General features: G+C 69.8%; 197 protein-coding genes and 1 tRNA gene (1 of these 198 only partly in view). 132 read left to right on the plus strand and 66 right to left on the minus strand.

Features of this window, described 5'->3' with window-relative positions; all coding sequences use genetic code 11:
- From MPE_RS04245 to MPE_RS23880, 6 genes are all read left to right on the plus strand, one after another.
- A protein-coding gene (locus tag MPE_RS04245) for a cytochrome c1 (protein WP_011828451.1) crosses the window boundary here: on the plus strand, positions 1-160 show its 3' end. Its footprint begins 608 nt before the window's first position; only the last 160 of its 768 coding nucleotides appear in the window; its start codon lies off the left edge, out of view; its stop codon occupies positions 158-160.
- A gap of 127 nt (positions 161-287) precedes the next feature.
- On the plus strand, positions 288-902 hold the full coding sequence (locus MPE_RS04250) for a glutathione S-transferase N-terminal domain-containing protein (RefSeq protein WP_011828452.1): 615 nt from the start codon (positions 288-290) through the stop codon (positions 900-902).
- 26 nt (positions 903-928) lie between these two features.
- On the plus strand, positions 929-1,465 hold the full coding sequence (locus MPE_RS04255) for a ClpXP protease specificity-enhancing factor (RefSeq protein ID WP_011828453.1): 537 nt from the start codon (positions 929-931) through the stop codon (positions 1,463-1,465).
- A 71-nt stretch (positions 1,466-1,536) separates the two neighbouring features.
- Positions 1,537-1,612 (plus strand) — tRNA-Thr (locus tag MPE_RS04260).
- Positions 1,613-1,741: 129 nt separating this feature from the next.
- Positions 1,742-2,755 (plus strand): IS5 family transposase, encoded by a 1,014-nt coding sequence (locus MPE_RS04265; protein ID WP_011830032.1) that lies wholly within the window; start codon positions 1,742-1,744, stop codon positions 2,753-2,755.
- 166 nt (positions 2,756-2,921) lie between these two features.
- Positions 2,922-3,563, plus strand: coding sequence for a hypothetical protein (locus MPE_RS23880; RefSeq protein WP_148210887.1), 642 nt, complete (start codon positions 2,922-2,924; stop codon positions 3,561-3,563).
- Positions 3,564-3,727: 164 nt separating this feature from the next.
- On the opposite strand, the gene styC is transcribed toward MPE_RS23880, so the two are convergent.
- Positions 3,728-4,213, minus strand: coding sequence for a styrene-oxide isomerase StyC (gene styC / locus MPE_RS04270; RefSeq protein ID WP_011828456.1), 486 nt, complete (start codon positions 4,211-4,213; stop codon positions 3,728-3,730).
- Positions 4,214-4,365: 152 nt separating this feature from the next.
- Here styC and MPE_RS04275 point away from each other — a divergent pair, with 152 nt between their 5' ends.
- Positions 4,366-4,683 carry a muconolactone Delta-isomerase gene (locus tag MPE_RS04275; protein ID WP_011828457.1) on the plus strand — a complete coding sequence of 106 codons (318 nt, stop codon included), beginning with the start codon at positions 4,366-4,368 and terminating at the stop codon, positions 4,681-4,683.
- Between the two features lie 7 nt (positions 4,684-4,690).
- Here the strand turns inward: MPE_RS04275 and MPE_RS04280 are convergent, their stop codons facing one another.
- Genes MPE_RS04280 through MPE_RS04290 form a run of 3 tightly spaced genes read right to left on the minus strand, consistent with a single transcriptional unit; the run spans position 4,691 to position 9,367 of the window.
- The gene (locus MPE_RS04280; RefSeq protein WP_011828458.1) at positions 4,691-5,623 is read right to left on the minus strand and encodes a dimethyl sulfoxide reductase anchor subunit family protein; all 933 of its coding nucleotides are present in this window, start codon (positions 5,621-5,623) and stop codon (positions 4,691-4,693) included.
- A 13-nt stretch (positions 5,624-5,636) separates the two neighbouring features.
- Complete coding sequence (locus tag MPE_RS04285; RefSeq protein WP_011828459.1) at positions 5,637-6,425, minus strand: 4Fe-4S dicluster domain-containing protein; 789 nt, start codon at positions 6,423-6,425, stop codon at positions 5,637-5,639.
- Positions 6,422-9,367: a molybdopterin oxidoreductase family protein gene (locus MPE_RS04290; RefSeq protein WP_011828460.1), complete on the minus strand. Its 2,946-nt coding sequence runs from the start codon at positions 9,365-9,367 to the stop codon at positions 6,422-6,424. Before MPE_RS04290 ends, MPE_RS04285 begins: the two co-directional genes overlap by 4 nt.
- Before the next feature lie 82 nt (positions 9,368-9,449).
- Between MPE_RS04290 and MPE_RS04295 the strand changes: the two genes are divergently transcribed.
- Positions 9,450-10,427 carry a LysR family transcriptional regulator gene (locus MPE_RS04295; RefSeq protein WP_011828461.1) on the plus strand — a complete coding sequence of 326 codons (978 nt, stop codon included), beginning with the start codon at positions 9,450-9,452 and terminating at the stop codon, positions 10,425-10,427.
- Between the two features lie 14 nt (positions 10,428-10,441).
- Here MPE_RS04295 and MPE_RS04300 read toward each other — a convergent pair whose 3' ends face one another.
- Complete coding sequence (locus tag MPE_RS04300; protein ID WP_011828462.1) at positions 10,442-11,008, minus strand: cysteine dioxygenase family protein; 567 nt, start codon at positions 11,006-11,008, stop codon at positions 10,442-10,444.
- A gap of 121 nt (positions 11,009-11,129) precedes the next feature.
- Between MPE_RS04300 and MPE_RS04305 the strand changes: the two genes are divergently transcribed.
- The 4 genes from MPE_RS04305 (at position 11,130) to MPE_RS04320 (ending at position 14,230) form a co-directional block, all read left to right on the plus strand.
- On the plus strand, positions 11,130-11,429 hold the full coding sequence (locus MPE_RS04305; RefSeq protein WP_011828463.1) for a YciI family protein: 300 nt from the start codon (positions 11,130-11,132) through the stop codon (positions 11,427-11,429).
- 78 nt (positions 11,430-11,507) lie between these two features.
- On the plus strand, positions 11,508-11,804 hold the full coding sequence (locus MPE_RS04310; RefSeq protein WP_011828464.1) for a cupin domain-containing protein: 297 nt from the start codon (positions 11,508-11,510) through the stop codon (positions 11,802-11,804).
- A gap of 37 nt (positions 11,805-11,841) precedes the next feature.
- Complete coding sequence (locus MPE_RS04315; protein WP_011828465.1) at positions 11,842-12,138, plus strand: DUF4212 domain-containing protein; 297 nt, start codon at positions 11,842-11,844, stop codon at positions 12,136-12,138.
- The gene (locus MPE_RS04320; RefSeq protein WP_011828466.1) at positions 12,131-14,230 is read left to right on the plus strand and encodes a sodium:solute symporter family protein; all 2,100 of its coding nucleotides are present in this window, start codon (positions 12,131-12,133) and stop codon (positions 14,228-14,230) included. The genes MPE_RS04315 and MPE_RS04320 overlap by 8 nt, the downstream gene beginning before the upstream one ends.
- Before the next feature lie 25 nt (positions 14,231-14,255).
- On the opposite strand, the gene MPE_RS04325 is transcribed toward MPE_RS04320, so the two are convergent.
- From MPE_RS04325 to MPE_RS04340, 4 genes are all read right to left on the minus strand, one after another.
- Positions 14,256-15,746 carry an efflux transporter outer membrane subunit gene (locus tag MPE_RS04325; RefSeq protein WP_083767936.1) on the minus strand — a complete coding sequence of 497 codons (1,491 nt, stop codon included), beginning with the start codon at positions 15,744-15,746 and terminating at the stop codon, positions 14,256-14,258.
- Between the two features lie 40 nt (positions 15,747-15,786).
- Positions 15,787-19,029 (minus strand): efflux RND transporter permease subunit, encoded by a 3,243-nt coding sequence (locus MPE_RS04330; protein ID WP_011828468.1) that lies wholly within the window; start codon positions 19,027-19,029, stop codon positions 15,787-15,789.
- Positions 19,030-19,092: 63 nt separating this feature from the next.
- Positions 19,093-20,322 (minus strand): efflux RND transporter periplasmic adaptor subunit, encoded by a 1,230-nt coding sequence (locus tag MPE_RS04335; RefSeq protein ID WP_011828469.1) that lies wholly within the window; start codon positions 20,320-20,322, stop codon positions 19,093-19,095.
- Positions 20,319-21,233 (minus strand): alpha/beta hydrolase, encoded by a 915-nt coding sequence (locus MPE_RS04340; protein ID WP_011828470.1) that lies wholly within the window; start codon positions 21,231-21,233, stop codon positions 20,319-20,321. The genes MPE_RS04335 and MPE_RS04340 overlap by 4 nt, the downstream gene beginning before the upstream one ends.
- 166 nt (positions 21,234-21,399) lie before the next feature.
- Between MPE_RS04340 and MPE_RS04345 the strand changes: the two genes are divergently transcribed.
- Complete coding sequence (locus tag MPE_RS04345; protein ID WP_011828471.1) at positions 21,400-22,341, plus strand: LysR family transcriptional regulator; 942 nt, start codon at positions 21,400-21,402, stop codon at positions 22,339-22,341.
- Positions 22,342-22,605: 264 nt separating this feature from the next.
- On the plus strand, positions 22,606-23,883 hold the full coding sequence (locus tag MPE_RS04350; RefSeq protein ID WP_011828472.1) for an MFS transporter: 1,278 nt from the start codon (positions 22,606-22,608) through the stop codon (positions 23,881-23,883).
- On the opposite strand, the gene MPE_RS04355 is transcribed toward MPE_RS04350, so the two are convergent.
- Entirely contained in the window at positions 23,847-24,317 is a 471-nt protein-coding gene (locus tag MPE_RS04355; RefSeq protein ID WP_011828473.1) for an Lrp/AsnC family transcriptional regulator, read from the minus strand. The genes MPE_RS04350 and MPE_RS04355 overlap by 37 nt on opposite strands.
- Positions 24,318-24,438: 121 nt before the next feature.
- On the opposite strand from MPE_RS04355, the gene mdeB reads away from it, so the two are divergent.
- On the plus strand, positions 24,439-27,114 hold the full coding sequence (gene mdeB / locus MPE_RS04360; protein WP_011828474.1) for an alpha-ketoglutarate dehydrogenase: 2,676 nt from the start codon (positions 24,439-24,441) through the stop codon (positions 27,112-27,114).
- 30 nt (positions 27,115-27,144) lie between these two features.
- Here the strand turns inward: mdeB and MPE_RS22675 are convergent, their stop codons facing one another.
- Complete coding sequence (locus MPE_RS22675; RefSeq protein WP_011828475.1) at positions 27,145-27,408, minus strand: SRPBCC domain-containing protein; 264 nt, start codon at positions 27,406-27,408, stop codon at positions 27,145-27,147.
- 86 nt (positions 27,409-27,494) lie between these two features.
- On the opposite strand from MPE_RS22675, the gene hmgA reads away from it, so the two are divergent.
- Positions 27,495-28,802 (plus strand): homogentisate 1,2-dioxygenase, encoded by a 1,308-nt coding sequence (hmgA, locus tag MPE_RS04370; protein WP_041929920.1) that lies wholly within the window; start codon positions 27,495-27,497, stop codon positions 28,800-28,802.
- Between the two features lie 22 nt (positions 28,803-28,824).
- Here the strand turns inward: hmgA and MPE_RS04375 are convergent, their stop codons facing one another.
- Positions 28,825-30,987: a PQQ-dependent dehydrogenase, methanol/ethanol family gene (locus MPE_RS04375; RefSeq protein WP_011828477.1), complete on the minus strand. Its 2,163-nt coding sequence runs from the start codon at positions 30,985-30,987 to the stop codon at positions 28,825-28,827.
- A 258-nt stretch (positions 30,988-31,245) separates the two neighbouring features.
- Here MPE_RS04375 and MPE_RS04380 point away from each other — a divergent pair, with 258 nt between their 5' ends.
- Positions 31,246-31,509, plus strand: coding sequence for a ferredoxin reductase domain-containing protein (locus tag MPE_RS04380; protein WP_011828478.1), 264 nt, complete (start codon positions 31,246-31,248; stop codon positions 31,507-31,509).
- Between the two features lie 18 nt (positions 31,510-31,527).
- On the opposite strand, the gene pcaF is transcribed toward MPE_RS04380, so the two are convergent.
- From pcaF to MPE_RS04395, 3 genes are read right to left on the minus strand one after another with little or no spacing between them, the layout of a single operon-like run.
- Positions 31,528-32,733: a 3-oxoadipyl-CoA thiolase gene (pcaF, locus tag MPE_RS04385; protein ID WP_011828479.1), complete on the minus strand. Its 1,206-nt coding sequence runs from the start codon at positions 32,731-32,733 to the stop codon at positions 31,528-31,530.
- Between the two features lie 37 nt (positions 32,734-32,770).
- A complete protein-coding gene (locus tag MPE_RS04390) occupies positions 32,771-34,315 on the minus strand; it encodes a 3-hydroxyacyl-CoA dehydrogenase (protein WP_011828480.1) in 1,545 nt (514 codons plus the stop codon).
- A complete protein-coding gene (locus tag MPE_RS04395; protein ID WP_011828481.1) occupies positions 34,312-35,103 on the minus strand; it encodes an enoyl-CoA hydratase-related protein in 792 nt (263 codons plus the stop codon). Before MPE_RS04395 ends, MPE_RS04390 begins: the two co-directional genes overlap by 4 nt.
- A gap of 196 nt (positions 35,104-35,299) precedes the next feature.
- On the opposite strand from MPE_RS04395, the gene MPE_RS04400 reads away from it, so the two are divergent.
- From MPE_RS04400 to MPE_RS04445, 10 genes are all read left to right on the plus strand, one after another.
- Positions 35,300-36,130, plus strand: coding sequence for an alpha/beta fold hydrolase (locus MPE_RS04400; RefSeq protein ID WP_011828482.1), 831 nt, complete (start codon positions 35,300-35,302; stop codon positions 36,128-36,130).
- Positions 36,131-36,357: 227 nt separating this feature from the next.
- A complete protein-coding gene (locus tag MPE_RS04405; RefSeq protein ID WP_011828483.1) occupies positions 36,358-37,206 on the plus strand; it encodes a glucose 1-dehydrogenase in 849 nt (282 codons plus the stop codon).
- 41 nt (positions 37,207-37,247) lie between these two features.
- Entirely contained in the window at positions 37,248-38,021 is a 774-nt protein-coding gene (locus MPE_RS04410; protein WP_011828484.1) for a glucose 1-dehydrogenase, read from the plus strand.
- A gap of 193 nt (positions 38,022-38,214) precedes the next feature.
- Positions 38,215-40,632, plus strand: coding sequence for an efflux RND transporter permease subunit (locus tag MPE_RS04415; RefSeq protein ID WP_011828485.1), 2,418 nt, complete (start codon positions 38,215-38,217; stop codon positions 40,630-40,632).
- A 62-nt stretch (positions 40,633-40,694) separates the two neighbouring features.
- Positions 40,695-42,062 carry a DUF1329 domain-containing protein gene (locus MPE_RS04420; RefSeq protein WP_011828486.1) on the plus strand — a complete coding sequence of 456 codons (1,368 nt, stop codon included), beginning with the start codon at positions 40,695-40,697 and terminating at the stop codon, positions 42,060-42,062.
- 158 nt (positions 42,063-42,220) lie between these two features.
- Entirely contained in the window at positions 42,221-43,117 is an 897-nt protein-coding gene (locus tag MPE_RS04425; RefSeq protein ID WP_237706368.1) for a WD40/YVTN/BNR-like repeat-containing protein, read from the plus strand.
- 23 nt (positions 43,118-43,140) lie between these two features.
- Positions 43,141-44,994, plus strand: coding sequence for a DUF1302 family protein (locus MPE_RS04430; RefSeq protein WP_011828488.1), 1,854 nt, complete (start codon positions 43,141-43,143; stop codon positions 44,992-44,994).
- A 140-nt stretch (positions 44,995-45,134) separates the two neighbouring features.
- Entirely contained in the window at positions 45,135-46,514 is a 1,380-nt protein-coding gene (locus MPE_RS04435; protein WP_011828489.1) for a DUF1329 domain-containing protein, read from the plus strand.
- Between the two features lie 43 nt (positions 46,515-46,557).
- Positions 46,558-47,490 carry a LipP1 family hormone-sensitive lipase gene (lipP1, locus tag MPE_RS04440; RefSeq protein WP_011828490.1) on the plus strand — a complete coding sequence of 311 codons (933 nt, stop codon included), beginning with the start codon at positions 46,558-46,560 and terminating at the stop codon, positions 47,488-47,490.
- A gap of 38 nt (positions 47,491-47,528) precedes the next feature.
- Positions 47,529-48,695: a CaiB/BaiF CoA transferase family protein gene (locus MPE_RS04445; RefSeq protein WP_011828491.1), complete on the plus strand. Its 1,167-nt coding sequence runs from the start codon at positions 47,529-47,531 to the stop codon at positions 48,693-48,695.
- A gap of 21 nt (positions 48,696-48,716) precedes the next feature.
- Here MPE_RS04445 and MPE_RS04450 read toward each other — a convergent pair whose 3' ends face one another.
- Complete coding sequence (locus tag MPE_RS04450) at positions 48,717-51,530, minus strand: winged helix-turn-helix domain-containing protein (protein WP_237706369.1); 2,814 nt, start codon at positions 51,528-51,530, stop codon at positions 48,717-48,719.
- 349 nt (positions 51,531-51,879) lie between these two features.
- Here MPE_RS04450 and MPE_RS04455 point away from each other — a divergent pair, with 349 nt between their 5' ends.
- The 4 genes from MPE_RS04455 (at position 51,880) to MPE_RS04470 (ending at position 56,931) form a co-directional block, all read left to right on the plus strand.
- Positions 51,880-52,653: an enoyl-CoA hydratase/isomerase family protein gene (locus MPE_RS04455; RefSeq protein ID WP_041929530.1), complete on the plus strand. Its 774-nt coding sequence runs from the start codon at positions 51,880-51,882 to the stop codon at positions 52,651-52,653.
- A 32-nt stretch (positions 52,654-52,685) separates the two neighbouring features.
- Entirely contained in the window at positions 52,686-54,248 is a 1,563-nt protein-coding gene (locus tag MPE_RS04460; protein ID WP_011828494.1) for an acyl-CoA synthetase, read from the plus strand.
- A 104-nt stretch (positions 54,249-54,352) separates the two neighbouring features.
- On the plus strand, positions 54,353-55,828 hold the full coding sequence (locus tag MPE_RS04465) for a flavin-containing monooxygenase (RefSeq protein WP_011828495.1): 1,476 nt from the start codon (positions 54,353-54,355) through the stop codon (positions 55,826-55,828).
- 50 nt (positions 55,829-55,878) lie between these two features.
- Positions 55,879-56,931 carry an alpha/beta fold hydrolase gene (locus tag MPE_RS04470; protein WP_011828496.1) on the plus strand — a complete coding sequence of 351 codons (1,053 nt, stop codon included), beginning with the start codon at positions 55,879-55,881 and terminating at the stop codon, positions 56,929-56,931.
- 343 nt (positions 56,932-57,274) lie between these two features.
- On the opposite strand, the gene MPE_RS04475 is transcribed toward MPE_RS04470, so the two are convergent.
- A complete protein-coding gene (locus tag MPE_RS04475; protein WP_011828497.1) occupies positions 57,275-60,076 on the minus strand; it encodes a winged helix-turn-helix domain-containing protein in 2,802 nt (933 codons plus the stop codon).
- Between the two features lie 176 nt (positions 60,077-60,252).
- Here MPE_RS04475 and MPE_RS04480 point away from each other — a divergent pair, with 176 nt between their 5' ends.
- Entirely contained in the window at positions 60,253-61,872 is a 1,620-nt protein-coding gene (locus MPE_RS04480; RefSeq protein ID WP_011828498.1) for a flavin-containing monooxygenase, read from the plus strand.
- Positions 61,873-61,903: 31 nt separating this feature from the next.
- Here MPE_RS04480 and MPE_RS04485 read toward each other — a convergent pair whose 3' ends face one another.
- Positions 61,904-62,890, minus strand: coding sequence for an NADPH:quinone reductase (locus tag MPE_RS04485; protein ID WP_011828499.1), 987 nt, complete (start codon positions 62,888-62,890; stop codon positions 61,904-61,906).
- A 152-nt stretch (positions 62,891-63,042) separates the two neighbouring features.
- On the opposite strand from MPE_RS04485, the gene MPE_RS04490 reads away from it, so the two are divergent.
- Positions 63,043-63,894 (plus strand): 3-hydroxybutyryl-CoA dehydrogenase, encoded by an 852-nt coding sequence (locus MPE_RS04490; protein ID WP_011828500.1) that lies wholly within the window; start codon positions 63,043-63,045, stop codon positions 63,892-63,894.
- A 10-nt stretch (positions 63,895-63,904) separates the two neighbouring features.
- Positions 63,905-64,888 (plus strand): acrylyl-CoA reductase (NADPH), encoded by a 984-nt coding sequence (gene acuI, locus MPE_RS04495; RefSeq protein WP_011828501.1) that lies wholly within the window; start codon positions 63,905-63,907, stop codon positions 64,886-64,888.
- Here acuI and MPE_RS04500 read toward each other — a convergent pair.
- Entirely contained in the window at positions 64,878-65,954 is a 1,077-nt protein-coding gene (locus MPE_RS04500; RefSeq protein WP_011828502.1) for an AraC family transcriptional regulator, read from the minus strand. The two genes, acuI and MPE_RS04500, sit on opposite strands and share 11 nt — an antisense overlap.
- Positions 65,955-66,112: 158 nt before the next feature.
- On the opposite strand from MPE_RS04500, the gene icmF reads away from it, so the two are divergent.
- From icmF to MPE_RS04520, 4 genes are all read left to right on the plus strand, one after another.
- Positions 66,113-69,403 (plus strand): fused isobutyryl-CoA mutase/GTPase IcmF, encoded by a 3,291-nt coding sequence (icmF, locus tag MPE_RS04505; RefSeq protein WP_011828503.1) that lies wholly within the window; start codon positions 66,113-66,115, stop codon positions 69,401-69,403.
- A 34-nt stretch (positions 69,404-69,437) separates the two neighbouring features.
- Positions 69,438-70,247, plus strand: coding sequence for an ABC transporter substrate-binding protein (locus tag MPE_RS04510; protein ID WP_011828504.1), 810 nt, complete (start codon positions 69,438-69,440; stop codon positions 70,245-70,247).
- 137 nt (positions 70,248-70,384) lie between these two features.
- A complete protein-coding gene (locus MPE_RS04515; RefSeq protein ID WP_011828505.1) occupies positions 70,385-72,520 on the plus strand; it encodes a PQQ-dependent dehydrogenase, methanol/ethanol family in 2,136 nt (711 codons plus the stop codon).
- Positions 72,521-72,539: 19 nt separating this feature from the next.
- Complete coding sequence (locus MPE_RS04520) at positions 72,540-73,226, plus strand: glutathione S-transferase family protein (protein ID WP_011828506.1); 687 nt, start codon at positions 72,540-72,542, stop codon at positions 73,224-73,226.
- Positions 73,227-73,273: 47 nt separating this feature from the next.
- Here MPE_RS04520 and MPE_RS04525 read toward each other — a convergent pair whose 3' ends face one another.
- The 4 genes from MPE_RS04525 to MPE_RS04540 form a co-directional block, all read right to left on the minus strand.
- Positions 73,274-73,924, minus strand: a complete 651-nt coding sequence (locus MPE_RS04525) for a glutathione S-transferase family protein (protein WP_011828507.1) — start codon at positions 73,922-73,924, stop codon at positions 73,274-73,276.
- 63 nt (positions 73,925-73,987) lie between these two features.
- Positions 73,988-74,728 carry an SDR family NAD(P)-dependent oxidoreductase gene (locus tag MPE_RS04530; RefSeq protein WP_011828508.1) on the minus strand — a complete coding sequence of 247 codons (741 nt, stop codon included), beginning with the start codon at positions 74,726-74,728 and terminating at the stop codon, positions 73,988-73,990.
- A 141-nt stretch (positions 74,729-74,869) separates the two neighbouring features.
- On the minus strand, positions 74,870-77,191 hold the full coding sequence (locus MPE_RS04535; RefSeq protein WP_011828509.1) for an ATP-dependent DNA helicase: 2,322 nt from the start codon (positions 77,189-77,191) through the stop codon (positions 74,870-74,872).
- Positions 77,188-78,000, minus strand: a complete 813-nt coding sequence (locus MPE_RS04540) for a hypothetical protein (RefSeq protein ID WP_011828510.1) — start codon at positions 77,998-78,000, stop codon at positions 77,188-77,190. Before MPE_RS04540 ends, MPE_RS04535 begins: the two co-directional genes overlap by 4 nt.
- A gap of 215 nt (positions 78,001-78,215) precedes the next feature.
- On the opposite strand from MPE_RS04540, the gene soxC reads away from it, so the two are divergent.
- Positions 78,216-79,529 carry a sulfite dehydrogenase gene (gene soxC / locus MPE_RS04545; protein ID WP_011828511.1) on the plus strand — a complete coding sequence of 438 codons (1,314 nt, stop codon included), beginning with the start codon at positions 78,216-78,218 and terminating at the stop codon, positions 79,527-79,529.
- Entirely contained in the window at positions 79,516-80,124 is a 609-nt protein-coding gene (locus MPE_RS04550; protein ID WP_011828512.1) for a c-type cytochrome, read from the plus strand. Before soxC ends, MPE_RS04550 begins: the two co-directional genes overlap by 14 nt.
- A gap of 33 nt (positions 80,125-80,157) precedes the next feature.
- Here MPE_RS04550 and MPE_RS04555 read toward each other — a convergent pair whose 3' ends face one another.
- A complete protein-coding gene (locus MPE_RS04555) occupies positions 80,158-80,745 on the minus strand; it encodes a TetR/AcrR family transcriptional regulator (protein ID WP_011828513.1) in 588 nt (195 codons plus the stop codon).
- A gap of 224 nt (positions 80,746-80,969) precedes the next feature.
- Here MPE_RS04555 and MPE_RS04560 point away from each other — a divergent pair, with 224 nt between their 5' ends.
- Genes MPE_RS04560 through MPE_RS04570 form a run of 3 tightly spaced genes read left to right on the plus strand, consistent with a single transcriptional unit; the run spans position 80,970 to position 83,887 of the window.
- Positions 80,970-81,965, plus strand: a complete 996-nt coding sequence (locus MPE_RS04560) for a sensor histidine kinase (protein WP_041929531.1) — start codon at positions 80,970-80,972, stop codon at positions 81,963-81,965.
- Positions 81,962-83,410: a sigma-54-dependent transcriptional regulator gene (locus MPE_RS04565; protein WP_011828515.1), complete on the plus strand. Its 1,449-nt coding sequence runs from the start codon at positions 81,962-81,964 to the stop codon at positions 83,408-83,410. The genes MPE_RS04560 and MPE_RS04565 overlap by 4 nt, the downstream gene beginning before the upstream one ends.
- An 18-nt stretch (positions 83,411-83,428) precedes the next feature.
- Complete coding sequence (locus MPE_RS04570) at positions 83,429-83,887, plus strand: cyclic nucleotide-binding domain-containing protein (RefSeq protein ID WP_011828516.1); 459 nt, start codon at positions 83,429-83,431, stop codon at positions 83,885-83,887.
- A gap of 25 nt (positions 83,888-83,912) precedes the next feature.
- On the opposite strand, the gene MPE_RS04575 is transcribed toward MPE_RS04570, so the two are convergent.
- Positions 83,913-84,656, minus strand: a complete 744-nt coding sequence (locus MPE_RS04575) for a sulfite exporter TauE/SafE family protein (RefSeq protein ID WP_011828517.1) — start codon at positions 84,654-84,656, stop codon at positions 83,913-83,915.
- The gene (locus tag MPE_RS04580) at positions 84,653-86,443 is read right to left on the minus strand and encodes a SulP family inorganic anion transporter (protein WP_049820762.1); all 1,791 of its coding nucleotides are present in this window, start codon (positions 86,441-86,443) and stop codon (positions 84,653-84,655) included. Before MPE_RS04580 ends, MPE_RS04575 begins: the two co-directional genes overlap by 4 nt.
- 374 nt (positions 86,444-86,817) lie before the next feature.
- Between MPE_RS04580 and MPE_RS04585 the strand changes: the two genes are divergently transcribed.
- From MPE_RS04585 to MPE_RS04675, 19 genes are all read left to right on the plus strand, one after another.
- Entirely contained in the window at positions 86,818-88,029 is a 1,212-nt protein-coding gene (locus MPE_RS04585; protein ID WP_036230297.1) for an aromatic ring-hydroxylating oxygenase subunit alpha, read from the plus strand.
- Between the two features lie 27 nt (positions 88,030-88,056).
- Positions 88,057-88,518, plus strand: a complete 462-nt coding sequence (locus MPE_RS04590) for an aromatic-ring-hydroxylating dioxygenase subunit beta (protein ID WP_011828520.1) — start codon at positions 88,057-88,059, stop codon at positions 88,516-88,518.
- Between the two features lie 22 nt (positions 88,519-88,540).
- A complete protein-coding gene (locus tag MPE_RS04595) occupies positions 88,541-89,578 on the plus strand; it encodes a 2Fe-2S iron-sulfur cluster-binding protein (protein ID WP_011828521.1) in 1,038 nt (345 codons plus the stop codon).
- A 13-nt stretch (positions 89,579-89,591) separates the two neighbouring features.
- The gene (locus tag MPE_RS04600; protein WP_011828522.1) at positions 89,592-90,320 is read left to right on the plus strand and encodes a cyclic nucleotide-binding domain-containing protein; all 729 of its coding nucleotides are present in this window, start codon (positions 89,592-89,594) and stop codon (positions 90,318-90,320) included.
- A gap of 127 nt (positions 90,321-90,447) precedes the next feature.
- Entirely contained in the window at positions 90,448-91,593 is a 1,146-nt protein-coding gene (locus tag MPE_RS04605) for an NrtA/SsuA/CpmA family ABC transporter substrate-binding protein (RefSeq protein ID WP_011828523.1), read from the plus strand.
- 96 nt (positions 91,594-91,689) lie between these two features.
- Positions 91,690-93,024 carry an ABC transporter permease subunit gene (locus MPE_RS04610; RefSeq protein WP_041929532.1) on the plus strand — a complete coding sequence of 445 codons (1,335 nt, stop codon included), beginning with the start codon at positions 91,690-91,692 and terminating at the stop codon, positions 93,022-93,024.
- A gap of 1 nt (position 93,025) precedes the next feature.
- The gene (locus tag MPE_RS04615) at positions 93,026-93,892 is read left to right on the plus strand and encodes an ABC transporter ATP-binding protein (RefSeq protein WP_011828525.1); all 867 of its coding nucleotides are present in this window, start codon (positions 93,026-93,028) and stop codon (positions 93,890-93,892) included.
- A 3-nt stretch (positions 93,893-93,895) separates the two neighbouring features.
- On the plus strand, positions 93,896-94,720 hold the full coding sequence (locus tag MPE_RS04620; protein ID WP_011828526.1) for an ABC transporter permease: 825 nt from the start codon (positions 93,896-93,898) through the stop codon (positions 94,718-94,720).
- Between the two features lie 10 nt (positions 94,721-94,730).
- Positions 94,731-95,621, plus strand: coding sequence for an ABC transporter ATP-binding protein (locus MPE_RS04625; protein ID WP_011828527.1), 891 nt, complete (start codon positions 94,731-94,733; stop codon positions 95,619-95,621).
- Between the two features lie 58 nt (positions 95,622-95,679).
- The gene (locus MPE_RS04630; protein ID WP_011828528.1) at positions 95,680-96,537 is read left to right on the plus strand and encodes an amidohydrolase family protein; all 858 of its coding nucleotides are present in this window, start codon (positions 95,680-95,682) and stop codon (positions 96,535-96,537) included.
- A gap of 22 nt (positions 96,538-96,559) precedes the next feature.
- Positions 96,560-97,036 carry a GNAT family N-acetyltransferase gene (locus MPE_RS04635; protein ID WP_011828529.1) on the plus strand — a complete coding sequence of 159 codons (477 nt, stop codon included), beginning with the start codon at positions 96,560-96,562 and terminating at the stop codon, positions 97,034-97,036.
- Between the two features lie 20 nt (positions 97,037-97,056).
- A complete protein-coding gene (locus tag MPE_RS04640; RefSeq protein WP_011828530.1) occupies positions 97,057-97,422 on the plus strand; it encodes a hypothetical protein in 366 nt (121 codons plus the stop codon).
- 101 nt (positions 97,423-97,523) lie between these two features.
- Complete coding sequence (locus MPE_RS04645) at positions 97,524-98,081, plus strand: nitroreductase family protein (RefSeq protein WP_049820871.1); 558 nt, start codon at positions 97,524-97,526, stop codon at positions 98,079-98,081.
- Between the two features lie 57 nt (positions 98,082-98,138).
- The gene (locus MPE_RS04650; RefSeq protein ID WP_011828532.1) at positions 98,139-98,792 is read left to right on the plus strand and encodes a class I SAM-dependent methyltransferase; all 654 of its coding nucleotides are present in this window, start codon (positions 98,139-98,141) and stop codon (positions 98,790-98,792) included.
- A 97-nt stretch (positions 98,793-98,889) separates the two neighbouring features.
- A complete protein-coding gene (locus MPE_RS04655; protein ID WP_041929533.1) occupies positions 98,890-99,108 on the plus strand; it encodes a hypothetical protein in 219 nt (72 codons plus the stop codon).
- A 227-nt stretch (positions 99,109-99,335) separates the two neighbouring features.
- Positions 99,336-99,731, plus strand: a complete 396-nt coding sequence (locus MPE_RS04660) for a VOC family protein (RefSeq protein WP_041929534.1) — start codon at positions 99,336-99,338, stop codon at positions 99,729-99,731.
- A 110-nt stretch (positions 99,732-99,841) separates the two neighbouring features.
- On the plus strand, positions 99,842-100,621 hold the full coding sequence (gene gloB, locus MPE_RS04665) for a hydroxyacylglutathione hydrolase (protein ID WP_011828534.1): 780 nt from the start codon (positions 99,842-99,844) through the stop codon (positions 100,619-100,621).
- A 16-nt stretch (positions 100,622-100,637) separates the two neighbouring features.
- A complete protein-coding gene (locus tag MPE_RS24900) occupies positions 100,638-101,855 on the plus strand; it encodes a methyl-accepting chemotaxis protein (RefSeq protein WP_202796706.1) in 1,218 nt (405 codons plus the stop codon).
- A gap of 30 nt (positions 101,856-101,885) precedes the next feature.
- On the plus strand, positions 101,886-102,929 hold the full coding sequence (locus MPE_RS04675) for an NAD(P)-dependent alcohol dehydrogenase (RefSeq protein WP_011828536.1): 1,044 nt from the start codon (positions 101,886-101,888) through the stop codon (positions 102,927-102,929).
- Between the two features lie 32 nt (positions 102,930-102,961).
- Here the strand turns inward: MPE_RS04675 and MPE_RS04680 are convergent, their stop codons facing one another.
- From MPE_RS04680 to MPE_RS04725, 10 genes are all read right to left on the minus strand, one after another.
- Positions 102,962-103,201, minus strand: a complete 240-nt coding sequence (locus MPE_RS04680; RefSeq protein ID WP_011828537.1) for a hypothetical protein — start codon at positions 103,199-103,201, stop codon at positions 102,962-102,964.
- 221 nt (positions 103,202-103,422) lie between these two features.
- Positions 103,423-103,929 (minus strand): SRPBCC family protein, encoded by a 507-nt coding sequence (locus MPE_RS04685; protein WP_011828538.1) that lies wholly within the window; start codon positions 103,927-103,929, stop codon positions 103,423-103,425.
- A gap of 16 nt (positions 103,930-103,945) precedes the next feature.
- Positions 103,946-104,446, minus strand: coding sequence for an SRPBCC family protein (locus MPE_RS04690; protein ID WP_011828539.1), 501 nt, complete (start codon positions 104,444-104,446; stop codon positions 103,946-103,948).
- 19 nt (positions 104,447-104,465) lie between these two features.
- Positions 104,466-105,257 (minus strand): transporter, encoded by a 792-nt coding sequence (locus MPE_RS04695; protein ID WP_041929535.1) that lies wholly within the window; start codon positions 105,255-105,257, stop codon positions 104,466-104,468.
- A gap of 139 nt (positions 105,258-105,396) precedes the next feature.
- A complete protein-coding gene (locus MPE_RS04700) occupies positions 105,397-106,722 on the minus strand; it encodes a DUF1329 domain-containing protein (protein WP_011828541.1) in 1,326 nt (441 codons plus the stop codon).
- 21 nt (positions 106,723-106,743) lie between these two features.
- A complete protein-coding gene (locus tag MPE_RS04705; protein ID WP_011828542.1) occupies positions 106,744-108,330 on the minus strand; it encodes a DUF1302 family protein in 1,587 nt (528 codons plus the stop codon).
- A gap of 98 nt (positions 108,331-108,428) precedes the next feature.
- The gene (locus MPE_RS04710; RefSeq protein ID WP_011828543.1) at positions 108,429-110,804 is read right to left on the minus strand and encodes an efflux RND transporter permease subunit; all 2,376 of its coding nucleotides are present in this window, start codon (positions 110,802-110,804) and stop codon (positions 108,429-108,431) included.
- A gap of 25 nt (positions 110,805-110,829) precedes the next feature.
- Entirely contained in the window at positions 110,830-111,840 is a 1,011-nt protein-coding gene (locus MPE_RS04715; protein ID WP_011828544.1) for a WD40/YVTN/BNR-like repeat-containing protein, read from the minus strand.
- Between the two features lie 137 nt (positions 111,841-111,977).
- Positions 111,978-113,546, minus strand: a complete 1,569-nt coding sequence (locus tag MPE_RS04720; RefSeq protein WP_011828545.1) for a GMC family oxidoreductase — start codon at positions 113,544-113,546, stop codon at positions 111,978-111,980.
- A gap of 48 nt (positions 113,547-113,594) precedes the next feature.
- A complete protein-coding gene (locus MPE_RS04725; protein WP_011828546.1) occupies positions 113,595-114,221 on the minus strand; it encodes a twin-arginine translocation signal domain-containing protein in 627 nt (208 codons plus the stop codon).
- 380 nt (positions 114,222-114,601) lie between these two features.
- On the opposite strand from MPE_RS04725, the gene MPE_RS04730 reads away from it, so the two are divergent.
- From MPE_RS04730 to glcF, 15 genes are all read left to right on the plus strand, one after another.
- On the plus strand, positions 114,602-115,615 hold the full coding sequence (locus tag MPE_RS04730) for a CobW family GTP-binding protein (protein WP_011828547.1): 1,014 nt from the start codon (positions 114,602-114,604) through the stop codon (positions 115,613-115,615).
- Between the two features lie 31 nt (positions 115,616-115,646).
- On the plus strand, positions 115,647-116,771 hold the full coding sequence (locus tag MPE_RS04735; RefSeq protein ID WP_049820763.1) for a WD40 repeat domain-containing protein: 1,125 nt from the start codon (positions 115,647-115,649) through the stop codon (positions 116,769-116,771).
- Positions 116,768-116,968: a hypothetical protein gene (locus tag MPE_RS04740; RefSeq protein WP_041929536.1), complete on the plus strand. Its 201-nt coding sequence runs from the start codon at positions 116,768-116,770 to the stop codon at positions 116,966-116,968. The genes MPE_RS04735 and MPE_RS04740 overlap by 4 nt, the downstream gene beginning before the upstream one ends.
- Before the next feature lie 311 nt (positions 116,969-117,279).
- On the plus strand, positions 117,280-118,947 hold the full coding sequence (locus tag MPE_RS04745; protein WP_011828550.1) for an aromatic/alkene/methane monooxygenase hydroxylase/oxygenase subunit alpha: 1,668 nt from the start codon (positions 117,280-117,282) through the stop codon (positions 118,945-118,947).
- A gap of 65 nt (positions 118,948-119,012) precedes the next feature.
- Positions 119,013-120,074, plus strand: coding sequence for an NADH:ubiquinone reductase (Na(+)-transporting) subunit F (locus MPE_RS04750; RefSeq protein ID WP_011828551.1), 1,062 nt, complete (start codon positions 119,013-119,015; stop codon positions 120,072-120,074).
- Positions 120,075-120,087: 13 nt separating this feature from the next.
- Positions 120,088-121,185 (plus strand): aromatic/alkene monooxygenase hydroxylase subunit beta, encoded by a 1,098-nt coding sequence (locus MPE_RS04755; protein ID WP_011828552.1) that lies wholly within the window; start codon positions 120,088-120,090, stop codon positions 121,183-121,185.
- Positions 121,186-121,219: 34 nt separating this feature from the next.
- Complete coding sequence (locus tag MPE_RS04760) at positions 121,220-121,579, plus strand: MmoB/DmpM family protein (protein WP_011828553.1); 360 nt, start codon at positions 121,220-121,222, stop codon at positions 121,577-121,579.
- Between the two features lie 84 nt (positions 121,580-121,663).
- Positions 121,664-123,301, plus strand: a complete 1,638-nt coding sequence (locus MPE_RS04765) for a molecular chaperone GroEL (RefSeq protein ID WP_011828554.1) — start codon at positions 121,664-121,666, stop codon at positions 123,299-123,301.
- 141 nt (positions 123,302-123,442) lie between these two features.
- The gene (locus MPE_RS04770) at positions 123,443-124,834 is read left to right on the plus strand and encodes an Nramp family divalent metal transporter (RefSeq protein ID WP_011828555.1); all 1,392 of its coding nucleotides are present in this window, start codon (positions 123,443-123,445) and stop codon (positions 124,832-124,834) included.
- Between the two features lie 108 nt (positions 124,835-124,942).
- Positions 124,943-126,979 carry a sigma-54-dependent Fis family transcriptional regulator gene (locus tag MPE_RS04775; RefSeq protein WP_011828556.1) on the plus strand — a complete coding sequence of 679 codons (2,037 nt, stop codon included), beginning with the start codon at positions 124,943-124,945 and terminating at the stop codon, positions 126,977-126,979.
- Positions 126,980-127,165: 186 nt separating this feature from the next.
- On the plus strand, positions 127,166-127,516 hold the full coding sequence (locus MPE_RS04780; protein ID WP_011828557.1) for a ribbon-helix-helix domain-containing protein: 351 nt from the start codon (positions 127,166-127,168) through the stop codon (positions 127,514-127,516).
- Between the two features lie 68 nt (positions 127,517-127,584).
- Positions 127,585-128,025: a hypothetical protein gene (locus tag MPE_RS04785; RefSeq protein WP_041929537.1), complete on the plus strand. Its 441-nt coding sequence runs from the start codon at positions 127,585-127,587 to the stop codon at positions 128,023-128,025.
- A gap of 6 nt (positions 128,026-128,031) precedes the next feature.
- Positions 128,032-129,537 carry an FAD-linked oxidase C-terminal domain-containing protein gene (locus MPE_RS04790; protein ID WP_011828559.1) on the plus strand — a complete coding sequence of 502 codons (1,506 nt, stop codon included), beginning with the start codon at positions 128,032-128,034 and terminating at the stop codon, positions 129,535-129,537.
- Positions 129,538-129,539: 2 nt separating this feature from the next.
- Complete coding sequence (gene glcE, locus MPE_RS04795; RefSeq protein WP_011828560.1) at positions 129,540-130,646, plus strand: glycolate oxidase subunit GlcE; 1,107 nt, start codon at positions 129,540-129,542, stop codon at positions 130,644-130,646.
- Between the two features lie 7 nt (positions 130,647-130,653).
- Positions 130,654-131,889 (plus strand): glycolate oxidase subunit GlcF, encoded by a 1,236-nt coding sequence (gene glcF / locus MPE_RS04800; RefSeq protein WP_011828561.1) that lies wholly within the window; start codon positions 130,654-130,656, stop codon positions 131,887-131,889.
- On the opposite strand, the gene MPE_RS04805 is transcribed toward glcF, so the two are convergent.
- Positions 131,874-133,703, minus strand: a complete 1,830-nt coding sequence (locus tag MPE_RS04805; RefSeq protein WP_148210890.1) for a sigma-54-dependent Fis family transcriptional regulator — start codon at positions 133,701-133,703, stop codon at positions 131,874-131,876. The two genes, glcF and MPE_RS04805, sit on opposite strands and share 16 nt — an antisense overlap.
- 316 nt (positions 133,704-134,019) lie before the next feature.
- On the opposite strand from MPE_RS04805, the gene MPE_RS04810 reads away from it, so the two are divergent.
- From MPE_RS04810 to MPE_RS04875, 14 genes are all read left to right on the plus strand, one after another.
- Positions 134,020-135,072, plus strand: a complete 1,053-nt coding sequence (locus MPE_RS04810; RefSeq protein WP_011828563.1) for a Rieske 2Fe-2S domain-containing protein — start codon at positions 134,020-134,022, stop codon at positions 135,070-135,072.
- A gap of 250 nt (positions 135,073-135,322) precedes the next feature.
- Positions 135,323-137,032: a DUF1302 domain-containing protein gene (locus tag MPE_RS04815; RefSeq protein ID WP_011828564.1), complete on the plus strand. Its 1,710-nt coding sequence runs from the start codon at positions 135,323-135,325 to the stop codon at positions 137,030-137,032.
- A gap of 11 nt (positions 137,033-137,043) precedes the next feature.
- Positions 137,044-138,423, plus strand: a complete 1,380-nt coding sequence (locus tag MPE_RS04820; RefSeq protein ID WP_041929538.1) for a DUF1329 domain-containing protein — start codon at positions 137,044-137,046, stop codon at positions 138,421-138,423.
- Positions 138,424-138,502: 79 nt separating this feature from the next.
- On the plus strand, positions 138,503-139,612 hold the full coding sequence (locus MPE_RS04825; RefSeq protein WP_041929539.1) for a WD40/YVTN/BNR-like repeat-containing protein: 1,110 nt from the start codon (positions 138,503-138,505) through the stop codon (positions 139,610-139,612).
- A gap of 33 nt (positions 139,613-139,645) precedes the next feature.
- The gene (locus MPE_RS04830) at positions 139,646-142,087 is read left to right on the plus strand and encodes an efflux RND transporter permease subunit (RefSeq protein ID WP_011828567.1); all 2,442 of its coding nucleotides are present in this window, start codon (positions 139,646-139,648) and stop codon (positions 142,085-142,087) included.
- 82 nt (positions 142,088-142,169) lie between these two features.
- Positions 142,170-143,213, plus strand: a complete 1,044-nt coding sequence (locus MPE_RS04835) for a LacI family DNA-binding transcriptional regulator (RefSeq protein WP_011828568.1) — start codon at positions 142,170-142,172, stop codon at positions 143,211-143,213.
- A 110-nt stretch (positions 143,214-143,323) separates the two neighbouring features.
- Positions 143,324-144,292 carry a Bug family tripartite tricarboxylate transporter substrate binding protein gene (locus MPE_RS04840; protein WP_011828569.1) on the plus strand — a complete coding sequence of 323 codons (969 nt, stop codon included), beginning with the start codon at positions 143,324-143,326 and terminating at the stop codon, positions 144,290-144,292.
- A 118-nt stretch (positions 144,293-144,410) separates the two neighbouring features.
- Positions 144,411-145,763, plus strand: a complete 1,353-nt coding sequence (gene gudD / locus MPE_RS04845) for a glucarate dehydratase (protein ID WP_011828570.1) — start codon at positions 144,411-144,413, stop codon at positions 145,761-145,763.
- A 119-nt stretch (positions 145,764-145,882) separates the two neighbouring features.
- Positions 145,883-146,629 carry a FadR/GntR family transcriptional regulator gene (locus tag MPE_RS04850; RefSeq protein ID WP_011828571.1) on the plus strand — a complete coding sequence of 249 codons (747 nt, stop codon included), beginning with the start codon at positions 145,883-145,885 and terminating at the stop codon, positions 146,627-146,629.
- Between the two features lie 142 nt (positions 146,630-146,771).
- Positions 146,772-147,734 carry a Bug family tripartite tricarboxylate transporter substrate binding protein gene (locus MPE_RS04855; RefSeq protein ID WP_011828572.1) on the plus strand — a complete coding sequence of 321 codons (963 nt, stop codon included), beginning with the start codon at positions 146,772-146,774 and terminating at the stop codon, positions 147,732-147,734.
- Complete coding sequence (locus MPE_RS04860; RefSeq protein WP_011828573.1) at positions 147,731-148,696, plus strand: 2-hydroxyacid dehydrogenase; 966 nt, start codon at positions 147,731-147,733, stop codon at positions 148,694-148,696. The genes MPE_RS04855 and MPE_RS04860 overlap by 4 nt, the downstream gene beginning before the upstream one ends.
- A gap of 40 nt (positions 148,697-148,736) precedes the next feature.
- Positions 148,737-149,525 (plus strand): HpcH/HpaI aldolase family protein, encoded by a 789-nt coding sequence (locus MPE_RS04865; protein WP_011828574.1) that lies wholly within the window; start codon positions 148,737-148,739, stop codon positions 149,523-149,525.
- A gap of 25 nt (positions 149,526-149,550) precedes the next feature.
- The gene (locus MPE_RS04870; protein WP_011828575.1) at positions 149,551-150,450 is read left to right on the plus strand and encodes a 2-hydroxy-3-oxopropionate reductase; all 900 of its coding nucleotides are present in this window, start codon (positions 149,551-149,553) and stop codon (positions 150,448-150,450) included.
- 6 nt (positions 150,451-150,456) lie between these two features.
- Positions 150,457-151,746, plus strand: coding sequence for a glycerate kinase type-2 family protein (locus MPE_RS04875; RefSeq protein WP_011828576.1), 1,290 nt, complete (start codon positions 150,457-150,459; stop codon positions 151,744-151,746).
- A 7-nt stretch (positions 151,747-151,753) separates the two neighbouring features.
- Here MPE_RS04875 and MPE_RS04880 read toward each other — a convergent pair whose 3' ends face one another.
- Both MPE_RS04880 and MPE_RS04885 read right to left on the minus strand, forming a co-directional pair.
- On the minus strand, positions 151,754-152,515 hold the full coding sequence (locus MPE_RS04880) for an ABC transporter permease (protein ID WP_036235073.1): 762 nt from the start codon (positions 152,513-152,515) through the stop codon (positions 151,754-151,756).
- A 2-nt stretch (positions 152,516-152,517) separates the two neighbouring features.
- On the minus strand, positions 152,518-153,447 hold the full coding sequence (locus tag MPE_RS04885; protein ID WP_011828578.1) for an ABC transporter ATP-binding protein: 930 nt from the start codon (positions 153,445-153,447) through the stop codon (positions 152,518-152,520).
- Between the two features lie 130 nt (positions 153,448-153,577).
- Here MPE_RS04885 and MPE_RS04890 point away from each other — a divergent pair, with 130 nt between their 5' ends.
- Genes MPE_RS04890 through MPE_RS04900 form a run of 3 tightly spaced genes read left to right on the plus strand, consistent with a single transcriptional unit; the run spans position 153,578 to position 156,147 of the window.
- Positions 153,578-154,654: a phosphotransferase gene (locus MPE_RS04890; RefSeq protein WP_011828579.1), complete on the plus strand. Its 1,077-nt coding sequence runs from the start codon at positions 153,578-153,580 to the stop codon at positions 154,652-154,654.
- Between the two features lie 10 nt (positions 154,655-154,664).
- Positions 154,665-155,351, plus strand: coding sequence for a VOC family protein (locus MPE_RS04895; RefSeq protein ID WP_011828580.1), 687 nt, complete (start codon positions 154,665-154,667; stop codon positions 155,349-155,351).
- 19 nt (positions 155,352-155,370) lie between these two features.
- Positions 155,371-156,147: a hypothetical protein gene (locus tag MPE_RS04900; protein WP_011828581.1), complete on the plus strand. Its 777-nt coding sequence runs from the start codon at positions 155,371-155,373 to the stop codon at positions 156,145-156,147.
- 3 nt (positions 156,148-156,150) lie between these two features.
- Here the strand turns inward: MPE_RS04900 and MPE_RS04905 are convergent, their stop codons facing one another.
- Together MPE_RS04905 and MPE_RS04910 are read right to left on the minus strand one after the other, a co-directional pair.
- Entirely contained in the window at positions 156,151-157,563 is a 1,413-nt protein-coding gene (locus tag MPE_RS04905) for an amidase (RefSeq protein WP_011828582.1), read from the minus strand.
- An 87-nt stretch (positions 157,564-157,650) separates the two neighbouring features.
- Positions 157,651-158,253, minus strand: a complete 603-nt coding sequence (locus MPE_RS04910) for an acyltransferase (protein ID WP_011828583.1) — start codon at positions 158,251-158,253, stop codon at positions 157,651-157,653.
- Positions 158,254-158,394: 141 nt separating this feature from the next.
- On the opposite strand from MPE_RS04910, the gene MPE_RS04915 reads away from it, so the two are divergent.
- The 9 genes from MPE_RS04915 to MPE_RS04955 are packed head-to-tail and all read left to right on the plus strand — an operon-like array spanning position 158,395 to position 165,382.
- Positions 158,395-159,195 carry an enoyl-CoA hydratase-related protein gene (locus MPE_RS04915; RefSeq protein WP_011828584.1) on the plus strand — a complete coding sequence of 267 codons (801 nt, stop codon included), beginning with the start codon at positions 158,395-158,397 and terminating at the stop codon, positions 159,193-159,195.
- Positions 159,196-159,236: 41 nt separating this feature from the next.
- Complete coding sequence (paaI, locus tag MPE_RS04920; RefSeq protein ID WP_011828585.1) at positions 159,237-159,689, plus strand: hydroxyphenylacetyl-CoA thioesterase PaaI; 453 nt, start codon at positions 159,237-159,239, stop codon at positions 159,687-159,689.
- 14 nt (positions 159,690-159,703) lie between these two features.
- A complete protein-coding gene (paaK, locus tag MPE_RS04925) occupies positions 159,704-161,011 on the plus strand; it encodes a phenylacetate--CoA ligase PaaK (RefSeq protein ID WP_011828586.1) in 1,308 nt (435 codons plus the stop codon).
- A gap of 12 nt (positions 161,012-161,023) precedes the next feature.
- On the plus strand, positions 161,024-162,025 hold the full coding sequence (gene paaA / locus MPE_RS04930; RefSeq protein ID WP_011828587.1) for a 1,2-phenylacetyl-CoA epoxidase subunit PaaA: 1,002 nt from the start codon (positions 161,024-161,026) through the stop codon (positions 162,023-162,025).
- The gene (gene paaB, locus MPE_RS04935) at positions 162,022-162,312 is read left to right on the plus strand and encodes a 1,2-phenylacetyl-CoA epoxidase subunit PaaB (RefSeq protein ID WP_011828588.1); all 291 of its coding nucleotides are present in this window, start codon (positions 162,022-162,024) and stop codon (positions 162,310-162,312) included. The genes paaA and paaB overlap by 4 nt, the downstream gene beginning before the upstream one ends.
- 12 nt (positions 162,313-162,324) lie before the next feature.
- Positions 162,325-163,098 carry a 1,2-phenylacetyl-CoA epoxidase subunit PaaC gene (gene paaC / locus MPE_RS04940; RefSeq protein WP_011828589.1) on the plus strand — a complete coding sequence of 258 codons (774 nt, stop codon included), beginning with the start codon at positions 162,325-162,327 and terminating at the stop codon, positions 163,096-163,098.
- A complete protein-coding gene (gene paaD / locus MPE_RS04945) occupies positions 163,095-163,643 on the plus strand; it encodes a 1,2-phenylacetyl-CoA epoxidase subunit PaaD (RefSeq protein WP_011828590.1) in 549 nt (182 codons plus the stop codon). The genes paaC and paaD overlap by 4 nt, the downstream gene beginning before the upstream one ends.
- Before the next feature lie 12 nt (positions 163,644-163,655).
- Entirely contained in the window at positions 163,656-164,741 is a 1,086-nt protein-coding gene (gene paaE, locus MPE_RS04950; protein ID WP_011828591.1) for a 1,2-phenylacetyl-CoA epoxidase subunit PaaE, read from the plus strand.
- Between the two features lie 14 nt (positions 164,742-164,755).
- Complete coding sequence (locus MPE_RS04955) at positions 164,756-165,382, plus strand: TetR/AcrR family transcriptional regulator (RefSeq protein ID WP_011828592.1); 627 nt, start codon at positions 164,756-164,758, stop codon at positions 165,380-165,382.
- A 43-nt stretch (positions 165,383-165,425) separates the two neighbouring features.
- On the opposite strand, the gene MPE_RS04960 is transcribed toward MPE_RS04955, so the two are convergent.
- Positions 165,426-166,499, minus strand: coding sequence for a carbon-nitrogen hydrolase family protein (locus tag MPE_RS04960; protein ID WP_011828593.1), 1,074 nt, complete (start codon positions 166,497-166,499; stop codon positions 165,426-165,428).
- Positions 166,500-166,648: 149 nt separating this feature from the next.
- Here MPE_RS04960 and MPE_RS04965 point away from each other — a divergent pair, with 149 nt between their 5' ends.
- The 3 genes from MPE_RS04965 (at position 166,649) to MPE_RS04975 (ending at position 169,612) form a co-directional block, all read left to right on the plus strand.
- On the plus strand, positions 166,649-167,605 hold the full coding sequence (locus tag MPE_RS04965) for an AraC-like ligand-binding domain-containing protein (RefSeq protein WP_011828594.1): 957 nt from the start codon (positions 166,649-166,651) through the stop codon (positions 167,603-167,605).
- A gap of 134 nt (positions 167,606-167,739) precedes the next feature.
- Complete coding sequence (locus MPE_RS04970; RefSeq protein ID WP_011828595.1) at positions 167,740-168,990, plus strand: MFS transporter; 1,251 nt, start codon at positions 167,740-167,742, stop codon at positions 168,988-168,990.
- Positions 168,991-169,102: 112 nt separating this feature from the next.
- A complete protein-coding gene (locus MPE_RS04975; RefSeq protein ID WP_011828596.1) occupies positions 169,103-169,612 on the plus strand; it encodes a hemerythrin domain-containing protein in 510 nt (169 codons plus the stop codon).
- A 13-nt stretch (positions 169,613-169,625) separates the two neighbouring features.
- Here MPE_RS04975 and MPE_RS04980 read toward each other — a convergent pair whose 3' ends face one another.
- The 4 genes from MPE_RS04980 to MPE_RS04995 form a co-directional block, all read right to left on the minus strand.
- The gene (locus tag MPE_RS04980) at positions 169,626-170,693 is read right to left on the minus strand and encodes a calcium:cation antiporter (protein WP_011828597.1); all 1,068 of its coding nucleotides are present in this window, start codon (positions 170,691-170,693) and stop codon (positions 169,626-169,628) included.
- 121 nt (positions 170,694-170,814) lie between these two features.
- Positions 170,815-172,302 carry a sensor domain-containing diguanylate cyclase gene (locus tag MPE_RS04985; RefSeq protein ID WP_041929942.1) on the minus strand — a complete coding sequence of 496 codons (1,488 nt, stop codon included), beginning with the start codon at positions 172,300-172,302 and terminating at the stop codon, positions 170,815-170,817.
- A 132-nt stretch (positions 172,303-172,434) separates the two neighbouring features.
- Positions 172,435-174,210 (minus strand): ATP-binding cassette domain-containing protein, encoded by a 1,776-nt coding sequence (locus MPE_RS04990; RefSeq protein WP_011828599.1) that lies wholly within the window; start codon positions 174,208-174,210, stop codon positions 172,435-172,437.
- 28 nt (positions 174,211-174,238) lie between these two features.
- Complete coding sequence (locus MPE_RS04995; RefSeq protein ID WP_011828600.1) at positions 174,239-174,451, minus strand: hypothetical protein; 213 nt, start codon at positions 174,449-174,451, stop codon at positions 174,239-174,241.
- A 318-nt stretch (positions 174,452-174,769) separates the two neighbouring features.
- On the opposite strand from MPE_RS04995, the gene MPE_RS05000 reads away from it, so the two are divergent.
- On the plus strand, positions 174,770-175,819 hold the full coding sequence (locus MPE_RS05000) for a Rieske 2Fe-2S domain-containing protein (RefSeq protein WP_011828601.1): 1,050 nt from the start codon (positions 174,770-174,772) through the stop codon (positions 175,817-175,819).
- A 21-nt stretch (positions 175,820-175,840) separates the two neighbouring features.
- Here the strand turns inward: MPE_RS05000 and MPE_RS24850 are convergent, their stop codons facing one another.
- Positions 175,841-177,553 carry a sigma-54-dependent Fis family transcriptional regulator gene (locus MPE_RS24850; protein WP_011828602.1) on the minus strand — a complete coding sequence of 571 codons (1,713 nt, stop codon included), beginning with the start codon at positions 177,551-177,553 and terminating at the stop codon, positions 175,841-175,843.
- 237 nt (positions 177,554-177,790) lie between these two features.
- Between MPE_RS24850 and MPE_RS05010 the strand changes: the two genes are divergently transcribed.
- Both MPE_RS05010 and MPE_RS05015 read left to right on the plus strand, forming a co-directional pair.
- Positions 177,791-178,756, plus strand: a complete 966-nt coding sequence (locus MPE_RS05010) for a PDR/VanB family oxidoreductase (RefSeq protein WP_237706371.1) — start codon at positions 177,791-177,793, stop codon at positions 178,754-178,756.
- Between the two features lie 31 nt (positions 178,757-178,787).
- Positions 178,788-179,849, plus strand: coding sequence for a Rieske 2Fe-2S domain-containing protein (locus tag MPE_RS05015; protein WP_011828604.1), 1,062 nt, complete (start codon positions 178,788-178,790; stop codon positions 179,847-179,849).
- Positions 179,850-179,868: 19 nt separating this feature from the next.
- Here MPE_RS05015 and MPE_RS05020 read toward each other — a convergent pair whose 3' ends face one another.
- Positions 179,869-180,882, minus strand: a complete 1,014-nt coding sequence (locus MPE_RS05020; protein WP_011828605.1) for an AraC family transcriptional regulator — start codon at positions 180,880-180,882, stop codon at positions 179,869-179,871.
- 61 nt (positions 180,883-180,943) lie between these two features.
- On the opposite strand from MPE_RS05020, the gene MPE_RS05025 reads away from it, so the two are divergent.
- The gene (locus MPE_RS05025; protein ID WP_011828606.1) at positions 180,944-181,312 is read left to right on the plus strand and encodes a DsrE family protein; all 369 of its coding nucleotides are present in this window, start codon (positions 180,944-180,946) and stop codon (positions 181,310-181,312) included.
- Between the two features lie 10 nt (positions 181,313-181,322).
- A complete protein-coding gene (locus MPE_RS05030; protein ID WP_202796707.1) occupies positions 181,323-181,763 on the plus strand; it encodes a hypothetical protein in 441 nt (146 codons plus the stop codon).
- A gap of 3 nt (positions 181,764-181,766) precedes the next feature.
- Here MPE_RS05030 and MPE_RS05035 read toward each other — a convergent pair whose 3' ends face one another.
- Positions 181,767-182,855 carry an SDR family oxidoreductase gene (locus MPE_RS05035; protein WP_011828608.1) on the minus strand — a complete coding sequence of 363 codons (1,089 nt, stop codon included), beginning with the start codon at positions 182,853-182,855 and terminating at the stop codon, positions 181,767-181,769.
- Between the two features lie 303 nt (positions 182,856-183,158).
- Positions 183,159-183,473 (minus strand): hypothetical protein, encoded by a 315-nt coding sequence (locus MPE_RS05040; RefSeq protein WP_148210892.1) that lies wholly within the window; start codon positions 183,471-183,473, stop codon positions 183,159-183,161.
- Positions 183,474-183,648: 175 nt separating this feature from the next.
- Between MPE_RS05040 and MPE_RS05045 the strand changes: the two genes are divergently transcribed.
- The 3 genes from MPE_RS05045 to MPE_RS05055 all read left to right on the plus strand — a co-directional run bounded on the left by MPE_RS05045 (position 183,649) and on the right by MPE_RS05055 (position 187,934).
- The gene (locus MPE_RS05045) at positions 183,649-184,131 is read left to right on the plus strand and encodes a DUF456 domain-containing protein (RefSeq protein WP_011828610.1); all 483 of its coding nucleotides are present in this window, start codon (positions 183,649-183,651) and stop codon (positions 184,129-184,131) included.
- A gap of 137 nt (positions 184,132-184,268) precedes the next feature.
- The gene (locus tag MPE_RS05050; protein WP_041929541.1) at positions 184,269-186,959 is read left to right on the plus strand and encodes a bifunctional acetate--CoA ligase family protein/GNAT family N-acetyltransferase; all 2,691 of its coding nucleotides are present in this window, start codon (positions 184,269-184,271) and stop codon (positions 186,957-186,959) included.
- 114 nt (positions 186,960-187,073) lie between these two features.
- Entirely contained in the window at positions 187,074-187,934 is an 861-nt protein-coding gene (locus MPE_RS05055) for a DUF3014 domain-containing protein (RefSeq protein WP_011828612.1), read from the plus strand.
- 320 nt (positions 187,935-188,254) lie between these two features.
- On the opposite strand, the gene MPE_RS05060 is transcribed toward MPE_RS05055, so the two are convergent.
- Positions 188,255-188,953, minus strand: coding sequence for a GntR family transcriptional regulator (locus MPE_RS05060; RefSeq protein WP_011828613.1), 699 nt, complete (start codon positions 188,951-188,953; stop codon positions 188,255-188,257).
- A 180-nt stretch (positions 188,954-189,133) separates the two neighbouring features.
- Here MPE_RS05060 and scpA point away from each other — a divergent pair, with 180 nt between their 5' ends.
- The 6 genes from scpA (at position 189,134) to MPE_RS05090 (ending at position 197,864) form a co-directional block, all read left to right on the plus strand.
- Positions 189,134-191,293 (plus strand): methylmalonyl-CoA mutase, encoded by a 2,160-nt coding sequence (scpA, locus tag MPE_RS05065; protein ID WP_011828614.1) that lies wholly within the window; start codon positions 189,134-189,136, stop codon positions 191,291-191,293.
- Positions 191,294-191,297: 4 nt separating this feature from the next.
- Positions 191,298-192,311 (plus strand): methylmalonyl Co-A mutase-associated GTPase MeaB, encoded by a 1,014-nt coding sequence (gene meaB / locus MPE_RS05070; protein ID WP_011828615.1) that lies wholly within the window; start codon positions 191,298-191,300, stop codon positions 192,309-192,311.
- Positions 192,312-192,380: 69 nt separating this feature from the next.
- The gene (locus tag MPE_RS05075) at positions 192,381-193,913 is read left to right on the plus strand and encodes an acyl-CoA carboxylase subunit beta (protein ID WP_011828616.1); all 1,533 of its coding nucleotides are present in this window, start codon (positions 192,381-192,383) and stop codon (positions 193,911-193,913) included.
- Positions 193,914-194,050: 137 nt separating this feature from the next.
- Positions 194,051-196,078: an acetyl-CoA carboxylase biotin carboxylase subunit gene (locus tag MPE_RS05080; protein WP_011828617.1), complete on the plus strand. Its 2,028-nt coding sequence runs from the start codon at positions 194,051-194,053 to the stop codon at positions 196,076-196,078.
- A gap of 13 nt (positions 196,079-196,091) precedes the next feature.
- Positions 196,092-196,556 carry a VOC family protein gene (locus MPE_RS05085; protein ID WP_011828618.1) on the plus strand — a complete coding sequence of 155 codons (465 nt, stop codon included), beginning with the start codon at positions 196,092-196,094 and terminating at the stop codon, positions 196,554-196,556.
- Positions 196,557-196,877: 321 nt separating this feature from the next.
- Entirely contained in the window at positions 196,878-197,864 is a 987-nt protein-coding gene (locus MPE_RS05090) for a GGDEF domain-containing protein (RefSeq protein WP_148210893.1), read from the plus strand.
- Here MPE_RS05090 and MPE_RS05095 read toward each other — a convergent pair.
- Both MPE_RS05095 and MPE_RS05100 read right to left on the minus strand, forming a co-directional pair.
- Positions 197,861-198,352, minus strand: coding sequence for a cyanophycin metabolism-associated DUF1854 family protein (locus tag MPE_RS05095; RefSeq protein WP_049820765.1), 492 nt, complete (start codon positions 198,350-198,352; stop codon positions 197,861-197,863). The two genes, MPE_RS05090 and MPE_RS05095, sit on opposite strands and share 4 nt — an antisense overlap.
- A complete protein-coding gene (locus tag MPE_RS05100; RefSeq protein WP_041929542.1) occupies positions 198,349-200,661 on the minus strand; it encodes a cyanophycin metabolism-associated ABC transporter in 2,313 nt (770 codons plus the stop codon). Before MPE_RS05100 ends, MPE_RS05095 begins: the two co-directional genes overlap by 4 nt.
- 182 nt (positions 200,662-200,843) lie before the next feature.
- Here MPE_RS05100 and MPE_RS05105 point away from each other — a divergent pair, with 182 nt between their 5' ends.
- Complete coding sequence (locus MPE_RS05105) at positions 200,844-203,009, plus strand: cyanophycin synthetase (protein WP_041929543.1); 2,166 nt, start codon at positions 200,844-200,846, stop codon at positions 203,007-203,009.
- A gap of 67 nt (positions 203,010-203,076) precedes the next feature.
- The gene (cphA, locus tag MPE_RS05110; RefSeq protein ID WP_011828623.1) at positions 203,077-205,644 is read left to right on the plus strand and encodes a cyanophycin synthetase; all 2,568 of its coding nucleotides are present in this window, start codon (positions 203,077-203,079) and stop codon (positions 205,642-205,644) included.
- A 121-nt stretch (positions 205,645-205,765) separates the two neighbouring features.
- Here cphA and MPE_RS05115 read toward each other — a convergent pair whose 3' ends face one another.
- The 4 genes from MPE_RS05115 to MPE_RS05130 form a co-directional block, all read right to left on the minus strand.
- Positions 205,766-205,984 (minus strand): YbdD/YjiX family protein, encoded by a 219-nt coding sequence (locus tag MPE_RS05115; protein WP_011828624.1) that lies wholly within the window; start codon positions 205,982-205,984, stop codon positions 205,766-205,768.
- 31 nt (positions 205,985-206,015) lie between these two features.
- On the minus strand, positions 206,016-208,082 hold the full coding sequence (locus MPE_RS05120) for a carbon starvation CstA family protein (RefSeq protein ID WP_011828625.1): 2,067 nt from the start codon (positions 208,080-208,082) through the stop codon (positions 206,016-206,018).
- Between the two features lie 163 nt (positions 208,083-208,245).
- Positions 208,246-208,899 (minus strand): response regulator transcription factor, encoded by a 654-nt coding sequence (locus MPE_RS05125; RefSeq protein WP_011828626.1) that lies wholly within the window; start codon positions 208,897-208,899, stop codon positions 208,246-208,248.
- Complete coding sequence (locus tag MPE_RS05130) at positions 208,899-210,269, minus strand: cache domain-containing protein (RefSeq protein ID WP_011828627.1); 1,371 nt, start codon at positions 210,267-210,269, stop codon at positions 208,899-208,901. The genes MPE_RS05125 and MPE_RS05130 overlap by 1 nt, the downstream gene beginning before the upstream one ends.
- A gap of 152 nt (positions 210,270-210,421) precedes the next feature.
- Between MPE_RS05130 and MPE_RS05135 the strand changes: the two genes are divergently transcribed.
- The 6 genes from MPE_RS05135 (at position 210,422) to MPE_RS05160 (ending at position 216,349) form a co-directional block, all read left to right on the plus strand.
- A complete protein-coding gene (locus tag MPE_RS05135) occupies positions 210,422-210,982 on the plus strand; it encodes a hypothetical protein (protein ID WP_011828628.1) in 561 nt (186 codons plus the stop codon).
- Between the two features lie 132 nt (positions 210,983-211,114).
- Positions 211,115-211,624 (plus strand): polyhydroxyalkanoate granule-associated phasin, encoded by a 510-nt coding sequence (locus MPE_RS05140; protein WP_011828629.1) that lies wholly within the window; start codon positions 211,115-211,117, stop codon positions 211,622-211,624.
- A gap of 72 nt (positions 211,625-211,696) precedes the next feature.
- Positions 211,697-212,818, plus strand: a complete 1,122-nt coding sequence (locus MPE_RS05145) for an NAD(P)/FAD-dependent oxidoreductase (RefSeq protein WP_011828630.1) — start codon at positions 211,697-211,699, stop codon at positions 212,816-212,818.
- Positions 212,819-212,882: 64 nt separating this feature from the next.
- Complete coding sequence (locus MPE_RS05150; protein WP_011828631.1) at positions 212,883-214,574, plus strand: ExeA family protein; 1,692 nt, start codon at positions 212,883-212,885, stop codon at positions 214,572-214,574.
- Positions 214,575-214,581: 7 nt separating this feature from the next.
- On the plus strand, positions 214,582-215,340 hold the full coding sequence (locus tag MPE_RS05155) for a general secretion pathway protein GspB (protein ID WP_011828632.1): 759 nt from the start codon (positions 214,582-214,584) through the stop codon (positions 215,338-215,340).
- A gap of 7 nt (positions 215,341-215,347) precedes the next feature.
- On the plus strand, positions 215,348-216,349 hold the full coding sequence (locus tag MPE_RS05160; RefSeq protein ID WP_041929544.1) for a TFIIB-type zinc ribbon-containing protein: 1,002 nt from the start codon (positions 215,348-215,350) through the stop codon (positions 216,347-216,349).
- Positions 216,350-216,376: 27 nt separating this feature from the next.
- Here MPE_RS05160 and MPE_RS05165 read toward each other — a convergent pair whose 3' ends face one another.
- Both MPE_RS05165 and MPE_RS05170 read right to left on the minus strand, forming a co-directional pair.
- A complete protein-coding gene (locus MPE_RS05165) occupies positions 216,377-217,225 on the minus strand; it encodes a PA4780 family RIO1-like protein kinase (RefSeq protein ID WP_011828634.1) in 849 nt (282 codons plus the stop codon).
- A 39-nt stretch (positions 217,226-217,264) separates the two neighbouring features.
- On the minus strand, positions 217,265-218,212 hold the full coding sequence (locus tag MPE_RS05170) for a GAF domain-containing protein (RefSeq protein WP_011828635.1): 948 nt from the start codon (positions 218,210-218,212) through the stop codon (positions 217,265-217,267).
- A 93-nt stretch (positions 218,213-218,305) separates the two neighbouring features.
- Here MPE_RS05170 and MPE_RS05175 point away from each other — a divergent pair, with 93 nt between their 5' ends.
- The 3 genes from MPE_RS05175 (at position 218,306) to MPE_RS05185 (ending at position 221,192) form a co-directional block, all read left to right on the plus strand.
- Positions 218,306-219,046, plus strand: a complete 741-nt coding sequence (locus MPE_RS05175; RefSeq protein ID WP_011828636.1) for an aldolase — start codon at positions 218,306-218,308, stop codon at positions 219,044-219,046.
- A gap of 188 nt (positions 219,047-219,234) precedes the next feature.
- Positions 219,235-219,519: a helix-turn-helix domain-containing protein gene (locus tag MPE_RS05180; RefSeq protein ID WP_041929545.1), complete on the plus strand. Its 285-nt coding sequence runs from the start codon at positions 219,235-219,237 to the stop codon at positions 219,517-219,519.
- A gap of 50 nt (positions 219,520-219,569) precedes the next feature.
- A complete protein-coding gene (locus MPE_RS05185; protein WP_011828637.1) occupies positions 219,570-221,192 on the plus strand; it encodes a flavin-containing monooxygenase in 1,623 nt (540 codons plus the stop codon).
- Here MPE_RS05185 and MPE_RS05190 read toward each other — a convergent pair.
- The 7 genes from MPE_RS05190 to MPE_RS05220 all read right to left on the minus strand — a co-directional run bounded on the left by MPE_RS05190 (position 221,189) and on the right by MPE_RS05220 (position 229,561).
- Positions 221,189-221,728 (minus strand): M48 metallopeptidase family protein, encoded by a 540-nt coding sequence (locus tag MPE_RS05190; RefSeq protein WP_011828638.1) that lies wholly within the window; start codon positions 221,726-221,728, stop codon positions 221,189-221,191. The two genes, MPE_RS05185 and MPE_RS05190, sit on opposite strands and share 4 nt — an antisense overlap.
- Positions 221,700-222,305, minus strand: a complete 606-nt coding sequence (locus tag MPE_RS05195) for a DUF1415 domain-containing protein (RefSeq protein WP_011828639.1) — start codon at positions 222,303-222,305, stop codon at positions 221,700-221,702. Before MPE_RS05195 ends, MPE_RS05190 begins: the two co-directional genes overlap by 29 nt.
- 55 nt (positions 222,306-222,360) lie before the next feature.
- Positions 222,361-223,716, minus strand: coding sequence for a TolC family outer membrane protein (locus MPE_RS05200; protein WP_011828640.1), 1,356 nt, complete (start codon positions 223,714-223,716; stop codon positions 222,361-222,363).
- A gap of 33 nt (positions 223,717-223,749) precedes the next feature.
- Positions 223,750-224,403, minus strand: a complete 654-nt coding sequence (locus MPE_RS05205) for a protein-L-isoaspartate O-methyltransferase family protein (RefSeq protein ID WP_011828641.1) — start codon at positions 224,401-224,403, stop codon at positions 223,750-223,752.
- Positions 224,404-224,464: 61 nt separating this feature from the next.
- Complete coding sequence (locus MPE_RS05210; protein ID WP_011828642.1) at positions 224,465-227,674, minus strand: efflux RND transporter permease subunit; 3,210 nt, start codon at positions 227,672-227,674, stop codon at positions 224,465-224,467.
- Positions 227,675-227,696: 22 nt separating this feature from the next.
- Positions 227,697-228,884 carry an efflux RND transporter periplasmic adaptor subunit gene (locus MPE_RS05215; RefSeq protein ID WP_011828643.1) on the minus strand — a complete coding sequence of 396 codons (1,188 nt, stop codon included), beginning with the start codon at positions 228,882-228,884 and terminating at the stop codon, positions 227,697-227,699.
- A complete protein-coding gene (locus MPE_RS05220; RefSeq protein WP_011828644.1) occupies positions 228,881-229,561 on the minus strand; it encodes a TetR/AcrR family transcriptional regulator in 681 nt (226 codons plus the stop codon). Before MPE_RS05220 ends, MPE_RS05215 begins: the two co-directional genes overlap by 4 nt.
- Before the next feature lie 255 nt (positions 229,562-229,816).
- On the opposite strand from MPE_RS05220, the gene MPE_RS05225 reads away from it, so the two are divergent.
- On the plus strand, positions 229,817-230,674 hold the full coding sequence (locus MPE_RS05225; RefSeq protein ID WP_011828645.1) for an undecaprenyl-diphosphate phosphatase: 858 nt from the start codon (positions 229,817-229,819) through the stop codon (positions 230,672-230,674).
- Positions 230,675-230,686: the final 12 nt, after the last annotated feature.

The following is a 230,686-nucleotide window of genomic DNA, read 5'->3' on the forward strand; positions in this document are numbered from 1 at the left end:
CGACGACGCCGTCGGCGACCTGGTGGCCTACCTGCAATGGATGGGTGAGCCGGCGCAGAACCAGCGCAAGCGACTCGGCGTGTGGGTGCTGCTGTTCCTCGGCGTGTTCACCATCATCGCCTGGCGGCTGAATGCGGCCTACTGGAAAGATGTGAAGTAAGTGACCCGCAGGCCGGGGCGCAGCAGGCGCCCACCGGTCTGAGACGGCGTGAGCGGAGCGGGATGCATGCATCCGCTCCGCTTGCGTTTTTTCTGATGGCCCCCGAAGAACCTAGGAGCCCGCCGCCATGATGGTGCTTTACTCCGGAACGACCGACCCCTACTCGCACCGCTGCCGTTTCGTGCTGTTCGAGAAGGGCATGGATTTCGAGATCCGCGATGTCGACCTGTTCGCGAAACCCGAAGACATCGCGCTGATGAACCCGTACAACGAGGTGCCCATCCTCGTCGAACGCGACCTCATCCTGTACGAGTCGCACATCATCAACGAGTACATCGACGAGCGCTTCCCGCACCCGCAGCTGATGCCGGGCGACCCGGTGGCGCGTGCGCGCGTGCGGCTGTTCCTGTTCAATTTCGAGAAGGAACTGTTCGCGCACGTGAACCTGCTCGAAGGCCGCAGCGGCGTGAAGGCCACCGACAAGCAGCTCGAGAAGGCGCGCAGCCAGATCCGCGATCGCCTCACGCAGCTCGCGCCGATCTTCCTGAAGAACAAGTACATGCTCGGCGACGACTTCTCGATGCTCGACGTCGCGATCGCGCCGCTGCTGTGGCGCCTGGACTACTACGCGATCGACCTGTCGAAGAACGCGCTGCCGCTGCTGAAGTACGCCGAGCGCATCTTCTCGCGCCCGGCCTACATCGAGGCGCTGACGCCGTCCGAGAAGGTGATGCGCAAGTAGGTCGCGCGGCAGGCAGGAGCGCCACGATGACGATCCCCGTCACGCCGGACACGCAGGGCGCCTCGACGCGCCCCTACCTGATCCGCGCGCTGCACGACTGGTGCACCGACAACGGCTTCACGCCCTATCTCGCGGTGTACGTGGACGGCTCGGTGCAGGTACCGGCCGAGTACGTCAAGAACAACGAGATCGTGCTGAACGCCAGCTTCGAGGCCACCAGCAGCCTGCAGCTCGGCAACGACTTCATCAGCTTCAAGGCGCGCTTCGGCGGCACCGCCCGCGAGATCGTCGTGCCGATCGACCACGTGATCGCCATCTACGCGCGCGAGAACGGGCAGGGCATGGCCTTTCCCGCGCCGCCGGTTGGCGCAGAGCCCCCGCCCGCCGAGGGCAACAGCAGTGCTGCGGAGGCCGCGGCCGCGCCCCGCGGCCTCCGGCTGGCCGAGACGCCGGCCGCCGATCCGTCGCCCGGGGACGAGGGCGCACGCGCGGCCGACGAAGACGAGCCCACGCCGCCCGAGCCGCCCGGTAGCGGCCGTCCCTCGCTCAAGCGCGTCAAGTAAACGTAGCGCCGGCCGCCGACGGCGGCGCAGTGCGCGCCGCCCGGGCACCCCTCCTACAATCCCCACGGCACGCCGGCTTAGCTCAGTTGGTAGAGCACCCGCCTTGTAAGCGGAAGGTCTTCGGTTCGATTCCGAAAGCCGGCACCATTTGAATCGATGTTCGCGCACAAGCGGCAAATTGTGTTTGTGCGATCTCGGGTTGAGCACTAGGGAAGCACTGATTTATCCGTGCAGGCCACGATGGCGTGCGGCGAATTCAGCGGCGATGATGCTGCCATGAAGCAGACGAGTTTTGCCACTGCCGAGTACGCCGGCAAGAAGCGCCAGACGCGCCGGGAGCGCTTCCTGGCCGAGATGAACGTGGTGGTTCCGTGGGCGCGGCTTGAGGCGCTGATCGAGCCGCACTACCCGAAGAGCGGCAAGGTGGGCCGACCGCCGATTGGCGTGCCGCGGATGCTGCGCATGTACTTCCTGCAGCAGTGGTACACGCTGGCCGACGAGGCACTGGAAGACGCGCTGTACGACAGCCAGGCCATGCGCGAGTTCATCGGCATCGACCTTGGGCGGGAGAACGTACCCGACGCCACAACGCTGCTGAAGTTCCGCCGCCTGCTCGAGCAGCACGACTTGACGTCGGCCATCCTGGCCGAGGTCAACGCGCACCTCACCGAGCGTGGGCTGCTGATGCGCCAGGGCACGGTGGTGGACGCCACCATCATTGCCGCGCCAAGTTCGACGAAGAACGAGGACGGCAAGCGCGACCCCGAGATGCACCAGACCAAGAAGGGGAACCAGTGGCACTTCGGGATGAAGATGCACTCGGGCGTGGATGCCGAGTCGGGTCTGATCCACAGCGTGGTCTGCACCGCGGCCAACGAGGCTGACGTGGCGCACGCGCACGAACTGCTGCATGGCCAGGAGAGCCAAGTTCACGGCGACAGCGGCTACACCGGCATCCAGAGGCGAGACGAGATCACGACGGCGCAGGAAGAGGGCAGGCTGCGCCAGGACATGGATTGGCGTATCGCCATGAAGCGCGGCCAACTCAAGGCCATGCCCGAAGGGCCGGCCAAGGCGATGCACGAGTGGTTCGAACGGCGCAAGGCTCAGGTGCGGGCCATCGTCGAACACCCGTTCCACGTCATCAAGAACCTGTTCGGCTACCGCAAGGTCAGCTACCGCGGGATCTCCAAGAACGAAGCTCGCGCGAAGGCGCACGCTGCGCTGGCCAACTTGTACATCGCCCGGCGCCGATTGCTGGCCCAAGGCCTCAGTGCGTCTGCTGCATGAACGGGGGCCTGAGAGCGGCCTCGAAGTGCCGCAGAAGGGGCTCATCGGTGCCACTTCTGAGTTCACGAGTCGCCATCAACGCCCGCTGTCGGCCGAGTCGCGGTCACGAAGCGGGTTGATCAGCGCTTCCCTAGTCCTCAGCGGGCTAGGGAAGTATCGAGTCACGATGCGAACGAATGGCTCAAAGGCGACATTTTTCTGGCATCCACTCATCTTCGCGATGATGTGTATGTCCGTTGTCGTGGTCATTTTTTTTGTCGTGTACTTTGAGCGCACGAAGAATTTTCCAGACTCGGCGTGGGTTCAGGCGGGGGCGGCAGCAATCAGTCTATTCATTGTGATTGGTCTTGCGTTTTGGCAGGACCATCAACTTCGAGTGCGTGATTTCGACGAACGGAAAAGGATCGTGGATGCTGCGTTCGCACCAACGATTGCCTTGGCGGAAGTTTTGATCTACGAAGTTGCTTGCGGGGCTACCTATCTTGAGGATCCCAGTGCAGCACGTGAACGCTTTGGAGAAACCGGCCAACCGCCGGTGTTGGATGAGCTACTGAAAGACTTGAATAGTCAGTCAATTGGTGCGCTTGGTTCTATTGATGCATTCAGGGCTGCACTGTTAGTGCGCCAGAACTGCTTGTCGATGGTCAGGTGGTATCAGGTTATCGCTGGCGAATTCATGGCTAGCAGAGCTCGAGGTGATGAGAACATGTACCCCGGCCGCGCAAGATTGGAGGCGCAGCAGGGCTGCGCCGAGGCTCGAGGAGCGATTGACAAGCTAATAATTGAGCGCGATCGACTAGTTGTTTGAATCGGGGTATTGATCGGCCTGGAATTTTTGCTGATCACCTATCTGACGCGAGGAGTTCGTTTGTGCTTTTGTGAGAGCCGTTGCGTCAATCGCGGATGAAATCCAAATGTGGTACGGATTGGGTGCATTTGGATTCCGAAAGTTGGCATCACGCGACCTCTCTCTCACGCAGCGGAACGTCCGGACCGCACGCCCTCCCAGCCGATGATCGCCAGCACCACCACGGCGATCGCGCCGAACAGGTAGGCGGGCGCCAGCGCGATGACGCTGTAGACATTGCCCTCGCCGAAGACATTGGGGCCGAAGCTCAGGCCGCGATTCGGCGACAGGTTGCTGAAGAAATAGAACACCACATTGGCCCAGCCATCCGCGACCACCAGCCAGCCCAACCACACCGCCTTGCGCTCGGGGAAGTTCAGCGCCGGCAGCACCAGCGCCACCGCGATGACCATCAGGCCGTTCAGGGCCGGCCCGCCGTGCGCCCGGCGCCAGCCCTCGGCCGACCCCGGCAACTGGAAGTGGACGATATGGCCCGGCACCAGCTCGAAGCCGCCGACGAGGAACATCCAGAGGCCGATCCCGCCGAGCAGTGTGGCCAGGATCATCAGCACGCCGTGCCCGAACCATTGCTTCTGCACCGAACTCAGCATCGTCGCCTCCGGGGGTGGTCGCGGTGTGTCCGCGCGGCGATGGTGCCAGGGTGCGGGGGGGCTTGTCGACGGCGCGCTGGCAGGGTAATCCGCGGGCACGGGCAGGCGGCGACGCCCCTAAAGTGGCCACTTCATCGTTCCGGAGGAGACCCATGCAAGTGCTGCTTCACGCCCATCTACGCAAGCCCGACCGCATGTCGAACCAGGAGTTCTTCGGCGCCTGGAAGCAGGAGTCCGCGGCGGTGGCGGCCGGCGTCGCGGCCGGTGTGATCCAGAAGGTCTGGAAGGTGCCGGGGCGCTACGAGGTGGTGGCGATCGTGGAGGTGGAGTCGGTCGAACAGATCGACGCGCTGACGCACAACCTGCCGCTGTTCAAGCTCGGCTACGACTTCATGTGCGACTTCCAGTGGACGCTGCTCGGCTCCTACGAGGAATGGTCGCAGCGCCTGGAAGTGCTGGCCGCCGGGTAGCCGCGGCTCACGACACCTGCTGGTAGTACAGGTTCTGCGGGTGGCGGGCCTGGGCGAAGAAGAACCAGCGCTCGGCCACCAGCCCCGGCGCCTGCACCAGCAGCGCCAGCCACCACACGGCGGCCGGGCCACCGAGCAGGCCCCAGGCCAGCAGCAGCGACGGCAGCGCGAAGCCGAGCACCAGGAAGGCGAGCTTGGTCTGCCGCATCGCGGCCAGCCCCATGCCATGGAAGAACTCGCGGGTGTTGAACGAGCCCGCCGACATGCCCATCGACTTCTGCACCAGTTGCGGCGCGCGGATGCCGGTGGCCGACTGCAGCGTCGACTTCGGCTTCAGCGCGGCATTGCGGCGCAACGCCAGCGTGCGCGTGAACCAGGCGGCCAGCGTCGCGATCAGCGCCCAGGGCGCCACGGCGCGCAGCAGTGCGGCCTCGCCGTAGCCGGCCGCCAGCGCGCAGGCCAGCACCAGCCCCGACGACAGGCCGATCAGCGTGTAGTTCACCAGCGTCAGCGGGTGGGCCCACTCCTGGATGAAGCGCACGCAGGCGTAGATCATCGCCGTGCAGTACCAGAGCACGGCCGCGCCGACCAGCGCCGCCACCGGCAGCAGCGTCGCCCACGGCGTGACAACGCCCCATCGAAGCGCCAGCCACCACACCGCCACGATGCCGATGAAGGCAGGCAGCACGATCACCTCGCGCGACATCCACGAGGTGCGCCACATCAGCACCGCGCGCCAGGCCCGTTCGGGCCGGCCCAGGTGCAGGAAGGAGGCGCCCAGGCCGAGCAGCAGCAGCACGCCGGCCAGCAGCAGCGCCGCGCTCAGGAAGCCGACGGACGGTGCCGGGCCGAGCAGCACCGCCAAGGCGAGCGCCACCACCAGGCCCTGCGCGACGCCGGCCAGCGTGGTGAAGAAGACGATCGAGAACGCGGGGTGCATGCGTCGCCCCCGCTCAATGCGCCGTGCCGGCGGGTCCGGGCGCGCCGTCGGGCCGCTGCCCGGCCACCTCGGTGATGCGGCGCGGCAGGTACTGGTTGGCCGGCTGCGTTTCCCACTCCGGCATCAGCGCGTAGCCACCGCGTTCGCGGATCGCCCTGGACACATCGGAGTCCGGGTCCTTCACGTCACCGAACAGGCGCGCACCGGTCGGGCAGGCCATCACGCACGCCGGCCGGCGATCGGCCTTCGGCAACCGCTCGTCGTAGATGCGGTCCACGCACAGCGTGCACTTGGTCATCACCTGCCGTTCCTCGTCGAGCTCGCGTGCGCCGTAGGGGCAGGCCCAGGAGCAGTACTTGCACCCGATGCACTTGTCGTAGTCGACCAGCACGATGCCGTCTTCCTTGCGCTTGTAGCTCGCGCCGGTGGGACACACCGGAACGCAGGGCGGGTCCTCGCAGTGCAGGCAGCTCTTGGGGAAGTGCACGGTGTCGGTGCCGGGGAAGACGCCGGCCTCGTAGGTCTGCACGCGGTTGAAGAAGGTGCCGGTCGGGCTGGCCGCGTAGGCATTCTCGTCGGCCAGCGGACCGGCCGAGCCGGACGTGTTCCATTGCTTGCAGGCGGTGACGCAGGCGTGGCAGCCGACGCAGACGTTGAGATCGATCACCAGCGCCAGTTGCTTGGCCAGCGTCTCCGGCGGTTCGTCGCCGTCACCGCGGCGCGCCGAGGGCGTGTCGCTCCGCCGGGCCGGGGCCTCGGCGACGAGCTCGGACTTCATCAGGTCTTTCAGCCACTGGATCATGATGTCTTGCGCCCCGCGAAATAGGTCAGCACCCGCGACGTCGTGCCGCGCACCCCGGGGGGTGCCGGCGTCGCCTTCACCTGCGGGAAGGTCTCCGCGGGCTCCTCGGGCGCCGCCGGGCGGATGCGCACCCGCACGTCGTACCAGCCGGCCTGCCCGGTGATCGGATCGGAGTTGCTGATCGTTCCCGCGGCACCGCCCGGGCCGCGCAGCGGCAACTCCTCGGAGATCAGGTGATTGAGCAGGAAGCCCTTGCGCGACTCGTCGGCGCCGGGCGCGAGCTGCCAGGCGCCGTCGGCCTTGCCGATCGCGTTCCAGGTCCACACGGTGCCGGGCTCCACCGCCTCGCTGTAGCGCAGCATGCAGCGCAGCTTGCCCCACTGGCTCTCGACCCAGCACCAGCCGCCGTCGGCGATGCCCGCGGCCTGCGCGGTGAGCGGGTTGACCTGCAGGTAGTTGTGGCTGTGGATCTGGCGCAGCCAGGCGTTCTGCGAATCCCAGGAGTGGTACATCGCCATCGGCCGCTGCGTGATCGCGTTGAGCGGGTAGGCGGCCTCGTCGGTGGCGGCGTACTCGAGCGGCGGATACCAGAACGGCAGCGGATCGAAATAGGTCGCGATGCGTTCGCGCAGGTGCTCGGGCGGCTGGCGGCCCGGGGTCTTGCCCTGCGCCGCGAGCCGGAAGCTCTGCAGCGTGTCGGAGTACAGCGCCAGCTGCACCGGGTCGTTGCGCTGGCGCCAGCCGTGCTCCTTCGCGAAGTCGAGGTAGCCGCGGTTCCAGTTGCGCATGTACTGCATGTCCTTGGGCAGGTGGTACTGGAAGACGCAGTTGTTCTTCTCGTACATCTCCCACTGCTTCGGATTGGGTGCGCCGCGCAGGTGCTTGTCGCCGTGCTCGCCGCGCCATCCCATCAGGAAGCCGATGCCGGGCTGCGGCTCGAACTTCACCACGAAGTCCGGGTAGCCGGTGAACTTGCGCCCGCCCTCGGCGGTGGTGAAGGCCGGGAACTTGAGTCGCGAGGCCAGTTCGATCAGCACCTCCTGGAACGGCTTGCACTGGCCGGTCGGCGGCAGCACCGGCACGCGCACCGAGTCGACCGGGCCGTCGAACTCCGAGATCGGCCGGTCGAGCATGCTCATCACGTCGTGGCGCTCGAGGTAGGTGGTGTCGGGCAGCACCAGGTCGGCGAACGCCACCATCTCGCTCTGGAAGGCGTCGCACACCACGAGGAACGGGATCTTGAACTCGCCGTCGTCGGCCTTCGCATTGAGCATCTCGCGCACGGCCATGGTGTTCATGGTCGAGTTCCAGGCCATGTTGGCCATGAAGATCAGCAGCGTGTCGATGCGGTAGGGATCGCCCTTGGTGGCGTTGGTGATCACGTTGTGCATCAGGCCGTGCGCCGAGAGCGGGTGCTCCCACGAGAACGCGTGGTCGATGCGGATCGGCGAGCCGTCGGGGTTGATCGCCAGCTCGTCGGGGCTGGCCGGGAAACCCAGCGGCGCCGCGTTGAGCGGCGTGTTGGGCTTGATCATCTCCGGCGAGTTGAACGCGCGGTAGTTGGGAACGATGTGGCGCGGGTAGGGCGCCTTGTGGCGAAAACCCCCGGGCGCGTCGATCGTTCCCAGCACGCTCATCAGCACCGCCAGCGCACGCACCGTCTGGAAGCCGTTGGAGTGCGCTGCCAGGCCGCGCATCGCATGGAAGGCGACCGGGCGTGCGCTCGTGGTCGGGTGCTGCTTGCCCCAGGCGTCGGTCCAGGGAATCGGCAGCTCGAAGGCCTGCTTCAGCGCTGTCTCTCCCAGCTCGCGCGCCAGCTTGCGGATGCGCTCGGCCGGGATGCCGGTGATCTGCGACGCCCACTCCGGCGTGCAGGTGGCCACGCGCTCGCGCAGCAGCTCGAACGACGGCGCGACGCGCGTGCCGTCGGCCAGCCGGTAATGACCTTCCAGCGCCGGCTCGCAGCCCTCGGCGATGCCCTCGGGGTAGGCCGCCTTCACGCTGCCGCTGGCGAGGTCCCACACCAGCTTGTTGTGCGGGTTGCGGCCGTCGCCCGGCGGGCCCGCTGCCGGATCGAAGGCGAACAGGCCCTCGCGCTCGCCGTCCTCCAGCACCACCAGCTGCGGCGCGTTGGTGTAGCGCTGCAGGAAGGGCCGGTCGATCAGATCGGACGCGATCAGCTCGTGCAGCAGCGCCATGAACAGGGCGCCGTCGGTGCCCGGCTTGATCGGGATCCACTCGTCGGCGATCGCCGAGTAGCCGGTGCGCACCGGGTTGATCGAGATGAAGCGACCGCCCGCGCGCTTGAACTTGCTCAGCGCGATCTTCATCGGGTTGCTGTGGTGGTCCTCGGCGGTGCCGATCATCACGAACAGCCTGGCGTGGTCGAGGTCGGGGCCGCCGAACTCCCAGAACGAGCCGCCGATCGTGTAGATCATGCCGGCGGCCATGTTCACCGAGCAGAAGCCACCGTGTGCCGCGTAGTTGGGCGTACCGAACTGACGCGCGAACAGGCCGGTGAGCGCCTGCATCTGGTCGCGGCCGGTGAACAGCGCGAACTTCTTCGGGTCGGTGGAGCGGATCTTCTGCAGCCGCTCGGTGAGCATCTCGAACGCGAGGTCCCAGCTGATGGGCTCGAACTCGCCGGCGCCGCGTTCGCTGCCTTTCTTGCGCAGCAGCGGCTGCGTGAGCCGTGCCGGCGAGACCTGCTTCATGATCCCCGACGAGCCCTTGGCGCAGATCACGCCCTGGTTGATCGGGTGTGCGGGGTTGCCGTCGATGTAGCGCACCTCCGGGCCGTTCTCGCCCTGCCGCAGGTGCACGCGGATGCCGCAGCGGCACGCGCACATGTAGCAGGTGGTGCACTTGACCTCGGTGGGCGCGGCCGGCAGCGGCGGCGCGAGCGGGTCGTGGATCGGATCGCTGGAGAGGAACTTGAACACCGTCCGGTCCCGGGTTGGCTGAGGGCTGCGATCGATGGTAGTGACGTGAACTCAAAGGAAAAAGCGGAGAATATTGCTCACGATGATCGATAAATCAGATCAAAAGAAAAGGCGCCCGGCGCGCGCCGCCGTGGCGGTCGACGGCTCGCCGCCGCTGCTGCCCGCGCGGCTGCGCCTGGGGCTGCGCCAGCTCGAGGTGTTCGTGGCCACCGCACGCGAGGGCAGCACGCGCGCCGCGGCCGACCGCGTGGCGCGCTCGCAGTCGGCGGCCAGCACCGCGCTGGCCGAGCTGGAGGCGGTGGTCGGCGTGCAGCTGTTCGACCGCGTGGGCCGCCGCGTGCTGCTCAACGAGAACGGCCGTGCGCTGCTGCCGCGGGCGCAGAGCCTGCTCGACGATGCCGCCGAGCTGGAGGGGCTGTTCAGCGGCGCGCATGAGGCGCCGCTGCGCGTGGCCGCGAGCTTCACGATCGGCGAGTACCTGCTGCCCGAGCGGGTGTCGCGCTGGATGCTCACCCACCCGGCCAGTCCGGTGCAGCTGCGCATCGGCAACACCCGCGAGGTGGTGGAAGCGGTGGCGGCGTTCGACGCCGACGTCGGCTTCATCGAGGGGCCGCAGACCCACCCCGATCTGGTCGTGCACCCGTGGCTGAGCGACGAGCTCGTGATCGTCGCCGCGCCCGATCACCCGCTCGCGGGGCGGGTGGCCACGCAGCGCCAGCTCGCGCAGGCCACCTGGGTGCTGCGAGAACAGGGCTCCGGGACGCGCCAGGTCGCCGATGCCTGGCTGGTGCAGTACCTGCCGCAGGTGAAGGTGGGCATCGAACTCGGCAGCACCGAGGCCATCAAGCATGTGGTGGCGGCCGGTGGCTGGCTCGGCTGCCTGTCTCGCCACGCGGTCGCGCAGTCGCTGGCCGACGGGCAGCTGGTGGCGCTGGACACGCGCCTGCCGCTGCCGACGCGCCGCCTGTCGATGGTGCTGCGCCGCGACAAGCGGCCCGGCCGCACCACGGCCGACTTCATACGCCACTGCGGCGGCCAGGCCGGTACGGGCCGCCGCTGACAGCGGCCCGCAACTCAGCCGCGCACCGGGCTGGAGTAGCCGGAGACGAAATCCTTGGCCGCGCCGCCCTCGGGCGGGAACACGTGGCGGCGGATCTTCCCGATGTTGCCGCCGTAGGCGTGGATGCTGATCGATACCCGGTCGTCGTGGCCGTTGCGCACGCGGTGCACGTCGCCGATGCGCGGCGACACGCAGGCCACGTCGCCCGGCCGCAGGTGCTCCTCGGGGCCGCTCGGGCGCGGCGTGCCGTCGTCGGCCAGCACGTAGGCCTGGGCGCGCTCGGCGCCGCGCAGCATGCCGATCACGCCCCACACCGTGTGGTCGTGGATCGGTGTCTGCTGGCCCGGGCCCCAGACGAAACTCACCACCGAGTAGCGGTCCTGCGGGTCGGCATGCAGCAGGTACTGCTGGTAGTACTGTGGGTGCGGCTGGGCCATCGCGGGGTCGAGCCAGTCGTCGTGCGCCACCAGCGTGCGCATCAGCGCCTCGACGCGTGGCAGCAGCGCGGCCTCCGCGCCGGCGGTCTCGGTCCAGCAGGTGTCCAGGTCCTGGACGAATCGATCCAGCGGGCCGGTGCTCATGGGGTCTCCTGTCGCAAGTGGAGGCCGCGGCGGCCGATCGCCGGCCGCAGCCTGCGGCGCATTGTGGCGCCGCGACGCCGCAGAATCGAGCCTTCCCTCACCCAGACCTTCCGGAGTCCGCATGCTCTTCGCCCTGCACATGATCGACAAGCCCGCCAGCCTCGAGCTGCGCCAGCGGCTGCGCCCGGCGCACCGGGCGCACCTCGATCTGATCGCCGACCGCCTGGCGATCGCCGGTCCGCTGCTCGACGAGGGCGGCGCGATGGCCGGCAGCCTGATCGTCGCCGAGTTCGCCGACCGCGCCGCGGTCGAGGACTGGCTGGCGAACGAGCCCTTCACGGTCGGAGGGCTCTACGCGCGGGTCGACATCCGGCCGTTCCGCAACGTGTACCCGCAGCGCGCGGGGTTCGCCGAGGTCTGAAGGGCCGCCGTCGCCCGCACAGCGCCGATTCGCCGCAGGCAGAATCCGCATCCACAGCAACCGACAGCGGAGTCACCCATGAGCGCCGTCACGTTCCCGGAATTCAAGGCCGCCGCGCTGGCGCGAGGCTACGACGAGGTGATCGAGCGCAGCTGGCAGCCGCTCGTCGCGCTGGACACGCATACGCACCCGTTCTCGGTCGAGGCCCTGGTGGTCCAGGGCGAGATGTGGCTGACGGTGGACACGCAGACCCGCCACCTGCGCCCCGGTGACCGCTTCGACCTGGCGCACGACGTGCCGCACGCCGAGCGCTATGGCAGCGAGGGCGCGACCTACTGGGTGGCCCGACGCAACGCCGCTGCGGCCGCATCCTGAGCGGCGCTGCAGACGCGCCGCAACGCAGGAGCAGGGCATGGAGGGACCGGCGGACCCCGAGCGCCCGAGGCAGGCGCGCCACTGGCGGCGCGTGCTGCGCCTGACGGCCGCGCTGGTGGCGCTGTGGGCCGGCGTCACCGTGCTCTTCCCCGGTCTGGCGCAGGTCCTGCCGGACAGCGTGGCCGGCTTTCCGCTCGGCTACTGGATCGTGGCCCAGGGCGCGCTGCTGGTCTACCTGGCCATCGTCGTGGGCTATGCGCTGACGATGGAACGGCTGGACGCGCGCTTCCACGCCGACGAGCCGGCGCCGCCCGGGGAGCGCGGGCTTGGCTGATCCGGCCCGCGGCTTCGAGCGCCGGCTGCACCGCATCTACGGTCTGTTCGCGCTGGGCGTGCTGGCCTTCGTCGCGCTGGTCGGCATGGTCGATCGCGGCGGCGGCCGGCACGGCTGGGTGGGCGCCACCTTCCTGATCGCGACGATCGGCGTCTATGCCGTCATCGGCCTGCTGTGCCGCACCACCGACGAGACCGAGTACTTCGTCGCCGGCCGGCGCGTGCCGGCGATGTACAACGGCATGGCCACCGCGGCCGACTGGATGTCGGCCGCCTCCTTCATCGGAACCGCCGGCGTGCTCTACCTGCAGGGCTTCGCCGGCCTCGCCTACATCCTGGGCTGGACCGGCGGCTACTGCCTGGTCGCGGTGCTGCTGGCCCCCTACCTGCGCCGTTTCGGGCAGTTCACCATCCCCGATTTCCTCGGCGCCCGCTACGGCGGCTCGCTGCCGCGCCTGGTCGGCGCGGCAGCGGCGGTGCTGGTGTCCTTCGTCTACCTGGTGGTGCAGATCTACGGCGTGGGCCTGGTCACCTCGCACCTGGCCGGCTTCAGCTTCGAGATCGGCGTGTTCGTCGGCCTCGGGGGCGTGCTGGTGTGCTCCTTCCTCGGCGGCATGCGGGCGGTCACCTGGACCCAGGTCGCGCAGTACATCGTGCTGATCGTGGCCTACCTGGTGCCGACGGTGTGGCTGTCGGTCAAGCAGACCGGCAACCCGGTCGCGCCGTTCGCCTACGGGGCGCAGTTGCAGCAGGTGAGCGAGCGCGAGCGCCAGCTCGTCGCCGACCCGCGCGAGCGCGAGGTGATGGCGCGCTATGCGCAGCGCGCCGCCCAGGCCGACGCCAAGCTCGGCAATGTGCGGGCCAGCATGGAAGAAGACGACCGCCAGCTGTCGGCGCAGATCGCGCAGTTGCGCGCCGAGGCCGCGCCGCTGGCCCAGATCCAGCAGCTGCGGCGGATGCAGGCCACGCTGCCGCGCAACGAGGAAGACGCTCGCGAGAGCTATGTGAAGGCACGCGACGAGGCCGCTGCCCGGGCCCGGCCGCTGGGCGGGCTGCCGCCGCATGCCGGGCCGGTGCGCACCGTGGCCGACGGCACGGATGCGCCGCCCGGCAGCGCCGATGCGACGGAGAGCTCGGCCCGGCGCAACTTCCTCGCGCTGGTGCTGTGCCTGATGGTCGGCACCGCCGCGATGCCGCACGTGCTGATGCGCTGCTACACCACGCCGTCGGTGCGCGCCGCGCGGCGCTCGGTGGGCTGGGCGCTGTTCTTCATCCTGCTGCTCTACCTGATGGCACCCGCGCTCGCGGTGTTCGTGAAGCACGAGGTGCTGACGCACGTGGTGGGCCTTCGGTTCAGCGAGCTGCCGGGCTGGCTGCTGCGCTGGTCGCGGTTGAGCGGCTCGCTGGTGTCCGTGGAGGACGTCAACGGCGACGGACTGCTGCAGTTCGGCGAGCTCAAGTTGAGCAGCGACATGATCGTGCTGGCCGCCCCGGAGATCGGCGGGCTGCCGAGCGTCGTGACCTACCTCGTCGCGGCCGGCGGCCTGGCCGCGGCGCTGTCCACCGCCGATGGCCTGCTGCTCACGATCTCCAACTCGCTGTCGCGCGACGTGTACTACCAGTCGGTCAACCCGCAGATCAGCCCGGCGCGCCGCGTGCTGATGGCGAAGATGGTGGTGCTGCTGGTCGCGCTGCTGGCGGCCTATGTCGCGTCGCTGCACATCGCCCAGGTGGTGCCACTGGTCGCGGCGGCGTTCTCGCTGGCGGCCGCGGCCTTCTTCCCGGCGCTGGCGCTGGGCATCTTCTGGCCGCGCGCCAACGGCATCGGCGCCTCGTCCGGCATGCTGGCCGGCCTGGGCCTGTGCGTCTACTACATGGCGGTCAACTTCGAGATGGGGCGCGCGCTGTTCGGGCTGGGCCCGCCCTCGGTCGCGACCCGCTGGTTCGACATCCATCCGGTCGCGGCGGCCGTGTTCGCGGTGCCGTTCGGGCTGGCGGTGGCGGTGGTCGTGAGCCTGCTGACGAAACCGCCCGACGCCGAGCGGATGCGCTGGCTCAGGAACCTGCACACGCCCCAGCCCGGCGAGCGCTGAGGCCGCGACCGACCCGCCTCGCCGCTCAGCTGCCGACCGCGGCCTGCCCAGGCGCGACCGTGCCCACCACCCCGGCCGGCGCGTCCCACGCGCCGCCCAGGGCGCGCACCAGGCCCACCGTCGCCTGGTACTGCGCCGAACGCACCTGCAGCGCCTGCCGGCGGTTGGCGAGTTCGCTGCGCTGCGCGTCCAGCAGGTCGAGCTGGCTCACCAGGCCGTTGCGGTAGCGCGAGCTCGACAGCACCGTCGCACGGCTCGCGGCCGCGACCGCGCGGGCCTGCGCGCTGTCCTGATCGGCCAGGTAGCGCAGCGCCGACAGCTGGTCCTCGACATCGCGGAACGCCACCAGCACCTGCTCGCGGTAGCCGGCCAGCGCAGCGTCGAGCTCGGCGCTCGCGTTCTGCACGCCGGCCTCGCGCCGGCCGCCGTCGAACAGCGGCAGCGACAGCAGCGCGCCGATGCCCCAGGAGCGCGCCGACCACTGGAACAGGTCGCCCAGCTCCGGCGATGCGACGCCGCCCGAGGCGGTGAGCGAGAGGTTCGGGAACCAGGCCGCCTTCGCGACACCGACGCGCGCCTGCGCGGCCAGCATCGCCTGCTGCGCGGCCGACACGTCGGGACGCCGTGCCAGCAGCGTGCTCGGCACGCCGGCCGGGATGACCGGCAGCGCGCTGCGCCAGTCCGCGATGTCCACGTGGAAGTCGGATGCCGCTGCGCCCACCAGCACTGCCAGCGCGTGCTCCAGTTCCGCGCGGCGGCGGTCGAGCGCCAGCGCCTCCGACTCGGTCGACGCCACCTGGGTGCGCACCCGTGCCACGTCGAGCTCGGCGATGTCGCCGGCGTTGAAACGACGCTCGATCAGGCTCAGCGTGTCGCGGTAGGCGGTGACGGTGTCGCGCACCAGTGCGCTTTCCTCGTCGAGGGCGCGCAGCGCGAGGTAGGTCTGCGCCACGTCGGCCTGCACCAGCAGGCGGGTGCTCTGCAGCAGCGCCTCGCGCGACCGCGCGTCCAGCGCGGCGGCACGGCTGGCGCCAGCGAGGCGGCCGAACAGGTCGACCTCGTAGCCGAGGGTGGCGCCAGTGCTGATCAGCGTGCCCGGCCGTGGGCCGGCGCCGGCCTCGGTACCGCGCGTGACGCCGGCACCGACACCGACCTGCGGCGCACGGTCGGCGTCGGCCGCGCGCACCAGCGCGCGCGCCTGGGCGAGCCGCGCCGCAGCGGTCTGGATGCTGTTGTTGGCCTGGCCGGCGCGCTCCACCAGCTCGTCGAGCGTGGGGTCGGCGAAGGCCTTCCACCACGTGCCGCGCGGCTGCGCGTCAGCCGGGGCGGCCGTGGTCCAGCGGCCGTCGCCTTCCTTGAAGGCCACCGGTGCGACCGGCAGCGCCGCGGGGTCGATGGCGGGGGCGGTGGCGCAGCCCGCCAGCACCAGCGCTGCGAACAGCGGGGCCAGCACGGCCCGAGGCAGCCGCGGCAGGCGGCCGGCGAGGGAGGGCAAAGGAGGAGAAGGAAGCTTCATGACGTTCTCTGCTCGGAAGGAAGTGCAGCGGTCCGCTGCTTCAGTCGTGGTGGGCCACCGGCGCGGCCGGCAGCGGCTTCAGGCTCGCGCCACCGGTGCCGGGGGTGCCGGCAAAGGCCTCGGCGTGCGGCACCTCGCCGTGCTGCGTCAGCGGGCGGTTGCCGGCCAGGCGGCGCAGCAGCACATAGAACACCGGCGTGAGGAAGAGGCCGAAGGCGGTCACCCCGATCATCCCGGCGAACACCGCGACGCCCATCGCCTGGCGCATCTCGGCACCGGCACCGCTCGACAGCACCAGCGGCAGCACACCCATCACGAAGGCCAGCGACGTCATCAGGATCGGGCGCAGCCGCAACCGGCTGGCCTCGATCGCCGCCTGCACCGGCGTGCGGCCGGCGAACTCCAGCTCGCGCGCGAACTCCACGATCAGGATCGCGTTCTTCGCGCTCAGCCCCACCAGCACGATCAGCCCGATCTGCGTGAACACGTTGTTGTCGCCGCCGTCGAGCCACACGCCGGTCATCGCCGCGAGCAGACCCATCGGCACGATCAGGATGATGGACAGCGGCAGCGTCAGGCTCTCGTACTGCGCGGCGAGCACCAGGAACACCAGCAGGATCGCGAGCGGGAACACCCACATCGCCGAGTTGCCGGCCAGGATCTCCTGGTAGGTCAGCTCGGTCCATTCGTAGCTGATGCCCGGCGGCAGTGTCTCGGCGGCGATGCGGTTCACGGCATCCTGCGCCTGACCCGACGAGTAGCCCGGGGCCGGGCCGCCGTTGATGTCGGCCGACAGGTAGCCGTTGTAGCGCATCGCGCGCTCCGGGCCGAAGCTCGGCTGCACCGTCATCAGCGCCGACAGCGGCACCATCTCGCCCGAGGCCGAGCGCACCTTCAGCAGGCCCACGTCCTCGGCGCGCGCGCGGTGCGTGGCATCGGCCTGCACGCGCACGGTGTAGGTGCGGCCGAACTTGTTGAAGTCGTTGACGTACAGCGAGCCGAGGTAGATCTGCATCGTGTCGAACACGTCGGTCACCGCGACGCCGAGCTGGCGCGCCTTGGTGCGGTCGATGTCGGCATAGAGCTGCGGCACGTTGACCTGGTAGCTCGAGAACAGCCCGGCCAGCTCGGGCGCCTGCTGGGCCTTCGCCATGAAGGCCTTGACCGCGCCGTCCATCGCCGCGTAGCCGAGCGAGCCGCGGTCCTCGAGCTGCAGCTTGAAGCCGCCCGTGGTGCCCAGGCCCTGCACCGGCGGGGGTGGGAACATCACGATGAAGGCGTCCTCGATCTGCGAGAACTGGCGGTTCAGGTCGGCCGCGATCGCCGCGCCGCTCAGGCTCGGGTCGCGCCGCTCGTCGAAGGGCTTCAGCGGCGTGAACACGATGCCGGAGTTGGAGCTGTTGGTGAAGCCGTTGATCGACAGGCCGGGGAAGGCCACCGCGTGCTCGACGCCCGGCGTCTTCAGCGCGATGTCGCCCATGCGGCGGATCACGTCCTCGGTGCGGTCGAGCGTGGCGCCGTCGGGGAGCTGCGCGAAGCCGATCAGGTACTGCTTGTCCTGCGCCGGCACGAAGCCGCTGGGCACGGCCTTGAACAGGCCCACCGTCACCGCCAGGAACACCAGGTACACGCCGATCATCACGGCCTTGCGCGAGATGGCGCGCGTGACGCCGCCGCTGTAGCCCTCGGCGCCGCGCTTGAAGGCGCGGTTGAACAGCGAGAAGAAGCGGCCGAACACGCGGTCCATGCCGCGCGTCAGCGCATCCTTCGGCGCGCCGTGACCCTTCAGCAACATCGCGGCGAGCGCCGGCGACAGCGTGAGCGAGTTGATCGCCGAGATCACCGTGGAGATCGCGATCGTCAGCGCGAACTGGCGGTAGAACTGCCCGGTGAGCCCGCTGATGAAGGCCAGCGGCACGAACACCGCGATCAGCACCAGCGCGATCGCGATGATCGGTCCCGAGACCTCGCGCATCGCGCGGTAGGTGGCGTCTCGCGGCGACAGGCCGGCCTCGATGTTGCGTTCCACGTTCTCGACCACCACGATCGCGTCGTCCACCACGATGCCGATCGCCAGCACCAGGCCGAACAGGCTCAACGCGTTGATCGAGAAGCCGAACAGGTGCATCACCGCGAAGGTGCCGATCACCGACACCGGCACCGCCAGCAGCGGGATGATCGACGCTCGCCAGGTCTGCAGGAACAGGATCACCACCAGCACCACCAGCGCCACCGCCTCGAGCAGCGTGTGGATCACCGATTCGATGGAGGCGCGCACGAACTGCGTGGGGTCGTAGACGATCTCGTAGTCCACGCCCTCGGGCATGTACTTCTTGAGCTCGGCCATGGTGGCGCGCACCTGGTTCGAGATCTCGATGGCGTTGGAGCCCGGCGCCTGGAAGATCGGCACCGCGACGGCCGACTTGTTGTCGAGCAGCGAGCGCAGCGCGTACTCGGCCGCGCCGAGCTCGATGCGGCCCAGGTCGCGCAGCCGCGTCACCGCGCCGTCGGCGCCGGTCTTGACGATGATGTCGCCGAACTCCTCCTCGTTCTGCAGCCGTCCCTGCGCATTGATCGACAGCTGCAGGTCCACGCCCGGCAGGCCCGGCGAGGCGCCCACCACGCCGGCGGCGGCCTGCACGTTCTGCTGGCGGATCGCCGCCACCACGTCGCTGGCCGACAGGCCGCGCTCGGCCACCTTCTGCGGGTCGAGCCAGACGCGCATCGCGTAGTCGCCCGAGCCGAACAGCTGCACCTGGCCCACGCCGTCGATGCGCGCCAGCCGGTCCTTGACGTTGAGCACCGCGTAGTTGCGCAGGTAGGTCATGTCGTAGCGGTCGTTCGGCGACAGCAGGTGCACCACCATCGTCAGGTCCGGCGAACTCTTCACGGTGGTGATGCCGAGGCGGCGCACCTCCTCCGGCAGCCGCGGCTCGGCCTGCGAGACGCGGTTCTGCACCAGCTGCTGGGCCTTGTCGGGGTCGGTGCCGAGGCGGAAGGTGACGGTCAGCGTCATCAGGCCGTCAGTCGTGGCCTGGCTGCCCATGTAGAGCATGCCTTCCACGCCGTTGATGGCCTCCTCGAGCGGCGTGGCGACCGTCTCGGCGATCACCTTGGGGTTGGCGCCCGGGTACTGCGCACGCACCACCACCGAGGGCGGCACGACCTCGGGGTACTCGGAGATCGGCAGGCCGCGCAGCGCGATCAGGCCGGCGATCAGCATCAGCAGCGACAGCACGCCGGCGAAGATCGGCCGATCGATGAAAAACTTGGACAGGTTCATGGCTCCCTCCCTCGGGGATACGGCGGAGACGCCGGGGGTCGGGACCCCGGTCGGTTCAGGTCATCAGGATTGCGGGGCCGCGTCGCTGCGCGCCTGCAGCTCGGGCTTGGCGTCCATCGCCACCGGCTTGGGCGCGACCAGCGCGCCCGGACGGATGCGCTGCAGGCCGTTGACGACGATGCGCTCGTCGGCCTTCAGGCCGTCGGTCACGACGCGCAGTCCGTCGACGTGGGCACCGAGCCGCACCTCGCGGTACTCGGCGCGGTTGTCGGCGCCGATCACCATCACGAACTTCTTGCTCTGGTCGGTGCCGACCGCGCGCTCGTTGACCAACAGCGCGCTGCCGTTGCGGGCCTGGCCCATGCGCAGCCGCGCGAACTGGCCGGGCATCAGACTGCCGTCGGCGTTGTCGAACACGGCGCGCACGCGCACCGTGCCGCTCTTCGCGTCGACCTGGTTGTCCACCAGCTGCAGCTTGCCGAGCCGCGGCGTGTCGCTGTTCGCGGCGGTGCCCATCTGCACCGGGATGCGCTCGAGCTGGCTGCGCGCGCTTGCGCCGCTCGGCAGATCCTTCAGCGCGCGCGCCACCACCTGCTCGTCGGCGTCGAAGCTCGCGTAGATCGGGCTCACCGACACCAGCGTGGTCAGCACCGGCGCGCCGGGGCCGGCCGCCACCAGGTTGCCGACGGTGATCTCGAGCCGGCCCACGCGGCCGGCCACCGGCGCACGCACCTGCGTGTAGCCGAGGTTCAGGCGCGCCGACTGCAGTGCGGCCTGCGCGGCGCGCAGGCTGGCATCGGCCTCGAGCTGGCCGCTCACGCGCTCGTCGTACTCGCGCTGCGCGATGGCGCGCTCGTCCCACAGGCGCTGGGCGCGGTCACGCTCGCTGCGCGTGTACGCCACGCGCGCCTGGGCGGCGACCACCTGCGCCTCGGCGCGCTCCACGTCGGCCGCATAGGGCGCCGGGTCGATGGTGATCAGCAGCTCGCCCTGCTTGACCAGCGCGCCCTCGCGGAAGTGCACCGACTGCACCGCGCCGGCCACGCGCGAGCGCACGTCGACCCGTTCCACCGCTTCGAGGCGGCCGGAGAACTCGTCCCACGCCGCGACCTGGCTCTGCACGACGGTGGCCACCGAGACCGGCGTCGCCGCGGGGGCGGTCGGTGCCGGGTTGGCCTCGGCGTTGGGGCTGTTGAGTCCGAAGAAGGCGGCCGACACCGCGATCAGCGCGGTGAGGGCGGTGCCGGCGGCCCACAGGCGGCGCGGGCTGGGAGAGGAAGAGGGCTGGTTCATGAGAGGCTCCCGGGGCGGCGGTTCTGGATGGAGGAAGACGCGGAAACTGGAACGGCGGCCGGCGCATGAGCGCGCTGCAGAAAGGCCTGGAACTGCCCGCGGACCACGGGCGCCCAGGCGGCCTGCGCGCCGGCGGGCTGCTTGCAGGCGCAGGGCCAGCCGGTGGGTTGGTCGAGAAACGCCTCATCGACCTCGACGCCGGCGTCGCGCAGCCGCCGTGCATAGGCCCGCGCCTCGTCGCGCAACGGGTCGTCCTGCGCGGTGATCAGCAGCGTGCGCGGCACGCCGGTCAGCCGCATCGCCGAAGCGGGCGCCGCATACGGGTGGTCGGCGTCGGCGGCGCCGGGCAGGTACTGGTGCCAGCCGTCGGCCCACAGGCAACCGACGGGGCCGGCATCGGCATCGCGCAGCGAGGCGGTGGCCACGCAGGGATCGAGCATCGGCGACATCAGGATCTGGCCGGCCAGCGGCGGGCTGCGCCGGTCGCGCGCCATCAGTGCCACGGCCGCGGCCAGGTTGCCACCCGCCTCTTCGCCGGCGACCCAGACCGTCGCGCTCTGGCCGGCCAGCCGGCTGCGGTGGCGGTGCATCCAGGTGAGCGCGGCGTGGCCGGCCTCGATGGCGGCGGGGAAGGGGTGGGCGGGCGCCAGCGGGTAGTCGAGCGACACGACCACCGCGCCGGCCTCGGCCAGCAGGCCGGCGACCGTGGCGCCGCTGTCCAGCCCGCCAGCCACGAAGGCCCCGCCGTGGAAGTGCAGCACCAGCGGCGCCGAGCGGCCGCGCGGGCGGCTGCCGTAGACGCGCGCCTTCAGCGGTTCGCCGGCGCCGACTGGAATCCACTGGTCTGCCCAGGCCAACGCGCCGCCAAGGGGCGGAGCGAGCGGGGCGGGCAGGGAAGGGGGGGTGGACATGTGGACCTCGGGCCGCCGGAGCGGCATGAAGCGTGTTGCGATGCAGCAGAAGATAGTGGCGGTCGTTGAAACAATAAATAGCCGCATTGCTCATGCTTTGTTTCACCAACGCAATAATCCGGCCGCCGCATCGGTGCGGCATCACCAGCGCGGGGAGGCGGCGCCCATGGACAAGTTCTCTGCGATGCAGGCCTTCGTGCGCGTGGTCGAGGCCGGCAACTTCACGAAGGCGGCCGACTCGCTGCAGCTGCCCAAGCCCACGGTGACGAGGCTGGTGCAGATGCTCGAGGCGCAGCTGCAGACCAAGCTGCTGAACCGCACGACGCGGCGCGTCACGGTCACACCCGACGGCGCGGCCTACTACGACCGCGCGATCCGGCTGCTGGGCGACATCGACGAACTCGAGTCGAGCATGTCGCACGCGAAGACCAGCCCGCGCGGGCGGCTGCGCATCGACGTCGGCTCGTCGGTCGGCACGCTGGTGCTGATCCCGGCGCTGCCGCAGTTCCATGCGCTCTATCCCGACATCCAGATCGACCTCGGCGTCAGCGACCGCCCGGTCGACCTGCTGAGCGAGAACGTCGACTGCGTGCTGCGCGGTGGCGAGCTGATCGACCAGTCGTTGGTGGCGCGTCGCGTCGGCGAACTGCAGTTCCTGGCCGCCGCGTCGCCCGATTACCTGAAGCGCCACGGCATGCCGCGCCATCCGCGCGAGCTCGAGTCGGGCGCGCACGCGGTGATCGGCTTCTTCTCGGCGCGCACCGGCCGGCAGTACCCGTTCGACTTCCACAAGGACGGCGAACGCATCGAGGTGGCCGGCCGCTACGTGCTGTCGGTCAACGACTCCAACGCCTACGTGGCGGCCGGCCTAGCCGGACTCGGCGTCGTGCAGGCCGCGACCTTCATGCTGCAGACCCACATCAGCCGCGGCGAGCTCGAGCCCGTGCTGGCCGACTGGTGCTCGGAGCCGGTGCCGATCCACGTGGTCTACCCACCCAACCGCCACCTCAGCGCCAAGCTGCGTGTGTTCGTCGACTGGGTCGCGGAGCTGTTCGCGCGCGACGACCTGATGCAGCGCAGGAGCAGCCTGCCGCGCGTGCGTCGGTAGCACTGCAGACTGCGGCGCGTGCCACATGCTGGCACGCGGAGGTCGACATGGCTGAGCAGATGACGCACAGCGCACGCTGACGCTGCAGCGCAGACGCGCGCATTGCAGAGGAGGACTCTGCGTCGCGTTCACAACGCATTCGGGCCGCGGAGCTCAGCGCATCAGAAGATGGCTCGCGTTGCAGCCGGTCCGTCCTCCGGTTAGCACGCTCTGCAAAGGCCTGCGGCGACCGGGACTTGCTGCGACGCAACACAATGCGTCGCGATGAATCCTTCGCCCACCGATCTCCTCTCCGCCGCCGGCGCGTCGGCGCCGGTGGCCCGCAGCGATCCGCCGTTCTGGACGGCCATCGTCGCGCTCGGCGTCGGCGGCTTCGCCATCGGCACCGGCGAGTTCGTGATCATGGGCCTGCTGCCCGAGGTGGCCCGTGACCTCGGCGTGAGCATCCCGCAGGCCGGCCACGTGATCAGCGCCTACGCGCTGGGCGTGGTGGTCGGTGCGCCGGTGCTCGCGGTGCTGGCCGCCGGCTGGCCGCGGCGTCGGCTGCTGATGGCCCTGATGGCGCTGTTCGCGCTGGGCAACTTCGCCAGCGCGCTGGCGCCGGGCTATCTGTTGCTGAACGCGCTGCGCTTCATCGCCGGCCTGCCGCACGGCACCTACTTCGGTGTGGCCGCACTGGTGGCCGCCTCGCTGGCGCCACCCGACCGCCGCGCCGGCGCGGTGGGTCTGGTGATGCTGGGCCTGACCAGCGCCACGCTGGTCGGCGTGCCGATCGCGGCCTGGATGGGCCAGCACTGGGGCTGGCGGTCCGCATTCGTGCTGGTCGGTGCGATCGCCGCGCTGGCCTGCGTGCTGGTGCGCCGCGGCGTGCCCGACCTGCCGGCGGCGCAGGGCGCGAGCCCGCTGCGCGAGCTGGGCGCGCTGGCGCGGCCCCAGGTGTGGCTCACGCTGGGCATCGGCGCCATCGGCTTCGGCGGCATGTTCGCGGTGTTCAGCTACATCAAGCCCACGCTGACCGAGGTATCCGGCCTGCCGCTGGGCGCGGTGCCGGCGGTGCTGTCGCTGTTCGGCCTGGGCATGGTGGCCGGCAACCTGGTGGGCTCGCGGCTCGCCGACCGCGCGCTGATGCGCACGGTGGCCGGCCTGCTGCTGTGGAGCGCGCTGGTGCTGGGCTCCTTCGTGTTCACCGCCCACCACCCGGTCAGCGCCGCGGCCAGCGTGTTCCTGGTCGGCACCGTGGTGGCGCTGGCGCCGGCGCTGCAGATCCGCCTGATGGACGTGGCCGGCGACGCGCAGACGCTGGCCGCCGCGCTGAACCACTCGGCCTTCAACATGGCCAACGCGCTCGGCGCCTGGCTGGGCGGCGTGGCCATCGCCGCCGGCCTGGGCTGGGCCTCGACCGGCTGGGTCGGCGCGCTGCTCGCGCTGGGCGGGCTGGTGGTGTTCGGCCTCGCGCTGCGGCAGGACCGGCGCGCGCGCCGCGCGGCGGCCGTGCCCGGCGGCGCTCAGCTGCCGGCGGCCAGCGGCAGCGCGGTCTTGTAGCGCACCTGCTTCAGCGCGAAGCTGGAGCGGATCTTCTCCACCTGCGCGATCGGCGACAGCTGTTCGAGGATGAAGCGCTCCAGCGCCGCCATGTCGGCCACGGCCACGCGCAGCAGGTAGTCGGCGTCGCCGGTCATCAGGTAGCACTCCATCACCTCGTCGCGCGCGCACACGCTGGCCTCGAAGGCCTCCAGCGCGGCGCGGTTCTGCTGCTTCAGGCTGATGGAGATGAAGACGTTGAGGTGCAGCCCCAGCGGCGCCGGGTCGAGCAGCGCGACGTAGTGGCGGATCACGCCGGCCGCCTCCAGCGCGCGCACCCGCGCCAGGCAGGGCGAGGGCGACAGGTGCACGCGGCGCGCCAGCTCCACGTTCGACAGGCTGCTGTCGCGCTGCAATTCGGCCAGGATGCGCAGGTCGAGGGTGTCGGGTTTCATCGTCGTGCCGTCAAATCAAGGAGTCGCAGCACTTTATGCGGTAAATCGGGCCGCCGGCACCGTCTTTCGGTGGCATCTGCGGCCTCCGCAGGCGCACAGTGCAGGGCAGAGGAGCCTTGCCATGACCCAAGTGTTCGAACCCCTGCTGTTCCAGGCCGCCGCCGCCGACACCGATCCCGCCGAGACCGCCGAGTGGCGCGATGCCCTGGCCGCGGTGCTGGCCGCCGCCGGGCCGGAGCGCGCGCGTTTCCTGCTGGACCAGCTGGCCGCGCAGGCCAGCGAGCCCGCCATCGCCTGGCAGCCGCGCGGCGGCGGCTCGCCCTACGTCAACACCATCCCGGTCGAGCGCCAGCCGCGCTTCCCCGGCGATCTGGCGATCGAGGAGCGCCTGGCCTCCCTGATGCGCTGGAACGCGCTGGCGATGGTGGTGCGCGCCAATCAGGCCTACGGCGAACTCGGCGGCCACATCGCCAGCTACGCGAGCGCGGCCGATCTGTTCGAGGTCGGCTTCAACCACTTCTTCCGCGCGCGCAACGCGCAGCAGGGTGGCGACCTGGTGTTCTACCAGCCGCACTCGGCGCCCGGCGTCTACGCGCGTGCCTTCCTCGAAGGCCGCCTGAGCGAGGCCGACCTGGCCCACTACCGGCAGGAGCTCGCCGCGCCGGCGGCCGGCGCGCAGGGCCTGTCGAGCTATCCGCATCCGTGGCTGATGCCCGAGTTCTGGCAGTTCCCCACCGGCTCGATGGGCATCGGCCCCATCAGCTCGATCTACCAGGCGCGCTTCATGCGCTACCTGCAGCACCGCGGGCTGCTGCAGACCGAGGGCCGCCGCGTCTGGGGCGTGTTCGGCGACGGCGAGATGGACGAGCCCGAGAGCATGAGCGCGCTCACGCTCGCCGCGCGCGAAAAGCTCGACAACCTCACATGGGTGATCAACTGCAACCTGCAGCGCCTGGACGGCCCGGTGCGCGGCAACGGCCGCATCATCGACGAGCTGGAGGCGCTGTTCGCCGGCGCCGGCTGGCAGGTCATCAAGCTGGTGTGGGGCTCCGACTGGGACGGCCTGTTCGCGCGCGACACCCACGGTGCGCTGCGCAAGGCCTTCGCCGGCACCGTGGACGGCCAGTTCCAGACCTTCGCCGCCAAGGACGGCCGCTACAACCGCGAGCACTTCTTCGGCCAGACCCCCGAGCTCGCCGCGCTGGCCCAGGGCCTGACCGACGAGCAGATCGACCGGCTGCGCCGCGGCGGCCACGACATGGTGAAGATCCACGCCGCCTACCACGCGGCGATGCAGTGCCGCGGCCGGCCGGTGGTGATCCTGGCGCAGACCAAGAAGGGCTACGGCATGGGCGAGGCCGGGCAGGGCCGCATGACCACGCACCAGCAGAAGAAGCTCGACCGCGACGACCTGATCGCCTTCCGCAACCGCTTCGCGCTGCCGCTCAGCGACGAGCAGGCCGCGAGCCTGGCGTTCTACAAGCCGGCCGACGACAGCCCCGAGATGCGTTACCTGCACGCGCGCCGCGCCGCGCTGGGCGGCCAGATCCCGGCGCGGGTGGCGCAGGCGCCGCAGCTGGCGGTGCCGCCGGTGGCGCGCTGGGGTGACTTCGCGCTGAACGCCGACGGCAAGGAGATGAGCACCACCATGGCCTTCGTGCGCATGCTCACCGCGCTGCTGAAGGACGCGCAGCTCGGCCCGCGCATCGTGCCCATCGTCGCCGACGAGGCGCGCACCTTCGGCATGGCCAACCTGTTCAAGCAGATCGGCATCTACTCCAACCTCGGCCAGAACTACGAGCCCGAGGACATCGGCTCGGTGCTCAGCTACCGCGAGGCCACCGACGGCCAGATCCTGGAGGAGGGCATCAGCGAGGCCGGTGCGCTGAGCTCCTGGGTGGCCGCGGCCACCAGCTACAGCGTGCACGGCGTGCCGATGCTGCCGTTCTACATCTACTACTCGATGTTCGGCTTCCAGCGCGTGGGCGACCTGATCTGGGCCGCGGCCGACCAGCGCGCGCGCGGCTTCCTGCTCGGCGCCACCGCGGGCCGCACCACGCTGGGCGGCGAGGGCCTGCAGCACCAGGACGGCTCCAGCCCACTGCAGGCGTCGACCGTGCCCAACTGCCGCACCTGGGACCCGGCCTTCGCGGGCGAGGTGGCGGTGATCGTGGAGCACGGCATGCGCCGCATGCTCGAGGAGCAGGCCGACGAGTTCTTCTACCTGCTGCTGATGAACGAGAACTACGCCAACCCCTCGCTGCCCGAGGGTGCGGCGGCCGGCGTGCTGAAAGGCCTGTACCGCTTCCGGCCGGCGCAGGGCAGGAAGGCCGCGCAGGTGCGCCTGCTCGGCTCCGGCGCGATCCTGCGCGAGGTGCTGGCCGCGGCCGAGCTGCTGCGCAACGACTACGGCGTGGAGGCCGAGGTGTGGAGCGCCACCAGCTACAGCGAGCTGCAGCGCGAGGCCATCGAGGTGGAGCGCCACAACCGCCTGCAGCCGCAGGCGCCGCGCCGCCGCAGCCACGTGGCGCAGTGCCTGGCCGGCAAGGCGCCGGTGGTGGCCGCGAGCGACTACGTGCGCGCCTGGCCGCAGCTGATCGCACCCTACGCCGAAGCCTCGCGCTTCGTGGCGCTGGGCACCGACGGCTTCGGCCGCAGCGACACGCGCGAGCAGCTGCGCCGCCACTTCGAGGTGGACCGCGCGCACATCGCGCTGGCGGCGCTGGATGCGCTGGCGGACGCGGGGAGCGTGCCGCGGGAGGTGGCGGTGAAGGCAGCGGGGCGGTTGGCGGGCTGAAGCGCGTCCCGCGGCGGCGCGGGATTCATCTCAACCGAGCAAGCGCCTGAGCCACGCCACCAAGCGCGCCCAGACCCCCTGGGCCGGCGCCTCGGTCGCTGGTGCGGCCACCTCGGCCGCCGCCGGATAGCGCGCCGCCAGCTGTGGCTCGAAGGCGGTGAAGAACTCGCCCGCCATCTTCTGCGTCGCCATGTCGATCAGCCGCGAGCCGAGCTGCGCGATCTTGCCGCCCACCTGGGCGTTGGCGGTGTCGTGCAGCAGCGTGGTGTGGGGCCCGGTGGACTCCAGCCGCACCGTGGCCCGGCCCTTGCCGTGGCCGGCGGTCCACCCGCAGCGGCCGCAGGGCCGCAGGCAGAATGCTCGGCGAGGACGGGACTTCGATGCACCACGCTCCCCTGCGCTACCAGAGCGGCTTCGCCAACCACTTCGAGAGCGAGGCGCTGCCCGGTGCGCTGCCGGTGGGCCGCAACTCGCCGCAGCGCTGCCCCTACGGTCTGTACGCCGAGCAGTTCAGCGCCACCGCCTTCACCGCGCCGCGCGCCGACAACCGCCGCAGCTGGCTCTACCGCATCCGCCCGGCCGCGATGCACGCACCGTTCGAGCCGTACGACGACGGCGGCCGGTTGGTCAGCGACTTCTCCACGCTCGCCACGCCGCCCGATCCGCTGCGCTGGAACCCGTTGCCGCTGCCGGCGGCGCCGACCGACTTCGTCGACGGCCTCGTGACCTGGGCCGGCCACGGCGATGCGGGCGTGCAGGCCGGCGCCGCGGTCCATCTCTATGCCGCCGACCGCTCGATGGAGCAGCGCAGCTTCTGCAGTGCCGACGGCGAGCTGCTGATCGTGCCCCAGCTCGGCCGCCACCGCTTCGTCACCGAGCTCGGCGTGCTGGAGGTCGAGCCGCAGGAGATCGTCGTCATCCCGCGCGGCCTGCGCTTTCGCGTCGAGCTGCCCGACGGCGCGGGCCGCGGCTACGTGTGCGAGAACCACGGCGCGCCGTTTCGCCTGCCCGACCTGGGGCCGATCGGCGCCAACGGCCTGGCGCATGCGCGCGACTTCCTCGCGCCGGTGGCGGCCTACGAGGACATCGACGGGCCGCACCAGCTGGTCACCAAGTTCATGGGCCGGCTGTGGTCGGCGGCGATGGATCACTCGCCGCTCGACGTGGTGGCCTGGCACGGCAACTGCGCACCGTACAAGTACGACCTGCGGCGCTTCAATGCCATCGGCTCGATCAGCCACGACCACCCCGATCCGTCGATCTTCCTGGTGCTGCATGCGGCCTCCGACACGCCGGGCACCAGCGCCATCGACTTCGTGGTCTTCCCGCCGCGCATCCTGGCGATGCAGGACACCTTCCGGCCGCCCTGGTTCCACCGCAACGTCGCCAGCGAGTTCATGGGCCTGATCCACGGCGTGTACGACGCCAAGGCCGAAGGCTTCCTGCCCGGCGGCGCGAGCCTGCACAACTGCATGACCGGCCACGGCCCCGACGCCGAGACCTTCGAGAAGGCGAGCCGTGCCGACCTGTCGCAGCCCGACGTGATCCGCGACACCATGGCCTTCATGTTCGAGGCGCGCCACGTCTGGCGCCCGACACCCCGGGCGCTGGCCTCGCCGCTGCGGCAGGCCGACTACGCGCGCTGCTGGCAGGGCCTGCGCCGGCACTTCGATCCCGCACGGCGCTGAGCGCGCCGCGCGGGCCGCAGCTTCATCGGTCCCGGGCCTTCGCAGCGGCCTGCGCGGCCGCCTCGTCGTCTCTCAGCTGACGCGCGCGATCGACCACATAGGCCCGGATCGCCTCGACGTCCTCGGCGGCGATGCGTCCCGTCCAGTTCGGCATGCCCTTGTCGGCCAGCGCGCCGCCCAGGACCACCGCATCCCAGGCGGACTTGACCGACAGCATCGGCGAGCGGCGCAGATCGGGGATCACGTTGGCGGCGTAGGTGCCGAAGCCGTGGCAGGCCGCGCAGTGTCCGTACAGTGCGGCGCCGCGCGACACGGTCTCGGCCGGCCACGTCTGCTCGGGCACATTGGGAGGCAGGAGCGGTCTGGTGTTGTCGGGCAGCACCGCCCGGCCATCGAGCTTGAAGGCCAGGATCCGTCCGTGCAGACCGACCTTGGGCGCGACGGCGAACGGCGCGTGCAGGGCGTTCGAGCCACCGAAGCCGGCCACGACCGCGACATACTGCTCGCCCCCGACCGCATACGTCATGGCGCCGGCGATGATGCCGTCGAAGCCCTGCCAGCTCCATACCTGCCGGCCGGTGTCGGCCGTGTAGGCCACCAGCCGGCCATCGGGCGTGCCCTGGAACACCAGGTTGCCGCCGGTCGCCAGCACGCCCGCCGACGCCAGGTTGCCGTGCTGGACCCGCCAGGCCTCCTTCTGCCGGACGGCGTCCCAGGCCACCAGCGCGCCGCGCGTCTGCATGGCCAGCAGGCGCCGATGCGACTCGCTGCCGGGGCCGGCGAAGGTGGTGGCCTCGATGCCGGTGTTCCAGGTGCCGCGCTGCGGCGAGTACTTGAAGTCGGGCGAGTAGTTGTAGTCGAGCGGCACGTCCTGCACCGGGATATAGGTGAGGCCGGTCTTCGGGCTGAAGGCCATGGGGTGCCAGTTGTGGGAGCCGAACGGCCCCGGCATGGCCCAGAACGACTTCTTCGTGCGCTCGTAGCGGGCGCCGGGCGCCTCGATCGGGCGGCCGGTCTTCAGGTCGATGCCGGTCGCCCAGTTGACCGTGGTGAAGGGCTCGGCCGAGATCAGCGCGCCGTCCTTGCGGTCTACCACGTAGAAGAAGCCGTTCTTCGGCGCATGGAGCAGCGCCTTGCGCTGGCGGCCCTGCAGCGTCAGCTCGGTCAGGATGATCGGCTGCGTGGAGGTGAAGTCCCAGTTCTCGCTCGGGGTCTCCTGGTAGTGCCACTTGTAGGCGCCCGTCTCCGCATCCAGTGCGAGGAGCGAACCCAGGAACAGGTTGTCGCCCTTGCTGCCCGAGCGGTGCTCCCAGCTCCAGGGGTTGCCGTTGCCGGTGCCGATGATCACCTGATCGAAGTCGGTGTCGTAGACGATGGCATCCCACGGCGTGCCGCCACCGCCGGTCTGCTTCCAGGCCCCGTCGTGCCACGTGCCGTAGGCCTTGCTCATCAGGATCGCGTCCGAGGCCGCGCCGTCGGGCTTGTTCTCGGGATTCGGCGTCATGTAGAAGCGCCAGGCCAGCGCGCCGGTCTCGGCGTCGTAGGCGCTGACGTAGCCGCGCACGCCGTACTCCGCGCCGCCGTTGCCGATCAGGACCTTGCCCTTGACCACCCGGGGCGCGCCGGTGATCGTGTACGGCCGGGTCTGGTCCACCGTGACGGTGGACCACACGAGCTTGCCCGTCTTCGCGTCCAGCGCCTCGAGCCGGCCGTCCAGGGTGCCGACGTAGACCTTGCCGTTCCACGCGGCGACGCCACGGTTGACCACGTCGCAGCAGGCGTCCGCGCCGCGGTCGCCAGGCACCTTCGGGTCATGGCGCCACAGCAGCTTGCCGGTGGCGGCGTCGTAGGCGTAGACCTTCGACCAGCTCGAGGTCGTGTACATCACGCCGTCGATCACCAAGGGCGTGGACTCCTGGCCTCGCGAGGTGTCGAAGTCGCCGTACCAGGCCAGCTTCAGCCGCGCGATGCTGCGCGTGTTGATCTGGTCCAGCGGGCTGTAGCGCGCCTCCTGGTAGGTGCCGCCGTGCGTCATCCAGTTGGCGGGCTCCTGGGCCGCGGCGGCCAGTCGCGCGGCGTTCACGGGGGTCGCCGGCGTGGCCGACGCGCAGGGACTGCCGGCCAGGGTCGCCGCGAGGATCAGAGGGGTCGCGCCATGGCGCAGGACGGCCTTCCATGAGTGCATGTCGAGGAGCTCCGTTGTGTTCGATGGGATGGGACCCGCCGACGCGGCAAGGCCGCATTGCGCCGCGGTGCGATGCATCGCGCCGGCGTCGTCGAGTCCGCCGGCCCTGCCGTTCCGCGGCGATGCGCGTGACCGGGGCTGGCGGCAGCGAAAGCGGGCTGCACGGTCGTCACCGTGCGCCTGCGTTGTGGAAATGATCCCTCAGGCTCGCGGCGTGGCGCCCACCCGTCGGGGTAGTTTGCGAAGCCGGGCTTCAATGTGGGAAGAATTCACCTGCATCGGCGTCGGCCTGGTGGTGAAGGGGCGCGGCGCTTCTTCGATCCGGCGTCGGCGTTGCAGGGCCTGCCGCCGCAGGCGCAGGTGTACTGCTGCGGCCCGACGGCGCTGATGGAGGCGGTGCGCGCATCGGTGCATGCGCCGGCCGACCGCAGCCTGCTGTCCGAGGCGCAGCGGCGGTCCGGGCGATCCATCATGGTCTGCGTATCGAGGGCACGCTCATCGGTCCTCGAGCTCGATCTCTGACCGGTGCTCACGCCCGGCTCACACCCGCTCCAGCACCACCGCGATGCCCTGGCCGACGCCGATGCACATGGTGCACAGCGCATAGCGTCCGCCGCCGGCGTGCAGTTGGTGCATCGCGGTGGCGATCAGCCGCGCGCCGCTGGCGCCCAGCGGATGGCCGAGCGCGATGGCGCCGCCGTTCGGGTTGACGCGCGCGTCGTCGTCGGCCAGTCCGAGCTGGCGCAGTACCGCCAGGCCCTGAGCCGCGAACGCCTCGTTCAGCTCGATCACGTCCATCTGCGCCAGCGTCAGGCCGGTGAGCTGCAGCACGCGCCGCGTGGCCGGCACCGGGCCGATGCCCATGAGGCGCGGCGCGACGCCGGCGGTGGCCATGCCCACCACGCGTGCGCGCGGCGTGAGGCCGTGCCGGGCCGCGCCTTCCTCGTCGGCCAGCAGCAGCGCGCAGGCGCCGTCGTTGAGGCCCGAGGCATTGCCCGCCGTCACCGTGCCGTCGGGACGCACCACGCCCTTCAGGCGGGCCAGCGCCTCGAGGCGGGTCTCGCGCGGGTGCTCGTCCTTCGCGACGACAAGGGGCTCGCCCTTGCGCTGCGGCACCGTCACCGGCGTGATCTCGGCGTCGAAGAAGCCGCGCTGCTGTGCCGCCACCGCCTTGCGCTGCGAGGCCAGCGCCATGCGGTCCTGCGCCTCGCGCTCGATGCCGAACTCGGCGGCCACGTTCTCGGCCGTCTCCTGCATCGAGTCGGTGCCGTGCAGCGCCTGCATGCACGGATTGACGAACCGCCAGCCCAACGTGGTGTCGTGGATCGCGGCGCTGCGCGACCAGGCGTTGTCGGCCTTGGGCATCACGAACGGCGCACGGCTCATGCTCTCCACGCCACCGGCCAGCATCAGGCGCGCCTCGCCGCTCCGGATGGCGCGTGCGGCGGTGCCCACCGCGTCCATGCCGGAGCCGCACAGGCGGTTGACGGTGCTGCCCGGCACCTCGACCGGCAGCCCGGCCAGCAGCCCGGCCATGCGCGCCACGTTGCGGTTGTCCTCGCCGGCCTGGTTGGCGCAGCCCAGCACCACGTCGTCGACGGCCTGCCAGTCGACGCGCGGGTTGCGGGCCATCAGGGCCGCGAGCGGCACTGCGGCCAGGTCGTCGGCACGCACGCCGGACAGGGCGCCGCCGTAGCGGCCGAACGGAGTGCGCAGTGCATCGCAGAGGTAGGCGTCACGGATCATGATGAGAGGCAGGGGAGGGTTCGTCGATGCCGGGCGCTCAGGGCGCGGTCGCTGCCTGCAGCCAGGCCCGTTCCCGCAGCGCGGGGCTCGCGCGGTAGCGTTCGCCGCGGTAGTGGGTGTCCAGGCGGTCGAGCAGCGCGACCACCTGGCGCGCTTCCCAGTCCGCCAGCCATTCGAACGGGCCGGCCGGGTAGTTGACGCCGAGCTTCATCGCCATGTCGGCGTCCGCCGCGCTGCACACACCCTGCAGCACGGCGTCGGACGCCTCGTTGATCAGCATCGCCAGCGTGCGCGCGACCACCAGGCCCGGCACGTCGCGCAGCCGCTGCGGCTGCCGGCCGGCAGCCTGCAGGCACTGCGCAGCGCTCGCCTGCCAGTCCTCGCTCGCGCCGCCGCTGGCGCTCCAGGCCAGCGCGGTGTCGCCGCCGGCGGACGGCGGGCCGACCGTGCGGTCGAACAGCGCGAGGTCGCGCACCGCGTGCTCGGCGGCCACCTGCGCGGCCAGCCGGCCGTCGGTCTGGCGCAGCTGGGCGCCGTCGAGTTCGAGGCCGTTCCAGGGGCTCTCGGCCACCCGCTCGAAGGCCCGGCCCTCGCGCGCCAGGCCGTCGAGCCATCGCTCGACCAGCGCACCGTGGCCGTGCACCCGACAGCGCGCCGCCTGCGGCAGCGCGGGCGCCGGCGCGGCGGGGTGCGCGGCCGGGTCCGGCGCCGCGCGCTCTGCGTGGTCGTAGAAGCCGCGCCCCGACTTGCGGCCGAGCAGGCCGCCGTCCACCAGCTCGCGCTGCACCAGCGAAGGCCCGTAGCGCCGGTCGCCGAAGTTGGCGTCGTGGACCGAGGCGGTCACCGCGAAGTTGGTGTCGTGACCGATCAGGTCCATCAGCTCGCAGGGCCCCATGCGGAACCCTGCGCCGCGCAGGCAGGCGTCGAGCACAGCCGGCTCGGCCGCACGCTCCTGCAGCAGCGCCAGCGTCTCGGCGTAGTAGGGCCGGGCGATGCGGTTGACGATGAAGCCCGGCGTCGAGCGGGCGTGCACCGGCGTCTTGCGCCAGCGCTCGCTGAGCGCGAACACGGCCTGCGCCACGCTCGGCTCGGTGCGCAGGCCGGAGACCACCTCCACCAGCTTCATCACGGGCACCGGGTTGAAGAAGTGCAGACCGACGCAGCGCCCCGGGTGCCGCAGGTCGCGCGCCAGCGCGGTGATCGAGATCGACGAGGTGTTGGACGCCAGCACGCAGTCGGCGTCGACGATCGCCTCGAGTTGCGCGAACAGCGTGCGCTTGGCCTCGGCCTGCTCGACGATGGCCTCGACCACCAGCCGGGCGCCGGCTGCCGCGTCGATCGACGTGGCCGGGGTGATGCGCGCCAGCGTGGCCTGCGCCGCCTCCGCGCTCAGGCGACCCTTCGCCACGAGCGCGTCCAGGCCGGTGGCGAGCCGGCGCAATGCGGCGAGCGCCGCGCCGTCGCGGGCGTCATGCAGCTGCACCGGGTGCCCGGCCTGCGCCGCCACCTGCGCGATGCCCGCGCCCATGATGCCGGCGCCGATCACGCACACCGGCGATTGCGTGTCGAGTGCGTGCCTCATGCCGGCCCCTTCGCCCACGGCGGCGGGCGCTTCGCGAAGAAGGCGGCAAAGCCTTCGCGCGCCTCGTCGCCCAGGCGCACGCGGCTGATGGTCTGCGCCGTCAGCTCGCGGACCTCGGCCGTGATGGCGCCGACCTCGAGGCGGCCGAACAGCGCCTTGATCTCCGCCTGCGCGCACGGACCGTTCTGCAGCAGCTCGGCCGCGAGCGCGTCGACCGCCGCATCCAGCGCGTCGGGCGCCACCACCTGCTGCACCAGGCCCAGCTCGCGGGCCTCGGCGGCGCCGATCCGTGTGGCCGTCAGCGCCAGCCGCTTCGCCTGGCGCTTGCCGACCGCGTTGGTGAGGTAGGGCCCGATCACCGACGGCAGGATGCCGAAGCGGGCCTCGCTGACGGCGAACTTCGCGTCCTCGCTGGCCACCGCGAGGTCACAGGCGCACACCAGCCCGACGCCGCCGCCCAGCGCCACGCCGTGCACGCGTGCGATGGTGGGTTGCGGACAGGCGGCAACGCGGTCGAGCATCGCCGCGAAGCGGCGCGCGTCGTCCAGGTTCCACTCCGGCGTGGCGGCGCTGGCACGCTGCATCCAGGCCAGGTCGGCGCCGGCCGAGAAGGCCTTGCCCTGGCCGGCCAGCACGATCACGCGCACCTGCGGATCGGCCGCAAGCCGGGCATAGGCGGCGTCCAGCTCGCCGATCATCGCCTCGTCGAAGGCGTTGAACACCTGCGGTCGGGCCATCTCCACGCGCGCCACCCCGGAGGACGTCACGTCGATGCTCAATGTGTTCACGGCGGGTTCCTTTTCGGGTCGCTCGGTCGGTCTCGAAGTGCGGGCGTCCTTCGCGGCGCAGTGTCGCCGCGATCGCCTTCCCGCGTTGGCCGGCCGTGCCGGCGCGGTAGCATGCCTTTCGGTCAGGCGTTGCCGGCGGCATTGTCGAGCGGCCCTGCGCCGGCCGTCGATCCGCGGCCTGACCGGACCCCACGCCGTGAACTCTCCGCCGCCGCCCGCCCATCCCGATGCCGTCCGCGACGGATTCGTGTCGATCGCGTGGCGCGACCGCGAAGTGCGCATCGAGTACCGATGGATCGGGGGTGAACAACGCGCCGCGCCGCTGCTGGTGTTCCTGCACGAAGGCCTGGGCTCGGTGTCGATGTGGCGCGAGTTCCCGCAGCAGCTGTGCCAGGCCATCGGCGTGCGCGGCCTGGTGTACTCGCGGCCCGGCTACGGCCGCTCCACGCCGCGCGCGGCCGACGAGGCCTGGGACGTGGACTTCCTGCACCGCCAGGCCCACGAGGTGCTGCCGGCGCTGTTCGCCGCGCTGGCGATCGACGAGCCGGTGTGGCTGTTCGGGCACAGCGATGGCGGCTCGATCGCGCTGCTGCATGCCGCGCGTTTTCCGGCGTCGGTGGCGGGGCTGGCGGTGCTGGCGCCGCACATCCTCGTCGAGGACATCACGGTCGCGGGCATCGAGCAGACGCGTCGCAGTTTCATGACGACCGAGCTGCCGCAGAAGCTGGCCCGCCACCACGACGACGTCGACTCGGCCTTCTGGGGCTGGAACCGCATCTGGCTGCATCCTTCGTTCCGGTCATGGCGCATCGAGGCCGAGATCGCGGCGATCCGCTGCCCGCTGCTCGCGGTGCAGGGGCAGGACGACGAGTACGGCACGCTGGAGCAGATCCGCGGCATCGCGCGGCGCGTGCCGCAGACGCGCCTGCTGGAGCTGCCGAGGTGCGGCCATTCGCCGCACCGCGACCGGCCCGAGGCGGTGATCGCCGCGGTGGCCGCACTGATGGAGTGCACGCCGGGCGACTGACGCAGCGTGCGCTGTGGGCGCCGGCGGTCGGCGGGTGTCGCGTCCGCGACGCGCGACCCTGGGTTTCCCCGCGGGAGCGGCGCGCGCGAACTACCCCGCCGGGTAGTGACGGTGGGGGAGGGCGCCGCAATCATCCGGCCTCGCCATGTGCTCGCGCTGCGCCGCGAGTCGCGCCCATGCCTCCGGTCGGGCCGATGCCCGCACCGACAAGAACCAGGAGACCCCCCATGACCGACAGCCGCGCCAGCACCCCGGCTCCCATCGACTACGGCAAGGCCTACCGCGTGGACGGCAAGGTCGCGCTGATCAGCGGCGCGGCGCGCGGCCTCGGCGCCGAGATGGCAAGGGCGCTGGCGGGTGCCGGTGCGCGCGTGATGGTCACCGACGTGCTCGAGTCGCAGGGTCGCGAGACGGTGGCCGAGATCCGCGCCGCCGGCGGCCAGGCCGACTTCTTCCGGCTCGACACCACCGACGAGGCGCAGTGGGAGGCCGCGATCGCCGTCACGATCGAGCGGCTCGGCGGCCTGCATGTCCTCGTCAACAACGCGGGTATCGAGCGCCTGCAGTTCATCACCGAGACCACGGTCGAGGAGTTCCGCAAGGTGCAGGACGTCAACGTGACCGGCGTGTTCCTCGGCTGCAAGCACGCGATCCGCGCGATGCGGCCGGGCGGTGCGGCCGGGCAGGGCGGCTCGATCATCAACCTGTCGTCGGTCGCCGGCCTGGTGGGCTGCATCGGACTGAGCAACTACTGCGCGTCCAAGGGCGCGGTGCGGCTGCTGACGAAGTCGGTCGCCGTCGAGTGCGGGCAACTCAAGCTCGGCATCCGCTGCAACTCCATCCACCCCGGCGTGGTGTGGACCGCGATGGGGCGCGATCTGTTCCAGCACTTCGTCGACCTGAAGATCATGCCCGACCTGGCGGCGGCGCAGACCGCCTTCGAGACGGCGATCCCGATGGGCCGCTGCGGCGCGCCCGAGGACGTGGCCTCGGCTGCGCTCTACCTCGCCTCCGATGCCGCGAAGTGGGTGACCGGCGCCGAGTTCGTGGTCGACGGCGGCTACACCGCGGTCTGACGGCGGCGCAGCGCACACGACAACGGACAGGAGATCAGGACATGGGACGTGTGGACAACAAGGTGGCGCTGGTGACCGGTGGTGCCAAGGGCATCGGCCGGGCCAGCGCACTGATGCTGGCGCGCGAAGGTGCCCGCGTGGTGCTGACCGACGTGGAAGAGGCGCAGGGCAGCGCGGTGGCGAAGGAGATCGAGCGCGCCGGCGGCAAGGCGCTGTTCCTCACGCAGGACGTGACCGACGAGAGCCGCTGGGTCGAGGTGGTCGAGAAGGCCCGCGCGCAGTTCGGCGGCCTGAACATCGTCGTCAACAACGCCGGCATCGGCACCGCTGGCAGCGCCGAGGACGAGACGCTGGAGGCCTGGCGCCGCCTGATGTCCGTCAACCTCGACGGCGTCTTCCTCGGCACCAAGCACGCGATCCGGGCGATGAAGAACGGGCCCGGCACGGGCTCGATCATCAACATCTCGTCGATCGAGGGCATCGTCGCCGACCCCAAGCTCGCGTCCTACAACGCCAGCAAGGGCGGCGTGCGCATCTTCTCGAAGTCGGCGGCACTGCATTGCGCGCAGGCGGGCTACCGCATCCGGGTTAACACCATCCATCCGGGCTACATCTGGACGCCGATGGTCGAAGGCTATCTGACCAGCCTCGGCGATGTCGAGGGTGGGCGCCAGGTCATCTCGAAGATGCACCCGATCGGGCGGATGGGTGAGCCCGACGACATCGCCTACGGTGTGCTCTACCTGGGCTCCGACGAGTCCTCGTTCATGACGGGCAGCGAGCTGGTCATCGACGGCGGCTACACCGCGCAATAGCCGCACACCCCCGTGAAAACGCTTGTGGGATGAACGCCGAGACGCTGCAGAAACTACCCGCTCGGGTGGGTCGCCGCGCCCCCCACTGCCTCTCTAATTGCTCGATCGAAAAGCGGGCGGTGGAGGCCCGCATGCATGGTCGGTTCGTAGCGGTTCGACATAAACAACTGAAATCAAGAGACCTGGGTGCCTGATGGAAAAGATTGACCTGCGACGCAAGCTGGCGCGATTTGCACTGGGGAACCGGTGGGCGATCCTGGTGGTGATGGGGCTGATCACGGCGTTCTTTGCGGTGGGCCTGGTGCGCGTGGACGTGAAGACCATCTTCTCGGACCTGTTCCCGAAGAACCACCCCTTCGTGCAGGTCTACAAGGACCACCCCAACTTCGGCAATCCGCTGACCGTCACGCTGATGATCAAGCGTGTCGATGGCAAGGACGTGTTCCAGGCCGACACGCTCGAGAAGATCTGGCGCATCTCGCGCGACATCGACCTCACGCCCGGGGTCGACCACGACCAGATCCTCTCCATCGCCACCTCCAAGGCGCGCTACACCGTCATCACCCCCGACGGCATCTTCTCGCAGCCCATCATGGACGACGAGCTGCCCAAGACGGCAGAGCAGCTCGCCGAGATCCGCCGCCGCGTCGACGAATCCCCCGGAGCCAACACCTTCCTCGTGTCCTCCGACGGCACCGCCACCATCGTCAACGCCACCTTCATCGAACAATCCGTCGACTACGGCAAGGTCTTCGACGCCGTCCAGGCCATCGTCAAGAACGAGACCGACGCTGCGCACGAGATCCACGCGGCCGGCTTCCCCGTCATGACCGGGTGGATCTACGCCTTCGGCGACAACACCCTCGAGATCTTCGCGATCACCCTGATCCTGATGTTCGGCGTGCTCGCCTTCCACATGCGCAACGTCGCCGGCATCCTCGTGCCCGTGCTCGTCAGCGCCGTCTCGGCCATCTGGGGCTTCGGCCTCGTCGGCTGGCTCGGCCTGCCCGTCGAGCCCCTGCTCATGGTCGTGCCGCTGCTGCTCATCGCCCGCTGCTTCAGCCACTGCGTGCAAGCCACCGAGCGCTACTTCGAACTCCTGCACGACGGCCACCCCAAGGACAAGGCCGCCGAACTCTCCCTCGTCTCCCTCGTCTACCCCGGCACCCTGGGCATCTTCACCGACGTGTGCGGCCTGCTCCTCGTCGCCCTCGCGCCCATCCCGGCCATGGAGCGCTTCGCCCTCTTCACCGGCCTGTGGGCGCTCAACCTCGTCCCCTGCAGCGTCTTCCTCACCCCCATCCTGCTCAGCCTCATGCCGAGGCCGAACAACATCGAGCACCTGCTCGGCAACGACCAGCACAGCGGCCCCGTCCAGCGCGGCATCCAGGGCACGCTCGGCGGCTTCGCTGCCCTCTCCACCGGACGCAACGCCCGCTACACCGGCATCGTCTTCATCGTCCTCGGCATCGTCGCCGTCTTCCTCATGCTGCGCGTGCAGGTCGGCAACCCCGTCGAAGGCACCAACCTGCTGCGCTACGACTCCAAGTTCAACCTCGCCGTGCGCGAGATCAACCAGCACTTCCCCGGCTCCATGACCATGGAAGTCGTGTTCGAAGGCAAGGGCAACGCCCGCATCGTGCGCCAGAGCGACACCCTCACCACGATGCGCGACCTCCAGCACTGCCTGGAGAGCAGCCCCAACCCGCCCACGGCCACCCTGTCCTTCGCCGACCTCGCGCCCGAAGCCAACCGCGTCTTCAGCGGCGGCAACCCCAAGTGGTCGCCGCTCGACAACGACGACGCCTCCGCCTCGGCCGCCGTCACCGGCCTCATGGCCGGCACCAACGCCAAGGCCTTCCTGCACGTCACCGACTTCGAACAGAAGAACGGCACCGTCTCGCTCTGGTACTCCAACAACAAGCAAGAGACGGTGGACACCGCGCTGGCCCAGGCCCGTGCCTGCGTCGAGAAAGTCGGCCCCGAGCACCCCACCTTCACCATCCGGCTGGCCTCCGGGGCGATCGCGCTGCAGCAATCCATCAACGACACCGTGGTGCGCTACGAAAGCCGCATCCTGCTGGCCTTGAACCTCGTCATCCTGATCGGCTGCTCGCTCGCCTACCGCTCCATCGTCGCGGGCCTGCTGCTGCTCATCCCGGTGAACCTGGCCAACGCCATGCTCACCGCCTCCATGTCGCTCGCTGGCGTCGGCCTGGACGTCAACTCGCTGCCCATCCTGGCCATCGGCATCGGGGTCGGCATCGACTACGGCATCTACCTCATGACGCGCATCTGCGAGGAATACCAGGTCGCCAACAAGGACCTGGGCGTGGCGATCCGGGTGGCGCTCAAGACCTGCGGCAAGGCCATCTTCTTCACCGCCTCGCTGATGACGATCGGGCTGGCGCCGTGGTACTTCCTGTCGGAGCTCAAGTTCCTCTCCGACACCGGGCTGCTGCTGGTGATCCTGATGCTCATCAACATGGTGCTGGCGCTGGTGCTGCTGCCGCTGCTCATCTACCTGATCAAGCCCAAGTTCCTCGACAGCGACATGTCGGCCCTGTCCGAATCCCTGGAGAAGAAGCCTCAGACGGCGGTGCCTGCCTGAGCCCTGTGAGTGCGCCCCCTGCTGGGGTCTGCGAATTGTCGACAACGAAGTAGGAGACAGCCATGCATATCAGAAAGTACGACCACGACTACAGCCGCCGCTTCTTCATGGAGCAGGCCGCCAAGGGCATTGCCACGGCGGGTGTGCTGGGGCCGCTGTGGCCGATGATCGCGAACTCCGCGGACATCACCAAGGCCTACCCGGACGAGCTGATGTCGATCGACGCCTGGTCCAAGGGCAAGATCAAGACCGGTGACTTCATCACCGCCGAGAACGTCGAGATCGTCAAGGAATTGCTCGACCCCGTCGCGTATCACCACATCAAGACAATGGGTCGCAAGATCCGGATCGTGCCGACCACCCGCGACATCACGCGCATGTTCCCGGCCGAGTACCTCGAGGCAACGCTGCGCAACCAGGGTAAGGCCAAGCTCGACGCGAATAGCAACGTCGTCAGTTCCGACGGCAAACCGTGGATCGGCGGCAACCCGTTCCCGGACGCCAAGACCGGCCTCGAAGTGGCCGCCAACCTCACGATGTGCTGGGGCCGCAAAGACAACTCGCTCACTGCGATCCGCGACTGGGAGGTCGCGCCAGATGGGTCGATGAGCTACCAGTACGACTTCGCCTGGGTCGAGCAGAACACCACGGCGCGTGCCGACGGCAAGGTCTTGCCGGGCGGCGACGAACTGCTGCGCTACAACGCTGTTTACTTCACCGGTCCGTCGGACGTCAAGGGCACCAGCTACCTGAACACCTGGTACTACGATCAGCGCAAGTTCCCCGAGCTCGTCGGCTACCTGCCGGCCTTCAAGCGCGTGCGCAAGTTCCCGACCAACCAGCGCTTCGAACCGCTGGTGCCCGGGATGAATCTCTACCTGTCGGACGCCTGGGCGGCGGGCGACCCGATGCTGACTTGGGGCAACTACAAGATCGTCGGGCGCGGCCCGATGCTCGGTGCGCAGTCGCAGACCTGGTACGGCGACCGTCCGAACTGGGAGCGTCCGGTGCAAGGCGGCCCGAAGAACCAAACCTTCTTCGAGACGCAGATGGAGCTGTGTCCCGATGTCGTGATCTTCGAGGCCGAGCCGACCGGCTACCCGCGCGCCCCGGTGGGCAAGAAGCGGGTGTGGGTCGACGTGCGCAACCAGATGTATGTCGCCTACATCACCTACGACCGGCGCGGCGAGATCTTCAAGTCCTTCGAGCCGCAATACAGCTTCCTGGAAAAGGGTGACAAGAAGCTTATGGACGGAAAGAGCACGGCTTGGCACTGGACCGCGGTGCAGTGCTACAACTTCCAAGACGGGCGGATGACACGCTTCCAGCCCGTCACGTCGATCGCCGGCGGTATGTCCACGGCCTTCAACATCGACGGTCTCTACGAGAAGTACATGACCCAGCAGGCGCTGCAGCGCATGGGGACCTGAGTATGGCTGCGCGTCATCTAGACGAGCGGAGGCGCGTCGCTCGCAGCGGCCGACTGCAGTCTGCCCCGCTGCTGGCCCGGCTAGCGGTAGTGTTCGTTCTCTGCGGCGGACCTGCCTCTACACCGGCTCAATCCGCTGGCGCCGTCCCGGGGGTGCCGGTGGCGGCGACCTTCAAGCAGATCCGTCATGGCACGCACCATGACGCGCTGTACGACGTGGCGTTCGAGGGTGAGCGCGGCATCGCGGTGGGGGCGTTCGGCAACGTGCTCGTGACGGCCGACGGCGGGGCGACCTGGCAGGTACAGCCCTTCCCGATGAAGCACCTGGCCTTGATGGCCGTGGCCATGCGCGAAGGCAAGTGCATCGCCGTCGGACAGACCGGGCTGGTGTACTCCGCGGCGGACTGCAAGACCTGGAAGGCCTCGCCCTCCATGACCAAGTCGCGCCTGCTCGCCGTCGGCGTCAATCGCCAGGGCGTGGCCTACGCGGTGGGCGCGTTCGGGACCATCCTCAAGTCCAGCGACTGGGGCCAGTCCTGGGCGGTGCAGACGGTCGACTGGAGCACCATCACCGAGGACGGTGCGGAGCCCCACCTGTACGACATCCACGTTGCCGACGATGGCACCGTCACTGCGGTCGGCGAATTCGAACTCGTCATGCGCAGCAGCGACGGCAAGCAGTGGAAGGCCCTGCACAAGGGCGAACGCTCCCTGTTCGGCCTGTCCGTCGTCGAGGGCGGCACCAAGATGTACGCCACCGGCCAGAGCGGCGCGCTGCTCAGCAGCGCCGACGGCGGCGCCACCTGGGTGTCGCACAAGACCGGCACCGGCGCCATCCTCACCGGCGTGCACGCCACGCCCAAGGGCGAAGTGCTCGCCAGCGGCATCAACGCCGTGGTGCTCAGCCGCGACGGCGGGGCCTCCTGGAGCCCGCTGAACTCCAAGCTCGTGCGCAACGCCTGGTACCAGGCCCTCGCAGCCAGCGAAGGCCCGGGCGGCAAGCGACGCGTGGTGGCGGTAGGAGCGGGTGGGTCGATTCTCGAACTTGATTTTTGAACCTACAACGAGGAGACAACAGCGTGAAGAAGATTCGTACAGAAATCTCTCAGCGGCACGCCATCGCAGCAGCTACGTTGGTCGCGCTGTGTGGGTCGGCCCAAGCGGCCGACTGGGAAGTTTCCGGCATGATCCGGCAGGAGTTGGCGGTAAAGACCACCGACGATCAGAACAACACCAATCAGTACGGCAATGCCCAGAACGGTGTGCCCTACACGAATACCAGCTTGGTGACTGGTGGTGTTGTTCCCACTCTGACCCGTCCTGGCGCCTTCAAGAAGGACGCCGACGTCAATTGGTTCGCGACGCGGCTCGAACTCAACTTCGACGGCAAGCTCAGCGAATCGATGAAGGCCACGATCAAGCTGCGCGGCATCCTCGATGAAACCCGGGTCGTCGACGACGCCTATGGCACCCGCACGGCGGGGGGCGTCAACACCGGCTCCGGGAACCTCTTGGCTGGCAGCAGCTTCCGTCAGCAGTTCGGCGGCACCGCCGGCGGCCCGCTGGCCTACGCCAACGACCGCGCGCTGATCGACCTGCCGGCCTTCTACATCGACTACAACAACGGCCCGCTGTGGCTGCGCGCGGGAAACCAGCAGATCGCCTGGGGCGAGGCGCTGTTCTTCCGCGTGGCCGACCAGCCCAACGGCCTGGACCTGCGGGGCCACCTGTTCGGCGTCGCTGCCGAGGAGTACTCCGATACCCGCCGCTCCGCGCTCGGCCTGCGGATGAACTACCGCGTCAACGAGGAGACGGACGTCGACGGTTTCATCCAGCGCTTCGCGCCGTCGCTGTTGCCCAACGGGGAAACGGCCTACAACGTCATCCAGGATCAGTTCACCGTCGACCAGAAGCCCGGCTACGACCATGTCAAGAACAAGTGGAACGTCGGCTTCCGGGTGAAGGGCGAGGCCGGCGGCTTCGGCTACCAGGCCTTCGCGATCAACCGCACCAACCCCGACGGCGTCTTCAAGTGGTCGGCCGCCAAGGGCGACGGTGTGCTGCCCGGCACCGCCTTTGCCATTAATCCAACCGGCGTCTACAACGCCGCCGATTGGTTCAAATCGGCGGCTAACTCGCGCTTGGACGGCATCGAGGGCGTCGCGACCTCATTGAACTTCATCACCGCCGCGGGCGATCCCTACGGGCTTGTCGGCTTGGCCACGGCTTGTGGCGCCGAACGTGCGGTCTACGGGGACTTCAGACTCGGCAACAGTGCGGCAGCGTCATGTATCCTGGATACCTTTTTCACGCCGGGGGTGGCTGGACCGCTGCGTGGCTGGCTGAGCCGCGAGTACAAGCGCGAGACGGTGTTCGGTGGCGGCATCAACCGCGTGTTCGAGGGCGAACCCGCCTCGCTGCTCGACCAGCTGATCGGGCGCTTCGAGTTCTCGTACACGCCCAACAAGCACTTCACCAACCCGACGCTGGGTGACTACATCAAGAAGGACGAGTACCAGTTCGCGCTCATCCTCGAGAAGTACCACAAGTTCACCAGCGCCTTCCCGGCGACCTACTTCGTGGCGCAGTGGCTGCACAAGTCCAGGAGCGACCTGTTCGGGCGCTACCTGGGTGGCGTGGACAACCAGCCGGGGTCGGCGCCGAACGGGCAGTCGGGCGGCTTCAACGCGCTGGCGCTGGCGCTGCAGCAGGCCTCGCCGACGCTGGAGTACCGCTTCGACTTTTCGATCCTGACCGACACCAAGGGCGGCTGGTACATGCAGCCGGGCGTGAAGTGGAAGCCCACCAAGTCGATCCAGGCGGACCTCTACCTCAACGCCGTGTACTCCCAGAACAAGGGCGAGTACCGCGACTTCGTCGACGGCCTGCAGCACAACAACGAAATCTTCGCCCGCGTGGCTTATCAGTTCTGAGTGGTCGTCATGGTGTGCGTCGAACCGGCCGCCCGGCGGGCCGGTTTCGACGACGACACGCACCGGCCGCTCGCGCAGCCGGTGCTTTTTTCTTTGTGCCATCGCCTTCGCGCCGGGGCGATGGCCTGAACAGGTCATTCATGGCGCACCTCCTGCGTTTCGACCGCGACTACAGCCGCCGCGCCTTCCTCGACGCCACCGGCAAGGGACTGCTGCGCGCCGGCGTGTTCGGGTCGGCCTGGGCGGCCTTCCTGCGCACCGGCTCGGTCGCAGCGGCGTATCCGGACGAGTTGCTGTCGATCGAGGTCTACACGAAGGGGCGGCTCAAGCCCGGTGACGTGATCGACGCGGGCAACGTGGAACTGGTGAAGGACCTGCTCGACCCGGTCCGCTACCGGCAGATCGCCACGATGGGTCGCAAGCTGCTGCTCGCGCCGACCACCACCGACCTGAGCCACCTGAACCCGCTGCCTTACCTGGAGGCCACGGCGCGCAACCGCGGCAAGGCGCGCTTCGATGCCACCGGCAACATCGTCACCACCGAAGGCAAGCCCTGGATCGGCGGCAATCCGTTTCCGGAGCCCACGTCGGCGCTGGAGATGTTCGCCGCCCACACGCTGAGCTGGGGCCGGCACGACGTGTCGGTCTATGCCAGCAAGGAATACGACCTCGACCCCGCGGGCAATCTGCAGTACCAGTACTCGTCGGTGTGGGCCGAGATGTCCACGGTAGCGCGCACCGTCATCGATCCCAAGCCCTACTGGGCCGGTGAAGCGGACAAGCTGCGCTACCAGTCGGTGCTGTTCACCGAGCCGGCCGATGCGCGTGGCACCATCTTCCTCAACATCTGGGCCTACGACCAGAACCAGTTCCCGCAGCTCTACGGCTACCTGCCGGCCTTCAAGCGGGTGCGCAGTTTCCCGACCAATCAGCGCTTCGAGCCGCTGGTGGCCGGCGCCGAGCTCTACCTGTCGGACGCCTGGGCGGCCGGCGATCCGTTCCTGACCTGGGGCAACTATCAGGTCGTGCACCGTGGGCCGCACCTCGCAGCGGTCTCGCGCGGATGGACGTCGACCCATCCGAACTGGGAGCACACCACCCATGGCGGCCCGAAGGGCAACCTGTTCTGGGACCACGCGGTCGAACTGGTGCCCGAGGTGATCGTCATCGAGGCCGAGCCGGTGCGTTACCCGCGCGCGCCGGTCGGGCGCAAGCGCGTGTGGTTCGACGCGCGCACGCTGGTGCCGTTCCAGATGGTGTCCTACGACCGTCGCGGCGAACTGTTCCGCCACTTCGACGCGTCCTTCGCGTACTACGACGACGGCAAGGCGCGCGTGATGGACGGCAAGGAGCCCTACTGGTCCTGGGCCACCGTGCATGCCTTCAACGTGCAGACCAACCGCATGACCCGCATCGAGCAGGTGCGCGAGGTGCCGGGCGGCCACTCGATGCGCGTCAACGACCCCAGCGTCTACGACAAGTACCTGACCACTTCCGCGATGCAGCGGCTGGGCAACTGAAGCCCGGTCTCTGCGCTTCTTCACCACCCCCAAGGAGACGACGATGTCACTGGACCCGCAAGTACAAGGATTGCTCGATGCGTTCAAGGCGCAGGGCCTGAAGAGCTTCGAGCAGATGACGGTGCCCGAATCCCGCGAGACTGCCATGGCCTTCGTCGGCCTGGAAGGCGACGAGGAGGCGGTAGCCGATGTGTCGAATCACCGTGTGCCGGTGAAGGGCGGCGACATCGCCGTGCGCATCTACCGGCCAGCGGGCAACGCACCGCACCCGATGCTGGTTTACTTCCACGGCGGCGGCTTCGTGTTCGGCAACCTGGATCTGGTCGACAAGGTCGCCCGCTCGCTGTGCAACGCGTCCAATGCGGCGGTGGTCTCGGTCGACTACCGCAAGGCACCCGAGCACCCCTATCCCACGGCGCCGGAGGATGCCTACGCCGGCCTGGTGTGGGCGCGCGAGAACGCCGCGAAGCTGGGGCTCGATCCGGCCCGCATCGCGGTGGCCGGCGACAGCGCCGGTGGCAACCTCGCGGCGGTCGTGTCGCAGATGGCACGTGACCGCAAGGGCCCGAAGATCGCCCACCAGGTGCTGGTCTACCCGGTCACCGACGCGGCGGGCGACTACCCCTCGCGCAAGGAAAACGCCGAAGGCTACCTGCTGACCCAGGGTGCGATGAACTGGTTCTTCGGCCATTACCTGACGAGTCCCGGCCTGGCGAGCGACGCCTATGTCTCGCCGATCAAGGGGGATCTCAAGGGCCTGCCCGCCGCCACCGTGATCACCGCCGGCTACGACCCGCTGCGCGACGAGGGCGATGCCTACGCCAAGGCGCTGGCGAAGGCCGGTGTGGCGGTCGACCACGTGCCCAACCCGACGATGATCCACGGCTTCTTCTGGATGAAGGGCGTGATCGGCCACACGCAGAGCATCTACGACCGCGTCGGCAGGAACCTGAAGGCCGCGTTCGGGACCGCCTGAATGCCGCCGGTTTCGACGCGCAGCTGAGGAGGGCGGTCATGCCGGCAACGGGCCCGGGCCCCGGTCCGTTGCGCGGCGTGCGCGTGGTCGAGTTCGCTGCCATGGGGCCGGCGCCGTTCTGCGGCATGCTGCTGGCCGACCTGGGCGCCGACGTGCTGCGCATCGACCGGCCCGGCGGCGGCCCGCAGGCGGCGCTGTTCGATCCCGCCCGCGACGTGCTTCAGCGCGGCCGCAACGCCGTGGCGCTCGACCTCGCGCAGGCCGATGGCCGCGCGGCGGCCTTGCGCCTGGTCGGCACGGCCGAGGTGCTGATCGAGGGCTTCCGGCCCGGCGTGATGGAGCGTCTGGGTCTGGGCCCCGAACCCTGCCTGGCGCACAACCCGCGGCTGGTCTACGGCCGTATGACCGGCTGGGGCCAGGACGGCCCGCTCGCACACACGGCGGGCCACGACCTGAACTACCTCGCGCTGTCGGGGGCCTTGCACGCCATCGGTCGATCCGAAGGCGGCCCTGTGCCGCCGCTCAACCTGGTGGCCGACTTCGGTGGCGGCGCCATGCTGCTCGCGGTGGGCGTGCTGGCTGCGGTGCTGCATGCCCGCCAGACCGGCGAAGGCCAGGTGGTCGACGCCGCGATGACCGATGGCTGCGCGCTGTTGCAGGCGATGAACCTGACCTTCCAGGCGATGGGGCAATGGGAGGATCGGCGGCAGAGCAACCTGATCGATGGCGCCGCACCCTTCTACGACACCTATGCGTGCGCCGACGGTGGCTACATGGCGGTGGCTGCGCTCGAGGAACGCTTCTACCGCCAGTTCCTCGACCGCACCGGTCTGGCCGGCGTGGGGCTCATGCAGAGCCAGCACGACCGCACGCTCTGGCCGCTGCAGAAGCAGCGCATCTCCGAGGTGCTGCGAACTCGCACGCGCGACGATTGGACACGGGTGTTCGAGGGCAGCGATGCCTGCGTCACGCCGGTGCTCACGCTGGGCGAGGCACCGCGCCATCCGCACCACCGGGCGCGCGGCAGCTTCGTCACGGTCGATGGCCAGGTGCAGCCCGGCCCGGCGCCGCGCTTCTCGCGCACGCCCACGGTGGGCGCGCGCTCGCTCCCGGCCACGCACGACGGGGGGCAGGCGCTGGCGGACTGGGGCTGGTCTCGGGAGGACATTGCGCGGCTCGCGGCCAGCGGCGCGATGGCCGCCTGAGCGCTGACCGGCGCCACTCGCTCAGGACACCAGCCGCAAGGTCCGCGCCGCGTTGATCGCCTGCACGCGACCGCTGACGCCGAGCTTGGAGTAGATGTTCTTCAGGTGGAACTTGACGGTGTTCTCGGAGACGAACAGCCGCGAGGCGATCTCCTTGTTGGCCACGCCGTTGGCCAGGAACTGCAGCATCTCCTTCTCGCGCTCCGACAGCGGGTCGGTGAGGTGATGGCGGCCGCGCGGCTGGCCGAGGTCGGTGCCCGATGCGGCCAGCAGCAGCTCGATGAAGTCGCGGTCCGGGTCCGCCGGCGCCTGGCCATCGGCGGCGGACTGCAGGAAGTGCTGGTACTCCTCGCGCAGCATCGACACGATCGCGCGGCCCTCGTCGAGGAAGCAACGCACGTAGCGGCCCGGCCGCGCCAGCTGCAGCGCCTTGCGCAGGCTGCGATGGGCGCCGTTGGGCGAGCCCTTGTCGTGGAGCATCAGGGCTTCGAACACGTACAGCCGGATGTCGCGGTAGACGCGTCCGGTCTGGCGCGCACGCTCGCGCGCGATCAACTGCGAGGCCAGCGCGTGGTCGTGGTGGGCGATGGCGAGGCGGATGCGACCGAAGGCTTCGCCCTCCATGTCGTCGGCCATGTAGATCCACTGCGGGTTCAGCGGCGGACAGACCGGTGCGATGCGCTTGGCCAGTGCCGTGGCGCGGTCGAGCTCACCGGCCAGCACCGCGCGGCGCACGCGCTCCCAGTCGGCCAGCGAAACCAGCCGGTCGAGATGGCTGTCGTGGCCCATGCGCTCGAGCTCTTCGAGCACTTCCTGCGCCTCGGCCGAGCGACCTCGGGCGTCGTGCATGCGCGAGATCGACACATAGGCCAGCGCGATGAAATCGAGCGTGACGCACTCGGAAATGCCGCGCTGGAACTGCGCGCACAGCGGCTCCAGCGCCGCCAGGTCGTTGGCCTCGTAGAGCGCCCAGATCTGCGCGGCGGCCATCACCGCCGGCGCGAACGACTTGTCGAGCGGTGCGTGCTGCGCCAGCATGTCGGCGCGGTAGCGCTCGATCGCCTCGTTCAGCTTGCCCTGCACGATCAGGCGCGCGCCGCTGACGGCCGTGGTGTAGCCCATCACGAAGGAGCCTGCGCCGCGTTCGCTGTGCGCGCGAGCCAGCATCAGCGACTTGCGTGCGCCCTCGAAGTCGCCGGCGGCGATGCGGCCGAAGCTCAGCACGTTGCACGCGGCGCCGAGCTCGAAGGCCGGGAAGCCGCTGACCTCCTGCTGGAGCACCTCGGGGCGATCGATGATGTCGAGTGCCGCGTGCAGGTCGTCCTCGAACAGCAGGCGGGCCATCGCCCGGCACAGGTCGGGACTGGTGGTCTGCAGGATGTCGCCGCAGCCGGCGTGCTGGTTCATCAGGTCCACCAGCGGCCGCAGCTTGGCGCGCCGGCGCAGGAACATCAGCGAGTAGGCCGCCTTGATCGCCAGCACCGGGCGGTTCGCCACGTGGTCGAACGGCAGCCGGTCATACCAGCGCTCGAGCGTGATCAGCTCGGCGTTGGAGATCAGCCGCGAAGACCACTCGCTCAGGATCGCTGCGGCGAGCGAGAAATTGCGGCAGGACAGCGCGTGGTAGATCGCCTCCTCGGGCAGGTGCTGCGCCAGGTACCAGCGCGCCGCGCGCTCGTGCACGCTGACCACCTCGAGTTCGGAGCTGCGGTGCAGGCTGTCGGCGAGGAAGCTCGAGAACAGGCCGTGGTACTTGAACCAGCGGTTGTCGGAGTCGAGCGCACGGACGAACAGGCCGGAGCGCTCGAGCTGCTCCAGGATGTCCTGCGCGTCGTCGAAGCCGGTCACGGCCGCGCACAGCGGCGCCGACAGGCGCCGCAGCAGCGAGGTCTTGAACAGGAACTCCTGGATGCGCGGCGACTGCAGCGTGACCACGTTGTCGGTCAGGTACTCGGCCAGCTCGCGCGGGCCATGGTCCTCGGGATCGACCAGCGAGGTGCGCACCTCCGGGCTGCCGAGGCCGAGACGGAACAGCTGCAGGCCGGCCGGCCAGCCCTCGGTGCGCCGGTAGATCGCGCCCACTTCCTCGGCGCTGACCCGCAGGTCCTTCGACTCGGCGAAGAACTGCGTCACTTCGCCGGGCGTGAAGCGCAGGTCGTCGGCGCGCAGCACCGTCGCCATGCGGTTGACCAGCAGCGTCGCCAGCCCGATCTCCGGCAGCGAGCGCGAACCGATGAAGACGTGCGCATGGGCCGGCAGGCGCGACAGCAGGAAGCGGAAGAAGCGCAGGATGGCGTCGTTGCGCAGCGCCTGGAATTCGTCGAGGAAGATCGACGCGTGGGTCTCCATGCCCGACAGGCTGTCGAGCATCCAGTTCGCCAGGTCGGGTGGCGCGTCCCCGACCCAGGCCGCGTCGGCCTCCGGATGCGCGGCGCCGCCGCGCATCAGCCCCACCAACGCGCGCATGTGCGACTCGAAGCGGCGCGGGTCGTTGTCGGCGTCGTCGAGCGTGAGCCAGGCGGTGCGCCAGCCGCGCGCCTCGTGCGCGGTCTTGATCTGCTGCAGCGTGGTCGACTTGCCATGCCCGGCCGGGCCCTGCAGCACCGTGACGCGCAGGCTGTTGTCCTGCAGCACGCGGTCGAGGATGACGCGGCGACGCACGGCGCCGGGGTAGATCGGCGGGGCGAACAGCTTGTGGGTGCTGACCTCCATCGACGCCGGCGAAGGGCCGGACGAAGGCTTCTCCGTGCCCGGTGGCGCCGCGACCACCGGGGCGGGGATGTCGGCGGGCTTCGAACGGCGGAGGCCGGCGTCGGAGTGACCGGTTTTCGACATGGGCGACAGTGCCGGGCGGGCCGGCAGAGGGATACAACGAGGTGGATTGTTCGGTCCGACCCGGTACGAGCGCCAGCGGACTTCTACCGAGAGCCAGGGTAAACGCGAGACCGAATTGCCGGGGCCATGGGTCCGTGGGGCGCGTCACGCACCGAAACGACACAACTACCCTTCCGGGTGGGAGTGCGAAGGACCTTCCAGCGTCCAATTCCTGCAGGCGGCCGATGCCCTTGCAGAGGCCACCGCGTGGAGGGCAAGCAAGCCCCTGCGTCGCGGGCCCGACATCGGGCCCGATCGCGGATCGACGATGGATGCGTATGTCGGCTCAGTTTCTTCCCGTTCAACCCTCATGAAGGGCCTGCTCGTCAGCCGCGACGGGGGTCTGGTGCGTCTGCGCCTCGACCGACCGGAGGCGCTCAATGCGCTCGATGTCGATCTGGCCCAGGCGCTGCTCGCCGCCTGCCGTGATCTCGCCGACGACGCGTCGGTGCGTGCCGTGCTGCTCAGCGGTTCGGGCCGCGCCTTCGCCGCTGGCGGTGATCTCTCGCAGATGCGCGCCGCGCCGGTGGCGGCGGCCGACAGCCTGATCACGCCGATGCACCAGGCGCTGCGTCTGTTGGGGAGCATCGATGCGCCGGTGCTGGTCGCGCTGCATGGCGCAGTGGCCGGCGCCGGCCTCAGCCTGGCGGCCGCGGCCGATCTGGCCATCGCCGCCGAGGGCACGAAGTTCAACCTGGCCTACATCAACATCGCGACCAGTTGCGACCTCGGCGCCTCGTGGTCGCTGCCGCGACTGGTGGGCTTGCGCCGCGCGCTCGAGATCGCGCTGCTGGGCGAAAGTTTCGATGCGCGCAAGGCGCTGGAGATCGGGCTCGTCAACCGCGTGGTCGCCGCCGACGCGCTGGAGGCCGAGGCCGAGGCGCTGGCGCAGCGGCTGGCACGCGGCCCGACGCTCGCTTATGGCCACATGCGCCGTCTGATGCGCGCCAGCTTCGAGCGAAGTTTCACCGAGCAGCTCGATGCCGAGCGCGATGCCTTTCTCGCCAGCGCCGCGACCGCCGATTTCGGCGAAGGCCTGGCGGCCTTCTTCGATCGGCGTCCGGCCCGTTTCCAGGGCCACTGAGCGCCGCTCTTGTTCTTCTTTCTATCCAGGCCATGAACATCCTCGACAGCGTTGCGCGTCAGACCCTGGGCGACCTGCTGCGCCGCACCCGCCAGCGCCATCCGAACAAGCTCGCCATCCGTTGCGGCGACACCGCGTGGACCTACGTACAGTTCGACCACGTCTGCAATCGCCTGGCCACAGGCCTGGCGGCGCAGAGCATCGCCAGCGGTGATCGGGTCGCGGTGCTGGCGCGCAATTCGCACGCCTTCGCGGCGCTGCGCTTCGCGGTGGCGCGGCTCGGCGCGGTGCTGGTGCCGATCAACTTCATGCTCAGCGCCGACGAGGCGCGCTACATCCTCGAACACTCGGGCGCGAAGCTGCTTTGCACCGACAGCGGCCTCACCGAACTGGCGCGCAAGGCCAGCGCCGGGACCGCCGTCGAGCGCCTCGTGTGGCTGCCCGGCGAGGATCCCAGCGAGCCGGCCGCGGGCCTCACGCGCTTCGAGGACCTGCTCGAGTTCGGCGACCGCGTGCCCAGCCCGGTGCTGCACGGCGGCATGCTGGCGCAGATCGTCTACACCAGCGGCACCGAGTCGCGGCCCAAGGGCGCGATGCTGACGCACGACGCGGTGATCGCCGAGTACGTGAGTTGCATCGTCGATGCCGAGATCAGCGAGTCCGACCTGATCCTGCACGCCTTGCCGCTCTACCACTGCGCGCAGCTCGATGTCTTCCTGGGCCCGGCGATCTACATCGGCGCGACGAACGTCATCACCGGCAAGCCGACCGCCGACAACCTGCTCGCGCTGATGGCACGTGACGGGATCACGTCCTTCTTCGCGCCGCCCACCGTGTGGATCTCGCTGCTGCGCGCGCCGCAGTTCGACACCACCGACCTGTCGGCCTTGCGCAAGGGCTATTACGGTGCGTCGATCATGCCGGTGGAGGTGCTGAAGGAGATGCAGCGGCGCCTGCCGAAGGTGCGGTTGTGGAACCTGTACGGACAGACCGAGATCGCGCCCGTGGCCACCGTGCTCAAGCCGGAGGACCAGCTGCGCAAGGCCGGCTCGGCGGGGCGTGCGACGCTCAACGTCGAGACGCGCGTGGTCGACGACGCCATGCGCGATGTGGCGGTCGGCGAGATCGGCGAGATCGTGCACCGCTCGCCGCAGCTGCTGAGCGGCTACTTCCGCGACGAGGAGCGCACCCGGGCGGCCTTCGAGGGCGGCTGGTTCCACAGCGGCGATCTCGGCGTGCTCGATGCCGAGGGCTACCTGACCGTCGTCGATCGCAAGAAGGACATGATCAAGACCGGCGGCGAGAACGTCGCCAGCCGCGAGGTCGAGGAAACGATCTACGCGCTCGAGGGCGTGTCGGAGGTGGCCGTGATCGGCCTGCCGCACCCGGTGTGGATCGAGGCCGTGACGGCCGTCATCGTGCCCAAGGCCGGCCATGCGCTGACCGAGGCGGCGGTGATCGCCTTCTGCGACCAGCGCCTCGCGCGCTTCAAGATTCCCAAGACGGTGATCCTCACCGACGCGTTGCCGAAGAACCCGAGCGGCAAGCTGCTCAAGCGCGAGCTGCGGCTGCGCTACCAGACCCCGGCGACCTGAGCGCCCAAGCCTGCGGCCCGCGATCCGCAGCGAGCGCGGGCCACCCCATCCTTGAACCATGAACTTCGGTCCGAACGGGGCCGAGACAATTCGGAGAAGAAGCAATGAAGGTCTACAACGTCGCGATCCTGGGCACCGGCTTCGGAGGGCTCTGCATGGCCCTGCGCCTGCGCGAGCAGGGTGAGAACGATTTCTTGCTGCTCGAGAAGGCCTCTGGCGTCGGCGGCACCTGGCGCGACAACACCTACCCCGGCGCGGCCTGCGACGTGAAGTCGCATCTCTACTGGCTGTCGTTCACCGAGCGGCCCGAGTGGACCAAGACCTACTGCGACCAGCCCGAGATTCTGCACAACATCGAGCTGCTGGCCGAGAAGAGCGGCCTCAAGCCGCAGATCCGCTTCAACACCGAGGTGATTGATGCGACCTGGGACGAGTCCCAGCTGCTGTGGCGCATCCGCACCGCGAACAACGAGACCGTGCTCGCGCGCAACTTCGTGCCGGCCTGGGGCCAGCTCAACCGGCCGAGTTTCGCCGGCATTGCGGGCCGTGAGCGCTTCCAGGGGGCGCAGTTCCATTCGGCGGGCTGGCGGCACGACGTGCCGCTCGCCGGCAAGCGCATCGCCTGCATCGGCGTGGGTCCGAGTGCGGCGCAGTTCATCCCCGAACTGGCACGCCAGGCCGGGCACCTGACGGTGTTCCAACGCTCGCCGAACTACGTGGTGCCGCGCCTCGATCGACCCTACACCGACGACGAGCAGCGCATCTTCCACGCTGTGCCGGCCACGCGCGACGCCAGCCGGGCGGCGATCTTCGCCGACCACGAGAGCTGGTACGACGCGATGCGCCTGGACACGCCGAAGGCGGCCGAGTTCACCGCGATGGCGCGCGCCCAGCTGGAGTCGCAGGTGGCGGACCCGGTGCTGCGCGAGAAGCTGTGGCCCACCTATCCCATCGGCTGCAAGCGCATCATCATCGCCGACGACTATTACCCGGCCCTGGTGCGCCCCAACGTGACGCTCGAGACCACCGCGATCTCGGGCATCGAGGAGCAGGGCATCCGCACCAAGGACGGCACGCTGCACGAGTTCGACGTCATCGTGTTCGGCACCGGCTTCGAGACCGAGACGCTGCTCGGTGTGTCGGACATCAAGGGCCGCGGCGGCAAGTCGCTGCGCGAGACCTGGAAGCCGGTGCCCGAGGCCTACCTCGGCATCACCGTCAGCGGCTTCCCGAACCTCTACGTGCTGTACGGCCCCAACACCAACCTCGGCCACAACTCCATCCTCAACATGATCGAGGCCCAGGTCGACTACACGGTGCGCGCGCTGCAGGCGGCCAAGGCGCACGGCGTGGCGGCACTCGACGTCAAGCCGGCGGTGATGGCCGAGTTCAACCGCCAGCTGCAGAAGGACCTGCAGGGCACGTCATGGGCGGGCTCCTGCACCAGCTGGTACAAGCACGCCGACGGCCGCATCAGCAACAACTGGTCGGGCAACGTCATCGACTACCGCAAGGCCACCGCGAACTTCCGGATCGAAGAGTACGACCAGCTCCGCCAGGCCGAGACGGCCAGCGCCTGATCCGGTCGAGCGCGCGTCGGAGAGCGCGAACCACACGAGGAGGCGGCCCGATGGTCGACAACGAGTACTACTCGCAGGCCGTGCACGGCCCTTACGAGAGCTTCAACATCGGCGACCTGGTGCTGGAGGAGGGCGGCACGATCCGCAACTGCCAGATCGCCTACGCCAGCTTCGGCACGTTGTCGGCGGCGAAGGACAACGCGATCCTGGTGCCCACCTGGTTCTCGGGCACCAGCAAGATCATGGAGCAGGCCTACATCGGCCCGGGGCGCGCGCTCGACCCCGAGAAGTACTTCATCGTCGTCGCCAACCAGATCGGCAACGGCCTGTCGACCTCACCGCACAACACCGCGTGGCCGCTCGGCATGGCGAACTTTCCCAAGGTCCGCATCGGCGACGACGTGGTCGCGCAGCAGCGGCTGCTGAAAGGCAGGTTCGGCATCGAGACGCTGGCGCTGGTGGTGGGCGGTTCGATGGGCGCGCAGCAGACCTACGAGTGGGCGGTGCGCTTCCCCGACGCGGTGAAGCGCGCCGCGCCGATCGCCGGTACCGCGAAGAACACGCCGCACGACTTCCTGTATGCGCAGTCTTTGTGCGACGCCATCACCTCCGACCCGGCCTGGGCCGGTGGCTGGTACCGCGAGCCGCACGCGGTGCGCGAGGGCCTGCGCCGGCACTCGCGGCTGTGGGCGGTGATGGGCTTCAGCACCGAGTTCTACAAGCAGGAGCTGTGGCGGCCGTTCGGCTTCTCGTCGGTCGACGACCTGATGCTGAACTTCCTGGACGCCACCTTCCTGCCGATGGACCCGAACGACCTGCTGTGCATGGCCTGGAAGTGGCAGCGCGGCGACGTGAGCCGGCACACCGGCGGCGACCTCGCGAAGGCGCTGGCGCGCATCACGGCGAAGACGGTGGTGATGCCGATCAGCACCGACATGTTCTTCCCGCCGGCCGACTGCGCGGCCGAGCAGCGGCTGATCCCGAAGGGCGAGCTGAAGGTGATCGACAGCCTGTGGGGCCACATCGCGCTGTTCGGGCTGGATGCGGGCTACATCGAGCAGGTCGATCGGGCGCTGAAGCAGTTGCTCGACACGCCGGCCTGAGGCTGCTACCGCACTGCTGACCAGGGCGCCGGGTGAACGGCTCCGTTCGTGTCCCCCGTGCCGGGCTTGCGCCCGGCCCTCCTCCTTTACCTCACTTTGCCATTCACCCGACACCCTGGTCAGCACCTACCACCGGGACATGCGAAGGTCTTTCACCCCCCGCGTAGCACGATGCATCGAAGCGCCGTGACGGGCCGCTGTGTGGAGTGAGGTTAAGGAGGAGGGGGCGGCCGATCAGGTCGACGCCGGGGGACACGAACGCAACACAGCGGCCCGGCGCGGTGCCCGCCCCACCGCTGCGCAGGCCGCTTTCCAGCGAAGTAACGAAGCAAGGATCGTCGGTTCAGTCGATCAACCGCAGCGCCCGCGCCGTGTTGATGGCCTGCAATCGGTTGCCGACGCCGAGCTTGGAGTAGATGTTCTTCAGGTGGAACTTGACGGTGTTCTCCGATACGAACAGCCGTCCGGCGATCTCGCGGTTGGTGGTGCCGTCGAGCAGGAAACGCAGCATCTCCTTTTCGCGCTCCGACAGTGCCTCGGTCAGGGCGTTGCCGGCGGCCTGGCGGCCCAGGTCGGTCCCCGAGGCCTCGAGCAGCAGCTCGATGTAGTCGCGGTCCGGGTCGGTACCGGTGCCGCCGCCCGGTTCGTGACCTCGCAGCAGGTTCTGGTAGGCCTCGCGCAGCAGCTCGATGACGCCGTCCCCCTCGTCGAGCAGGCAGCGCACGTAGCGGCCCCGTCGGCCCAGCTGCAGCGCCTTGCGCAGGCAGCGATGGGCGGCGTTACGGGCGCCCATGCGTTGCTGGAGCAGGGTCTCCAGCACGCTCAGCTTGATGTCGCGGTAGACCCGACCGGTCTGGCGCGCCCGCTCCCGGGCGATGCGCTGCGCGGCGTCGGCGTGGTCGTGCCGCGCGATGGCGAGGCGGATCCACCCGTAGCCCGAGCCTTCCACGTCCTCGGCCAGGTGGATCCAGTGCGGCGCGTCGTCGCGCGAGTCCGGGGCGATGCGCGTCGCCAGCGCCACCGCGCGCTCGATCTCGCCGCCCGCCAGCGCACGCCGCACGCGCTCCCACTCGCTCACCGCCACCAGGCGTTGCCAGGGGCTGGTGTGGCCGATGCGCTCCAGTTCGTCGAGCACCGCGACGGCCTCGTCGGAGCGCCCGCGCGCCTCGTGCATGCGCGAGATGGCGATGTGGGCCGCGGCGATGAAGTCGAGCGTCACCGACTCGGAGATCTCGCGCTGGAAGCGGTGCGCCAGCGACTCCAGCGTCGCCAGGTCGTTGGCCTCGTACAGCGCGAACATGTGGCAGGCCGCGAGCGCCGCACCGGCCACCGAGGTGTCGAGCGGCGCCTCCTGCGCGTTCTCGTCGCGCAGGTGCGCCAGCGCCTCCTGCAGCCGGCCCTGCACGAGCAGGTTGCTGCCGGTGATGGCGGCGGTGTAGCCGCCGACGAACGAGCCGCCGCCGCGACCGAGGTGTGCACGCGCCAGCGCCAGGGCCTGCCGCGCGCCCTCGAAATCGCCGCTGGCCACCTTGCCCAGCGCGAGCACGTTCGCGGCGGCTCCCAGCTCGAAGGCCGGGAAGCCCTCCAGCTCGCGCTGCACCACGCCGGCCTGCTCGACGGTGTCGGCCGCCGCCGCCATGTCGTCGTCCACCAGCAGGAAGGACATCGCGCGGCACAGGTCGGGGTTGGTGGTCGGCACGATGTCGCCGCCGCCGGCCTGCGGTGCCATCAGCTCCAGCAGCGGCCGCAGCTTGGGGCGGCGGCGCAGGAACATCAGCGCATAGGCGGCGCGGATCACCAGCGCCGGCCGCTGCGCCACCTCGTGGAAGGGCAGGCGGTCGTGCCAGCGCTCCAGCGTGATCAGCTCGGCCCCGGCCACCAGCTGCGACGACCAGTCGGTCAGCGTGGACGCCGCGAGCGGAAAGTTCCTGCAGCACAACGCGTGGTGGATCGCTTCCTCGGGCAGCTCGTGCGCCAGGCACCACTGCGCCGCCTTCTTGTGCACCTGCCGCAGCGCTTCGGGGCCGTTGCGCTGCAGGGTCTCGGCCAGGTAGGTCGAGAACAGGCCGTGGTACCGGAACCAGCGGTTGTCGGAGTCGAGCGCGCGCAGGAACAGGCCGGAGCGCTCCAGCCGCACCAGCAGCTCCTGCGCGTCCTCGAAGCCGGTCACGGCGGTGCACAGCGGTGCCGACAGGCGCTGCAGCAGCGAGGTCTTCAGCAGGAACTCCTGCATGCGCGGCGACTGCAGCGACATCACGTTGTCGGCCAGGTATTCGGCCAGCTCGCGCGGCCCGTGGTCGTCGGCGCCGTCCAGCGCCATGCGCACCTCGGGACTCACCAGCGCCAGCCGGAACAGCTGCACGCCGGCCGGCCAGCCCTCGGTGCGGCGGTAGATCGCGTCCACCTCGCCGGCGCTGACCTGCAGGCTGGCCGAATCGGCGAAGAACTGCGTCACCTCGCCCGGCGTGAAGCGCAGGTCGTCGGCCCGCACCACCGACGCCACACGGTTGACCATCAGCGTGGCCAGGCCGATCTCCGGCAGCGTGCGGGAGCCGATGAACACATGCACGTTGGCCGGCAGGCGCGCGAGCACCGAGCGGAAGAAGCGCAGCAGGGCCTCGTTGCGCAGCGCCTGGAACTCGTCGATGAAGATCGAGGCCGGCGTGATGCGGCCCGACAGGGTGTCGAGCATCCAGTCGGCCAGATCGCGCGGCGCATCGCCGGTGCCGCTGCGCGAGGCGCCGGGCGACGCGGCACGGCCGTGCAGCAGGCTCATCACCGCGACCAGGTGCGACTCGAAGCGTCGCGGGTCGTTGTCGGCGTCGTCGAGGGTGAGCCAGGCGGTGCGCCAGCCGCGGGCCTCGTGGGCGGTCTTGATCTGCTGCAGGGTGGTCGACTTGCCGTGGCCGGCGGGCCCCTGCAGCACCGTGACGCGCAGGCTGTCGTCCTGCAGCACACGGTCGAGGATGGCCTGTCGCGGCACGGCGCCCGGGTACACCGGCGGCGTGAACAGCTTGTGCATCCGCACGTCCGACGGGAAGCCACGTTCGGTCGAGGCCAGCTCGTCGGCCAGCGGCGTGGGCCAGTCCGTCGTGGCCTCGAGCGGGTGCGATCGCAGCTGACGGTGGGGCGACGACGGGGGCATGCGGCTCGCAGGGCAACCAGCGGAACAGCGATTGTTTGCTGCGGCGCAGCTGACGGGTCTGCGGGCTTCCCCCAGGGGGTGGGTGGGGAGCGGGTGGCCAAAACTACCTGACCGGGTGGCGGAATTTGCAATGCCGGCGGGTTCAATCGGGCCGATCATTTCCAGAGGAGACCCTGATGTCGAATGTCCAGCAGGCAACGAAGCAGGTCGATGCCGTCGTCGTGGGCGCCGGATTCGCCGGCATGTATTCGCTCTACAAGCTGCGCGAGCAGGGCCTGAAGGTGCAGGTCTACGAGGCCGGCACTGGCGTCGGCGGCACCTGGTACTGGAACCGCTACCCGGGCGCGCGGGTCGACTCGCAGGCCTACATCTACCAGTACTGGTTCTCCAAGGAGCTGCTGGACGAGTGGAACTGGAGCGAGCGCTTCCCCGCCCAGGACGAGACCGAGCGCTACCTCAACCACGTGGCCGACCGCTTCGACCTGCGCAAGGACATCCAGTTCAAGACCCGGGTGACCGCGGCGGCCTATGACGAAGCGTCCCAGCGCTGGACCATCACCACCGACGACGGCCAGTCCGTCAGTGCGCAGTACTTCATCATGGGCACCGGCGGCCTGTCGGTGCCGATGCTGCCGGCGCTGCCGGGCATCGAGAACTTCAAGGGCCGCATCGTGCACACGGCGCAGTGGCCGCGCGAGGGCGTGGACCTCAAGGGCAAGCGCGTCGGCATCATCGGCACCGGCGCGACCGGCATCCAGGTGATCCAGACCATCGCCGGCGAGGTCGGGCACCTGACGGTGTTCCAGCGCACGCCGAACTACACCATCCCGATGCGCAACCCGAAGTACGACGACGCGGCGCGCGCCGAGCTGCGCGCGCAGTACCCGATGCTGAAGGAGCGCGTGCAGCGCACCTTCGCCGGCTTCGACTACGACTTCGAGGACCGCAACTTCTTCGACGTGGACCCCGCCGAGCGCCAGCGCATCCTGCAGCGCCTGTGGGACGACGGCTCGCTGAACTTCTGGATCGGCGGCTTCCGCGAGGTGTTCTTCGACGAGAAGGTCAACGCCGAGTTCTCCGACTTCGTGCGCCAGCGCATCCGCGAGCGCGTGAAGGACCCGAAGGTGGCCGACAAGCTGGTGCCGCAGGACTACGGCTTCGGCACGCGCCGCGTGCCGCTGGAGACCAAGTACTACGAAGCCTTCAACCGCGACAACGTGCTGCTGGTCGACACCAAGGCCACGCCGATGGAGGAAGTCACCGCGAAGGGCATCCGCACCTCGGCCGGCCTGCACGAGCTCGACATCCTGATCTGCGCCACCGGCTTCGACGCCGGCACCGGCGCGCTGACCAAGGTCGACATCCGCGGCCGCGACGGCGTGCTGCTGCGCGATGCCTGGGCCCAGGACGGTGTGCGCACCACCATGGGCCTGCAGGTGCACGGCTACCCGAACCTGTTCATGACGATGGCGCCGTTCTCGCCGGCGGCGGCGTTCTGCAACGTGCCCACCTGCCTGCAGCAGCAGGTGGACTGGATCGCCGACTGCATCGCCTTCGTGCGCCAGCAGGGCCGCCATTCCATCGAGCCCAGCGCCGAGGCCGAGGCCAAGTGGGTGGCCCACCACGACGAACTCGCCAACCTGACGCTGGTGCCGAAGACCAACTCCTGGTACATGGGCTCCAACGTCAAGGGCAAGCCGCGGCGCCTGCTGGCCTATGCCGGCGGCGCGGGCACCTATCGTGCCAAGTGCGAGGAAGTCAAGGCGAGCGGCTACGAGGGCTTCGTGACCGCCTGAATCGGGCCGCCGCCGGCCGGCGGCGGTGCGTTCAGTCGATCGACAGCACCACGTTGCCGATCGCGCGCCCGCTCTCGACCAGCTCGTGCGCCTCGACGATGCGCTCGAGCGGCAGCCGCGCGGCGATCTGGTGCACGAGGTCGCCGCGTGCCAGGAAGCCGTTCAGCGTGTCGATCGCGCGACGGCGGTCCGCCGCCTCGAGCAGGTAGACGATGAACAGCCGGATGCGCGGGCTGCGCGCGGCGAGCGCGAAGAAGGGCAGCGTGAACTGCACCGCGCCGCTGCCGTAGACCACCCACTCGCCGCCGGGCCGCACGGCCTCCATGTTCAGTGCCGCGTTGGCCACCACGTCGACCTCGATCACGCGGTCGACGCCCTGGCCGCCGGTGATCTGGTGCACGCGCTCGGCCACGTTCTCGGTCCTGTAGTCCACCACCGTGTCGGCGCCGGCCGCACGCACCAGTTCGGCCTTCTCGGCGCTGCTGACGGTGGCGACGATGTGCTTCGCACCGAGCCGGCGCGCGAACTGCACCGCGTAGTGGCCCACGGCACCGGCGCCGCCGGCGACCAGCACCGTCTTGCCCGCCACGCCGCCGTCCACCAGCAGCGCGTGCAGCGCGGTCAGCGCCGGGATGCCGAAGCAGGCGCCGGCCTCGCCCGGCACGCCGTCCGGCAGCGGCACGGCCTGCTGCTCGGGCACGGTGATGTACTGCGCGGCGGTGCCGGCCGGGCGCGCCCAGGCGCCGTTCCACAGCCACACGCGCTCGCCGAGACGGCCTGCGTCGACGCCCGGGCCCACGGCGTCGACGACGCCCATGCCGTCGCTGTGCGGCGTGACGCGGGGAAACGGCATCACCGGGCTGCGCAGGCCGGCGCGGGACTTCACGTCCGAGGGGTTCACACCGGACCACTGCAGCTTCACGCGCAGTTCACCCGGGCCGGGCACCGGGTCGGGCAGCTCGCCGATCCGGAGCACGTCCCGGGCCGCTCCGGTGCGTTCGTAGAAGGTGGCGCGCATGGTCTTTGCAGGGGATAGGAAGAGGAGTGATGGTGCCCGACATCGGATGCGCGTGCAGTGGCAAAACCCGCCAGCCCCTGCGACGCGTTCGGGCATCGATGCGCAGGCCGGCAGGGCCTACAGTGGCGGGAGATCATCGAAGGAGTCGCTGCATGAGCGGTCAAACAATCGGCGTCATCGGCGCCGGCACCATGGGCAACGGCATCGCGCAGGTGTGCGCGATGGCCGGGCTGGACGTGACGCTGGTCGACGTGTCGGACGCGGCGGTCGCGCGCGGCCTCGCGACGCTGGGCAACAGCCTGGAGCGGCTGGTCAAGAAGGACAAGCTGACGGCCGCGGCCAGCGCCGCGGCGCTGGCACGCGTGCGCGGCACGACCGACTACGCGGCGCTGGCCGGGGCCGACCTCGTGATCGAGGCCGCCACCGAGAACCTGGCGCTGAAGCTGCGCATCCTGCAGCAGCTCGCCGAGGTGGTGCGCGAGGACGCGGTGATCGCGACCAACACCTCGTCGATCAGCATCACCCAGCTGGCCGCGGCGGTGAAGGCGCCCGAGCGCTTCGTCGGCATGCACTTCTTCAACCCGGTGCCGCTGATGGCGCTGGTGGAGGTGATCGGCGGCCTGCAGACCTCGGACGCGACGCGCGAGCGTGCGCTGGCCTTCGTCAAGTCCATCGGCAAGACGCCGATCGCGGTGAAGAACAGCCCGGGATTCGCGGTCAACCGCATTCTGGTGCCGATGATCAACGAGGCGATCTTCGTGCTGCAGGAGGGCCTGGCCAGCGCCGAGGACATCGACGCCGGCATGACGCTGGGCTGCAACCAGCCGATCGGCCCGCTGGCGCTGGCCGACCTGATCGGCCTGGACACGCTGCTCGCGGTGATGCAGGTGTTCAGCGAGGGATTCGACGACCCGAAGTACCGGCCCGCGCCGCTGCTGAAGGAAATGGTGGCCGCCGGCCGCCTGGGCCGCAAGAGCGGCCGCGGCTTCTACACCTACGCCTGAGGGCGATCGCATGTTCCGCGCCCTGATGCTGACGCAGGTGGACCGGCGCACCCATGCCGAGCTGGTGGAGCTGGACGAGTCGCAGTTGCCGCCCGGCGACGTGACGGTGCGCATCGAGTACTCCAGCCTCAACTTCAAGGACGCGCTCGCGGTCACCGGCCGCGGCGCGGTGGTGAAGAACTGGCCACTGGTGCCGGGGATCGACCTGGCCGGCGTGGTCGAGCGCAGCAGCGACCCGGCCTGGCAGCCGGGCGACCGCGTCGTGGTCAACGGCTGGGGCCTGGGCGAAACCGAATGGGGAGGGCTGGCGCAGAAGGCGCGGCTGTCGCCGCAATGCCTGTTGCGGCTGCCGGCGGCCTTCACCACGCGCGAGGCGATGGCCATCGCCACGGCCGGCTACACCGCCGCGCTGTGCGTCATCGCGCTGCAGCGCCACGGCCTCGAGCCGGGCGCCGACGAGGTGCTGGTCACCGGCGCGGCCGGTGGCGTGGGCTCGGTGGCGGTGGCGCTGCTGGCCGGGCTGGGCTTCCGGGTGGTCGCGTCGACCGGGCGGCCGGCGGAGGCCGAGTACCTGCGCTTCCTCGGCGCCGCGGCGATCCTCGACCGGGCGGAACTGTCGTCGCCCGGCAAGCCGCTGCAGAGCGAGCGCTGGGCCGGCGTGGTGGACACGGTGGGCAGCCACACGCTGGTCAACGCCTGCGCGCAGACGCAGTGGCACGGCGCGGTGACCGCCTGCGGCCTGGCCCAGGGCAGCGACCTGCCCGGCACGGTGATGCCCTTCATCCTGCGCGGCATCACGCTGTACGGCATCAACTGCATGCGCGTCGACGAGGCCACGCGGCGCCTCGCCTGGGAGCTGCTGGCGCAGCATGTGCGCAGCGACCAGCTGGCGCAGATGACGCAGGAGATCGGGCTGTCCGAGGTGATCGCCTATTCGCCCGGCCTGCTGGACGGCAAGGTGCGCGGACGCACCGTGGTCGACGTCAACCGCTGAGCAGTGCCGGGGCGGTGGCCGGCCGCCGCGCGGTGGCGTCGGCGCCCGGCGCCGACATGCCGTCGGCACGCAACGCGCGGTACTCGCCCGGCTGCGACCCGGTCCATTTCTTGAAGGCGCGGTGGAAGGCGCTGGGCTCCTGGAAGCCGAGCAGCGTGGAGATCTCGGCGATGCTGAGCCGGCTGTGGCACAGGTGGTGGATCGCCGCATCGCGCCGCAGGTCGTCCTTGGCGCTCTGGTAGGTGCCACCCTCGGCCTCCAGCCGGCGCCGCAGCGTCGACGGGGCGACGTGGAACTCGAGCGCCAGGTCGTCCAGCGTCGGCCAGCCGGCCTGGCCGCCTAGGCAGCGGCGCAGCCGGCGCCGCACGCGCGCGGTCCAGCTGTCGGTGCTCTTGTACTTGAGGAACACCGACTGCGGCGCCGAGCGCAAAAAGCTCTTCAGCGTGGCCTCGGTCTGGATGATCGGCGCCTCCAGCAGCGCGGCGTCGAACTCGATGGTGGTGCGTTCGGCGCCGAACGCCAGGTCTTCGCCGTACATCACGCGGTACTCGCGCGCTTCCTCGGGCAGCGCGTGGCCGAAGGCGATGTGGGCGAGCTGGATGCGCCGCCCGATCAGCCAGCACATCAGGCCGTGCAGCATCACCAGGTAGGTCTCCTCGGCGAAGCGGCGGTCGGCCGGGTCGGCGATGCGGTTGTGCAGCGTGATCACCGCCCGGTCGTCGTCCACCGCCAGCTCGCCGTGCAGGTCGTCGAGGAAGGCCGAGAAGCTGCGCAGGCAGCGGCGCAGGGCCCGGCCGAGCGTGCCGCAGTGCAGCACCGCATGGCACATCAGGGCGAAGCTGCCGACCTTCATGCGGCGCGCGTCGAGGCCGAAGAATTCGTCGTCGAGCTGGTGCGCGACGGCCAGCCACAGCGCCGCGAAGGCCCGGGCCGGCACGCGCGCCTGGCGGTGGGCCAGCATCTCGGCCGGGATGCCGGCCGCGCGCAGCACCGCGGGCAGCGCCTCGGGTGCAAGATGCGCCAGCGCGGCCCGCACGAAATAGATCGAGACGGTGTCCTTGTCCATGTTCCGGGGGCCAGTGTAGGGCGCTGCCGCGGGTGGCAAAAACGAGCGCGGCACTTGACGGCTCGGGGCATGTCGCCGGCCCGCCCGCCCGCGGAAAATCAGGCATCGATCCCGGCCCGCGGACCCCCCGCCGGGCGCCCGCAGCAAGGAGACCCGCGATGACCGACCTGTCCGCCGAGTTCAAGGCCCTGGCCGAGTACCGCCCGACGAACCGGGTGCGCTTCGTCACCGCCGCGAGCCTGTTCGACGGCCACGACGCCGCGATCAACATCATGCGGCGCATCCTGATGGGCATGGGCGCCGAGGTGATCCACCTGGGCCACAACCGCTCGGTCGACGAGGTGGTGACCGCGGCGCTGCAGGAAGACGCCCAGGGCATCGCGATCAGCTCCTACCAGGGCGGCCACGTCGAGTACTTCAAGTACATGGTCGAGCTGCTGAAGGCGCGCGGCGGCGAGCACATCCAGGTGTTCGGCGGTGGCGGCGGCGTCATCGTGCCGGCCGAGATCCGCGACCTGGCCGATAGCGGCGTGCGCATCTTCAGCCCCGAGGACGGCCAGCGCATGGGCCTGCAGGGGATGATCGGCGAGATGGTGATGCGCTGCGACCGCGACCTGTCGCCGCATGCGCCAAAGACGCTGGACGCGCTGCAGGGCCACGCCGAGGGCGCCTGGCGCGCGCTGGCCCAGCTGATCACCGCGCTGGAGAACGGCCGGGCCGACCCGGCGCTGGTGCAGGCGCTGCACGCGAAGGCCCAGGCGTGCCACGTGCCGGTGCTCGGCATCACCGGCACCGGTGGTGCCGGCAAGTCCAGCCTCACCGACGAACTGATCCGCCGCCTGCGCCTCGACCAGGACGACGCGCTGCGCGTCGCCGTGATCTCCATCGACCCGTCGCGCCGCAAGAGCGGCGGCGCGCTGCTGGGCGACCGCATCCGCATGAACGCGATCGGGCCGTGGAGCCAGGGCCCGAGAGTCTTCATGCGCAGCCTGGCCACGCGCGACACCGGCAGCGAGATCAGCGCCGCGCTGCCCGAGGTGCTGGCGGCGGCCAAGGTGGCCGGCTTCGACCTGGTGATCGTCGAGACCTCCGGCATCGGCCAGGGCGACGCCGCCATCGTGCCGCTGGTCGACGTGCCGATGTACGTGATGACGCCGGAGTACGGCGCCGCCAGCCAGCTCGAGAAGATCGACATGCTCGACTTCGCCGAGTTCGTGGCGATCAACAAGTTCGACCGCAAGGGCGCGCCCGACGCGCTGCGCGACGTGGCCAAGCAGGTGCAGCGCAACCAGGAGGCCTGGAAGCAGCGGCCCGAGGAGATGCCGGTGTTCGGCACCATGGCCAGCCGCTTCAACGACGACGGCGTGACCTCGCTCTACCAGTCGCTGAAGCAGCGGCTGGCCGGCCTGGGCCTGCCGGTGCGCGAGGGGCGGTTGCCGGCGGTGAGCACGCGCCACAGCACCCACCAGACGCCGATCGTGCCGGGCGCGCGCGTGCGCTACCTGGCCGACATCTCCGAGACCGTGCGCGGCTACAAGCGGCACGCCCGCGAGCAGGCGCGCCTGGCCCGCGAGATCCAGCAGCTGCGGGCGAGCTCGCGCATGCTGCACGAGGCCATCCCCGACAAGTACAAGGCGCGCGACGCGCTCGAGGAACAGGCCGTGAGCCGCGAGGCGCGGCTCGACCCGCGCGCGAAGAAGCTGCTCGCCATGTGGCCCGACCTGCAGAAGGCCTATGCCGGCGACGAATACGTGGTGAAGATCCGCGACAAGGAGATCCGCACCACGCTCACCCACACCACGCTGTCGGGCAACAAGATCCGCAAGGTGGCGCTGCCGCGCTACGAGGACCACGGCGAGATCCTGCAGTGGCTGATGCTCGACAACGTGCCGGGCAGCTTTCCGTACAGCGCCGGCACCTTCGCGTTCAAGCGCGAGGGCGAGGACCCGACGCGCATGTTCGCCGGCGAGGGCGACGCCTTCCGCACCAACCGGCGCTTCAAGCTGGTGAGCGAGGGCATGCCGGCCAAGCGGCTGTCGACCGCCTTCGACTCGGTCACGCTGTACGGCCACGACCCCGACCTGCGGCCCGACATCTACGGCAAGGTCGGCAACTCGGGCGTCAGCATCGCGACGCTCGACGACCTGAAGGTGCTGTACTCGGGCTTCGACCTCACCAACCCCAGCACCTCGGTGAGCATGACGATCAATGGCCCGGCGCCGTCGATCCTGGCGATGTTCATGAACACCGCCATCGACCAGAACCTGGAGAAGTTCGCGGCCGAGAACGGCCGCGAGCCGACCGACACCGAGGCCGCCAAGATCCGCGAATGGGCGCTGGCCAACGTGCGCGGCACGGTGCAGGCCGACATCCTGAAGGAAGACCAGGGCCAGAACACCTGCATCTTCAGCACCGAGTTCAGCCTGAAGGTGATGGGCGACATCGCCGAGTACTTCGTGCACCACGACGTGCGCAACTTCTACTCGGTGAGCATCAGCGGCTACCACATCGCCGAGGCCGGCGCGAACCCCATCTCGCAGCTGGCCTTCACGCTCTCCAACGGCTTCACCTTCGTGGAAGCCTACCTGGCGCGCGGCATGCACATCGACGACTTCGCGCCGAACCTGAGCTTCTTCTTCAGCAACGGCATGGACCCGGAGTACACCGTGATGGGCCGCGTGGCGCGGCGCATCTGGGCGGTGGCGATGCGCGACCGCTACGGCGCCAACGAGCGCAGCCAGAAGCTCAAGTACCACGTGCAGACCAGCGGCCGCAGCCTGCACGCGCAGGAGATCGCCTTCAACGACATCCGCACCACGCTGCAGGCGCTGATCGCGATCTACGACAACTGCAACTCGCTGCACACCAACGCCTACGACGAGGCGATCACCACGCCCACCGAGGAGAGCGTGCGCCGCGCGATGGCGATCCAGCTCGTGATCAACCGCGAGTGGGGCCTGGCGAAGAACGAGAACCCCAACCAGGGCGCCTTCATCATCGACGAGCTGACCGAGCTGGTGGAGGAGGCGGTGCTGGCCGAGTTCGAGAAGATCTCCGAGCGCGGCGGCGTGCTCGGCGCGATGGAGACCGGCTACCAGCGCGGCAAGATCCAGGAGGAGAGCATGCACTACGAGATGCTCAAGCACACCGGCGAGTACCCGATCATCGGCGTGAACACCTTCCGCAACCCGCACGGCGACCCGACGCCCGGCCACATCGAGCTGGCGCGCTCCACCGACGAGGAGAAGCAGTCGCAGCTGCAGCGCCTGGCCGACTTCCACGCCCGCCACGCGGCCGAGTCGCCGGCGATGCTGGCGCGGCTGCAGCAGACCGTGATCGACAACGGCAACGTGTTCGAGGTGCTGATGGACGCGGTGCGGGTGTGCTCGCTGGGGCAGATCACCACCGCGCTGTTCGAGGTGGGTGGGCAGTACCGGCGCAGCATGTGAGCGGCGCGCCGCCCGGCGCGGGCCGGCCGCGACAATGACGTCCATGCCTGCCCGCTTTCCCGAACGCATCGTCTGCCTCACCGAGGAGCCCACCGAGGTGCTCTACGCGCTGGGCGAGGCGCACCGCATCGTCGGCATCTCCGGCTTCACCGTGCGTCCGCCACGCGCGCGGCAGGAGAAGCCCAAGGTGTCGGCCTTCACCAGCGCGAAGCTCGAGCCGATCCTGGCGCTGCAGCCCGACCTGGCGATCGGCTTCTCCGACATCCAGGCCGACATCGCCCGCGAGCTGATCCAGCGCGGCGTGGAGGTGTGGATCAGCAACCACCGCTCGGTCGACGGCATCCTGGGTTATGTGCGCCGGCTCGGCGCGATGGTCGGCGCGGCGCACCGGGCCGAGGCCTATGCTGACGCGCTGGCCGCGCGCGTGGAGCGCGTGCGGCAGGCCGCCGCGCAGCTGCCGCGCCGCCCGCGCGTCTACTTCGAGGAGTGGGACGAGCCGCAGATCAGCTGCATCCGCTGGGTCAGCGAGCTGGTGGGCATCGCGGGCGGCGACGACATCTTTCCCGAGCGCGCCGTGGCGAGCCTGGCGCGCGACCGCATCCTCGCGACGCCCGACGAGGTGATCCCGCGCGCGCCCGACATCGTCATCGGCTCGTGGTGCGGCAAGAAGTTCCGCCCCGAGAAGGTGGCCGCCCGTGCCGGCTGGGACCAAGTGCCCGCGGTGCGCGACCGCGAGCTGCACGAGATCAAGTCGCCGCTGATCCTGCAGCCGGGCCCGGCCGCGCTGACCGACGGGCTGGACGCGCTGCACGCGATCGTGGCGCGCTGGGCGGCCCGGCACTGAGCCCGCCGGCGCGCGCGCCGCGTCGCCATGGATCAGGCGTTCAAGCCTACCCACCCGGGTGGAAAACTACCCTCGCGGGTAGTGGCCTGCGGCGACGCGGGCCGGGATCATCGCGCACGCCCAAGGAGACCTGCACGATGCACCGACGCCCCGCCCCCTCACCCGCAGCGCTGGTTGCCCGGCTGGTCGTGACCCTGAGCCTGGCCTGCGGGCTGTCCGCCCCGTCGGCAGCCGCCGGCACCGAGGTGAACGACGCGGCCCTGAGCGACCCGAAGCAGGGTGCGAACTGGCTGGCCTACGGCCGCAACTACAGCGAGCAGCGCTACAGCCCGCTGGCGCAGGTCCATGCCGGCAACGTGGGGCGGCTCGGGCTCGCGTGGTCGATGGCGCTGCCCGAAGACCGCTCTCTGCTGTCGACGCCGCTGATCGTCGACGGCGTCATGTACTTCACCGGCAGCTGGAGCAAGACCCGCGCGGTGGACGCCGCGACCGGCAAGCTGCTGTGGGAGTACGACCCGGAGTCGATCAAGCACGCTGGCGGCGAACGCCTGCGTGCCATGTGGGACTCCAGCCGCGGGCTGGCCTACTGGAAGGGCAAGCTGGTCATCGCGACCATCGACGGGCGGCTGATCGGCCTGGACGCGAAGACCGGCCAGAAGCTGTGGAGCACCCAGACCTTCGACCCGAAGCGACCGCTCTACATCTCCGGTCACCCGAAGGCCTTCCGCGACCTGGTGATCGTCGGCAACGGAGGCTCCGAGTTCGGCGCGGGCCGCGGCTTCGTCAGTGCGTACCACGTGGACAGCGGCAAGCTGGCGTGGAAGTTCTACGTGGTGCCGGGCAATCCCGCCGACGGCTTCGAGGACGAGGCCCAGGCGATGGCGGCCAAGACCTGGACCGGCGAGTGGTGGAAGCACGGCGGCGGCGGCCAGGTGTGGAACGGCCTCACCTACGACCCCGAGTACGACCAGATCCTGATCGGCACCGGCAACGGCGGTCCGTGGAACCGGAAGGTGCGCAGCCCGGACGGCGGCGACAACCTGTTCCTCTGCTCGATCGTGGCGCTGGACGCACGGACCGGCAAGTACAAGTGGCACTACCAGACCGTGCCCGGCGAGACCTGGGACTACAACTCCAGCATGGACATGGTGCTGGCCGACCTGAAGCTGCGGCCGGGCGGCGGACCGCGCAAGGTGCTGCTGCATGCGCCGAAGAACGGCTTCTTCTATGTCATCGACCGCAAGAACGGCAAGCTGCTGTCGGCCGAGAAGATCGCCAAGGTGACCTGGGCGACCGGCATCGACATGAAGACCGGGCGGCCGATCGAGGCCGAGGGCGCGCGCTACGAGGACGGCTCGGAGCTGGTATGGCCCAGCGTCTACGGGGCCCACAACTGGCATGCCATGTCCTTCAATCCGAAGACCGGGCTGGTCTACATCCCCAAGGTCGAACTGCCCGCGCTGTTCACCGACACGGGCGTGCGGATCGTCGACTGGCGCAAGCCCGAGAACTTCGGCCAGCTCGATGTCGCGGTCGACATCGGCCTGGGCAGCGACATCCCCAAGGACGCCGGGGTGAGCTCGCTGCTGGCCTGGGACCCGGTGAAGCAGAAGAAGGCGTGGGAGGTGGCCCAGCCGAACTACTGGAACCCCGGCACCATGACCACCGCGGGCAACCTGGTGTTCCAGGGCCGCATCGACGGCACGTTCATCGCCTACGACGCGCGCGACGGCAGGCAGCTGTGGTCGGTGCACGTCGGGTCCGGCATCAGCGCGCCGCCGGTCACCTACTCGGTGGGCGGCCGGCAGTACGTGTCGCTGCTCGTCGGCTGGGGCGGTGCCGGCATGTCGCTCGGTGGCGGCAGCTCGATGGCGCAGTACGGCTGGGGCTTTGGCGGCCAGACGCGGCAGTTGCTGACTTTCGCGCTCGACGGCAAGCTGCCGATGCCCGACGTGGGCAAGCCCGTGTTCGTCCGGCCCATCGTGCCGGCGGATTTCAAGCCCGACGAGAAGCTGGTCGATCGTGGCCGTGCGCTCTACGCCAGCACCTGCGTCTGGTGCCACAGCGCCGGCGCGGTGTCGGGAGGCTATGCGCCGGACCTGCGTGCCTCGCCGATGCTGCTGGACCTGAAGGCGTTGCGGACCGTACTCGAAGGCGCCCTGGTGCAGCGCGGCATGCCGAAATACCCCGACCTCACGGACGACGATCTCGTGGCACTCCAGCACTACGTGCGCAGTCAGGCTATCGTGACTTCACAGCCGACCCCGCCCTAGTCGGCACGGAGCGCACTGCATGATCGATCTCTACACCTCGGCCACGCCCAACGGCTGGAAGGCCAGCATCCTGCTCGAGGAACTGGGGGTGCCGTACACGGTGCATCCGCTGTCGCTGCAGAAGCAGGACCAGAAGACGCCGGCCTTCCTGTCCATCAACCCGAACGGTCGCATCCCGGCGATCGTCGACCGCAGTGCGGGCGACTTCGCGGTGTTCGAGTCCGGCGCGATCCTGATCTACCTCGCGGAGAAGCACGGCCGCTTCCTGCCTGCCGACGTGAAGGGGCGTTCGCTCGTCATCCAGTGGCTGATGTTCCAGATGGGCGGCATCGGTCCGATGCAGGGCCAGGCGAACGTCTTCCACCGCTACGCGCCCGAGAAGATCCCCTATGCCATCGAGCGCTACCAGAGCGAGACCAAGCGTCTCTACCGTGTGCTCGACGGTCGGCTGGCCGACCACGAGTTCCTGGCCGGTGACTACTCCATCGCCGACATCGCCAACTGGTCCTGGGTGTCGCTGTACGACTGGGCCGGCGTGAGCATCGACGATCTGCCGCACCTGCGGCGCTGGCTGGACACCATCGCGGCGCGGCCTGCGGTGCAGCGCGGCATCGTCATTCCCGAGCCGCTGCAGCTCGGCGGCGGCGGCGAGGCGGTGAAGAAGATGGCGCAGTCCATCCTCGTCTCCGCCCCGGGCACGGCCTGAAGCGACGCCCCCGCTGCTCCAGGCAACTTGCTTCTCGCGCGCGCGCTTCAGCCGCGCATGCCGATCTCCTGCCAGCCCGGCGACAGCGAGGCGGTGGCACTGGGCCGCGCGTTCATGCGCGCCAGCCACGCGGTCACGTTCTTGAGCGCCGGGTCGACCTGCAGGCCGGTGGACATGCAGAAGTCGAGGCAGCAGTACAGCACCAGGTCGCCCAGCGTGACGCGCTCGCCGCACAGGTAGGACTTGCCCTTCAGCAGCGTATCCACCAGCGCCACGCCGTCCAGGCCCTTGGCCTTGAGGCCGTCGGCGGCGTCGGGCAGGCAGCGCACGCGGTCCTTGAACAGCGGCAGCCCGGGCCCGAAGCGGAAGGCGTTGTAGAGATGCTCGCAGGCGTTGAGCTCGGCGCGCCGCAGGGCCATGCGCGCCTCGGCGCGTTCCACCGGCGTGTTGCCGATCAGCGCCGGCGTCGGGTGCAGTTCCTCGAGGTACTCGCAGATCGCCACCGTCTCCGCGATGACGCGGCCGTCGTCGAGCTCCAGGCTCGGCGTCTGGCCGGCCGGGTTCTTGGCGAGATAGGGGTCCTTGCGGTTCTCGCCGCCGAGGATGTCGAAGTCCTGGAACGGGATCGAGATCTTCTTCTCGGCCATGAACATCCGCACCATGCGGGGATTGGGGCCGAAGGAATTGAGCAGTTTCAAGCGGGTCTCCTGTTGTGACGAACATTGACGATCAAGCGCGCACGGGTGTGCGCGCACGGGGGCTCAGAACGATTCCTTGTAGGGGCGCAGGTCGATCTCCTGCGCCCACGCGCTGCGGGGCTGGCGGTGGAGCTGCCAGTAGGTCTCGGCGATCGCATCGACGTCGAGCAGACCGTCCTCGCCGCGCTGCGCCACCATCTTCGGCATCACGCTGCGCAGGCGCTCGCCGTTGATGCCGCCGTCGATCACGACGTGGGCCACGTGGAGGCCCAGGGGGCCGAACTCGCGCGCCATGCTCTGGCTCAGCATGCGCAGCCCGGCCTTGGCCGCAGCGAAGTGGGCGAAGCCCGGCTTGCCGCGCAGGCTGCCCGAGGCGCCGGTGAAGATCACCGTGCCGCGCCCCAGCGGTGCCAGGCGCCGCGCCGCCTCGCGGCCGACCAGGAAGCCGCCGAAGCAGCCGACGCGCCAGAAGCTCTCGAACTGCGCCGCGGTGAGCGTGCGGAAATCGATCACCTGGTTGTTGCCGGCGTTGAACACCACCAGATCGGCCGGTTCGCGGCCCGCACCCGGCGTCATGGCCAGGTCGAACAGCCGCTCGACATCGGTTTCCGAGGTGGTGTCGGTGACGACGGCCTGCGCGCTGCCGCCGGCCGCGCGGATGGCGTCGACCACCTGGCCGATCTTGGCGGCGGTGTGCCCCGCCGCGAGGACGTGGTAGCCCTCGGCTGCGAAGCGCCGGCAGACAGCGCCGCCCACGCCCTGCTCGACACCCACGCCGACGACGACGGCGGTTGGAAGGCCCATGCTGTTCTCCACCAATGAACTCGGTTGCGGGTTCAGGCGAATCTCAGCGGGCATGCTCGGTGCCTTGCCGTGCCGCTGCGCTCCGGACGCATCGACCCGTTCGTCTGCCGTCGCATTCTCCGCATCGGCCGGCAAACGGCACTACCCGAAAGGATAGGTTTTCGCTGGCAGGCGTTGGCTCGGTGTCAGCATCCACCAGGCCGGCAGCAGCGCCTGGACTTCGCGCCGTGCGTAGCGGTCGTCGATCAGGTGGACCACGCCCCGGTCGTCGGGCGTGCGGATCACGCGGCCCGCGGCCTGCACCACCTTCTGCAGGCCGGGGTAGAGGTAGGTGTAGTCATCGCCGGCGCCGAACATCGCCTGCATGCGGGCGCGGATCTGCTCGTTGACCGGGTTGACCTGCGGCAGGCCGAGCGTGGACAGGAAGGCGCCGATCAGGCGCCGGCCCGGCAGGTCGATGCCTTCGGAGAATGCACCGCCCAGCACCGCGAAGCCGATGCCCTGGCCCGTGTCGGTGAAGCGCGCCAGGAAGCGCTGCCGCTCGGCCTCCGGCATGCGCCGCGACTGGCGCCAGCTCGGCAGCTGAGGATGGCGGGCGGCCAGCCGGTCGGCCACCTGCTCGAGGTAGTCGTAGCTGCTGAAGAAGGCGAGGTAGTTGCCCGGCCGCGCCTCGAATTCGCGGGCGATCAGCGCCACGATCGGGTCCAGCGAAGCCGCGCGGTGCCGGTAGCGGGTGGAGATGTGGCGCGCGATCTCGACCCGCAGCTGGCCGGGCTGGAAAGGTGAGGCCACGTCGATGACGGCGTGGTCGGCCGGCAGGCCCAGCAGGTCGGCGTAGTAGAGCCTGGGCTGCAGCGTGGCCGAGAAGAGCGTGCTCGTGTGGGCAGCGGCCAGGCGCGGCGCCAGGAAGGGCGCCGGCACCAGGTTGCGGATGCACAGCGTCGACGGCGCGGCGCGGTGCGCCCCGGCGCCGGCCGGCGGCCGGGTGACATCGAGCAGCGAGTGGGTGTCCAGCAGTTCGGCGAGGCGCAGCAGCTGCAGCGCCTCGAAGTGGAAGGCCCGCAGCGCGGCGTCCTGCGTCTGTGGATGCTCGGCGTCGTGCTCGCCGATCGTGGCACAGGCCAGTTGCAGCGCGGCCCTCAGCGGCGCGGGGAAGGCGGCATGCACCTGGTAGGGCAGCGATTGGTCCCGGTCGAGGGCGGCCCAGCAGCGGCGCAGCTTGTCGAGCGCCTTCTTCAGCGCCGGAACGGTCTGCGCCGTGACGGAGCGGCGGGCCTCGGCCAGCGTGTCGGGCCGCAGTTCGGCGCTGTACATCCGGCGTCCGCGCTCCACCAGGTTGTGTGCCTCGTCGACCAGCAGCCCCACCCGCCACAGGTTGGCCTGCGCCAGGCCGTGCAGCAGGGCGCCGAGATCGAAGTAGTAGTTGTAGTCGCCCACCACCACGTCGGCCCAGCGCGCCAGTTCCTGACTCAGGTAGTAGGGGCAGACGTCGTGCTGCAGCGCCACGTCGCGCACTCGAGCCCGGTGCAGCACCAGGCGTTCTGCGGACGGTGCCAGCGCCGCCGCGCGCGCTGCCGGCAACCGGTCGTAGAAGCCGCGGGCCAGCGGGCAGCTTTCGCCGTGGCAGGCCTTGTCGGGGTGCTCGCAGGCCTTGTCGCGGGCCACCAGTTCCAGCACCCGCAGCGGGCCGACGGCCAGGCGCTCCAGCGCGTCGAGCGCGAGCTGGCGGCCCGAGGTCTTGGCGGCCAGGAAGAACAGTTTGTCCAGTTTCGCCCCCGGGGCCGCCTTGAGCAACGGGAACAGCGTGCCCAGGGTCTTGCCGATGCCGGTGGGCGCCTGGGCGAGCAGGCAGCGACCGGCATTCGCCGCCTTGTAGACAGCCTCGGCCAGCGGGCGCTGGCCGGCGCGGAAGCCGTCGAAGGGGAAGGCCAGCGCCTGCAGTGCGGCGTCGCGTGCACCGCGATGTGCCAGCTGCTGCTCGGCCCAGGCCAGGAAGCGCTCGCACTGCTGCTCGAAATGCTGCCGCAGCTCGCCGGCGCTGCAGCGCTCGGTGAACACGGTCTCCTGCTGGCTGCCGATGTCGAGGTAGACCAGCGCGATGTCCAGCGCCGCCAGGTCCTGCTGTCGGCACAGCAGCCAGCCGTAGACCTTGGCCTGGGCCCAATGCAGTTGGCGGTGCGAGGGCGGCTGGCGGTCGAGCCGGCCCTTGTGGGTCTTCACCTCCTCGAGCCGTTGCCGCGCCGGGTCGTAGCCGTCGGCCCGGCCGCGCACCCGCAGCGCGCCGTGGTCTCCCTGCAGGCTGAGTTCGGTCTGGTAGCCCGGGCCGCGGCGCGCGGCCACCAGCGCGTGGCCGGCCATGCCTTCCAGCGCGCTGGGCGCGGGTGTGAAGCGCAGGTCGAGATCGCCCTGCTTGGCAGCGAACTCGCAGAGTTCGCGCACCGCGACGGTGTAGCGGGGGTTCACGACTGGCCCGGTCCGGCGTCACCCAGCAGGGCCTGCGCGCTGTCGATGTCGCTGTCGCTGCGCAGCGGCGTGGCCCGGGCCAGCGCCAGCCAGACCGCGAAGGGCAGCGTGCAGCGGGCATGGCGCGCGGGGCGCAGTTGCTCGAAGTGACCGTCTTCAAGGCTGCCGTGCAGCACCCAGACGCCGAAGGCCTCGGGGATTTCCTCGGGCCGCGCCACCGCCACCGGGAACACGTAGTGGCACTCGCTGCACAGCCACTGGTAGGCCTGCCGCTTGGCGGCGTGTCGCAGGTCGGACAGCAGGTCGGCCCGCGTCGCCTTCACCTCGTGGACCATGGGCTGCAGATAGGCCTCGACACTGGTGTTGCGCACCGAGTAGAGGTCGGGCCGTGCGATGCGCCACACGCCGGCGGGCGCGGCGTGGCCCGCGCCGGCGTCCTGCCACAGCGTGGGCACGGCGGGAGACTGATCCGGCACGGGCTGCCCGGTCGGCGGCGCGTCGATGGCGGCGCGCAGGGACAGTTCGCGCCAGACGATGCGGCCCGCGCGCATCAGGTGCTCGGCGAACTTCTGCGCCAGGCGGTCGTGTGCGCCGAGTTCGCGCGCGCCACGCCGGCGCGCATCGGCCAGCACCTCGATGCCGGCGTCGGTGAGTCGCAGCGTGTCGCGGCCCTCGGGCGTGGTGTGCACGCAGAGCCATTGCGCAGCCAGCAGGTCGATCTCGATGCCGTCCCGGCAAGGCCAGCCCGCCGAGCGCCAGATCTGCAGCAGGCGGGCACGGTGGTGGCGGGTCAGGCGCGGTTCGGCCATGGAAGGGGAGGCAGGAGGGTGCGAAAAGATACTGTTCGTAAATACAGTACCACGCTTCTCGTCGCGGCCGGGTAAACGAGTGCCGCGTTCGCCTTGACAGCGGCGCGATGCGCTCGTTACTCTACCGACCGATCGGTACAGTTCTCGTGCGCGCCGCGCACCATGACCCGCCGCCGGGGCCTTCGCGTCCGGGCGCTCGACGAGGAAACACGACCATGAAGAATTCGAACACGACCCGACTGATGGAGGCCGCCCGGACCGAACTGCAGGTGGGCGGATCCCTCACCCACGACCCGGGGCGGCGGGCACTGCTGGGCCGCTCCGCCACGGCGGTGGCGGCCGGCGTGACCGCGCTCGCCGCCGGCCGCAGTGCGGCCGCGCCGCTGGCGGTCCCGGCCGCCAACCTGGCGATGGGGCGGGCGCTGCCGGAGAGCGAGTACGGCATGCCGTCGAAGTTCGAGGCGCACGTGAAGCGTCGCCGGACCGATGTCTTCGTCAACAAGCAGAACTTCTCGGACTGGAGCATGACGCCGCTGCACCAGCAGCACGGCACCGTCACGCCCAATGGGCTGATCTACGAGCGCCACCACAACGGCGTTCCGGAGATCAACCCCGACGAGCACCGCTTCGCGATCCACGGCATGGTGAAGCAGCCGCTGGTGTTCACGATGTCCGACCTGATGAAGTACCCGTCGGTGTCGAAGTTCTATTTCATGGAGTGCTCCGGCAACGGCCTGACCGATTGGCTCAAGGCCGCGTCGAAGACCGTGCAGCAGACGCACGGCATGCTGTCGTGTGCGCAGTGGACGGGCATCCCGGTGTCGACGCTGCTGCAGGAGGCCGGCGTGATGCCCGGAGCGACCTGGGCACTGGCCGAGGGCGCCGACGGCGCGGCGCACGCGCGCAGCATCCCGATGCAGAAGATGCTGGAGGACGCACTCATCGTCTACGCCGCCAACGGCGAGATGCTGCGGCCCGAGAACGGCTACCCGCTGCGCCTGTTCATCCCGGGGTGGGAGGGCAATGTCAGCATCAAGTGGCTGCGCCGCATCAAGCTGGGTGACCAACCCTGGAACCTGCGCAGCGAGACGGCGCGCTACACCGACCCGATGCCGGACGGGAAGTGGCGACAGTTCAGCTTCGCGATGGAGGCCAAGTCGGTGGTGACCTCGCCGTCGGGGGGCATGACGGTGCGTCCCGGAGAGATCGAGATCCTGGGCTTCGCGTGGTCCGGGCAGGGCAGCATCCGCGCCGTCGACGTGACGCTCGACGGCGGGCGCACCTGGCAGGAGGCCACGCTGGAGCCGCCGGTGCTCGACAAGTGCCTGACCCGCTTCAGGCTGCGCTGGAAATGGGACGGTCGACCGACGTCGATCGCCAGTCGTGCCGTCGACTCGACGGGTTATGTGCAACCCACCGTGGAAGAGATCAAGAAGGTCCGCGCGATCACCGGCTTCGTGCAGCACCACAACGGCATCTTCCCGTGGTCCATCGATGCCGCCGGGGAGGTGAAGAATGCGATCGCCTGAACTGTCGTGGTGCGGCCTCGTCGTCGCGTGCTGTCTGGCAGGTTGCGCGGTCCCGGCTGCCGCGCCGAACGCGGCGGCGCCTTCGCCGCACGGCCATGCGATCTCGGAGCAGGAACTGCAGGCCTGGAACATCGACGTGCGCGGCCCCGACGGCGCGGGGCTGCCGCCGGGGTCGGGTTCGGTCGCGGCGGGCAAGGCGGTGTTCGACGCCAAGTGCGCCGCCTGCCATGGCGCCGCCGCAGCCGGTGGGCCGGTGTTCGGGCCCATGGTCGGTGGCATCGGCTCCTTCAAGACCGATCGCCGCGTACTCACGCCGGGCAGCATGTATCCGTATGCGCCGATCCTGTTCGACTACGTGCGGCGTGCGATGCCGATGAACGCGCCGCAGTCGCTGACGAACGACGAGACCTACGCGGTCAGCGGCTATCTGCTGCACCTCAACGGGCTGGTGCCGGCCGATGCGGTGATGAGCGCACAGACGTTGGCTGCGGTGCGCATGCCCAACCGCGACGGCTTCCTGGTCGACGATCGGCCCGACACCCGGGCCACGCGGTGCATGCGCGACTGCCCGCCGATCTCGAGCGCGGCGCGCTGAACGGCGGCTGCCGGGCGCCGCGGGACCGCGGCGTCAGGCGGCCAGCGCCCGCAGCGCCATCGAGTTGAAGCGCTCGGCGATCTGCCGCGGCCCGACGCGGCCCGAAGGCTTGAGCCACAGGTAGCTGTAGAAGTACATGCCCAGCAGGCCCTTGAGGACGATGGCGTCGTAGGGGCGGAACACGCCCTGGCGTTCGCCATCGACCAGGATGCTCTTCCACGCTCCCTCGTAGCGGGCGTGCAGCGCCATCACCTCGCGGTGCCGCTCGCCGGTGAGCGACTGCACCTCGCGGAAGCACACCGTCAGCTCGGCCTGGTGCGACGCGATCTTCAGCATCAGGTAATCGCCCAGCAGCACCAGCCGCTCGGCCGGCGGCAGCTCGCTGCGTGCCACTTCGGCGGCGTGCGCGGCCAGGTCGACGATGTACTCGCGGCTGATGTCGTACAGCAGGTCTTCCTTGCTTCGGATGTGGTGGTAGAGCGCGCCGCGCCCGAGCGAGACCGCGTCGCCGAGTTCGGCGATGCCGACCGCGTGGAAGCCGCGCGCCGCAAACAGCTGGGCCGCGGTCTTGAGGATGCGGTCTCGCTGGGAGGCTTCGGCGGGGGCCTTGTTCTTGTTCATCGGTCGTTCTGAAATCGGCAATCGACAGCCGGATTCTAGAGGCCGCTGTACCGTTTGTTCCACCCTTCGATACGGGGTCGGCGCGAGCGCCGATCGGTGCGTGGGGGTCGCTCTCTATTGCTGCGTGCACTGCGTGCCCATACGCTCTGTTCTGCCCCCGCCATCATCTGTTCCATTGACCGATACCGATGAGAGCCCAGCGCCATACGTACGATCTTGCCGAGGTGTTCGAACAGATCTTCTCGGCCGCGCCGTGGCCGATGCTGATGCTGGGTGAGGACGCCGCGGTGCTGGGTGCGAGCGACGAATACGGCCACGGTGAGGCCGACTCCGACCTGCCGCTGCGCGCGCGTGCGCCGCACTACCTGGCGTCGTTGCGCGGCGGCCCGCCGTGGTCGGCCGCGCAGGAGGCCGACAGCGTGCGGACGCTGCCCTCGGGGGCGCAGGTGCACGAGCGGCTCTTCCTGCGCCGCACGCCCTGGGGGGCCAGCCTCGTGATCGTCGACCAGACCGACCTGCGCCAGCTCCAGACCTCCGACCTGCAGACGGCACGGCTCGCGGCGCTGGGCTTCATGGTGGCGGGCGTCTGCCACGAGATCACGAACCCGCTCACCTCGCTGCACTCCATCGTGCAGATCCTGCGGTCCGAGAAGCAGCCGAGCCCGGCGCTGCTGGACAAGGGCTTCGACAACATCGCGGTCAACGTCAAGCGCATCCTCGACATCTCGCGGCGGCTGGTGAAGTTCTCGCGCGTCGGTGACGAGCCGCGCTACGGCTTCGCGGTCGACGAGGCCATCGAGGAGGCGCTCTACGTGCTGCGCCAGGACGACCTGCTGCGCGACGTGGAGCTGCAGTACCTGCGCCGCGACGCGGGCCTGAAGGTGTTCGGCAACACGGGGCAGATCCGCGAGATCTTCCTGAACCTGTTCGTCAATGCCGCTCAGGCGATGGCCGGCCGCGGCACGCTGCGCATCGAGACCCGCGAGGCCGGCCCGATGGTCGAAGTGCTGGTCGGTGACACCGGCCCGGGCGTGCCGGCCGAGGCCGTGGGCCGCATCTTCGAACCCTTCTTCACCACCAAGTCCAGCATGCACGGCACCGGGCTCGGGCTGGCGATCAGCACCGAGATCGCCCACGAGCACGGCGGCAGCCTCTCGCTGCGACACACCGGCAGCGAGGGCGCCACGTTCTGCGTCGCGCTGCCCAGGGAACGCGCATGAGCAGCCAGCCCCGCAGGGAAGCACCGGCCGAGGCACGGCGGCCGTCGGAACAGGTGCTCGTGATCGACGACGACCACGGCATCGGCGACTGCGTCGAGATGCTGCTGCAGCGCGCCGGCTACACCTGCGTGATCACGCGCACCGGCGGCGAGGGCCTGGCGCAGCTCCGCAGCCGCGAGTTCGACATGGTCATCACCGACCTGCGCCTGCCCGACGCCAGCGGGCTGGACATCGTGGCGGCCAGCAAGGCGGCCAACCCCGAGACGCAGGTGATCCTGATGACCAGCTTCTCGTCGGTCGAGAGCGCGATCGAGGCGCTGCGCCTGGGCGCCAACGACTACGTGATCAAGCCCTTCGACAACGATGACTTCCTGTTCTCGGTGGAGCGGGCGCTCGGCGAGCGCCGCACCCGCATGGAGAACGTGGCCCTCAAGCGCAGCCTGCGCAAGGCCTATTCCCAGAACGCCATCATCGGCGAGAGCGACGGCGTCAAGCGCCTGCTGGGCATGATCCAGCGCGTGGCCGCCACCGAGGCCAACGTGCTGATCCAGGGCGAGAGCGGCACCGGCAAGGAACTGGTGGCCCAGGCCATCCACTTCGGCGGCAATCGGGCGCACCGGCCGTTCGTCGCGGTGAACTGCGGGGCCATTCCGGCCGAGCTGATCGAGTCCGAGCTGTTCGGCCACGTCAAGGGCGCCTACACGGGCGCGGCCTCGGCCAGCGAGGGCCTGATCCGCGAAGCCAGCGGCGGGACGCTGTTCCTCGACGAGATCTCGGAGATGCCGCTCAACGTGCAGGTGAAGCTGCTGCGGGTGCTGCAGGAGCGCCAGGTGCGACCGCTCGGTTCGGGACAGAGCTACATCACCGACACGCGCTTCCTCGCGGCGAGCAACCGCAACCTGAAGGAGAGCGCCGAGAGCGGCAGCTTCCGCGCCGACCTCTACTACCGCCTGAACGTCATCACGATCCACGTGCCGCCACTGCGCGAGCGCGGGGCCGACATCGAGCTGCTCGCGCGCCACTTCATGCAGTTGTTCAGCCGCAAGTTCGGCAGCCGGGTCAGCGGCATGGACCGGGACTTCATCGACTTCCTGCACCGCCACTCCTGGCCCGGCAACGTGCGCGAGCTCCAGAACGTGATCGAGCGCGCGGTGATCCTGGCCGATGCCGACATCCTGAGCGCCGCCGACCTGGAGGAAACGCTCGCGCTGCCGGCCAAGGAGACTCACCTGCCGCTGGGCAGCGGGTTGCCCCTGTCGGTGGAGGAGTACATCAAGGAAGTCGTGCTGCTCTACCAGGACCGGCACGGCGAGGCCGAGCTTGCGGCGATGCTCGGCATCGGCCGCAAGGCGCTCTGGATGCGGCGCCGCAACTGGGGCCTGCACCGGCAGCGCGAGCGCGCACCGGCCGGCGACGAGCTAGACCACCTCCACCGCGTTCAGTGAACCGCACGGAAAGCAGCCATGTCGAACGAATCCGCCGAACTGCTGACACCGAACCTGATCCTCGCGCAGACGGGTTTCTTCCAGGACCTGACCGCGCGCCAGCTCGAGCGCATCGCGCTGCTCAGCGAGGTGCAGCACTGCAACGAGGGGCAGCAGGTCTACCGGGTCGGCGAACCGGCCAGCCTGGTCTATGTGCTGGTGCGCGGCATGGTCCGGCTCGCGGTGGGCTACGGCGAGCGCAACGCCAGTGCCGGCAACATGCTGCGGCGCGGCGAGGTGTTCGGCTGGGCGGCGCTCACGCCGAGCTGCAACCTGCGCATCGCCACCGCCACCTGCCTCACGCCCTGCAGCTTCCTGGCGATCGACGGCAACGGCCTGCTCGGTCTGATGGAGCAGGATCACACGCTGGGCTACCGCCTGATGACCCAGCTCAACCGCATCATCTCCGGCACGCTGACGGCCTTCGCCGGCGGTTGACGCAGAGCCCCGCGCGGCCGACGCGCTACAGCGCGCGCAGCAGCAGGCCGGCTCCGACCGCGACGCACAGCGCGCCCACGGCGCGGCGCAGCAGCGCGGCATCGACGGCGTGCGCGAGATGCACGCCGATCCACACGCCGGCCACCTCGAACACCGTCAGCAGCGCGGCGAGTTCGAGGTCCACGATGCCGTGCGCCAAGTGGCCCACGCTGCCCGAGACCGACGCCAGGATCTGCACCACCTGGCTGGCGCCGATCGCGGTCAGCGGCGCGAAGCCGCTCAGCACCATCATCGGCACGGACAGCGCCGGACCGCCCACGCCGGTGAGCCCGGATCCGAAGCCGGTGAGCGCGCCGATGCCGAACAGCAGCGCGCGCCGCCACTGCGGCCGACCCTCGAAGGCGGTGCGGCGTCGTGCGCCGCCCCCGAGCAGCGTGTAGACACCGGCCAGCACGATCAGCACGGCCAGCACCAGCCCGAGCAGGTGGGCATCGAGCAGAGCGTTGGCCCAGGCGCCGACCGCGCCGAACAGCGCGCCGCCCACGCACAGCGGCAGCGTCACCGACCAGTCGATGCTGCCGCGCCGTTGGAAGAACCAGGTGCCGACGATGCCGGTGAAGATGAAGGTGAAGAGGGCCGTGGCCATCGACGCCTGGATGGGCAGCGGCGCCAGCAGGTTGAGCGCCGGGATCAGCAGGATGCCACCCACTCCCACGGCGCCGATCAGCACGCCGACGACCAGCGCGACCGCGATCAGCCCGGCCATCATGGGGTGCCGGCCGGCTCGCGCGGCGTGCCGTCGGGCAGCGTGCGCTGGCACTGGCTGAAGATGCGGGCAGGGCAGCGGCGGCAGATCTGCGGGTCCAGCCGCGGGTAGAGGGCGTCGATCACGTTGCTGCCGATCGCATGCAGGTTCTCGCGGCCGATGGCGTCGAGGTGGCCGGAGCGCGCCAGCACGTCGACGGCCGACGGGTGCAGGCGGTGGAAGTACAGGCCGCCGCCGAGCTGGCGCCGTCGGCGCGCCTCCTGGCCCAGCAGCTCGGCCCCCGAGCTGTCGATGAAGTTGATGCCCGGCGCCAGCACGAGCAGGTGCTTGTGGCCGGGATCGGCCGCGTCGATGTCGCGCAGCCGGCGCTGCACGTGATCGACGGCGCCGAAGTAGATGGGCCCGTCGATGAAGACCATCTTCAGCTGGCAGCAGTCGGGCTCGTCGGTCTGCGGCACGAAGTGGTAGCTGTGCGCGCCCGGCGCCGGGACCGCGTCGCGGATCTCCGGCCGGGCGGTGCGCTCCAGGAACACCATCAGCGACAGCAGCACGCCGACGTAGATGGCGAACTCGAGGTGCAGGAACAGGGTGGCGAGGAACGTCGCCGCCAGCACCGCAGCCTCGGCGCGACTGGTCCGCAGGATGCCGCGGATGTGGTGCACGTCGACCAGCGAGTACGCGACGACGAGCAGGATCGCCGCCATCGACGCGATCGGCAGGTAGCGCACCAGCGGCGCCAGCGCCACCAGCGTCAGCACCAGGAACAGCGCCGAGAACACCGGCGCCAGCGGCGTCTTCGCGCCGGCTGTGTGGTTGACCCCGCTGCGCGTGAACGAGCCACTGGAGACATAGCTCGAGGCGAAGCTGCCGACCACGTTGGCGAGGCCCTGGCCGATGAACTCCTGGCTGCTGTCGATGCGCTGCCCCGACTTGAGCGCGATCGCGCGCGCGATGGCCACCGCCTCGGTGAGCGAGAGCATCGCGAGCGCCAGCGCGATCGGTGCGAGCTGCCTCAGGGTCTCACCCGAAGGGATCGGCATCGACAGCGGCGGCAGGCTGCGCGGGATGGCCGACACCATCGCGATGCCCGTCTGCGGGCCGAACAGCGCGGTCAGCGCCAGCGCATGCAGGCTGCCGACCGCCATGGCGACGATCATGTGCGGCGCGCGCGGCAGCCAGGTGCGCGTGCCCACCGCGGCCAGCAGCGTGACGATGCCCACGCTCAGCACGTGGACGTTGGTGTCCGGCAGGCGCTGCACGAACAGGCGCAGGGTCTCGATGAACGAGGCGCTGGCCGGCGCGGTGATGCCGAAGAAGTTCTTCAGCTGGCTGGTGGCGATCAGCACCGCGGCGCCGGCGGTGAATCCGATCACCACGCTGTGCGAGATGAAGTTCACCAGCACGCCGAGGCGCGCCAGCCCCATCGCCAGCATCAGCAGCCCCGTCATGAAGGTGAGGCTCAGCGCGAGCTGGATGTAGGCCGCGCTGCCCGGCTCGGCCAGCGGGCTGAGCGTCGCGAAGATGACGATCGACAACGCGGCGGTGGGGCCGGACACGAGATGCAGCGACGAGCCGAACAGCGCGGCCACGATCACCGGCACGATCGCGGTGTAGAGGCCATAGGCCGGCGGCAGCCCGGCGATGCTGGCGTAGGCGACCGCCTGCGGCACCAGGATGATGGTGCCCGTGAGTCCGGCGAGCAGGTCCGCGCGCAGGCTGCGCCGGTTCACCATCGGCCACCACTGCAGCATGGGCAGGAGCCTTGCGAGCCAGCGGTCGGTCGTTGCCATGGTGCTTTCGTTGGGACGCGCGTGAGGGCGGTGCGATGCGCGCCGCCCTCACGTCGTCGCATCGCCAGCGCCTCGTTCAGCAAAGTTGGTGCCACGCACGCCAGCGTGGACATCGGGGCGCATCGGCACGTGCGCGTTTCGAATGGAAACGGTCGCCGGTTTCGCTGTGAAACGTCGGTCGGTCCGGCGCGCTGATGGAAACCCTTGGAAGCGCCGCAACATCGGTTCGATGAAGCGCGATTTCGGCCTCCGCGCGGCCCGGAAACCGCGATTTGTCCCTTGGGCACGGACCGTGCAATGAAGGTGTCGTCACGGACGCAGCGGTGACCTCGAGCGCTGTGTCATCCCTGTCTTCGCAACTCACGGAGAGCCGCATGTCGCGCAATGCAACCGAGTGGCAGCAACGCCCCAATTTCCCCGACACCCACTTCGTCAGCACCGACATCTACACCGACGAGCAGATCTTCCGGCAGGAGCAGGAGCTGATCTTCAACAAGGTGTGGATCATTGCGTGCCACGAGTCGGAGCTGCAGAACGCCTACGACTACCGCACCTTCAACCACCCGGGCGGCGCGCCGCTGATCGTGGTGCGCGGCGAGGACATGAAGGTCCGCAGCTTCTACAACATCTGTCCGCACCGCGGCAACACGCTGCTCTACGAGCCGGTAGGCAATGCCAAGCGCATCACCTGCATCTTCCACGCGTGGTCGTTCGACGTGAAGGGCAACTGCATCGACATCTCGCGCGGCAAGCAGGGCTACCAGGACCGCTACGGCTGCGAGCAGGCCGGCCTGCGCGAGGTGAAGACCGAGATCGGCTACGGCGGCTTCGTGTGGGTCAACGTGGATGACCAGTGCTCATCGCTCGGTGAGTACATCGGCGACTCGATGAGCATGCTCGACGAGCAGCTGAACATGCCGCTCGAGGTCTTCCACTATCACAAGGCCGTGGTCAACACGAACTACAAGCTGTGGCACGACACGAACAGCGAGTTCTATCACGACTACATGCACTACTTCAATCGCATCACCGGGATGATCCAGCCCGGCTATTTCGATCGGAAGTACACCGGCTACCCCAACGGCCACGCCTCGGTCGGCTCGATGGCGATCAAGTACGACGCCTACGAGGGCAGCAAGGCGCGCGGCGTGGGCTGGCCCGGCCTGGCGCCGGGAGGCTGGGTGCTGATCGACATCTTCCCGGGCATGACCTTCAACCTGCGCACCTCGGTGCTGCGGATGGACACGGCGATCCCGCTGGGGCCGAACAAGCTGCTGATCGAGTTCCGCGGTCTGGGCCTCAAGAGCGACACGCCCGAAGAGCGGGCCGAGCGTATCCGCGACCACAACACCATCTGGGGGCCGTTCGGTCGCAACCTGCACGAGGACCTGCTTGGGGTGCATGGCCAGGGGCTGGCGATGCGCGACCGCACCGACAGCAAGTGGGTGCTGCACGGGCGCGAGGAGAACATGACCATCCACGACGAAGGCGGCATGCGCCACTTCTATGCGGAATGGAGCCGCCGCATGGGCCGCATGGCCCATGACCCGCACGGCAAGGCCGGCACGGCCCAGGCCGCCGCCTGAGTCCGGACCACCGACGCGAGGAACACCGTGGACACACGCACCGCCATCACCGAACTGATCAGCCGCTCGGCCATGACCCTGGACGAGAAGAAGTTCGACGCCTACCTCGAACTCTGCGATCCGGCCTACGTGTACCGGATCACCGCCTACAGCCCCGAGATCCGCAAGGAGATGACCTGGCTGGAGCACGACAAGCCGGGCCTGAAGACGCTGTTCACCAACCTGCCGCGGCACAACAGCGACCAGTCGCCGATGACCCGCCACGTCTGCGTGTACACGGTGAAGCTCGACGACGGCGCGGCGCAGGCCGAGGTGGTGAGCACCGTGCAGGCCTACCGCACCACGCTGGACGGCGGCACGACCGAGCTGTTCGCGGTCGGCAAGATCTACGACCGGGTCGCGCTCGGCGCCGAGGGCCCGCGGATGCTCGAGCGCAACGTGCGGCTCGACACGCGGATGCTCGGCTTCGGCTACCACATCCCGATCTGAGCGCCGGCCACGGAGCCACCCCATGAAGATCGAAGTCAAGGCGCGCAACCGCGCCCACGCGTTCGACGCCGAGCCGGGCAGCCGGGTGCTGTACGCCGGGCTCGGCCAGGCCATCGACCTGCCCTACGAGTGCGGCAGCGGCACCTGCGGCACCTGCAAGGCGCGACTGCTGTCGGGCGAGATCGACGACCTGTGGCCCGAGGCGCCCGGCCGCAAGTACCTGAAGCAGGCCGACGAGTTCCTGATGTGCCAGTGCGCCGCGCGCGGCCCGCTGTCGATCGAAGTGGCGAGCTTCGTCGAGGACCTCGAGCCCGATGTCTGCATCCCGCGCGCCGCGTCCGGGCGCATCGTCGCCGCCCGGCTGCTGACTCACGACGTGATGTCGCTGCGCATCGCGCTGGCCGCACCGCTGTCGTTCGACGCCGGGCAGTTCGTGCTGGTCCAGGTGCCGGGGATCGACGGCTACCGCGGCTGGTCGATGGTGAACCACGCGAAGGACGCCCTCGAGCTCGACTTCGTCATCAAGAAGAAGCCCGACGGGAAGCTGTCGGACTGGCTGTTCTCGGCTACGCCGGCCGGCACCGCGGTCGAGCTGTTCGGTCCGCTTGGCGCGGCCACCTTCTATCCGGAGCTCGACAAGAACATCCTCTGCATCGCTGGCGGCAGCGGCATCGCCGGGATGATGTCGATCCTGGAGCGGGCCGCGCGGGCCGACTACTTCGCCAGCCACGACGGCGACGTCTTCTTCGGCGTGCGCTCGATGAAGGACGCGTTCTTCCTCGACGAGTTCAGCCGCCTGCGCGCCGCCTGTGGCGAGCGACTGCGCGTCACGATCGCGTTCTCCGAGGAGCCGGCGTCCGACGCGTTGCGGGCGAGCCATCCGCTGCTGCAGTTCGAGACAGGCTTCGTGCACGAGGTGGCCGGCCGTGGCATGCAGGGGCGCTATCAGGGCGTGCGCGCCTACCTGGCCGGGCCGCCGCCGGCGGTGGACGCCTGCGTGCGCATGCTGCTGATGGCGCGCGTGTCGACCGACAACATCCGCTACGACAAGTTCAGCTGACGACGGGCCCCCCATGAAGCGCATCCGCATCTGCAGCGCCAGCGAGATCCCCGGCCAGGGGATGAAGTGCTACGACACGGCCACGGGCAGCAAGGTCCTGGTGGTGAACAGCGGCGACCAATTCCACGCCTTCCAGGGCCTGTGCCCACACCAGGACGTGTGCCTCGACGAGGGCTTCTTCGACGGCAGCACGCTGACCTGCCACCAGCACCTGTGGCAGTGGGACGTGAAGACGGGCGAGGCCCTCGGGCTGGCCGAGGCGCCGCTGGAGCGCTACGAGATCGAGCACGTCGACGGCGAGATCTTCGTGCTGCAGTCCAGTGCGCTGCGCGCCTGCGAGCTGTTCAAGGGCATCTCCGACGCGGTGATCGGGCGGCTCGACGCCCTGGCGCGGCGGGAGGAGCACGGCGTGGCGGCGGCGCTGTACGACATCGGCGATCCGGCCGACGACCTCTACATCCTCGAATCGGGCCGCGTGGAATTCGAGATCGGCCGCGAGGACCGCACGCGCATGGCGGGCTTCATGCTGCGCAAGGGCGAGATGTTCGGGTGGGCCGCGCTGCTGCAGGACCAGCCGCGCCGCATCGCCCGCGCCACCTGCATGGAGCCGTCCACGTTCCTGCGGCTCAAGGGCGAGGACGTCCTGAAGGTGCTGGCGGAGGAGCCGGCAGCAGGCTTCCTCGTGATGCGCCAGCTCTCGACGCTGATCACGCGGCATCTGCGCACGCAGGGCGGCAAGTGAACCGCGCCGCACAGGAACCGGCGCAAGGAAGGCAAGCAACAACAAGGAAGCCCGCAGAGGGAGTCGAATGGTCCGATAAAACCGGGCCCGCTGCGCGGGCACCGCATGAACCAACAAGGAGACAAGCATGACGTTCTGGATGAATCAGCGTGTACGCGCGGCCGCCGCAGCGATGGCGGTGGCTTGCGGCCTCGGCATCGGGGCTCCTTCGACGGCGCTCGCCGCCGATCTCGACTACGGCAAGCCGGGTGATCCGGTCCAACTGGTGATCGGCTACCAGCCGTACTACACCCAGTCGTGGTCCGGCGTGGTCATGCGGGGCAAGAAGTTCTACGAGAAGTACCTGCCCAAGGGCTCCACGGTCGACTTCTCGATCGGCCTGCAGGGCGCGGTGATCGTCAACGCCATGCTGGCCGGCAAGCAGCACATCGGCTACATGGGCGACATGCCGGCGATCGTCTCGACCACCAAGGAATCGGTGGCGGACATCCGCATCGTCGCGACGCTCGGCGTCGGCTTCGACCAGTGCAACATCCTGCTGGCTCGCAACGACGCGCCCAAGTTCGGCAACGGCAAGGAAGGCGTCAAGTGGCTCGAGGGCAAGCGCATCGGCATCCCGCTGGGCAGCTGCGCCGACCGTTTCGCGAAGGAGGCCTTCCGCAAGGAGGGGGTCGCGCCGGCGGCCATAATGAACCAGAACATCGAGGTCATCACCAGCGGCTTCCGCGCCGGCAAGCTCGATGCCGCGGCGATCTGGGAGCCCACCGCCTCGCGGCTGGTGGAGGAGGGGCTGGCGCGGCGCATCGCCAGCGGCGCGACGGTCAACGAGAAGGACGCCGGCTTCCTGGCCATGCGGGCCGACCTGATCAAGCAGCGTCCCGACGTCGCCAAGGCCTGGCTGAACGCCGAGCTCGACGCCCAGCTGTTCCTCGCCGACCCGAAGAACGCGATGGAGGTGGCGGCGATGGCCGCGCAGCAGGCGACCGGCTTCACCGAGAAGATGCTGTGGCACTCCCTCTACGGCCAGTACCCGGCCGAGATCGGCGGGATCCCGGTGCGCATGCAGATGCCCTTCACGCTGACGCCCGACGTGGTGGCGCAGATCAACCAGTCCGCGGCCTTCCTGTTCTCCATCAAGAGCATCAACGTCGAGAAGCTGCGCGCCGACGCGCTGATGAACGACATGGCGGCGCAGGTGCTCAAGGAGCGCAACCTGAGTTCGCCGATCGGTGAGGTCAAGGCCATGCCCGACAGCGAGTACGGCAAGAAGTAGCCGGCCGTTCGGCCCCGAGCGAGAGAGAGCAGCCGGTCATCGCCGCGGCCAGGAGCCGCAGGCGGTGCCGCCACTCGGCCCCATTCAGGAGGATGCATGGATCACATCGGTGCGGTGCTCAAGCGAGCCATGCCGTTCCAGACGGTACCGCCGGAGATGCTTCAGGAGATCGTGAAGCTGTCGAAGCTGAAGTCGTATGCGCGTGGCGACATGATCTACGACCTCGACGAAGAGGCCGACGATGTCTACATCGTCGCCTCCGGCAGCGTGAACCACGCCCTGCGTAGCGAAGCCGGCGGCGAACTGCTCGAGAAGGTGATGCGCCCGGGCGACGTGTTCGGCTGGGCGGCCGTGCTGACCGGTCGCAATCGCCGCATGGCCCGGACGGTGTGCCTGGAGCGTACCGAGGCCATCCGCATCAACGGCGGGGCGCTGATGGCGCTGATCAAGCAGTCTCCGGCGCGCGGCGATGTGGTGATGAGCCGCTTCGCGACCATGATCACCCGCGAGTTCTCGGCGTCGCCGTCGGTCGCGGCGCGGGTGCCGCATTTCGGCGCAGCCGACTCCGGCGCGGCGCAGGGCGGTAGCGGCGGCGACGGCTGGGCGCGCACGATGTTCCGCCTCTCGCAGTGGCTCAAGAGCCCCAAGCCCTACATGATGCTGGCCGGCTACGCCATGCTGCTGGGCTTCTGGTACTTCACGGTCGAGGTCTGGAAGCTGCCGCGCTTTCGGGACATGCCGGGCCTGACGACGGTGTTCACCGAGATGTTCAACCGCCATCCGGTGTACGGGCTCTCGATCTACACGCCGGAGTACTACGACCACATCTGGGCCAGCGTGCGGCGGGTCGCCACCGCCTTCTTCCTGGCCACCGGGCTGGGCGTGCCGCTCGGGCTCTTTCTCGGCTGGTCGAAGTCCTTCCGCGAGTACGTGTTCCCGATCTTCGAGACGCTGCGGCCGATCCCCATCCTGGCGTGGGTGCCGCTGGCGATCCTGATGTTCTCGGGCACCGAGACGCCGGTGATCTTCCTGACCTTCCTGGCCTCGTTCTTCGCCACGGCGCTCAACACCATGCTCGGCGTCGAGTCGATCGACGAGTCCTACAGCCGCGCAGCCTACTGCCTGGGCGCGAGCAAGTGGCAGGTGTTCCGCGAGGTCATCGTGCCGGGTTCCATGCCCTACATCTTCACGGGGCTGCAGATCTCGGTCGGGGTCGCGTGGTTCTCGCTGGTGGCCGGCGAGATGGTCTCTGGCGAGTTCGGCCTGGGCTATGTGATCAACACCTCGTACACGATGGTGCAGTACCCGACGATCGTGATCGGCATGGTCACGCTCGGTGCGGTGGGCTACGTGACCAGCGCCATGGTGCGTGTGGTGGGCGACATGATGATGCAGTGGCGCGTGCGCGAGCTGGCGTTGGGAGGACGCTGAGATGAACACCACCCAGGAAAGACAGCGGCAGTCCGGCGGCCGGGCCGCCACGCAGGGCGCGATCCGCATCGACGATGTCGTCAAGGTCTACGACCCCGACGGCGCGGCCGTGATGGCGGTGGACCACTGCACGCTCGACATCGCGGCCGGTGAGATCTGCATGATCGTCGGGCCCTCGGGCTGCGGCAAGACCACGCTGCTCAACGCGATCGCGGGCTTCCACAGCATCAGCTCGGGCACGATCACGATGGACGGCGAGGTGCTGTGCGGTCCCGGCAAGCCCAAGGCCGAGCCGGGCTCGGACCGCATCGTGGTGTTCCAGAACGGCGCGCTGTTCCCATGGAAGACCAACCTCGAGAACGTCGCCTTCGGCCCGCTGATGCAGGGGAAGATGGGCAAGAAGGAGATCTACGAGAAGGCCCGCCGCATGATGGCCGATGCCGGCCTGAGCGGCACCGAGAACAACTACCCCGGCGAGGTGTCGTCGGGGCTGCGCCGGCGCGTGGAGATCGTGCGCGCGCTGATGAACGACCCGAAGGTGCTGCTGTTCGACGAGCCCTACCGAGCGCTCGACTCGCTGACCAAGTCGGTCATGCACGAGGCGCTGCTGGAGATCTACTACAAGAACAAGGTCACGATCTTCTTCATCACCCACGACCTCGAGGAGGCCATCTTCCTCGGGCACCGGCTGGTGATCATGACCTCGCGGCCGTGCCGGCCGAAGAAGATCCTCGATGTCGACATTCCCCATCCGCGCGACTACAGCGTGCTGACCAGCCCGCGCTTCCGCGAGCTGATGGAGGAGACCAGTGCGATCGTGCACGAGGAAGCGAAGAAGTCCTTCGCGGCCGGCGAGAAGGAGGGCTGAACCATGAGCCATGGCATCACCCGGTTTCGCCAGCGCGTGCTGAGCCGCTCGACGCTGCGCGCGATCATTGCGCTGACGGCCTTCGTCATCCTGTGGGAACTGGGCGCGCGCTCGCCCGAATGGCTGGGCTTCGCGCTGCCCTGGATCGGCCAGGTGCCGGCGCCCAGCGGCGTGCTCAAGGCCTGGGCAGGCCTGCTGGGCAACGCCGGCTACTGGGAGAGCTGGTACCTCAGCCTGGTGCGGGTGCTCGCGGGCTTCGGCGCGGCGATGCTGATCGGCATCCCGCTGGGCCTGATGATGGCCGTGAGCAAGGCGGTGCACGGCGTCGTGTTCCCGAGCTTCGAGCTGCTGCGGCCGATCCCGCCGCTGGCCTGGGTGCCGGCCTCGATCATCTTCTGGCCGACGGCCGAGATGTCGATCGCCTTCGTGACCTTCCTCGGCGCCTTCTTCACCATCGTCATCAACGTCGTCGGCGGGGCCAAGTCGATCGACGTGCGCTACTTCCAGGCGGCGCAGGCGATGGGCGCGTCGCAGTGGGACATCTTCCGCCGCGTGGTGCTGCCGGCCACGCTGCCGTCGATCGTGGTCGGCTCCGCGGTGGGCATGGGCATCACCTGGGAGGTGGTGGTGGCGGCCGAGATGATCTCCGGGGGCGGCAAGAGCGCCGAAGGCGGGGGACTGGGCTTCTTCATCTGGAACTCGTACGTGGGCGGTTCGTACGAGCAGATCGTCGTCGGCATGATCAGCATCGGCATCGCGGGCTTCGCCTGCAGCGAGGCGCTGCGCGCGCTCGGCGGACTGGTCACGCCCTGGTTGAAACAGCGTTGAGGAGTGCACGATGGCCCAACACAAGCCTTCGGGCAGCACGCGCGGCGAGATCCAGGTCCGCAACGTCACCAAGACCTACGGCACCGGACCGTTCGCCAAGACCGTGGTGCAGGACTGCTCGTTCACGATCGAGCGCAACAAGCTCACCGTGATGATCGGCCCGTCGGGTTGCGGGAAGAGCACGCTGATCCGGTTGCTCGCGGGCTTCGAGAAGCCCGACAGCGGCAGCATCCAGATCGACGGGCGGCCCATCACCGGGCCCGGCAAGGACCGTCTCGTGGTGTTCCAGGAAAGCGCGCTGTTCCCGTGGATGACGACCATGGACAACATCCTCTACGGACCGCGCGCGCGCGGTGAGCAGAACGGGCAGACGCAGTCGCAGGCCGATTTCCTGCTGGAGAAGGTGGGACTCAAGGCCTTCAGCCGCAAGTACCCCACGCAGCTGTCGGGTGGCATGCAGCGGCGTGCCGAACTGGCGCGCGCCATGATCAACAACCCCGACGTGATGATCCTCGACGAGCCGTTCCGCGGCCTCGACGCGATGTCCAAGGAGCTGATGTGGGAGTACTACTCCGGCCTGTACGAGGAGTCTCACCGCACCAATTTCTTCGTGACCACCGACATCGACGAGGCGATCTTCCTCGCCGACCGCCTGATCGTGATGACGAACATCCCGACGCAGGTGAGGGCGACGCTCGAGGTGGACATCCCGCGGCCGCGAAGGCTGGCCAACGCCTTCGACAGCGAGCGCGCCAACGAAATCAAGATGCAGGCGCTGTCGCTGCTGCACGAGGAGGCCATGAAGTCCTTCTCGGGCGGCAGCCGCGCCGCGGCGGACTTCATCGAGGCCTATGCCAAGCGCACCGGCAAGGCGCCGGCCGAGGCGAAGCAGCCGGAATGAAACCTGTCGCGCCGTCGACCCGAACAACGAACGAACCATCCAAGAAGGAGAACGATCCATGGCCAGCAAGAAGGTGATCGACATGCGCAGCCGCCCTGCGTTCCTGCACGACTTCTACGGCAAGACGCGCGGCACGCCGGAGTTCGAGGTCGTGAAGTGGCTGAACGGCCGGGTCGGCTCGCGGGACCTGGAGCACTTCACGCATTCGAAGAACATCGATGGCTACCTGCGCGACATCAAGGAGACGCGCATAACGGCGGCGGTGGTCGTCGGCCGCGACACACCCGGCATCAAGCACTCCAACGACGAGATCCACGACCTCGTCAAGGGCCACAAGGAACTGGTCGGGGTGGGCTCGATCGATCCGCACCGCTGGGGCGTCAAGGCGGCGATCGACGAGGTGGAGCGCGCGGTGCGGCAGCTCGACCTGAAGGCGATCAACGTCGAGCCCGGCTTCGGCAGCCCGCTGTGCAAGGCCGACGATCCGATGCTGTTCCCGATCTACGACGCCTGCGCGCAGCTCGGCGTGCCAGTCTCCATCATGTCCGGCCCCACCGCGCCGAGCCTCGACATGGTGACGCCGACCGCGGTTGGCCATGTGGCGAAGGCCTTCCCCAAGCTGTCGATCATCTGCTACCACGGCTTCTATCCGTACGTGAACGAGATCATCGGCGTCGCGTTCCGCTGGGAGAACGTGTTCATCGTGCCCGACATGTACATCTTCGCGCCGGGAGGCTCGCTCTACGTCGAGGCCGCGAACGGCTGCATGCGCCACCAGATCCTGTTCGGCAGCTCCTACCCGTTCCGGCCGATGGGACAGTCGATCAACGACTACCGCACCCTCGGTTTCGCGGAGGGCGTGATCGACGACGTGATGTACGGCAACGCGAAGCGCGTGCTGAAGCTCGGCGTCTAGCCGCCCGGACCGGAGAACCGCCGTGAAGGACCTCGAGATACGCGCCGCGCGGCTGTCCGACGTGCCGCGTCTCCTGGAGTTCTACAAGCAGCTCGACATCACGCCCGAGCCCGAGATGCCGATCGAGCACGCCTGGGCGCGCTTTCTCGACCTGGAAGCGAACCCGCTGCACCACATCTACGTGGCGGAGTCGAACGATCTCATCGTGGGTACCTTCGCGGTGGTCTTCGTGGGCGGCATCTCCCACGGCGCGCGCGACTCGTGCATCGTGGAAGACGTGGTCGTGGCGCCGGACGCCCAGGGACAGCGGATCGGCCGGCGGATGATGCAGTTCGCGATGAAGCTGTGTGCGGCGCGCGACTGCTACAAGCTGGTGCTGTCGAGCCACGTCAATCGCGAGAAGGCCCATGCCTTCTACGAGGGCCTGGGTTTCCGCAAGCACGGCTACAGCTACCTGATCGACCCCGGCGACGCTGCCGCTCCGGCGGCGCCTGCCTGACCGACCGGAGGAGACTCGCCATGGTGGAGGCCGACGAACGCGGTGCCGAGTACAGCATCCAGGTGAGCGCCGTGGCGGACGCCGGCTGCTCGGTCTATCGAGCACGGGTCGTGGTCAAGGAGTTGCCTGCGATGCGCCCGGTGTTCTGCGACGACGTGCTGCCGCAGGAGCAGACCTGGCCTCAGCTTCAGGAGGCGCTCGCCGCGGCGCTCGCCCGGGGGCAGCGGTTCGTGCGCTTCGCGCTGTGCCGCCGGTTCGCCGAGGGCATGGACGACGACGAGGCGGCCTGGGAGGCGATGCTTGCCGGGCTGGCCGGCAGAGCGGCCGCGACACGCTCGCCGGTCGAGTGGCGCAGCACCGGGTTCCATCCGACGTGGACGCAGTGACGTTCGTCGCGCCCGAAGAAGCCGGGGGCCGCAGCACGCCGTCGCTGCCAGCGTGCGATGACGACGGCGCGTCGAGGGCGGGTGTCGAGTTGCGGGCGACGATGGCCGCAAGGCAGCACACGTCTCCGAAGCGTCTGGTCGAGCCGGGCCCCGACGCGGACCAGATCGAGAGCCTGTTCTGCGCCGCCGCGACGGCGCCGGACCACGGCCGGCTCGTACCCTGGCGCTTCGTGATCGTTCCTGCCGATCAGCGCGCGCGCCTGGCCGAGGCCTTCGCGCTGGCCTTGATCGACCGTGATCCCGGCGCGACCCTGGTCCAGATCGAGGCAGCCCGGCTCAAGGCCTGGCGTGCCCCGTGGATCGCCCTCGCGATCGCGAGATTGCGAGACGACGAGCGCGATGCCGACGCCGTTCCCGCGGCCGAGCGGCTCGTCTCGCTCGGCGCCGCGCTCCAGAACCTGCTGCTCGCGGCGCACTCGATGGGCTTCGGCAGCGGGTTGACCAGCGGCCGTGCGATGGCGTCGACGCGCCTGCGCGGCCTGTTCGGCGTGCAGCCGCAGGAGCAGGCCGTGTGCTTCGTCAACGTGGGCACCGTGGTGGGACGGCGACCCGTGTCGCCCAGGCCCGCGCCGGCCCGGTTCGTCAGTTGCCTGTCGTAGTGGCAGGCCGGGGCTGCGGCGTATGCTCGCCGCCACCGCAATCCTCGGTGCGCACGGATGAGCAACTTCTACAACGATCACATCCTGCCGCGCGCGGTCGATGTCATCTGTGGTCTGCCCAGCTTCGAGAGCGGGCGCGCGGAGCTGGTGCCGCAGGCCTCGGGCCGGGTGCTCGAGATCGGCATGGGCACGGGACGCAACCTGCCGTACTACCGCGCTGCCGGACTGCAATGCCTGTGCGGTGTCGATCCCGGCCTGCATGCCCTGGCCCGGCGCCGGGCCGAGGCCGCAGGCCTGGAGATCCAGGCGCTGCCGCTGTCGGCCGAACGCATCCCGGTGGACGACCGCAGCTTCGATTGCGTGGTGTCCACCTTCACGCTCTGCACCATTCCCGATGCGGCCCAGGCGCTGAAGGAGGTCTACCGCGTGCTGGTGCCGGGCGGGCGCCTGCTGTTCCTGGAGCACGGTGCCGCGCCTGACGCGTCGGTGCGGCGCTGGCAGGACCGCCTCACGCCGTACTGGAGGCCGCTGGCCGGCGGCTGCCATCTCAACCGCGAGATGCCGGGGCTGATCGAGTCGGCGGGCTTCTGGATCGAAAGTCTGCAGCGCCGCTACCGGCCCGGGCCGAGATGGCTGACCAGTCTGTACTCGGGGGTCGCTACACGGCCCCGTTCTCCGGGTCCGACGGATCGAGGCTCGTCGCCGGATTGATCCACCAGGGATGCTGTGGCGGGCGTCGTAGACGCTGCCCGACGGGCTGGGGGTCCGCAGTTCGCCGCAGCTGGCCCTGGGAATCCTCCCGGTCGCGATGCACGCACCGTTCAAGCCCTGCGACGACGGCGACCGGCCGGTCAGCGACGTCCCGGCGCTCGCTATGCCGCCCGTTGTGATCCTCGGCCCCATGGCCTTCATGCTCGAGGTGCGCCGCGCCTGGCGCCCGACTCTTCCGGCGCCGGCCTCGCCGCTGCGGCAGGTCGACCACGCGCGTTGCTGGCAGGGCCCGCGCGGACATCTCGATCCGGCATAGCGTTGAAGTTGAGTGGCCCATGGTCTCGGCTTCATGAGCCGGGTCGTCTTCCCGAGCACGCGCGGAAGCGGCGCGCAACCTCCAGTCGTCGCTACCCGCGTACTACCCGCTGCGGGCCCGTCGATGAAAAACTGTCGACCATCCCCCGGGAGCGAGATCGCCGGATCCGCGTGCGTCCATCGACGTCTTCGACGCGCACTCGCACCCCGCCAGTCACAGGAGTACACGTGGCAAAGCTCATTCACACCATGATCCGGGTCCGCGAGCTCGAGCGCTCGCTGAAGTTCTACGAAGCCGTCCTCGACATGAAGGAGTCCCATCGGCTCGACTTCCCGGAGTTCACGCTCGTCTATCTGCGCGCCGAAGGCTGTCACTTCGAAATCGAGCTGACGCTCAACAAGGGGCGTGAGGACGACTACACGCACGGCACGGGCTACGGCCATGTCGCGGCCGTCGTGCCGGACGCGAGCGCGAAGCGGGCGCAGGTCGATGCGCTCGGCTATGCGCCGACCGCGGTCAAGGAGTTCAAGCGAGGCGAGGAACTGCTGGCGCGGTTCTTCTTCGTGCAGGACCCAGACGGCTACAAGATCGAGGTGCTGGAACAGCACGGGCATTACCGCTAGCGATCGTTGCAGGCCCGGGCCGGAGGTCCGGGAACGATGCGTCGCGCGTCCGACCTCGATCAGGTCCCGCGCGGCTCGGTGAGTTTGCTCAGCGCTGCCAGGAGAGGAACGTGCCCGCCCTCGTGTCGATCAAGGCCTTTGCCGACAACTACATCTGGTTGTTTCGCGTCGGGAACCGCGCGTGGGTCGTCGACCCGGGCGAGTCGGCCGGCGTGCTCGGCTATCTGGACAAGCACCACCTGATCCTCGAAGGGATCCTGCTGACCCACCACCACGACGACCACACGGGTGGCGTCGAACACTTGCGATCGGTGCGCAACGCCCGGGTCTACGGGCCTGCGCGCGAGCGCCTGCCCGAGCCCGTCATCCGGCTGCTGCACGGCGACGAGGTGGACGCCCTGGGCGTGCGCTTCCGCGTGATCGACGTGCCGGGGCACACCGCCGGGCACATCGCCTATTACGCCGAAGACTTCGACGGTCGTCCGCTGCTGTTCTGCGGCGACACGCTGTTCTCCGGCGGCTGCGGGCGCCTGTTCGAGGGCACGCCGGCGCAGATGTTCGCGTCGCTCGACCGGCTCGCCGGCCTGCCCGGAGACACTCTCGTGTGCTGTGCCCACGAGTACACGGTGGGCAACCTGCGGTTCGCGAACGCTGTCGAGCCCGGCAATCGCGACGTGGTGGAGCACCTCGATCGATGCCTGGCGCTGCGGGCCCGCGACGAGCCCACGCTGCCCAGTTCCATCAAGCAGGAGCGCCTGATCAACCCCTTCCTGCGCTGCCAGGACCCGGCGGTGGCGAACGCGGCGCGGCGCCGGGCCGCGGTCGGCCATGCGATGGACGACGTGGCGGTGTTCGCTGCGTTGAGGGCCTGGAAGGACCGCTTCGCATGAGGCCTCGACCATGGCGATGAGGGTGTCCTTCTTCCGCGCGCGCCGGGACGCACCGCAGGAACCTGACGAGAAGGGCGCCGAGGTGGCACGGTTGCACTGGCAGGTCGCGGCATTGCAGGCCGAGATCCAAGGCCTGCAGATGCGCTTCGACCTGATCCGCCGTGCGTCGGGAGAAGGTCTGTGGGACATGGAAGTGCCCGCCGACGATGCGGCCGGCGCGGGCAACCCGTTCTGCTGGTCGGCGCAGTTCCGCAGGCTGCTCGGCTACCAGGACGAACGCGACTTTCCCGACGTGCTGTCCAGCTGGTCCGACCTGCTGCACCCGGAGGACAAGCAGCGCACGCTGCAGGCCTTCGCCGCCCACATGCAGGACCGTTCCGGTCGCACGCCGTACGACGTGACCTACCGCCTGCGCTGCAAGGATGGCGTGTGCCGCTGGTTCCGTGCGCGGGGCGAGACGCTGCGCGCGGCCGACGGCACCCCCTTGCGCGTGGCGGGCACCCTCATTCCAATCGACGAGGACCTGAAGCTCCAGCAGGCGCTCGACGTGACGCACACGCGCTTCGAGCTGTCGCGCGAGATCGTCAACGACGGCGTCTGGGACCTGGCCGTGGTCGCCGGCGATCCGGTGAATCCCCGCAACGCGTTCTGGTGGTCGCCGCAGTTCCGCCGCCTGCTGGGCTTCGCCGACGAAGCCGAGTTCCCGAACGTGCTCGACAGCTGGGCGTCACGCCTGCACCCGGAGGACAAGGACCGCACGATGACGGCCTTCGTGCAGCACCTGACCGACAAGACCGGCCGCACCCCCTACGACGTCTGCTACCGGCTGCGGTGCAAGGACGACCGCTATCGCTGGTTCCGCGCCCGTGGCCAGACCCAGCGGGCCGCCGACGGCACCGCGCTGCGGGCCGTCGGGGCCCTGGCCGACATCCAGGCCGAAAGGGACCGGGAGGAGGCCGAGCGGCAGCGTGTCAGGTACAACGCGCAGCTCGAATCCAGCCTGAAGGACATCGGCGACATCGTCGGCACGATCCAGCGCATCGCCCAGCAGACCAATCTGATCGCGATCAACGCCGCGGTGGAGGCCGCGCGAGCCGGCGAAGCGGGCCGTGGCTTCTCCGTCATCGCCAGCGAGATCCGCGCGCTGTCCAAGCGCACCAGCGACGCGACGAACGATGCCACACACATCCGGCAGAAGCTCGAAGACGGTCGACGCGAGTTGATCGCGCGCTGATCACCCCCCGACAGGACACCAGGAGACGCCATGAAGGCCGCCGTGCTGCACCAGTACAACGAGTCGCTGAGCGGCGACAGCTTCGTGCGCTACGGCGACGTGCCCGACCCGAAGATCGAGAGCCCGACCGACGTCATCGTGCGCATCGGCGGTGCCGGCGTGTGCCGCACCGACCTGCACGTGGTCGAGGGCCTGTGGCGCGGCAAGGTCGACGTCGAACTGCCCTACATCATGGGCCACGAGAACGCCGGCTGGATCGAGGCCGTGGGTTCGGCGGTGAGCGGCATGAAGGTCGGCGACCCGGTGATCTGCCATCCGCTCGTGACCAGCGGCCACTGCCTGGCCTGCCGCCGCGGCGACGACATGCACGCCGACGGCAGCCGCTTCCCCGGCATCAATGCCGACGGCGGCTATGCCGAGTACCTGCGCACGAACCAGCGCTCGCTGATCAAGCTGCCGTCGACGCTGGCGCCCAAGGATGTCGCGCCCTACACCGACGCCGGGCTCACCGCCTACCGCGCCGCCAAGAAGGCCTCGCGCCACCTGCTGCCTGGCGAGTACGCGGTCGTCATCGGCGCCGGCGGGCTGGGGCACATCGGCATCCAGGTGCTGGCGGCACTGTGCGCCGCCGAGATCATCGTCGTCGACCGCGCCGACGCCGCGCTGCAGCTGGCCAAATCCTGCGGGGCCCACCATCTGGTGAAGGCGGACGAGCAGGCGTTGGAGCGCGTGCTCGAGCTCACCGAGGGGAAGGGCGCCCAGGCGGTCATCGATTTCGTCGGCGAGGGCGAGGCCATCTCCAGGGGCCTGGCGATGACGCGCAACGCCGGCACCTACTACGTCGTCGGCTACGGCGGACGGATCGAGCTGCCGTCGATCGACATGATCACCAGCGAGAAGAGCATCGTCGGCAACCTGGTCGGCACGTATGCGGAGCTGGTCGAGCTGATGGCGCTGGCCGACCGCGGGCGGGTGCACCTGGCGACGCGCGAGTACGCGCTGAAGGACGCCAACCAGGCGCTGCTCGACCTGCACCACGGCAGGATCCAGGGGCGCGCCGTGCTCGTGCCCTGAACGACGGCCCGCGGCCGCGGGCCGCGTCGGCGTCAGCAGGGGCGTCGGCGCGCGTACACGCGCGGCACGGCGAAGTCGCGGCCCACCAGCGCGCGCGCATACAGGTAGCTGTTGAGCTCGTGCTCGCCGAGTCCGTCCATGCGCACCTGCCCCGCGGCGTCGCACGGGAAGGCGTAGGCACGTCCGGCATCGAACAGCGACTGGAATCGCAGCTGGTAGCGGGTGGCTTCGCGGGCGGCCTCGTCAGGGTCGTCGGCTGTGGGGTCGGGCATGGTGGGCCTCCTGTCGTGTCGGGTCGCCGGGTTTTCACCTTGGGCCGACTCGTGCGAATCGCATGCCAATGCTCCAGATGCCTAGTCGCCCTCGTCTTCCAGGGGAGGCGCGCCCCGCGGCCGCGGCGCGTGCGGGGCGAGCGTCGTGTTTCGAGACGTGCTGCGCCGCGATCCGTCCGATTGCTGGACGCCGCTCGTCGGCGCCTGACCGGCAAGCTGGATTACGGTGCCTTCTCGAAATGGGTCGCCACCTTGCCCAGCCCCCCATCGAAGGCGATGCCGACCCACTCGGTCGCGATGTCCTCGTCCACATCGACGGCATCGAAGCTGGCGCTCCAGGTCAGCAGCGTCTTGCCGTCCGCGGTGGGGCTCACCGAGAGCGTCGAGATGCAGTTCTTGATCGGGAACGGACTCTTCAGCGTGGTGTAGGTGTAGCGGGTCTTCGCGGCGTCGTAGGCGAGCAGCTTCTCCACCATCTGGCTGTCGCCGGTGAGCGTGAGGGTGCGGATCGCACCCGGCCGGTTGCTGCGGCCGGTGAGCGTGCTGTTGCGGACCGAGGGGTGCCAGAGGTCGGTCGCATTGAAGTCGCCCACGTACTTCCAGACGGTGGCCGGCGAGCGATCGATCGTGACGTCGCGCGAGAACGAGATCGCGCCGTCGGCATGGCTCGGGCCGGCCAGGGCCATCAGCAGGCCCGTCGCGGCGGCGTGGCGGAGGAGGGTGTTCATGTGCAGGGTCTCCTGTTCAAGGCTGCCTGAAGTTGGCCCGCAGCTTGGCCATCCCGGCGTCCTGGAGAGCGCCGATGATCGTGGTCGCCTGCTCGTCGCTGACGCCGTGGGCGTCGAAGGTCGAACGCCACGTCATCCGCGTGCGGCCCTCTTCGGCCGGCGTGAGCGTGATGGTCGCCTTGTAGTTGGCGACCGGCAGGGCGCTCTCGACGATGGCGTAGCTGTAGCTGCGCTGCGCCGCGCTGTACGACAGCAGCTTCTCGAGCCGCGTGGCGCCGTCGTCCAGCGTCAGGAGCCGCCGGGCGCCGGTCCGGCCGGCCTGGCCCTGGAGCTCGCTCTTGAGCACCGCCGGGTGCCAGACGTCGATGGCGTTGAAATTGCCCACCAGCTTCCAGACGGTGGCCGGCGAGGTGTCGATCGTGACTTCGCGCTCGACCGACAGGGCGCCCGCAGCGAAGCAAGTGCCGGTCGCGAGCAGCAAGCCGGCGACGCTGAGGAGGAAGGTGCGTGTCTTCATGGGGAAGCGATCTCCTGGGTTAGAACCTGATCGACAGTCCGGCACCGAACTCCCAGTCCGGTGAGGTGTGGGTGATGCCGCGCGAGACCACGGCGTCCACCTGGACCGTGGGGCTCAGGAGGTAGGCGGTGCCCGCGTCGACGCTCACCACCGACCCGCCGTGGCGGGACGGGGCGAGCTGCCGGCCCGCCAGCTCGACAAACGTGCGGAAGCGGTCGGTCCACGACTTGCCCGCGGTCACCGCGAGAATGCCGGTGGCGAACCGCCCGCTGTCGGTGTCGCGATCCAACGCGATGCCGCCCATGGCGCCCACCGACATCGCGCCGTCCAGCTCCCACTCGCCGACCACGCGCAGGGAGGGGCGCAGGCCGCTGCCGCGGAACGCGGCCGATCCCGTGTCCACGTCCACATGCAGGAGCCAGGCGACGGCCGGGCGCCCGGCCGCCTCATCGCCATCCTGCATGTGCCACTTGACGCCGAGCGAGGTGTCCGCAAAGCCTCGCTCGCGCGTGACGCGCGAGGCGGCCGGGGCCTCGGATCGGGACCTCAGATGACCGTCGGTCTCGATCCGCAGTTCGAGGGTCTCGCTGACACCCAGGCGCAGCAGCGTCGGTGTCGAGTCCACCCTCAGCCGGTTCCCCGCGGCATCGCCGCTGCGTTCCCGGGCGAGTCCCGTCTCCAGCTGGAACCGGCCTTTGCCGACCACCTGGCTGGATTCCACGAAATCGGGCCGGTCGGTGCTGATGCCGTCGCCGGCGTGTGCGGGCGCCAGGCAGCACAGCAAGGCGGCTGCCGCGGTCAGGGGCTTCACGGCGTCTCTCTGTCTCATGTTCTGTGTTTGTGGCGCGGGGCCCGGCCTGCCGTGCGCGAAGTGCAAAGGCCGCCGGGCCGGCATTCGAGGCAGTGCCCGAACGCAGCGACCCGGCGGCCCCGGCAGCACGGTCTGCCGTCTACTTCCCGGTGCCGGTCGCGACCTCTTCCAGGATGTTCAGCGCCACGTCGGTTTCCTTGACGCCCTTGGGGTTGGACTTCATGTTCGACGACCAGTTGGTGGCGTGGCCGCGCTTCACGTCGATGATGTGGCCGATGACGGGCATGACCGCCTTGTAGCCGTCGTCGCCGACGTCAGGCCGGTTCTGGAAGATGAACATCTTCCAGAACTCGCCCTTGCGGTCGAGCGCATAGCCGAGGTAGGGGCGCGGGAAGTCGACTTCCATGTACACCACCTTCTTGCTGTACGGGTGCTCGTCGGGGCAGGTACCCTCCACCACGTACACCTCGCGCGGCTCCCAGCCGATGTCCGGCGCCGGGTTGAAGTGCGGCGGGATGTCGATGCCGATGCGCGGGAAGCGCTTGGCCGGCTCGGTCCAGGGCTGCTTGACGTCGACGCTCATCTCCGGGCTGTGGGCGATGGCCAGCACCCAGCGCTTCTCGATCAGCTTGTTCGACTTGTACTTGGTGGGCGCGGCGTCCCAGATGTCCCAGTCGTCATACAGCTGGTCGGTGCCGCCGATCGGGTCCATCCACGCACCGCCGGAGAGACGGCGCGTGCGGCGCACCGACTTCAGGTAGGCGTAGGAGTCGTCGGGCTTCTTCGAGTCGGCCTGGTTGTAGCGGACCGAGAAGAGCCCCAGGCCCCGGATGTCCTGCGGGTAGGTCGCGACGAAGTAGGTCTTCTGCGCGATCGTGCCGTCGCCTTCGGAGACCGGACCACCGTCGAGACGGCCCTCCATGTAGTAGCGCCGCGACTGGAAGGCCTGCACGCGCTCGTAGCCCTTCTTCGCGTCGAGGAAGGCCCAGGCGATGTCGCGCAGGTCCATCGTGGCGCCGTAGGTGGCGGCGCGCAGGTTCCAGATCACCTTGTCACCCGCATGCGGGTCGTCCATCTTGATGGACTCGGGCGGGAACATCATGCCCGCCTTCCAGCCCGACACGGTGCGGTCGGCCGGGTTGAACTTCACGTCCTTGGCGCCGTCCTTGGTCGCCTGGACGTACTTCGGGTCCATCGTGATCTTCTTCGAGTTGGCCAGCTTGATGGTCAGGTCGTAGTTCCTGATCATCCATTCCAGCTTCTCCGGCACCATGCTGGCAATCGTCTTGCCCTCGAAGGTGTCGTTCTTGATGCTGTCGAAGTTGCCCTTGTTGATGACGAAGCCCGCCTCGAGCTCCTTCGCCATCACGGGGGTGGCCACCAGGGCGGCGGCCAGGGCCACGGCACCACCGAAGCCGGTGCGCAGCACGCTGCGTCGGTTGGTCATGTTCTTTCCGGTTTTCATCTTCATGTCTCCTGTCTGTGATCAAAACTGCCGGGTCAGGCGGAACACCAGCTGACTGGCCTTGCTGAAGTAGCCGAACAGCTGCGAGCCTTCGCCGCTGAACTGCGTCTTGTTGCTCTTGCCGCCGTCCCAGAAGAGGTCGGCCTCGAGCTTGGCCACCCACTTGTCGGACAAGGTCATCGCCACGCTCGGGATCGCGAAGCCACCGCCGTTGCTCAGATCGAAGCCGATGGCGAAGCCCGGGTTGATCTCGTCGTTCTTGTAGTTGAGGACCGTGAAGGCGGTCAGGATGGTGCTGTGCTCCTTGATCTTGGAGCCGTAGGCGAACAGCCGGACCAGGTCATCGCTGTCCTCGTAGTTGAGGATCTGCGTGTTGAACAGCTGGATCGACGAGAACGACGGCCGGCTCGTGCCCAGCAGCCCCTCGAACTTCAGGTTCTTGTCGATGCGCAGCATCGTGGTCAGCGTGTCCTTGAGCTTCACGCCGTTCAGGCCGATGCCCGGATTGCCGATGCCCGACGCGTAGTTGCCGGGATTGAAGGCGCCGCTGCCCACGTTGAACGGTTGGTCCTTCGTGTAGGCGACCTCGGCGCTCAGCACGGCGTCGAGCGTGTCGCTGTAGCCGCTCACCGTGGCCCCGAACACGTCGATCTTCGGGTGGATCAGGTCGAACACGCCGCCGGTGGCGGCGACGCCCTCGTAGCTCTTCCCGGGCGAGCCCGAGTTGGCCACCGGATCGGCCGAGAAGGTCTTCAGGTAGGCGAACGAATAGTTCATGCCGAAGGCCTCGCCGGCCCACCGCACGCCGCCGGTGGCGTCGCGGAAGTCGCCCGACGGGTGGCTGCAGTTCTTGTTGGTCACCTCGTGCAGGTCGAAGCCGCGGTAGGGCTGGAAGAACCAGCGACCGCCGCCGATGTCGTAGGTGTTGCCGATGTCCTGGCAGCGGTCCCAGCCCGGGCGGATGTAGGCCGCCAGCATGCCGTCGGCCTCGGGGATGCGGATCTTGGTCGACAGCAGGATCAGCGGTTTGCGCCACTCCTCGTTCTCGCCCTCGAAGAACAGGCGCCAGCTCAGGTCGTAACCGTGCACCAGGTCCATCGCGTGGAAGAAGTCGGACTCGCCCCACACCAACTGCTGCTTGCCGAACTTCACCGTGGTGCGGTCGCCGAGGTTGGTCTCGGCCCAGAACTCGCGCACGTCGAAGTTGTTGTAGTTCTTGATGATGCTTTCGCCACCGGTGGTGCCGTTGGTGGCGCGCAGGTCCTCGAGGTCCTCGAGGTAGTTGGTCTTGTACTCGCGGTCCAGACGGGTGATCGCCTTCCACTTGATCGGGCCGGTCTTCGCGTCGGCGTCGAGCAGCACGGAGCCGCGCACCATCGACAGCTTGCCCCGGCTCTTCTTGCCCTGCTGCTCCAGCTCGGGCTGGTTCTGCAGGTTCATCGACACCCAGCCACGGGCGTAGCCGGACAGTGCGAAGGCGTAGTCGCCGTCACCGGCGTTGCTCTTGGCCTCCTCGGTGGCGGCGTGCACCGTCGAGGTGGCCATGCCCCCCAGGGCCGCCGCGAGGGCGATCCCGGGGATCTGCTTGAAGCGCTTGTTTCGTTTCATGTCTCCGTTCCTTTCGTCTTTTCACTAGAACCAGAAATTAGCCAGCACGGATCCGCACGGCGTCGCCGGAGCGGCGCCGTCGCGAGTGGCTGGCACCCTCACACAACCACTGCGGAACTGGCGCGCTCGATCGGGCGCTGCTTGCTGCCCACGATGAAGGCGGGGCGGAACACGTAGACGATCGCCGGCATGATGAAGAGCGCGCTGAAGGCCGAGATGAACAGCCAGAGCGCGATCAGCAGGCCCATGTCGGCCTGCAGCCGCAGCGACGAGAAGCTCCACAGCCCGACGCTGGTGATCAGCGTGAGCGCGGTGATCAGGACCCCGCGGCCGGCGCTGCTGAGCGCCTTGATGATGGCGGCCTCGACGTTGTCGGAGTGGTGCAGTTCCTCGCGGATGCCGTCGACGATGTAGAAGGTGTAGTCCACCCCCAGGCCGATGCCCAGCGCCACCACCGGCAGCGTGTTGATGTTCATGCCGATGCCGTGCCAGGCCATGTAGCTGAACGTGATGGTGTTGGACAGCATCACCGGGATCATGAAGAACACCCCGGCCACGGTGGAGCGGTAGGTCACCGTGCAGCACACCACCAGCACCAGCAGTGCCAGCGCGATGGCCTCGATCTGACCCGCGAGGATGACCTCGTTCACCGCCGCCAGCACGCCCACCAGGCCGCCGGCCAGCAGGTAGTCCGCCTTCTCCATCGCGTTCTGCGCCACGTAGTCCTGCACGCGGGCGATCGCGGTGCGGATGGTCTCGCCCTGGTGGTCGCGGAAGAACAGGGTCACGGCGCCGTTCTTCGCGTCGGCGTCGGCGTAGCGGTCCATGTCGCCCGGGTCGGAGCCGGAGACGAACATGTAGGTCAGCTCGCCGTTCTCGTTGGCGTCGTTGCCGAGTTCGGCGTACATCGGGTTGCCTTCGCGCAGCACGCGGCGCACCTGGGGCAGCACGTCGGCCAGCGAGATGCTGCCGCCGACCTCCGGCTGGGCCTCCATGTAGCGCTGGAAGTCGCTCATGCTCTTGAGCACTTCCGGCTCGCGCAGCGCACCCTTCTCCTTGCCGGCGACCACCACGAACATGCGATCCGAACCCTGGAACTGGCGGTTGATATCGGTGGCGTCTCGGTTGTAGGAGGAGTCCGGCCACAGGATCGGCGAACCCGGGTTCGCGTCGCCGACCTTCAGGTTGAAGGCGTACCAGCCCGACACGAAGAACACCACCAGCGCGGTGCCCAGCACGCCGTAGCGCCAGCGCGTGGTCACGATCTTGGCGCACAGGCGCAGCACCGCGTCGAGCAGCGGGCGGATGTTCAGTGGATGTACGTAGCTCTGCTTCGGCTTGAAGTACGACAGCATCACCGGCGTCAGCAGCAGCGCGCTGACCAGGATCGAGAAGATCCACACCGTGCCGATGTAGGAGATCTTCTCCAGCATCGGGATCGGCGTGAGCGCCACCACCAGCACGCAGCCGGCGTCGGCCACGATCGCCAGCATGCTGGGCTTGAAGAGGTTCTTCACGCTGGCCAGGGCCGCGGCGGCCGAGCTGGTGGCGCCGGCGGCGATCTCGTCGTCGTAGCGCGATATCAGCTGCACCGAGTTCGAGATCGCCTGCGCGGTGATCAGGAACGCCACCACGATCACCAGCGGGTCGAGGTGGAAGCCCATCAACCGGGCGGCGCCGAGCGCCCAGATCGCGCTCACCACGCCGGCCAGCAGCGGCAGCAGGGTGCCGTGCCAGGTGCGCGTGATCAGCATCAGGATCAGCACCAGCGAGGCGATCGCTGCGAAGAAGATCTTGAGCGTCTCGTCGAGGTAGAAGTTGACCCAGCCGTACAGCACCGGTTCGCCCACCACCCGCACCTTGACGCCGTCGCCCGATGCCTCCTTGACCAAGCCCATGATCTGGTCGAAGGCCTTGCTGTAGTTGATCTCGCCGTCGAGGAAGTCGGCCGTGATCAGCGTGGCCTTGAGGTCCATCGAGACGTAGGGGCCGTAGATCAGCGGGTTGTTGAGCACCGCCTCCTTCAGCACCGCCATCTCGCCCGGGGTCTGCGGCAGGTTGGGCCACATGATCGGGCGCGACTCCACGCCCTCGGTCGAGGCCCGCACCTCCTTGATCTTCTTGGAGGCGATCGAGACGATCTGGTAGGTGTCGACGCTGTCGACCTGTTGCAGGCCGACCGTCAGCTTCTGCACCTTCTGCAGCACCTTCGTGTCGAAGATGTCGCCATTGTCGGTCTCGACCATGATGCTGACCATGTTCGAGCCGCCGAAGGTCGACTTGAACTTCTGGTTCACCGCCACATAGGGGTGGTTCTTCGGCAGCAGGTCGCTGAAGATCGTCTTCACCTCGACGTGGGTGGCCAGGTAGCCCATCACCGCCGTCAGCAGCGCCACCGTCAGCACCACCCAGCGGCGGTGGTGGATCAGGCGCTCGAACGCCCTCTCGATTTTTCCGAACGTTGCATTCTTCACAGCCGTCTCCTCCTTTTTGTTCGTGTCAGCGACCGGCGACGGTCAGCTGGTCGCCTTCGAGCACGGCGAGGTTGGCGCCGGCCAGGTAGTAGCGCGGGCCGGACTTCGCGATCTGGGTGCGCCACGAGACGTCGCCGTCCGAGATGCGGCGGGCTTTCCAGGTCTGCGCCGTGGCATCGGAGCTCACCATGACCCCCTTGTCGCCGACCGCGGTCCAGCGGTTCTCGTCCCAGATGACGTCGAGCAGGTGCTCGCGCGTCGGGCGTTCGACGTCGCTCCAGGTGAGCCCGCCGTCGTTCGTGACGACCAGCGTGCCCGCGAGGCCCACGGCCACGCCGTGCTGCGGGTCACGGAAGCTCACCGCCATCAGGCTGACCTTGTTCTTGGTCTCGATGTCGGTCCAGTTGGCGCCGCCGTCGGTGCTGCGCATCACCGCGCCGAACTCGCCGACCAGCCAGCCGGTCTGACCGATGAAGCTCACGGCATTCCAGGCGCGGTCCTTCTCGGGCAGCGCGCGCGTCCAGGTCTGGCCCTTGTCGTCGGAGCGCAGCAGCGCGCCGAACTCGCCGACCGCCCAGGCCACGCCGTCGAAGATGCGCACGCGGAACAGCTTGTTCGGGTTGCCGGAGCTCGGCAGCGTGGCCGCCGTCCAGAGATTGCCGCCGTTGGTGGTGACGAGGATCACGCCGTTGTTGCCCACCGCCACAGCGTGCATCGCGTCCCACGCGGCGATGCCCTGCAGGTTCTCCAGCGTCGCGGTCGACTGCCGCTGCCAGGTCTTGCCGCCATCGACCGTGTGGACGATCTTGCCGCCGCTGCCTGCGGCCCAGGCCACCTGGTCGTTCGGCGTGGCGATGCTGAAGAAGTTGTCGCGGCGTTCGACCGCCTTCGGCTCGACCTTCTTGATGACCGCCTCGGCCTTCACGAAGAAGCCGGCGTAGAGCAGGCCGCCGATGATGGCGATCGGCAGGGCCGAGGTGAGCAGGTTGACCGCGCCGCGCGCACCACCTCCGAATTTCTCAAACTGGGCAAGCATGGATCTGTCTCCTTGGAGCGCCGTGGCGCGTCGTGCGCGTCAGGCACCGTTCTTGGGAGGTCCGGGGGTCGGGCCCGGACCGCTCGGGAGGGCGGCACGCCGGCTCCTCCCGGCGTGCCGCCCCGCGCGACCTGGGCTCAGATCGCCCGGGCGCTCATCTGCTGGGCGATGTACTCGGCCTGCCGGATCGCGAGCGTCACGATCGTCAGCGTCGGGTTCTCCGCGCCGCCGGTGGTGAACTGGCTGCCGTCCGAGATGAACAGGTTCGCGATGTCGTGCGTCTGCCCGTACGAGTTGCAGACGCTGCTCTTGGCCGAGGCGCCCATGCGGCAGGTGCCGAGGTTGTGCGTCGACGGGTAGGGCGGCGTGCGGAAGGACTTGCGGGCACCGGCCGCCTCGTAGACGCGCTGGCCCTGGGTGAAGGCGTGCTCGCGCAGCTTCAGGTCGTTCTCGTGGTCGTCGAAGTGCACGTTGGGGATCGCGCTGCCCCACTTGTCCTTCAGCGTCCTGTGCAGCGTGACGCGGTTGGTCTCGCGCGGCATGTCCTCGCCGACGATCCACATGCCGGCCAGCTGCGTGTAGTTCTCCAGGTACTCGGAGAAGTCGGCACCCCAGCCGCCCGGGTTCAGGAACGCGGCCATGAAGGGCAGGCCCAGCGACAGCGTCTCCAACTCGTAGCCGCCGACGAAGCCGCGCTTCGTGTTGTTGTGCGCTTCGTCGCGCACGATGCCGGCCATCGTGGTGCCGCGGTACATGTGGACGGGGTTCTCGAACAGCCCGTACACCGAGCCGGTCACGTGGCGCATGTAGTTGCGGCCCACCTGGCCCGAGCTGTTCGCCAGGCCGTCCTTGAACATCTTCGAGGCCGACAGCAGCAGCAGGCGCGGCGTCTCGATCGAGTTGCCGGCCACCGCCACGATGCGGGCCTTCTGGCGCTGTTCCTTGCCGTCCTTGTCGAAGTAGACGACGCCGGTCACCTTGCCCTTGGCGTCGTGCTCGATGCGCGTCACGTGGCTCTCGGGGCGCAGCTCGAAGTTGCCGGTGGCCTCGGCCTTGGGCAGCTCGGTGTAGAGCGTGCTCCACTTCGCGCCGCTCTTGCAGCCCTGGAAGCAGAAGCCCAGCTGCAGGCAACGTGCGCGGTCGTCGCGCGGCTGGCTGTTGATCGCCATGTTGCCGGTGTGCACTTCCTTGTAGCCGAGCTTGGTGGCCCCGCTGTACATCACCTTGAAGTTGTTGTTGCCGGGCAGGCCGGGGATGCCGTGGGTCCGCGTCACGCCCATCTTGTCCTCGGCGCGCGTGTAGTAGGGTGCGAGCTCGGCCAGCGTCAGCGGCCAGTCCTGCAAGTTCGCGCCGGCCACGTTGCCGTAGGTGGTGCGGGTCTTGAACTCGTGCTCCTGGAAGCGCAGCGAGGCGCCGGCCCAGTGGGTGGTGGTGCCGCCCACCGTCTTGCAGATCCAGGCCGGCAGGTTGGGGAAGTCCTTGGCAACGCGCCAGCTGCCCGAGGTGGTGCGCTTGTCCAGCCAGGCGAGCTGGCCGAAGGACTTCCACTCGTCGTTGATGAAGCTGGCGTTGGACTGCACGGCGCCGGCTTCGAGCACGACGACCTTGATGCCCTTCTGGCAGAGCTCGTTGGCGAGCGTGCCGCCGCCGGCGCCGGAGCCGATGATGACGACCACCGCGTCGTCGTTGAAATCGAATGTCTTCATGGGGGTACTAGCCTCGCGTTAGCTGGGTTGTCGGGGCGACGAAGGGGCTCAGCCCATGTAGGGCGGCGGGCTCGCCTCGGTGGGCGGCGCCGGCAGCCAGGTGAGGTCCTGGAAGCCGCGCGTGATGTAGCCGCCCTTCTCCCAGGCCGAGCCGGGGTAGCCGAGTGCGGCGAAGGCCATGTCGTTGTCGTACAGCGAGGTGACGCACTGGCCGCGCACGGTGGCGAAGAACGGCGTCTTCTCGATCGAGCGCACGATCTCCAGCTGCTTCTCCGGCGTGGCCTTCTCGAAGCGGCCGCCAGCGAGCTGGTCGAGGCGCGCCACGCCGTCCTTGAGCAGCTTGAGAAGCTTCGGGTCGGTGCTCGCCTTGGCGTCGAGGTCCTTGACGAGCAGGGCGTAGACGGCGTCGTCGAGCTTCTTGTGCGGGTACAGCACGCGGCCCAGCGTCAGCAGCGTGCGGCCTTCCGCATCACCGAGCTTCGTCATGGCAACGGCCCACACGGGCGACGGGGCCAGGGTCGCGAGCAGGGTGCCGGTCGCGAGCGTGCCCATCAGCACGCCGGAGCCCTTCAGCAACTCGCGCCGCGACAGCGGCAGATCGAGCTTCGGGACGCGTCCGTCTTCTTCGGTGCAGGTCCCGGTCGGCACGATCAGCGAAATAGCGATGGTCTTCATGGATGTGTCTCCTTCGTCGTTTCGTGCGAATCGCCGCACGACGCGAGACGAGTTTTCCAGCGCCATTCCTCGAGCAGGTGGTGGTCCGTTAATTACTAGGGAAAGCACCTTCGAGCGGCCCCCGGAAGGTGACCTGACCGAGTGTCCGAAAACGCGACAGATGGGCGCGCCGATGCCTAGGTGAAAACCGCGAGGGGTGCCGCGAATCCTGAAATCGATCAAGCACTTATCGCGCGTTTGCCGGTGCGCGCCGCGGATGGCATAGCGATTGCGCATTGGGGGCGACCCTCGGACCGCATCGCGGGCGATCGGGGATGGACACGAAGACCGTGGCAGGCGGGCGCACAACCCCGAACCGCGGCAGACCAAAGGACCGCAGCATGACTTCGAGAATTCCAGTCACCGTGATCACCGGCTTCCTCGGCGCCGGCAAGACGACCTTGCTCAATCGCATCCTGCAAGGCGCGGCCGGCAAGCGCTACGCCGTCATCGTCAACGAGTTCGGCGAACTCGGCATCGACGGCTCGCTGGTCGTCGGCGCCGAGGAAGAGGTGCACGAGCTGAACAACGGCTGCGTCTGCTGCCGGGTGCGCGGCGACCTCATCCGCGTCATGAGCGGCCTCATCCGCCGGCCGGGTCGCTTCGACGGCATCATCATCGAGACCAGCGGCCTGGCCGATCCGGCGCCGGTCATCCAGACGCTGCACTTCGACGACTTCCTGCGCCAGCACACCCAGCCGGACAGCGTGATCTGCGTGGCCGACGCGCGCCACCTCGCGAGGCAACTGCAGGCCGCGCCGGAGGCCGGCGCGCAACTGGCGCAGGCCGACCTGGTCTTGCTGAACAAGTGCGATCTCGCGAAGGCCGACGAGCTGGCCGTCTCCGAGATCGCCGTGGAGCGCGTGAACCCGACCGCCGAGGTGGTCCGCTGCGAGCGAGGCGACATCGAGCTCGACCGCCTGATCGGCCGCGGCGCCTTCGACCTCTCTCGCCTGCGGGTGCCGCCGCTGCAGATCCAGCGAGGCCGCATCGGCCGCGTGCCGCATGCCTACGTCGAGGTCGAGGAGGGCCGGCACGGCGACGGCCTGCGCTGCGTGTCGCTGAGCATCGAGCAGGCGTTCGACCCGAGCCTGTTCGTCGGCTGGCTGCTGCGCTTCGTTCGCGAGAACGGCGAGCACCTGCTGCGCGGCAAGGGCATCGTGTCGCTGCGTGGCAGCGAGAAGCGCTTCGTCTTCCAGACCGTGCACATGACGGTCGACAGCGGCATGGACCGCGCCTGGAAGGACGGTGAGCCGAGGGGGTCGCGGCTGGTGTTCATCGGTCGCGACCTGAGCGCGATCGCGCTGCGCGAGCAGTTGGAAGCGTGCCTTGCGCAAGTCGAGGTGACGCCGTGATGCCGTCGACACCGTGCCGGAGGAACCTGCCATGAACCCGCCTCTGCTCGACGTGCTGGGCACGCAATGGGACATGACGGCCCCGGTCGTCTCGATCTCCTGGAGTCACGACGGCCGCACCGCGGCCTGTGCGATGGGGGACGGCCGCGTGGCGTTCGCCGATGTGCGCTGGCCCCAGGGCCCACGCCTCGAAGCGCGCCAGGGTGGCGGTGCGAGCCTGGTGCCGGCCGATGCGCCGGCCGTGGCACCGACCGTCGTGACCGCGCATGCGGGAAGCTGCCACGCGCTCGCCTCCGACGGCGACGGCAGCTTCGTGACCGGCGGCGACGATGGCCGCGTGATGCGCGTGCGGCCGGGCGCCGAACCCGAGGAGCTGGCACGCATGCAGGGACTGTGGATCGATGCCGTGGCCTGCGGGCGATCGGGCGACGTGGTCTATGCCGGCGGCAAGCGCGTGGCGCGCCTGCGCCACGGCGGGACCGACGAGATCGAGCTGCCGGCGTCGGCCACGGCAATCGCCTTCTGTCCCGACGGGCGCACGCTCGGCGTTGCGCATTCCGGTGGCGTGACGCTGTGGCATGAGGCCGCGCTGCCACGACGCCTGGCGTGGCCGGGCTACCACCGCGCGATCGCATGGAGCCCGGACGGGCGCTACGTGGTCACCGGCATGCAGGAGAACGCGTTGCACGGCTGGCGCGTGCAGGACGGCGGCGACATGGAGATGGCCGGCTATCCGGGTCAGCCGCTGTCGCTGGCGTTCACGCCCGATGGGACGCAACTGGCCACCAGCGGTGCGCTGCGGCCGGTGTGCTGGGATTTCGCGCGACCCGGCGCCTCGCAGGCGCCGCGCGAGTGCGGCATCCAGAGCAAGGCGCCGGTCACCAGCGTCGCCTGTCATCCGCGCTACCCCGTGATCGCCGCGGGCTACCACAGCGGGGCCGTCACGCTGTGCCAGCCCGGCAGCGACAGCTTCCTGCTGCTCAAGGGCGCAGGCGGCGGCGCGCCCTCGGCGCTGGCCTGGTCGCCCGACGGCGAGCGACTGGCGTTCGGCACGCAGGACGGGTGGCTGGGCTGGATCGAACTGCCCGACCCCGTGTTCAGCCACCACCGGTCCGCGGCGGCGCGGCCGACTTCAGAGAAGGAGAGATCGACATGAACGACCAAGAGACGCAATCGAAGGACAACTACTTCCAGCAGATCGCCGAGATCGCGAACGAGATGAGCACGGCCCACGGCCGCGACTTCGCCATCGGCACGCTGGTGCTCGCCGCGCGCTTCGTCGCCCAGCACGCGGCGCCCGACGGCAGCGACAAGGCGGCCGATGCGCCGGCCGGCGTGGTGGCCGCGGCCTGAGGGTGCCCCGTGCGCAACGCCGTCCCGTTTCGCGAACTCGGGCGTCGCACGACCCTGAGAGCGGCGCGTCTCACGCTCGGACGCACGGCGGTCGTCTCTGACCCAGAACGAAACGGCCGCGCGATCGAGATGCGCGCTCCGATCGTGGCTTCTCCCGGGAAGAAGGGCGACTCGCTAGGGATTGCGAGCAGTGGCACAGCGATCGCTATGGAGAGGAGGGGCCCTGGCCCAAGGACAGGTCGGCGGCACGACCGCGCGGCCTCGACGCACAGCAAACCGGTCCGAACGGATCAGCAGTAAAGGAGACCTTCATGTCAGCAGGTTTGACGCTCAACAAGATCACGTCCCAGAAAGGGATCAGCGTGGCCGAGGCGGCTCGGCGCATCGCCGACCTCGGATGGCAGCCCAGCTATGTCCAGGAAGCGATGACCTTCCCGACCGATTACAAGATCGGCAAGGCCCCGCGCGACCCGATGAAGCAGGTGCTGCGCTCCTACTTCCCGATGCAGGAGGAGAAGGACAACCGCGTGTACGGCGCGCTCGACGCGGCGCTGCGCGGCGACATGTTCCGCAACACCAAGCCGCGCTGGGTCGAGTGGATGAAGCTGTTCCTGGCGATCATCCCCTTCCCCGAGATCTCGGCGGCACGCTCGATGTCCATGCTCGGCCGCCTCGCCCCGGGCGAGGAGCTGCGCACCGGCTTCACGATGCAGATGGTCGACGAGTTCCGCCATTCCACGATTCAGATGAACCTGAAGAAGTGGTACATGGAGAACTACATCGACCCGGCCGGCTTCGACATCACCGAGGCCGCGTTCGGCAAGTGCTACGCCACCACCATCGGCCGCCAGTTCGCCGAAGGCTTCCTGACCGGTGACGCGCTGACGGCCGCGAACATCTACCTGCAGGTCGTCGCCGAGACCGGCTTCACCAACACGCTGTTCGTCGCGATGCCGTCGGAAGCTGCCCGCAACGGCGACTACGCGCTGTCGTCGGTGTTCCTGTCGGTGCAGTCGGACGAGTCGCGCCACATCGGCAACGGCCACTCGCTGCTGATGTCGGTGGTCAACGACCCCGACAACCACCTGCTGCTCGAGCGCGACATCCGCTACGCGTTCTGGCAGAACCACGCGATCGTCGACGCCGCCATCGGCACGATCATCGAGTACGGCACCACCGACCGCAGCAAGAACAAGGAGTCCTACGCCGAGCTCTGGCACCGCTGGATCTACGAGGACTACTACCGCACCTACCTGCTCCCGCTCGAGAAGTACGGCGTCAAGATCCACCACGACGACGTCTCCGCCGCGTGGGACCGCCTGGTCAAGAAGAACTACGTGCACAAGGTCGCGCAGTTCTTCGCGGTCGGCTGGCCCGCCAACTTCTGGCGCATCGAAGCCCAGACCGAGAAGGACTTCGAGTGGTTCGAGCACAAGTACCCGGGCTGGTACGCCGAGTTCGGCGATTTCTGGAAGTGGTACGAGCGCAAGAGCGTGCCGGGCGAGACCAACATGCTGTTCGACCAGGAGAACGGCTACGTCTACCCGCACCGCTGCTGGAGCTGCATGGTGCCGGCGGTGATCCGTGAGGAGCTGGTGGTCGACGAGGTCGACGGCAAGCTCTACACCTACTGCTCCGAGCTGTGCCGCTGGACCCACAAGACGGCCTTCGCCGCCGAGTACGAGGGCCGCCCGACGCCGGCGATGGGCCGCTTCAGCGGTCGCCGCGAATGGGAAGAGTGCTACCACGGCTGGGACCTGGCCGACGCGATCAAGGACCTCGGCTTCGTCCGCTCGGACGGCAAGACGCTGGTCTCGCAGCCCCACCTGCGCTTCGACGACAAGCACATGTGGACGCTGGATCACGTGCGGGGCCACCAGCTCCAGAGCCCGCTCGTGCTTCTGCGCGAGATGACGCCCGAGGCGCGTGAGAAGCACATCGCCTCCTACCGCGCCGGCTTCAAGATCAAGCCGTTCTGACGCGGTTCTCAGTGGTCCCGGGCGGCGGTGCCGCCCGGGGCGGACCAGATTATTCGGGGACAGACATGTCTGCAAAAACAGTCCACACCGTTCGTTTCGAGCCGGTCGGCGTCGAGATGGAGGTGGAAGAGGGGGAGTGGGTCCTGGATGCGGCGTTCCGGCAGGGCATCGCCCTGCCTCACGGTTGCCGTGAAGGCCGCTGCAGCAGTTGCAAGTGCGTGGTGCTGGACGGCGACGCCGAGGTCGAGGGCCATTCCACGTTCGCGCTGCCCGACCACGAGCGCGACGGCGGCCAGGTGCTGCTGTGCAGAACCTATGCCTACAGCGACCTCACGGTCGAACTGCTGAACTACGACGAGGACGCGATGCGTCGCTCGATCGCGATCAAGACCTTCGAAGGCGAGCTGGTGTCGGTGAGTTCGCTGACGCACGACATCCGCATGCTGGAGATCAAGGTCGAGCAGCCGATCCGGTTCTGGGCCGGCCAGTTCGTGGAGCTCAGCGTGCCGCATGCCGGTGTCACGCGCTCCTACTCGATGGCCAGTACGCAGAGCTCGCCGGACACGGTGCGCTTCATCATCCGCAAGTACCCGGAGGGCGCGTTCTCTTCGCTGCTCGACGGTGACCTGAAGCCCGGCACGCCGGTCACGCTGAAGGGCCCGTACGGCAGCTGCTTCCGCCGCGAGGAGCGCCCGGGTCCGATGGTGCTGGTGGGCGGCGGCTCCGGCATGTCGCCGCTGTGGTCGATCCTGCAGGATCACATCGAGAGCGGCGAACAGCGGCCGATCCGCTTCTACTACGGCGCCCGCACGCGCAAGGACCTGTTCTTCGTCGAGGAATTCGCGGCCATCGCCGCCAAGCTCCCCGACTTCGAATTCATCCCCGTGCTGTCGCAGGCCACCGAGGAAGACGCCTGGCAGGGCGAGACCGGCTTCGTGCACGAGGCCGTCGAGCGCATCCAGCGTGCGCGTCCCCAGCCCGGCGAGGTCGATGCCTACACCTGTGGCCCGCCGCCGATGGTCGATGCCCTGCTGCCGGTCCTGCAGCGCCTCGGCGTCGCGCTGGACCGCACCTATGTCGACAAGTTCACCCAGGCCAGCGCCAGCGCACCCAACCACGTTCATTGATCAGGAGAGAGACATGAGCCAAGCCACCAACAACACGACGCCCGACACCCCGTCGACCGCGACGGGCGCCGCCGGTTCCGCGCGCTTCGCGGGCTGGGACAGCCGCAAGTACAACTACTTCACCCCCAAGGGCCGCAAGGCGACGCACTACGAGGACATGACCCTCGACGTGCAGCCCGACCCGAAGCGCTACCTGCTGCAGGACTGGATCATGTCCTTCGGCAACGGCGACACCACCTACACCGAATCGTGGACCGCCGCGCGCTCGAGCGACTGGCACGTCTACCGCTCGGTCGACGAGGAGTGGGAGCGCACCCACTACCAGCGCCAGTCGACCATCGTCGGGATGATCTCGCAGGCGATCGAGAACGCGCGCCGCTCGGGCGCCGCGCAGCGCTACGACAAGACCTGGGTCAAGGTCCTGGAGAAGCATCTCGGCGCCTACAAGCATGCGGAGTTCGGGCTCGGAACCTCGCTGATGCACGCGCAGCGGTACGGCTACACACAGATGATCAACTCGACGATCCTGACCAATTCGTCATACAAGCTGCGCTTCGCCCAGGACATCACGCTCTACCTCGGTGACATCGGCCTCGACATCGAGGGCTTCGACGCCGAGATCGGCAAGACGCAGTGGCTGGAAGATCCGATCTGGCAACCCACGCGCCAGCTGATCGAGGCCATCGGCGGTGCGACCGACTACCTCGAGAAGTACTTCGCGGTGAACATGGTGTTCGAGCCGCTGGTGGGCGAGCTGTTCCGCAGCGGCTTCTTCATGCAGGCCGCCGCCGCGCAGAACGACTTCCTGACGCCGACCGTGGTGTCCTCGGCCGAAGGCGACTACCAGCGCAACCTCGCCAACTCGGTCGAGCTGTTCCACATGCTCACCGCCGACGCCACCCACGGCGCGCACAACAAGGCCCTGTTCGCCGGCTGGATGGCGCGCTACGGCGACATGGCCGTGAGCGCCGCCAAGAACCTGCAGCCGATCTGGTCGCTGCCGCGCACCAAGGTCGCGCAGTTCGAGGCTGCCTATGCCGCCGCCGTCGAGCGCGTGAAGGCCATCTCGCAGCAGATCGGCGTGGCACTGCCGGCCTCGCTGGCCGCCTGACGCCCCCCGACCCCACTGAACCAAGGACAACACCATGTCAGCTACCACGAACAGCAGTTCGATCTTCAAGGCCTTCAAGGATCTGGCCTTCGAGGAAACCGTGTCCCACCAGTGCGGTGTGACGATGAACGACAGCGTCGAGGCGCGCGCGATCGCCGAGCTGATGGCCACCAAGCCCGGCATCCGCGTGACCTACATGCCCGCGATGATCCGCATCGACGGCGAGGGCCGCATCGAGTTCAAGATGGACGAGATCGCCGAGACGCTGGGCCGCGAGATGACGCCCCACCTGTTCGAGATCTCCACCTCGACCCACTACGGTCGGATGGTGATGGTCGACGAGAACACCGTGGTCCTGTTCGGGAACATGGAAGAAGCGATGCAGTACGAATAGTGCCCCCGCCTGCGATGGGCGCCGCGGCGTCCATCGCAGGGGCACTTGAACAGCCAGCCACACGAGAGACAGAGGAGACGAGCCATGCCCAACATCATGTTGCATGACGAAGAGGCACGCCTGGCGCTGGGCCGGGGTGTCGCGAAGCTGGCCAAGGCGGTCCGCGGGACGCTGGGCCCGCGCGGCATGAACGCCATCATCGACCGCCCGATCGGCACGCCGATCATCTCGCGCGACGGTGTCAGCATCGCCGCCGAGATCGAGCTCGAGGACCCGTTCGAGAACATCGGCGCGCAGGTGCTGCGCGAGGTCTCGAAGCAGACCAACGAGATCGCCGGCGATGGCACCACCACGGCCACGGTGCTGGCCGATGCGCTGGTGCAGGACGGCCTGGCCTGCCTGGCCAAAGGCGCGAATCCGGTGGAGCTGGTGGAAGGCCTGGAGCGCGGCGTGGCCGCGGCCATCGGGCTGCTGAAGTCGGCGGCGACGCCGCTGGCGAACACCGAGGCCCTGCGCGCCGTGGCGGTGGTGGCGGCGAACGACGAGACGACCGGCCACCTGGTGGCCGAGGCCCTGGAACGCGTGGGCGCCGACGGCATCGTCGACGTCGAGTTCGGCACCACCGTCGAGACGGTGCTGGACGTGGTGGACGGCATGGCCTTCGACCGCGGCTACCTGTCGCACCACATGATCTCCGACGTCGAGAAGATGCAGGTGGTGCTGGAGCAGCCACTGATCCTGATGACGGACCAGCGCCTGCAGACCCAGGAGGAGGTCGGGCTGCTGCTGCGACTGGCCGGCGAGGCCAAGCGCCCGCTGCTCATCATCGCGGACGAGGTGGCTCCGGCGTGCATCGTCACGCTGCTGGCCTGGCGCGAGAAGTCCGGCATCCCGGTGGCGGCCATCCATCCGCCCGAGTACGGACACTGGCGCAAGGCCATGCTGGAGGACATCTCCATCCTGACCGGTGGCCGCGTGATCGCGCGCGACCTTGGCGGCAGCCTGGGCGCGGTGGAACTGCGCGACCTGGGCCGCGCGCGCCAGGTGCGGATCTCGTCCAACCAGACGGTCATCAGCGCCGGCGGTGGCGATCCGGCACTGATCGCCGCGCGCCGCCAGCAGGTGGCACGCCAGCACGAACTGGCGCCGCCGAACATCGACAAGGACAAGCTCAAGGAGCGGCTGTCGAAGCTGTCGGGCGGGACCGCGCTGCTGCAGGTGGGCGGTGCGACGCCGGTGGAGCAGAAGCGCCGCCTCCACCTGGTGGAGGACGCCATCCACGCGGCACGCGCTGCGGTCGCCGAAGGAGTGGTCCCCGGCGGCGGCCTGGCCCTGCTGCGGGTGTCGAGCGGGCTGGACGCCGAGGTGGCGCGCAGCGAGGGTGCGGTGCGCGAAGGCGTGCGCCTGTTGCAGCGCGCGCTGCAGCAGCCGCTGCGCCACATCGCCGCCAACGCCGGCCTCGACGGCCCGGCGGCGGTGCGCAAGGCGCTGGACTCGGCGCCGGGGGTCGGGCTCGACGCACGCGACGGCCGCTTCGTCGACCTGGCGGCGGTCGGGATTATCGACCCGGTGAAGGTGAGCTACAGCGCCGTGCGCAATGCCGTCTCGGTGGCGGCGCTGATCCTCACCACGCAGACGCTCATCGCCAAGAAGCCGGAAGACATGGACCCCACCGCGGGCCCGGCGCTGGGCGGGGGTGCGGAGCGGCTGGGGCGGCAATGACGCGTCGCCGGCGCACCCGGCTGATCTGCGGACTGGTGATCACGGGCGCAGGCCTCGTGATCGCCATCGCCGGACTCGTCGGGCACTGGTTCTGACGGCCGGGATGTTGGGCGACAGGCACGACAAGAAGAAGGAGGGGACATGACCAACCTCGAGCAAAGCGTGGACATGCGTTGGCGTGTCCCGGGACAGTGGCGCATGTTCGGCTTCATCGGGCCGGCGGCCATGGTGAGCGTGGGCTACATGGACCCGGGCAACTGGGCCACCGACCTGGAGGGCGGCGCGCGCTTCGGCTATCAGCTGCTGTGGGTGCTGCTGGCGTCGAACATCATCGCGGTGCTGCTGCAGAGTCTGGCCGCGCGGCTGGGCATCGTCGGTCGACTCGACCTCGCCCAGGCCTGCCGGGCCGGCTACTCGCGCCCGGTGTCGATGGCGCTGTGGGTGCTGTGCGAGCTGGCGATCATCGCCTGCGACCTGGCCGAGCTGCTGGGCAGCGCGATTGCACTCAACATGCTGTTCGGCATCCCGCTGCTATGGGGTGTGGTCATCACCGCCTTCGACGTGATGCTCATCATGGTGCTGCAGCACTACGGCATCCGCAAGCTCGAGGCCGTGGTCGCCGCACTGGTGCTCACCATCGGCGTGTGCATGGCGATCGAGATGGTGCTGGTGCAGCCGGTGCTCGGCGACATCGTCGGCGGCCTGGTCCCGCGCATCGACGCCAACAGCCTGCTGGTCGCGATCGGCATCCTCGGCGCGACGGTGATGCCGCACAACCTCTACCTGCATTCGTCGCTGGTGCAGACGCGTCGCATCTCGCACACCCCCCAGGGCCAGCGCGAGGCCATCCGCTACAACTTCGTCGACACGCTGCTGGCGCTGAACATCGCGTTCATCATCAATGCGTCGATCCTGGTGCTGTCGGCCTCGACCTTCTTCACGCAGGGCATCGAGGTCAATGAGCTCCAGCAGGCGCACAGCCTGCTGACGCCGCTGGTCGGCACCACGCTGGCGGCCACCGTGTTCGCGATCGCACTGCTCGCCGCCGGCCAGAGCTCCACGCTCACCGGCACGCTGGCGGGCCAGGTGGTGATGGAGGGCTTCCTGTCGCTGCGCATGAGCCCGCTGGCGCGCCGGCTGCTGACCCGCGGGCTGGCCATCGTGCCGGCCGTCGGGGTGCTGCTCTACCAGGGCGATGCCGGCGTGCTGCAGCTGCTGATCATGAGCCAGGTGGTGCTGAGCCTGCAGCTGCCGTTCGCCATCGTGCCGCTGGTCCGGTTCACGAGCGATCGACAACTGATGGGTCAGTTCGCCAGCCCGCGCTGGGTCCGGGTCGCCGCCTGGTCGGCCGCGGCCGGCATCGTGTCGCTGAACGCCTGGCTGGTGTGGCGCACGCTGGCTGCAGGTTCCGCGGACGGTGCGCCCTGGTATGCCTACGTGCTGGTCGGTGCCTTGACGACCCTGCTGTTGTGGATCTCGTGCGTGCCCCTGAAACTGTCTGCACCGGCGGTGCTGGAGGAGCGAGCTGCCTAGGGTGCGGCCCCGATGGCAATGCAGGGGCGCGTGACGCCCAATCCCGGAACAAGCAAGGCGCGCTGAGGCACCACGCCCGGACGAGCCCGCAGGTCGGAGGAGACAGCCATGGTCAACAGCCATTTCCCCAAGCCCGTGACGACGCCGCCGTTGTCGATCGGGCCACAAGGCGAGTTCGAGCCGCAAGGTGTTCGGGAGACCACACAGGCCTGGGAGCAGTTCGTCTCCGGGCAGTCGCTCGTGCAGTCGGCCGTGCCCAAGCACGTGCTGTCGTCGTGGCAGCGCAGCCGCCGCTTCGGCGTCGAACCCGGCTCGCGCAAGGCCCCGCTCGCGATCCGGGGCGACGACGAGCTCGAGCAGCTCCGGCTGCGCAACCGCGATCTGGTCTGGGCCGCGCAGGGCATCTTCATGTCGTCGGCACACCTGCTCGCGAAGTCGGGCTCGATCATGCTGCTGACCGATGCCACCGGCATCGTGCTCGAATCATCGGGCGATGCGCGCACGCTGGACGCGGCGCAGGATATCCACCTGACCCACGGCGGCAACTGGAACGAGAGCGTGGTCGGTACCAACGGCATCGGCACCGCGCTGGCCACCGGCCGGCCGATCCAGGTGCATGCCGCGCAGCATTTCTGCGAAGGCATCAAGAGCTGGACCTGCGCGGCCGCCCCGGTCTACCTGTCCGGCACCGATCAGCTGCTCGGCGTGATCGATATCTCGGGCCCGCCCGCGACCTTCCAGCTCAACAACCTCGCGCTCGCCGTGGCGTGCGCCCGGCAGATCGAGTCGGTGCTGGCCGAGCGCACCAGCCGCGAGCACAACGTGCTGCTGGAGGCCTGCCTCAACCACCCGGGGCGGGCCGGCGCCGCCGCCATGGTGGTGATCGACCGCAACGCGCGCATCGTGCACAGCAGCGGCTGCCTCACGCCGGATCTCGCGGTGCGGCTGGCGGACGGTCTCAAGGGGCGCCAGATCTCCGCCTGGAACAACCGGCTGCCGGACGGGCTGCTGGGCGAATGGATGAACCCGGTGCGCCTCGACGGCAGCGCGATCGGCGCGCTGCTGATCGTGCCCAAGCGCTCGATCGGCCGGATCCTGCAGCGCCCGGAAGGCGATCTGCCCCAGCTTCCGGCACCGGCCGCGCCGACCCTCGCCGCCGCCCCGGCACCGGAGTGCCTGCCGGGCGTGGTGGGCGCCAGCAGTGTCTTTCGCGGCGCGATCGAACGCACCAAGCTGCTCGGGCGTCGCCGGGTCTCGGTGCTGATCCAGGGCGAAACCGGAGCGGGCAAGGAGTTGTTCGCCCGCGCACTGCACGAGGAGGAGCGCAAGGGCGGCAGCTTCGTGGCCTTCAACTGCGGCGCGACGACCAAGGAGCTGATCGGCAGCGAGCTCTTCGGGCACGTGCGCGGCGCCTTCACCGGGGCCACCAGCGAAGGACGAGCCGGGCGCTTCGAACTCGCCCACGGCGGCACCTTGTGCCTCGACGAGGTGGGCGAGCTGCCGCTGGACCTGCAGCCGGTGCTGCTGCGCGCGCTCGAGGAGGGCGTGGTCTACCGGCTCGGCGACACCACGCCGCGGCCGGTCGACGTGCGGCTGGTGGCGATGACCAACCGTGATCTGCTGCAGGAGGTCGAGGCAGGGCGCTTCCGTCGCGATCTCTTCCATCGCATCGGCGTCACGCGGATCCAGGTGCCGGCCCTGCGGGAACGCGATGGCGACGTCGACCTGCTCGTCGACCACTTCGTGCGGACGCTGTCGGTGCGCCATGGCGTCGCGAGCCGGGAGATCGGCCCGGACGTTCGGCAGCTGTTGCGGGCCTATGCCTGGCCCGGCAATGTGCGTGAACTGCGCAACGTGATCGAGTCGCTCCTGCTCACCTCCGATGACGAGGTGGTGCGGCGGGAGGAGTTGCCGGCAGAACTGCTGGCGACGCTCGACGGCGCCAAGGCTCCGGCGCTCGACGCCGATCTCACGAGCCTGGAGGCCACTGAACGCCTGACCATCCTGCAGGCGATCCAGCGCGTGCACGGCAACCTGGCGTTGGCTGCACGGGTGCTCGGCATCTCGCGCAGCACGCTGTACCGGAAGGTCGAGCGCTACCAGCTCGACGATGTCGTGAAGGCGAGCAACGATGGCGAAAACTGAAGCGCGAGCAGTACGCGACGTTTCGCCGCGCACCGATCCACCGCAGCACGGAGCCCCGACCGGCTCCGGGGCGGTGAAAGCCGGTGCGGGCCGGGCACGTCATGCCGGCGTATTACCGATGACCGCCTTCGTCGTGAAACACTCCATCGAGCGGCCCGCATCCAATGCACCGCGAAGGACTCCCTGATGTGCAAGCTCTATGTCCAGGCCGATCCCCTCCAGTACGAACCTCGGCAGCGATCCGTCCGCATCCACGGCGTCATCACCAGCATCCGGCTCGAGAACCTGATGTGGCGGGTTCTGTCCGACATCGCCTCCGAACAGAAGTGCACGACGAACGCGCTGATCACCAAGCTGTACGACGAGGCGACCACGCACCGTTCGGAGTCGGCCAACTTCGCATCCTTCCTGCGCGTCACCTGCGTCCGCCACCTGATCGATTCCGGCCGGCTGGGCCGGGAGCGCGACCGGGTCCGGCGCGAGGCGGAAGAGGAGACCTGGGACATCGAGGAAAGCCAGGCGGTGTTCGCGCACTAGAGAGCACCGTGGAGATTCCAGCCCCCCTTCCGGCGGGAGCGGTCGGCCCCGCGGCGAGTCCGGGACCGTTGCGCGCCGGTCCGCCGCGCAGCTTCGACGAGTTCGAGCGGCGCCTGCCCCGTGGCGCGGCCCTGGCCTCCGCGGGCTGGGCCGGGCAGCGTGCGGCCACGCTGGCACGTCGGGCCGGCGCCTGCGACCAGCTGATCACCGCCGCGCTGGTGCACGACTTCGCGCGCTACTTCGACGGCCGCGAGGAAGCCTGCGTGGCCCGGCGCAGCGCCGACCTGCTCGTCGACGTGTTCCCGGCGCCAGTGCTCGAACCGATGCGCTGCCTCGACCGGCAGGCGGCGCGGCCGGCCGACGCCGGTGTCGAACCGGCGCCCCGCGCCATCACGCAGGGCCGGCGGCTGCGTGCCTACATCGATTCGGCGAGCACCTGCAGCGACGACCTGCTGCTGCCGTGGAAGACGCTGCTCGACATCGCGCGGCGCACCTCCTTCGACGGCTGATTCGCGATGTCCGGATCCCCTTCGAGCCGGGCGGCTGCCGCCTCGGCCTCCCCTGCTGCGCTCCAGACGCGGGTCGTCGAGGCCCTGAGTGCCGTGCTGCCGCGCCACGCCATCCTGTTCCGCAAGGAAGAGACGGGACCGTTCGAATGCGACGGTCTGACCGCCTATCGCGCGCAGCCGCTGGTCGTGGTGCTGCCCGAAACCGAGTCGCAGGTGGCCGACGTGCTGCGCACCTGCCATGCGCTGGGTGTGCCCGTGGTGTCGCGCGGGGCGGGCACCGGGCTGTCCGGCGGGGCGCTGCCGCACGAGCGCGGCGTGACGCTGTCGCTGGCGCGCCTGAACCGCATCGTGTCCGTCGATCGGATCGCCTGCACGGCCACGGTCCAGTGCGGCGTGCGCAATGCGGCGATCAGCGAGGCCGCGGCGCCGCACGGTCTCTACTACGCGCCGGACCCCAGCAGCCAGATCGCCTGCACCATCGGCGGCAACGTGGCCGAGAACGCCGGTGGCGTGCATTGCCTCAAGTACGGGCTCACGCTGCACAACGTGCTGCGCGTGCGGGGCTATCTCGCCGACGGCGAGCCGGTCGAGTTCGGCTCCGAGGCGCTCGACGCGCCCGGCCTGGACCTGCTGTCGGCGGTGATCGGCTCCGAGGGCATGCTGGCGGTGACGCTCGAGGTCACCGTGAAGCTGGTGCCCAAGCCGCTGCTGGCGCGCGCCATCCTGGCCAGCTTCGACGACGTGCGCAAGGCCGGCAACGCGGTGGCCGCGCTGATCGGCGCCGGCATCATCCCGGCCGGCCTGGAGATGATGGACAAGCCGATGACCGCCGCCGTCGAGGACTTCGTGCACGCCGGCTACGACCTCGACGCCCACGCCATCCTCATCTGCGAGAGCGACGGCACGCCCGAGGAGGTGGAGGAGGAGATCGCCCGCATGGTGGCGGTGATGGAAGGGGCCGGCGCGACACGCTTCGACATCAGCACCAGCGAGGCCGAGCGCCTGAAGTTCTGGAGCGGGCGCATGAACGCGTTCCCGGCCAGCGGGCGTATCAGCCCCGACTACCTCTGCATGGACTCGACCATCCCGCGCCGCAAGCTGGCCGAGATGCTGGGCCGCATCGGCGAGATGTCGGTGAGCTACGGCCTGCGCTGCTGCAACGTGTTCCATGCCGGCGACGGCAACCTGCACCCGATGATCCTGTTCGACGCCAACGACCCCGACCAGTTGCAGCGCGCCGAGCGCTTCGGCGCGGAGATCCTGGAGACCAGCGTCGAGATGGGCGGCAGCATCACCGGCGAGCACGGCGTGGGCGTCGAGAAACTCAACTCGATGTGCGTGCAGTTCACGCAGGAGGAACGCGAGCAGATGCTGCGCCTGAAGGAGGCCTTCGACCCGCGCTCGCTGCTCAATCCCGGCAAGGCCATCCCGACGCTGAACCGCTGTGCCGAGTACGGCCGCATGACGGTGAGGGGCGGGCGCCTGCCGTTCGCGGACCTGCCGCGCTTCTGACGATGGAACCGCTCTCGCCCTCCGACGCGACCGAACTCCGCCTGGTCGAGCAGGTGCTCGAGGCTCGCAACGAAGGCCGACGCCTCGAGATCCGCGGCGGCGGCACCAAGCGCTTCTACGGCGGAGCGCCGCACGGCGACCTGCTGGACCTGCGCCCGCTGGCTGGCGTGCGGAGCTATGAGCCCACCGAGCTGGTCGTCACGGTGCGTGCCGGCGAGCCGCTCGCCAGGCTGGAGGCGCTGCTGGCCGATCGGGGCCAGCACCTGGCCTTCGAGCCGCCGCGCTTTGCGCCCGGCGGCACCGTGGGTGGCATGGTCGCCGCCGGCCTGAGCGGGCCCGGCCGGATCGCGGCGGGGGCGCTGCGCGACCACGTGCTCGGCGTGCGTCTGCTGAACGGGCGGGGCGAATGCCTCTCCTTCGGCGGGCAGATGATCAAGAACGTCGCGGGCTACGACGTGTCGCGGCTGATGGCCGGCTCGCTCGGTATCCTCGGCGTGCTGCTCGAGGTGTCGCTGAAGGTGCTACCCCGGCCACCGGCCTCGGTGACGATCAGTCTCGATTGCGCGACGCAGGCCGATGCGCTGAGACGGCTCGCCGCCTGGGCCTCGCAACCGCTGTCGATCGGCGCCACGGCCTGGCACGACGGGCACCTGCGGGTCCGTCTCGACGGTGCCGCCGCGGCGGTGCGGGCCGCCCGGGTGGCCCTGGGTGGGGACGAACTTCACGAGCGGGCTGCCGCTTCGTGGTGGACCTCGGTGCGCGACCAGCTGCATCCGTTCTTCGACCTCGATCCCTCGGCCCAGCTCCGGGGCGTGCGGCTCTGGCGCCTGTCGGTGCCGCGAGGCGTGCCGCCGCTCGAGCTGTCGGGCGAGACCTTCGTCGAATGGGGAGGCGCACTGCGCTGGCTCCGGTCGAGGGAGCCGATCGCCTGCGTGCGTCAGGCGGCTGCCCGCGTGGGCGGCCACGCCACGCTGATGCGTGGTGACGGCCGGGAAGCCGGCCCGTTCTCACCGCTCTCGCCGGCGCTGCTGCAGCTGCACCATCGGCTCAAGCAGGCCTTCGATCCGGAGCGGCTGTTCAACCCGGGCCGGCTCCACGAAGGCCTCTGAGACCGTCATGCAAATCCAGTTGAGTCCCGAGTTCCACGGCGATCGCGAAGCCGCCGAAGCCGAAGCCATCCTGCGCAGCTGCGTGCACTGCGGGTTCTGCACGGCCACCTGTCCCACCTACCAGCTCGAGGGCAACGAACTCGACGGCCCGCGCGGGCGCATCTACCTGATCAAGCAGGTGTTCGAGGGCGGCGAGGCCAGCCGCAGCACGCAGCGTCACCTGGACCGCTGCCTGACCTGCCGCAACTGCGAGACCACCTGCCCGAGCGGTGTGCACTACGGTCGGCTGGTCGACATCGGTCGCCAGGTCGTCGACGCCCGGGTGCAGCGGCCGGTGGCCGAGCGCGCGGTCCGCTGGGTGCTGAAGGAAGGCCTGACGTCGCCGCTGGTCGGTCCGGCCGTGCGCCTGGGGCAGCTGCTGCGGCCGGCGCTGCCCGGGGTGCTGAAGAAGAAGCTGCCGCGGCGCGCGGGCGCGCGAGCGTCGGACTGGCCTCGCACCGAGCACCCGCGCAAGGTGATGCTGCTGCAGGGCTGTGTGCAGCCGGCGATGCTGCCGAACATCAACGCCGCGACGGCGCGCGTGCTCGATGCCGCCGGGATCCAGACCCTGGTCGCCGCGGAGGGCGGCTGTTGCGGGGCCTTGCGCACCCATCTGAGCGACGCCGAGGGCGGGCTGGCGGACATGCGTCGCAACATCGACGCATGGTGGCCTGCCGTCGAATCCGGCGACGTGGAATGCATCCTCGTCAATGCCTCGGGCTGCGGCGCGGTGGTCAAGGAGTACGGCGAGGCCCTCGCGCACGAACCGGCCTATGCCGAACGAGCCGCCCGCATCAGCGCCCTGGCCAGGGACCTGAGCGAACTGCTGCCCGACCTGCTGCCGGCCCTGCGGGCCAGGATGCGGCCGCAGGGGGCCGAGCGCCGGGTGTCGGTGCACACGCCGTGCACGCTGCAACATGCGCAGCGACTGCGCGGCGGTGTCGAGGCCGCACTCGCGGCGCTCGGCTTCGACGTGACGGCTTCGGCCGGCGATGGACACCTGTGCTGCGGCTCGGCCGGTGCCTACAGCGTGCTGCAGCCGGGCATCGCGACGGCGCTGCGCGATCGCAAGCTGTCGAGCCTGAACACGCACGAGCCGGACGTGATCGTCTCGGCCAACGTCGGGTGCATCCTGCACCTGCAGTCCGGGACGGCCGTGCCGGTGCAGCATTGGGTGGAGATGGTGGATCAGGCCCTCGCCTGAGTCGTCACGTTCTTCCTGCGCATGCGATAGACCACCTGCGTCCGCGCCATGCCGATCAGCCGTGCCGCGGCGGCCATGTTGCCGTTGCAGCGTTGCACCGCTTCCTCGACGAGCTGGGTCTCCAGTTCTTCGAGCCAGGTGTCGGACGCCTGAGGGCTCCGCACCGCGCTGCGCAGGCGGAGCACCCGGTCGAGCAGCGTCTCGTCGCCCGAGGGCTCCGGATGCGGCGCGGAGGGCGCCGACCCCTCGGTGTCGGCCAATCGGCCTTGATCGCCGACGGCGAAGGTCGACTTCGCGTTGAACAGCTCGTCGCGGAACAGGTGCACGGTATCGATCTGCGGCTCGTCGCTGGCGGCAATCACGGCCCGCTCGATCATGTTCTGCAGTTCGCGCACGTTGCCGGGGAAGGTGTAGGTCAGCATCGCGCGCATCGCGCGCTGCGTGAAGCCGTGGATCTGCCGGCCGTAGCGGGCACCGTAGAGCTTGAGGAAGTGCGTCATCAGCAGAGGCACGTCCTCGCTGCGGGCCCGCAGCGGCGGCAGGTGGATCGGGTAGACGTTGAGCCTGAAGAACAGGTCTTCGCGGAAGCGCCCCTGCCGGACTTCCTCGCGCAGGTCGACGTTGCACGCGGCCACCACGCGCAGGTCGAGCCGGATCGGGCGGGTGCCACCGACCCGCTCGACCTCGCTCTCCTGCAGCGCGCGCAGCAGCTTGCTCTGCGCGACCAGGCTCAGCGACGAGATCTCGTCGAGGAACAGCGTGCCCCGGTGCGAGCGCTCGAAGCGGCCCGGCCGTGACGCGTGGGCGCCGGTGTAGGCGCCGCGCTCGACGCCGAACAGCTCGGCCTCGACAAGGTTCTCCGGGATCGCCGCGCAGTTGACCGACACGAAGGGCCCGTCGCGTCGCTCGCTGATCTCGTGCAGCATCTTGGCGAACAGCTCCTTGCCGACCCCGGACTCGCCGAAGAACAGGACCGTCGCGGTGGTGGTGGCCACCTTGCGCAGCGAGTGGCAGGCGGCATTGAAGCTCGACGAGACGCCCACCATGCGCGGCGCCGCATCCGCCGCGGCGTCGTGCACGCCGAGGCGCGGACCGTCGCGCGGCGTCGGTTCCGGACCCGGGCGCTCGCCGACGAAGCCCTCGGCCTGCATGTAGCGCAGGTCTTCCTCCACGTTGTCCCAGTCGCGGGCGGCCTTGCCGATCACGCGGCAGACCGAGGCACCGGTCGAGCGGCACTCGAGCTCGCGGAAGATGATCGACGTGCCAAGCAGCGTGGAGACGTAGCCGTTGGCGTAGCCGATCGGCAGCCAGCAGCCCGCGTCGGTGCCGACGCCGAAGGCGTTGATGTGTTCGTCGTCCTCCAGCGAGTGATGCCAGAAGAACTCGCCGCTGAAGGCGATGCGCTCGGGGTCGTAGTCGAAGTGCACCGCCTCGACACGGGCGAGGCCCTGCAGGCCGAACAGGCGCGTGCCGGCCAGCAGCTTGCCGACCGGGTCTTCCTTGGGCCAGTGCGAGGCCACGAAGCGCGCGTCGCGCATGCCGGCGATGTAGCCGCTGCGGGTGAGGATGCCGCGCGCCCGCTCCACACCGACGCCCTGGATCAGTTCGCTGCGCAGCGAGCCGAGCGTCTGGTGGTTCAGCATCACCATGCGCTCGTCGTCGAGCCAGATGCGCCCGGTGTCCGGGTCGAAGGTCAGCCACTCCGCCAACTCGCGGTGCGTGGGCCGGAGCTCCGTGGCCGACGGGTCGCTGCGACTGGCCAGGTAATGCGCGTGGAGAAAGTCGGCGGCGTTCGGTGCAGGTGAAGCGTTCATCGACGTGATCCCGTGCGCATGCGAATGGAGAGGATTGCTCATCGAGTCCTCGGTGAGTGAGGAATTTTGTTCGCTCGCGACGCGAGGCCGGGCAGCGCTTTCCACTATGGAGCAGCTGTTGCGATGCAGCAGCCATCGCCCCGACCGAGCCCTTTCGCAGCTACCTCTCTCCCATGGAGGTGCGCACCGCCGGCGGTGACGCTGCGGTGCAGCAGTCGACGCCTTGCACGACGCACGGCGTCCGATGGCCTATGGCTTGCGGTGTGCCGCCGCGGAGGCCAGCGGGCCGCCGATCACCAGCCAACGAGGAGATGCGATGTTTGTGAAGAACGCGTGGTACTGCGCGGGGTGGGACAAGGACCTGAGCCTGGGCCGTGACGGCCTGCTGGCGCGGCGCATCGCCGGCGAGTCGCTGGTGCTCTACCGTCGACCCGATGCCGCGGTGGTGGCGATGGAGGACCGCTGCTGCCACCGGCACGCACCGCTGTCGCTGGGGCGCAAGGAGGGCGACTCGATCCGCTGCATGTACCACGGCATGAAGTTCGGGCCCGACGGCCGCTGCACCGAGATCCCGGGCATGAGCCGGATCCCCGAGAAGGCCTGCGTGCGCACCTACCCGGTCGTCGAGCGCGACAACTGGATCTGGGTCTGGATGGGCGAGCCCGCGAAGGCCGACCCGGCGTTGATCTGCGAGGCCATCGGTCCTGGCGACCCGGCCTGGAACCTGCGGCTCGGCTATGTGCGCGTCGACACCAACTACCGGCAGGAGATCGCGAACCTGGCCGACCTGAGCCACGTGGCCTGGGTGCACAGCCAGACGCTGGGCGGATCGGATGCCTGGTCGAACATCAAGCCGCGCCATGAGCTGACCGAGCGCGGCATCGACACCCGCTACTGCGTGCGCCGCACGCCGCCCCCCAGTTTCGCCAGGCACCTGTTCCCGGAGGGCGCGCTGTTCGACATCCAGGTCCATGTGCGCATGAGCGTGCCATGCAACTTCATCCTGCATTTCTCGGTGCACGAGGTGGGCAGCGCGACCGAGGGGCCGACCAACGGACGCCTGGTGCTCGACACCTTCTCCAGCCAGGCCGTGACGCCGCGCGACGCGCACTCCTGCGACTACTACTACTCCTGGGGCTGCAGCCGCGCCACCGACATGCCGGGCCTCACCGACCTGATGCACGAGGCCAACAACGACGCCTTCCTCGAGGACAAGGCGATGCTCGAAGGGCAGTACCAGCGGATGCGCGAGCGCCCCGACGCGCCCAGCGTGGACATCGTCCACGACGCGGGGCCCGGCAAGTTGCTGTGGGTGCTGGACCGCCTGCTGAAGGCGGAGGCGCGCGCGATCGAGATCGTTCCGGCCTGACCGGACGCAAGGCGATGCGCTGCTTCGGTAAATGCGGAGATCGACCCCGCGGCGTTTCGACAAATGCCGAAGCGGACGAGGTCCGCGGAGGGCGCGGGTTTTCACTGAAACGCGGCAGAAGTTCTTTGAAATCAAGCGCTTGCGATCGCCCTGCGGCATGGCATCGCGTTTGCAATCCCGGCCTCCACGCACCGGACGAAGTGCGGCGGTGATGCGTCAGTCAACAACACCCATCGACAACGGAGACAAGATGAGAAAGATATCGACATCGGCCTTTGGGCGGTCGTGTGCGGCGTCTCGTGCGCTGGGCACGCGCTGCGTGGCGGCGGCGGCGCTCGCCCTGCCGTTTGGCCTGCCCGGGGGCGCGGCACACGCCTTCGAGATCCGGACCGACAACCCGGACCTCAAGCTCCGCTGGGACAACACCTTCAAGTACAGCAACGCGTTTCGCGTGAAGAGCCAGTCCGAGCGGCTGCTCCAGGACGTCAACCTCGACGACGGCGACCGCAACTTCGACAAGGGCCTGATCTCGAACCGCATCGACCTGCTGTCCGAGGTCGATGTGGGCTGGAAGAGCCTGGGCTTCCGTGCCAGCGGTGCGGCCTGGTACGACACGGTCTACAACCGCCGCAACGACCACGACTCACCGGCCTCGGCCAACTCCACCAGCGTCGGCCCCGACCGCTTCACCGACGCCACGCGCAAGCTGCACGGGCGCAAGGCCGAGGTGCTCGACTTCTTCGCGTTCGGCAAGACCGATCTCGGCTCGATGCCGCTGACGGTGCGGCTCGGTCGCCACACGCTGATCTACGGCGAGAGCCTGTTCTTCGGCTCGAACGGCATCGCGGCCGCGCAGGGGCCGGTCGACCTGGTGAAGCTGCTCACCGTGCCGAGTTCGCAGTTCAAGGAGATCCTGCGGCCGGTGGAGCAGATCTCCAGCGTGCTCCAGATCAATTCGCAGATGACGCTGGGCGCGTACTACCAGTTCAAGTTCCGCGAGAGCATCATCCCGGCCGCCGGCAGCTACCTCAGCGCCTTCGACTTCGTCGGCGACGGCGCCGAGCGCTTCATCGTCGGCGCCCCCATCACCCCTGGCGGCGGCGCGGCGGCATTCTGGCGCGGCGCCGACATCGAGGCCAGGAACTCGGGGCAGGGCGGCCTGCAGTTCCGCTGGGCCCCGACCGGGAGCGAATGGGAGTTCGGCGTCTACGCGGCGCGCTACCACGACAAGGGTGCCGCGCTGTATCTCACGCCGTCGGCCGCGCCCGACGTGGTGAGCGGCCGGGTCGGCGCGATCCAGCAGGTCTACCACGAGGGCATCAAGACCTACGGCGCCAGCGCGACCACCTCGATCGGCCAGCTCAACCTGGCCTTCGAGGGCTCGATCCGCCGCAACGCCTCGCTGGTGAGCGACCCGCAGGTGGTGCTGCCGGGCGTGCTCGCCGACAACGACGCCCATCCGCTCTACGCCGTCGGCAACACGGCGCATGCGCAGGTGTCGGGCATCTACGTGCTGTCGGAGACGCGGCTGTGGGATGCCGGCGCCTTCCTCGGCGAGGTGGCGTGGAACCGCCGGCTGAGCATCGACAAGAACCCGGGGGCGCTCGATCCCAACACCACGCGCGATGCCGCGGCGCTGCGCTTCATCTTCGAGCCTTCGTACTTCCAGGTGGTCGACGGCGTCGACCTCTCGCTGCCGATCGGCGTGGGCTACAACTTCTACGGCCGCTCGTCGTCGATCTTCAACTTCAACGGCGGCAGCTCCAAGGGCGGTGACTTCTCGATCGGCGTGAAGGCGACCTACCGCACGGTCTGGCAGGCCGGACTCACCTACACCGGCTTCTATGGCGGCGAGGACACCTTCCTCACGCCGGCCAACTCGCCCACGCCGGTGCTCTCCTACAAGCAGTTCTACAAGGACCGCAACTTCATTTCCTTCTCGCTGCAGCGTGCCCTTTGATGGAGACCGGCATGAACAAGACCCCCAAGATTTCGTTCGCCGTCGCGCTCGCGCTGGCATCCCTCGCCGCGCAGCCGGTGCTCGCTGCGGTGAGCGCCGAAGAAGCCGCCAAGCTCAAGACCACGCTCACGCCGCTGGGCGCCGAGAAGGCCGGCAACGCCGACGGCTCGATCCCGGCCTGGGACGGCGGCTACACCAAGGTCGCGCCGGGCTGGAAGAACGGCCAGCCGAGACCCGATCCGTTCGCGGCGGAGAAGCCGGTGGCGTCGATCTCGGCCAAGAACGCCGCGCAGTACGACGCCCGGCTGAGCGAGGGCGTCAAGACGCTGATGAAGAAGTACCCCGACTTCCGCATCGACGTGTACCCGACGCACCGCAGCGCGGCCGCGCCGGCCTGGGTGTACGAGAACACCTTCAAGAACGCGACCTCCGCGAAGGTGGCCGACAACGGCTACGGCGTGGTCGACGCCTACGGCGGCATCCCGTTCCCGATTCCCAAGACCGGCATCGAGGTGATGCTCAACGCGCGGCTGGCCTGGGAGGGCGTGGCACAGAAGTACCAGCTCAACACCTGGGTGGTCACCGGCGACGGGCACCGCACGCTGTCGTCGGCCGGGCTGATGTCGTGGTTGTGGCCGTACTACTACAAGGATGCGCGCGACAGCTACCTGGCCAAGCCGACCCATTACAAGATGGGGTCCTTCGTCAAGTCGGATCCGTCGGCGGTGGCCGGTGAAGTGATCCTGCTGCACGAGACCGTGAACGAGGAGAAGGTGCCGCGTGGCGTGTGGCAGTACCTGGTGGGCCAGCGCCGCGTGCGCAAGGCACCCTCGATCGCCTACGACACGCCGGACACCGTGACCTCGGGCACCGGGCTGTTCGACGAGTCCTTCGGCACCATGGGCCCGATCGACCGTCACGAGTACAAGATCGTCGGCAAGCAGGAGATGTACATCCCGTACAACTCCAACAAGACGGCGCTGGCCAAGGTCGACGAGCTGGTGACGCCGAAGTTCCTCAACCCCGACCACGTGCGCTGGGAGCTGCACCGCGTTTGGGTCGTCGAGGCGACGCTGCTGCCCGGCAAGCGCCACGTGATGACCAAGCGCCGCTACTACATCGACGAGGACGGCTGGAAGATGGTCATGGCCGACCACTGGGACGCGCAGGGCCAGCTCTACCACCTGCAGTACACGCTGCCCTACCTGGCGCCCGACATCCCCGCCGTCGTGAGCACGGTGCAGTGGGGAATCATCAACCTGCTGACGGGCCAGTACTACTACAACTGCAACTTCAACGACCTGCCGCAGCACTTCCCCGTGCCCGAAGTGCCGAAGCAGCTCAACGAAGCCATGTTGAGCCCCGAGGCCATCGCCACCGGGGCGCGCTGAAGTCTCCTCGCTTCGGCCCGGCAGACACAGGAACCCTCGGGGTCCGACCGGGCCGCTTTTTTCTCCACTTCGACGCTCCATGTCCAGGGAACTGCCGATGTCTCCATCGCGCTCGTTGATCGCGCTCACCGCGGCGCTGTGCCTGGCGGTCGCCGCCGCCGTGCCGGTCGGCGCTGCCGGCACCGCGGCACCGCGCTTCGGCGTGCTGCAGCAGGCCGCGCTGCAGTCGCCGCGGGCGCTGTCGGCCACGATGCTCGCGGTGGCGGCCGCCGGGAAGCGACTGGTCGCCGTTGGCGAGCGCGGCATCGTGCTGCTGTCCGACGACGGCGGCGCCCGCTGGCGCCAGGCGGCCACCCCCGTGCGGGCCAGCCTGACGGCGGTGCAGTTTGTCGACGAACGGCAGGGCTGGGCCGTCGGCCACCTCGGCGTCGTGCTGCATTCCGGCGACGGCGGCGAAACGTGGACCAAGCAGCTCGACGGGCTGCAGCTGCCGGCGCTGTTCGAGCAGGCGGCACGCGCCGACGCGGCCGCCGCGCCGGCCTACCGCGACTACGTCCAGCTGCTTGCCGACGACGGCCCCGACAAGCCGCTGCTCGCGCTGCACTTCCAGGACGCTCGGCGCGGCATCGTCGTCGGCGCCTACAACCTCGCGCTCGGCACGGAGGACGGTGGCGCCACCTGGACGCCGCTGAGCGCTCGACTGCCCAACCCGCGCTCGCTGCACCTCTACGGCGTCGCGGTCAGCGGCGCCTCGATCGTGCTGGCCGGCGAGCAGGGCCTGCTGCTGCGCTCCGACAACGGCGGCCGTGATTTCGCCGCGCTGGAGTCGCCCTACCGGGGCAGCTGGTTCGGCCTGCTGGCCACCCGCGGCGACCGCCTGCTGGTCTACGGACTGCGCGGTGCGGCCTACGTGTCGGCCGACCGCGGCTCGAGCTGGACCCAGGCGAGCACCGAGCTGCCCGTCTCGATCAGCGGCGCGGCCGAACTGGCCGATGGCACGCTCGTGCTCGGCAGCTCGGCCGGCGACCTGCTGGTCAGCCGTGACCAGGGGCGCAGCTTCCAGCGCCGCGACGGACCGCCCCAGCCGCCGATCGCCGGCCTGGTGCCCACGCAGGACGGCGCCCTCGCACTGGCCGGGCTGCGGGGTCCGCAGCGCGTGGACCTGGCTGCCCCGCCCGCCGCCCGCTGACGCCGCGGCGCTGTTCCTTCATCGACACCATCCATGCACGCAGACTCCAGCCTCGACCCGCATCCCGTGATCGCGCGCGTCGAAGACTTCGATCGCCGCTCGGGCAACTTGCTCGAGCGCGCCTTCTTCAACTTCCGACCGCTCGTCGTCATCGCCTGCCTGCTGGTCACGCTGCTGCTCGGCTGGCAGGCCGGCAAGCTGCAGCTCAATGCCAGCTTCGAGAAGATGATCCCGACCACGCACCCGTACGTGATCAACTTCCTCGAGTACCGCGGCAAGCTCAGCGGCCTGGGCAACTCGGTGCGCATCGCGGTCGAGACGACCTCGGGCGACATCTACGACAAGACCTACCTCGAGACCCTCGCACGCATCAACGACGAGGTGTTCCTGCTGCCCGGCGTGGATCGCGCCTACATGAAGTCGCTGTGGACGCCGGCGGTGCGCTGGACGGCGGTGACCGAGGAGGGCCTGGAGGGCGGCACGGTGATCTCCGAGGACTACGACGGATCGCCGCAGGCGCTGCAGAAGGTGCGCTCCAACATCGAGCGCTCGGGGCAGATCGGGCAGCTCGTCGCGAACGACTTCAAGTCCAGCATCATCTACGTGCCGCTGCTCAGCCGCATCGAGGCCACCGGCCAGGCGCTCGACTACGCCGAGTTCGCGCGCCAGGTGGAGGCGCTGCGCGCGAAGCACGAGTCGGCCACGATCCGCATCCACATCACCGGCTTCGCCAAGATCATCGGCGACCTGATCGACGGGCTGGCGGAGGTGCTGAAGTACTTCGCGGTGGCGATCGTGATCGCTGCGGCCATGGTCTGCGCGTACAGCCGCGACCTGCGCAGCACGCTGCTGGTGGTGTCGGTCTCGCTGGTGGCGGTGGTGTGGCAACTCGGGCTGCTGCCCACGCTGGGCTTCCGGCTCGACCCGTTCTCGATGCTGGTGCCGTTCCTGGTGTTCGCGATCGGCATGAGCCATGGCGCGCAGAAGATGAACGGCATCATGCAGGACATCGGCCGCGGCACGCACAAGCTGGTGGCGGCCCGCTACACCTTCCGCCGCCTCTTCCTCGCCGGGCTGACCGCGTTGCTGGCCGATGCGGTGGGCTTCGCGGTGCTGCTGGTGATCGACATCCTGGTGATCAAGGAGCTCGCGCTCGCGGCGAGCCTGGGCGTGGGCGTGCTGATCTTCACCAACCTGATCCTGCTGCCGGTGCTGCTGTCCTACACCGGCGTGAGCCGCCGGGCGGCCGAGCGCAGCCTGCGCACCGAGCTGGCCGACAGCGCCGGCGGCGAGCGGCACCGCGTCTGGCACACGCTGGTGCGCTTCACGGAGCGCAAGTGGGCGCTGGGCGCGATCGCGGTGTCGGCCGGTCTGGCGGCGCTCGGCTTCGCGGCCAGCCTGCACCTGCAGATCGGCGACCTGGACCCCGGCGCGCCGGAGCTGCGCCCCGAGTCGCGCTACAACCGCGACAGCGCCTTCATGGTCGCCAACTACGCCGCCAGCGCCGACATCCTGGTGGTGATGGTCAAGACCGCCGACAAGGGCTGCGTGAGCTACCCGGTGGTGTCGCGCATCGACGAGCTGGCCTGGGCCCTGGAGCAGCTGCCCGGCGTCGACTCCACCAGCTCGGCCCCCGCGCTCGCCAAGCTGTCCTCGGTGGGCTACAACGAGGGCAACCTCAAGTGGTACGAGCTGGTGCCGAACGAAGCCGCGCTCGGCACCCTGCTCACCTACGCGCCGCGCGAGCTGTTGCCGGCGAGCTGCGACCTGCTGCCGCTCTACGTCTACCTGAAGGACCACAAGGCGGCCACGCTCAGCCGCGTGGTCGAGACCGTGGAGGCCTTCAAGGCTCAGCACGACTCCGACGAGGCGCGCTTCCTGCTGGCCGCCGGCAGCGCCGGCATCGAGGCGGCGACCAACATCGTCGTGCAGCGCGCCTGGTACGAGATGCTGGCGCTGGTCTACGGTGCCGTGGTGGTGCTGTGCTTCGTGACCTTCCGATCCTGGCGGGCCGTGGTGGTGGCGGTGCTGCCGCTGATGCTGACCTCGCTGCTGGCCGAGGCGCTGATGGTCATGCTGGGCATCGGCGTCAAGGTCGCGACGCTGCCGGTCATCGCGCTCGGCGTGGGCATCGGCGTGGACTACGCGCTGTACATCCTGTCGGTGATGCTGGCCCGGCTGCGTGCGGGCCACACGCTGGCCCAGGCCTATTACGGGGCACTGCTGTTCACCGGCAAGGTGGTGATGCTGACCGGCCTGACGCTGGCCCTGGGTGTGGCGACCTGGGCGTTCTCGGACATCAAGTTCCAGGCCGACATGGGCATCCTGCTCGCCTTCATGTTCCTCTGGAACATGCTGGGCGCACTGATCCTGCTGCCGGCGCTGGCCTGCTTCATGTTGAAGCCCACGGTGGTGCGCAGCGACCGGGCCGCCGACCCGGCGGTGCCCGAGGAACGCCACAAGCTGGCCGCCTGAGAGCCTGAAGCCCGTCCGCTCGCCGCGCCGGGCAGCGCGACGATGTGGATGGTAGCGGTGTCATCTCCACTACACTCGTGAGATGACAGCGCCCGACGCCACCGCGCCCCGCCGCTCGCGCCGCGGGGGCGGCATCACGCTCGGTGACGTGGCGCGCCTCGCCGGGGTCTCGCCGATCACGGCCTCGCGCGCACTGAACACGCCGGACCAGGTGGCGCCCGACAAGCTGGCGCGCGTGCGCGAGGCGGTGGCGCGCACCGGCTACGTGCCGAACCGGCTCGCCGGCGGCCTGGCCTCGGCACGCAGCCGGCTCGTCGCGGCCGTCGTGCCCACGATCGCCGGGCCGGTGTTCATGGAGATGGTGCAGTCGCTGACCAGCGCGCTCGCCGACGCCGGCTACCAGCTGATGCTGGGGCAGAGCGGCTACACCGAGTCGCGTGAGGACGCGCTGCTCGAGGCCATCATCGGCCGCCGGCCCGACGGCATCGTGCTGACCGGCATCCTGCATTCGCCGGAGGGCCGGCGCCGCCTGCTGGCGAGCGGCATCCCGGTGGTCGAGACCTGGGACCTCACGCCGACGCCGATCGACATGCTGGTCGGGTTCTCCCATGCGGAAGCGGCCGCCGCCGTGGCCCGCCACTTGCACGCCAAGGGCCGGCGCCGCCCGGCACTGCTGAGCGCCGACGACGAGCGCGCACTGCGTCGCAACCGCGGCTTCGTCGACGAGGCCTTGCGCCTGGGCCTGGTGCGCGACGCGGCCGAGATCCCGGCGCTGCGCGTGCCGGCGCCCACCACGCTGGGCAGCGGCCGCAGCGGCCTGGCACGCCTGCTGGCCGAGCGGCCCGAGGTCGATGCGGTGTTCTGCAGCTCCGACATGCTGGCGCTGGGCGTGCTGGTCGAGGCCGCGGCGCGCGGCATCGCGGTCCCGCAGCAGCTGGCGGTGGTCGGCTTCGGCGACCTGGGCTTCGCCGCCGATACCCAGCCGGCGCTGAGTACCGTGCGCATCGACGGCACCGGCATCGGCCAGCGCGCGGCGCGCTTCATCGTCGACCGCGCCGACGGCCGCACGGTGGGCGAGAAGATCGTCGACGTGGGCTTCCGCGTCATCGAGCGCGGCAGCAGCTGATCAGGGTTTTCACTTATCTGAGGTGGCTTGCAATCTCGAACGGTAGCGCTACCATTTTCAGACGATAGCGCTACCAGATGGCGACCTCGCCGCACCAGGAGACTGACCCGATGAACAAGCTGCTGACCTCGCTGTGCCTCGCGCTCGCCGCGCTGGGCTCGCTTTCCGCGCAGGCCGCGGCCTGGCCCGACAAGCCGGTGACGATCGTCGTGCCCTTCCCGCCGGGCGGCTCGACCGACACGCTGGCGCGTGCCATCGCCCCCAAGCTGCAGGAGCAGCTGGGCCAGACCTTCATCGTCGACAACAAGGCCGGCGCCACCGGCACCATCGGTGCCGGGCAGGTCAAGCGCGCGGCGCCGGACGGCTACACGCTGCTGCTGTCTTCGCTGGGCCCGTTCGTGATCGCGCCGCACCTGATCAAGGGCATGCCCTATGACGCGCTGAAGGACTTCGACCTGCTGACCGTTGCGGTGCAGGCGCCCAACGTGCTGGTGGTGCCCGCGGCCTCGCCGCTGAAGACCGTGGCCGACGTGATCGCCGCGGCGAAGAAGGAGCCGGGCAAGATGACGCTGGCCTCGTCGGGCAACGGCTCGTCCGACCACCTGACCGCCGAGCTGTTCTGGCTGCAGACCGGCACCAGCGGCACGCATGTCCCGTACAAGGGCGGCGCGCCGGCGATCCAGGACCTGCTGGGTGGACAGGTCGACGCCTCGTTCCAGAACGTCAACGCGGTGCTGCAGCACATCAACGCGGGCAAGCTGCGCGCCATCGCGGTCACCGGCGACAAGCGTTCGGCGGTGCTGCCGAACGTGCCGACGCTGGTCGAGAGCGGCGTGAAGGGCGTCGACGTCTACTCGTGGCAGGCAGTCGCCGCGCCGAAGGGCCTGCCGGCCGACGTGAAGGGCAAGCTGCACGCCGCGCTCGTCGCCGCGCTCAACGACGCGCAGGTGAAGCACAAGCTGGCCGAGATCGGCATCGAGGTGGTGGCCAACACGCCCGAGCAGTTCGCCGCTTTCCAGCAGGCCGAGTACGCGCGCTGGAAGAACGTGATCGAGACGCGCAAGATCACTGCAGATTGATTGGCCCACCCCCGTTGCGCCTTCGGCGCTCCCCCTCGAGGGGGCGCCGCTGGCGGACCGGCGGAGCCGGATCCGCGGCGGCTGCTGGATCAGACCGGTTCGAACTGCTAGGACTTCCATGCTCAACACCTCCTTGTCTTCCACGCCGCGTGTCACCGCGATGCGCGTCATCCCGGTCGCGGGGCGCGACTCGATGCTGATGAACCTGAGCGGCGCGCACGGGCCGTTCTTCACCCGCAACCTCGTGATCCTGAGCGACAACGCCGGGCGGAGCGGCGTCGGCGAGGTGCCGGGCGGCGAGAAGATCCGCCAGACGCTGGAGGACGCGCGCGAGTGGGTCGTCGGCCAACCGGTCGGCGACGTGCAGCGCGTGCTGCGTACGGTGCGCGAGCGCTTCGCCGACCGCGACGCCGGCGGCCGCGGGCTGCAGACCTTCGACCTGCGCACCACCATCCACGTCGTGACGGCCGTCGAGTCGGCGCTGCTCGACCTGCTGGGCCAGCACCTCGAGCTGCCGGTCGCGGCGCTGCTCGGCGAGGGCCAGCAGCGCACGTCGGTCGAGATGCTCGGCTACCTGTTCTTCGTCGGTGACCGCACGAAGACCGACCTGGCCTACGCGGGCCCGGCCGACGAGGCGACCGACGCCGACGACTGGCAGCGCCTGCGCCACGAGCCGGCGATGACGCCCGAGGAGGTGGTGCGGCTGGCGGAGGCGGCGCGCGCGCGCTACGGCTTCAACGACTTCAAGCTCAAGGGCGGCGTGCTGGCCGGCGACGCCGAGGTCGACGCGGTCACCGCGATCCACGAGCGCTTCCCCGACGCCCGCGTGACGCTCGATCCCAACGGCGGCTGGCTGCTCAAGGACGCGATCCGCCTCGGCCAGCGCATGCGCGGCGTGGTGGCCTACGCCGAGGACCCCTGCGGTGCGGAAGAGGGCTACTCCGGCCGCGAGGTGATGGCCGAGTTCCGCCGCGCCACCGGCCTGCCGACCGCGACCAACATGGTCGCCACCGACTGGCGCCAGCTCACGCACGCGCTGTCGCTGCAGTCGGTCGACATCCCGCTCGCCGATCCGCATTTCTGGACGATGGCCGGCTCGGTGCGCGTGGCGCAGACCTGCCGCGACTGGGGCCTGACCTGGGGCTCGCACTCGAACAACCACTTCGACGTCTCGCTGGCGATGTTCACCCACGTCGGTGCCGCGGCGCCGGGCCGCGTGACCGCGATCGACACGCACTGGATCTGGCAGGACGGACAGCGCCTGACGAAGGAGCCGCTGCAGATCGTCGGTGGCCACGTGCGGGTGCCGCAGCGGCCGGGCCTGGGCATCGAGCTCGACATGGCCGAGGTCGAGAAGGCCCACCGCCTCTACCTCGAGCACGGCCTGGGCGCGCGCGACGACGCGGTGGCGATGCAGCACCTGATCCCGAACTGGCGCTTCGATCCAAAACGGCCCTGCATGCTGCGCTGAACCGGTGGCCGTCTCGGCGATGATGTCGGCCCGATCGCTTGCTTTTGCGTGGCGGTTGTCATACAACTGCTGCCCATCCACCCCGGCCCCCGAGGCCGCCATCACCGGGTCCTCCCGACATGGACATGCCTTTCGCGCCTCGCCGCCGCCCCCGCACGCTCGCGCTCGAGCTGGTCGATGCGTTGGGTGACCGCATCCGCGACGGCCGCCTGGCGCCCGGGGCCAAGCTGCCCACCGAGGCGGCGATCATGGCGGAGTTCGGTGTCAGCCGCACCGTGGTGCGCGAGGCGATCTCCAAGCTCCAGGCAGGCGGGCTGGTGGCCACCCGGCATGGTGTCGGCACCTTCGTGGTCGGGTTCGGCGATGCGGCGCCGTTCCGCATCGCACCGGAGCAGTTCGCGACGCTGCGCGACGTGATCGCGGTGCTGGAGCTGCGTATTGGCGTCGAGACCGAGGCGGCCGGTCTCGCCGCGCAGCGCCGCAGCGCCGACAACCTGGCCACCATGCGCAGCGCGCTGGATGCCTTCGCCGCCGCGGTGGAGGCGGGGCGCGACGCGGTGGGCGCCGACTTCCAGTTCCATCTGGAGGTGGCGCGCGCGACCCAGAACCACCATTTCGCCGAGCTGATGGGCACGCTGGGCGCGATGATCATCCCGCGGGCGCGGCTCGATGTGCCGCAGGCGCAGGGCGCCGAGCAACGCGACTACCTGCGCCGCGTGAACGGCGAGCACGAGAGCATCTACGACGCCATCGCCAGCCAGGATGCCGAGGCGGCTCGCGCCGCGATGCGCACCCACCTGGCCAACAGCCGCGAGCGCCGCCGCCGCGCCGGCGCGGCGGCGCAGGCGCGCCAGCCCCGGGCCTGAGCGGCGGCGGGCGCAAGCGGACCGATACCGGGCAATCCCCAGTGGTCCGTCATCCTTCATGTTGTACGATGACGTACAACTAATGAGAGGCTTGTCGCCGCCTTGTCCGCCCCCGACCCGACCCCGACCGAGGAGACCCCCGATGATTCGAAGCATCTTTGTCCGCGCCCTGACCGCCACGCTGGCGCTGGCCGCCGGCGGCGCCCAGGCCCAGGCCTGGCCCACGCAGACGATCCGCATCGTCGTGCCGTACTCGCCCGGCGGTTCGTCGGACATCATCGCCCGCGCGATCTCGGGGCCGCTGTCCGAGGCGCTGAAGCAGACGGTGATCGTCGAGAACAAGCCCGGCGCCAACGGCAACACCGGCACCGATTTCGTCGCCAAGGCCAACGACGGCCACACGCTGCTGCTGTGCGACGTGGGCGCGCTGGCGATCACCGCTTCGGTCTACGCCAAGCTGCCGTTCGATCCCAGCAAGGACCTGCGCGGCGTCGGCATGCTCGCCTATTCGCCGCACCTGCTGGTGGTGCACCCGTCGGTGAAGGCCAACAACCTGCAGGAACTGGTGGCGCTGTCTCACAAGGAGCCGCTGAACTTCGCGGTCACCGCCATCGGCAGCGCGCCGCACCTCGCCGGCGTCGCGGTCGAGAAGGCCACCAAGGCCCAGTGGACCTACATCCCGTACAAGGGCGGCGCCCAGGCGATCGGCGACACCGTGGCCGGTCAGACCCAGGTGCTGATGAACGGCATGCTGGCGACGCTGCCACAGGTGCAGGCGGGCAAGCTGAAGGTGCTGGGCGTCTCCAAGGCCACGCGCGTGCCGCTGCTGGCGAACGTGCCGACGATCGCCGAGCAGGGCGTGAAGGGCTTCGAGTCGGGCACGTGGCAGGGCGTGCTGATGCCGGCGGCCACGCCGCCCGCGGTGGTGGCCAAGGTGGCGGCCGAGCTGTCGCGCATCATCCGCTCGCCCGAAGTGCGCGAGCGCCTGGTGTCGCAGGGCGCCGAGGTCTACACGATGACGCCGGCCGAGTTCGCCACCTTCTTCGAGCGCGAGCGCAAGAACTGGGCGAGCGTCGTCGCGCAGGGCGGGGTGAAGATCGAATGATGTCGACGAAGCCCCGCGTGCTGCAGATCGGCCGCCTGCTGCCCTGGCTGGAGGAGCGGCTGGCGGCCGCCCACGACCTGCACCGCCTGGCCGACGAGGCCGACCCGCAGGCCTTCCTGGCGGCGCGCGGCGCCGAGTTCGTGGGCCTGGTCACCTCGGCCGGCGGCAGCGGCGCGGACGCGGCGCTGATCGACGCGCTGCCGTCGCTGCGCGTGATCTCGAGCTTCGGCGTGGGGCTCGACAAGATCGACCTCGCGGCCGCCGCGCGGCGCGGCATCGCCGTGGGCTACACCCCCGACGTGCTGAACGACTGCGTGGCCGATCTCGCGATGGCCCTGCTGCTCGACGTGGCACGCCGCACGCCCGAGGCCGACCGCTACGTGCGCGCCGGCCGCTGGGGCGTGGCCGGCGCGCCGGCGTTCCCGCTCGGTCGCCGCGTCAGCGGCGCGCGGCTCGGCATCGTCGGGCTGGGCCGCATCGGTCGCACGATCGCGCGGCGCGCGCTCGGCTTCGACATGGCGATCCGCTACCACTCGCGCCGCCCGGTCGCCGACGCGCCCTGGCCGCACGAACCGTCGCTGGTGGCGCTGGCCGAATGGGCCGACTTCCTGGTGGTCATTGCCGCCGGCGGTGCCGGCACGCGCCACCTCGTGGACGGCGCGGTGCTCGGCGCGCTCGGCCCCGAAGGCTTCCTGGTCAACGTCTCGCGCGGCTCCGTCGTCGACGAGGCGGCGCTGGTGCACGCTCTGGTCGAGCGGCGCATCGCCGGTGCGGCGCTCGACGTGTTCGAGCACGAGCCACAGGTGCCGGCCGCACTGCGCGCGCTGGACAACGTGGTGCTGCTGCCGCACATCGCCAGCGCCACGCGCGAGACGCGCCAGGCGATGGGCCAGCGCGTGCTGGACAACCTGGCGCTGTTCTTCGCCGAGGGCCGGCTGGTGACGGCCGCGCCGCTGGACTGATCGATCAACGAACGGACCCACGAACGCCGAGAGGATGAACATGAGACCCAACCGCCTGCGCGAGATCTGGAAGAGCGGCGGCGCCGCCCTGAACGGCTGGCTCGCCATCCCCAACAGCTTCTCGGCCGAGACCATGGCCCACCAGGGCTGGGACGCACTCACCATCGACCTGCAGCACGGCGTGGTCGACTACCAGGCGATGGTCCCGATGCTGCAGGCCCTCTCCACCACGGCCACCGTGCCGGTGGTGCGCGTGCCCTGGCTCGAGCCCGGCATCCTGATGAAGACGCTGGATGCCGGCGCCTACGGCGTGATCTGCCCGATGGTCAACACCCGCGAGGACGCGCAGAAGCTGGTGGCGTACACCCATTACGCGCCGCGCGGAACGCGCAGCTTCGGCCCGGTGCGCGCGCTGCTGTACGGTGGCGCCGACTACGCGCAGCACGCCAACGACACCATCGTCACCTTCGCGATGATCGAGACCGCGCAGGCGCTCGACAACCTGGACGACATCCTGTCGGTCGAAGGTCTCGACGCCATCTACATCGGGCCCTCGGACCTGTCGCTGGCGCTCGGCTGCACGCCGACCTTCGACGACGTGGACCCGCCGGTGGCGCAGGCGATCGACCACATCCTGGCGCGCGCCAAGGCGCACGGCGTGGTGGCCGCGATCCACAACGGCAGCCCCGAGGCCGCGCTCGCGCGCATCGCCAAGGGTTTCCAGTTCGTCACTGTGAGCTCCGACGCGCGGCTCATGGCCGCTGGCGCGCAGCAGGTGGTGGCGAAGATGCGCGACCGCCCGACGTCGGGCAGCGCACAGGGCTATTGATCCACGCACAGAGAAGGACCTCACCATGAAGATCGGATTCATCGGCCTGGGCATCATGGGCACGCCGATGGCGCTGCACCTGGCGGCCGCGGGCCACGCGCTGTTCGTCCACACCCGCGGCAAGTTGCCCGAGGCGATCGCCGCGTCTGGCGCGCAGGCCTGCGCCAACGCGGCCGAGGTGGCGCGCAACGCGGAGGTGGTGTTCACCATGCTGCCCGACACGCCGGACGTCGAGACCGTGCTGTTCGGTGCGAACGGTATCGCCGCCGGTCTGGAGAGCGGCGCCGGCAGCGTGCGCAAGGTCGTCGTCGACATGAGCTCGATCTCGCCGATGGCCACCAAGGCCTACGCGCAGCGCATCAACGCGCTCGGCGCCGACTACCTGGACGCACCGGTGTCCGGCGGCGAGGTCGGTGCCAAGGCGGCCTCGCTGACCATCATGTGCGGCGGCGACGAGGCGGTGTTCGCGCGCGTGCGCCCGCTGCTCGAGACGATGGGCAAGAACATCACGCTGGTCGGTGGCAACGGCGACGGCCAGACGACCAAGGTGGCCAACCAGATCATCGTCGCGCTCAACATCGCGGCGGTCGGCGAGGCCTTGCTGTTCGCCAGCAAGGCCGGCGCCGACCCGGCCAAGGTGCGCCAGGCGCTGATGGGCGGCTTCGCGGCCAGCCGCATCCTGGAAGTGCATGGTGAACGCATGATCAAGCGCAGCTTCGCGCCGGGCTTCCGCATCAAGCTGCACCAGAAGGACCTGGGCCTCGCGTTGCAGGGCGCGCGCGAACTGGGCGTGTCGCTGCCGCAGACCGCCGGCGCGGCTCAGCTGATGCAGGCCTGCGCCGCCAACGGCATGGCCGACCTCGACCACTCCGCGCTGGTGCGGGCGCTGGAGCTGATGGCGGGCCACGACGTGGCCGCGGCCTGAGCGACCGTGACCGCCGCCACCGCGATAGATCGCCGGCCGCTGCTGCGCGCGCTGTTCGACGCGGCCGTGGCTGCGGCGCAGCCGGCGCTGTGCCTGCCGGCCCATCTGCCCGAGAAGCCGACGGGCCGCACCTTCGTGATCGGCGCCGGCAAGGCCTCGGCCGCGATGGCGCGGGTGCTGGAGCAGCACTGGGACGGCCCGCTGCAGGGCCTGGTGGTCACCCGCTACGGCTATGCGGTGCCCTGCGAGCGCATCGAGATCGTCGAGGCCGCCCACCCGGTGCCCGACGCCGCCGGGCTGCGCGCGGCCGAACGCATCCGTGCGCTGGTGAGCGATCTGCGCGCCGACGACCTGGTGATCGCTCTCATCTCCGGCGGTGGCTCCTCGCTGCTGGTGGCGCCGGGCCCCGGGCTCACGCTGGCCGACAAGCAGGCCGTCAACACCGCACTGCTGGAGAGCGGCGCGACGATCTCCGAGATGAACTGCGTGCGTCGGCACCTGTCGTCGCTGAAGGGCGGGCGGCTGGCCGCCGCCTGCCACCCGGCCCGGCTAGTGAGCCTGCTGATCTCCGACGTGCCGGGCGACAACCCGATCGACATCGCATCGGGCCCGACCGTGGCCGACCCCACCACCTGTGCCGACGCGCTGGCCATCGTGCAGCGCTACCGGATCGCGCTGCCGCCGGCGGTGCGCGCGCTGCTGGAAAGCGGCGACGGCGAGACCGTCAAGCCGCACGATCCCCGCCTGGCACGCAGCGAGACGCGCATCATCACTGCGCCGCAGATCGCGCTCGAGGCGGCGGCGCGGATCGCTCGCGACGCCGGCCTCACGCCCTACATCCTGGGCGACAGCCTCGAGGGCGAGGCACGCGAGGTCGGCAAGACCATCGCCGGCATCGCAAGGCAGGTGGTGCTGCACGGCCAGCCGTTCCGCCCGCCCTGCGTGTTGCTGTCGGGCGGCGAGACCACGGTCACCTTGAAAGGCCGCGGCCGCGGTGGCCGCAATGTCGAGTTCCTGCTGTCGCTTGCCATCGCGCTGGACGGCCTGCCCGGCGTGCATGCGATCGCGGGCGACACCGACGGCGTCGACGGCGTCGAGGAGATCGCCGGCGCCTGCGCCGCGCCCGACACGCTGGTGCGTGCCTGGGCGCTCGGCCTGCGCCCGCGCGCCAGCCTCGACGACAACGACGGCCACGGCTTCTTCCAGGCGCTGGGCGACTCGATCGTCACCGGCCCGACGCTGACCAACGTGAACGACTTCCGGGCTGTGCTGATCGAGGGCCCGGCCGGCGCCTGAACGCGCTTCAGGTCTTCAGCCGGTAGCCGGTGCGGAAGATCCAGGCCACGACGGCCAGCGAGCCGGCGAGGAAAGCGAAGGTCATGCCCAGGCTCAGTGCGATGTGCACGTCGGCCGTGCCGTAGAAGCTCCAGCGGAAGCCGCTCACCAGGTAGACCACCGGGTTGAACAGCGCCACCGTCTGCCAGAACGGCGGCAGCATGCCGATCGAATAGAAGCTGCCACCCAGGAAGGTGAGCGGCGTGACGATCAGCAGCGGCACCACCTGCAGCTTCTCGAAGCCGTCGGCCCAGATGCCGATGATGAAGCCGAACAGGCTGAAGGTCACCGCCGTCAGCACCAGGAACAGCAGCATCCAGACCGGGTGCTCGATGCGCAGCGGCACGAACAGCCAGGCGGTGGCCAGGATGATGAGCCCGAGCACGACCGATTTGGTGGCCGCGGCGCCCACGTAGCTCAGCACGATCTCGAAGGCCGAGACCGGCGCCGACAGCAGCTCGTAGATCGTGCCGGTGAACTTGGGAAAGTAGATGCCGAACGAGGCGTTCGAGATGCTCTGCGTCAGAAGCGACAGCATCACCAGCCCCGGCACGATGAAGGCGCCGTAGCTGACGCCGTCCACTTCGGGAATGCGCGCGCCGATCGCCGCACCGAACACCACGAAGTACAGCGAGGTGGAGATCACTGGCGAGATCACGCTCTGCATCAGCGTGCGCCACGCGCGCGCCATCTCGAAGCGGTAGATCGCGCGCACCGCGTGCAGGTTCATGCTCATGGGGTGTTGTCCTCGATCAGGCCGACGAAGATGTCTTCCAGGGAGCTCTGCGTCGTGTGCAGGTCTTTGAAGGCGATCCCCAGCCCGCTCAGCGCGTCCAGCAGCGCGGCGATGCCGGCGCGCCCGCTCTGCGTGTCGTAGGTGTAGGTCAGCTCCAGGCCGTCGGCCGACAGCGTGAGCGCGTAGGCGGCCAGCGCGGGCGGCACCTGCGCCAGCCGCGCCGTCAGCTGCAGTGTCAGCTGCTTGCGGCCGAGCTTGCGCATCAGCTCCGCCTTCTGCTCGACGAGGACCAGCTCACCCTTGTTGATGATGCCGATGCGGTCGGCCATCTCCTCGGCTTCCTCGATGTAGTGCGTGGTCAGGATGATGGTCACGCCGGTGGCGCGCAGCTCGCGGACCAGCTGCCACATGTCGCGCCGCAGCGTCACGTCGACGCCGGCGGTCGGCTCGTCCAGGAAGAGGATGCGCGGCTCGTGCGACAGCGCCTTGGCGATCATCAGCCGCCGCTTCATGCCACCCGACAGCGCCATGATCTTGCTGTCCTTCTTGTCCCACAACGACAGCGCCTTCAGAACCTTCTCGATGTGTGCCGGGTCCGGCGGCTTGCCGAACAGGCCGCGGCTGAAGGACACCGTGTTCCACACCGATTCGAAGGCGTCGGTCGTCAGCTCCTGGGGCACGAGGCCGATCAGCGAGCGTGCGGCGCGGTAGTCGCGAACGATGTCGTGCCCGTCGACCTCGATGCGGCCGCTGCTCGCATTGACGATGCCGCAGACGATGCTGATCAGCGTGGTCTTGCCGGCGCCGTTGGGCCCCAGCAGCGCGAAGATCTCGCCGGGGCGGATCGCCAGGTCGATGCCCTTGAGCGCGTGGAAGCCCGAGCGGTAGGTCTTGGAGACGCCTGTGGCCGTGAGGATGTGCTGCATCGGGACGAGGATAGCCGCAGCCTGCCCAGGCTGCCTGTCACGCCTGGGCAAGAGCGGTGTCCGGAATGAGCCATCTTTCGGCGTGCCCGCGCCCTAAGCTGCGCCGCGAGCAACCCGGAGAGACCTGCCCATGAGCCAGCCTGTCGCCATCGTGCCGCCCGAGGCGGTGACCCCTGCGTGGATCACGGCCGCGTTGGCCGCCGGGGGCGTGAACGCCCGGGTCGCCGGACTGGTGATGGAGTCGGTGGGCACCGGACAGCTCGGCGAGACCCGGCGCTTCCACCTCGAGTACGCCGGCACGCCGCCGCCCGACGCGCCGAAGTCGGTGGTCGGCAAGTTCCCGTCCGCCAATGCCACGGCGGCGGAGACCGGGCGGTCGATGGGCTTCTACCGCTCGGAGGTCATGTTCTACCGGGAGGCGGCCGCGAAGGCCGGCATCCACGTGCCGCGGACCTACGTCGCGGAGATCGATGCCGCCAACGATTTCGTGCTGCTGTTCGAGGACCTGGCGCCGGCCCGGCCCGGTGACCAGATGCGCGGCTGCAGCGTCGACGAGGCGCGCCGCGCGCTGTCGGAGGCGGCCCGGCTCCACGCGGCCTACTGGAACGACCTCGAGCTGATGAAGCAGCCCTGGCTCTACGTGCCCGAAGGCGCGCAGGGCTTCTACACCACCGAGCTGATCGAGTCGTCGTGGGACTATTTCAAGCGCACCTACGACGGCATGCTGTCCGCCGAGGTCACCGATGTCTGCGAGCGCTACGTCCGTCACCACGCGCACTGGAACCGGCCGCGGCCGCTGCCCAAGTGCTACTCGCACTGCGACTTTCGGCCCGACAACATGCTGTTCCATCCCGCGGGGGGCCGGGTCGCGATCGTCGACTGGCAGACCAGCAACTTCCTCGGGACCGGCATGGACACCGCCTATTTCCTGGGGGGAGCGTTCGACCGCGAGACGCGCCGCAAGCACGAGCGCTCGCTGCTCGCCGGCTACCACGAGGCACTCTGCGCCCACGGCGTGCAGGACTACAGCTTCGACCACGCGATGGCCGACTACCGGCACTACAGCTTCGCGGTGCTCGCGGTCGCGATCGCCGCGACGGTGATCGTCAAACGCACCGAACGGGGCGACCGCCTGTTCGCACACATGATCACCGGTGGCGCGCACCAGGCGATCGACAACCACGCGCTCGACACGCTGGGCGCCTGAGGGACCGGCCATGCGCCTGCTCAAGCCGCACCTGGACATCGGCCTGTTCACCAACCAGATCGCGCAGCAGCGCAGCTTCTGGTCGGACACCGTGGGCCTGCGCCTCGACCATGAGCTCGACTTCGGCAACGGCACCGTCCAGCACCGCTACGACGCCCACGGTTCCGTCGTCAAGGTGAACCACTACCCGACGCCGCTGCCCGGGCAGCCGCCGACCGGCTACGTCGGCCTGACGATCGCGGGCCCCGATGCCCGCCGCTACGAAGGCCGGCACCCGGACGGCGACGCGGTCCGCGTGGTGCCGAGCGGCACCGATGGCGTGGTGGGCATCGGCATCACGGTGCGCACGCCGGACACCGCGCGGCTGATGCGCTTCTACACCGAGGCGATGGCGTTCGACCGCGTCGCCGAAGACGTGGCGCGCTGCGGCGACACGCTGCTGTTCGTCACGCCCGGCCCGGGCGGGCGACCCTGCAACGATTTCGTCGGCCTGGCGTTCCGCTACCTCACCGTCCAGATCGACGATGCCGACCTGGCGATGCAGGAGATCGTCGCGCGCGGTGGAAGCGTGGCGCGCGACCCCGTCACCTTCGGCACGGTCGCGCGCTACGGTTTCGTCGCGGACCCCGACGGGAACTGGATCGAGATCTCCGCGCGCGGATCACTCGGCGGTCACGTGCCGCCGGTCGATCGCTGAGTCCACCGAGGCCCATCGCATGGCGCACTACGTCGACGTGGAGGACGCGGTCGGGATGCCCGGCCTGCGCGTGGTGCTCACGCCGGGCGTGCCCGGCCCGTGGAGCGAGGCGGCCAAGGCGATCCTGCACGTCAAGAAGCTCGCGCACGTGAAGGTGAGGCAGGAACTGCTCGGTTCCAACCTGCCGCTGATCCGCTGGACCGCGCAGGCCACCGCGCCGGTCGCGGTGTGGAACGGGGAGCCGCCGCGGTCGACGTGGATCGAACAGCTGTATCTGTTCGAGTGGCTGGCGCCGGAGCCGGCGCTGATCCCGCGCGATGTCGACGAGCGGATGCTGATGTTCGGCCTGGCCAACGAGATCTTCGGCGAGAACGGCTTCGTGTGGAACCGGCGGCACCTGATGGTGCGCGACTTCTCCGGCCCCGATCAGCCGCCGGAGATCCGCGAGAGCTTCAGGTTCCTCGGCCGGAAGTACGGGTGCGGCGACGCTGCCGCGGCGGCGGCGCCCGCTCGCTGCGCCGAGGTGATGGGCCTGCTGGCCGACCGGCTGCGATCGCAACGCGAGCGCGGCAGCCGCTACTGCGTGGGGGCCTCGCTCACCGCGCTGGACCTTTATGCCGCCTGCGCCTACGCGCTGGTCTCGCCATTGCCGCAGGACCTGTGCGCGATGACGCCGCTGTTCCGTGCCGTGTACACGACCGGCGACCCGGTGGTGAGGGCCGCCGCGGTCCCCATCCTCGGCGAGCACCGCGACTTCATCTACCGGCAGCACCTGGAGCTGCCGGTCGACCTCTGAGTCTCAGCCGACGGGGTCGATGGGCGTGGCGAGCGCGAAGCGCCGCTCGATCGCTTCGGCGGCATCGAGGCACTGGTCCTCGCGGAAACGCCGGCCGGTCAGCAGCACGCCGATCGGCAGGCCGGTGGCCTCGTCGCGGTCCGCCGGCACGCAGGCCGAGGGCAGGCCCATCAGATTGGCCGGCAGCACCGGACGGATCATCTCCGCGGTGTCGGCGGCGCCAGCGGGCGAGGCGCAGTCGAAGCCGGGCTCGAACGGCAGTTGCGACCAGGTCGGCGACAGCAGCAGCGGATACGTCGCCATGAAGCGCGACCAGTCGCGCGCGATGCCATCGCGGCGCATGAACAGCTCGGACACCGCCGCGGTGTCGGCCCACGGCGGCATGATGGCGCGCAGCATCTCCCAGAAGGCCGCGCCGTCGCGCCCCATCATCGGCAGCAGCTGCGGCGTCATCGCCTCGAAGTCGCCGAACAGCAGTTGCGCCCAGGCGGTGATCGCGTCCTCGTAGCGCGGCGGGCAGATCTCGGTCACCTCGTAGCCGGCATCGGCCAGCGCCGCGGCGGCCCGCCGTACCGCGGCGGCCACGCGCGGATCGGTGCGGCCACCCGGTGGCTCGGGCAGCACCGCGACGCGCAGCGGTCCGGGCTCGGCGGCGCCGACCAGCGGCGCCGAGATCGACCAGGGATCACGCGGGTGCGCGCCCATCAGCGCCTGCAGCGCGGCACGCACGTCGGCCACGCGACGTGCCATCGGGCCCTGCACGTTCATCAGCTGCACCGCGAACAGGCGGTCTTCGGCCGGCACGAAGCCGGCGTCGGGCACGCGGCCCGCCGACGGCCGGATCGACGCGATGCCGCAGGCATTGGCCGGGTTGCGCAGCGAGCCGCCGATGTCGTTGCCCAGGCCGATCGCGGCCATGCCGGTGGCCAGCGCCACCGCGTCGCCGCCGCTCGAGCCGCCGGCGGTGCGCCCCGGATTCCAGGGGTTGAGCGTGGCGCCGTGCAGGCTGCTGTCGGTGTGCACCCGCAGCGCCAGGTCGGGGAGGTTGGTGCGGGCGATCGGGATCGCGCCGGCCGCGCGCATGCGTTGCACCGTCGGCGCATCCTCCGGCACCACCGCGCCAGCCAGCGCCGGCACGCCCCAGGGAGTGGGCAGGCCGGCCATGTCGATGTTTTCCTTCACCGTGATCGGCACGCCGTGCAGCGGGCCGAGCGCGGCGCCTGCCGCCACCTGGCGATCGGCCGCCACGGCGGCGGCGCGGGCCTCGTCGGCCAGCAGACGGACCACGGCGTTGACGCGCGGGTTGACGGCCTCGATGCGCGCCAGATGGGCCTCGATCACCTCGACGCAGGACACGTCGCGCCGTGCGATCAGCGTGGCCAGTTCGAGGGCGCTGTGTTGCCAGAGTGCTTGCATGGGGTCCGCCTGGGTGGGGTGAAGGGGCAGGAGCGATGAGTGTGCGATTGCCGGACGGTGAGGACAGTCGCGCGCGCGACGCCGGCCTCAGGCACGCTTCGTCGCGATCAGCGTCCGCAGCGCCAGTCTCTGCAGGCGCGGCCGGTCGGCGTCAAGCGCGGTGAGCGGCTGCACCTCGCGCAGCGAGTCGCGGCTGCGCCGCGCGAGGTCCTGGTAGGTCTGGGTGCCTTCGAGTTTCCAGGCGATCTCGGCGTCGCTCAGCAGCCGCTTGGGCCGGGCCGGCGTGCCGGCCACCAGCGTGCGCGGCGGCACCTGCATGCCGGCCGGGACGAAGGCGCAGGCCGCCACGATGGCCTGCGCGCCGACCTCGGCCTCGTCCATCACCACCGCGTTCATGCCCACCAGCGCGTCGCGCCGCACCACGCAGCCGTGCAGTACCGCGCCGTGGCCGATGTGGCCGTTCTTCTCGACCACGGTCGCTTGGTCCGGGAAGCCGTGCAGCACGCAGTTGTCCTGCACATTGGCGCCCGGCCCGATGACGATGCGTCCGAAGTCGCCGCGCAGGCAGGCGCAGGGGCCGATGTAGCAGTGCGCGCCGACGATCACGTCTCCGATCAGCACCGCCGTGGGGTGGACGTAGGCGCTCGGATCGACAACCGGCAGCACCCCGTCGATGGCGTAGCAGGGCATGGCGGCTCCGGGTAGGTAGTTGCAGGGATGGGCAGGAGCCCGAACCGGAACATATAGTCTACCGACTGGTCGGTCAATCATGCATTGCCCGAGCGCACACGGCAGATGTCCCGGCATTCCCTGGCAGAAAAGGCAGCACCGATGTCCGACCCCACGGTCCTCGTCGCGCAGACCGGCAGCGTGCGGACGCTGACGCTGCACCGTCCCGCCGCGCTGAACAGCTTCACCACCGAGATGCTCGGGCGCCTGCGCGGCGAGCTCGACGCGGCGGCCGGCGACGCCGGCGTGCGCTGCGTCGTGCTGACCGGGGCCGGCCGCGCCTTCTGCGCCGGCCAGGACCTGGCCGACCCGGCCGTCGCGGTCGATCCCGCGCGCGGCGAGCGCAAGGACCTGGGTGCCGTGATCGAGCGCTGGTACCGCCCGCTCGCGCTGCGCCTGCGCTCGATGCCGGTGCCGGTGGTGGCCGCGGTCAACGGCGTCGCGGCCGGCGCCGGCGCCAACCTGGCGCTGAACTGCGACCTCGTGCTGGCGGCGCGTTCGGCCGTGCTGATCCAGGCCTTCACGAAGATCGGCCTGGTGCCCGACACCGGCGGCACCTGGCTGCTGCCGCGACTGGCCGGCCGCGCGAAGGCGCTCGGCCTGGCGCTGCTGGGCGACAAGCTGCCGGCCGCCGAGGCCGAGCGGCTCGGCCTGATCTGGCAGTGCGTCGACGACGAAGCGCTGCGCGCCGAGGCCCAGGCGCTGGCCGACCGTCTGGCCGCGATGCCGACGCGCGCGCTGGCGGCCACGCGCGAGGCGATCGACGCCGCCCAGACGCTCGACTTCGACACCGCGCTGCAGCGCGAACAGCAGCTGCAGCGCGTGCAGGGTCATTCGAATGACTACCTCGAGGGCGTGAGCGCCTTCCTCGGCAAGCGCGCGCCGCGCTTCACCGACCGCTGAACGCGCTGTTCCTCACCGCCCCCCGGACCCGGAGCCCTGCCATGACCGACGAACCCGCTTCCGCGCAGCGCCTCGCCGAGCAGGTGCGCGACGGCCTGTGGGCCGGCGACCGCGCCTCGCAGGCGTTGGGCATGCAGGTCACGGAGATCGGTCCGGGCCGCGCCGTGCTGACGATGCGGGTGCGCGAGGACATGCTCAACGGCCACGGCATGTGCCACGGCGGCCTCATCGCGACGCTGGCCGACTCCGCCTTCGCCTTCGCGTGCAATGCCGGCAACGAGCTGACCGTGGCCTCGGGCTTCGCGATCGACTTCCTCGCCCCCGGGCAGCTCGGCGACCTGCTGGAGGCGCGCTGCACCGAGGTGTCGCGCGCCGGCCGCACCGGCGTCTACGACGCGACCGTCCACAACCAGCGCGGCGAATGCCTCGCGGTGTTCCGCGGCCGCTCCTACGCGATGCGCGGGAAGCCCGCGGTGGCGTCCGCCGGCCGCTGAACGAGGAGACCGTCATGCCCGTGAAACGCCCCGCCCCCGGCGACCTCGAGGCGATCGAGACCGCCAGCCGCGACGAGATCTCGGCGCTGCAGCTGCAGCGCCTGCGTGCGACCCTGCGCCACGCCTACGACCGGGTGCCGCACTACCGGCGCGCGTTCGACGCCCAGGGCGTGCACCCCGACGACCTGAAGCAGCTCGCCGACCTCTCCAGGTTTCCGTTCACCGCCAAGAAGGATCTGCGCGACAACTACCCGTTCGGCATGTTCGCGGTGCCGCGCGAGCAGGTGGCCCGCCTCCATGCGTCGTCCGGCACCACCGGCAAGCCGACGGTGGTGGGCTACACGCTGAAGGACATCGACACCTGGGCCGAGCTGGTGGCACGCTCGATCCGCGCCTCCGGCGGGCGCCCGGGCGATCTCGTCCACGTGTCCTACGGCTACGGGCTGTTCACCGGCGGCCTCGGTGCGCACTACGGCGCCGAGCGGGTCGGCTGCACCGTCATCCCGATGTCGGGCGGACAGACCGAGAAGCAGGTGCAGCTGCTGTGCGACTTCCGGCCCGACATCATCATGGTCACGCCCAGCTACATGCAGGTGATCATCGAGGAGTTCGTGCGCCAGGGCCTGGACCCGCGCGAGAGCTCGCTGAAGGTCGGCATCTTCGGCGCCGAACCCTGGACCGAGGCGATGCGCCAGGAGATCGAGGGCCGGGCCGGCCTGGACGCGGTCGACATCTACGGCCTGTCCGAGGTCATGGGCCCGGGCGTCGCCAACGAGTGCATCGAATCCAAGGACGGGCCGGTGATCTGGGAAGACCATTTCTACCCGGAGATCATCGACCCCGAGACCGGCGAGGTGCTGCCCGATGGCGCCGAGGGCGAACTGGTCTTCACCTCGCTGACCAAGGAGGCGCTGCCCATCGTCCGCTACCGCACGCGCGACCTGACGCGGTTGCTGCCGCCGACAGCGCGTTCGTTCCGCCGCATGAGCAAGATCGTCGGACGCAGCGACGACATGCTGATCATCCGCGGCGTCAACCTGTTCCCGACGCAGATCGAGGAGCTGGTGCTGCAGGAAGGCCCGCTGTCGGGGCAGTACCAGCTGGTGGTCACGCGCGAGGGCCTGCTCGACGAGGTGGAGGTGCGCTGCGAGGTGCAGCCGGCGCATGCGGGGGTCGACCGCGTTGCCCTCGGTGCGCGGCTGCAGCAGCGCATCAAGACGCTGATCGGCGTGAACACGACGGTCAGCGTCGGCCTGCCCGATTCGATCGAACGCACGCTGGTCGGCAAGGCCCGCCGCGTGATCGACAGGCGACCCAAGTAAGGAACCCGCACCATGTACACGCAAGCCATGGACAGCGCGCCGAAGGACGAGCGCCCGGCGGTCCGCTCGGTCGAGGAGGCGCGGCTCCAGCAGCGCTTCGACGAGCGCATCGATGCCGGCGAGTTCATCGAGGCCAAGGGCTGGATGCCCGAGCACTACCGTCGCACGCTGGTGCGCCAGATCAGCCAGCACGCGCATTCCGAGATCGTCGGCATGCTGCCCGAGGGGAACTGGATCGGTCGCGCGCCCACGCTCAAGCGCAAGGCGATCCTGCTGGCCAAGGTGCAGGACGAGGGCGGCCATGGCCTCTACCTCTATGCCGCGGCCGAGACGCTGGGCACATCGCGCGACCAGCTGCTCGAGGCACTGCACAGCGGCCAGGCCAAGTACAGCTCGATCTTCAACTACCCCACGCTGACCTGGGCCGACATGGGCACGATCGGCTGGCTGGTCGACGGCGCGGCGATCATGAACCAGGTGCCGATCTGCCGTTGCTCCTATGCGCCGTATGCGCGCGCGATGGTGCGCATCTGCCGCGAGGAGAGCTTCCACCAGCGCCAGGGCTACGAGGCCCTGCTGACGATGATGCAGCAGGGCAGCGACGCGCAACGGGCGATGGTGCAGGACGCGGTGAACCGCTGGTGGTGGCCGTCGATCATGATGTTCGGCCCGCCGGACGACCAGTCGCCGAACTCGGCGCAGTCGATGCGCTGGGGCATCAAGCGCGTCAGCAACGACGAGCTGCGGCAGAAGTTCATCGACGCCGCGGTGGAGCAGGCCCAGGTGCTGGGCGTCACGCTGCCCGATCCGGCGCTGCGGTGGAACGCCGAGCGCGAGCACTGGGACCACGGGCCGATCGACTGGAGCGAGTTCAAGCGCGTGCTCGCCGGCGACGGGCCCTGCAACCGCGAGCGCCTCGCCGCCCGCGTGCAGGCCTGGGCGGAGGGCGCCTGGGTGCGCGAGGCCGCGCTGGCGCATGCACGCAAGCAGGCACCGAAGGAGGAGGTCGCATGAGCACCGACACCGAATGGCCGCTGTGGGAGGTCTTCGTGCGCAGCAAGGCCGGCCTGGACCACAAGCACTGCGGCAGCCTGCACGCCACCGACGCGAAGATGGCGATCCAGCTCGCGCGCGACGTCTACACGCGCCGTCAGGAAGGGACGAGCCTCTGGGTGGTGCGTTCGGACCAGATCACCGCCAGCGACCCGGCCGAGAAGGGCGCCTTTTTCGACCCGATGGAGGACAAGGTCTACCGCCACCCGACCTTCTACGCGCTGCCGAAGTCGGTCGATCACATGTGAACCGAGGCCGGCATGACGCAATCCATCGAACTCCGGCGCGATCCCGCGGTGCAGTACCTGCTGCGCATCGCCGACACGACGCTGATCCTGGCGCAGCGGCTCGGCGAGTGGTGCGGCCATGCGCCCATCCTCGAGGAGGACATCGCGCTGACCAACATGGCGCTCGACCTGGTGGGCCAGTCGCGTGCGCTGCTCACGCGGGCCGGCGAGCTCGAGGGCCGTGGCCACGACGAGGACCAGCTCGCCTTCCTGCGCGACGAGCGCGACTACTTCAACCTCACGTTGGTGGAACTGCCACGCGGCGACTTCGCGTTCACCGTGCTGCGCAACCTGTTCGTCGCCGGCTGGGCGCGGCTGCTGTGGGAGCGGTTGTGCGATTCCGGCGACATCGAGGTGGCCGCGATCGCCGGCAAGGCGGTCAAGGAGGTGCGCTACCACCAGCAGCACGCGATCGACTGGGTGGTGCGGCTCGCCGACGGCACCGACGAATCGCGCCACCGCATCGAGGCGGCGCTGGCACAGGCCTGGCGCTACACCCCCGAGCTGTTCGAGTCCGACGCGGTCGACGAACACGCCCGCCAGGCCGGGCTCGGCCCGCGTCGCGCCGACCTGCGCGAGCCCTGGCTGGCCGAGATGGCGGCCGTGTTCGCCGAAGCCGGCCTGGCATTGCCGGCAACCGGCGGCTATACGAGCACCGGCAGCCGCGGCGTGCACAGCGAGCACATGGGCTACCTGCTCGCCGAGATGCAGTACCTGCAGCGGGCCTACCCGGGAGGTGCGTGGTGAGCGCGGTGACGACGGCGCGCGAGGCGGTCGACCGTGACGACGCCGTGCGTTGCGAGCAGGCGTGGGCGGCACTGGACGAGGTGCTCGATCCCGAGGTGCCGGCGCTGTCGGTCTGCGATCTCGGCATCGTGCGGGCGGTCCGCGCCGAGGGTGCGGGCCTGGAGATCGTGCTGACGCCCACCTACTCGGGCTGTCCGGCCACCGAGGTGATCGAGCACCAGGTGCGGGCCGCGATCGACGATGCCGGCCTCGGGCCCGCCCGCGTGACGCTGCAGCGCGCGCCGGCCTGGACCACCGACTGGATCAGCGAGGCCGGCCGCCGCAAGCTCGCCGCCTACGGCATCGCACCGCCGGGGCCGTCCGTCCGACCGGACGGTGCGGCGCCGATCCGCTTCTTCGGCCGCGGCAGACCGGCGCCCCTGGCCTGCCCGCGCTGCGGCAGCCGCCAGACCGAGCGGCTGTCGGCCTTCGGGTCGACCGCCTGCAAGGCGCTGTACCGCTGCCTGAGCTGCCGCGAGCCGTTCGAGCACTTCAAGCCGCTCTGATCGCACTGGTTCATGAGCCTGCTTTTCCATCCGTTGCGCGTGCGTGCCATCGAGCCCGACACGGCCGAGGCCGTGGTGGTGACGTTCGACGTGCCGCCTGCGCTGCGCGAGGTGTTCGGCTTCACGCAGGGCCAGTACCTCACGCTGCGCAAGGAGATCGACGGGCAGGACCTGCGCCGCTCCTACTCCATCTGCGCCGGTGTCGACGACGGCCAATTGCGCGTGGGCGTGCGCAAGGTGCGCGGCGGCGTGTTCTCGAACTGGATCAACGAGCACCTGCGCACCGGCGACGTGGTCCAGGTCATGGCGCCGCAGGGCCGCTTCTTCGTGCCGCTCGATCCGGCGTCGAAGCGCCACCACCTGGGCATCGCCGGCGGCAGCGGCATCACGCCCATCCTGTCGATCATGAAGACGGTGCTGGCGCGTGAGCCGCACAGCCGCTTCACGCTGATCTACGGCAACCGGCTGCTGAACTCGACGATGTTCAAGGAGGAGCTCGAGGACCTGAAGAACCGCTACCTGACGCGGCTGGTGCTGCACCACGTGTTCTCCGACGAGCACACCGACGCGCCGCTGAACCGCGGCGTGATGAACCGCCACAAGATCGGCGAGTTCCTGTCCGTCCTGGTACCGGCCGCCGGCATCGCCCACGCCTATGTCTGCGGCCCGTTCCAGATGAACGACGAGGCCGAGGCGGCGCTGCGGGCGGCCGGCGTGCCGGAGGACCGCATCCACATCGAACGCTTCGGCGTCGCGCAGCCGGCCGGCGGCACGGCCGACGCGGTGGTCCACGAGGCCCGGCCCGGCGACGCCGAGCAGGCGAAGGTCACGATCATCCGCGACGGCCTGCGGCGCGAGATCTCGTTCACCAAGGGACAACCCAGCCTGCTCGACGCGGCCTCGGCGGCCGGGCTCGAGGTGCCGTTCTCGTGCACGTCCGGGGTCTGCGGCACCTGCCGGGCGAAGCTGATCGAGGGGCAGGTCCGCATGGAGCGAAACTTCGCGCTGGACAGGAAGGAGGTGGCCGCCGGCTTCGTCCTCACCTGCCAGGCGCACCCGCTGACCGACCGCGTGGTGCTCTCCTTCGACGAACGCTGAGACGAGGACACCCGATGGCCCGTGGCCGCCTGCCCGGATATGCAGACCAGCTCGACCTGATCCTGGAGCACGCGGCGCGCCTGTTCGCGCGGCGCGGCTACCCGGCCACCACGATGAACCAGGTGGCCGAGGCCTGCGGGGTCTCGAAGGCGACGCTGTACCACTACTACCGCGACAAGTACGCGCTGCTCGTCAGCATCGCCGAAGGGCATGTCTCGCGGCTGCAGGGGCTGGTCGAAGAGGTGGACGCCGACGCGACGCTGGCGCCCGAACGGCGGCTGCGCGAGTTGATCGCCCGCCTGGTGGGCGAGTACGCCGGGGCGCAGGACGCGCACCGCGTGCTCACCGAGGACGTGAAGTTCCTGGAAGAGGGCGACCGCGAACGCATCCTCGGCAAGGAGCGGCAGGTGGTGGCGTCGTTCGCCGCGGCGGTGGTGGCGTTGCGGCCGGACCTGAAGGAGGCCGCGATGGCCAAGCCGCTGACGATGCTGCTGTTCGGCATGGTGAACTGGATGTTCACCTGGGTGAAGCCCGAAGGCCCGCTCGACCATGCCGCGCTGGCGCCGATCGTGGCCGACCTCTTTCTCGGCGGGCTGCCGGCCGTGCAGGCGGCAGCCCCGCCGGCGGCCCCCGGCGGCTGAGCCGCGAGGAGCGCGCGTGGTGAACGCGGCGATCGCCCGACGCTCAAGCCGTGCGGCGCGCGGTCGACGGGCCGGCAGCGGCCGGGTCACCGGGCGATGTGCCGGACGGCGGTGGTGCGGCCTCGGCGGCGCCTGCCGACGCGCCGGGAGGGCGCTGCGGCGCCAGCACCACGCGGTCGCGCGGTGTCTTGTCGAGCAGCAGGCGCGTCACGTCGGGCCGCGAGTAGTGGCCGGCCGGATCGGCCGCCGCCTTGGCCAGCGTGATCAGGCCCAGGTCGAGCTCGGCGTGGACGAGCCCCTCGGTGTGCTCCGGCAGCGGCTCGGTCAGCAGGCGGCCGTCGGGCGCGTAGATGCCCGCATAGCCACCGCCTTCGAGCAGCAGCTGTCGCTTCGTCGGGTCGTCGCCGCACAGCATCGCCACCATTTCCTTCGAGACCGTGGCGCAGGGGGCGACCACGAAGCACTGGCCTTCCACCGCGTAGATGCGGCTGGCGGCGGTGTTCACCTCCGCGCCCAGCGCATGGGCGCCGCCACGGTAGAGCGAGAAGCTGGGCCAGGCGGCGATGTGCACCTGCTCGTCCTGCGCGTACATCGCGTACTTCGACAGCGGTTGCAGATGCTCCCAGCAGCACAGCGCGCCGATGCGTCCGAGCGCGGTGTCGTGCACGCCGAGGTCGCTGCCGTCGCCCTCGCCGAACACGGTGCGCTCCACGTGCGTGGGCTTGAGCTTGCGGCGCCGCGCCACCGTGCGGCCCTCGGCGTCGATGATCCACTGGCCCATGTAGAGGCTGCCGCCGGCCTTCTCGCTGTGGCCCATCACGACCATGATGGCGTGGTCGCGGGCCGCCTGGGCGATGCGATCGGCCTGCGGCGAGCCGTCGACCAGCGAGTGATCGTGGTAGCGCTGGATGAACTGCAGCGCCCAGGCCGGCGAATCGAGCCAGATGAACCACGGGTAGCCGGGCAGCCAGGTTTCCGGAAAGGCCACGAGCTGCGCGCCCTGCGTGGCGGCCTCGGCGATCAGGCCCACGGCCTTGTCGATCGACGCGTCGAGATCCAGGAACACCGGCGCAGCCTGGACGGCGGCAGCGCGGAACTTGGGGTGCGAAACCGGCATGGCGAGGCTCCTGTCGTGCAATGGAGCGGAGCATGCGACGGATCGGTCCCGGCGTCTTGCCTGGACGAGGCGCGGTACTTGACCGCAGCACGCAGCGCGCGGCCTGGCCGCGTTGCGAATGGCGTTCTCAGGCCCTGAGCTGCAGCCCCATGCCCACCCTGTTCACCACTGTCGGTGTCGAGCCCGCCCAGCGCCTGGCGTACTGGACCGATGGCGTCTGCGACACCTATGTGCAGCTGGACTGCGACGCGATCGGCGACGCCTCGCGGTTCGAAGGCGAGATCGCCGCCGATGCGCTGTCCACGCTGACGCTGTCGCGCGTGACGGCCAGCGCGCAGCGCGTGCGCCGCACGCCGGCCAAGATCGCGCGGGCGAGCGAGGACTACTTCCTCGTCAGCATCCAGACGCAGGGCTGCGGCGCGGTCGTGCAGGACGGACGCGTGGCCCATCTGTCGCCCGGCGACTTCGCCCTCTACGACAGCACGCGGCCCTACGAGCTGCGTTTCGACGCGGCATTCCAGCAGTACGTGCTGATGCTGCCCGGCCCCACGCTGCGCACCGCCCTGACCGACACGCCGTCGCTCACCGCCTGCGCGGTCAGCGGCCGGCGCGGGGCCGGTCACCTGATGATCGGCATGATCGAGACGCTGTCGGCCGAGATCGCCACGCTGGCGCCCGAGTCGGCTGCGGCCGTGGCGGACAGCGTGACGCAGATCCTGATCGCCGGCTTGTCGACGTTGCCGGGCGCCCGGCCGCCGCCGGTGTCGCGGCTCGTCGCGCTGCACCGGCAGCAGGTGAAGGCGCTGGTGCGCGAGCGGCTGCGCGATCCGGATCTCACGGTGGTCCGCATCGCCGAGCGCCTCGGCGTGTCACCGAGCACCTTGCACCGGGCCTGGGCCGGCGAGGCCTGCTCGCTGGCCGACTGGATCCAGACCGAGCGCCTGGAAGCCGCGCGGCGCGACCTGTGCGCCGCGCAGCAGCGTCTGCGCCGCGTGAGCGAACTGGCGTACTCGTGGGGCTTCAAGGATGCCGCCCACTTCAGCCGCGCCTTCCGCCGGCGCTTCGGCTGTTCACCGCGCGAGCTGCGGGCCCGGATCGAAACCTGACATGCCGGACGTCGTGTGGCTAGCACGGCTGCGAGAGACCTTGCCGGCACACGCACCACGGTGCTCTCCTAGAGTCGCCGCTGGTTTTCTCCGGCCCGCCCGTGTCCGGACGCGCCGTCTTTCGCTCCCGCCTGATGAACGCTGCCGCGCCGCCGTCTCCTTCTTCTTCCTCCTCCTCGCCGCCGCTGCCGCGTGGAGCGGTCGCCTGCCTGGCGCTGGCGGCCTTCGGCAGCGGCTTGTCGATGCGGGTGAACGATGCCCTGCTGCCGCGCCTGGCCGGCGAGTTCGCCCTCACGCTGGGCCAGGCTTCGCAGGTCATCGGGCTGTTTGCGACGGCCTACGGGCTGGCCCAGCTGTTCTTCGGTCCGGTCGGCGATCGCTACGGCAAGTACCGCGTCATCGCCTGGGCCACCGCGGCCTGCGCCCTCACGTCGGTGCTGTGCGGGATGGCACCCGGCTTCGATGCGCTGCGTCTGGCGCGCGTGCTGGCCGGAGCCACCGCGGCGGCGGTGATCCCCTTGTCGATGGCGTGGATCGGCGACGTCGTCGACTACGAGCGCCGGCAGCCCGTCCTTGCGCGCTTCCTGATCGGCCAGATCTGTGGCCTGTCCGCCGGCGTCTGGTTGGGAGGCTTCGCGGCCGATCACCTCGGCTGGCGCGCGCCTTATTTCCTGCTCGCGGGCTTCTTCGCGCTGGTGAGCGTCGCGCTGTTCGCGCTGAACCGGCGTCTGCCGGACGCCGCCCGCCCGGTGCGCGCGGCGAGTGACGGGTCGCCGTTGCGCCGCATCGCGACCGAGTTCGGCGGCGTGCTGGCGCGTCCCTGGGCTCGGGTGGTCCTCGGTCTGGTGTTTCTCGAGGGCCTGTTCCTGTTCGGGCCGTTCGCCTTCATCGCCTCGCACGTGCACGAGGCCTTCCAGCTCTCGCTGTCGGCCGCGGGCGCGCTGGTGATGCTGTTCGGGCTGGGCGGCTTCGCCTTCGCCGTTTCGTCCGGCCCCCTGGTGCGGCGGCTCGGCGAGGCCGGCCTGGCACGTTGGGGCTCGCTGATGATGTGCGGGGCGCTTGTCGCGGTCGGCTTCGGGCCGGGCTGGGGCTGGGCGCTGGCCGGATGTTTCGTCGCCGGACTGGGCTTCTACATGGTGCACAACACGCTGCAGGTGAATGCCACGCAGATGGCGCCCGACCGGCGTGGTGCGGCCGTCGCCGCCTTCGCCTCGTGCTTCTTCCTCGGGCAGTCGGCCGGCGTGGCGCTGGGCGGGTGGCTGGTGGGGGTGATCGGTCCGCCGGGCTTCCTGGCGATCGGCGCGGTGGGTCTGCTGCTCATCGGACGGGCCTTCGTGGCCGGTCTCGCGCTGCGGTCGCGGGCCGCGGCAGCCGTTGCCGTGTAGGACAACGCCGCTGACGGCTGCGCGCCTGTGCCGCGACCTCGCGGCGGCGGGTGGACAGTGCCTGCTGTCGAACGCAATACTGGCCCGGTACCCAACCGGAGGAACCGCCACCATGTCCGCGAGCCTGTTCGATCTGCTGCACGAGAGCCATGAGATCCAGCGCCAGCTGTGCCGCCGGCTGACGGCGGCGCGCGCCTCCACGGCGCAGCGCGAGCAGGTCTTCCTGCAGCTCAAGGTGGAGCTCGAGGCGCATGCCGCCGCCGAGGAACGCTTCCTCTACGTGCCCTTGCTGATGACCGATCCGGGGCTGTCGTCGTCTCGGCATGCCCTGTCGGAGCACCACCAGATCGAGGAGCTGTGCGAGGAACTGAGCGTGTCCGACAAGCAGGGCGAAGCCTGGCTCGACACCGCGAAGCGGCTCGGCGAGAAGGTGCGGCACCACCTGAAGGAAGAGGAGCGCAAGTTCTTCAAGGTGGCCGGCCGCATCCTCGACGTCGACAAGAAGGACATGCTGGGCCGGCGCTACCAGAAGGATCTGGTGCGCATGCGAAAAAAGTATGCCGCCGACTACCAGCGGGTGGATGTCAGCAGCGCAGGCGAGGTGGTGGCCGCGCCGCGCTGAGCCGTGGGACCTGTCAGGGCACCAGCGAGAGGAACAGGAAGGCCGCGAACAGCACCAGGTGCACGGCGCCCTGCATCAGGTTGGTCCGCCCGGTCCCCAGCGTGATGGCGCCCACGATGAAGGTCAGCAGCAGCAGCACGAGGTCCTTGGCCGCCAGGCCCAGCACCAGCGGCAGGTCGAGCAGCACCGCGGCCACCACGACCACCGGGATGGTCAGTCCGATGCTGGCGAGCGCCGAGCCCAGCGCCAGGTTCATGCTGGTCTGCAGGCGATCGGCGCGGGCGGCGCGCACGGCGGCCCAGGTCTCGGGCAGCAGCACCAGCAGCGCGATCGCGATACCGATCACGGCCTTCGGTGCGCCCGCGGCCGCGACCGCCGCCTCGATGGTCGGCGACAGCTGCTTGGCCAGCCCCACCACCGACACCAGGCCGATCAGCAGCAGGCCGAAACTGGCCCAGGCCTGGCCGTTCGACGGCGGCTTGGCGTGGATGTCCTCGTCGTCGGCATTCGTCGGCGGCAGGAAGTAGTCGCGGTGGCGCACCGTCTGCACGAACACGAACACCGCCCACAGCACCAGCGAGGAGACCGCGACGAAGGTGAGCTGCGAGATCGTGTAGGTGCCGCCGTCCGAGCTTGTGGTGAAGGACGGCAGCACCAGCGAGAGGCCCGCCATGGCCACCAGCGCCGCCAGCGCGGAGTTCGCGCCGTCGAGCTGGAAGGACTGCTCGTGGTGGTGCAGGCCGCCGACCAGCAGACAGATGCCGACCACGCCGGTGCAGATGATCATCACCGCCGAGAAGATGGTGTCGCGCGGCAGCTCGGCCTTGCCCTCGCCGCCGGCCAGCATCATGGAGACGATGAGCGCCACCTCGATCACCGTGATCGCGATCGCCAGCACCAGCGTGCCGAACGGCTCGCCCACGCGGTGCGCCACGACCTCGGCATGGTGGACTGCCGCGATCACCGCGCCGATCAGGGCGACGGCGCAGGCCGAGGCGATGGCGGCGTTCATCGGCAGGGCCAGCGAGGCTCCCAGCAGGGCAGCGGCGGCGAGCGGCAGGAGCAGGGCCCAACGGGGCATATGGCGGTCCTTTCAGGGGCGCGAGCGGTGGAACGGCGCGGCGCGACACGATCGATCACGCCGCCGGAGGCAAGCGCGAAGGATAGTCGGACACAGGGCGCGCGGTGCGCCGGGGTGCGGGTCAGGCCGGGGCGTCGCCCGCCAGCACCGCCTGGTTGCGGCCGTTCGCCTTGGCCTGGTAGAGCGCCCGGTCGGCCCGGCGGATGAGCGTCTCGTGCGTGTCGTGCTCGCCGGGCACCAGCACCGCCACGCCGATGCTGGCGGTGACCACGCCGAACGGCGACAGCTCGTGGCGGTGCGCCAGCGCCTCGAGGGCCTGGCAGATGCCGCGCGACATGGCGAGCGCGCTGGCCTCGTCGGCCGCCACCGCCACCAGGGCGAACTCCTCGCCGCCGTAGCGCGCCACCAGGTCGCCGGCGCGGCGCACGTTGGCGCCGAGCACCTGCGCGATGGTGCGCAGGCAGTCGTCGCCGGCCTGGTGGCCGTAGCGGTCGTTGTAATGCTTGAACAGATCCACATCCAGCAGCGCCAGCGCCAGCGGCTGGCCGGTGACGCGGGCGTGGCGCCATTCGCCGGCGATGAACTCGTCGAAGCGCCGCCGGTTGGCGATGCCGGTCAGGCCATCGGTGGTGCTCAGCGTGCCCAGCTGGCTGTTGGACTCCTCCAGCTTCAGGGTGCGCTCGCGCACCTTGTCCTCCAGGCTGCGCGTCAGCGCACGCTGCTCGCTCAGCAGCGTGGCGAAGCCCATGCCGACGATGCTGAGCGTCAGGATGAACTCCTGGGTGCGCAGGATCAGTTCGTGCGGCGAGGCCTCGCCGAAGGGCTTGTGGCCGGTGGTCTGGGCCCAGGCGGCCGCCAGCGCGATGAGCGCGACCGCCGGCGCGGTCCAGCGCGTGCCGAAGCGGACTGCGATGTACAGCATCGGCGGCAGCAGCAGGTTCGGCGTCAGCGGCACGCCGCTCCAGCGCTCCGACTGCCCCGACAGGATCAGCCCTGCCAGCGCGCCGGTGAACAGCAGCACCGGTCCGTCCTGCCAGCGCAGCCGGATCGGCTCCGGCGCGGGCTGCGCCAGCGCCAGCAGCATCGGCGTGAAGATCAGCAGCCCCAGGCCGTCACCGAACCACCACAGCAGCACCAGCGTGGGATAGGGCGTCTTCACGCCGTCCATCGCCTGCAGCACCAGACTCGCCAGCAGCGCGGCGACGAGCGCGCAGAGCAGCGGGCCGATGACGACGAACTTGCCCAGGTCCTGGATCCGGTCCAACGCCGGCGACGTGCCTGCGCGGCGCAGCAGCAGGTAGGCCAGCGTCACTTCCGTGAGGTTGACGAGGCTCAGCAGCACCGCCTGCAGCGGCGGGAACACCGGCAGGTTGGCGAGCACGTCGGAACTGAACGTCAGCAGGGCTAGCCAGCCGCCGCGCCGGCCGCGGAAGTGGAGCAGCGCTGCCAGCAGCACGGCGTTGGGCAGCCAGATCACCACCTCGTTCTCGGGCGACACGGCGCACAGGAAGGTCAGCTTGACGCTGGCGAAATGCAGCAAGGGCAGCAGCAGGTAGACCCACCATGCCGGCGGTCGGTCGGCCTGCGTGTTCGTTTGCGGGGAGAGCATCGTCGGGGTCATCGAGCCGCTGCGTTCGGGAACAGGGATATCGGCCATTCGGGGTGAGCATCGCAGGCCTCGCGGCCCGACACGGCGGCCCGGTCGGGCCGGTCGTGAAGGATGCCCGATGTGGAGCGTCGATCAATGCGGCACCGGCACGGTTCGCAGCGTCGGCTGGCGCGCCAGCACGGCGTCGCGCGGGCCGGCATCGACCACGCGGCCAGCCGCCATCAGCACGACGGTGTCGAAGCGATCGAGCAGGCTCAGGCGGTGGATCGACGCCACCAGGCAGGCCGCCGGGAAGGCCTGCGCAATGCGTTCGAGCACGCGCGCCTCGGTCGCGGCGTCGAGGGCGCTGGTGGGCTCGTCCAGCAGCAGCAGCGAACTGCCGCGCGCGGCGAGCACACCGCGCGCCAGGCAGAGGCGTTGCCGCTGGCCGCCCGACAGGTTGAAGCCGCGCTCGGACAGGGCCGTGTCCAGACCGCCGCCGAGGGCGGCCAGGACCTCGTCGAAGCCGCTCACGTGCAGTGCGGCGTGCAGATCGGCGTCGGCGCAGGCCCGGCCGAAGTCCAGGTTCTCGCGCACGCTCGCCTCGAACACCTCGGTCTCCTGCGGGACCAGCGTGGCCAGTCGGCGCAGCCGCGGCCAGTCGGCCGCCCGGCCGTCGAGCGCGAGCCGGCCGCCGCTCGGCGTGTAGAGCCCGGCCAGCACGCGCAGCAGCGTGCTCTTGCCGCCGCCGCTGGGACCGACCAGCGCGACGCGCTGGCCGCGCCGCAGCGCCAGGCCCACCTCGCGCAGGCCCTGGACCGCGCGCCCGCCGCCGTCGGCGGCGGCGTCGCGTGCCGCGTAGTCCCAGGCCAGCCCGTCCACGCCCAGCACCTGCCAGTCGGCGTCGGCGTCGATGCGCTCATCGGCCGGGTCGGCGGCGCGCGACGGCGCGGCCTCGATCGGTGCAGCACTGCCGTGGTCGGCGTGCATGCGCGCGAAGGACTGGAAGTGGGCCGCCATCGAGCTCACCACGCCCGCCGCCTGCTGGGCGTACTGGTAGACCATGAACACCGCTCCCAGCATCACCGCCTGCGCCCCCGGCGTGCGCGTCTTCAGCACGTAGACGGCGACCAGCGCCCAGGTGAGCGCCAGCCCCATCACGTCGACCGCACACCACTTGCCCTCGTTGAGCAGCACGCTGCGCCGCAACGGCGCCGACACCGCGCCGAGACGCCGCGCCAGCAGCGTGCGCGACGCAGCGGACAGCCGCAGCCCGATGACGGTCGACGCATGGGCCAGGAAGTCGAGCAGCGCTGCGACGTAGCGCCGGTCGGCGTCGTTCTCGGCGCGCGCCAGCTGCATCAGCGCGCGGTCGAAGCGCAGGATCACCAGGCCGATCAGCACGTAGCCCGCCAGCGCCAGCGCGCCGCTGCTGCGCGACAGCAGCGTCAGCGCCACCAGCGGCCCCACCAGGTTCACGGCGCTGGCGAGGTAGACGAACTGCGTCTGCGCGAAGTCCGACAGCGCGCGGCTCGCCTGGTGCACGCGGTGCTGCAGCTCGCCCGAGTGGTGGCCGTCATGCCAGGCCAGCGGGGCCGCGGCGATGCGTGCGTAGAGCGCATCGGCCAGCGTCTCGCGCACGCGCAGGCCGACGTTGCGTTCGAGGATGCGGCCGGGGCCGTGGGCCGCCCACGACAGCAGGTAGAGGGCGGCGAGCGCCGCGATCCAGCGGCCGGCGGCGCGCAGGTCGCCGCCCTGCAGCGCATTGATCGCCAGTCCGGCCAGCCAGGGCAAGGCCAGCCGCAGCAGCTGCGAGGTGGTGAGCAGCAGGGCCGCGCCGAGCAGCTGCCCGCGCGCGCCCTCGGCATGGCGCCAGAGGGCCCGGTACAGCGTCACCGGCGCGCGGCCTGCGGGTGCGGCGGCGGTCATCGCCTCGTCTCGTCGCTCGCGATCGGGCCTACTTCTTCGGTGTCGGCAGTTCGTTCAGGGCGTCCCACTGGGACAGCGACAGGTCGAGCTCGGCCACGTCGGGCTTGCGCGGCTCCACGTTGCGCCGGCGCTCGCGGCCGCCGGGCGGTTCGGGCGACTCGGTGCGCCGCCGGTCGCGGCCGGTCCGGCGTTCGGTCGGGTGGGCGGCCTGCGGTGTTCGGGGCGGGTTCTCGCTGGGCATGGGGGTCTCGCGAGCTCAGGGAAGCGGGTGCGTGAGACAGCCGACCATACCCGATCCTCGGCGGTCCGCGCACCGCGATCGCCCTGCGGGAAATGCAGAAATCGATGCCCCGGCATTGCGGCAGATGCGGAACCCGAGCGGCCGCACGCGCCCCCGTCGCCACCGGCACTGGTGAAAAAGACGTTCGCAATCAAGGGCTTGGCGCGCCGCTCCGGCTTGGCCCTGCGATTGCTAATGCGCCTTCACGCACCGCCCGAAGTGCGGCCGTGGCGAGCCCCCCGACGGCAAGGTCCATCGACAACGGAGACACGACATTCCATGGAAACCCAGATCCCCTACCTGACCAACGCCTGGTACGTGGCGGCACTGTCCACCGAGGTGGGAGCGCAGGCGCTGTTCCACCGCAAGATCCTGGACACCTCGATCCTGATCTACCGCAAGCAGGACGGCACGGCGGTGGCGCTGCACGACCGCTGCCCGCACCGCTTCGCGCCGCTGCACCTGGGCAAGCGGATCGGCGACGAGGTGGCGTGCCTGTACCACGCGCTGCAGTTCGACTGCACGGGGCAGTGCACGAAGAACCCGCACGGCAACGGGCAGATCCCGAAGGCGGCGAAGGTGCGCAGCTTCCCGCTGGAGGAGCGCTACGGATTCCTGTGGATCTGGATGGGCGAGGACGCGCCGGACCTGGCACGGCTGCCGGACTTCGGCGAGCTCGACAAGGGCCCCGACACCGGCGTCGCCTTCACCTACATGCACATGAAGGCGAACTACGAGCTGATCATCGACAACGTGATGGACCTGAGCCACATCGACCATGTGCACGGCGAGATCATCACCACGCGCGGGCAGCTGTCGCCGCTGGTGCCGCAGATGCGGGAGGGCGAGCAGGCCATCTCCGCCCGCTGGGAATGGCAGCAGACGCCGGCGATGCTGATCTTCGCCAACTTCCTGCCCGAGCCCGCGGCCGGCGCGCGCCACTTCTTCGACATCACCTGGACGCCGCCCGCGAACATCCAGCTCTCGGTCGGCGCGACGCAGGACGGCGGCGCGCTCGACCTGGCCGGCTGCATCGGCCAGTACGACCTGCACACCTGCACGCCGGAGACCGCGAACACCACCCACTACTGGTTCGCGACACGGCGCAACCACGTCGTCGAGGACGCCGACTACAACGCCATGAAGATCCAGGCCATGCATGCGGCCTTCGAGAACGAGGACGGGCCGATCATCGAGGCCGTGCACGACGAGATGGGCACCACCGACTTCTTCAGCCTGAACCCGGTGCTGATGACCAACGACGTGGCACCGGTCAAGGTGCGGCGGCGCCTGCGGCAGCTGATCCAGGACGACAGGCGCGGCGCCTGAGGGCGGGCGTCGCCGCGCGCCTCAGGACTCGCGCTTCTTGAGGCGGTATTCGACCTGGCCGCGCCGCAGGCGCAGCAGGCGCGCGGCCGCGGAGATGTTGCCGTCGCTGCGCTCCATCGCGCGCTCGAACAGCAGCGACTCGATCTGCTCGAAGGACGGCAGGCGGGCCAGCAGGTCGTCGGCCAGTCGCTTGCACTGGTCGCTGGCCTCGCCGGCGCGCGGGACCAGCTCGCCGTGCGCGCCCACGCTCAGCGAACGCAGCTTGAGCTGCTCGCCGCCGGAGAACAGGTGCTGCACGTCGATCTTGCCGTCGTCGTCGGCCAGGATCACCGCGCGCTCGACCATGTTCTCGAGCTCGCGCACGTTGCCGGGCCAGTGGTAGTCCCACAGCGCGTCGTAGGCGCGCGTGGTCAGGCCGGCGACGCGCTTGCCGCAGCGCCGGTTGCAACGTTCCAGGAACAGTGCGACGAGCAGCGGGATGTCCTCCAGGCGCTCGCGCAGCGGCGGAATGACGATCGGGAACACGTTGAGCCGGTAGAACAGGTCCTCGCGGAATCGGCCGGCCTCGACCTCGTCGCGCAGGTCGCGGTTGGACGCCGCGACCAGTCGCACGTCGACCTTGCGCACGCGCACGTCGCCCACGCGCTCGATCTCGCGCTCCTGCAGCACGCGCAGCAGCTTGCCCTGCGCCGGCAGCGGCAGGCTGCTGATCTCGTCGAGGAACAGCGTGCCGCCGTGGGCCCGCTCGAAGCGTCCGGGCCGCGAATGGTCGGCTCCGGTGAAGGCACCTTTCTCGACACCGAACAGCTCGGATTCCACCAGATCGGGCGGAATCGCCGCGCAGTTGATCGACACCATCGGCTGCTCGTGCCGGCGGCTGACCGAATGCAGCGCCCGTGCGAAACGCTCCTTGCCGACGCCGCTCTCGCCGCGGAACAGCACGGTGGAGTCGGTCACACCGACACGGCGGACCAGGTTGGCCACCGCGTTGAAGCCGGCCGAGGTGCCGACGAAGTCGTCGAACTCGCCCGGGACGCAGACCTTGGCCGGCGCACTGCGGGTCGGCCGGGCCTTCGGTGGCGTGCGCACGAAGGACTCGATCTTCAGGAAGTTGGTCTCGTGCTCGCTCAGGTCGTCCCAGGCGGCGAGCGGGCGACCGACCACGCGGCAGCGCTCGTGGCCCATCGCCACGCACTCGATCTCGCGCCACAGCACCGGTTGCCCGAGGATGGCGGTGCAGCAGCCGCTCGCATAGCCCACCATCATCCAGCAGGCCGGTTCGCCGAACACGCCGCAGTGCTTGAGGTGGGCTTCGGCCTCCCAGGAGGAGGTCCAGTAGTAGTCGCCCCAGAACTCGCCGCCTTCGAGGTCGAACTGCATAGCGTCGATCGGCTGGTTGCGCACGAAGCCTTCGATCTCGCGCAGGCGCGGGCCGAGCTCGAGCATGCGGTCACGGTCCGTGCCGCACAGGGCGCGCAGGCGCTGGCCGTCCTCGAAGCCCTGCTGGTAGCCGAGCCGCGTGAACAGCTCGCGCGCCTTGCCGGTGCCCAGCTGTTCGATGAGCTCGCGCCGCAGCTCGGCGAACGACGACGCGTGCATCAGCAGCATGCGCTGCTCGAACAGCACGATGTGGCCGGCGTCGGGCGAGAAACGCAGGTGCTCGGTGAGCGTGCGGTCGTCCGGTCCGTCGGCGCGGACCGTCGCCGATGGCGCCGCGTGGGTGGTGGGGGGCATGCTGTCTCCTCGGTCCGGTCGGGGCCGGCCTGTTCGTCAAAAGCGGCAATCCGCATTTTCTCGTTGTCGCAAATGATGAATCTGCGACCCCGGTCCGGAACCTCGGGTTTCCACGAGTCCGTCAAAAAACCGCAAGCGAATCAAGGACTTGAGAGCCCGTGCTGGCATGGCACCGCGCTTGCAATTCTTCGTGTCCTGAACCGGCCGCAAGTGTCGGGCCGAGCATGGAGACCCGCAGTGACGAACGATGGATGGTTGGAGGTGACGGTGGCCGGGCGCGAGACGGCGGCCGAGGGCGTGGCGAGCTTCGAGCTGCGGCGCGCCGACGGGGGGCCGCTGCCGGGCTTCGACGCCGGGGCGCACATCGACGTGGAACTGCCGAACGGCATGGTGCGGCAGTACTCGCTGTGCAACGACCCGGCCGAGCGCGGTCACTACCGGATCGGCGTGCTGCTGGAGGCGGCGGGGCGCGGCGGATCGCGCAGCGCCCACGCGCAGTTGCTGCCTGGCAGCCGGCTGCGCATCAGTGCGCCGCGCAACCATTTCGCGCTGGTCCCGGCGCGCCACACGCTGCTGCTCGCGGGCGGCATCGGTGTCACGCCGATCCTGAGCATGGCCGAGCAGCTGGCGCGTGCCGATGCGTCGTTCGAGCTGCACTACTGCAGCCGCTCCCCGGCGCGCACCGCCTTCGTGCCGCGGCTGCGGGCCGCGGCGTTTGCCGCGCAGGTGCACTTCCACTTCGACGACGGCGACGCCGCGCAGCGCTTCGATGCGCGCGCGGTGCTCGCGCAGGCGGGGGACACGACGCACCTCTACGTGTGCGGACCGAAGGGCTTCATGGACCACGTGATCCTGACCGCCCGCGCGCTGGGCTGGTCGGAGGGCAACATCCATTACGAGTACTTCGCGGGCGCCGCGGTCGACAGCTCGGCGGACCGCGGCTTCGAGGTGCAGATCGCCGGCAGCGGGCAGGTGGTGCCGGTCGCGCCCGGCCAGAGCGTGGTGCAGGCGCTCGCCGCCCATGGCATCGATGTGCCGGTGTCGTGCGAGCAGGGCGTCTGCGGCACCTGCGTGATGCGCGTCGTGCAGGGCGAGCCCGAGCACCGCGACATGTACTTCAGCGCGGCGGAGCACGCCGCCAACCACTGCTTCACGCCGTGCTGCTCGCGCTCGAAGTCGGCGCGACTGGTGATCGATTTCTAGTGTTCCGGCACCCCCCTCAGGAGACAGAAAGATGGAGCAGAAGATCGAATTGAAGCAGTCCTACCTGACCAACGCCTGGTACGTGGCGGCGCTGTCCACCGAGGTGGGAGCGCAGGCGCTGTTCCACCGCAAGATCCTGGACACCTCGATCCTGATCTACCGCAAGCAGGACGGCACGGCGGTGGCGCTGCACGACCGCTGCCCGCACCGCTTCGCGCCGCTGCACCTGGGCAAGCGGATCGGCGACGAGGTGGCGTGCCTGTACCACGCGCTGCAGTTCGACTGCACGGGGCAGTGCACGAAGAACCCGCACGGCAACGGGCAGATCCCGAAGGCGGCGAAGGTGCGCAGCTTCCCGCTGGAGGAGCGCTACGGATTCCTGTGGATCTGGATGGGCGAGGACGCGCCGGACCTGGCACGGCTGCCGGACTTCGGCGAGCTCGACAAGGGCCCCGACACCGGCGTCGCCTTCACCTACATGCACATGAAGGCGAACTACGAGCTGATCATCGACAACGTGATGGACCTGAGCCACGTCGACCACGTGCACGGCGAGATCATCACCACGCGCGGGCAGCTGTCGCCGCAGATTCCGAAGCTGCGCGAGGGCACCGAGTCGGTCGCGGCGCGCTGGGAATGGCAGCAGACGCCGCCGCTGCTGATCCTGGCGGACTTCCTGCCCGAACCGAAGACGCAGGCCCGGCACTTCATCGAGGTGAGCTGGAGCCCGCCGGCCAACATCCAGCTCTCGGTCGGTGCGACGCAGAACGACGGCGCGCTCGACCTGGTCAACTGCATCGGCCAGTACGACCTGCACACCTGCACGCCGGAGACTGCGAACACCACGCACTACTTCTTCGCCACACGGCGCAACCACGTCGTCGACGACGCGGGCTACAACGCGGCCAAGATCCAGGCCATGCACACCGCCTTCGAGACCGAGGACGGCCCGATCATCCAGGCCATCCACAACGAGATGGACACCACCGACTTCTTCGGCCTGAATCCGGTGCTGATGACGAACGACGTCGCGCCGGTGAAGGTGCGACGCCTGCTGCAGCGGCTGATCGAGCAGGAGGCCGGCGCGCGCTGACGCCGGCCGCGGCCGTGGCTCAGTGCGTGCCCTGCCGCAGCCGCCAGCTGCCGGGCGGCAGGCCGAAGTGGCGCTTGAAGGCGCGGCTGAAGGCGGCCTCCGACTCGTAACCCACCCGGTCGGCAATGGTCTTCAGCGGCTGGTCGCCGGTCTTCAGCTGCTGGGCGGCGAGCTGCAGCCGCCAGTGCGCCAGGTACTGCATCGGCGGCTGGTCGAGGTAGTGACGGAAGCGCTCGGCCAGCACCGTGCGCGAGACGCCGACTGCGCGTGCCAGCCGCTCCACGCTCCAGTCCTGCAGCGGCGCATCGTGCAGCAGCTTCAGCGCCGAGCCGGTCACCGGGTCCCTGCACGCGGCGAACCAGCCGTTCTCGTCGTCCGACAGGCCCTGCATGTGCTTGCGCAGGATCTCCACGAACATCAGCTCGGTCAGCCGCGGCAGCATGCTGCGCGAGCCCGGCGTGGTCCGGCTGGCCTCGGCGGCGGTGTGGCGGATGGTGCTGCCCAGCCAGTGGTCGGCCGGCGTGGCGTCGGGGCTCACGTGCAGCAGGGTCGGCAGATGCCGCAGGATGGGGCGGAACAGCAGCTCGTCGCACTGCAGGAAGCCGCAGATGATGTGCGTGACGGCGCCGCCGCCGCCATGCTCCACCTGCGGCATGTCCTTCCAGGGCTGGCAGGGCAGCAGCTGGCCGACCTGCACCGGCGCGGTCTCCTCGAGGCCTTCGAGGCGGTGGCTGTCGCCGTAGGGCAGCAACACGGCATCGCCTTCGCGCAGCCACACCGGCTCGTGCCCAGGCAGCGCCAGCCGGCAACTGCCGGTCGCGATGACATGGAAGGGAATGATGTGCTCGGTGCGGAACGGCAGCACCCGCGCCAGCTGTGCCGACCCCGGCGTGAGCACCGCCCAGGGCTCGCGGAACGCGGCGCGGAACAGCACCATGCCGGCCAGATGCATGCTGCCGAGCAGGTCCGACAGCAGGTCGGACGCCTGCGGGGCCGGCGGCGTTTCGGGCAAGACGGGCGGCATTTCGGTCATGGCTTCCTCGGGGCGATCGACCTAAGCTGACGTCATCAAGGATGCAGCAAGGAGGCTGTCAATGGCAACGGAATCGAGAGATCTGGTGGTGGTGATCACGCATGGCATCGACCACGAGCTGTCCTCGGCAGGCATGGTCATCGCGCTCGGCGGCATGACGGCCGGCCTGAAGGTGTCGATCTTTCTCACCAGTTCGGGTGTCGACATCGTGCGGCGCGGTGCGTCGGACACGACCCACGTGAAGCCGCTCGAACCGCTGGCGGACATGCTGCGCGACTTCGTCGCGCGAGGCGGCACGCTGTGGGCCTGCACGCCGTGCGTGAAGAGCCGCGGCTATGCCCAGGAGCAGCTGATCGAAGGCGTGGTGATCGCCGGCTCCAGCGTGATGCACGAGCTGATCAAGCGCGGCGCGGCCACGCTGAGCTTCTGAGCCGATGTTGATGTGCGAGCAGCAGGAGGCCGCCGTGATGCTGATGTACCGGGAACTGAGCTGGTGGTACTGGGCCGTGACGGCGGCGCTGCTGATCGCGGGGCTGGCGGGGTGGGCCGGAGCCTTCCACGCCGCCACCGCGCTGAGTGCGCTGCAGGTCCTGCACTTCCGCTGGCGCGAGGGCCGCTTTGCGGCCTTTCCGGTGCAGGTGCGGCTGGCCTTCACGGGCCTGCTGCTGCTGGCCGCGTGGCCGCCGATGAAGGGGCTGTTCTGGGTGCCTGCCATCGGCACGACGGCCCAGGTGCTGTTCGGCTACTGCCTGCTGGCCCGCGGCCTGTCGCTGCTGCCCTGGAACCGGCGCGAGCCGTGGTCCTGGCGGCTGCTCCGGCGCACCCTCACGGCGGCGCCGGTGCGCGGCAGCATCCTGCAGGGGCTGCCGGCCGCTCGCTAGGGCTCAGGCCGGCGGCAGGATGCCGCGCGCCATGAAGCTGCGCAGCCAGTGGCAGAACATGTCTTCGCTGTCGCACACCTCGTGGAAGCCCGCCTGGCGCAGCTTGATCGCGCTGACGAAGGCGGGCGGCGGCGGTTCGGTCGCGCCGTGTGCGAAGCAGAAGTCCGCGTAGTGGTGCGATTCGCCGAGCAGCGCCGGCAGCGCCACCGGCCGCAGTCCGTGCTTCGCCACGATGCGGTCCCACACCGCGGCGTGCCCGGGCAGGAACTGCCCCAGCGCGCGGGGCCGGTCCGGGCCGGGCTCGACGCCCAGCGTCGCGGCCATCGCCGGCCACACGTTGCGCCACTCGAAGACATCGCCGTTGGTCACGTTGAAGTGCTGGCCGACCGCCTTCGGGCTGGAGGTGGCCCACACGAAGACATTGGCGAGCAGGCGCGCGTCGACCGCTTCCCACACATAGGACACGCCGCCCGGGAAGCCGAACGGCTCGCCGAGCTCGCGGCAGACGGCGGCGTAGGCACCGATCACCGGTGCGAGGTTCATCGCGACGCCGTAGGCCGCGCCGATGATGAGCTGCGGGCGCAGGATGGTGAAGTCGAAGTGCCGCGCCGCCGCCAGTTCCTTCAGGTAGTCCTCCTGCAGCCAGTAGAAGTTGGCGTGGGGATCGCGCGGCGCGCGCTCGCGCGCCGGGATCGGCATCGGGTGCAGGTGGATGCCGTAGGCCTTGGTGCCCTGCAGCAGGCTCACATGGCGCAGGCCGCTGCCCGCGCCGGTGAGCGGCGTCAGGCAGTTCTGCAGCATCGCCAGATTGGTCTCCATCTGGTCGCGTTCGCTCCAGCCCGCGATCAGACCGGGCTTCTCGAACAGCGCGGCGTAGACGACGTGGGTGATGCCGGTCAGTGCGCCGAGCGCGGCGCGGCTGGCCGCGGCATCGCGCAGGTCGACCGCGAGGTGGGTGTAGGGCCGCTCGTGCGTCAGCTCGGGCCGCCGCCGCGACAACGCCACCACCTCCCAGCCGCCGGCGAGGAAGGCGTCGACCGCGGCCGCACCGACCACGCCGCTGGCGCCGGCGATCAGAACCTTGTTGGGCATCTCATGTCTCCGCGTCTTGTCGTTCTCGAAGGGGCGCCGATCGCCCGAACTGGGCCCGCGTGGCGGTGCTGTTCAGGGGATCGATCCTGCGCGAATCGAACTACAGTGCAGTCACTTCGGCGACAAACCGACCGCACGATTGGGCGGACCCAGGAACCCGTCACCTGCGCCGAAAGAACCCGTCGCCTCGTGCTGCTCAGCGCGATGTGCGTTCGGTAGATGAGCCCGCGGCCCTGGTCCTCCAGTCTGCCTGCGGGCTTTTTCTTTGGCCGCGCCGCCGTGGGCGGCGCCGACCGGCTCAGGTCAGATCCGGGCCCACAGCGCCTCGGACACCTGCAGCGCGCGTTCACGCTCGGCGCCGCCGCCCAGCACCAGCCGGTGCGCACGTTCGAACAGCACGTTCTCGGCCAGCTCGCACAGCACCGGCATCATGCTGCGCGCCACCAGCCGCAGGTCGTCGGTCGCCAGCGCGCGCAGCGCGCCGCTCAGCTCGGCCGCGGCGGCGCGGTACTCCCCGGCGTGCATGCCCATCTGCTTGTTCTCGAGGACACGCATCAGGCACAGCGAGGTGCGCAGCGTCTCGTCCTGCAGGCCGGTGATCGTCAAGGCGGGAGGCAAGGCAGTTCCTTTCGGGAGCGTCACCATGAGCGGTGAGTCCGCTGACTTATCGGCTGGAGGGGCCGGGTCTTGAGGGCGATCACGGCCCGGCATCGGCTCACCGACGCTCCCGTCGATTGAACTCCGGCGCGCGAACGCCATCTGTCCGTGAACAACTCGTGCGGAAGGGCTCGACATGGGCGACAGCTGGCTGTGGATCCTGAGCGTCGCGCTCATCGTGGCGGGGCTGGCGGGGACGGTGCTGCCGGCGCTGCCCGGCACGTTGCTGGTGCTGGCCGGCATCCTGCTCGGCGCCTGGATCGACGACTTCGCGCGTGTCGGCTGGGGCAGCCTCGCCGCCGTCGGCGTGCTGGCGGTGGTGGCCTGGGCGGCGGACTTCGTGGCCGGGCTGCTGGGCGCGCGCCGCGCTGGCGCCAGCCGGGAAGCGATCCTCGGTGCGGCGCTCGGCACCGTGGCCGGCATCTTCATGGGCCTGGTCGGCGTGCTCTTCATGCCGCTGGTCGGCGCGGCCGTCGGCGAGTACGTGGCGCGTCGCGACGAGCAGCGCGCGGTGCGGGTGGGCTTCGCCACCTGGCTGGGCGTCATGGCGGGGCTGGTCGCCAAGATCGCGATCTCGTTCATGATGATCGGCATCTTCGTGGTGGCCTTGCTGGTCTGACGTCCGTCTGCGGCACCCTTTGGCGCAGAGCACTGCGCCTGGGGAGGGCGTTGTCAGGACCGTGTCATCCGATGCCCCGAAGGTCGCTGCATGCCGCGGTGCACGCCCGGCGCTCCGATCGGCGCAGACTGGACCTCATGGACAAGCACTTCCTCACCCCGCTCTTTTCGCCCGAATCCATCATCGTGCTGGCCGGGGCGCCCGACGACCCGACCGGCCAGACGCCCCAGGCCCGGGTGCTGCACCAGGCCCTGCGGGCACAGCCCTATGCCGGCGCGCTGCAGTTCCTGGACATCCATGCGACCGGCACGCTGGCCGAGCTGGCGCAGACCCGGGCCGACCTGGCCGTCATCGCGCTGCCGCCCCAGCAGGTGGCCTCCGCACTGGAGGTCGCAGGAAGGCTCGCCTGTCGCTCGGCGCTGGTGGTGTCCAGCGGCATCGGCGCCGAGGCCGCGGCGACCCTGAAGAAGATCGCACAGCGCGAGGGCATCCATCTGCTGGGACCCAACGGGCTGGGGTTCCAGCGTCCTGCGCTGCAGCTCAACGCCAGCGCGGCAGGGCCGCTGGCCAAGCCCGGTTCACTGGCGCTGGTGTCGCAGTCGGGGGCGCTCACCACCTCGGTGCTCGACTGGGCCAGCACCAACGCGGTGGGCTTCTCCAGCGTCGTGTCCCTGGGCCCGAACACCTCGGTGGACATCGCTCAGGTGCTGGACTACCTGGCCAACGACGCGCAGACGCACAGCATCGTTGTCTACGTCGAGGGCATCTCGAGCGCGCGCCATTTCATGAGCGCGCTGCGCTCGGCCGCCAAGGCCAAGCCGGTGGTGGTGCTGAAGGCCGGTCGCAAGCCGGCCGGCAACGAGGCCGCGCAGACCCACAGCGGCGCCATCGTCGGCAGCGACGACGTGTTCGACGCCGCGCTGCGCCGTGCCGGCGCGGTGCGGGTGCGCTCCTTCGTCGAGCTGTTCTCGGCCGCGAAATGCCTGGCCTCGCGCTACCGCCCGGTGGGTCGGCGCCTCGCGATCGTGACCAACGGCGGCGGGCCCGGCGTGCTGGCGGCGGACTGGGTCAACGAGCTGTACCTGCACCTGGGCCGGCTGTCGGCCGAGTCGGCCGCTGCACTGGCGCCGCAGCTGCCGCCGCTGGCCTCGCTGTCGGACCTGATCGATCTGTCGGAAGACGCCGGCCCCGAGCACTACCGCGCCGCCATCGATGCTGCCGGCAACGACACGCAGATCGACGGCGTGCTGACCGTCTACTCGCCCAAGGTCGGCGTCGATGCGGCGGACATCGCGGGCGCGCTGGTGGAGGTCAAGCACACGATGGGCAAGCCGTTGCTGTCATGCTGGATGGGCGATGCGTCGGTCGGCGCGGCGCGCGAGCTTCTGAACGAGGCAGGCATCCCCGGCTTCCGCACGCCGGAGGCGGCGGTCGGGGCCTTCGGCAACATCGCCTCGTTCTACCAGAACCAGCTGCTGCTGCAGCAGACGCCTTCGCCGCTGTCCACGCTGGCCAAGCCCGACATCGAGGCGGCGCGGCTGGTGATCGAGAGCGTGCTGGCCGAGCGCCGCAAGGTGCTGACGGAGATGGAGTCGAAGACGCTGCTGTCGTCGTTCCACATCCCGGTCACCAACACCATCCTCGCGCGCAGCGCCAACGAGGCGATGATGATCGCCACCCAGCTGGGCTTCCCGGTCGCGCTGAAGATCGATTCGTCCGACATCAGCCACAAGTCCGACGTGGAGGGTGTGGCGCTCAACATCATGAACGGCGCGAGCGCGCGCGACACCTATACCGACATGGTGGAGCGGGTGGCGCGGCTGCAACCGGGCGCCCGGATCAACGGCGTGACGGTGCAGAAGATGGCGCGTGCCCGGCGCGGCCGTGAGATCTACATCGGCCTGGTGACCGACGACCCGTTCGGTCCGGTCATCGTGTTCGGCGCCGGCGGCACGATGATCGAGCTGATCAACGACCGCGCGATGGAGCTGCCGCCGCTGAACCGTTTCCTGGCGCGCCGGCTGATCGAGCGCTCGCGCGTCGCCGAGACCCTGGGCGAATGGCGCGGCGCCAGCGCGGTGAACCTCGACGCGCTGGAGCAGGTGCTGCTGCGCGTGTCGGAGATGGTGTGCGAGCTGCCGCAGCTGCGCGAGATGGACATCAACCCCATCATCGTCGACGAATCCGGCGCGGTGGCGGTGGATGCGCGCATCGTCATCGACAGCGCGCCGCAGGCGGCGGGTGGCCGCACCAACCCGTACTCGCACCTCTCCATCCTGCCTTATCCGACACGCTACGAGCAGGTCTGGCCGCTGCGCGGCGGCGGCGAGTACACGGTGCGCCCGATCCGGCCGAACGACGCGCGGATGCTGCAGGACCTGGTGCTGCACCTGTCGCCCGAGAGCCGCTACTTCCGCTTCGTGTCCTCGCTGACCGAGCTGTCGCCTTCGATGCTGGCGCGCTTCACGCTGATCGACTACGACCGCGAGATGGCGCTGGTGGCGGTGGTCAAGGAGCGCAACGCGGGGGCGGACGGCGAGATGGCCGAGACCGAGCGCATCGTCGGCGTGTCGCGCTACATCACCAACCCCGATCACTCGACCTGCGAGTTCTCGCTGGTGGTGGCCGACGACTTCAACGGCCGCGGCATCGGCTCGCGCCTGATGGAAAGCATCATGGACGTGGCGCGCGAGAAGGGCCTGAGCGAGATCGACGGGCTGGTGCTCGCCAACAACGCCGACATGCTCAAGCTCATGCGCTCGCTGGGCTTCGCGGTCAAGCGCTTCGCCGACGACCCGGACTTCATGCTGGTGACCCACACGCTGTAGATCGGCCCGGCTCCGCTACATCAGGCGGTGCGGCGCCGGAACTTCCGGTGACGCACCTGCGTCCACCTCACAATGGTGTGGCGCGTGCCGCACGGATCGCAGGAGGTGGGCAGCATGATGAACAACAGGCTGATCTACGGCGTGGCCGGGCTGGCGTTCGCGATCGCCGTCGGCACCTTGCTGTACTGGCGCCAGCGCACGCCGGAGCCACCCCAGGCCGTGCCGACGTCGCCGGTCGCCGAGGTGGCGCCGCCGCCTGCGGCGGCCTCGGTGCCGGCCGAGCCCGCCATCCGGCACCCGATCGATGCGCAGGGCAGCGATGCGGCGGCCGGCGCGTCGGCCCCGGCGACGCCGGAGCGCGCCGACGCCGCGATCCGCTCGGCGCTCGTCGAACTGCTCGGGCAGCCGGCGGTACTCAAGTTCCTGCAGGTCGACGGCTTCGCGCGCCGCGTCGTCGCGACCGTGGACAACCTGGCCCGGCCGCATGCGGCGCCGCGGCTGTGGCCCGTCAACCCGAGCGCGGGGCGCTTCACGGTCGAGCCCGGCGCGGGCGGCGGCAGCGTGATCGCTGCGGCCAACGGCGCGCGCTATGCGGCCTTCACGGCCTTCGTCGAGTCGGTGGACACCGCTCGCGCGGTCGCGCTGTACGTGCGGCTGTATTCGCTGTTCCAGCAGGCCTACCAGGAACTGGGCTATCCGCGCGGCTACTTCAACGACCGGCTGGTCGACGTCATCGACCACCTGCTGCAGACGCCGGAGCCGGCGGGCCCGCTGGCGGTCGTGCTGACCGAGGTGAAGGGGCCCGTCCAGCCCGCGCGCCCGTGGGTGCGCTACGAGTTCGCCGACCCGGCGTTGGAGGCGCGGTCGGCGGGGCAGAAGATGCTGCTGCGCCTGGCACCGCAGCAGCGGCAGAGCCTGAAGGCGAAGCTGGCGGAGATTCGCGCGCAGATCACGCAGGCGCCGGGGATGCGATGAGCTTGTGTGGCGTTTGAGGTTGCTGGGCTGAGCGGGAGCCGTGCCGGGCCGCTGTGTTGCGTTCATGTCCCCCGAGCCCGCCCTCCGGCCGGGCTCTCCTCCTCTACTTCACTCCACACAGCGGCCCGTCACGGCGCTTCGATACACCGCGGTGTGCCGGGGTTGTAAAGCCTTCGCGTGTCGCGGTGGTGCGTGCGACCAGGGCGTCGGGTGAATGGCGAAGTGAGGTAGAGGAGGAGGGGTCGGCCGGGAGGCCGACGCCGGGGGACACGAACGGAGCCGTTCACCCGATGGCCTGGTCAGCAGCGCGCGGGCCAGGCTCAGCGCATCGCCGCCGCCTCTTCACCGTTGGCGAGATGCCGGCGCATCAGTTGTTGAGCCTGCTCGGCATCGCCCGCGCGCAGCGCGGCCATCAGTTGGCGGTGTTCGTTCAACGACGCCTCCAGCCGGCCCTGCTTGAACAGCGAGTGGTGGCGGTTGAGCTTCATCACCTTGCGCAGGTCGGCGACCATCTGCACGCGCCAGCGGTTGTCGGCCAGTTCGAGCAGGCGAAGGTGGAAGCGCTCGTTGGCGGCGAAGAAGCGGTCGCGGTCACCGAGGTTGCGTTCGAGCTGTTCGTGCAGGGTCTCCAGTTCGGCCAGCTGCTCGGGCGTGAGCCGGCTGGCGGCGGCGGCGGCGGCATCGCTCTCCAGCAGCGCGAGCAGGTGGAACACCTCGGTCAGGTCGCGCGCCGACACCTCGGTGACGTAGGCGCCGCGGCGCAGCTTCATCGTCACCAGGCCCTCCGCGGCCAGCACCTTCAGCGCCTCGCGAAGGGGCGTGCGGCTGATGCCGTACTCGACCGCCAGCGCCTTCTCGTCGATCCAGCTGCCCGGCGCGAGCCGGTGCGACAGGATGCGCGCGCGCAGCGCCTCGGCCACCTGCTCGTACAGCGCGCGGTCGGGCAGCGCGCCGGCCGCGGAGTCGGCAGGCGTGCGGTCGAGGGCGGTGCTGGCGAGCGTGAGGGTGGGTTCGGACATGGGTCCCGGCGGCAGTCGTCTTGGTGCAGCGCACACAAGACGTGTTTGTAATTCAGTTTTGAATTATGATCGCGCCTCAGTTCGCCGTCCAGCCCGGATTTCCGGAGTCTGGCGTGCGCCACGTGGCCTCGTGTCATGCCGCGGCGCCTCGCACACCGTTCACCGCAGGAAAGATTCGCCATGTCCGATCGCCCCGTACTTTCGCCCGAGGCCCTGGCGGCCTGGCACAAGGCCGCCGCGAAGTCGGCCCCCGGCGGCGACGTGTCGGCGCTGAACTGGGTCACGCCCGAAGGCATCACTGTGAAGCCGCTGTACACCGCGGCCGATCTGCAGGGTCTGCCGCACACCGACACGCTGCCCGGGTTCGCGCCCTATCTGCGCGGTCCGCAGGCCACGATGTACGCGGTGCGGCCGTGGACCATCCGCCAGTACGCCGGCTTCTCCACCGCCGAGGAATCGAACGCCTTCTACCGCAAGGCGCTGGCCGCCGGCGGGCAGGGCGTGAGCGTGGCCTTCGACCTGGCCACCCACCGCGGCTACGACAGCGACCACCCGCGCGTGACCGGCGACGTCGGCAAGGCCGGCGTGGCGATCGACAGCGTGGAGGACATGAAGATCCTGTTCGACGGCATCCCGCTCGACAAGGTGTCGGTGTCGATGACCATGAACGGCGCGGTGCTGCCGGTGCTGGCCGGCTACATCGTCGCGGCCGAGGAGCAGGGCGTGCGCCAGGACCAGCTGAGCGGGACCATCCAGAACGACATCCTCAAGGAGTTCATGGTCCGCAACACCTACATCTTCCCGCCCGAGCCGAGCATGCGGGCCATCGGCGACATCATCGAGTACACGGCACAGAACATGCCGAAGTTCAACTCGATCTCGATCTCCGGCTACCACATGCAGGAGGCCGGTGCGAACCAGGCGCTGGAGCTGGCCTTCACGCTGGCCGACGGCAAGGAGTACGTGCGCACCGCGCTCGCCAAGGGCCTGAACGTCGACGAGTTCGCCGGCCGCCTGAGCTTCTTCTGGGCGATCGGCATGAACTTCTATCTCGAGATCGCCAAGATGCGCGCCGCGCGCATGCTGTGGTGGAAGATCATGCAGGAGTTCGAGCCCAAGAACCCGAAGAGCCTGATGCTGCGCACCCACTCGCAGACCTCGGGCTGGAGCCTGACCGAGCAGGACCCCTACAACAACGTGGTGCGCACCACCATCGAGGCGATGGCGGCGGTGTTCGGCGGCACGCAGTCGCTGCACACCAATGCGCTCGACGAGGCGATCGCGCTGCCCACCGAGTTCAGCTCGCGCATTGCGCGCAACACCCAGCTCATCATCCAGGAAGAGACGCACATCACCAACGTGGTCGACCCCTGGGCCGGCAGCTACATGATGGAGAAGCTCACCCAGGACATGGCCGATGCCGCCTGGGCCATCATCGAGGAGGTCGAGGCGATGGGGGGCATGACCAAGGCCGTGGACTCCGGCTGGGCCAAGCTCAAGATCGAGGCCAGCGCGGCCGAGAAGCAGGCCCGCATCGACTCCGGCAAGGACGTGATCGTCGGCGTCAACAAGTACAAGCTCGACAAGGAAGACGTGGTCGACTTCCTCGACATCGACAACGTGAAGGTGCGCGACAGCCAGATCGAGCGGCTCAAGGCGATCCGTGCGCGCCGCGACGCACCTGCGGTGCAGGCGGCGCTGGACGCGCTGACACAATGCGCCGAATCCGGCCAGGGCAACCTGCTCGACCTGAGCGTGAAGGCGATCCGCCTGCGCGCCACGGTCGGCGAGGTGTCCTCGGCGCTCGAGAAGGTCTGGGGGCGCCACCGCGCCGATACGCAGAAGGTGACCGGCGTGTACGCAGCTGCCTACGACTCGGCCGAAGGCTGGGAACAACTCAAGACCGAGATCGCGGCCTTCGCCGACGACCACGGCCGCCGGCCGCGCGTGATGATCGCCAAGCTCGGCCAGGACGGCCACGACCGGGGCGCCAAGGTGGTGGCCACCGCCTTCGCCGACCTCGGCTACGACGTCGACATGGGGCCGCTGTTCCAGACGCCCGACGAATGCGCGCGCCAGGCGATCGAGAACGACGTGCACGCGATCGGCGTGTCCACGCTGGCCGCCGGCCACAAGACGCTGGTGCCGGCCATCGTGGCCGAACTGAGGAAGCAGGGCGCCGACGACATCATCGTGTTCGTCGGTGGCGTGATCCCGCGTCAGGACTACGACTTCCTCTACGAGGCCGGCGTCAAGGGCATCTACGGTCCCGGTACGCCGATCCCGGCCTCGGCGAAGGACGTGCTCGAGCAGATCAAGAAGGCCATCGCCGCGCCCTGATCCGATGGCTGCCGCCTCCGACCAGACGCTGATCGACGGCGTGCTCGGCCCGGCCGGGCCGGTGCAGCGCCGCGCCATCGCCAAGACCATCACGCTGCTCGAGTCCACGCGCGAGGAGCATCGCGCACGCGCCGACGAGCTGATCAACACCCTGCTGCCGCACAGCGGACGCTCGCTGCGGCTGGGCATCTCGGGCGTGCCGGGGGTCGGCAAGTCCACCTTTATCGAGAGCCTGGGGCTGTTCCTGGTGGAGCGCGGGCACCGCGTCGCGGTGCTGGCTGTGGACCCGTCGTCCAGCGTCTCGGGCGGCTCCATCCTGGGCGACAAGACGCGCATGGAGCGGCTGTCGGTCGACGAGCGCGCCTACATCCGCCCCAGCCCGGCCTCGGGCACGCTGGGTGGCGTGGCCGAGAAGACGCGCGAGTCGATGCTGGTGGCCGAGGCGGCGGGCTACGACGTGGTGATCGTCGAGACCGTCGGCGTCGGCCAGAGCGAGATCGCGGTGGCCGGCATGACCGACATGTTCGTGCTGCTGCAGTTGCCCAACGCCGGCGACGACCTGCAGGCCATCAAGAAGGGCGTGATGGAGCTGGCCGATCTGGTGGTGATCAACAAGGCCGACCTCGACGAGGCCGCCGCCACGCGGGCGCGTGCGCAGATCACCTCGGCGCTGCGGCTGCTGGGGCAGCACGGCAACCCGATGACGGCCCACCACGATGCCCAGCTGTGGCATCCGCAGGTGCTGCAGCTCAGCGCGCTGAAGGGCGTGGGTCTGGCGGAGTTCTGGGTCGCCGTGGAGCGCTTTCGCGAACTGCAGACGCAGAGCGGCCGGCTCGCGTCGCGCCGCCACCAGCAGGACCAGGCCTGGATGTGGGAGCGCATCGAGGCCGGCCTGAAGGCGCGCTTTCGCGGCCACCCCGCCGTGCGCGAGGCGCTCTCCGCCACCAGCGCCGACGTGCGCGCCGGTCGGCTGGCGGCCTCGGTCGCGGCACGCCGCCTGCTCGACCTCGCCGACTGATTCACGCACCGACTTCTGCCCCGTTCCGTCCCACCCGACACATCCATCCAGGCCGAGAGGACCATCCCCATGCACGACATCATCGAAGAGCTCAAGCGGCGACGCGAGCGGGCCCGCCTGGGCGGCGGCGAGAAGCGCATCGAGGCGCAGCACGGCAAGGGCAAGCTCACCGCGCGCGAGCGGCTGGAGCTGTTGCTCGACGCCGGCACCTTCGAGGAATGGGACATGTTCGTCGAGCACCGCTGCGCCGACTTCGGCATGGCCGATAACAAGATCCCCGGCGACGGCGTGGTGACCGGCTACGGCATGATCAACGGCCGCCTGGTGTTCGTCTTCAGCCAGGACTTCACCGTGTTCGGCGGCGCGCTCAGCGAGGCCCACGCTGAGAAAATCTGCAAGGTGATGGACCAGGCGATGAAGGTCGGTGCGCCGGTCATCGGCTTGAACGACTCCGGCGGCGCGCGCATCCAGGAAGGCGTGGCCTCGCTGGGCGGCTATGCCGAGGTGTTCCAGCGCAACGTGATGGCCTCGGGCGTGGTGCCGCAGATCAGCCTGATCATGGGCCCGTCGGCTGGTGGCGCCGTCTACTCGCCGGCCATGACCGACTTCATCTTCATGGTGAAGGACAGCAGCTACATGTTCGTCACCGGGCCCGAAGTGGTGAAGACGGTGACGCACGAGGAAGTGACGGCCGAGGAGCTGGGTGGCGCGATCACGCACACCACCAAGAGCGGTGTCGCCGACATGGCGTTCGAGAACGACGTCGAGGCCATCCTGATGCTGCGACGCTTCTACAACTACCTGCCGCTGAACAACCGCGAGAAGGCGCCGGTGCGCCTGGGCGGCGACCCGGCCGAGCGGCTGGACTATTCGCTCGACACGCTGGTGCCTGACAACGCCAACAAGCCCTACGACATGAGGGAGCTGATCCTGAAGGTGGCCGACGACGGCGACTTCTTCGAACTCCAGCCCGAGTACGCGAAGAACATCCTGATCGGCTTCGCGCGCATGGAGGGGCAGACGGTCGGCATCGTCGCCAACCAGCCGCTGGTGCTGGCCGGCTGCCTGGACATCAAGAGCAGCATCAAGGCGGCGCGCTTCGTGCGCTTCTGCGACGCCTTCAACATCCCGGTGGTCACCTTCGTCGACGTGCCGGGCTTCATGCCGGGCACCAGCCAGGAGTACGGCGGCATCATCAAGCACGGCGCGAAGCTGCTCTACGCCTATGCCGAATGCACCGTGCCCAAGGTGACGGTGATCACCCGCAAGGCCTACGGCGGCGCCTACGACGTGATGGCCTCCAAGCACCTGCGCGGCGACGTGAACTTCGCCTGGCCCAACGCCGAGATCGCGGTGATGGGCGCGAAGGGCGCGGTGGAGATCATCTTCCGCGAGGACAAGGGCGACCCGGCCAAGCTGGCCGCGCGCGAGGCCGAGTACAAGCAGCGCTTCGCCAACCCCTTCGTGGCCGGTGCGCGCGGCTACATCGACGACGTGATCCAGCCGCACGAGACGCGCAAGCGCATCTGCCGTTCGCTGGTGATGCTGCGCGACAAGAAGCTCGAGAACCCGTGGCGCAAGCACGGCAACATTCCTCTTTGACGCGGCGAGGGAACGAGACATGTTCACCAAGATTCTTATTGCCAACCGCGGGGACAACGGCCGACAGGCCGTTGCGGCGCAGCCAGATTGCCTGGTGCGCGGAGCGCACGCAGGCGAGTTCACCGCGGGAGCCAGGCATGTTCACTAAGATCCTCATCGCCAACCGCGGGGAAATCGCCTGCCGCGTGATCAAGACCGCGAAGAAGCTCGGCATCGCGACGGTCGCGGTCTATTCCGAGGCCGACCGCGACGCGCGCCACGTGGAGCTCGCCGACGAGTCGGTGCTGCTCGGGCCGGCGCCGAGCCGCGAGTCCTATCTGGTGGCCGACAAGATCATCGCGGCGGCCAAGCAGACCGGCGCGCAGGCCATCCACCCCGGCTATGGCTTCCTGTCGGAGAACGAGGACTTCGCGCGCCGCGTCGAGGAGGAGGGCCTGGTCTTCATCGGGCCCAAGCACTACAGCATCGCGGCGATGGGCGACAAGATCGCCTCGAAGAAGCTCGCCAACGAGGCCAAGGTCAACACCATCCCGGGCTGGAACGACGCGATCGATTCCGCCGAGCGCGCCGTGGAGATCGCCCAGGGCATCGGCTACCCGGTGATGATCAAGGCCAGCGCCGGCGGCGGCGGCAAGGGCCTGCGCGTGGCGTTCAACGACAAGGAGGCCTTCGACGGCTTCAGTTCCTGCCGCAACGAGGCGAAGAACAGCTTCGGCGACGACCGCGTCTTCATCGAGAAGTTCGTCGAGCAGCCGCGCCACATCGAGATCCAGGTCCTCGGCGACTCGTTCGGCAACGTGGTCTACCTGCACGAGCGCGAGTGCTCGATCCAGCGCCGCCACCAGAAGGTGATCGAGGAGGCGCCGTCGCCGTTCATCAGCGACGTCACGCGCAAGGCGATGGGCGAGCAGGCCGTGGCGCTGGCCAAGGCCGTGAAGTACCAGAGCGCCGGCACGGTGGAGTTCGTGGTCGGCAAGGACCAGAGCTTCTACTTCCTCGAGATGAACACGCGGCTGCAGGTCGAGCATCCGGTCACCGAGTGCATCACCGGCGTGGACCTGGTCGAGCTGATGATCCGGGTGGCCGCCGGCGAGAAGCTGCCGTTCGCGCAGTCCGACATCCGGCGCACCGGCTGGGCGATGGAGTGCCGCATCAACGCTGAGGATCCGTACCGCAACTTCCTGCCGTCGACCGGCCGCCTGGTGCGCTACCAGCCGCCGGTGCAGACGATGGAAGCCGCGCTGCCGATGCCCTGGGACGGCGGCGTGCGCGTCGACACCGGCGTCTACGAGGGCGGCGAGATCCCGATGTACTACGACTCGATGATCGCCAAGCTCATCGTGCACGGGACGGACCGGCTCGACGCGATCGCCAAGATGCGCGAGGCGCTCAACGCCTTCGTGATCCGCGGCATCAGCAGCAACATCCCGTTCCAGGCGGCGCTGCTGGCGCACCCCGATTTCGTCTCGGGCGACTTCAACACCGGCTTCATCGCCGAGCACTTCCCCAAGGGCTTCAAGGCCTCGGACGTGGTGCACGAGGACCCGGACTTCGTCGTCGCGCTGGCCGCAGCGGTGAACCGCAAGTTCCTGGCGCGCTCGGCGGCCATCACCGGGCAGCTGCCCGGGCACGGCCTGCGCATCGGCGACGACTACGTGGTCGTGCTGCGCGGCGAGCAGGGGGCCTCCACCCACCGGCCGGTGCAGGTGCACGTCAACGGGTCGGTGGTGGTCACGCTGGGCGACAAGCGCTACGAATTCCAGAGCGACTGGCGCTACGGCGAGGTGCGCATCGGCGGCTCCTGCAACGGCCGTCCCTTCACGGCGCAGGTCGAGCGGCGCGGCCTGGACCTGCGCGTCAACCACAACGGCCTGTGCATCGACGCGCTGGTGCTGTCGCCGAGTGCGGCCGAGTTGCAGAAGCTGATGCCGTACAAGGCGCCGCCCGATACCAGCAAGTTCCTGCTCGCGCCGATGCCCGGGCTGCTGGCCGACGTGGTGGTGAAGCCGGGGCAGGCCGTGGTGGCCGGCGAGAAGCTGGCCGTGGTGGAGGCGATGAAGATGGAGAACATCCTGATCGCCGCTCAGGACGGCACGGTGGCCGAGGTGCTGGCCGGCAAGGGCGAGAGCCTGTCGGTCGACCAGCCGATCATCCGCTTTGCATGAGGAGGCGACCGCGATGAGCAGCAAACCCTTCCGCATCCTCGGCCTGCAGCAGATCGCCATCGGCGGGCCGGACAAGCAGCGCCTGCGTGCGCTGTGGGTCGACATGCTGGGGCTGTCGGTCACCGGGCACTTCGTCTCCGAGCGCGAGAACGTCGATGAGGACATCTGCGCGATGGGCCGGGGCGCCCATGCGGTGGAGGTCGACCTGATGCAGCCGGTCGATCCCGACAAGAAGCCGGCCGTGCACACCACGCCGCTGAACCACGTGGGCCTGTGGGTCGACGACCTGCCGAAGGCGGTGCAGTGGATGAGCGAGAACGGGGTGCGCTTCGCGCCCGGCGGCATCCGCAAGGGCGCGGCCGGTCACGACATCTGTTTCATCCACCCCAAGGGCAACGACGAGTTCCCGGTCGGTGGCGAGGGCGTGCTGATCGAGCTGGTGCAGGCGCCGCCGGACGTGGTGGCCGCGCTGAGCTGAGGTTTTGGCTCCGGTATCCGTGATGACCCGGGGGCCGGCGGTGCAACTTGTTAGACTCATGTCACTTGGAGGGTGTTGTCGGAGCCGTGCCACCGGCCGCATCCCCGAGCGGGCAGTACAGGTCGGGGAGGCAGGCGAGCGGAGGACGCGCCGACCCCTGACCGCTGCGGCGGCCGTCCTGGTGCAGCGCGTGGCGCGCCGGGTGGCGAGGCGGACGTCGGCACGGCAGCAACTAGACAACAAGAGCTTGCAGTGATCTCAGGCAACTACCCCGACAGTGTCGAGCGGAGCAGCGAACTTCTGAGGCTCGCGCTCCCGCAGATGGCCAAGCATTCGGTCGCCCTGCACCCCATCAACTACGCGGTCTGGTACGAGTATGTGTCGGGCCGCAGCAGCGACCTGAAGGCCGAGATCGAGCGGCTCACCGCCGACGGGCGGGCCCTGACCGAGGCCGACGTGGCCCGGCTGTTCAAGGCCTATGTCGCGCCGGTCGGGCTCGAGACCTCCGAGCGGGTGGCCGAGAACGCCCGCCGCATCCTGCGCAGCATGGAGCAGGATGCGCTGGAGGCGACCGACCGCACCTCGGCCTTCGACCAGTCGCTGTCGCAGTGGCAGGCCGAGCTCGATCGCGAGGCGAACGGTGGCGCGGTGCTGCAGGGCGTGGTGGACAGCACGCGCGAGATGTCGGAAGCGATGCGCCAGCTGCAGAGCCGGCTGGACGTGAACCAGCGCGAGATCGCGCAGCTACGGGCCGAGGTGGCTGCCGCCCGCAGCGAGGCACAGACCGACAGCCTGACCGGCCTGCACAACCGCCGCTCCTTCGAGCAGCACATCGCCAAGTTCCTGGCCGACCGCGAGGCGGCGATGTCGCTGGTGCTGGTCGACATCGACCACTTCAAGCTGGTCAACGACACCCACGGCCATCTGTTCGGTGACCAGGTGCTGATGGCGGTGGCGCGGGTGCTGAAGGAGAGCGTGCGCAACGACGACCTGGCCGCCCGCATCGGCGGCGAGGAGTTCGCACTGCTGCTGCCGTCGACGCCGCTCAAGGGCGCGGTCGAGCTGGCCGAGCGCATCCGCACCTCGATCGCCAACAGCCGCATCCGCCGCCGCAACAGCGAGCAGCAGGTCGGGCAGATCACGGTGTCGCTCGGCGTCGCCGACCTGTGGCCCAGCGACAACGGCGAGAGCTGGTTCTCGCGTGCCGACGAGGCGCTCTACGCCTCCAAGCGCGAGGGTCGCAATCGCGTCACGGCGCCGTCGCTGCTGTCACGGCATGCCGTGACCGGCGGCGTCAACCGGTCCTAGAGAAAGCGCTCCAGCAGCTTCTTCGAGCGCCGGTCCAGCGCCAGGCGGTCGCGCACCAGGAACTGGATGCCGTGGCTGTCGACGATCAGCAGCGCGCCGTTGCCGAGCCGGCGGATGTCCTCCTCGCCCTTGAGCACGAAGCTCGTGCTGCCGCGGTCGGTCTCGACCGTCCAGCTGCTGGGCGTCGAGAAGGTCGACACGGCGCTGATCTGCAGGATGGTCGGCATGAACTCGCGGCTGGCGAGCTCCGCCTCCAGCAGGGCGCGCGGGGACGGTGGCAGGGCGCTCAGGCGCTCGATCCAGTGCAGTTCGCGCCCGTCGGCGCCGACGATCGACACGCCTTCGTCGGGCGCGGCGATCGGGAAGGCGCGCACCGGCAGCACGCCGTCGTGCACCGCACCGTCCGCGGCCGTGAGGACCAGGCGACCGAAGGCGTTGCGTTCGAGCCGGAGGTCGCGGTTCTCGTCCATCGCGGGCGCTCCGTTCATGCGAGTTCGGTCGGGTGGGCCGACGGCGACAGTGTCGACGGCGAAGGCTGGTCCAGCGCCGCCTCGCCGTCGTCGCCTTCGACGCGGCGCAGCTGCGCCTCGTAGAGCCGCCAGTAGGCACCGCGCTGCGCCATCAGCGCGTCGTGCGGACCCACCTCGACGATGCGGCCGCGGTCCATCACCACCAGCCGGTCGGCCTTGCGCAGCGTGGAAAGGCGGTGCGCGATGGCAATGGTGGTGCGGCCCTGCACCAGGTTGTCGAGCGCCTTCTGGATTTCCTTCTCGGTCTCGGTATCGACCGAGGAGGTGGCCTCGTCGAGGATCAGGATGCGCGGGTCGATCAGCAGCGCGCGCGCGATGCTGATGCGCTGGCGCTCGCCGCCCGAGAGACCCTGGCCGCGCTCGCCGACCAGCGAGTCGTAGCCCTGCGGCAGCCGCAGGATGAACTCGTGCGCATGCGCGGCGCGGGCCGCGGCCACGATCTCGGCGCGCGTGGCGCCCGGCTTGCCGTAGGCGATGTTCTCGGCGATCGTGCCGAAGAACAGGAAGGGCTCCTGCAGCACCAGGCCGATGTGGCGCCGGTAGTCGGCCACGCCGAAGCGGCGGATGTCGGTGCCGTCGACCTTGATCGCGCCATCGGTCACGTCGTAGAAGCGGCAGATCAGGTTGACCAGCGTGCTCTTGCCGGAGCCGCTGTGGCCCACCAGGCCGATCATCTCGCCCGGTCGGATGTCGAGTTGCAGCCCGCGGATCACGGTGCGTGAGCCGTAGCGGAAGCCGATGTCGGCCAGCTCGATGCGGCCCTGCAGCCGACCGATCGGCTGCGGATGGGCAGGCTCGGGCACGTTCGACACATGGTCGAGGATGTCGAAGATGCGCTTGGCCCCGGCGGCCGCCTTCTGCGTGACCGAGACGATGCGGCTCATGGAGTCGAGCCGGCCGTAGAAGCGGCCGATGTAGGCGATGAAGGCGGTCAGCACGCCGACCGTGATCTCGTTCTTGCTGACCTGCCAGATGCCGAAGGCCCACACCACCAGCAGGCCCACCTCTGTCAGCAGCGACACGGTCGGCGAGAACAGGCTCCAGGTCTTGTTGAGCCGGTCGTTGACCGCGAGGTTGTGCTGGTTCGCGTCGCGGAAGCGGTCGGCCTCGCGCTGTTCCTGGGCGAAGGCCTTCACCACGCGAATGCCGGGGATCGTGTCGGCCAGCACATTGGTCACTTCGGACCACACGCGGTCGATCTTCTCGAAGCCGGTGCGCAGACGGTCGCGCACCAGGTGGATCATCCAGGCGATGAAGGGCAGCGGCAGCAGGGTCACCAGCGCCAGCCAGGGGTTGATCGAGGCCAGGATCACCGCGGTCATGCCGATCATCAGCACGTCGGTCGCGAAATCCAGCGCGTGCAGCGACAGGAAGACGCAGATGCGGTCGGTCTCGGAGCCGATGCGCGCCATCAGGTCGCCGGTGCGCTTGCCACCGAAGTAGTCGAGCGAAAGCCGCAGCAGGTGCTCGAAGGTGGTGGTGCGCAGATCGGCGCCGATGCGCTCGGACACCAGCGCCAGCAGGTAGGTGCGCGCCCAGCTCAGGCCCCAGGCCGCCAGCGCTGCCGCCAGCAGGCCGCCCAGCAGCATCAGCACCAGTTTTGGGTCGATCTGCTGGCCGTTCTGGAACGGGATCAGCACCTCGTCCATCAGCGGGATGGTGAGGTAGGGCGGCACCAGCGTCGCCGCGGTCGAGGCCAGCGTCAGCCCGAAGCCGATCGCCAGCTCCTTGCGGTAGGGCCGGGCGAAGCGCCACAGCCGCAGCAGCACCCAGGTCGAGGGCGGGGTGTTCAGCTCCCGGGCGCACAGCGGGCAGTCGTCGCTGTCGGGCGGCAGCGGCGCCTGGCAGCTGGGGCAGAGCGTGCCGTCGTCGCCGGGCGACTCGCCGGTGCGCTGGCGGGTCTGTTGCAATTCGAACAGTTTCAGCAGGCGCAGCGCCTGCACGTTGTGACGCAGCGTGAAGCGCCAGCCGGCGCGCCGGGTTGCCGGATCGTGCAGTTCCAGGCTGCCGACCCCGGCGTGGTCGGTGTGGCGCAGCGTCAGGTCGCTGTCCAGCGGCCAGACCTGCCAGGCGGCGGCGCCCGGTTCGCGGACCAGCAGGCGGCGGTCGGTGAGCGCCAGCAGCCCGGCGCCGAAATGCAGCCGTGCGTCCAGGTCAACCTCCAGCGTCGCCAGCACGTTCTCTTCCGGTGCGAGCTGCGACTGGAGCGCGATGCGCGCGGGGGAGGCCCCGTCCGCTGGGACGCCGACTGGATGGTGATGATGCATTCTGATTTGTTCTCGAAGACCCACAAGGCGGCCCTCAATCCCTCGGAAGGGCCCGAGATTCTGACCGATGCCGGGTTGGCGTGCCGCATGGAATGCGGCCCGGAGCGTGGTGCCAAGGAGCCGGTCGGGCGCACAATCGTGCGTCGGTCCTGGGCTGCCCGGGCGCCTCGTCCCCGCCGAAAATGAGCAAGAAAAACGACCTGCAACTGCTCCGCATCAATTACCTGCGCGGCCCCAACATCTGGACCTACCGTCCGGTGCTGGAAACCTGGCTCGACCTCGGCGAGCTCGAAGACCACCCCTCCCATCTGTTGCCCGGCTTCAACGAGCGCCTGTGCGCGCTGCTGCCGGCGCTCGAGGAGCACCACTGCGGCGTGGGCGAGCGGGGCGGGTTCCTGCAGCGCCTGCGGGAGGGCACCTGGTGCGGCCACGTGCTGGAGCACGTGGTCATCGAGCTCCTCAACCTGGCGGGCATGCCCACCGGTTTCGGCCAGACTCGCAGCACGTCGCAGCGGGGTGTCTACCGGATGGTGTTTCGCGCCCGCGAGGAGCAGGTCGCGCGCGCGGCGCTGGCCGAAGGCCACCGGCTGCTGATGGCCGCCATCAACGATGAGGCCTTCGATGTCGCTGCGGCCGTGGCCCGCGTGCGCGAGCAGGTCGACGACACCTATTTCGGGCCCAGCACCGCCGCCATCGTCGGCGCCGCCACCGAACGTGGCATCCCGCACATCCGCCTCAATGACGGCAACCTGGTGCAGCTCGGCCACGGTGCCCGCCAGCGCCGCATCTGGACCGCCGAGACCGACCGCACCAGCGCCATCGCCGAGGGCATCGCCGGCGACAAGGACCTGACCAAGCGTCTGCTCAAGTCCTGCGGCGTGCCGGTGCCGGAGGGTGAGGTCGTCGACAGCGTCGAGGCCGCCTGGGAGGCGGCGCAGGACATCGGCCTGCCGGTGGCACTGAAGCCGACCGACGGCAACCACGGCCGCGGCGTCACGCTGGACCTGACCAGCCGCGAGGACATCGAGGCCGCGTATGCCTATGCCGACCTGCACGGCAGCGAGGTCATGGTCGAGCGCCACGTGCCCGGCCAGGAGCACCGCCTGCTGGTGGTGGGCGGCCGGGTGGTGGCCGCAGCGCGCGGCGAGACCGCCTGGGTCACCGGTGACGGCCGTTCCACGGTGAGTGAGCTGGTCGACGCCCAGATCAACACCGACCCGAGGCGCGGCGAGACCGAGGACTTCCCGCTCGGCCTGATCGAGACCGACAAGGACGGCGCGGTGCTGTCCGACCTGCAGCGCCAGGGGCTCGCGCCCGATGCGGTGCCGGCCAGCGGCCGCCGCGTGCTGATCCAGCGCAACGGCAACGTCGCGATCGACTGCAGCGACCAGGTCCACCCCGAGGTCGACCACATCGTGTCGCTCGCCGCGCGCGTGGTGGGCCTGGACATCGCCGGCGTCGACGTCGTGGCCGAGGACATCTCGCGCCCGCTGGCCGAGCAGGGCGGCGCGATCGTCGAGGTCAACGCCGGCCCCGGGCTGCTGATGCACCTGCGGCCGGCCGAGGGCATGCCGCGGCCGGTCGGCCAAGCCATCATCGACCACCTGTTCGCCGAAACGGAAAGCGGGCGCATTCCCATCGTCGGCGTGGCCGGGACCCGAGGCACCCACACCATCGCCCGGCTGGTGGCCTGGCTGGTGCACCTGAGCGGCCGCCACGTCGGGCTGGCCTGCCGCGACGGCCTGTTCCTCGGCGGACGCCGGATCGAGCACGGCGACTGCGCGCACTGGGAAGCCAGCCACCGGCTGCTGATCAACCGGCAGGTGGAGGTGGCGGTGGTGGAGAACGGCGCCGAGGCCATCCTGCGCGACGGCCTCGCCTACGACCGCTGCCAGGTCGGCGTCGTCACCGACCTCGACGGCGCCGCGGCGCTGACGGCGTTCGACATTCGCGAATCCGACCAGATGCTCAAGGTGCTGCGCACCCAGGTCGACGTGGTACTGCCGGACGGCGTGGCGGTGCTCAATGCCGACGACGAGCGGGTGGCCGAACTGGCCGGCCTGTGCGACGGCGAGGTGATCCTCTACGGCGTCGACGCAGCCACACCGGTCCTGCAGGCGCAGCGCGCCCAGGGCGGGCGAGCCGTGTTCCTGCGCCACGGCCGCGCGATCCTGGCCACCGGCGGGGTCGAGACGCAGGGACCCGAATTCACCCGTGGCCGCATGGCCGAGGTGCCGCCGGAGACCATGCTGGCGGCCATCGCCGCCGCCTGGGCGCTGGGGATCGCGCCCGAACTGGCGGCCGCCGGCATCGAGACCTTCCAGCTCGAACCGAAGACCACGCACTGAGCCCCGCCGGGGCCCCGACAATCGACGCGAACGGCGATCTGCCCGAACCACCCGAAGAGCAGCAGCGATGGAAGTTTCCCGCATCCGTGCCTTGCGCGGCCCCAACCTGTGGAGCCGGCACACCGCGATCGAGGCGATCGTCTCGTGCACCGCGCCCGAATGCGAGATCGCCGATCCGGTCGGTCTCGAGGCGCGCCTGCGGGCACTGTTCCCGACCATCGGCGCGCTGCGTACCGCGGTGCCGGGCGTGCCGGTCTCGCTGGCCCACCTGCTCGAGGCGGCGGCGCTGGCGCTGCAGGCGCAGGCCGGCTGCCCGGTGACCTTCAGCCGCACCTCGGCGACCGTCGATCCCGGTGTCTTCCAGGTCGTCGTCGAGTACAGCGAGGAAGAGGTCGGTCGACTGGCCTTCGACCTCGCCCGCGAACTGATCGATGCGGCACTGCACGCTCGCGGCTTCGATGTCGATGCGGCGATCACGCGCCTGCGTGAGACCGACGAGGACGTGCGCCTGGGCCCCAGCACCGGCGCGATCGTCGATGCGGCGCTGGCGCGCAACATCCCCTACCGCCGCCTGACGCAGGGCAGCATGGTGCAGTTCGGCTGGGGGTCGCGGCAACGCCGCATCCAGGCCGCCGAGGTCGACTCGACCAGCGCTGTCTCCGAGGCCATCGCGCAGGACAAGGACCTCACCAAGACGCTGCTGCGTGCCGCCGGCGTGCCGGTGCCGATCGGCCGGCTGGTGGCGAGCGCCGACGAGGCCTGGGCCGTGGCCCTGGAGATCGGCCTGCCGGTGGTGGTCAAGCCGCAGGACGGCAACCAGGGCAAGGGGGTCACGGTCAACATCGTCGACCGCGCCCACCTCGATGTGGCCTTCAAGGCCGCGGCCGAGATCGGCGACGTGATGGTCGAGAAGTTCCTGCCCGGCAGCGACTTCCGCCTGCTGGTGGTGGGCGACCGGCTGGTGGCGGCGGCGCGCCGCGAGCCGCCGCACGTCATCGGCGACGGCGTGCACACGGTGCGCGAACTGGTCGATCTGGTGAACGCCGACCCGCGGCGCGGCACCGGGCATGCCACCTCGCTGACCAAGATCCGCTTCGACGAGATCGCCGTCGCGCGCCTGCAGGTGCAGGGGCTGGCGCCCGATTCGGTGCCCGAGAAGGGCCGCCGCGTGATCCTGCGCAACAACGCCAACCTCAGCACCGGCGGCACCGCCGCCGACGTGACCGACGACGTGCACCCCGAGGTGGCCGCGCGCGCCGTCGCCGCGGCGCAGATGATCGGACTGCACATCTGCGGCGTCGATGTGGTGTGCGAGACGGTGGGTCGCCCGCTCGAAGAGCAGAGCGGCGGCGTGGTCGAGGTCAACGCCGCGCCTGGCCTGCGCATGCACCTGTCGCCCTCGTTCGGCAAGGGTCGCAACGTCGGCGAGGCGATGATCCAGCACCTGTTCGGCCACGGCGACGACGGCCGCATCCCGGTGGTGGCGGTGACGGGTACCAACGGCAAGACCACCACGGCGCGCCTGATCGCCCACCTGTTCGCGACCAGCGGGCTGCGCGTGGGCATGACCAACACCGACGGTGTCTACGTCGAGGGCCGCCAGATCGACAGCGGCGACTGCAGCGGACCCAAGAGCGCGCGCAACGTGCTGATGCACCCCGATGTCGACGCGGCCGTGTTCGAGACCGCACGCGGCGGCGTGTTGCGCGAGGGCCTGGGCTTCGACCGTTGCCAGGTGGCGGTGGTCACCAACATCGGCAGTGGCGACCACCTCGGCCTCAACTACATCACCACCGTCGAGGATCTGGCGGTGCTCAAGCGGGTGATCGTGCAGAACGTGGCGCAGAGCGGCTACGCGGTGCTCAACGCGACCGACGTCAACGTCGCCGCGATGGCCGGCACCTGCCCCGGTGACGTGATTTTCTTCGCGGCCGATCGCCATCACCCGGTGATGGCCACGCACCGCGCGCAGGGCAAGCGCACCGTCTACGTCGAGGGCGACGCGCTGGTCGCGGCGCAGGGCGCCTGGCGCGAGAAGCTGCTGTTGCGCGACATCCCGCTCACGCGCGGCGGCACGATCGGCTTCCAGGTCGAGAACGCCATGGCGGCGGTGGCCGCCGCCTGGGGCGTGGGGCTCGACTGGGACACGGTGCGCCGCGGCCTCGCGAGTTTCGTCAACGACGCCGACAACGCGCCGGGCCGCTTCAACGTGATGGACTTCAAGGGCGCGACGGTGATCGCCGACTACGGCCACAACCCCGACGCGATGCGCGCGCTGGTGGCCGCGGTCGACGCGATGCCGGCCACGCGCCGCGCGGTGGTGATCAGCGGCGCCGGCGACCGGCGTGACGACGACATCCGCGAGCAGACCCAGATCCTCGGTGCCGCGTTCGACGATGTGCTTCTGTATCAGGACGCCGCGCAGCGCGGCCGTGCCGACGGCGAGGTGATCGCGCTGCTGCGCGAGGGCCTGCGGGGCGCGACGCGCACCCGCCACGTCGAGGAGATCCACGGCGAGTTCATCGCCATCGACACCGCGCTCGATCGGCTGAAGCCGGGCGAGCTCTGCCTGGTGCTGGTCGATCAGGTCGAGGAGGCGATGGCGCACCTGGCGCGGCGCGTCGCTGCGGGCTGACCGTCCGCCGCGACCTCCTGCCGGACGGCCGGCGCGTCATGCGCGCCGGCTTCAAGGTCCCGGACGCCCGGTTTTGCCAGGCGCCCGGGGAAACGAACGAGGCGGGGCTCGCCGGTCGGCTTCAGCAGCAGCGGCCGGTGCGCGACCCGTAGCGGGCCTGCTGGCGCTCGCGGAAGAAGTCCTCGTAGCTCATCACCGGCCGGTCCGGGTGGACCGTCCTGGCATGCGCCGCGTAGGCCTCGTAGTCGGGCTGGCCGACCATCAGGCGCATGGCTTGGCCGAGGTAGCGGCCCGCCTTCTCGACGTCTTGCAACAAGCCGGTGAAGCTGCCGGAGGCCATGGGGCGGGCGCTGTGGAAGCAGAGCGAGCGTTCAGCCGCCGGCGCCTTGCGGCATCGGTTCGAACGGCGTTTCGCGCACGGTCGGCGACTGGTTGCCCAGCGCCTTCAAGATCGACTTGACCGCATAGAACACCGTGCTCACGACGACCAGCATGAACAGCACGCACAAGCTGGCGTTGATGTAGTCGTTGACCACGATGTGGCGCATCGCGTCGAGCGACTTGGCCGGCGCCAGCACCGTCCCCTGCGCCAGCGCGTCGCCGAACTTCTGCGCGTGGGCCAGGAAGCCGACCTTCGGATCCGGCGAGAACAGCTTCAGCCAGCCGGCGGTCAGCGTGCAGATCAGCAGCCACGCCGCCGGCACGATGGTGACCCAGGCGTAGCGCTGGCGCTTCATCTTGAACAGCACCACGGTGCCCAGCGTCAGCGCCACGGCGGCCAGCATCTGGTTGGAGATGCCGAACAGCGGCCACAGCGTGTTGATGCCGCCCAGCGGATCCACCACGCCGGCGTACAGGAAGTAGCCCCAGGTCGCCACGCACAGGCCGGTGGCGATCAGGTTGGCGGGCAGCGAGTCGGTGCGCTTCATCGCCGGGATGAAGTTGCCCAGCAGGTCCTGCAGCATGAAGCGCCCGGCGCGCGTGCCGGCGTCGACCGCGGTCAGGATGAACAGCGCCTCGAACAGGATCGCGAAGTGGTACCAGAAGGCCATCATCGCGGGCCCGCCGACCACCTGGTGCAGGATGTGCGCCATGCCCACGGCCAGCGTCGGTGCGCCGCCGGCGCGTGCGAGGATGGTGTTCTCGCCCACGTCCTTGGCGGTCTGGATCAGCACGTCGGGCGTGATCACGAAGCCCCAGGTCGACAGGGTCTGCGCCACCGCCTCCGGCGTCGTGCCGATCAGCGCGGCCGGGCTGTTCATCGCGAAGTAGATGCCCGGCTGGATCACCGAGGCCGCCACCAGCGCCATGATCGCGACGAAGGACTCGGCCAGCATGCCGCCGTAGCCGATGAAGCGCGCGTGCGTCTCGTTCTCCAGCATCTTGGGCGTGGTGCCCGACGAGATCAGCGCATGGAAGCCCGACACCGCGCCGCAGGCGATGGTGATGAACAGGAAGGGGAACAGGTTGCCCGACCACACCGGGCCGTTGCCCTGCGCGAACTGGGTCAGTGCCGGCATCTGCAGCGTCGGTGCGACGATCAGGATGCCGATCGCCAGCGCGATGATGGTGCCGATCTTCAGGAAGGTCGACAGGTAGTCGCGCGGCGCCAGCAGCAGCCACACCGGCAAGACCGAGGCGATGAAGCCGTAGCCGATCAGCATCCAGGTGAGAGCCTTGCCGTCGAAGTCGAACAGCGCGGACAGGGCCGCATGCTCGTGCACCCAGCCGCCCAGCCAGATGGCCGCCATCAGCAGCACGAAGCCGATCGCCGAGACCTCGCCGATGCGCCCTGGCCGCAGGTAGCGGCTGTAGATGCCCATGAACAGCGCGACCGGGATCGTCAGGCCCACGGTGACCGCACCCCACGGCGAGTGCGCCAGCGCCTTGACGACGATCAGCGCCAGCACCGCCAGGATGATGATCATGATCATGAAGGCGCCGAACAGCGTGATGACGCCCGGCACCGTGCCCATCTCCTGCTTCACCAGCTCGCCGAGCGAACGGCCGTCGCGCCGCGTGGAGATGAACAGCACGATGAAGTCCTGCACCGCGCCGGCGAACACCACGCCGGCCAGCAGCCACAGCATGCCCGGCAGGTAGCCCATCTGTGCGGCCAGTACCGGGCCGACCAGCGGACCGGCGCCCGCGATCGCGGCGAAGTGGTGGCCGTAGAGCACGTACTTGTTGGTCGGCACGTAGTCCAGGCCATCGTTGTGGCGGTGTGCCGGCGTCTGCCGGTTCGGATCGAGACCCAGCACCTTGGTCGCCAGGAACAGGCTGTAGTAGCGGTAGGCGATGAGGTAGACGCACAGGGCGGCCACCACCACCCACAGGGCGCTGATGGCTTCACCGCGCTGCAGCGCGATGGTCGCCAGCGCGAACGCGCCGACGATGGCGACGAGCACCCAGGGAAGGTGCTTGCGTAGATGGGTCATGGGGGTCTCCTGAACACTGAGGGGCCGTGCCCCCGTGGTCGTCCGACCCGGATGCACTGGAATGGGCGTCAGTGTCCGCAGCGGTGCATCCTGAAACAAGCGTCGCACCACGTAGGGGGCTGCGTGGGACCACTTAGGGACCAGACCGGGGTGAGGGAGGACCTCAGCCCTCGTCTTCGCGGTAGCGCCGGCCGTGCTCGACCGCGTACTTGATCAGCTCCGCCTGACCCTCGATGCCCAGCTTGCGCTTGATGTTCTGGCGATGCGTCTCGACGGTGCGCACGCTCAGGTCCAGCCGCTCGGCGATCTGCTTGCTCGACAGGCCGTCGGCCAGGCAGGCGAGGATCTCGCTCTCCCGGTGCGAGACCAGCGGCTTCGGCGCCTGGCCGCGGAACAGGCGCTTGGACACTGACGGACTCAGGAAGGTGCCGCCGGCGCACACCGCCTCGATGGCCGCGATGATGTCGGCCGAGGGCGCGTCCTTCAGCACGTAGCCGCGGGCGCCGGCCTGCATGGCCTGCTGCACGTACTCGGGGTTGTCGTACATGCTGAGCACCAGCACGGCCACCGCCGGATGGCGCTGCGCCAGCAGGCGGGTGAGCTCGATGCCGTTGATCTCGCGCATGCCGACGTCCATCAGCACCAGGCCGGGGTGCAGCTGCGGGATCAGCTCCAGCGCCTCTCGTGCGCTGCCGGCCTCGCCCACCACCTCGAGCCAGGCGATCGCCTGCAGGCGCGAGCGCAGGCCCTCGCGCACGAGCGGGTGGTCGTCGACGATCAGCAGTCGGACGCGGGGCGCGTCGGGTTCGTGGCTCATCAGGCCTCCTTCAGGCGGCGCAGCTGCGCCTCGGGCACGTCGGCGATCAGCTCGGTGAGACCGCTGCGCGAGCGGATGCGGAACGATCCGCCGATCGAGGCGAGGCGCTCGCGCATGTTGCGCAGGCCGATCCCGCGACGCGGGTCGAGCTGCACCGCGGCGAGGTCGAAGCCGCGGCCGTCGTCGAGGATCGCGAGCCGCAGGCCGCTGGGCCGGAACGCCAGCCGGATGCGCACCGACTGCGCGGCGGCGTGCTTCTCGATGTTGGTCAGCGCCTCCTGCGTCACGCGGAACAGCACGGTCTTCACGTCGTCCGGCAACTCGATCGACGGCCCGCGCATGCGCATCGAGAACGCCAGCCCGCTGTGGTCGCCGAACTCCCGGCCCAGGTGCTCCAGCGCTGCGGGCAGGCCCAGCACGTCGAGCATCGCCGGGCGCAGGCGGTGCGAGATGCGCCGCACCTCGGTCAGCGCGTCGGCCAGGCGCACCGCGGCGCGCTCCAGCGGCACGGCGGCCTGGGCCGGCTCGCGCTCGATCTGCTCGATCGCCGACTCGATCAGCAGCTTGATCGACACCAGCGTCTGGCTGGTGCCGTCGTGCAGCTCGCGCGAGAGGTGGGCGCGCTCGGACTCCTGTGACTGCACCACCTGCTGCGCGAGCTGGCGCAGCTTGGCGTCGGCCTCCTTGTGTTCGCTGAGGTTGAGCGCCAGGCCGCACACCGTGATCAGCGCGATGCCCGACAGCGCGATGCCGGCGATCCACAGGAACGTGGTCTCGATGTTGGCCGCCACCTGATGGTCCAGCTGCGCCATCGTGGCTTGCACGTCGTCGAGGTAGAGGCCGGTGCCGAGCATCCAGTTCCAGCGCGGCAGCGCGATCACGTAGCCCAGCTTGGGCGTGGTCTGCCGTGTGGATGGCTTGCGCCACAGGTAGTCGATGAAGCCGCCGCCCTCGCTCGCCTTGGCGATCAGCTGCTGGATGGTCGGGTGGCCCGCCTCGTCGCGCAGCTCCCACAGGTCGTTGCCCACCAGCTCGGGCTGGCGTGGGTGCATCAGGCTCCGGCCCTGCAGGTCGTAGAGGAAGAAGTAGCCGTCGGTGCCGTAGTCCAGCGACGCCAGCAGCTTCATCGCGGCCTGGCGCGTGGCCTCGCTGTCGTCGCCCGAGTCGTACAGCGGCGCGATGGTGCTGCGCGCGAGCTCGACGTAGTGGCGCAGCTCGGTGCGCTTGGAGCTCATGTAGGCGCTCTCGACCAGCTCGCGTTCGCGCGCCGCCAGCGCGCGCTCCTGGTGGCGCACGGCCAGCGCGATCAGCACGATCGACGCCAGCAGCGGCACCACGGCGAGGAGGACGATCTTGCTCTTGAGTCGCATGTTTCGTGGATGGTATCCACAGCGGCAGGGCGGGCGGTCTGCCGCAGGGCCCTGTAGGACAGCCGCTACCCGCGCTCGCGGCGGCGTCCGATGTCCGGCGCGGCGCGCGGCGCAAATACTCCGCACACGTTATCCCGACCTCAGGAGTCCTCATGCACACCCCCCTTCGATTCAAGCCCGCTCTTCTCGCCCTGTGTACCGCCGCCGCATTCGCAGCCTCGCCCGCCTTCGCGGCCGGCATGAGCAAGGCCGAGTACTCGGCCGCCAAGGACCGCATCGGCGCCGACTACAAGCTCGCCAAGGCCTCCTGCGACCGCCTGTCCGGCAACGGCAAGGACGTCTGCGAGGAAGAGGCCGAGGCCAAGGAGAAGGTCGCCAAGGCCGAGCTCGAGGCCGCGTACACCGGCAAGCCCGGCGACCGCGCGAAGGTGGCCGAGGTGAAGGCCGACACCGCCTACGAGGTCGCGAAGGAACGCTGTGACGATCTCGCCGGCAACGCCAAGGACGTGTGCGTCCAGGAAGCCAAGGCGGCCCACACGAAGGCGCGCGCCGATGCCAAGCTGGTCAGCGCCACCGGCAAGGCGCAGATGGAGGCGCGTGATGAGAAGCGCGAGGCCAACTACAAGGTCGAGGCCGAGAAGTGCGATGCGCTCGCAGGCGACGCCAAGTCGACTTGCGTGGCCGATGCCAAGGCCCGCTACGGCAAGAGTTGAGCCGCCTGACACGTTCCCGACAAGCCGGCCTCGCGCCGGCTTTTTTTCGCTGTCGATGTCGATCCGGGACTCGATGTAAGCCCTGCGTCACCCGGTACCCGCATACCTGAACCTTTGGACCCGAGAGCTTTCATGAAATCCACCGACCTTCCCGCTGCGATGTTCTTCCCGATCGGTCTGTGGCTGGGCGTCGCGAGCAAGACGCAGGAGATGCTGCTCGCGTCGTCCCAGGTCATCGCGACCCGCAGCGCGCGCATGGCGTCGGCCGGGCCGCTGCCGTCGGCCGCCGACCAGCGCGAGTTCGCGCTGATGGGCAGCGAGAAGCTGGACGCCTTCTCGCAATCTGCTGCCGCCCTGGGTCGCGCCTGGACTCCGGCGGTGCAGACGCTCAACGCCCAGGCCCTGCAGGGCTGGCTGGCGATCATGAACAACGCCTTCGCGCTGGCTGGCAGCCGCACGCCGGCCCAGGCGATGCGTCGCCACAAGACGCTGGTCAGCACGGTGATGCGGCGCGCACCGACGCTGCAGCGTGCCTCCGATGCAGCGGCGCGCGTGACCCACAGCGCGCTCGCGCCGGTACACCGCACCGCGACCGCCAACGCGCGCCGGCTCGGCTCGGCCAAGAAGACGAGCCGGCGCTGAGTCGCCAGGCACCGGCGTGGCCGGCCGTAGCATCTCAGGCCGGGGCACCCGGCGGGCGGGGAGGGCGCGCGGATGGATCAGGTCGATGCGGTGGTTGTCGGGGCCGGGGTCGTGGGGCTGGCGGTCGGTCGCGCGCTGGCGCGGCGCGGCTTCGAGACCGTGGTGCTTGAAAGCGAGACCGCGATCGGCACCGTCACCAGCGCGCGCAACAGCGAGGTGATCCATGCCGGCCTCTACTACCCCTCCGGTTCGCTGAAGGCGCGGCTGTGCGTGGCCGGCAAGGCGGCGCTCTACGCCTACTGCGCCGAGCGCGGCATCGCGCACCGGCGCTGCGGCAAGCTGATCGTCGCGACCGGGCCGACGCAGCATGCGGCGCTGCACGCGCTGAGCCGGCGTGCGGCCGACAACGGCGTCGACGACCTGCAACTCCTGACGCCGGACGCTGCGCGTGCGCTCGAACCCGCGCTCGCCTGCAGCGAGGCACTGCTGTCGCCGTCGACCGGCATCGTCGACAGCCACGGCCTGATGCTCGCGCTGCAGGGCGACCTGGAGTCGGCCGGCGGCGCGGTGGCGCTGGCCTCGCGCGTCGAGCGCATCGAGGTCGGGCGACCGCACCGTGTGCAGGCAGCCGGCATGACGCTGGGCGCGCGCATCGTCGTCAATGCCGCCGGGCTGTGGGCGCCGGCGCTCGCACGGCGCACCGAGGGGCTGGCGCCGGCCTTCCAGCCGCCGGGCCGGTTCGCGAAGGGCAGCTACTTCGCGTTGCCGGGCCGGGCGCCGTTCTCGCATCTCATCTACCCGATGCCGGAGGTGGCCGGCCTCGGCGTCCACCTGACGCTCGATCTCGGCGGCCAGGCGCGCTTCGGGCCCGATGTGGAATGGGTCGAGCCCGGTCCCGCCGCCGCGGGCGGTGACGGCACGCTCGACTACCGCGTCGACGTTCGGCGCGCCGATGGCTTCTATGCGGAGATCCGCCGCTACTGGCCGGCGCTTCCCGACGGCGCGCTGCAGCCGGCCTACAGCGGCGTGCGACCCAAGCTGTCGGGCCCGGGCGAGCCGGCGGCCGACTTCCGCATCGACGGCCCGGCCGAGCACGGCATCGAGGGCCTGGTGAACCTGCTCGGCATCGAGTCGCCGGGCCTGACGGCCAGCCTCGCGCTGGCCGACGAGACGCTGCGGCGCCTGGCTGCGTGAGCCGCTGCCTCGAGCAGAACCGGCCCGGAAGGCCGCGGCTCCGCCGGAAAGTATCCTCTGCACCATGTACGCGCAATTCTTCGGCCTGAGCCAGGAGCCTTTCTCGATCGCGCCCGACCCGCGTTTCCTCTTCATGAGCGAGCGGCACCGGGAGGCGCTGGCCCATCTGCTCTACGGCGTGCGCGGCGGCGGCGGCTTCGTGCTGCTGACCGGCGAGATCGGGGCCGGCAAGACCACGGTGTGTCGCCTGCTGCTGGAGCAGGTGCCCAAGCGCTGCAACGTCGCCTACATCTTCAACCCCAAGCTCACCGTCGAGGAGCTGCTGAAGTCGGTGTGCGACGAGTTCGGCATCCCCTACGCGCACCCGGGCCCCGGCGCGGCCACGGTGAAGGACTACCTCGATCCGCTCAATCGCTTCCTGCTGCAGACCCATGCGGTCGGACAGAGCAACGTGCTGATCATCGACGAGGCGCAGAACCTGTCGGCCGACGTGCTGGAACAACTGCGCCTGCTGACCAACCTGGAGACCAACGAGCGCAAGCTGCTGCAGATCGTGCTGATCGGGCAACCCGAGCTGCGCCAGATGCTGGCGCGGCCCGAACTGGAGCAGCTGGCGCAGCGCGTGATCGCGCGCTACCACCTCGAGGCGCTGACGGAGACCGAGACGCTGCAGTACATCCGGCACCGACTCACCATCTCGGGCCTGAACCGCGCGCTGCCTTTCGATCGCGAGTCGGTGCAGCGCATCCACCAGCTGTCGCGCGGCGTGCCGCGCCGCATCAACCTGCTGTGTGACCGGGCGCTGCTCGGCGCCTATTCGTCCGGCGCGCACCGCGTGCGGCGCGAGATCGTCGACAAGGCCGCGCGCGAGGTGTTCGAGACCCCGTCGCCGATGAACCCGCGCCGCTGGTTGCAGCGGCGTCCGGCGGTGCTGGGGCTGGGCCTGGTCGGCGGCGCCGTGCTGTTCGCGGCGGGCAGCTGGATGCTCGGCGGCGGGCGGTCGTCATCGGAACGCGGCGCCGCGAGCGCGGTGACGGCGGTCGCGGCCTCGGCGAAGCCGGCGCCCGAAGCGGCGGCCTCTACCGCGGCGGTGGCCCCGCCACCGGCGGCCGCCGCCTCGGTGGCTGCCTCGGCGCCGGCGCCGCTGGCGCTGGCCGCTGCCGATCTGCAGGCGCAGTTCAAGACCCTGGTGCGCGACCCGAACGAGGCGCTGCGGGAGCTGGCGCCGGCCTGGAAGCTGAGCCTGGCCGACGACGGCGACCCGTGCCTGCTTGTGCCGGCGCAGCAGGTGCACTGCCACGCGGGTCGCAGCAATCTCGCGCTGGTGCGGTTGCTCGGTCGGCCCGGCATCGTGAGCCTGAATGACGCGGCCGGGCAGCCGGTCTATGCACAGCTCACCGGCCTCACGGCGCAGAGCGCGACGCTGCGCATGGGCGGCGTCGCGCAGACCCTCACGCTCGGTTCCTTCACGCGCCTGTGGCGCGGCGATTTCACGACACTGTGGCGCGTGCCGCCGGGCTACACCGTTGCCGCGGCGGGCAAGGCGGCCATCCCCGCCGACTGGCTGGCCGCACGGCTGGCCACCGCGGCCGGCGACGCCGCACCGGGCGAGACGTCGGCGGCGGCGCTCAAGCCGCGCATCGCCGCCTTCCAGTCCACCCAGGGTCTGGCACCGGATGGTCTGGCCGGGCCGATCACACTGATGCAGCTCAACCGCGCCACCGGCGTGGACGAGCCCCGCCTGCAGACCGAGTGACGTACCGATGTCCTACATCCTCGAAGCCCTCCGCAAGGCCGACGCCGAACGCGATCGCGAACGCGGCGCGTTGCCCGACCTGCATGCGCAGCCGGTGCCGCCCGATTCGGCCGCGATGGCGGCCGGCTCGCCTTCGCGTCCCCGACCCTGGCTGTGGATCATCGTCGGTGCCTCGGTGGGCCTGATCGGCCCGCTGCTGTGGCTGCTGCTCGGTCGCGATACCACGAAGGAGGCCGTGGTGACACCGCCGCCACCGGTCGAGACGGCCGCACCGCCGGTGGCGACGGCGCCCGCGGTGGCTCCGGCTCCCGAGGTGGCCCCGGCGCCGCCACCGCCCCCCGCGATCCCGCCCGCCCCGACGGTGCCGGTTCCGGCCCCGCCGCCGCGCGCCGAGGCCCCGGCCTTCGCGATCGCGCCGCCAGCACCGCCCGCGCCGGTGGTGCGCGACGTACCGGCAACGACCCGCCGTGCGGTGCCGGCGACAGCGCCCGCAGTGGCGCCTGCCGAGAAGCCGGCCGCTCCGGTGGCGGCGGAGGGCCGGGTTCACACCGTCGCCGAACTGCCCGACGACATCCGCCGTCAGTTGCCGGCCATCGCGGTCGGCGGCTCGATCTACTCCGCGGAGGCGGCCAACCGCTTCCTCATCATCAACGGCCAGATCTTCCACGAGAAGGACAAGCTCGGTCCCGAACTCGTGCTCGAGCAGATCAAGCTCAAGGCCGCGGTGCTGCGTTTCAAGGGCTACCGCTACGAGATCACCTACTGACGCTGGCGTGTCGGCCACCAACCCCTCGAATCCGGCGCACCCCGCCGCTGGCCCTGCCGGGGCGCCGCCGCTGATCTGCGGCAACTGCCAGGGGCCGATGCAGGTGCTGGCGCTGCGCGGGCACTACGGGCAGGCGGTGGAGGTCGACCTCTGCGCGCCCTGCCATCTGGTGTGGTTCGATGTCATCGAGTCCGCGCGCCTCAACGGACCGGCGATCCTGGAACTGATCGGTCACATGGCGCAGGCCCAGTCGCTGGCGCACCAGCCGCTGCGTCAACAGGCCGCCTGTCCGCGCTGCCGCAGCGGCTTGAAGACCGTGCACAACCGTTCGCGCTGGGGCCGCTCGCTGCAGCTCGAATGCCCGAAGCGGCACGGCGCCTACCAGTCGTTCGCGGAGTTCCTGTTCGAGAAAGGTCTGGTGCGGCCGCTGTCGTCGGCCGACCGGGCCGCGCTGATCCGGCGCGATGGCCACATCGACTGCGTGAACTGCGGTGCGCCGATCGCGGGCGGTGACGCGCAGTGCGGCCACTGCCGCTCGGTGCCGAGCCTGCTCGACGTCGCCCGGCTGGCGCGTGCGCTGGACCCGGAAGGCGCCACCGAAGACCACCCCGTGCACGCCACCGCAACCCACCGCGGGGCGCTGCAGTGCGGGGCCTGCGGCGCGGCGCTGGCGCCCGGGCAGGCGATGCAGTGCGCGCAGTGCGGCGCCACGCTGGCGGTGAGCCGACTGGCCGATGCGCACCGCCAGGTGGCGGTGCTCGGGCCGCAACTCCAGGCGCATGCCGAGAAGCCGGCGCCGCACACGGTGGCGCGCCGCATGGCGGCCCTGTCGGCCGACCTGCCGCGTCAGCGGGAGTGGATCCTGCGCATGCGCGCCGACACCGCGGGCCGGCATGGCGGCGACGAGGACGACGATGAGCTGCTGTCCTGGTTCACCCGGCGCACCAACCCGCTGCGAGCGGTGTTCATCGCGCTGCTGTTGTGGTGGGCGTGGTGGATGTGGTCCTGAGCCGGGCGCGAGCCCGACCTCGGGCGTTCACACCACCGTCTGCAGCCGCTGCCGGCGGGCCGCCTCCTCGGCGCGCGCGTCCTCGATCTCGCGCAGCACGCTGCCCAGGTCGACCGCCGCGGTGCTGCGGTCGAAGCGGCCGGTGAGCACCACGTCGGGATGCAGCATGCCGCGCTGGTAGAGGTCCCAGATCTCGGGGCCGAAGTCGGTGCGCGGCAGCTCGGGCGCGTAGCGGCCGAAGTAGCCGCTCAGGTTGCTCACGTCGCGCAGCAGCATGCGGCTCGCGTGGTTGTTGCCGGCGGCGTCCACCGCCTGGGGCAGGTCGATGATCACCGGGCCGTCGGCGGCCAGCAGGATGTTGAACTCCGACAGGTCGCCGTGCACGACGCCGGCGCACAGCATGCGCACCACCTCGGCCAGCAGCGCGGCATGGTGGCGGCGCGCTTCCTCCGGCGTGAACGCCACGTCGTTGAGCCGCGGGGCCGCATCGCCATGGGCGTCGGTCACCAGTTCCATCAACAGCACGCCGTCGTGGAAGTTGTGAGGGCGCGGGACACGCACGCCGGCGGCGGCCAGCCGGTAGAGCGCGTCGACCTCCGCGCTCTGCCACGCCGCTTCCTGGGCCTGGCGGCCGTAGCGCGTGCCCTTGGCCATGGCGCGGGCCTGGCGGGTGTTCTTGACCCTGCGGTTCTCGGTGTAGTCGACCGCCTGGCGGAAGCTGCGCTCCGTGGCCTCCTTGTAGACCTTGGCGCAGCGCGTCTCGTCGCCGCAGCGCACCACGTAGACCATGGCTTCCTTGCCGCTCATCAGCTGGCGAACCACGCTGTCGATCAGGCCTTCCTCGATCAGGGACTGCAGTCGCTTGGGGGGTTTCATCGCGGCATTCTGCGCCGCGTCGCGGCGGGTCCGGCGCGACTACAGGTAGAGCGCCACGACCTCCACCACGGCGTCCTCCCATACCACCGGGATCGCCACGAGCGCCGTCGCGCCGATGCCCACCGCGGCAGCGGCGGGCGATCCCGGCTCGTCGGCCGGGAAGTCGTTGATCACCGGCACACCGCGCTGCAGGGCCTTGACGAGCGAGCTGCCGGTCGACGACAGCGGCAGCTGGGCGATGCCCGAGGAGCGGCCGCCGTGCAGTTCGCTGAAGGCCTCGACTCTCCGCAGTTCGGACTGCGCCGCGTCGGGCACCCAGCGCTCGATGCGGTGCGCCAGCGGCAGCCGCGCGCTCGCCAGGAAGGCCACCACGTGGCGATCGGCGAGCCGCGAGCCCGCGGGAATCGCCAGGCCGCGCAGCAGGCCCGCCGCTGCGGCCTCCTCGCTGCGCAGGAAGCGGCCGGGCGCGGCCGGCAGATCCTCGACGAACACCGCCTCGCCGCGCTGCCAGGCCAGGCCCGGCAGCCCCACGCCGCGCGGCAGGTAGGTCTCCTGGGAGATCGCCTCGAAGGCCTGAGCGCCGGGGCCGTAGGCGCCGTCGACCAGCGTCATGTCGGTGGTGATGCGCGGGTCGTGGTGCCACAGTTCCAGGGCACCAGCCTGTCCGGGCACGTGGCCGCAGAACACCACCAGCACCGACGTGAGACGGTCGTGCAGGTACAGCGGCAGGGCGATGGCGCAGTCCATGCCGGCGGTGCGGGCGGCGGCGGTGCGCTGGAAGATCGAACCCTCGAACTGCCGCAGCAGCACCGGGCGGCCTTCTTCCCAGGCGCGGCCGGGCAGTCCCTCGCCACGGCCAAAGCACATGGAGCGGCTGATCGTCGCGAAGCTGCGCGCCGGGCCGAAGCCGCCGCAGCCGAACTCGAGCAGCGTGCCGTCGGCGCTGGGGATCCAGACTTCGGCGGCCTTGATGAAGGTGGCAGACATGGCGCGTCCTGGAGGGTGTGCAGCGCTCGTGCAAGTTGCAGGCCAGCACGGGCCGGTCGCGCCGGATGCCGGCGAGCCGATAGACTGGCCCGTATGAGCCGCACCGATCCGCAGCAGCACGCAGACTTCCACTCCGCCGCCGTGACGCGGCTGCGCGCCGACCTGGCGCTGGCGCTGAGGGCCGCCGCGCTTCACGGCCTGGCCGAAGGCGTGTGCAACCATTTCAGCGTGGAACTGCCCGACGGCTCCGGCCGTTTCCTGCTGAATCCGCGCGGCCTGCTGTGGAGCGAGATCGGCGCCGACGACATCGTGATGATCGACGTGCAGGGCGCCCGGCTGGCAGGCCGCCACGACGTCGAGCCCACGGCGATGTTCATCCATGCCGCCATCCACCGCATCGCCGGCCAGGCCTGCGTGCTGCACACCCACATGCCGTACGCGACCGCGCTCACGCTCACCGTCGATCGGGCGCTCGACACCACGCTGTCGCAGAACGCGATGCGCTTCCAAGGCCGCGTGGCCGTCGACGCGCACTACAACGGTCTCGCGCTCGATGCATCGGAGGGCGAACGCATCGCACGTGCCATGCAGGGGGCCGACGTGGTATTCCTCGGAAACCACGGCGTGGTGGTCTGCGGCGCCTCGATGGCGCATGCCTACGACGACCTCTACTACCTGGAGCGTGCCTGCGCCGCGCAGGTGCTGGCCGGCTCGACAGGCCGGCCGCTGGCCCCGGTGGCGCCGACCATCGCCGCGCACGTGGCGCAGCAGACGCTGGGCGAGCGGCTGCAGTCGGAGCTGTTCTTCGAGGCGCTGCGGCGCACCGTGCCCTAGCCTCCGCAGCGCAGCGGGCCGCGCGTCTGCCGCGGCCGTGAAAGCTGTTCTGGCGCGGTACAAAAACGCCTAGGGAAACTACGTGCTTGGGTGGGGTGGCCCGTGAACTTTAAGGTTCATGCCGTGCCGACGCCGCCGTGACGGTGGTGCGTGGCCCTCCTTGCCACTCTCCCGCGAAGCATCGACCGATGGATTCATTCCTCCCGTTCCGCGAGTCCCCGGCGCGCCAGCGCATCGACGTGATGGAACGCCCCGGCCTGCACGACGGCTTCCATGTCGAACCGCTGTCGGGCCGCGAGAAGGAGATGCTGCAGTCGCTCTTCAACGGCATCTCCAACCGCGAGATCGCCGGTCGGCTGTTCGTCTCGGAGAACACGGTCAAGTTTCACCTGAAGAACATCTACTCGAAGCTCGGCGTCGGCAACCGCTTGCAGGCCATCAATGCCGCCCGGGCCCTGAGGCTGATCGACTGACCAGCCGGCGCGACGAGACGAGCAGCGTGATGCCGAAGGAGCCCCTTGCCATGTCGGTGAAAGAGGAGCGCGGCAGCCGGGCTGCCCGGGTGGACGCAGTGGTCATCGGGGCCGGCTTCGCCGGCCTCTACATGGTGCACCGGCTGCGCGAGATGGGGCTGTCGCTGCGCGCCTTCGAGCGCGGCGGCGGGGTCGGCGGCACCTGGTACTGGAATCGCTATCCGGGGGCCGGTTCGGACTCCGAGTCGTGGGTCTACTCGTACTCCTTCTCCGACGAGCTCGTGCAGGGCTGGCAATGGAGCCGGCGCTTCCCCGGGCAGGCCGAGATCCTCCGCTACCTGGAGTACGTGGCCGACAAGCTCGACCTGAAGCCGGCCTTCGATTTCGACACCGCGGTGACGGGCGCCACCTACGACGAGCAGCGCGCGCTGTGGACGGTCGAGACCGAGACCGGCGAACGGGTCGAGGCGCGCTACCTGATCACGGCCGTGGGCTGCCTGTCGTCGGCCCAGGTGCCCGCGATCCCCGGCAGGGACAGCTTCGAGGGTGAGCAGCACCACACCGGCGCCTGGCCGCACGCGGGCGTGGACTTCAGCGGCAAGCGCGTGGGCGTGATCGGCACCGGGTCGAGCGCGATCCAGGCCATCCCCATCATCGCCCGGCAGGCGGCTCACCTGACGGTGTTCCAGCGCACGCCGCAGTTCAGCGTACCGAACGGCAATCGCGACCTCGGTCCGGAGGAGCAGGCCCGGCTGCGGCGCGATATCCGGCAGATCCGCGAAACCTGCAAGTGGAGCTCGATCGGCCAACCGTACGACTTCAGCAGCGTCGGTGCCTTCGACGTCGACGCCGAGGAGCGCCAGCGGCAGTACGAGGCCAACTGGCAGAAGGGCGGCTTCGAGTGGATGTTCGGCAGCTACAAGGACCTGCTGGTCGACGAGGCGGCGAACGCGACCGCCGCCGACTTCGTGCGCCAGAAGATCCGCGAGGCGGTGCGTGACCCCGCGGTGGCGCGCAAGCTGATCCCCCAGGGCTACCCGATCGCGACCAAGCGGCTGCCGCTGGACGCCGGTTACTTCGAGACCTACAACCGCGACAACGTGGTGCTGGTCGACCTGCGAGAAACACCGATCCAGGAGATCGTCGCGCAGGGCCTCCGCACCAGCGAGAAGACCTATCCGCTCGACATCATCGTGTTCGCCACCGGCTTCGACGCGCTGACAGGCCCGCTGACGCGACTGGGCATCCGCGGACGCGGGGGCGTGACGCTCGGCGAGAAGTGGGCGGCCGGTCCGCGCACCTACCTCGGGGTCTCGACTGCCGACTTCCCCAACCTGTTCATGATCACCGGCCCTGGCAGCCCGTCGGTGCTCGGCAACATGCCGACCTCGATCGAGCAGCATGTCGAGTGGATCGCCGACTGCATCGACTACCTGCGCGCTCACAAGGCGGCCACCATCGAGCCGACGCCGGACGCCGAGGAGGCCTGGGTGGCGCACGTCAACGAGCTGGCCGACAAGACCCTGCTGCCGCGCGCGGACTCCTGGTACATGGGCGCCAATGTCCCGGGCAAGCCGCGTGTGTTCATGCCCTACATCGGCGGCTTCGGCGCCTACCGCAAGCTGTGCGCCGAGGTGGCGGCGGAGCGCTACCGGGGCTTCTCGATCGGCTAGCGCTGCGGCAGCTCGGCCACCGTCAGCCACACCCGCAGATCGAACTCCAGCTGGTGGTAGTCCGGGGCCATGTGCGTGCACAGCGCATAGAAGGCCTTGCCGTGCTCGCGCTCCTTCAGGTGCGCGAGTTCGTGCACGACGATCATCTTCAGGAACGCCGCCGGCGCCTCCTTGAACAGGCTGGCCACGCGGATCTCGCGCTTGGCCTTCAGGCGTGTGCCCTGCACGCGCGACACGGCGGTGTGCGTGCCCAGCGCGTTGCGGATCACGTGCAGGCGCGGGTCGTAGGCCACCTTGCTCAGCGGCTCGGACTGGCGCAGGTAGCGGGACTTGAGGCCGGTGACGTAGTCGTACAGCGCGCGGTCGGTGCGCACCTCGTGGGCCTCCGGGTAGCGCGCCCGCAGGCCCTCGGCCAGGCCGCCCCGCGCGAGCGCCGCCCGCACCTGGGCCTGCAGCGCCTCGGGGTAGTGGGCCAAATAGGGGAGCGCGGACACGGCGCGGTGCGGCTCAGCGCGTGTCGGGCGCGTCGCGGGCATCGCGGGCGTCGCGCTCGATGTCGGCCTGCAGCGCCGCCCAGCCCTCGCGGCCGAGTCCGCGCAGCGTGCGGATGTTGGCCTCGTAGATGGACTCGGCCTCGGGGAAGGCCGCCACGGCACGGTCGATGCTGGCCTCGCGCAGCAGGTGCAGCGTCGGGTAGGGTGCACGGTTGCTGGCGTTCTCGGCATCGTCGGGCGCGGTGCCGGCGAACTGGTAGTCCGGATGGAAGCTCGCCACTTGCAGCACGCCCTCGAAACCCAGGCGCTCGATCGCGGCATCGACCCGGTCGAGGAAGTCGTTGTAGTCGAGAAAATCGCCCAGCACCTGCGGATGCATCAGCAGCGTGGTGTCGACCTCCGCCGGGTCGGCCTCGGCCAGCGCGCGCAGTTCGCGGCAGAGCTCGTCGAGCAGGCGCTCGGGCTCGGCGGCCTCGCTGACGACATAGCGCACCTGGCCCTTGGCCTCCACCGCCTTGGCGAAGGGGCAGAGGTTCAGGCCGATCACCGCATGCCTCAGCCACGCCCGGGTGCGGGCGATCACGAGCGCGGCGTCGACGGGCGGCGGCGGGGGCGACATGGGCTGGGCGTTCCGTGCGGCCGCGTGCGATGGCGCGCGGCCCTGCCGGCGAGTCTCAGGGCGCGAGCAGCCGGTTGACGCTGCCCACGTCGTCGGGCTTGAGCGTGCCCGCCGCCTGGCGCAGCAGCAGGTTGCCCAGCACCACGTCGTAGCGGGCGCGCGCCAGGTCGCGCTGGGTGGTGTAGAGCTGCGTCTGCGCGTTCAGCACGTCGAGGTTGACGCGCACGCCGACCTTGTAGCCGAGCTGGGTGGCCTCGAGCGCGAGCTTGTTGGAGGCCTCGGCGGCTTCGAGGGCCTTCACCGTGGCCAGGCCCGACTGGACGGTGAAGTAGGCCTGGCGCGTGCCCTGGGTGACGCTGCGGCGCGCGAACTCCAGGTCGTTGCGCGACTTCTCCTCCAGCGACAGCGTTTCCTTCACGCGGTTCTGGATCGAGTAGCCGGCGAACAGGGGCAGGTTCAGCTCCACGCCGATCTGCGCGCTGGTGGTGCTGCCGCTCAGACCGCTGCCGGCGGTGCGGCCGGTGTTGCGGTTGCGGCCGACGCCGCCCACCAGGTCGACTGTCGGCAGGTGGCCGGCACGCGCCTTCTCGGTCTCGAGCTGCGCCACCTCGTAGGCCAGCTGGGCCTTGCGCACGCTGGGCGACTGGCCCGCCTGCGTCACCCAGTCCTCCACGTTGGCCGGCAGCACCTCGGGCAGCTGCACCGGGACCGTCAGCGGCCGCGGTTCGACGTCGGTGCGCCCGACGAGCTGGTCGAGTGCGATGCGCCGTACGCGCAGGTCGTTCTCGGCGGCGATCTCCTGCGCGGTGGCGAGGTCGTAGCGGGCCTGCGCTTCGCGCGTGTCGGTGATGGTTGCGGTGCCGACCTCGAAATTGCGCTTCGCCGAGGCCAGCTGCTCGGCGATGGCGGTCTTGTTGGCGCGTGTCGTCGCCAGCGTGTCCTGTGCCGCCAGCACGTCGAAGTAGGCCTGGCTCAGCCGCACCACCAGGTCCTGCTCGGCGCTCTCGAGGTCGGCCATCGACACCGCATAGCTCTTCTCGGCCTGATCGATCGTGCTGCTGTTGCTGCGGTTGAACAGCGGTTGCAGCGCCGAGATCTGCGCGCCGGTGCTGGTGCCGCTCGCGCTGCCGGCCGATGTGTCGGTCTCGCTGCGGGTGGTGCTCGCCGACAGGGCCACGCTCGGGCGGTTGAGCGCCTTCACCTGCTCGTAGCGGAACTGTGCCGAATCGGCCAGCGCGCGGGCCGCCAGGTAGCTGGCGTCGTAGCCGCGTGCGGCGTCGTACAGCGACTGCAGGCTCTGAGCCTGCGCCACCGCGGCGGCACCGAGCAGCAGACCGGCCGTCAGCGCCCGGGCCAGGCGGTGCCGCCGCGGCAGCGGCGACGGCGGGCAGTGCGGGGAACGCTGGGGCATGGGGATCTTTCTGCAGGGACCCGGCACGCGGGATCAGAAACTGAAGGAGGAGGGTTCGCCGAAGCCGTCGAGTCGCGGCGCAAGCGTGTCGAACAGCTCCACGCTGTGGAAGCCGCCGCCCTCGGTGCGGGTCACGAGCACGGCGCGCATCACCGGATCCCGGCCGACGATGGCGGCGAGCCGCCCGCCCACCTTGAGCTGGTCGAGCAGGCCGCGCGGGATCTCGGCCACCGAGCCCGACAGCGCGATCACGTCGAACGGGCCGTCGGTTGCCGTGGCGCGCGAACCGTCGGCCTCGCGCACCTCGACGTTGACGACCGCCGCGCGCTGCAGGTTGATGCGGGCCTGCAGCGCCAGCGCGGGGCGGATCTCGAGGCTGAGCACTTCACGGGCCTTGTGGCCAAGCAGCGCGGCCATGAAGCCCGACCCCGTGCCGACCTCGAGCACGCGCTCGTGCTTGTGCACCGCCAGCTCCTGCAGCAGGCGGGCCTCGACCTTGGGCGACAGCATGAACTGCCCCTCGGCCAGTGGCAGCTCCATGTCGGTGAAGGCCAGGGCGCGGTAGGCCGACGGCACGAACTCCTCGCGGCGTACCACGGCCAGCAGCGACAGCACCGAGGAGTCCAGCACATCCCAGGGGCGGATCTGCTGTTCGATCATGTTGAAGCGGGCTTGTTCGATGTTCATGAGGCTCTCGCGGAAGGGGGTTTGCAGGGCGGCGAATTCTATTTCGGGGGTGGTATCGGTCTCACGACAGGGCGTCCGCTTGTGCGGTACCACCCGGCGCCGGCCGGTGCGGGTGCCAGCGGCGACGCGCCCAGCTGGCCAGGTCGTCAAGGTAGCAGTAGATCACCGGCACCACCACCAGCGTCAGCAACGACGAGGTGATCACGCCGCCGATCACGGCCTGGCCCATCGGCGCGCGTTGCTCTGAACCCTCGCTGAGCGCAAAGGCCAGCGGCACCATGCCGAAGATCATGGCCAGCGTGGTCATCAGGATCGGCCGCAGGCGCACCTGCGCGGCGTGCAGCAGGGCGTCCTCGCGGCCCATCGGGGCGTGCTCCCCGGCGGCGCCGTGCGTGCCCTCGCGCGAGCGGATCGCGAAGTCGACCAGCAGGATGGCGTTCTTGGTGACCAGGCCCATCAGCATCACGATGCCGATGATGCTGAACATGTTGAGCGTGGAGCGGAACGCCAGCAGCGCCAGCACCACGCCGATCAGCGTGAGCGGCAGCGAACTCATCAACGCCAGCGGCTGCAGGAAGCTCCGGAACTGGCTGGCGAGGATCATGTAGATGAAGACGACGGCCAGTGCCAACGCACCGATCGCATAGCTGAACGACTCCTGCATGTTCTTGGTCGAGCCGCCGAAGCTGTAGCGGTAGCCAGGCGGCCAGGCCACGCTGTCGAGCAGCTTGCGGATGTCCGCCGACACATCACCCGAGCTGCGGCCGAAGGCGTTGGCGTCGATGTTGATCTCGCGATTGAGGTCACGGCGGTTGATCTGGTTCGGGCCGGTCGACGGGCTCACCTCGGCCACCTGCGACAGTCGCACGATGCGCGGCGTGCCGTCGGCCGCGGCCGTCACGTTGAGCGGCAGCCGCGCCAGGTCGGCCAGCGAGTGGCGGCTCTCGGGCGCGAGGCGCACGTTCACGTCGTAGTTCTCGCCGTCCGGCGCGCGCCAGTTGCCCACCGTGGTGCCCGCCACGAGCGTGCGCAGGCTGCCGGCGAGCGCGTCGACGTTGAGCCCTGCGTCGGCCGCGGCGTCGCGCTTCACCTCGATCGACACCGTGGGCTTGTCGGGCTTGAGCGTGCTGTCCAGATCCACCAGGCCGGGGATGTCACGCAGCTTCGCGGTGATCAGCGCGGACAGGCGCGCCAACTCGGAGAGATCGGGGCCCTGGATCGAGAACTGCAGGCTCTTGCCGCCGCCCAGGTCGGTCTGGCCGATGTTGGTGACCGTGATGCCGGGGATGCCGGCAAGGCGTTCGCGCAGCGGCACCGCCAGTTGCGCCACGTCGCGTTCGCGATCCTTGCGGTCGACCAGCCGCACGTAGACAGCGCCGTAGATCTTGCCGAGCGCCTGGCCGCTGTTGATGGTGGTGACGGTGTAGCGCACCTCGGGCATCTCGCGCAGCACCTGATCGATCTGCTTCGCGCGCTGCTCGGTGAGTTCGATCGACGAGCCGACCGGCGTGTAGAAGTTGAGCTGGGTCTCCGAGAAGTCGGCCTTGGGCACGAACTCGGCGCCGAGCAGCGGGATGACGAAGAAGCTGCCCGCGAAGGTGGCAGCGGCCAGGCCCAGCGTCGCGAGCCGGTGCGCGAGCGACCAGCGCAGGATGCGCTGGTAGCCGTTCGACAACCGGCCGGTGAAACGGTCGAACGCGCCAGTGACGCGACCGATGGTCCGGTCGTACAACGTGAGCGGTGGACCGCGGTGGATGCCGTGAGCCTGCGGGTCGTTCCACACGCTCGACAGCATGGGGTCGAGCGTGAAGCTCACGAACATCGAGATCAGGACCGCCGCGACGATGGTGAGCCCGAACTCGTGGAAGAACTTGCCCACGATGCCGCCCATGAATCCGATCGGCAGGAACACCGCGACGATGCTCAGCGTGGTGGCCAGCACCGCGAGGCCGATCTCCTGGGTGCCGTCGAGTGCGGCCTGGTGCGGGCTCTTGCCCATCTGCACGTGGCGCACGATGTTCTCGCGCACGACGATCGCGTCGTCGATCAGCAAGCCCACGCACAGGCTCAGCGCCATCATCGTGATGGTGTTGATGGTGAAGCCGAACGCGTACATGAACAGGAAGGTGCCGATCAGCGCGATCGGCAGCGTCAGGCCGGTGATGACGGTGGAGCGCCAGGAGTTGAGGAACAGGAACACGATCAGGATCGTCAGCGCCGCGCCCTCGATCAGCGTGCGCTTGACGTTCGCCACCGACACGCGGATCGAGCGCGAGTTGTCGCGGTTGATCTCGGTGCGGATGCCCGGCGGCGTCACGTCGCGGGCGTTCTCCAGTGCGCGCTGTAGCCCGTCGACCACGGCGATGGTGTTCTCACCCTGAGATTTCTGCACCGACAGCAGCACGGTGCGCTGGCCGTTGTAGAGCGCCAGCGTCTCCAGCTCCTGCGGACCGTCCACCACGTCGGCCAGCTGGCGCAGCCGGATCGGCGCGCCAGCGCTCAGGTTGTTGCCGGCGGCACCCTTGCGCGCGACTACGATGTCGCGGAAATCCTCCGGCGTCTTCATGCGCGCGTTGATCTGCACCACGCGCTCCTGCTCGCGCGAGCGGATCGCGCCCATCGGCAGCTCCTGGTTCTCGCTCTTCACCGCGGCCAGCACCTGCTCCACGCTGACGCCCAGCGCTTCCATCGCCGCGGGCCGCAGGTAGATGTTGATCTCACGCTCCAGCCCGCCGATCAGCGATACCGCGCCGACGCCGCGCACGTTCTCCAGGCGCTTCTGCAGCACCTGGGTGGCCCACGTGGTGAGCTCCTGGGTGCTGCGCCGGCCGTCCTCGGACAGCACGGCGACGTTGAAGACCGGCTGGCTGGCCGGGTCGAAGCGCGAGACGCGCGGCTCCTCGACCTCCTCGCGCAGCAGCGGGCGGACCAGCGCGACCTTCTCGCGCACGTCCTCGGCGGCCTTGCGGCCGTCGACGTCGAGGTTGAACTCGATGATGACGATGGAGCTGCCCTCGTAGGAGCGCGAGTACAGCGAGTTGATGCCGGCGACGGTGTTGACCGCCTCCTCGACCTTCTTCGTCACCTCGCTCTCGACGATCTCGGGCGAGGCGCCGGGGTATTCGAACTGCACCACGACGGTGGGAAAGTCGATGTTGGGGAACTGGTCGACCGACAGCCGCTGGTAGCTGAACAGGCCCAGCACGACGAAGGCGAGCATCACCATCGTGGCCATCACCGGGTTGGCGATCGAGACGCGGGTGAACCACATGGGGCGGTCGCTGTCCTGCGTTTCAGCGCGTCGTGGTGGCGCCCGAAGAGGCCGACGCGGTGGCCGGCGCGGGCGCCTCGCCGGGCGCTGGCAGCCGCACCCGGGTGCCCTCGCGCACCGCACCCACGGTGCCGCGCAGCACCGTGCTGCCGTCGGCGATGCCGGAGTTCACCTCGACCAGCGCCTCGTCGCCGCGGGCCGCGGCGTCCGCCCGCAGGCCCAGTTCGACGCCGTGCTGCACCACCCGGCCGTCCTCGACCGCCAGCACATAGGGGCGTGCCTGATCGATGCGCACGGCCGTCGCCGGCACGCTGCTCGCGGTGCGGCGCTCCAGCTCGATGCGCCCCTTGGCGAACAGGCCCTGGCGCAGGCCGGGCTGGGGCTCGACCGCGAGATAGACCATTACCGCACGCGTGCCGGCCTGGGCGGCCGGGTTGATGCGGGCCACGCGCGCCAGCACCGGCGCCGCGATGCCGTCGACCTGCAGGCGGGCGGCCGCTCCGATGCGTACCGCGCCCACGTCCTCGGGCGCGACCGCCGCCTCGAGCTCGATCCGCGACAGATCGACGATCTCGACCAGCTTCGCGTCGACCGCCACGCGTTCACCGGGCTGCGCAGCGCGCTGCGACACCTCGCCGGCGATCGGCGCACGCAGCACCGTGTCGTTCTGGGCCTTGCGCGCCAGTTCGGCAGCCGCCCGGGCCGCCTGCAACGCCGCACGTGCGGCGGCCGCGTTCGAGACCGACGTGTCGAGCGCGTTCTTCGAGATGAAGCCCTGATTCACCAGGGCGCGGTTGTTCTCCAGCGCGCGCTCGGCGATGTCGAGCTGCGCGCCGGCCTGGGCCGACTGCTCCTGCGCCTGGCGCAGCTTCCAGGCGTACTCGGTCGCGTCGATTCGACCCAGCACTTGGCCGGCCGTGACACGATCGCCCTCGCGCACGCTGAGCTGCTGCACCTCGCCCGCCACCTTGGCCTTCACCACCGCGGAATTCACCGCCTTCAGTGCGCCGGTGATCTCGAGCGTGCGCAGCAGCTCGCGCGGCTGAACCCGGGCCACGTCCAGCGGCGCGAGTTCGAGGGCCACGTCGGCAGGGCGCGCCAGCATGCGGCCCTGCTCGGCCTTGCGTGCCAGCAGGCCGCCGCCCAGCGCCGCGCCGACCAGCAGCAGCACGACGGCGGCGCCGATCCACCACGCCGCCCGGCGCTTCATGCCTTCGCTTTCCGCGGGCCGCCGCGTGGCGCAGTGCGCGGCACGAGGCCGTTGAGCACCAGGTCGACCTGCATTGCGACCACGCGCGGCGCGTCGAGGCGGCGGTCCAGATTCGGGCAGGCGCCCATCGAATGCTTGTGCAGCATCAGGAACAGCATCGGCGCCATCAGGGCATGCACCACGTCGTCGACCGCCACCGGGCGGAACTCGCCGCGGTCGATGCCACGCTGCACCACCCCGCCGATCATGCGTTCGGCCGGCAGCACCACTTCGTCGAGGTAGAACTGCGCGATGTCGGGGAAGTTGCGAACTTCCGAAATGATCAACTTGCAGATACCCGAGGCGCGGGTCTCGCCGATGCGGCGCCACCACTCGGCCATCAGGTGGGCCAGCAACTCGGCCGTCGGCCCGTCGAAGCCGCGCACGATGTCCTCGCCCTCGGCGATCTCCTGCGAGATGTTCTCGCGGATCACCGCCTTCAGCAGTTCTTCCTTGCTGGGGTAGTAGAGGTAGAGGGTGCCCTTGGAGACGCCGGCGCGCGCCGCCACCTCCTCCGAGCGCGTCGCCGCGAAGCCCTTCTCGACGAACAGATCGAGGGCGGCGTCGAGCAACTCCTGCGGGCGCGCTTCCTTGCGCCGCTGGCGGGTGGAGGGGAGGGAGTCGGCAGTTCGTGACATGGATTTACTGACTGATCGGTCATTAATGTAGCGCCGGCCCGCAAGGGGGTCAAACCGGGCACGGCAGATCCCGACCGCAGTGCCGAGGATGCCGCTGAGCGCCGTCGCGACGGTGCCTCGCCGGTGGCAATCCGGTAAAGATCGGTGAAGCCTTCACGCATCCCCGCGATCATGGGAATCGCCGTGGCCCGGCGGCGCGGCGCGGTCAGGGTCGGCAGCTAACATCGATCGCTTTGCCGCACCGGAGACGTTTTCTTGGACATCCTGCTGCTCGTCAAGGCCGCGATCATGGGCATCGTCGAGGGACTCACCGAGTTCCTGCCGATCTCGAGCACCGGACACCTGATCCTGACCGCGTCGCTGCTCAACTTCACCGGCGAGATCGTGAAGGTGTTCGACATCGCGATCCAGACCGGCGCCATGTTCGCCGTGATCTGGGAGTACCGGGTGCGCCTGCGGGCCACGGTGGCCGGCATCACGCACGAGGCGGTGGCGCAGCGCTTCGTGCGCAACCTGCTGATCGCCTTCGTGCCGGCGGTCATCTCCGGCCTCGCGCTGGGCGGGCTGATCAAGGAGCACCTGTTCCATCCGGTGCCGGTGGCGACGGCCTTCGTGGTCGGCGGGCTGATCATCCTGTGGGTCGAGCGCCGCCACCGGGCGCTGTTCGGTGATCGCGATCTCGAGGGCGGGCGCGTGGCGCGCGTCGAGACGATCGACGACATGAGCGCCCTCGACGCCCTGAAGGTCGGCCTGGTGCAGTGCGCGGCGCTGATCCCGGGCACCAGCCGCTCGGGCGCCACCATCATCGGTGCGATGCTGTTCGGCTTTTCGCGCAAGGCGGCCACCGAGTTCAGCTTCTTCCTTGGTATCCCGACGCTGATGGGCGCCGGCGCCTATTCGCTGATCAAGCAGCGTGACCTGCTGAGCTGGGGCGACCTGCCGGTGTTCGCGGTCGGTGTGGTGTTCGCCTTCCTCAGCGCGCTGGTCTGCATCCGCTGGCTGATCCGCTACGTGTCGACGCACGACTTCACCGTGTTCGCCTGGTACCGCATCGCCTTCGGCGGCCTGGTGCTGCTGAGCGCCTGGGGCGGCTGGGTGGACTGGAAGGACTGAGCAGAAGGGAGG

It is taken from the genome of Methylibium petroleiphilum PM1, assembly GCF_000015725.1.
In the GTDB taxonomy this organism is placed as follows: domain Bacteria; phylum Pseudomonadota; class Gammaproteobacteria; order Burkholderiales; family Burkholderiaceae_C; genus Methylibium; species Methylibium petroleiphilum.

Coding starts and splice junctions, on each gene's coding strand:
- MPE_RS04250 (WP_011828452.1), top strand. CDS start 288: ATGATGGTGCTTTACTCCGGAACGACCGACCCCTACTCGCACCGCTGC.
- MPE_RS04255 (WP_011828453.1), top strand. CDS start 929: ATGACGATCCCCGTCACGCCGGACACGCAGGGCGCCTCGACGCGCCCC.
- MPE_RS04265 (WP_011830032.1), top strand. CDS start 1,742: ATGAAGCAGACGAGTTTTGCCACTGCCGAGTACGCCGGCAAGAAGCGC.
- MPE_RS23880 (WP_148210887.1), top strand. CDS start 2,922: ATGCGAACGAATGGCTCAAAGGCGACATTTTTCTGGCATCCACTCATC.
- styC (WP_011828456.1), bottom strand. CDS start 4,213: ATGCTGAGTTCGGTGCAGAAGCAATGGTTCGGGCACGGCGTGCTGATG.
- MPE_RS04275 (WP_011828457.1), top strand. CDS start 4,366: ATGCAAGTGCTGCTTCACGCCCATCTACGCAAGCCCGACCGCATGTCG.
- MPE_RS04280 (WP_011828458.1), bottom strand. CDS start 5,623: ATGCACCCCGCGTTCTCGATCGTCTTCTTCACCACGCTGGCCGGCGTC.
- MPE_RS04285 (WP_011828459.1), bottom strand. CDS start 6,425: ATGATCCAGTGGCTGAAAGACCTGATGAAGTCCGAGCTCGTCGCCGAG.
- MPE_RS04295 (WP_011828461.1), top strand. CDS start 9,450: ATGATCGATAAATCAGATCAAAAGAAAAGGCGCCCGGCGCGCGCCGCC.
- MPE_RS04300 (WP_011828462.1), bottom strand. CDS start 11,008: ATGAGCACCGGCCCGCTGGATCGATTCGTCCAGGACCTGGACACCTGC.
- MPE_RS04305 (WP_011828463.1), top strand. CDS start 11,130: ATGCTCTTCGCCCTGCACATGATCGACAAGCCCGCCAGCCTCGAGCTG.
- MPE_RS04310 (WP_011828464.1), top strand. CDS start 11,508: ATGAGCGCCGTCACGTTCCCGGAATTCAAGGCCGCCGCGCTGGCGCGA.
- MPE_RS04315 (WP_011828465.1), top strand. CDS start 11,842: ATGGAGGGACCGGCGGACCCCGAGCGCCCGAGGCAGGCGCGCCACTGG.
- MPE_RS04325 (WP_083767936.1), bottom strand. CDS start 15,746: ATGAAGCTTCCTTCTCCTCCTTTGCCCTCCCTCGCCGGCCGCCTGCCG.
- MPE_RS04330 (WP_011828468.1), bottom strand. CDS start 19,029: ATGAACCTGTCCAAGTTTTTCATCGATCGGCCGATCTTCGCCGGCGTG.
- MPE_RS04335 (WP_011828469.1), bottom strand. CDS start 20,322: ATGAACCAGCCCTCTTCCTCTCCCAGCCCGCGCCGCCTGTGGGCCGCC.
- MPE_RS04340 (WP_011828470.1), bottom strand. CDS start 21,233: ATGTCCACCCCCCCTTCCCTGCCCGCCCCGCTCGCTCCGCCCCTTGGC.
- MPE_RS04345 (WP_011828471.1), top strand. CDS start 21,400: ATGGACAAGTTCTCTGCGATGCAGGCCTTCGTGCGCGTGGTCGAGGCC.
- MPE_RS04350 (WP_011828472.1), top strand. CDS start 22,606: ATGAATCCTTCGCCCACCGATCTCCTCTCCGCCGCCGGCGCGTCGGCG.
- MPE_RS04355 (WP_011828473.1), bottom strand. CDS start 24,317: ATGAAACCCGACACCCTCGACCTGCGCATCCTGGCCGAATTGCAGCGC.
- mdeB (WP_011828474.1), top strand. CDS start 24,439: ATGACCCAAGTGTTCGAACCCCTGCTGTTCCAGGCCGCCGCCGCCGAC.
- hmgA (WP_041929920.1), top strand. CDS start 27,495: ATGCACCACGCTCCCCTGCGCTACCAGAGCGGCTTCGCCAACCACTTC.
- MPE_RS04375 (WP_011828477.1), bottom strand. CDS start 30,987: ATGCACTCATGGAAGGCCGTCCTGCGCCATGGCGCGACCCCTCTGATC.
- pcaF (WP_011828479.1), bottom strand. CDS start 32,733: ATGATCCGTGACGCCTACCTCTGCGATGCACTGCGCACTCCGTTCGGC.
- MPE_RS04390 (WP_011828480.1), bottom strand. CDS start 34,315: ATGAGGCACGCACTCGACACGCAATCGCCGGTGTGCGTGATCGGCGCC.
- MPE_RS04405 (WP_011828483.1), top strand. CDS start 36,358: ATGACCGACAGCCGCGCCAGCACCCCGGCTCCCATCGACTACGGCAAG.
- MPE_RS04410 (WP_011828484.1), top strand. CDS start 37,248: ATGGGACGTGTGGACAACAAGGTGGCGCTGGTGACCGGTGGTGCCAAG.
- MPE_RS04415 (WP_011828485.1), top strand. CDS start 38,215: ATGGAAAAGATTGACCTGCGACGCAAGCTGGCGCGATTTGCACTGGGG.
- MPE_RS04420 (WP_011828486.1), top strand. CDS start 40,695: ATGCATATCAGAAAGTACGACCACGACTACAGCCGCCGCTTCTTCATG.
- MPE_RS04435 (WP_011828489.1), top strand. CDS start 45,135: ATGGCGCACCTCCTGCGTTTCGACCGCGACTACAGCCGCCGCGCCTTC.
- lipP1 (WP_011828490.1), top strand. CDS start 46,558: ATGTCACTGGACCCGCAAGTACAAGGATTGCTCGATGCGTTCAAGGCG.
- MPE_RS04445 (WP_011828491.1), top strand. CDS start 47,529: ATGCCGGCAACGGGCCCGGGCCCCGGTCCGTTGCGCGGCGTGCGCGTG.
- MPE_RS04450 (WP_237706369.1), bottom strand. CDS start 51,530: ATGTCGAAAACCGGTCACTCCGACGCCGGCCTCCGCCGTTCGAAGCCC.
- MPE_RS04455 (WP_041929530.1), top strand. CDS start 51,880: ATGAAGGGCCTGCTCGTCAGCCGCGACGGGGGTCTGGTGCGTCTGCGC.
- MPE_RS04460 (WP_011828494.1), top strand. CDS start 52,686: ATGAACATCCTCGACAGCGTTGCGCGTCAGACCCTGGGCGACCTGCTG.
- MPE_RS04465 (WP_011828495.1), top strand. CDS start 54,353: ATGAAGGTCTACAACGTCGCGATCCTGGGCACCGGCTTCGGAGGGCTC.
- MPE_RS04470 (WP_011828496.1), top strand. CDS start 55,879: ATGGTCGACAACGAGTACTACTCGCAGGCCGTGCACGGCCCTTACGAG.
- MPE_RS04475 (WP_011828497.1), bottom strand. CDS start 60,076: ATGCCCCCGTCGTCGCCCCACCGTCAGCTGCGATCGCACCCGCTCGAG.
- MPE_RS04480 (WP_011828498.1), top strand. CDS start 60,253: ATGTCGAATGTCCAGCAGGCAACGAAGCAGGTCGATGCCGTCGTCGTG.
- MPE_RS04485 (WP_011828499.1), bottom strand. CDS start 62,890: ATGCGCGCCACCTTCTACGAACGCACCGGAGCGGCCCGGGACGTGCTC.
- MPE_RS04490 (WP_011828500.1), top strand. CDS start 63,043: ATGAGCGGTCAAACAATCGGCGTCATCGGCGCCGGCACCATGGGCAAC.
- acuI (WP_011828501.1), top strand. CDS start 63,905: ATGTTCCGCGCCCTGATGCTGACGCAGGTGGACCGGCGCACCCATGCC.
- MPE_RS04500 (WP_011828502.1), bottom strand. CDS start 65,954: ATGGACAAGGACACCGTCTCGATCTATTTCGTGCGGGCCGCGCTGGCG.
- icmF (WP_011828503.1), top strand. CDS start 66,113: ATGACCGACCTGTCCGCCGAGTTCAAGGCCCTGGCCGAGTACCGCCCG.
- MPE_RS04510 (WP_011828504.1), top strand. CDS start 69,438: ATGACGTCCATGCCTGCCCGCTTTCCCGAACGCATCGTCTGCCTCACC.
- MPE_RS04515 (WP_011828505.1), top strand. CDS start 70,385: ATGCACCGACGCCCCGCCCCCTCACCCGCAGCGCTGGTTGCCCGGCTG.
- MPE_RS04520 (WP_011828506.1), top strand. CDS start 72,540: ATGATCGATCTCTACACCTCGGCCACGCCCAACGGCTGGAAGGCCAGC.
- MPE_RS04530 (WP_011828508.1), bottom strand. CDS start 74,728: ATGGGCCTTCCAACCGCCGTCGTCGTCGGCGTGGGTGTCGAGCAGGGC.
- MPE_RS04540 (WP_011828510.1), bottom strand. CDS start 78,000: ATGGCCGAACCGCGCCTGACCCGCCACCACCGTGCCCGCCTGCTGCAG.
- soxC (WP_011828511.1), top strand. CDS start 78,216: ATGAAGAATTCGAACACGACCCGACTGATGGAGGCCGCCCGGACCGAA.
- MPE_RS04550 (WP_011828512.1), top strand. CDS start 79,516: ATGCGATCGCCTGAACTGTCGTGGTGCGGCCTCGTCGTCGCGTGCTGT.
- MPE_RS04555 (WP_011828513.1), bottom strand. CDS start 80,745: ATGAACAAGAACAAGGCCCCCGCCGAAGCCTCCCAGCGAGACCGCATC.
- MPE_RS04565 (WP_011828515.1), top strand. CDS start 81,962: ATGAGCAGCCAGCCCCGCAGGGAAGCACCGGCCGAGGCACGGCGGCCG.
- MPE_RS04570 (WP_011828516.1), top strand. CDS start 83,429: ATGTCGAACGAATCCGCCGAACTGCTGACACCGAACCTGATCCTCGCG.
- MPE_RS04575 (WP_011828517.1), bottom strand. CDS start 84,656: ATGATGGCCGGGCTGATCGCGGTCGCGCTGGTCGTCGGCGTGCTGATC.
- MPE_RS04580 (WP_049820762.1), bottom strand. CDS start 86,443: ATGGCAACGACCGACCGCTGGCTCGCAAGGCTCCTGCCCATGCTGCAG.
- MPE_RS04585 (WP_036230297.1), top strand. CDS start 86,818: ATGTCGCGCAATGCAACCGAGTGGCAGCAACGCCCCAATTTCCCCGAC.
- MPE_RS04595 (WP_011828521.1), top strand. CDS start 88,541: ATGAAGATCGAAGTCAAGGCGCGCAACCGCGCCCACGCGTTCGACGCC.
- MPE_RS04600 (WP_011828522.1), top strand. CDS start 89,592: ATGAAGCGCATCCGCATCTGCAGCGCCAGCGAGATCCCCGGCCAGGGG.
- MPE_RS04605 (WP_011828523.1), top strand. CDS start 90,448: ATGACGTTCTGGATGAATCAGCGTGTACGCGCGGCCGCCGCAGCGATG.
- MPE_RS04610 (WP_041929532.1), top strand. CDS start 91,690: ATGGATCACATCGGTGCGGTGCTCAAGCGAGCCATGCCGTTCCAGACG.
- MPE_RS04615 (WP_011828525.1), top strand. CDS start 93,026: ATGAACACCACCCAGGAAAGACAGCGGCAGTCCGGCGGCCGGGCCGCC.
- MPE_RS04620 (WP_011828526.1), top strand. CDS start 93,896: ATGAGCCATGGCATCACCCGGTTTCGCCAGCGCGTGCTGAGCCGCTCG.
- MPE_RS04625 (WP_011828527.1), top strand. CDS start 94,731: ATGGCCCAACACAAGCCTTCGGGCAGCACGCGCGGCGAGATCCAGGTC.
- MPE_RS04630 (WP_011828528.1), top strand. CDS start 95,680: ATGGCCAGCAAGAAGGTGATCGACATGCGCAGCCGCCCTGCGTTCCTG.
- MPE_RS04640 (WP_011828530.1), top strand. CDS start 97,057: ATGGTGGAGGCCGACGAACGCGGTGCCGAGTACAGCATCCAGGTGAGC.
- MPE_RS04645 (WP_049820871.1), top strand. CDS start 97,524: ATGGCCGCAAGGCAGCACACGTCTCCGAAGCGTCTGGTCGAGCCGGGC.
- MPE_RS04650 (WP_011828532.1), top strand. CDS start 98,139: ATGAGCAACTTCTACAACGATCACATCCTGCCGCGCGCGGTCGATGTC.
- MPE_RS04655 (WP_041929533.1), top strand. CDS start 98,890: ATGCACGCACCGTTCAAGCCCTGCGACGACGGCGACCGGCCGGTCAGC.
- MPE_RS24900 (WP_202796706.1), top strand. CDS start 100,638: ATGAGGGTGTCCTTCTTCCGCGCGCGCCGGGACGCACCGCAGGAACCT.
- MPE_RS04675 (WP_011828536.1), top strand. CDS start 101,886: ATGAAGGCCGCCGTGCTGCACCAGTACAACGAGTCGCTGAGCGGCGAC.
- MPE_RS04680 (WP_011828537.1), bottom strand. CDS start 103,201: ATGCCCGACCCCACAGCCGACGACCCTGACGAGGCCGCCCGCGAAGCC.
- MPE_RS04685 (WP_011828538.1), bottom strand. CDS start 103,929: ATGAACACCCTCCTCCGCCACGCCGCCGCGACGGGCCTGCTGATGGCC.
- MPE_RS04690 (WP_011828539.1), bottom strand. CDS start 104,446: ATGAAGACACGCACCTTCCTCCTCAGCGTCGCCGGCTTGCTGCTCGCG.
- MPE_RS04700 (WP_011828541.1), bottom strand. CDS start 106,722: ATGAAAACCGGAAAGAACATGACCAACCGACGCAGCGTGCTGCGCACC.
- MPE_RS04705 (WP_011828542.1), bottom strand. CDS start 108,330: ATGAAACGAAACAAGCGCTTCAAGCAGATCCCCGGGATCGCCCTCGCG.
- MPE_RS04715 (WP_011828544.1), bottom strand. CDS start 111,840: ATGCTTGCCCAGTTTGAGAAATTCGGAGGTGGTGCGCGCGGCGCGGTC.
- MPE_RS04720 (WP_011828545.1), bottom strand. CDS start 113,546: ATGAAGACATTCGATTTCAACGACGACGCGGTGGTCGTCATCATCGGC.
- MPE_RS04725 (WP_011828546.1), bottom strand. CDS start 114,221: ATGAAGACCATCGCTATTTCGCTGATCGTGCCGACCGGGACCTGCACC.
- MPE_RS04730 (WP_011828547.1), top strand. CDS start 114,602: ATGACTTCGAGAATTCCAGTCACCGTGATCACCGGCTTCCTCGGCGCC.
- MPE_RS04735 (WP_049820763.1), top strand. CDS start 115,647: ATGAACCCGCCTCTGCTCGACGTGCTGGGCACGCAATGGGACATGACG.
- MPE_RS04740 (WP_041929536.1), top strand. CDS start 116,768: ATGAACGACCAAGAGACGCAATCGAAGGACAACTACTTCCAGCAGATC.
- MPE_RS04745 (WP_011828550.1), top strand. CDS start 117,280: ATGTCAGCAGGTTTGACGCTCAACAAGATCACGTCCCAGAAAGGGATC.
- MPE_RS04750 (WP_011828551.1), top strand. CDS start 119,013: ATGTCTGCAAAAACAGTCCACACCGTTCGTTTCGAGCCGGTCGGCGTC.
- MPE_RS04755 (WP_011828552.1), top strand. CDS start 120,088: ATGAGCCAAGCCACCAACAACACGACGCCCGACACCCCGTCGACCGCG.
- MPE_RS04760 (WP_011828553.1), top strand. CDS start 121,220: ATGTCAGCTACCACGAACAGCAGTTCGATCTTCAAGGCCTTCAAGGAT.
- MPE_RS04765 (WP_011828554.1), top strand. CDS start 121,664: ATGCCCAACATCATGTTGCATGACGAAGAGGCACGCCTGGCGCTGGGC.
- MPE_RS04770 (WP_011828555.1), top strand. CDS start 123,443: ATGACCAACCTCGAGCAAAGCGTGGACATGCGTTGGCGTGTCCCGGGA.
- MPE_RS04775 (WP_011828556.1), top strand. CDS start 124,943: ATGGTCAACAGCCATTTCCCCAAGCCCGTGACGACGCCGCCGTTGTCG.
- MPE_RS04780 (WP_011828557.1), top strand. CDS start 127,166: ATGTGCAAGCTCTATGTCCAGGCCGATCCCCTCCAGTACGAACCTCGG.
- MPE_RS04790 (WP_011828559.1), top strand. CDS start 128,032: ATGTCCGGATCCCCTTCGAGCCGGGCGGCTGCCGCCTCGGCCTCCCCT.
- glcE (WP_011828560.1), top strand. CDS start 129,540: ATGGAACCGCTCTCGCCCTCCGACGCGACCGAACTCCGCCTGGTCGAG.
- glcF (WP_011828561.1), top strand. CDS start 130,654: ATGCAAATCCAGTTGAGTCCCGAGTTCCACGGCGATCGCGAAGCCGCC.
- MPE_RS04805 (WP_148210890.1), bottom strand. CDS start 133,703: ATGAACGCTTCACCTGCACCGAACGCCGCCGACTTTCTCCACGCGCAT.
- MPE_RS04810 (WP_011828563.1), top strand. CDS start 134,020: ATGTTTGTGAAGAACGCGTGGTACTGCGCGGGGTGGGACAAGGACCTG.
- MPE_RS04815 (WP_011828564.1), top strand. CDS start 135,323: ATGAGAAAGATATCGACATCGGCCTTTGGGCGGTCGTGTGCGGCGTCT.
- MPE_RS04820 (WP_041929538.1), top strand. CDS start 137,044: ATGAACAAGACCCCCAAGATTTCGTTCGCCGTCGCGCTCGCGCTGGCA.
- MPE_RS04825 (WP_041929539.1), top strand. CDS start 138,503: ATGTCCAGGGAACTGCCGATGTCTCCATCGCGCTCGTTGATCGCGCTC.
- MPE_RS04830 (WP_011828567.1), top strand. CDS start 139,646: ATGCACGCAGACTCCAGCCTCGACCCGCATCCCGTGATCGCGCGCGTC.
- MPE_RS04835 (WP_011828568.1), top strand. CDS start 142,170: ATGACAGCGCCCGACGCCACCGCGCCCCGCCGCTCGCGCCGCGGGGGC.
- MPE_RS04840 (WP_011828569.1), top strand. CDS start 143,324: ATGAACAAGCTGCTGACCTCGCTGTGCCTCGCGCTCGCCGCGCTGGGC.
- gudD (WP_011828570.1), top strand. CDS start 144,411: ATGCTCAACACCTCCTTGTCTTCCACGCCGCGTGTCACCGCGATGCGC.
- MPE_RS04850 (WP_011828571.1), top strand. CDS start 145,883: ATGGACATGCCTTTCGCGCCTCGCCGCCGCCCCCGCACGCTCGCGCTC.
- MPE_RS04855 (WP_011828572.1), top strand. CDS start 146,772: ATGATTCGAAGCATCTTTGTCCGCGCCCTGACCGCCACGCTGGCGCTG.
- MPE_RS04860 (WP_011828573.1), top strand. CDS start 147,731: ATGATGTCGACGAAGCCCCGCGTGCTGCAGATCGGCCGCCTGCTGCCC.
- MPE_RS04865 (WP_011828574.1), top strand. CDS start 148,737: ATGAGACCCAACCGCCTGCGCGAGATCTGGAAGAGCGGCGGCGCCGCC.
- MPE_RS04870 (WP_011828575.1), top strand. CDS start 149,551: ATGAAGATCGGATTCATCGGCCTGGGCATCATGGGCACGCCGATGGCG.
- MPE_RS04880 (WP_036235073.1), bottom strand. CDS start 152,515: ATGAACCTGCACGCGGTGCGCGCGATCTACCGCTTCGAGATGGCGCGC.
- MPE_RS04885 (WP_011828578.1), bottom strand. CDS start 153,447: ATGCAGCACATCCTCACGGCCACAGGCGTCTCCAAGACCTACCGCTCG.
- MPE_RS04890 (WP_011828579.1), top strand. CDS start 153,578: ATGAGCCAGCCTGTCGCCATCGTGCCGCCCGAGGCGGTGACCCCTGCG.
- MPE_RS04895 (WP_011828580.1), top strand. CDS start 154,665: ATGCGCCTGCTCAAGCCGCACCTGGACATCGGCCTGTTCACCAACCAG.
- MPE_RS04900 (WP_011828581.1), top strand. CDS start 155,371: ATGGCGCACTACGTCGACGTGGAGGACGCGGTCGGGATGCCCGGCCTG.
- MPE_RS04905 (WP_011828582.1), bottom strand. CDS start 157,563: ATGCAAGCACTCTGGCAACACAGCGCCCTCGAACTGGCCACGCTGATC.
- MPE_RS04910 (WP_011828583.1), bottom strand. CDS start 158,253: ATGCCCTGCTACGCCATCGACGGGGTGCTGCCGGTTGTCGATCCGAGC.
- MPE_RS04915 (WP_011828584.1), top strand. CDS start 158,395: ATGTCCGACCCCACGGTCCTCGTCGCGCAGACCGGCAGCGTGCGGACG.
- paaI (WP_011828585.1), top strand. CDS start 159,237: ATGACCGACGAACCCGCTTCCGCGCAGCGCCTCGCCGAGCAGGTGCGC.
- paaK (WP_011828586.1), top strand. CDS start 159,704: ATGCCCGTGAAACGCCCCGCCCCCGGCGACCTCGAGGCGATCGAGACC.
- paaA (WP_011828587.1), top strand. CDS start 161,024: ATGTACACGCAAGCCATGGACAGCGCGCCGAAGGACGAGCGCCCGGCG.
- paaB (WP_011828588.1), top strand. CDS start 162,022: ATGAGCACCGACACCGAATGGCCGCTGTGGGAGGTCTTCGTGCGCAGC.
- paaC (WP_011828589.1), top strand. CDS start 162,325: ATGACGCAATCCATCGAACTCCGGCGCGATCCCGCGGTGCAGTACCTG.
- paaE (WP_011828591.1), top strand. CDS start 163,656: ATGAGCCTGCTTTTCCATCCGTTGCGCGTGCGTGCCATCGAGCCCGAC.
- MPE_RS04955 (WP_011828592.1), top strand. CDS start 164,756: ATGGCCCGTGGCCGCCTGCCCGGATATGCAGACCAGCTCGACCTGATC.
- MPE_RS04960 (WP_011828593.1), bottom strand. CDS start 166,499: ATGCCGGTTTCGCACCCCAAGTTCCGCGCTGCCGCCGTCCAGGCTGCG.
- MPE_RS04965 (WP_011828594.1), top strand. CDS start 166,649: ATGCCCACCCTGTTCACCACTGTCGGTGTCGAGCCCGCCCAGCGCCTG.
- MPE_RS04970 (WP_011828595.1), top strand. CDS start 167,740: ATGAACGCTGCCGCGCCGCCGTCTCCTTCTTCTTCCTCCTCCTCGCCG.
- MPE_RS04975 (WP_011828596.1), top strand. CDS start 169,103: ATGTCCGCGAGCCTGTTCGATCTGCTGCACGAGAGCCATGAGATCCAG.
- MPE_RS04980 (WP_011828597.1), bottom strand. CDS start 170,693: ATGCCCCGTTGGGCCCTGCTCCTGCCGCTCGCCGCCGCTGCCCTGCTG.
- MPE_RS04985 (WP_041929942.1), bottom strand. CDS start 172,302: ATGCTCTCCCCGCAAACGAACACGCAGGCCGACCGACCGCCGGCATGG.
- MPE_RS04990 (WP_011828599.1), bottom strand. CDS start 174,210: ATGACCGCCGCCGCACCCGCAGGCCGCGCGCCGGTGACGCTGTACCGG.
- MPE_RS04995 (WP_011828600.1), bottom strand. CDS start 174,451: ATGCCCAGCGAGAACCCGCCCCGAACACCGCAGGCCGCCCACCCGACC.
- MPE_RS05000 (WP_011828601.1), top strand. CDS start 174,770: ATGGAAACCCAGATCCCCTACCTGACCAACGCCTGGTACGTGGCGGCA.
- MPE_RS24850 (WP_011828602.1), bottom strand. CDS start 177,553: ATGCCCCCCACCACCCACGCGGCGCCATCGGCGACGGTCCGCGCCGAC.
- MPE_RS05015 (WP_011828604.1), top strand. CDS start 178,788: ATGGAGCAGAAGATCGAATTGAAGCAGTCCTACCTGACCAACGCCTGG.
- MPE_RS05020 (WP_011828605.1), bottom strand. CDS start 180,882: ATGACCGAAATGCCGCCCGTCTTGCCCGAAACGCCGCCGGCCCCGCAG.
- MPE_RS05025 (WP_011828606.1), top strand. CDS start 180,944: ATGGCAACGGAATCGAGAGATCTGGTGGTGGTGATCACGCATGGCATC.
- MPE_RS05030 (WP_202796707.1), top strand. CDS start 181,323: ATGTGCGAGCAGCAGGAGGCCGCCGTGATGCTGATGTACCGGGAACTG.
- MPE_RS05035 (WP_011828608.1), bottom strand. CDS start 182,855: ATGCCCAACAAGGTTCTGATCGCCGGCGCCAGCGGCGTGGTCGGTGCG.
- MPE_RS05045 (WP_011828610.1), top strand. CDS start 183,649: ATGGGCGACAGCTGGCTGTGGATCCTGAGCGTCGCGCTCATCGTGGCG.
- MPE_RS05050 (WP_041929541.1), top strand. CDS start 184,269: ATGGACAAGCACTTCCTCACCCCGCTCTTTTCGCCCGAATCCATCATC.
- MPE_RS05055 (WP_011828612.1), top strand. CDS start 187,074: ATGATGAACAACAGGCTGATCTACGGCGTGGCCGGGCTGGCGTTCGCG.
- MPE_RS05060 (WP_011828613.1), bottom strand. CDS start 188,953: ATGTCCGAACCCACCCTCACGCTCGCCAGCACCGCCCTCGACCGCACG.
- scpA (WP_011828614.1), top strand. CDS start 189,134: ATGTCCGATCGCCCCGTACTTTCGCCCGAGGCCCTGGCGGCCTGGCAC.
- meaB (WP_011828615.1), top strand. CDS start 191,298: ATGGCTGCCGCCTCCGACCAGACGCTGATCGACGGCGTGCTCGGCCCG.
- MPE_RS05075 (WP_011828616.1), top strand. CDS start 192,381: ATGCACGACATCATCGAAGAGCTCAAGCGGCGACGCGAGCGGGCCCGC.
- MPE_RS05080 (WP_011828617.1), top strand. CDS start 194,051: ATGTTCACTAAGATCCTCATCGCCAACCGCGGGGAAATCGCCTGCCGC.
- MPE_RS05085 (WP_011828618.1), top strand. CDS start 196,092: ATGAGCAGCAAACCCTTCCGCATCCTCGGCCTGCAGCAGATCGCCATC.
- MPE_RS05090 (WP_148210893.1), top strand. CDS start 196,878: ATGGCCAAGCATTCGGTCGCCCTGCACCCCATCAACTACGCGGTCTGG.
- MPE_RS05095 (WP_049820765.1), bottom strand. CDS start 198,352: ATGAACGGAGCGCCCGCGATGGACGAGAACCGCGACCTCCGGCTCGAA.
- MPE_RS05100 (WP_041929542.1), bottom strand. CDS start 200,661: ATGCATCATCACCATCCAGTCGGCGTCCCAGCGGACGGGGCCTCCCCC.
- MPE_RS05105 (WP_041929543.1), top strand. CDS start 200,844: ATGAGCAAGAAAAACGACCTGCAACTGCTCCGCATCAATTACCTGCGC.
- cphA (WP_011828623.1), top strand. CDS start 203,077: ATGGAAGTTTCCCGCATCCGTGCCTTGCGCGGCCCCAACCTGTGGAGC.
- MPE_RS05115 (WP_011828624.1), bottom strand. CDS start 205,984: ATGGCCTCCGGCAGCTTCACCGGCTTGTTGCAAGACGTCGAGAAGGCG.
- MPE_RS05120 (WP_011828625.1), bottom strand. CDS start 208,082: ATGACCCATCTACGCAAGCACCTTCCCTGGGTGCTCGTCGCCATCGTC.
- MPE_RS05125 (WP_011828626.1), bottom strand. CDS start 208,899: ATGAGCCACGAACCCGACGCGCCCCGCGTCCGACTGCTGATCGTCGAC.
- MPE_RS05130 (WP_011828627.1), bottom strand. CDS start 210,269: ATGCGACTCAAGAGCAAGATCGTCCTCCTCGCCGTGGTGCCGCTGCTG.
- MPE_RS05135 (WP_011828628.1), top strand. CDS start 210,422: ATGCACACCCCCCTTCGATTCAAGCCCGCTCTTCTCGCCCTGTGTACC.
- MPE_RS05140 (WP_011828629.1), top strand. CDS start 211,115: ATGAAATCCACCGACCTTCCCGCTGCGATGTTCTTCCCGATCGGTCTG.
- MPE_RS05145 (WP_011828630.1), top strand. CDS start 211,697: ATGGATCAGGTCGATGCGGTGGTTGTCGGGGCCGGGGTCGTGGGGCTG.
- MPE_RS05150 (WP_011828631.1), top strand. CDS start 212,883: ATGTACGCGCAATTCTTCGGCCTGAGCCAGGAGCCTTTCTCGATCGCG.
- MPE_RS05155 (WP_011828632.1), top strand. CDS start 214,582: ATGTCCTACATCCTCGAAGCCCTCCGCAAGGCCGACGCCGAACGCGAT.
- MPE_RS05165 (WP_011828634.1), bottom strand. CDS start 217,225: ATGAAACCCCCCAAGCGACTGCAGTCCCTGATCGAGGAAGGCCTGATC.
- MPE_RS05170 (WP_011828635.1), bottom strand. CDS start 218,212: ATGTCTGCCACCTTCATCAAGGCCGCCGAAGTCTGGATCCCCAGCGCC.
- MPE_RS05175 (WP_011828636.1), top strand. CDS start 218,306: ATGAGCCGCACCGATCCGCAGCAGCACGCAGACTTCCACTCCGCCGCC.
- MPE_RS05180 (WP_041929545.1), top strand. CDS start 219,235: ATGGATTCATTCCTCCCGTTCCGCGAGTCCCCGGCGCGCCAGCGCATC.
- MPE_RS05185 (WP_011828637.1), top strand. CDS start 219,570: ATGTCGGTGAAAGAGGAGCGCGGCAGCCGGGCTGCCCGGGTGGACGCA.
- MPE_RS05190 (WP_011828638.1), bottom strand. CDS start 221,728: ATGCCCGCGACGCGCCCGACACGCGCTGAGCCGCACCGCGCCGTGTCC.
- MPE_RS05195 (WP_011828639.1), bottom strand. CDS start 222,305: ATGTCGCCCCCGCCGCCGCCCGTCGACGCCGCGCTCGTGATCGCCCGC.
- MPE_RS05200 (WP_011828640.1), bottom strand. CDS start 223,716: ATGCCCCAGCGTTCCCCGCACTGCCCGCCGTCGCCGCTGCCGCGGCGG.
- MPE_RS05205 (WP_011828641.1), bottom strand. CDS start 224,403: ATGAACATCGAACAAGCCCGCTTCAACATGATCGAACAGCAGATCCGC.
- MPE_RS05210 (WP_011828642.1), bottom strand. CDS start 227,674: ATGTGGTTCACCCGCGTCTCGATCGCCAACCCGGTGATGGCCACGATG.
- MPE_RS05215 (WP_011828643.1), bottom strand. CDS start 228,884: ATGAAGCGCCGGGCGGCGTGGTGGATCGGCGCCGCCGTCGTGCTGCTG.
- MPE_RS05220 (WP_011828644.1), bottom strand. CDS start 229,561: ATGTCACGAACTGCCGACTCCCTCCCCTCCACCCGCCAGCGGCGCAAG.